Below are 223,485 nucleotides of genomic sequence, written 5' to 3'. Positions count from 1 at the left end.
GCCGTCGGGCCTGGCCTGGGCCACCGCGGCCATGCCGATATTGCCCCCTGCCCCGGCGCGGTTCTCGATCACCAGGCTCTGCTTGAGCTCCGCGGTGACCAGCGGCTCGAGCGCACGGATGACGGTGTCGGCGCTGCCGCCGGGCGGGAAGGTCACGATGATCTTGATCAACTGGTCCGGATAGGCTGCTTCACCGGCCTCCAGCGGCAGCACGGCGAAAGTCGCGGCCGTCAGCGCGGCCAGAATGCGGCGCCTTGCAACGTGAAACAATTTCTCCTCCCCCATTACGTATTCTTGTTTGTAGGCCAACCAGGCTGCCGTGCCGTTGGCAGGCAGCCTGCTATTCGATCACGCCGCAGCGCCTGTGATGCGCGCCAGCAGGCCTTGCGGATCTTCGGGCGCGGCCTGCCCGCGCCAGGCGATGTGCTGGTCGGGTCGTGCCAACACGAGCTTCTCGGCATAGGCCCCGTTCGCCTCATCCGGCGCGATGTCGATGAGCGCGAGCGGCATGCCGCGCTGTTCTGCGGCTGAGAGCAGCCGCGCCACATCGATTGCCGGGTCGAACCGCAGCAACGTGTAGCCGGCTCCGAAGGCGTCGTAGAGCGATCGTCCGTCGCGGAGAAACACATGCGGCGCGCGGGCGCCCGGCACGGTGGAGGGCGTAAAGCTTCCCATCGCGTAGGCCGGCGGGGTTTCGCCGTCATAAGCGATGATCGGCGAGGCATCGTAGTAGTAGCCGAAGTTGAGGCCCGCGCAGCAATATTGCTGCACGTTGAGATCGTAGGCCGCTCTCGCAAGCGAAGCGCGCGCCGCGTGGCCGCGCGGCGTGTCATCCTCGATCTCCGTGGACACGCCGCCGCGCTGCGCCATCATCTTCATCGCATGATCCATGGCAAAGCGCGACACCTGGTCGGTGATGGGCTGGCGCTCCGCCTCATAGGCATCAAGGATCGCAGCCGACGCCCATCCGTTCAGACGCGCGGCCAATTGCCAGCAGAGATCGACGGCATCAGCAATGCCCGCGTTCATGCCGTAGCCCGCATAGGGCATCCACAGATGCGCGGCGTCGCCGCAGATGAAGACCCTGCGGTCGCGGAAGCGATCGGCCACCAACCGGCGCCCGACCCAGTCCTCCTTGCTGAGGATTTTGTACTCGAACCGCTCGTCGACGCCGAGGATGGCACGGATCGACCAGTCGCGATCGACCGAGTCGAACTCAGGCTCGTCGGGCCTCAGATGATTATGGATCAGCCAGCGGTCGTGGCCGTCGATCGCAACGGTGGTGCCGGAACGTCGCGGGTTGAGCGAGAGCACCATCCAGGCCGGCTTGTGCGCGCCCATCAACTCCTTCAGTTGCGGCGCTTCGATGAAGGTTGATTGCACCCGCTGGATCACCGGCGTGCCGGACAGGCTGGCGCCGATCGATTTGCGGACGAGGGAGCGGCTGCCATCGCAGCCGACCACGAAGTCGGCCTCGATGCGGAGCGCGTCTCCACTGTCGAGGTCGCGACCTAGCGCGACCACACGATCGTCGTCCTGCTCGATATCGGTGATTTCCGTGCGCGCCAAAATGGTGATGCGCGGTTGAGCGGCGGCGTGGCTGAACAGGATCGGCTCGAGATAGACCTGGTTGATACGGTGCGGCGGCTCGGGCGTCGGCCACCAGGTGTCGGGGCCGCCGGTGGCGCTGTAGCGGCGCGCGCGCGAGGGAATGTCGATACGGCACAGCTCGATACCGGTCGCCGTGGTCCGATAGGAGCAATCGTTCGGGAAGTCCGCGGGCAGGCCCGCGTCGCGCAGCTTTGCGGCGACGCCCAGCCGGCGGAAGATTTCCATCGATCGCGCCGAGACGTGATTGCATTTGACGCTGGGCGGATCGCCGGCGTGGCGGATCTCCGCGACGACGACGTCGATCCCGCGCGAGGCCAGATCCATGGCCGCGGTCAATCCCACGGGCCCGGCGCCCACGACCAGCACCTGTGTCCTCATGCTCGTTTCCATCCCCTCGCATCATCGCGGATTCGTTGCCCGCGCAGCATGCATTTTATTGCAAGGCCTCTTATGCGATAAGTCGGAAAGAACTCATCAATTCATGAGCTTTTCCGATGAATGTCACCTTGCGACAATTGCGGGCCTTCACTGGCGTGTATCGCACGCGCAGCATCACGCGGGCCGCGCGCGAGCTGGGCATCACGCAATCGGCGGCGAGCCTCCTGATCCAGCAGCTCGAAGTGCAGCTCGGCGTGAAGCTGTTCGATCGCTCCACGCGTTCAGTGCAGCCGACGCTGGCCGCCGACGAGGCCTTTCACGCCGCCGAACGCATGCTGAGCGATGCGCTGGGCCTGTCACGGCGCATGCATGACCTCGCGCAGGCGCGCGCCGGCCGCGTCGCGTTCGTCGCGTCGGCGGGCGCCGCTTCGGCACTGCTGCCGCAGGTTCTCGCGAAATTCCGCGCAGGCCATCCCGAGATCGACATCGACATGCGTGACGTCGCCGCCGACGACCTCGTTCCGCGCCTGATCGCAACCGATGCCGAGTTCGCGATCGGCAGCGTCGAGGGTGAGTTCGCGGAGATGACGATCGAGACGCTGACCCGCGGCCGGCTGAGCGCGATCGGCCGTCGCACCGCCGACTTCGCCGCGCGGCGCGCGCTGACATGGGACGAACTGGCGCAGCTTCCGACCATCGCGATGCGGCGCGAGACGCGAATCCGCATGCAGATCGACCAGGCCCTCGGCGCGCAGGGCAAGCACCTTTCTCCAACCTATGAGGTCACGCTGATCAACACCGCGCTCGCCATGACAGCCCAAGGCCTCGGCCTCGCCATCCTCCCCGCGACGATGCTGCCGGCCGATCAATTCCCGACGCTGATCGCAAGACCGCTGATACGCCCGGCGATCACCCGCCCGGTGTCGCTGCTGCAGCGTCAGGGACGGACGCTGTCGCCGGCGGCGCAGGCGTTTGTGACGACGGCTCGGACGGTGTTGGCGGGGTCGTAATCCGCAGGCCGCTGCTCGGGCTACTCCGCGAGATTATGCTGCTGCCAGCGCAGCAGATAGGCCTGCAATCGCCAGATCAACGCGGACAGCGCGACGCCGACCAGCATCAGCACGACGACGGCGACCATCATTCCCGATGCCTCCGCGCGTGCCTCGGATTCGATGATCAGGCGCCCGATTCCCCGTTCCGCACCAATGAACTCGCCGACGATCACGCCGATCAGGGCGAAGGAGATCGCAGGCGTCAGCGAGGCGAAGACCCAGGCCATGGTCGAGGGGATGACCACCGTGCGGGTGATCTGCCACTCGCTGGCGCCGAGCAGCCGCGCCGCGTTGACAAAACCCTCGTCGATCGAGCGCGCCCCTTCGAACGTATTGAAGAACACGAGGAAGACGACCACGATCCACGACGTGACGATCTTCGAGGTATCGCCGATGCCGAAGGCCAGCACGATGATCGGCGCCAGCGCGATGCGGGGGATCGAGTTCACCGCCGTGATGAACGGCTGGAAGATCGCGCTGAGCCGGTCCGAACGGCCCAGCACGAGGCCCGCGGCAAAGCCGCTGCTGACACCGGTCACGAACCCGAAGAACGTGTTCTTCAGGGTGACGGCGGTCGCGATCCAGAGATTGTTCTCGGATCGCGCCATGCAGCGGGCGAATTCACCATTGAACCAGCCGTTGAACACGCCGAGCTTGGACTTGAGGCAGCTCAGGATCAGGAAGTGCTCGAAGATGTCGGACGGCTTGGACACGAAATAGGGGTCGAGCAGATCCGGCACCAGCCAGGGAAGGCGGCCGTGCAGATCGTACCCCCACTGCCAGATCGACAGGAAGCCGACGCAGATCAACATCTGCCAAGCCAACGTTCTGCCGGGGCGGCGCGCTCGCCTCATGGCTTGCGGCCCTTGATGAATTCCTCGCCGAGCGAGTGCCAGATCAGCTGAAACAGCTCGGCATAACGCGGCGTCTCCCGGATCTTCACCGCATTGCGCGGGCGGGCGAAATCCACCTCGAAACTCTCCTTGATCCGGCCCGGCCGCGCGGAAAACAGAATGATGCGGTCCGCCAGCGTCAGGGCCTCGCCGAGATCATGGGTCACGAACAGCACGGTCTGCTGCTCGCGTTCCCAGATGCGAAGCAGCACGTCGTGCATGTCGATCTTGGTGTGGGTGTCGAGCGCACCGAACGGCTCGTCCATCAGCAGAACCTGCGGCTCGACGACCAGCGTTCGCATCAAGGCGGCGCGCTGGCGCATGCCGCCCGACAGCGCCGAGGGATAGGCATTGTCGAAATCCTGCAGCCCGGCTTGCGCCAGGCAGGCACGGACACGATCCTTTCGCTCCGCCGCCGGGACACCCGCCAGTTCGAGGCCGTAACCGATGTTGTCGGCGACGGTGCGCCAGGGAAACAGGGTATCGCGCTGGAACACATAGCCGACATTGGGCGTCGCCTGTCCTGGGACGACGGGAGTACCATCAATCAGGATCTGCCCGCTGGTCGGCTTGACCAGGGTTGCGATCATGTTGAGGACGGTGCTCTTGCCCGAGCCGGATGGCCCCAGCAGGGCGACGAATTCGCCGCGCCGGACATTGAAGGAGACGTCGCGCACGGCCTCGATGGCCGTACCCGCCAGCTGGAAAGTCTTGCACAAACCGCGCACGTCGATGCGCCGCGTCTCAGGCGGCGCATCGACGTGCGGCGTGTGTATAGCCTGGATCGTCAAGCCGGATAGGCCTTGCGTGCCGCTTCGATGAAGCTGGTGTTGACAACGTCGGCCATCGCGAGCGGCTTGATGCCGGTCATTTCACGAAACCAGACCTTCTGACCGCGCGCGAAGCTGGCGGCATCGATGATGCCTTCGTAATCGGTGACCTTCTTCATGACGCCGCTGTCGAAAATATTCGCATCGCGCGACGTGCTTCCGACGTAAGGCTCGATCATATCGTAGATCTCTTCGGGAGAGTGCCCCTTGATCCACAGGGTGGCGCGCCACAGCGCCGTGACGAACGCCTGCATCTTCTGCGGGTCCTTGTCGATGGTCGCCTGCAGCGTGAAATGAGACGTCACCGGGACCTTGCCGCCGATGTACTTGGCCCAGACCGCCTCGTCCGTTCCATCGAACAACAACGCGCCCCAGCCCTGCTCGACCGAATCCTTCAGGATCGATGGCGAGTTGATGAGAACATCGACCTGTTTCGTCTTCAACGTGCCCATCATGGTGTCGACATTGCCGGTGCCGATCCAGGTCACCTTGTCGTCCAGTCCCATGGTTTCCATGTAATAGGACGCCCAGACGTGGTTGGTGCCGCCCAGCGACGACACCGAGACGATCGGCTTTCGTCCATCGGGCCGCTTCCACTTCGCCAGCGCCTCCAGGCTGGTGATGCCCTGATCGAACAGATCCTTGCGGATGATGAAGATCGCGGCGTTGCTGCGGGTATCGACCGGCATCAGGACCCGCGCGCTGCGGCCGTGATTGCTGAGCTGCATCGGGTGGGTGATGTCGCCGATACCGATATCGCCCTGGGACGACGCAATGATCTCGCGCGTCTTCACCCCGCTGCCGCCCTGGATCAGCTTGCAGTCGAGGCCGGCCTCCTTGAAGAATCCGGCCCGGTCGGCGACGAATTGAGACTGATAGACCGGAATGGCCACCGGATAGATCACGCGGCCCGACGGGGTATCCGCCCATGCCCGCCCTGCCGCCATGGACGCACCGGCGCCGGCGACGATCGTCAACGCGGCCCGTCTGGTGACCCGAGTCCTCATCACGCGTGCTCCCTCTCCTTGCCGACCACCTTGTCGAGCGCGTTCAGAACCGCATCGCCCATCTCCTGGGTCGAAAGTCTTTTTGCGCCAGGTTCGGCGATATCGGCCGTTCTCGCGCCGGCAGCCAGGGCCGTATCCACGGCCTTCTCCAGCAGCACGGCATCATCGGGCCGATTGAGGGTGATGCGCAACATCATCGCGACGCTGAGGATCGAGCCGAGCGGATTGGCGATGCCCTTGCCCGCAATGTCAGGCGCGCTGCCGTGGACCGGTTCGTAGAGCGCCTTGCGGCGGCCCAGCCGGTCCGGCGGCCCGAGCGAGACCGACGGCAGCATGCCCAGCGAGCCCGACGCCATGGCGGCGCAATCGGAGAGAATGTCGCCGAAGATATTGCAGGTCACCATAACGTCGAACTGCGACGGCGCCCGCACGATCTGCATGGCGGCGTTGTCGACATAGAGGTGGGTCAGCTCGACATCGGAGAATTCCGCCTCATGCAGTGCGGTGACTTCCTCGCGCCACAGCACGCTGGTTTCCAGCACGTTGGCCTTGTCGACGGAGCAGACCCGGCCTTTGCGGGTCCGCGCCAGTTCGAACGCGGTTCGCGCCACCCGGCGAATCTGGCTGGTGGTGTATTGCTGGGTGTTGAAACCGCGGCGCTGGCCATCGGGCAGCGTTTCGATGCCGCGCGGTTCGCCGAAATAGATACCGCTGGTGAGCTCGCGGATGATGATGAAGTCGACATCCTTTAACACCGAGGCCTTGAGCGGCGCGGAGTCCGCCAGCGCCGGATTGGCGACGATGGGCCGGAGATTGGCATAGAGGTCGTACTTGCTGCGCAGCGACAGCAGGCTTCCCGCCTTGCGTGCCGCCGGAGGGACCTCAGTGGTTTCAGGACCACCCGTCGCGCCCCAGAGTATAGCGTCGGCCTCCTCCATCGCCTCGATGGTGTCGTCCGGCAGCACCTTGCCCGTCGCCAGATACGGGATGAGACCGTATTGCGCTTCGCGCAGCGCCACGGGAATGCTGCGCCTCGCCGAAAACCATTTGAGAATACGGTGGGACTGGTCGGTCACCTCGGGACCGATGCCTTCACCGCCGACCACGGCGACCTTGATCATGTTCGAGAGCGTGTTCATGCCAATTGTCCTGCCTGATGTCCTGCAAAGTGAATCCACGGCCGCGCGTCGCGGTCGCAGGCCTGGAATGCGCGGATCTCGTGGTCGCGCCGCAACGTCAGCGAAATCTCATCTAAGCCTTCGAGCAGACCCGCACGCCGGCGCGGATCGATCTCGAAGACGTGCCGCACGCCCGATGGCGAGGTGACCGTCTGCTCCTGCAGGTCGACACTGACACGTCCCGCGCCCTGGCTCGCTTCGATCTCCGCGGCGAGGCCGTCGATGACGGCCTTGTCCAGCATGACAGGCAGGATGCCGTTCTGGAAGCAATTGGCGAAGAAGATGTCGCCGAAGCCGGATCCGATGATGGCGCGGATGCCCATTTCCTGCAGCGACCACACCGCCGCCTCCCGCGACGAGCCGCAGCCGAAATTCGGACCCGTGACCAGGATCTCCGCGGCGCGATAAGGCTCGCGATTGAGGATGAACTCCGGATTGTCCGAGCCATCAGGCAAATAGCGGAGCGAACCGAACGCCCACTTTCCGAGACTGCCGCGGACGGAATTTCCGATCATGCGGTTGATGCTGATGATGACGTCCGTATCGACATTGGTGCGCATGATCGGCGCTGCGGTCGCGGTGAGCTTGGTGAAGGCTTGGGGCATCTAGCGCTCCATGGTTCGGACGTCGGCGATGGCACCGGAAACCGCCGCCGCCACGGCCATGGCCGGACTCGCCAGATGGGTGCGGGCACGCGGCCCTTGGCGGCCGATGAAATTCCGGTTCGACGTCGACACCGAGCGCTGGCCGGGCGGCACGGTTTCACCGTTTGCGGCAAGGCACATCGAGCATCCGGGCTCGCGCCATTCAAAGCCCGCGTCGATGAAGATCTTGTCGAGCCCTTCGGCCATTGCATCGCGCCTGACGGTCTCGGAACCCGGCACGACCCAGGCCCGCACGCCCGGCGCAACCTTGCGGCCGCGCGCGATTTCGGCTGCGGCGCGCAGATCACTGAGACGGCTGTTGGTGCAGGAGCCGATGAAGACCCAATCCACCGGCGTGCCGGCGATCGGCGCGCCCGGCTTCAGGCCCATATAGTCGAGCGCGATCTCGATCGCGCCGCGGCGCGCGGGATCGGCGATATCAGCGGGATCCGGAATGCGGCCATCGACACCGAGGACGTGTTCGGGACTGGTGCCCCAGGTGATCTGGGGGATGATGGCCCCGACATCGATCGACACCTCGCAATCGAACATTGCGTCGCTGTCGCTCTGTAGCGTCCGCCAGGCCGCGACGGCGCGCTCCCACATCTCGCCTTGCGGCGCGTAGGGACGGCCGCGGATATATTCGAACGTCGTGTCGTCCGGGGCGATCAGCCCCATCTTGGCGCCGAGCTCGACCGACAGATTGCAGATGGTGAGCCGCCCTTCGATCGGCATGTCCCTGATGGCACTGCCGGCATATTCGACGGCATAGCCGGTGCCGCCGGCGGCGCCGACATGGCCGATCAAGGCGAGGATGAGATCCTTCGCCGTCACGCCGAACGGCAGCCGGCCGTCGAATGTCACGCGCATGGTTTTCGGCCGGCGCTGGATGATGGTCTGGGTCGCCAGCACATGCGTGAGCTCGCTGGAGCCGATGCCGAAGGCGAGCGCGCCGAGCCCACCATGGGTGCAGGTGTGGCTGTCGCCGCAAACGATCAGGCAGCCGGGCAGGCTGAGCCCGAGCTCCGGCCCGATGACATGGACGATGCCCTGCCCCGGCTGGTCGAGGTCGAACAGCCGGATGCCGCTGGCGGATGTCTCGGTCCGCAACGCCGCCAACAGCTCCCACCCGGTCTTGATCGTGCCGGCACGCCCGGACGCCGTCGAAATCGCATGATCCGGCGTGGCGAAGGTCAGTTCGGGATTGTGGACCGGAATGTTGCGGCTTTTGAGATTGATCAGGCCGCTGGAGCCGCCGAGGTCATGCAGCAGATGGCGATCCACGTGAAGCAGATCGGTGTCATCGCTGACATGGGCGATGACATGCTGGTCCCAGATTTTGGCCAGCAGCGTGCGGCCACGCGTGTCCACGATCCGTCCTCCCCTGTTCGGCATCTGATGTGCCGTGTTGCCGCCGATCATGCCGACCGGCAGCGAGCTTGAGAAGCAGGATAGAAGTCCGTCGCGGAAATGTGCAGTGACGGTTGAGCAGGGTGCCATCGCGGCCGGCGATGGCTGGCCTCTCGCACGAGCGATGCTAGCTTCTGCCGCGCACGACCGTCAGCCGGTCGGAGACACCGCCTGTGGTGAGACGCGCATCATCATGGGTCCGCAAATGCTCCACCAGCAGCTTCGTGACCGAGGGCAACGACTTGTAATCGCGCACGCCGATGACCAGGTCGCGTCGCGCCCAGGACTCATCGAGCGGGACGGTGACGAGACTGTCGACGCCGTAGCGGTCGCGAACGATCTCCAGCGGCACGACACCAACCCCCATCCTGGCATCGACGACGCGAAACAGCGCATCGAAGCTGCTGACGCGGATGCGCACCTTGAGGTGCTGCCCGAGAGCCGCGGCGGCCCGGACACACAGCGTCTCGATCGAACTGCCCTTCTCCAGGCTGACGAAATCGAAATCGACCAGCTCGCGGAAGCGAACGCTGTTGCGGCCCGCCAGCGGGTGGTCGCGCGTGACCAGCGCGACCAGGCTGTCGCTGCGATAGGACAGCAGCTCCAGATCCTGACCGTCGATGTTGCCGCCGAAAATGCCGATGTCGGCCCGGTTCTCCACCACCGCGCGCACGATCGCGGGGCTGAGATCCTCCTCGATGTCGATGTGGACCAACGGATGCCGCTCCAGGAACAGGCTGAGCTCATCCGCCAGGGCTTCGAGGATCGCGGACTTGTTGGCACAGATCCGGATCAGCCCGCGCTTGCCCTGCCGGTATCCCGTCAGCTCGCTCTCGAGCTTGCTCAAATTTCCCAGGATGATGCGGGCGTGCTCGAGCAGGGCGAAGCCAGCCGGTGTCGGCTCGATCCCCTTCGAATGACGATGCAGCAGCTCGACCTGGAACAAATCCTCGATATCCGAGACGCGGCGGCTGACCGCGGACGCAGCGATGTTCTTCTTCTCCGCCGCCTTCGCGATACTCTGCTCCTCGACGATCGCCACGAACAATTGCAGCGTGAGGAGATCGATTTTGGCGGTCATCCGTCAGATCCTCGACCGGGCCCTCGCTAGGGGGCCATTGTGGAGAAGCTTTGCGGCCGGTCGCAAGTGCGGTGTCAGATTATGGTCCCCCGGGGACGACACCAGAGGCTGCCGCGACGCAGAGAGGCTGTCTTTGACGGGGCTTTCTCAAAGCCGTTTTGATATGGCGGAGAGGGAGGGACTGCTGTCAAGCAGTCTTTCCAATAGGTTAGCTTGTCTAACCCTGCAAAATTGGACCATTGAGACCAAACGAGTATTTTCCCGAACGTCTAACCTGCCAGAGGCGGCCGCCAGAGAATTGTGCCGCGAGCGCACAATTGCCGCTGGGGCTTCCAGAAACTGTTCCCTGTCGGCACCGTTTTCCGCACCAAGGCCGGCCCGCACAAGACTTCCAATTCGGAAGGATTGCGCGAGCTCGCACCGATCGGGGAGGCCGTCATGAAACCAGGCGGCTGGAAGCATAACCAGGAAACCAACGCCAAGATCTCGGCGGCCCGGCGCGCGCAGCTGAGCGACCCCGCGGAGCGGGCTAAAATCAGCGAATCGACCAAGGCCCGTATGGCCGATCCAGCCGTCCGGCAGCGCATCAGGGACGGAATGCTGAGGGCGAGCGGCGCAGCCGACGAGTTGCGGACGCTTCGCGCTGTTTGGCGGGCAACCCGCTCGACCGTCCGGGCGCGCTTCCTGGCTGAATTGCTCGAGCCGATCTGTCACACCCGGCGCGAGGGCGATCAGTCATGAGCTGGGAAGCCACAGCATGGGCCGCTAAGCAAATCACCGGGAGCGCCCCCAATAAGTTAACCTTGCTTGCCTTGGCGAACTACGCAGATGAGCGGGGCGAGTGCTGGCCTACCCAAGAAACACTCGCTAGGGATACCGAGCAAAGCATCGATACCGTCCAGCGGCGGATTAAAAACCTGGTTGAGCTCGGCCTAGTGCGCGTCGAAAGGCGCCCAGGTCGTCGCGGCCAATGGCAGGGCCGGCGTTACTATCTCGCAATGGGTGTTGCAGAAAAGTCCAAGCCGCAATCTGCGGCTCGGTCGAAGCCCTCAAATGCGCCTGCGACAACGCCGCGCCATGCCGCACCAGGGCCGGCCACCATACCGCACCAGGCCCGGTCACCGTACCGCACAGCTGTGCGGCATAAACCTTCAATAGAACCTCCATTAGAACCTCCAGCGCGAAAAACTGCTAATTCCGCCGAGGAGCGTCTGCAGGCTTTCCAAGGGAAGTGCGAGCCGACAGAGGTCGTCCAGAACCGCATAGCTCAGCGGCTCGGATCTGAAGGTTGGCTGATCCTAGGTGAGCTGAGCGACGCGCAGCGCGCAAGGCTCACCACACTGCAACGTCGCGGTGAGCTCGACGATGCCGCTCTGACTAGCTTCGCCGCATCGGTGCGCTTGGCGCGGCCGCCGCCATGACCGCGCGCGGCGAGCTGCTTTGGAAACCCCTGACAAATCGCCAGCAGTTTCGAAGCCGGGGGCGGGTCAAAAGTCGCCAGAACGCGAGCGCTGAGACCGGCCTCTCTCTCACTCGCAGGTTTTTTTCCTTGCCGAACCGAATTTTCGACCTCCAACGGACCATCACCATGACCGCTCAAAAAAGTCTTGAGTCAGATCAATGCCTTACAGGCGACGCGCGGTCGTCGACTGCGATTAAGGCCCTCAATCGAACGAATAAATTCCCGCAGCTCTCGCTGCCGCTGGCGCAGTCGACTTCCTGCGATGTCTGCGGAAACCCGTTCGAAATTGTTCGGCGCCGCGGCCGGCCCCAGCGATTTTGCAGTGCCCCCTGCCGCGTCGCTCAGGCGAAAGCGCAACGATCGGATTGGTCGCGGGTGAATTGGGCATCGCGTAGTGCGGCCAAACGAAACCTCTCAACCTCAACCGGAGAAACTCCCGATGTCGAAGTCTGAAAACGCGAATCGCACCGTTGCCAGCATGCTTACAACCAATCCGACAACCGTTGAGCAGAACCTTGCTCGCGTCTGGCATCGTCATGTCGACGATCTGGTCGCTGTCGGCGTGCCGGCCGAGATGGCGGAGCATTCGATGTTGGCGGCAGCGCTGGTGCGCGCAGCGCGATCGGAAGGTGGGGCGGTCGTGATTTCTCGGTTGCGCGATGCTGCTGACGCCTTCGAGCGCGAGCTGCTAACAGCCGGCGCGCAATGCCGGAAAAATTTCAATTGACAGCGTTCAGAAAAATAATCGAGCTTGATCGCGCTTCAACCGCCGCGAGTTTCGAGTCGGCGGTTAGAGGCCCGACACGCGCGACGCTGTCGAAGCTCATGCCAGGCGCTGGGACCGGTAGCCAACCCGGATCTTCATTTTCTCTCAAATCGAAATCACCTCGCTCGAGGCGAGCGCAAGCCTGTCTCACCGCGAGATCATCCAATCCCGCTCGAAAGGAGCGCATTATGACCACCATTCGCATGAACTTGCGGCGCGCAATGCCGCACGTTGCCATTGCCGCCCTCGCGGTCAACCAGCCGCGGGCAGTCGTCGGCTTTCCAAGGAACGAAGGCGATCCCGTCCAGCGGACACTCCACCAGATCGGCGACGAAATCAGCCGGATCAGCGGCGATATGCGCAACCGCGTCGACGCTGCCCAACGGCGGCTCGATGATCTCGAAACCCGTAATCGCGATATCGAACAGCTTTTGGCCGATGGAGCTCGCGGCGGACGCTTTGGCGGCGGCTCGAGTGAGTCGCCGGGCGAGGTGTTCGTCCGCTCCGAGGCCTTCAAAAATTTCGGCGGCTCGGCCGGCCGCGGGAATATCTCTGCGGTGGTGCAGGCCATCACTTCCGCCAGCACGTCCGCCGGCGGAATGATTGCGCCCGATCGGCGCGGCGAGATCGTCGGCATGCCGAAACGCCGGCTGACCATCCGCGGCCTGATCGCGCCAGGCACAACGAACAGCAACTCGGTGAACTATGTCCGGCAGACCACCCGCACGAACAATGCGGCAGTGGTTACCGAGGGCGCTCAGAAGCCCGAATCGGTGCTGGCCTGGACCGAGGCCGACGCCCCGGTGCGCACGATCGCGCATTGGGTGCCCGTGTCTCGTCAGGCTATGGACGACGCGCCGATGCTGCAGTCGACGATCGACGGCGAGCTGCGCTACGGTCTCAGCGTCAAGGAGGAGGAGGAGCTCCTGCTCGGAAGCGGCGCCGGTCAGCACATTTACGGCATCATCCCTCAGGCGGCCGCCTACGAAACCAGTCGCGATGGCACCGGCGACACGGCATTCGACACGCTTGCACACGCAATCGCCCAGAGCGAAGTCGCGTTGCTGCCGGCCACCGGCATCGTCCTCAATGACAACGATTTGGAGTCGTTGAAGATCATCAAGGATGGTGACGATCGTTACATCGGTGGAGGCCCATTCGGTCCGCCTATCACGACGATCTGGGGACGGCCTGTTGTCGGGACACCGGCGATGGCCGCCGGCGAATTTCTGGTCGGCGCCTTCCTCGACGGCGCGCAGATCTTCGATCGGCTCGACGCCGAAGTGCTTGTCAGCTCGGAAGATCGCGACAACTTCATCAAAAACATGCTCACGGTTCGCGCCGAGGAGCGGCTCGCGATGGCGGTCAAGCGGCCGGCTGCGTTCGTCCACGGCGCGTTCCCTGCCGGCGCCGGCGTCTAATCGGTTTCGGGGCAGACATTGACGCTGCCGCAGCCCGGCGAACAACGAGAAGGATCCTGCCCGCCCCGACGACGTAGCATGGGTTCAAGGATTCGAGGCTGAACGACTGGGGGCGATCTTCTATCGGAGGAAGGTCGTCCCCTTTCCGCGGAGATCAAGAAAGGTACGGGCGGCTATTCTCGACCAGGCCTCTCGTGTTTCGCTCTATCTGCGAAACCGCGAAAATCATGGCGTTTTGGATTAGGGTTCAAGGATTCAAGGCTGCACTCTCATTCGAGCCAGGCTCTCCGCCATTCGTCCAGGGAGCCCAGAAAGCCGCAGCTTGCGCATCTGCTTCGGCACTTTGCGAAACGCTGCCTTCCCATATTTTTAAAGCACGAGCGAACTTCTCAATGCACTCGACTGTTGCAACCGCGAAATCAAACAGCTCTTCGTAATTCGGCATTGGCTTGTCCTTCGGATCGCCGAGATGCGCAGTGAACTTGTCGCGAAAATTCCTGACCTTTTCCTGCCTATGATCGCCCTTCAGCTGTTCGAACGTCGATGTTGCTTCCGTGAGAGCCCCGTCGTCTGCTTGGAAATGAGCTCGCACCTTCTGCTCTTTGAGCAATTCAAAGGCTCGGTACAGATGCCAGTCACCTTCCTTAGGCTTGGCATAACAACGCGATACTAACATCACTAAGCGCGAGATCATGGCGTTCCGAATCATCGCACCCGCCCCGCCTGCGCCGGCGTCATTCAACCTGGGATTCACGGTGCCATTATTCTGGACTTTTACAAGCTGCACGAGCACCAGGATTTCTTGAGCATCGAACAAGCTGCCGGCCAAGACACGCTTTACCGCTTGCGCTGCGGCATGTTGAACATGTGGACGCATTGGGATCCTAATCGCGAAATTCTATCCAATAGGGCTCTGAGCCCGCTTCCGGTCGCTCTGCTTACGTGTCTTCGAACCTGCTAGCGTGATAGCTGAGTGTCCATGGCGGCTCCCCCCCATTTGCAGGAGTGATCCGAAATCGCTCAGGTGCCTCGATATCTCGTTGAGCGAGAGCAATCTCCGTGAGCGTGATCTCGGCAGGCAAGTGGGTCTTAAGTACATAAGCAACCATTTCTTCAAAGAAGCACAGTGTCCGGTCGAGCAAAAACTCAACGACCACCGTAACGTTCTCGTCCGAAATCTTTGGCTCAGTCGCATGCACCTCGTTATTTTCGACAGAGTACCGCACTTTGGGGAATTCCCAGATTTCGTGCTCAAGATCGTTTCGTAGCAGCAGGAGCCGTTCCGTCCACTTTCTCGTCTCGACGAGATAATTCGAGAGCGGCGCATCGGCACGGCGCAATCGCTCTATGCCGGCTTCAAAAGCCGACTGCTTTCTGAAGAGAAACCCAATGTCTATCCCCATGAAGGTACACAGGCCCTGAACGCCGGTCTTTACTGCACGCGCAGACGCGTTCAAAAATGACTCGAAGCTTTCGCTGAGCTGCTTATTGATATTCTCAAGAATGCGAACGTTGCCTCCCTCGATCTGGGCGGCTGCTCCCGATACGACCTGCTCGCGATGCCGCGCCCACAGTTCCCGAAGATCGTTACTTGCCGCGCGCGCAGTTAACAGCGATGAGAACGTGCTTTCGAAGCGCTTGTCGAAATCATTTCGCCTCGATAGATCGGTCAACACGTTCTCTCGGATACGCAGCAGTCCGAGGGTGCATCGAGCGATGAAGGGGCTGCTTGCCCCCTCATCTAAAAACTTTTCCATAACTATGCCGCCCGTCTCCTTTCGAATCCGAAAGTTCGTGCGCTGTTGGATATTCGAAATAAGCTGACCAAATTCTACTTGCGTGATCGGAAGGACCGGAGAAATCTGATGCGTTGGGCGTCTTATGACTCTCGTGTACTCAGGCTTAAAATTCGGAAGAAATACCAACAGCCCTTCAAGAGGCAGCTTCCCGGCCATCAACACCACGCCACCGGTATGCCACTTCATGAATTGAAGGGCCGCGAGAACTTCGCCGTGTGGACCTTCGAGATGAACCGGCTTATTAGGTATGAACTTTCCGGTGTAGCCCTCAGTTGGCACCGGGACGAATCCTCCCTGCACGCTTGGTTGGAAACCCAATGTGGTGATTACGTTGTTCGATTGCCCCTCCATCATTGGGGACCAATCGAGTTGTTTTCCGGCAACGTCGGGAGCGAAGAATACTAGGTGCCCGACCATGAAGGCGACCATCTTGCCAAACGAGCCTACGCCGATTGGACGCATCACGATGGTGACATAAAACGCGGGCGGGGCTGGCGATGCAAAAGCACCTTCCGCTGGCGGCAGGAGGTCACCGGAAAGACTTTCACCGGGGAATTGAATTGCATAGTTGATGACGCCGACAGAAGCCACGACGATCATGTCGAGCCATTGCTTGTGCGGTGTCGCACAATTTATCCTGTACAGCTTATCCGCGAGTCGGTCGAGCGGAGCCGAGGAATTCGCGGCCAAAACAATGCCCAAGGTGATATTGCTTCGCGTCTCGCCTTTTGGAACGGGTGTCTTAGCTAGGTGCTTCACTTCTGCGACGCGCGAATAAGCTTCGCTTAGACGCTCTTCGTTCAAGTCATCGCAGATCTCGATCACAACGGCGACGCGGTCGGACGGTATTATTTCTAGCTCTTCGCCCGCTTCCCTTGCCGCCTTCCGATACACTACCACCGGATAGCTCGGCGTCCTTCTTCCGCTATTGTCGACGACCGAAGCCGAGCCAACTGTGAAGTCGGAGCTGATAAATTGTTGCAGTGCTGCTCGCACGCACGCGGCGAATTCTTCATTCGAGGTCGCTACAAGGCTTTCGGTTGCGCGCAGGATTTGCTCTAAAAGGTCGCTCAAGACGTGGTCCAGACTGTTGATTCGGGAATGTAACCCTATCTGCCTTCAACCGAATGAAGGTGTAGTTGTAATAGCTACCTTGCGGAATGATTTTGCTGTTCTGGGCAATCAACGGCGTATGATCGTTGATTAGGTTGCCTCTTCATGGTCGGTAGCAGGGCGCTCAAAATGCGCGAACCAATCGTCCCACGAGCTGCGCGTTCGACATTTTGCAAAAGCCGATTCTACGATCGAATAGCCGCCGTTAGACAAATGAATTCCCTCCAGCCCGAAAGTATAGTTAGCAGCGTATATCAACCTGCGGATGCGCGAAAGCCGCCCTTTGAAGGGCTTGGCAATCGGCTGCAAATCAGGGAATCTGTCCGTGGGCCTGATAACCCGGACCGAGATATAGCCGCTCCATGCCTGGTCAGCATGCTTCCGATTGGCGTCGGGAGGGGCGCGGCTGAATGCTAAGGCGCATTGGCGTGCGCTTTGACCTGGCCAATATGGCCGGGAGGGCCGCGCCATGTCCAGAGGGGCAACCCTTAAAAGCGCCGCCGCCAGTCTCTCGGCTGGTTATCAGCTCCCGGCTGCCGGTCCGCCACCGGCGACGGTCCTGATAGGCCGATACCGAGAGCAATCGCATGACGATCGAACGTCCGATGTTTCCGCCTGGCGCGGATCGTAAACTTTCCGCGAATCAACTTCTGCCACCCTCTCCGACGCCCGGCCACGTTGCCGGCGCCAAGTGTGTTCCTGTCACTCGGAGAAGCGTTATGTCTGCGTTAAGTTCAACTGCTGCCCTGCCGCTCGTCACCGCACCGTCGGTCGCGGCCACGCCGAGCAATGGCATCCCTCAGGGCCTGGCCGAAAGGTTCGCGGATTTCTATGGTCGCTGGCGAGAGCAGAGGCGTCGTGACGATTTCGCGATCGTCGACGATCCAGAGCTAGCCGGGTGGCAAGCTCTGAATTCCGAGCTGATCGATCTGCAGGCTCGGATCATGAGCTGTCAGCCGCGAACGGTTGAAGACATTATCCTGCAGGCTCGGCTTTGCGCGCTGGTTAACAGCGATCTGTGGACCGACGCTGCAACGGTGCAGGCGGCCGACGCTGGCGCGCGCTCGCATCGTCAGTTGCTCGAGAACGTCGCTGCGCTCGTCGGAGCTGAATTGCTACCCGGCACGGGAGTGGTGCCGCTCTCCGAAAGTGTCTAACCAAACCGGTTGACAGTATGCGACCGCATGACGATCATCATGCGATCGCATATCGGAGTGATTCGTCACATGGCCGTTCTGGACAAACCTCGCGCCGCGAAGGCCGCGCCATCCGTCGACCTTGACGCGCCGCGCTTCACGATGAAGGAAGTCGCAAGGGCTTCCGGCGGGAATATCAACACCGTCTTTTCGTGGTTTCAGCGAGGGCATTTTCAGCTGGGCCAGACGGATCGGCAAGCTGAGGCTGGTACTGGACACGGGATCAGCCTGCGGACAGCGCTTGAGGTTGCGATCGCGGTTCACCTCCATCGGCACTGCGGCCTGCACCCGTCCGCCGGCGTCAAAGTCGCGCGAAAATTCACTCACTTTGGCGACAAGAACCGTGCGCCTGGGGAACTGTACGCGGGCCGCGATTTTACGGTTTTAATCGTCTATCCTGAATTGGAAGACGGCAAGGTCATCCAAATGATTGATGGCACGCCGCTAATCGAGGCGTTCTCTTCACGTCATGGCAGGCAGATTGCCGCGACCGTCGTTTGGCTCAACTTCATCGACAAGGCAGTTCGAGTCGCGCTTCTCCAAGGCGGGAAAGGGAGTGCTGAGTGATGTCGCGCGCTGCTCGACTAACGAAAGCCGATGTCTCTCGCATGATCGCTGGAGCAGTCGCGGCCGGCATTCCGATTGAGCGCATTACCGGCGTGAAATATTCCGATTGCGTGCTCGAGGTGCTGTTCGCTGAGCCGATTAAGTCGAGCGACGCGAGAGCAGAGAACGAGTGGGATGCGGTGCTGAAATGACGAAACGTCTGCCGCGATACGTGTCGGAGTTTCCCGATCGTCACGGCAAAATGCGTGTGCGCGCGCGGCGGAAGGGTCAGGAGAGCTATTACTTCAAAGCTGCGCCTTGGACACCTGAATTCATGGCTGAGTATCATGCATTTTTGGATCGAGCGCCGGCGCCGATTGTCGGGCCAGGCTCAAAGCGCATCAAGCCCGGTTCGATCTCGGCTCTGATCGCTGCTTATTACCTCTCTCCCGAATTCAAGGGGTGTGCCGAGAGCACCAAGGCAACGTTTCGAGGCATCCTTGAGCGATTTCGCAATGAGCATGGCGAGAAGCGTGTAGCGACTATCCAACGCCAGCATATCAAAGCGATCATCGGATCAAAGTCGGACACGCCTTCCGCTGCCAACAACCTTCTCGATAGGCTCCGGACATTGATGGGTTTCGCGATCGACATCGGATTGCGGAAAGACGATCCGACGTTTCGGGTCAAAGGCTTCAAGATCCGCAATGATGGATTCCACACCTGGACAGAGGGTGAGATCCTGGCGTTTGAAACGCGCCATCCGCTCGGAAGCAAGGCAAGGCTGGCATTCGCGCTCATGCTGTACACGGGGCAACGTCGCTCAGATGCAGTCGTCATGGGTTGGCAGCACGTCGAGGCCACCAAGATAAAGGTGCGCCAGATCAAAACGAGCAAGCGCCTATCGATCAAGATTCATCCTTCACTCGCTGCGGTGCTCGAAAAGACGCCGCGCTCGAATCTCACGTTCCTCGTTACCCAGTACGGAAAACCGTTCAGCGCCGCCGGCTTCGGAAATTGGTTTCGCGATCGCTGCGACGAGGCCGGGCTGCCGCAATGCTCAGCGCACGGCTTGCGCAAGGCAGCGGCTCGACGGCTTGCCGAGGTTGGCTGCAGCAATCAGCAGATCAAGGCTGTGACGGGTCACGTCACCGACAAGGAAGTCGCGAGATACACGGCGGCTGCCAATCAAGAGCGGCTCGCTGAGCAGGCGATCGACGCGTCGCCAGGGGGAGAACGCGAACAAAAACTGTCTAACCAAAACGTCGGGTTAGACAAAACTTCACTCAAGCCATTGAAAAGAAAGGGCCGCTAAATGGATATGGCGGAGAGGGAGGGATTCGAACCCCCGATAGGCTTGCACCTATGCCGCATTTCGAGTGCGGTGCATTCAACCACTCTGCCACCTCTCCTGAAGGCGCCAAGTAAGGAGCAGGGCCCCTGTGGTTGGGGGCGTTAATAGGCGAGGATGGCGGGCCAGACAAGGCGCGAAAGGGGAAAATCCGCTGCCTCTTTCAGCCCCCACCCCGGAGCCGTCTCCGGTCCGATGAATCCGAACGGGGCTCCAGCTTCTTGTTTTGACGCGTTTTATTGACGCGAACCGGGTCTACTTCGCTCGAAAGCGCTCTCATCGCCGGGAGGAACTGCCGTGGAGCATCTGACGATCAACGCCAATGGCGCCGATTTCCACCTGGTCCGCGCTGGGCGAGGCAAACCGCTGCTTTTGCTGCATGGTTGGCCGGAATTCTGGCTGACCTGGGAGCCGGTGATATCAAGGCTTTCGGACCGGTTCATGCTGATCGCGCCCGATCTGCGCGGCTTCGGCGACAGCGACAAGCCGGACGGGCCTTTTGGGCCGGACGGCGGACATGCTGGCGCTGATGGACGGGCTCGGCATCGAGCGATTCGCCGTGGTCGGCCACGATGTCGGCGGCGCCGTGATGCAGCCTTTGGCCCGGCAGGCGCCCGAGCGGCTCGCGGGGCTGTTTTTCTTCGACTTCGTCTATCCCGGCATCGGGCCGCGCATGGCGGCGCCTGATCGACTCAACCACATCTGGTATCAGTCTTTCCATCAGATGGAGATAGCCGAGCGGCTCGTCGGCGCGAGCCGCGAGAGCTGCCGGCTCTATATCGGTCACTTCCTCAAGGGTTGGGCGCATCGGAAGAGCGCCTTCGACGATGTTCTCGACGCTTTCGCCGACAATTTCTTCAGAGAAGGCAACCTCGCCGGCGGCTTTGCGCATTATCGCGCCTCGCATGCCGGACGGGTTGCGATGATGAAGGGCGAAGCCCCGCAGCTGGCACCGATCAACGTGCCGACCCGCGTGCGCTGGGCCGAGCACGATCCGCTGTTTCCCTATGCCTGGACCGATCGTCTCGGCGAGACGTTTGGCGATCTCGATCTTGCGATGTTTCCGGGCGTCGGCCACTTCCCGCATCGGGAAGATCCGGATCGCGCGGCCGCGGAGATCGCGGCGTTTTTTCAGCGGATCGGCTGGAGCTGAAGACAGGGGTGGGACCGCCAGACGCGGTAAACACTGGCGGTCCCGTGCCGCTCATTGAAATACTGGCTGGGAAGGGCGGCTTCGCCGGCCAGGGTGAGGCGACGATTCGACCCTAGCGAGTGTCCTGTGCGCCGCAACGCAATCCGGTCCTTAACCTAACCAGTCAAGGTTACTCCTTGTCCGCCTTACTCTTTTTCTTGCCGTTCTCAGTAGAATCCCGGTCTTTTCCGTTGCCGTTCTCCTTGCGGCGGTTGGTGAAGCGCGCATTGCCGAGCCCGGTGCCGATGGTGAGCACGCCCCAGCGATCGACATCCTGCATGAACGGCACCTCGGAGAGGCCCTGAACCACGCCGTCATTGTGCATCAGGATCGCGGTGTCGTGCTCGCCGATCTCGGGGATGCCCTCGATCAGGCTCGCCGGCAGGTTGAACTTGCTGCTCTCCCAATTGCCCGGCAGGTTTTGGGCGCCCTTCTCGATCGAGCCGTCCTCGTTGATCACGCCGGGACAGGCGATGCCGATGAAGGGCGCGAGCTTGAAGCCGTCTTTCTCAGCCTCGGTGATCAGCCCCTTCAGCATCTTGATGAGCCGCTTCACCGCACCCTCGCGGGTCGGCTCGTCATCGGCATGACGCCACAGCTCGGATTTCACGACCTTGGCCTTCGAGAGGTCCTTGGCCTTCTTCCAGCCGGTCTCCACCAGGCCGCAGCGGATGTTGGTGCCGCCGATGTCGACGGCGAGGATGCTGTCATGGGCCTCGAAGATCCAGGACGGCGCCAGATGCAACGCGCCGATCAATCCGGCTTCATCGGGATGGGCGCGGATCGGCACCATGTCGATCTTGAAATCCTCGGCCTTGAGGATGATCCCGGTGCGCGCGATCGCAAGCTCCCCGAGCCGTGAATCGCGGAAGCCGCCGCCGACGACGATGCGCTCGGTCTTGGCCCAGGCCTTGCTCTTGAGGAAGCGACGGGTGACGTAAGCGAGCTCCTGGGCAAAGTCCTCGATGGCGCTATGCACCACGGCCCAGGCCTCGGTGTCATCGCCGATCAGGATGGCGTCCAGCGTCTTCTTGCTGATCTCATCCGATGGCTCCTTGCCGAACGGGTCCTCGCCGGACTTGCGCAGCGGCTTGCGCCAGCGCTCGAGGATGTCGCGAAACGCGCCCTTGCTGGCGCGGTCGCCGAGGAAACCGTCCTCGTCCTTCATCTCGATGTTGAAGCTGTCGATATCCACCGACGGCAGCCGCGCCGCGCCGTGGGCGGCGATGCCCGTCGTCGTCTTGACCAGTTCGTCCGTTGCCATGAAAGCCCTGCCCGATCGCGAAAATCCAGTGGGACAACAAACGGGAACCCGTTTGGTTGCGTTGCCCATGGCACAGTTCTGGCCACGTCCGGGGATACATGGTATATTGTTCACCCTCAGATTGCGGGGGAGGTGGATCGAATGGGAATCGCCTTCGACCTGGCCACCGTCAACTGGTTGGCCCATCTGCTTCAGCCTGGCGGACACATTCCCCGGCGTGCCGCGCCTGATGAGCACGAATCGCTGGAAATGTTCCTAAGCCAATTGCCGGAGCGTTTTGTCTCCTCTCGCGGCAACGAGGACAAGGTGCGCCGGGTCGCTGAGGCGGCACGTGAGCAATTGAGCCGGATTCCCTACGGGCAGGAGATTCCCCTTCAACTCCTCGAGTCGCTGCAGCAACTGCTTTCGCACTATCCCTGGATCAGCATGATCGTGCCATCGATGAAGAATGTGGAGCTGGATCGTTTTCTGGCCTCTCGAGAATTTCTTCACGATCTCGTCCATGAGGTGAAGTGGCAAGACGACGGCCTGATCATGCAGCCCCGGGATCTCGACGATCACCCGCAAGCGCTGCTGGACGTCTTCCCCCCATTTCAGACTGCGTTGAACGCAATGACGCGGTGGCCCGGGCTGCTGTTCTGGAGACCCAACAAGGATTCCGTGTTTCTGCCCTTTGCAGGCAAGACGCCGGCTGCTGTCCGCGAATGCGCGGGATGGGCGTTGTCCAACCTCAAGATTTCCAGGTTTCGCGGATTAAAGACATTCGAGGCCGAATATTTCAGGAGATTTCCAGAGGCCAGAGCTACTGCAGCATCAACCACGACGCTGCTGCATATCAGCGACCTTCACATCGGAAGCACCGAGGCAGCGACGAGCTTGCCCCGCCTGCAACAACTGTTGCGGAATCAAATCCACGAGATACCGAATGGGCAAAAGGTCGTTTTGGTCATCAGCGGCGATCTGATCGACGATCCCAAAGACGAGTACTACAATTCGGCGCGACAGTTCCTCGACACAGCGCAAAACCTCACGGAGGAACCACCGATCCTCGTTTTGGGCAACCACGACGTCCGAACAGATGGCTATCTGAGCGAAAACCTGAGAAACGCGATCAAGCTCCCGACAAATCGCGTGCGATGGTTCGATGATCGGCCTCTTGGTCTAGTCTGCTTCAATTCAGTGGCCGGCGGCCGTCTGGCCGCGGGCAAGATTGGGCCGGAGCAATTTGCCGACGTTGGCAACGAAATCGACCACAAGCGCGATTGGCGGGATCACACGCTGGTTGGCGTACTCCATCATCATCCGCTCCCGGTCGATAATCCCGCCTGGTATGCAAGGCCGTTCTACGAGCGGATACTGGGACGATTTTTCGAGAAGACCGACCAGCTTGAGGACGCCACCGATTTCGTGGACTTCGTCCGCCAGCGTCGATTTGCCGCCGTGCTTCACGGGCACAAGCATATCCCTCGCGTTGCGTCGATACCGGGACCACCTCCGATCGCGGTTTTGGGATGCGGAAGTTCCGTCGGAAAGGTCCCGACCAATGATGGGAGGATCTTCCTGTCCATCAACCGCATCGACGTCAATCACCAGACCGGGTCCTTGTCGTGCCGGCTGATGGCCGAGCGCACCCTGGGGGCGGGCATGAGCCAATGGGACCGATGGGAGAGCCACGAGATCCTCCATGCGCAGGCCCTGTAACCTCCTGGATTGCGGGTGAATTGCCCTAAACTCTTCGGTTTTCGGCGCTTTTCCTTGACTCTCCGCGTCCGGCGGCTATAAGTCCCGCAACCGGCGCGGGGCGTTTCTCGCGCTGTTTGTTTTTGCGTGGGTTTTCAAAGGGATAACTCCCGCCCGCACAAAACGCGCATAAACCCATAGCGACTGACAAAAAGCCGGCCCGGACGATTCTCGTCGCGAGGCCGGGATTTGAACACGGAGAAAAAACGATGTTCGCAGTCATCAAAACCGGCGGCAAGCAATACCGCGTCGTGCCGGATGATGTTCTCGAAGTAGGCAAGATCGAAGGCGAAGTCGGCTCGATCATACAGCTGAATGAAGTGCTGGTGCTCGGCGGTGACACGCCGGTCCTGGGCGTCCCGACGGTCGCAGGCGCGTCCGTTGCGGTCGAGGTGCTCGACCACAAGCGCGGGCCGAAGGTCATCGCGTTCAAGAAGCGCCGCCGCAAGAATTCGCGCCGCAAGCGCGGCTATCGCGACGAGATCACGGTCCTCCGTATCTCCGAGATCCTGACAGACGGCGCCAAGCCCACCAAGGGCCCGCGTCCGAAGCGGGAGAAGGTCGCCAAGGAAGCGACCACCGAAGAAGCCGCCGCATAATTTGATCACGCGCAATCACGAATTGATGCGTGAGAAATTGTGAAATGATTCCGTCAAGGAATTGATCTAGAAATACGCAGGATTTTGGAGACGAGCCATGGCTCACAAAAAAGCAGGCGGATCATCGCGCAACGGTCGCGATTCGAAGGGCAAGCGCCTCGGCATCAAGGCGTTCGGCGGCGAAGTCGTGATTCCCGGCAACATCATTGCGCGTCAGCGCGGCACCACCTGGCATCCCGGCCTTAATGTCGGCATGGGCACGGACCACACTCTGTTCGCCAAGATCGAGGGTCGCGTCACGTTCCAAGCCAAAGCCAACGGCCGCACATTCGTATCGGTACTCCCGATCGCCGAGGCGGCTGAATAGACGGTGGACCAAATTTGGAGTCCGCCGGGTCCTTGACCGAACCGGCGGAGTCCACAAGACGGCTCCAGGGGAGGCAGGGAAACCGGCCTCCCCTTTCGTTTGACTTGCTCACTTTTCACTTAGTGACTTTGACGGAGCCGGACATGTTGCAGGATTTCTCGAGCGTGACCTTGCGGGAGGCGAGACCGAGCGTCGTCGCCACCGAGCGGCTGACGTTGCGGCGCCCGACTCTCGCCGACGTCAGGACCATCGCCCACCTCGCCAACGACCGCCGTGTCGCGGAAAACACCCGTCGCCTTCCACACCCCTATTCGCAGGACGACGCCGTCGAATTCGTCCGCGCCACCGCCGCGCTCGGCAGCGAGACCGTGTTCCTGATCGAGCACGACACCGGGCCGGTCGGCATGGTCGGCATCGACCGCTCCACGCCCGACAATGCCGAGCTCGGCTACTGGCTCGGCGTCGAGCATTGGGGCCAGGGCTTTGCCACCGAGGCCGCGCGCGGCGCGATCGATTTCTTCTTCGAGGAGTTCGAGGACGATCATCTCTATGCGGGTGCGCGCGTCACCAATCCGGCCTCGCGCAACGTGCTGGAGAAGTGCGGCTTCCAGTGGAGCGGCGTCCAGCTGCATCGCTTCCTCGCGCTGGGCTCGTCCACGCCGGTCGATTGCTTCCGCCTGTCACGCGGCGTGTGGTCGTCGCTGAAGAACTGGAGCAGTGCGCGACGGATGCGGTAGGGCGCGCGGCCACATACACTGCTGTCGTCCCGCGGCGCGACAAAGTCGCGAGCCCGGGACCCATAACCCCAGGGAGAAGTGTGGGACAAAGCTCCCACTCCCAGTTATCGCAAAACGACGTCCTGTGGGTATGGGTCCCGGGCTCGCGCTTCGCGCGCCCCGGGACGACGGTGTGGCTGCAGCTACGCTGGCGGATTCACCTCGTTGCTCGGGCGGCCGAGATCGCGTTCGCGCAAGTAGATGTAGAACCCAGCGCCGATGATGATGGCGGCGCCGATGATGGTGGCAATCGACGGCACGTCGCCGAACACGACGAAGCCGAAGATCACGGCCCAGACGATCATCGAATATTGATATGGCACCACGACGCTCGCCGGTGCCAGCTTGAGCGAGCGGTTGACGCAGAGCAGCGCCGTCACCGAGACGCACCCCGCCAGCGCGAAGATCGCGAGGCTGCCCGGTGTCGGCGGCACCCAGTGGAATGCCGACAGCACGGCACCCAGCGAGAACGTGCCGATGAATTGCGACGACGCCATCACGATATCGGGCGTCTTGCGCAGGCTGCGCGTGATCAGCATCAGGGTCGCAAACGACAGACTGCCGCCGAGCGCGATCAGCGCCGGCAGGCTGACCGTCTGGGCCGACGGCCGCAACGCGATCAGCACGCCGCAGAAGCCGATCAGGATCGCCGTCCAGCGCCGCCAGCCGACCTTCTCGCCCAGAAAGATCGCCGACATCGCGGTGACGAAGATGGGGCCCGCGAGATAATAGGTGATGACGTCGGCGAGCGGCAGATAGACCGTCGCGAGGAAGAAAGCGGCCACTTCCAGCGTCGACAGCACGACGCGAAACAGCTGCAGGCGCGGCCGCTCCAGATGCAGGAACTGGTGGCGCTGCCGCCAGACCAGCGGCGACAGCAGCAGCAGCGCGGCGCAGGCGCGCAGGAACAAGAGCTGCCCCACTGAATAGGTCCCGACGAGGAACTTGCCCATGGCGTCGCCGAACGAGAACATGAAGATCGACAGCACCATCAGCGCAATGCCGGCAAGGCGTGCGGAGCGGTCGTCATAGGCGGAGAGATTCTTGAAGAAGGGCATTGGCGCCGTTTTAATCACGTGGGCGCGCCGGACAAGCCCGCATCTGCTGATTGAACGGATTGTCGCACTATTCGCGGCGCGATAGCGATAGACGCCTCCCGAACCAGAGAGAATGGACATGACCGAATTCGACCCGACGCGGCATCGCATGATCCCCGCGCAACGCTGGTTTGAGGATTTCGTGGTCGGCGAGCGCTTCGTGCTGCCGAGCCGCACCCAGACCTCGGCGGTGTTCGCCGCCTTCCAGACCGCGAGCGGCGACACCCATCCCGTGCATTACGACGTGGAATATTGCCGCAGCCGCGGCATGCCGCATCTGCTCGCCCACGGCTTCCAGACCTTGATCCACACGGCGCCCGGCGCGGGCCTGTTTCCGTTCATGGTCGAGGACTCCCTGGTCGGCTTCCTCGAGCAATCGAGCCGGTTCCTCAAACCGGTGTTCGCCGACGACACCATCTATCCCGCGCTCGAGGTCACGGAGCTGGTGCCAGGTCGCACGACCGGCGCGGTGACGCTCAAAAGCACCGTATTCAACCAGCGCAAGGAGCTGGTGCTGGAGGGGATGCAGAAATTCCTGATCCGGAGACGGCCTGCGGGTTAAGCACGGGGCCAAATTCGCAGGATTTCGGCCGATTCAGGGATAAGTCCGGGTTGCCGCGCGGGACCGCCTGCCCTACCTATGGCCCATGAAATTCCTCGACGAAGCAAAGGTCTATATCCGCTCCGGTGACGGCGGGAACGGCTGCGTGGCGTTCCGCCGCGAGAAGTTCATCGAATTCGGCGGTCCTTCCGGCGGCAATGGCGGCCGCGGCGGCAACGTGGTCCTCGAGGTCGCCGACGGCCTCAACACGCTGATCGACTACCGCTACCAGCAGCATTTCAAGGCCCAGAAGGGCGAGAACGGCTCGGGCTCGGACCGTCATGGCGCAAACGGCAAGGCGATCGTGCTGAAGGTCCCCGTGGGCACGCAGATCTTCGACGAGGACCGCGAGACCCTGATCCACGACTTCACTGATGTCGGCGAGAAGTTCGTGCTGGCCGAGGGCGGCAATGGCGGCTTCGGCAACGCGCATTTCAAGTCCTCGACCAACCGCGCACCACGCAACGCCAATCCCGGCCAGCCCGGCGAGGAGCGCTGGATCTGGCTGCGACTGAAACTGATCGCGGATGCCGGACTGGTCGGCCTGCCCAATGCCGGCAAATCGACCTTCCTTTCCAAGGTCAGCGCGGCGAAGCCGAAGATCGCCGACTATCCCTTCACCACGCTGCATCCGCAACTCGGCGTCGTGAATTCCGACGGCCGCGAATTCGTGCTGGCGGACATTCCCGGTCTGATCGAAGGCGCGCATGAAGGCGCCGGCCTCGGCGACCGCTTCCTCGGCCATGTCGAGCGCTGCCGCGTGCTGCTGCATCTCGTCGATGCGACCTGCGAGCATGCCGGCAAGGCCTACAAGACGGTTCGCAACGAGCTCAATGCCTATGGCGGCCTGCTCACCGACAAGATCGAGATCGTCGCGCTGAACAAGATCGACGCGGTCGAGCCGGACGAGTTGAAGAAGCAGAAGGACCGGCTGAAACGCGCCGCCAAGAAGACACCGCTGCTGCTCTCCGGCATCACCGGCGACGGCGTGAAGGAAGCGTTGCGCGCGCTTGTCGAAGTGATCGGCGAGGCCCCGGTATCGGCCAAGGCGAAGAGCGCGGCCGAAGCGGAGCCGTGGTCGGCGTAATCCGACGCGCTCAAGCGGCCCGCTTGTCTTCGCTGGCGCGATAGCGCAGCATTAAAAGATCAAGAAACGGCAGGGGCGAAGCATGGCGCGCGCGAAGAACGTTCTCTGGATCATGTGCGACCAGCTTCGCTACGACTATCTCGGCTGCACCGGCCATCCCACGCTGAAAACGCCCAACATCGACGCCATGGCCAAGCGTGGCGTGCTCTTCAGCAAGGCGTATGTGCAGTCGCCGATCTGCGGCCCGTCGCGGATGTCGTTCTACACCGGGCGCTACATGCGCTCGCACGGCTCGCACTGGAACGGCTGGCCGCTGCGCGTCGGCGAGCCCACGCTCGGCGACCACCTCAAAAAGATCGGCGTGCGCAACGTGCTGGTCGGCAAGACCCACATGGCGCCCGATCTCGAGGGCATGAAGGCGCTTGGCATTCCGCCGGAATCGATGATCGGCGTGCACGTCGCCGAATGCGGGTTCGAGCCTTATGAGCGTGACGACGGCCTGCATCCGACGGGACGGCCGCGCCCGAAATACGATGAGTACCTGCGCAGCCAGGGATTCGAGGCGCCCAATCCCTGGGAGCATTGGGCGAATTCAGGCGCAGCGGACGACGGCTCCCTGCAGAACGGCTGGCTGCTGGTGCATGCCGACAAGGCCGCGCGCGTGCCGGACGAGCATTCCGAAACGCCCTACATGACGCGGCGCGCGATGGACTTCATCAGCGAGGCCGAGACCGACGGCAGGCCGTGGTGCCTGCACCTGTCCTACATCAAGCCGCACTGGCCCTATATCGCGCCCGAGCCCTATGCGAGCATGTATTCGACCGATGACATGATCCCGGCGATCCGCTCCGAGCGCGAACGCCAGAATCCGCATCCGGTGTTCGGCGCCTACATGGACATGCGCTACTCCCGCAACATGGCGCGCGACGAGGCTCGCGAGAAGGTGATCCCGACCTATATGGGCCTGATCACCCAGATCGACGACCAGATGGGCGTGCTGATGAAGTTTTTGGAGGCGCGCGGCCTGCTGGACACCACCATGATCGTGTTCACGTCCGATCATGGCGACTATCTCGGCGATCACTGGATGGGCGAGAAGGATCTGTTCCACGAACAGTCGGCGAAGATTCCGTTGATCATCATCGATCCGTCGAAGGAAGCCGACGCCATGCGTGGCACCCGCAGCGACGCGCTCGTGGAAGGCATCGATCTCGCGCCGACCTTCGTCGATTATTTCGGCGGCAAGGTGCCGGGCCACATCCTCGAAGGGCGCTCGCTGCTGCCGCTGCTGCGCGGCGAGAGGCCGTCCGACTGGCGCACGGTCGCGTTCTCCGAATACGACTACGCCATGCAGGATGTGCGGCTGAAGCTGAACCAGCCGATCGAGCGCTGCCGCCTGTTCATGGTGTTCGACGGCCGCTGGAAATACATCCACGCCTCCGGCTTCCGTCCGATGCTGTACGATCTCGAAGCCGATCCGGACGAGTTTCTGGATCGCGGCGACGATCCGGAGTGTGCCGGCATCATCGCTCGCCTTCAGGCCGAGCTGTTCGACTGGGCGCTGCATCCCAACGACCACATCACCACGCCGCGCGAGAAGATCGCGAACTATGCCGACAACCAGCTCCAGGTGAAGGGCGGGATCCTGATCGGTGTCTGGGACGAAGCCGAGCTCGCGTCGATCAAGGACGGGATCGCGCAACGCGCGAAGCTCTAAAACCCCTCATGGTGAGGAGGCGCGACAGCGCCGTCTCGAACCATGCAGGCCCCGCTGCTACAGCCGGGCCTTTCATCCTTCGAGATGCCGCTCCGCGGCTCCTCAGGATGAGGGGATAGAGTAGCGCGCGGCGTTCAATTCTCGATCTTGTACCCCGTCGCCTTCACGATCGGCTGCCAGAACGCCGTGTTCGCGGCGAGCTCCTTGGTCAGCCCATCCGCATTGCTGCCGACCGGGATCAGCCCGATCGCGGTGAGCTTCTCATTCACCTCGGGCCTGGCGAGCGCAGCGCTTGCGGCTGCGCCGAGCTTGCTGGCGAAGTCCGGCGGGCTGCCGGCGGGGAGCCACATGCCGTACCAGGCGTCCGCGACGAGATCGATGCCGCTCTCCTTCAGTGTCGGCACCTCGGGTGCGAAGGGCGAACGCTCCGCGCTCGCGACCGCGATGATCTTCACGCCCTTGGCGCGGTGCTGCGGCAGCGCATCGGCCAATGTCACGATGCCGAACGACAGATGGCCGCCGATGAGATCGTTGAGGATAGGCGCGCTCCCGCGATAGGGCACGCGGGTCAAGGGAATGCCGAGATCCTTCTCGAGCTTGGAGCCCATGAAATGCGGAATGGTGCCGTTGCTCGGCACCCCGAACGACGTCTTGTCCGGATGCGCCTTCAGCCACGCCACGAATGACTTGAAATCGGCAGCGTCAATCGCCGGGCCGATCACGACTGCGAATTCGAACCGCGCCAACAGCGACACCGGCATGAAATCCTTCGCCGTGTCGAAGCTCGGCGTCGTCTCCACCATCGGCAGCAGGTACATGGTCGGCCCGGTCGTCACCAGCACCATGCTGCCGTCGGCACTCGCGCCCTTCACCGCCTTGATACCGATCTGGCCGTCGCCGCCGGTACGGTTCTCGACGACGATGGTCCGTTGCAGCGCCGGCGCCATCTCCTGCGCGATCAGCCGGCACAGCGTGTCGCCGCCCGCTCCCGCCGCGAACGGGAAGATCATCTTTGTCAGCCCGGCCTGCGCTTGCGATCCGCCCGCCTGCGCCAACAGCGGCAACCCGAGACATCCGGCGATGAAGTTGCGGCGATCCATCGGTTTCCTCTTTGAGCCCATTATGGTTGGCGACAATTAGAGCCAGGCGAGCGTCCCGGACAAGCGCCGTTTACCATTTCGGCCGCCTTGCGCCGGCCATCGTCCTGCTGCAAAAGCAGGCCTTAACCGGCGCCGCCTGTCGCTCCGCCGTTTCCGATGCAGAGCAGTCCGTCACACGCGCCAACACATACACACATGCCCAGCCCCGAACTCAGTCAATTCCGCCGCATCGTCGTCAAGGTCGGCTCCGCCCTGCTGGTCGATTCCGACAAGGGCGAGGTGCGCGCCTCCTGGCTCGCCGCGCTCGCCGACGACATGGCCAAGCTGCATCGCGAGGGCCGCGACGTGCTCGTCGTCTCCTCCGGGTCGATCGCGCTCGGCCGCAGCCGGCTGAAATTGCCGCGTGGCCCGCTGAAGTTGGAGGAGAGCCAGGCGGCCGCCGCCGTCGGCCAGATCGCGCTAGCGCGGATCTGGTCAGAGGTGCTCGGCGCCCACGGCATCGGCGCGGGGCAGATCCTGGTCACGCTCCAGGACACCGAGGAGCGCCGCCGCTATCTCAATGCGCGCTCCACCATCGGCAAGCTGCTGGAATGGCGCGCGATCCCCGTCATCAACGAGAATGACACGGTCGCCACCAACGAGATCCGCTACGGCGACAATGATCGCCTCGCCGCGCGCGTCGCCACCATGGCGAGCGCCGATTTGCTGGTGCTGCTGTCCGACATCGACGGGCTCTACGATGCCCCGCCGAAGAACAATCCGAACGCAAAACTCATTCCCGTGGTCGACAGCATCTCCTCGGAGATCGAGGCCGTGGCAGGCGACGCCGAGTCCGAGCTGTCGCGCGGCGGCATGCGCACCAAGGTCGAGGCAGCCAAGATCGCGACCACAGGCGGCACGCATATGCTGATCGCCTCGGGCAAGATCGAGCATCCCCTGCAGGCGATCGCCGACGGCGGCCGCTGCACCTGGTTCCTGACGCCGGCCAACCCCATCACCTCGCGCAAGCGGTGGATTGCGGGCACGCTGGAGCCGAAAGGCACGCTGACCATCGATGCCGGCGCCGTGACGGCGCTGCGTGCCGGCGCCAGCCTGCTGCCGGCCGGCGTGATCAAGGTGGAAGGCCAGTTCGCCCGCGGCGATGCGGTGATCGTGCGCGGTCCTGATACCAGCGAGGTCGGCCGCGGCCTGATCGCCTACGATGCCGAGGTCGCCGAACGGATCAAGGGCCGCTCCTCCCCGGACGTGATGGCCATCCTCGGCATCAGCGGGAGGTCCGAGATGATCCACCGCGACGATCTGGTGGTGGGTGGGTAAGGACGAGCAAGTCCGCCAACTATTGCATGTCGTCAGAGCCGATATCCTGGCGGCCGTGCATCACGCGGACGATCTCGACTCCATCGGGCAGCGGGACATAGAAGATCACGTAATTGCCAACGGGGAAGCTGCGCAGGCTGTCGCGCAATTCTCGCCGTTCGCGGCCAGCCAAGGGATTTTCCACGAGCATCTCGAAAATCTCGCCGATGCGCGCGATCTGCTTGTCGGCCGCCCGAACGCTGTCCGACGCGATGAAATCCCAGATCGAATCTAGATCTTGGTCGGCTTGTGGGGCCTTGCGGAATCTATTCGCCACGTTTGCGCGCGGCCAGTCGCTGCCGTCCCCGCGCCTTGATGTCGTTCATCCATTCCTGGACATCGACCTCTTCCATTGGTCCGCTGTCAAACCCCTTCTGGATTTCCTCCCGCAGCGCCTCCAGCTTGACCCTGCGCCGCTCTTCACGCTCCTCGACTAGGCGAAGGCCTTCGCGCATGACCTCGCTCGCGGTGGCATAGCGGCCGCTCTCGACCAGATCGTCGATCAGGTCCTCGAAATGCTTTCCAATGCTGTAGCTGCTCGCCATGGAACGGCTCCGTTATCAAGTAATGATATTTATTGATATTTGAGCGTCTCGCAAGGATCCGTCCGGCCTCGGGGGCAACCAGGCCATTGGCCGACCGGGCGGCGCGAACCGGGCCCCAGCCATACCCTCCCGACCCTTCGCAGACGCGGGATTTCCGTGCTAGGACACTGCCTTAGCAGAAGGTTGAACTCTCCATGGCCGCCCCCCTCAAAGCCGTCGACGGCAATGCCGATCTCCAGGCGCTGATGTCCGATCTCGCCGCCCGTGCCCGCGCTGCCGCGCGCGTGCTGGCGCTGGCGCCGCCGGAGCAGAAGAACCGGGCGCTCGAGGCCATGGAGCGGGCGATCCGCGCGAACTCTGCCGCGATCCTTGCCGCCAATGCCGAGGACGTCGCGGATGCCCGGGCCTCGGGCACCATGATCGCCTCCTTCATCGACCGCCTGACACTGACACCTGCGCGCGTCGAGTCGATGGCCGAGGGCATCGGTATCGTGCGCGGCATCGCCGATCCGATCGGCATCGTCACCGAGAGCTGGCAGCGGCCGAACGGCATGACCATCGAGCGCGTGCGCGTTCCGCTCGGCGTCGTCGGCGTGATCTTCGAGAGCCGGCCGAACGTTGCGGCGGATGCCGGCGTGCTGTGCCTGAAATCCGGCAATGCCGTGATCCTGCGCGGCGGCTCCGACAGTTTTCGTTCGTGCCGCGCGATCCATGAATGTCTCGTCCAGGGCCTGCGTGACGCCGGGCTCCCCGAAGCGGCGATCACGCTGGTGCCGACGCGCGACCGCGCGGCGGTCGGCATGATGCTGTCAGGGCTGGACGGCGCCATCGACGTGATCGTTCCGCGCGGAGGCAAGAGCCTCGTCGCGCGCGTCGAGCAGGAGGCCCGCGTGCCCGTGTTCGCGCATCTCGAAGGCGTCAACCACGTCTATATCGATGCCAGCGCCGACCTCGCCATGGCGAAGTCGATCGTGCTCAACGCCAAGATGCGCCGCACCGGCGTCTGCGGCGCGGCCGAGACGCTGCTGGTCGATCGCGCCGCCGCCGCCAAAAACCTGAAGCCGCTGGTCGAGATGCTGATCGAGGCCGGCTGCGAAGTGCGCGGCGACGACGCCGTGCAGAAGACCGATGCGCGCGTCAAGGCTGCCAGCGAAGACGATTGGGACACTGAATATCTTGACGCGATCATCGCGGCGAAGGTGGTGGACGGTGTCGACGGCGCGATCGCGCATATCCAGAACCACGGCTCGCATCACACCGACGCGATCGTGAGCGCGGATGAGGCTGCTGCGAGGAAATTCCTGAGCGAGGTCGATTCCGCGATCGTGCTGCACAATGCCTCAACGCAGTTCGCCGATGGCGGCGAGTTCGGTTTCGGCGCCGAGATCGGCATCGCCACCGGCCGATTCCACGCCCGTGGTCCGGTTGGCGCCGAGCAGCTCACGAGCTTCAAATATCGCGTCCACGGCACAGGTCAGACGCGGCCGTAAGTCATGTCGCGAGGCGTGGGGCATTGAGTAACAATTTCGTCGCGCCACGTTTCTTCGCGCAGGCCATTCCGCCCTACACCGAAGGCATGCGCGTCGGCCTGCTCGGCGGCTCGTTCAATCCGCCGCACGAGGCCCATCGCGCCATCAGCCAGTTCACGCTGAAACGCCTCCGACTCGACCGCGTGTGGTGGCTGGTGACGCCGGGCAATCCACTGAAGGAGAACGGCACGCTGCATGAGCTCGGCGCGCGCATGCAGGCCGCGCGCGACGTCGCCGACGATCCCAGGATCGAGGTGAGCTGTCTCGAATCCGTCATTCGTACCCGCTATACTATCGACACGATCAACACCTTGCGCCGCCGCCTCAGCGGCCTGCGCTTTGTCTGGATCATGGGCGCCGACAATCTCGCTCAATTCCATCGTTGGCAGCACTGGCGGCGCATCGCCGACCAGGTGCCGATTGCGGTCATCGATCGCCCGCCGCAGAGTTTTCGCGCCCTCGCCTCGCCCGCTGCCCAGGCCCTTGCACGCTACCGCGTGCCCGAGACGGACGCGGCATTGCTTCCGGATCGGCCGGCGCCGGCCTGGGTCTTTCTGACGGGGTTGAAACTGAACCTGTCCTCGACCGGCTTGCGGAACCCGGACGGGAGCTGGAAAGGTCCGAAGTGAGACGGAGTGTGTGGACGTTGTGGGGATTTCGGACTCTCTGGCATATTGAAACCCTTAACCCCACATGATGTAGTGTAACCAGTGAGCGTCGGATTCGGCGTTCGCGATACAGTGAAAGGAATGGTCCCTGACCACATCTGTATTGTCCAAGTCTGTTTTACCCAAGGTAGCGAAACCGGCGCGTAAAACATCGACCAAAGCTGCGGCCTTGAAGGCGCAACCCGACGCCGACAAGACGCTGAGCCTGATCCTCTCCCGCCTCGACGACATGAAGGCGGAAGAGACGGTCACCATCGACCTTCGCGGCAAATCGGCGTACTCCGACTACATGATCGTTACCACCGGCCGGGTGAACCGGCATGTCGGCGCGATCGCGGACAACGTCGCAAAAGGCCTCAAGGAAAACGGCATCAGGAACATCCACGTCGAGGGCTTGCCCAATTGCGACTGGGTGCTGATCGATTCCGGCGATGTGATCGTGCACGTGTTCAGACCCGAGGTCCGCGAGTTCTACAATCTCGAGAGATTGTACACCCAGGGCCCTGGGGCGGCGAAGGCGATCTAGGCTCATCGAGCCGATTTCGAATCGGCTGACGCGCATGCTAGCGTCGTGCGCGCGCATATTGCGCGCGGTCTTGAAACACGACCTGAAGATATCATGCGCGTTGCTGTCATTGCGGTGGGCCGGCTGAAGCAGGGCCCCGAACGGGAGCTTGCCGACCGCTATTTCGAGCGGTTCGACGAAGCCGGCCGCAAGCTCGGATTCCGCGAGCTCAGCATCCACGAAATCCCCGAAAGCCGCGCGCGCGACACCGCGACTCGGATGGCCGAAGAGGCCGCGGCGATCGGTGCTCATATCCCGGAAAAATCGATCCTGGTGGCGATGGACGAGCGCGGCCAGAATCTCGACTCCACCGTATTCGCACGGCACCTCGGGCGCTGGCGCGACGAGGGTGCCGGACATACTATCTTCGTGATCGGAGGGGCGGACGGACTTTCGCCCGAATTGCGCCGTAAGGCCAAGCTCGCGATCGCGTTCGGCTCTGCGACCTGGCCGCACCAAATGGTCCGCGTCATGCTTCTGGAACAGCTTTATCGGGCCGCCACCATTCTGGCCGGCCACCCCTATCACCGCGCGTGATGCGCGCACAACGAGCACCTTTGCGTAAAGCGATGCGAGCGCCGATCCTCAACCTGCTGCTGATCGCCGGCGTCACGGGCGCAAGCCTCGCGCAAGCTCAGACGCAAGGTCAGACAATTGCGCCCGCGCCACAGACGGCGGCTGTCTCGCCCGATGCAATCAAGCAGCGCGAGCAGGAGCTCGAGGCCGCCCGCGCGAGGCAGAAGAGCGCCGAGGAAGCGCAGGCCAAGCTCAAGGCCGAGATCACCTCGCTCGGCCAGGACCGCACCCAGCTCAATCAGCAGCTGATCGATACCGCAGCCAATGTGCGGACCGTCGAGACCAAGATCGACGAAGCCGAAGCGCGGCTGCGCTCGCTCAACGGCCGCGAGCAGCAGATGCGCACCTCGCTGGAGTCGCGCCGCGCCGACATCGTCGAGGTGCTGGCGGCCCTGCAGCGCGCCGGCCGGCGCACGCCGCCGGCGCTGTTGGTGCGGCCAGAAGATGCGCTGCAATCACTGCGCACCGCCATGCTGCTCGGCGCCGTGGTGCCGGAATTGCGCGGCCGCGCCGAGAAGCTCGCGGGCGACCTCGGCGAGCTCGTGGCCTTGCGCAAGAACATCGCCGCCGAACGCGACCAGCTTGCCATCGACCGCGACAAGGTCCGCAACGACCAGACCCGGCTTACCGCCCTGGTCGACGAGCGGCAGCGCCAGCAGGCGTCGCGTGAAAAGGATCTCGACGCCGAGAACTCGCGCGCCATCGCGCTCTCCAGGCAGGTCGGCGATCTCCAGGGGCTGATCACCAAGATGGAGCAGGATCTGCAGAGCGCCGCCAAGGCCGCCGAGAAGGCGGCCGAGGCCGCCAAGCAGGCCGAGGCCAAGGCGGCCGCCAGTGCCAAGCCCGGTCCGGGCACTTTCAAGGACCGGTCCCGGACCACCCCGGCGATCGCCTTCGCCGCGGCCAAGGGGCTCCTGCCACTGCCGGTTAACGGTAACAAGATCAGGGATTTTGGCGGTTCCGATGGGGTCGGCGGTGTCCAGAAGGGCATTTCGCTGGCAACCAGGCCCGGCTCCCAGGTCACGACGCCGTGTGATGGCTGGGTTGTCTATTCCGGCCCGTTCCGCAGCTATGGACAACTCTTGATCCTCAACGCCGGGGGCGGGTATCATGTCCTGATCGCCGGGATGGAGCGCATTTCGGTTAACATCGGTCAGTTTGTGCTCACGGGGGAACCGGTCGCGACCATGGGGTCGACCTCTCAAGTCGCCTCCATTCTCGCCACGAACGCGAGTCAACCTGTGCTGTATGTCGAGTTCCGTAAGGACGGCACTCCAATCGATCCAGGCCCATGGTGGGCCGCAAATGAAGGCGAGAAGGTTCGCGGATGATGCGCAAGACTTCAGTTATCCTCCTCAGCGCGGCCACCGGTGCTGCGCTGACGCTGTTCGTGACCCAGCCGCGCGCGGTCTTCATGGGCTCCAGCGCGCGAGCCGCAACTGCAGACACCTATCGCCAGCTCAATCTGTTCGGCGATGTGTTCGAGCGCGTGCGCTCGGACTATGTCGAGAAGCCCGATGACACGAAGCTGATCGAATCCGCCATCAGCGGCATGCTCACCGGCCTCGATCCGCATTCGAGCTACATGGACGCCAAGAGCTTCCGCGACATGCAGGTGCAGACCCGCGGTGAGTTCGGCGGCCTCGGCATCGAAGTCACGATGGAGGACGGCCTGATCAAGGTGGTCTCGCCGATCGACGACACCCCCGCTTCGCGCGCCGGCGTCATGGCCAACGACATCATCACCAATCTCGACGACGAAGCCGTGCAGGGCCTGACCCTGAACCAGGCGGTCGAGAAGATGCGCGGTCCGGTCAACACCAAGATCAAGCTCAAGATCATCCGCAAGGGCCAGGACAATCCGATCGACGTCACCCTGGTGCGCGACAACATTCGCGTCCGCTCGGTGCGCGCGCGCATCGAGGCCGACGACATCGCCTATATCCGCATCACCACCTTCAACGAGCAGACCACCGAAGGCCTGAAGCGCGAGGTCGCCAACCTCTCGAATCAGATCGGCGACAAGCTCAAGGGCTACATCATCGACCTCCGCAACAACCCGGGCGGCCTGCTCGAGGAAGCGGTCACCGTCTCCGACTCGTTCCTGGAGAAGGGCGAGATCGTCTCGACCCGTGGCCGCAATGCCGAGGAGACCCAGCGCCGCACCGCGCATGCGGGCGACCTCACCAAGGGCAAGCCTGTCATCGTGCTGGTCAATGGCGGTTCCGCTTCGGCATCGGAAATCGTCGCCGGCGCGCTGCAGGACCACAAGCGCGCGACCATCGTCGGCACGCGCTCGTTCGGCAAGGGCTCGGTGCAGACGATCATTCCGCTCGGCTCTGGCAACGGCGCGCTGCGCCTGACCACGGCGCGCTACTACACGCCGTCGGGCAAGTCGATCCAGGCCAAGGGCATCGTGCCCGACATCGAAGTGCTCCAGGACGTGCCGGACGAGCTGAAGTCGCGCACCGACACCAAGGGCGAGGCTTCGCTGCGCGGCCATCTCAAGAACGACGGCGACGAGAAGACCGGCTCGCAGTCCTACGTCCCGCCGGACGCCAAGGACGACAAGGCGCTCAAGCTCGCGGACGATCTGCTCCACGGCATCAAGAACAGCGCCTCCGCGGCGCCGACGCCGGGCGACAACAAGGCCACGACCGACAAGCCCAAAGCGGCGAACTAAGTCGGCGCGTCATCTCATCTCTCGAAAAGGGCGGCTCCGGGAGCCGCCCTTTTTGCTTGGGGCTCCTGCTACCCCCGGCCTATCCCGGCCTGCCGCCGCTTGACCTCGGCGTGGTATCGTCGGCGGGAGTGATTCGGGATCTCGCATGACTGAAACGGCCGATGATCTGAGCGCCCCGCTCGGACAGGACAAGCCGCGCCGGAAACGGCGGCTGCGGCTGCCGTTCACAGCCATGCAGGCCCTCGCGGTCATGCTCGGCCTGTTCCTGGTCGCCTTCGCCGGCTTCGCCGTCTTCAACAAGGATCCGCTCGGCGGCGAGCCGATGACGCGAATTGCGATCCGCGAGCCCAGGGCCACCGACGAGAAGCCGGCCGCCGCGAGCCCTGGCCAGGAGAGCAAGCCGGAGAGCAAGCACGAGGCCAAGGAGGCGCCGAAGCAGGCGGGCGAGCAGAAGACCGTCACCATGATCGACGGTTCCACCGGCACGCGCCACGACGTGGTGATCGGTGGCGGCGATGCCGCCGACAAAGGCGACGCGGCGGCCGCCTCCGCCCCACCGCCCGTCATGACCGGGATCGACCCAAAACTGCTGGAAAAATCGCGCTACGGCATGATCCCCGTGACGGCCGAGGGCGCGAAGCCGTTCAACGTCTACGCGGCGGATGCCGACCGCGCCAAGGCGGCGAAGATGCCCGTGGTCGCGATCCTGATCGGCGGCCTCGGCGTCGGCGCGGCCAAGACCACCGACGCGATCATGCGGCTGCCGCCGGCGGTGACGCTGGCCTTCACGCCCTATGGTGCCGACCCCGGCAAGCTCGCCGAGCGGGCCCGCGCCCAGCGCCACGAGATCTTCCTCCAGATCCCGATGGAGCCCTACGACTTCCCGGACAACGACCCGGGCCCGCAGACGCTGCTGACCTCGCTCACCACCGACCAGAACATGGACCGCCTGTACTGGCACCTGAGCCGGATGCAGGGCTATGCCGGCCTCACCAATTTCATGGGCGCCCGCTTCGTGGCGACCGACGCCGCGATGCAGCCGATCATCCGCGAGGCGGCCAAGCGCGGCCTCGGCTTCTTCGACGACGGCTCCTCGCCGCGCAGCATCGCGCCCCAGGCCGCGGGCAGCCAGGCGATGCCGTTCGGCAAGGGCGATATCGCGATCGACGTGGTGCCGACCCCGGCAGAGATCGACCGCGCCCTGAACAAGCTCGAATCAATGGCGCGCGAGCGCGGCGTCGCAATCGGCACCGCCTCCGCCCTGCCGGTCTCGATCGAGCGCATCAGCAGCTGGACCAAGACATTGAGCGACCGTGGTATCCTTTTGGTGCCGTTGACAACCGCGATGCTGAAATCAAAATCTAGCTAAATCAACGGATTGGTACGTTACGGGCCCTCGGGACCGGCATACCCACCAAAAGCACGCGAGAGGTCTGGCGGAATGGCACGTTACGAGGATCTGCCCTACCGTACCTGCGTCGGTGTGATGCTGATCAACATGAAGGGTCTGGTGTTCATCGGCCGCCGCGCCGGTGGCATCGAGCATGTCGACGACGCCCATGTCTGGCAGATGCCGCAGGGCGGCGTCGATCCCGGTGAGGACACCTGGGATGCCGCCAAGCGTGAGCTCTATGAGGAGACCAGCGTGCGCTCGGTCGAGCGGCTCGGCGAGGTCCCGGACTGGCTCGTCTACGACATCCCGCGCACGGTTGCCGGGCGCGCCTGGAAGGGCCGCTATCGCGGCCAGCGCCAGAAATGGTTCGCGGTCCGGTTCACCGGCAAGGACAGCGAGATCAATGTCGAGAAACCCGGCGGCGGCCACAAGGCCGAGTTCGTGAGCTGGCGCTGGGAGCCGATGAAGAACCTGACCGGTTTGATCATCCCGTTCAAGCGCCCGGTCTATGAGCGCGTGGTGAAGGAATTTTCCGCGCTGGCGGATGAATAAATCAAATCGTCATCCCGGGTTCGGTGCTAATGCATCGCCGGAATGACGATGAAAGACGCGCGCGTGACCAATCAAAAACCCTACCGTCCCAACGTGGGGATCGCCCTCTTCAATGCCGATGGCCGCGTGCTGATCGGCCACCGCTTCAAGGGCGACGGCCCCGAGATCATCCTGCCGGGCCTCGACTGGCAGATGCCGCAAGGTGGTGTCGATGAGGGCGAGAACCTGCGCGATGCGGCGCTGCGCGAACTTTGGGAAGAGACCAGCGTCAAGAGTGCGGACTATCTCGGCGAGACAGACTGGCTGACTTACGAGTTCCCGCCCTATGACGGGCCGCAGACGCACCGGCTGGCGAAGTTCCGCGGGCAGCGCCAGAAATGGTTCGCGCTGCGCTTCACCGGTCGCGATGACGAGATCGATCCGCTGACGCCGCGCAACGAACAGCCCGCGGAGTTCGACGCCTGGCGCTGGGAGCGGCTCGACCGCGTCACCGAGTTCGTGGTGCCGTTCCGTCGCGACGTCTACCGCGCGGTCGCGCAGCAGTTTGCGCCCTTCGCAAACTAAAACCGCGAAAACAACCCCATGCACAGTAGCCGGCGATTGCAGGCGCGGTGGGCGGTGGTCGTTGCGAAGTTTTTGAAGCGTCGGAGAGAATCGGCCGCACGGCGCAATCGTCGTGCCGGCCTATGTCCAGCAAGCTCTAATTGGTCGGTCCGACCGTGAACGGGCCGATCGCGATGACGTGGCAATCGCTGTCGCGCTTGGCGCAGTCGGCGAGCGCGGAATTGACGGCGGTCTGCTCGTCCGCGGCCTTCAGGCCGAGGCCCGGCCGGCCCGCGGTCCCGACCGCGACTGCGTTCCAGCCCATGCCATCGGCGAGCTTGCGCACGACCTCGGCGCGCGCGTCGGCGGCGATCGAGGCGTTGGAAGCGGCATGGAAGAAGCCGGTGATCCTAAGCAGGGTCGGGATCGGCACGACGAAATTGTCGTCGACCGCGACGATCAGACAGGCCATGCCGGCGATGGCGCCGCACGATTCCAGCGAACGCCGCGCCGAATCGTCGACGGATGACGCGCCCAGCACCATGAAATATTGACCGCCCGGCCCGAGCGCGATCGCGCGGGATTTCGCCGCCGGCACGAACATGTTCTCGAGCCGGACTTTTGCCGGATCGCGCACCATAGGAAAATCTTTCGGCACGAAGGCCCGCTCGGTCATGGCGTCGTGGCGCACCCAGGGCTGCGGCGGCATCGGCGGCTTGCCGTGCGTGTAGACGACGTCGTTGCCGACCGCATAGAGCTCGCAGCGCCGCGGCGATTGCGCGGCATCGGCGCGCTTCTGGCATTGCTCGAGCGCCATGTTGCGCGCGGCTTCCTCGGTCGGCTGGTTCAACGCCGCGCCTGTGAAGCCGCCGATATTGAGCGCGAAGGCCTTGTAGTCGCCGGAGGCGGAATAGTCGCCGGCCAGATAGTTGCGGATGCGCTCGTTGATGAAGGGCACGCTGTCGACGGCAAGCTTGCCTGACAGCGGCGCGGCGGATGGCGAGGGCGCAGGCATCGGCGCCATCGCAGCGCCGGCTGGGCTCATCGGAGCCATCGGCGCCTTTGCCATCTGGGTCGGCATCGGGCTCGGCGCCACGGCATCTGCCGGCGCTGCGCTCGGCGTCGCGGCCGGCGCGGCCGCGGCGGTGACCGCCTGCTTGAGCTTGGTGTTGTAGAGGAAGCCGGTGACAAGGATGGCGACGACCGAGACGACGGCGACCACCAGCGGCCACATCCACACCGGTGCCGCGGCCAGCTTGGAGGCGGGCTTCTTCACTTTCGGCGTGGCGTAAGTGCCGTCCTCGCGCCGCATCGCCACCATGTAGGCGTGCACCGGCGTCGGGATGTTCTTGACCTCCTGCGCGCCGATGTCGGCGAACTGCACCGACAGCTTGTTGGCGACCTGCTCGTGCACGGCGCGGGAGACGCAGATGCCGCCGACCTCGGCGAGGCCTTCGAGCCGGGCGGCGATATTGACGCCGTCACCGAGCAGATCGCCGTTGCGCTCGACCACGTCACCGATGGTGATGCCGATGCGGAACGACATCTGCCGGCTCGGCGGATAGGCCATGTTGCGGGTTCGCAGGGATTCCTGGATGTCGATCGCGCAGCGCACCGCATCGACCGCGCTCGGAAATTCCGCGAGCACGGCGTCGCCCGCCGTGTTGAAGATGCGTCCGTTGGCTTTCGCGATGAAGTCGTCGATGACCTCGCGATAGGAGGCGAGACGCCGCAGCGTCTCCTCTTCGTCTTCCGCGACCAGTCTTGAGTAACCGGCAATATCGGCTGCGAAAATCGCTGCGATCTTGCGTTTCATCTGCTGCCAGCCCCGAAACAAATTCGCGGGCGCAGAATGCCGCTATCGGCGGCGCGGTGCAACAAAGTTTCAGCGCCCGCCACTTCCGTGACGAGCGCTGAACCTGTTCAGGAATTTGTAGCTTGAGCCCCGGAGCAGTGCACCGGGGCTTAGTGCATAGCCGTGCTGTTGAGCTGCTGCTGGATGCTCTTGAAGTGGTCGAGCCGCTCGATGGCCTGATCGAGCTCGCCGCCTTCGTGCTCCTTCAGGCCGTCTTCCATCTCGGAGATGGTCGCGGCGAACTGGGCACGGTCGAGTTCGTCGAGCGACGTCGCGACGTCGGCGAGCACGGTGAGGCCCTTCTCGGAGACTTCGGCGATACCGCCGAGCACGATGATCTTCACGTGCCTGCCGCCCGTGGTCACGGTGAGGATGCCGGGCCGGATCGCAGCCACGACCGGCGCATGTCCCGCCAGCACGCCGAAGTCACCCTCGACGCCGGGGATATCGACCTGATCGACCTGACCCGAGAATGCGAGCTTTTCCGGCGAGACGAGATCGAAGTGGATGGTGGCCATTGGAAACCTGCGAATGGTGAGTAGCGAACGCGCGAGTGGCGAGCAGCGAATGGCGAATAGATTCTACTCGCCATTCGCTATTCGCCAGCTTAGGCGGCTTCCGCCGCCAGCTTCTTGCCCTTCTCGACTGCCTCTTCGATGGTGCCGACCATGTAGAAGGCTGCTTCCGGCAGGTGGTCATACTTGCCTTCGCAGAGGCCGCGGAAGCCCTTGATGGTGTCCGCGAGGTCGACGAACTTGCCGGGCGAGCCGGTGAAGATTTCGGCGACGTGGAACGGCTGCGACAGGAAGCGCTCGATCTTGCGGGCGCGGGCCACCGTCAGCTTGTCCTCTTCCGAAAGCTCGTCCATGCCGAGAATGGCGATGATGTCTTGGAGCGACTTGTAGCGCTGCAGCACCTGCTGGACCTGACGCGCGGTGTCGTAGTGCTCTTGGCCGACGACGAGCGGCGAGAGCATGCGCGAGGTCGAGTCGAGCGGGTCCACCGCGGGGTAGATGCCCTTTTCCGAGATCGCGCGGTTCAACACCGTGGTCGCGTCCAGATGCGCGAACGAGGTCGCGGGCGCCGGGTCGGTCAAGTCGTCGGCCGGAACGTAGATGGCCTGCACCGAGGTGATCGAGCCCTTCTGCGTGGTGGTGATGCGCTCCTGGAGCGCGCCCATGTCGGTGGCGAGCGTCGGCTGATAACCCACCGCCGAAGGAATACGGCCGAGCAGCGCCGACACTTCCGAGCCGGCCTGGGTGAAGCGGAAGATGTTGTCGACGAAGAACAGCACGTCCTGACCCTGGTCGCGGAAGTGCTCGGCGACGGTGAGACCGGTGAGGCCGACGCGGGCGCGGGCGCCCGGCGGCTCGTTCATCTGGCCGAACACCAGCGCGCACTTGGATTTCACGCTCGGATCCGGATTGTGCGGATCGGCGTTGACCTTGGACTCGATGAACTCGTGATAGAGGTCGTTGCCTTCGCGGGTACGCTCGCCGACGCCGGCGAACACGGAGTAACCACCGTGCGCCTTCGCGACGTTGTTGATCAGCTCCTGAATCAGCACGGTCTTGCCGACGCCGGCGCCGCCGAACAGGCCGATCTTGCCGCCCTTCGCATACGGAGCAAGAAGATCGACGACCTTGATGCCGGTGACGAGAATTTCAGCTTCGGTCGACTGGTCGGTGTAGCTCGGCGCTTCCTGGTGGATGGCGCGGAGACCTTCGGACTTGATCGGGCCGGCTTCGTCGATCGGCTCGCCGATCACGTTCATGATGCGGCCGAGCGTACCGTCACCCACCGGAACCGCGATCGGCTGGCCGGTGTCGGTCACTTCCTGGCCGCGCACCAGACCTTCGGTCACGTCCATCGCGATCGTACGGACGGTGGACTCACCGAGATGCTGCGCAACTTCCAGCACGAGGCGGATGTTGCCGTTCCGGGTTTCCAGCGAATTGAGAATGGCGGGCAGGTGGCCCTCGAACTGCACGTCGACGACGGCGCCCATGACCTGGGTGACGCGACCGACCTGGTTAGCTGCTGTAGCCATGAATAGCTCTCCTTCGAAATTCTGGACTTGAACGACCGTCGTTTGGTTCGTGCGTCAGACCGCCTCGGCGCCGGAGATGATCTCGATCAGCTCCTTGGTGATCTGGGCTTGACGGGTTCGGTTGTAGATCTGGGTTTGCTTGCGGATCATTTCGCCGGCATTGCGGGTGGCGTTGTCCATCGAGCTCATCTGCGCGCCATAGAACGAAGCGTTGTTTTCCAGCAGCGCGCGGAAGATCTGCACCGCGATGTTGCGCGGCAACAGGCCGGACAGCAGTTCGTCCTCCTCCGGCTCGTAATCGTAGGACGTCGTCGGCGCGTTCGCCGCCTTTTCCTCGACGACCAGCGGGATGATCTGCTGCGCGGTCGGGATCTGGGCGATCACCGACTTGAACTGCGCGTAGAACAGCGTGCAGACGTCGAACTCACCGTTGTCGAAACGGGCCAGCACCTTCTTGGCGATGTCCTCGGCGTTGACGAAGCCGAGCTGACGAACGCTACGCAGGTCGAGGTGCTCGACGATCTGCTTGTCGAACAGGCGGCGGAGCTGCTCATAGCCCTTGCGGCCGACACAGAAGAATTTCACTTCCTTGCCCTGCGCGATCAGCGCCTGGGCGCGCTCGCGGGCGAGGCGCACGATCGAGGAGTTGAAGGCGCCGGACAGACCGCGCTCGCCGGTGCAGACCAGCAGCAGGTGGACCTGGTCCCTGCCGGTGCCGGCCAGCAGCGCCGGCGCGCCGGGCGAACCCGCAGCGGCGCTGGCGATGTTGGAGATCACCGCGCTCATCTTGTCGGCATAGGGCCGCGCCGCCTCGGCCGCTTGCTGGGCACGGCGCAACCTCGACGCCGCGACCATCTGCATCGCCTTGGTGATCTTCTGCGTCGCCTTGGTGGAGGCGATGCGGACGCGCATGTCTTTAAGTGACGCCATTCTTCGTCCCCGACGATCCGACCCTTTGGCCTGATCGCAAACCTATCCAGTCGTCATGCCCGGGCTCGCCCCGGGCATCCACGCGGTGCCTCACACGCCGTTAGACGTGGATGGCCGGGACAAGCCCGGCCATGACGGCATTTACGCGAAGCTCTTCGCGAAGCCTTCGACCACCGACTTCAGCTTGGCGGCGGTGTCGTCGGAGAGATCGCGGCTGTCGCGGATCGCGTTGAGGATCTCGGCGTTCTTGCCGCGCAGCAGCGACAGCAGACCGTCCTCGAACGCGCGCACCTTGTTGAGCGGGAGCGGATCGAGATAGCCGTTGGTGCCGGCCCAGATCACGCAGACCTGCTCTTCCATCTTCAGCGGCGCGAACTGCGGCTGCTTGAGCAGCTCGGTCAGGCGCGAACCGCGGTTGAGCAGGCGCTGGGTCGAGGCGTCGAGATCGGAGCCGAACTGCGCGAACGCCGCCATTTCGCGGTACTGCGCGAGCTCGCCCTTGATCTTGCCGGCGACCTTCTTGGTGGCCTTGGTCTGCGCGGACGAACCGACGCGCGACACCGACAGACCGACGTTCACCGCGGGACGGATGCCCTGGAAGAACAGGTCGGTTTCCAGGAAGATCTGGCCGTCGGTGATCGAGATGACGTTGGTCGGAATGTAGGCCGACACGTCGTTGGCCTGGGTTTCGATGACCGGCAGCGCCGTCAGCGAGCCCGAGCCCTGGTCCTTGTTCAGCTTCGCCGCGCGCTCGAGCAGGCGGGAGTGCAGATAGAACACGTCGCCCGGATAGGCTTCGCGGCCCGGCGGGCGGCGCAGCAGCAGCGACATCTGACGGTAGGCGACGGCCTGCTTGGACAGATCGTCATAGATGATGACGGCGTGCATGCCGTTATCGCGGAAGTACTCGCCCATGGTGCAGCCGGTGAACGGCGCGATGTACTGCATCGGAGCCGGATCCGAAGCGGTGGCGGCGACGATGATCGAGTACTCGAGCGCGCCCTGCTCTTCCAGCACCTTCACGAACTGGGCGACGGTCGAACGCTTCTGGCCGATCGCGACGTAGACGCAATACAGCTTGATGTTCTCGTCCGGCTGCGCGTTGAGCGGCTTCTGGTTCAGGATGGTGTCGAGCGCGATCGCGGTCTTGCCGGTCTGACGGTCGCCGATGATCAGCTCGCGCTGGCCACGGCCGATCGGGATCAGGGCGTCGATCGCCTTGAGGCCGGTCGCCATCGGCTCGCTCACCGACTTGCGCGGAATGATGCCGGGCGCCTTGACGTCGACGCGCATGCGCTTGTCGGCCTGGATCGGGCCCTTGCCGTCGATCGGGTTGCCGAGCGCGTCGACGACGCGGCCGAGCAGGCCCTTGCCGACCGGCGCGTCCACGATGGCGCGGGTGCGCTTGACGGTCTGGCCTTCCTTGATCTCGCGGTCGGCGCCGAAAATAACGATACCGACGTTGTCGGTTTCGAGGTTCAGCGCCATGCCGCGGGTGCCGTTCTCGAATTCGACCATTTCGCCGGCCTGGACGTTGTCCAGACCATAGACGCGGGCAATACCGTCGCCGACGGACAGCACCTGTCCGACTTCGGAGACTTCAGCTTCCTGGCCGAAATTCTTGATCTGGTCCTTCAGGATCGCGGAAATTTCCGCGGCGCGGATGTCCATCAGCCTGCCTCTTTCATCGCGTGCTTGATCGAATTGAGTTTGGTGCGAAGCGAACTATCGATCATGCGGCTGCCAAGCTTGACCACGAGGCCACCGATGATCGAGGGATCGACCTTCACGTTGAGCGCGACGTCCTTGCCGGTCACCGACTTCAGGGCAACCTTGAGGGCGTCGAGATTCTTGTCCGAAAGCGCCTCCGCCACGGTGACGTCGGCCGTCGTCTCGCCCTTGAACCTGGCGACGAGGGCGCGATAGGCGCGAATGACGTCAGCCACCGCGAACAGGCGGCGGTTGGCGGTCAGGACTTTCAGGAAATTGGCGGAGATGCCGGCGATACCCGCCTTGTCCAGCACGGCCGAGAGGGCCCTGGACTGGGTATCGGCCGCAAACACCGGGCTGCGGACGAGGCGCGTCAGATCGGCGCTTTCGCTCAGCAAGCCCTCGAATTTATCGAGATCGGCTTTGACCTCGTCGACCACATTCTGGTCGCGGGCCAGTTCAAACAAGGCCGTTGCATAACGGCCGGACACACCGGAAACGGACGTATCTTCTGCAGCCACAGACGCGCTCTTTTTGCTGTCAAACTCGCAAGGGAAAAACCGTCGCCACAAAGCGGCGCCAAGCGATCCAAGCCCTTGGAATTCAAGCGGGACTTCGATTTTCGGCCGACACGGGAGGTGCCGGGTCCGTTAAAATCGCGGCTTTGCTAACATAGCAGGCGCGCACGTGCAACATGACGCCAAATTAAAGGCACGACCTTCTGTCGCCAGTTCGTCGCAGCCGACGGCACCGCGGTAGCGGCCTGCCACGTCGCGGAATGACGCGCCCCCTCGGCGGCATCGCGGCCATTCGTTCCTGCCCTCAGCGCATAGCGGCCATGAACACGGATCGCTGAGGCGTGAGTCGGACGTGACGAGCGGCCTCCCCTGAATACTTTCCTAATTCTAAACATGAAGTATAATGACCTTGTTTTACAGTATTAGTGAGTAATAAAATAGTTAAAGAATTGTTAAAGCGAAAGATTCCAGAACATTGGCTGCAACATTGATGCCAATCACAGAATATTTCATGACGACACAGAATGGATTTACTGCCCAATTCACGCCTCATTAGGAATCGAAACGCGATCCCGCTCACAGACTTACGGGGGCTCCACTTGCCACATATGTGGCAATACTAGATTAGGGACCACTAAATGCTGTCTTTGAAGACGCTGGGCTCCGTGCCCCGGCCGCGCACGGCGATCGCTTTCGTTGCCGCCACTCTCCTCGTCGGTGGAACCGCCACCGAAGCTTCTGCCAAATCCCGGCATCACCACCGGTACTCTCACCATCATCACCGCCACCACGCCCAGAGCGATGCCAACACGACCTCCGATTGGCGCAACGCCAACGCGTCGATGACGCCGTCGTCGGGCACGGGCCGCAGCTTCTCCGGCATGGCCTCCTATTATGGCAACGAGTCCGGCAGCCGGACTGCGTCGGGCCAGCGCTTCAACCAGAATGCCATGACCGCGGCTCACCGTTCGCTGCCGTTCGGCACCAAGCTGCGCGTCACCCATGGCGGCTCGAGCGTCATCGTCACCATCAATGACCGTGGCCCGTTCATTCGCGGCCGTGTCCTCGACCTCTCCACGGGCGCTGCCCGCGCCATCGGCCTCACCGGCGCCGGCGTCGGCCGCGTGACCGCGGAAGTCGTCTCCTAAGGCGCCACCAGCGCCTCACCGACAAAGCGCAAATCTCGCCATCGTCCGCGGACGTGTGAGCGGCGAGACCAGTTCGGGCGAAACAAGCCCGCCGTCTTGGGGGACGGCGGGCTTTTTGTTTGCCCCGTCATTCCGGGGCGATGCGTAGCATCGAGCCCGGAATCCATCAGGCCGTAGAGTTGGTGGATGAATGGATTCCGGGTTCACGCTTCGCGTGCCCCGGAATAACGGGGGAACTACAAAAAGCTCTGCGGGTCGACGTCGACTTCGAGCTTTTGATTGCCCTTCGGCTTCGGGCAGACGGCCAGCCAGTTGCGCAAATAGTCCGACAGATCGAAACCGCGCGCCGATTTCACCAGGATGCGGAAACGGTAGCGGCCCTTGATCACGGCGAGCGGGGCCTCCGCCGGTCCCAGCACCACGACGCGCTCGTCGCGCGGTGCGAGCGCAACGAGGCGGCGGCCCAAACCTTCGGCGCTCGGACGGTCGCCTGCCGAAATGATCAGGCTCGCGAGCCGGCCGAACGGCGGATAGAGCGTGCGCTCGCGCAGATCGATCTCGCTGTCGTAGAAGGCCTCGCGGTCGCAGGCGATCAGCGCCTTCATCACGGGATGATCGGGCTGGTGGGTCTGGAGATAGCCGACGCCGCGGCCCTGCTCGCGCCCGGCACGGCCGATCACCTGGTTGAGCAGCTGCCAGGTGCGTTCCGACGCGCGCGGATCGCCGTTGGACAGGCCCAGATCCGCATCGACCACGCCGACGAGATTGAGCCGCGGAAAGTTGTGGCCCTTGGCGACGAGCTGCGTGCCGATGATGATGTCGACGCGACCCTCCGCGATCTCGGTAAGCTCGGAGCGCATCGTCTCGATCGAGGTGATGAGATCGCTCGACAGCACCATGGTGCGCGCCTCGGGGAACAGCGCGGCCGCCTCCTCCTGCAAGCGCTCGACGCCCGGCCCGACCGCGACCAGCGATTCCTCGGCCGCGCAATGCGGGCAGGTCTGCGGGCGCGGCATCGAGAAGCCGCAATGGTGACAGACCAGCCGCTGGCGGAAGCGGTGATCGACCAGCCAGGCATCGCAGATGGTGCAGGCGAAGCGATGGCCGCAGGCACGGCACAGGGTCAGCGGCGCATAGCCGCGGCGATTGAGGAACAGCAGCGCCTGCTCGCGCTTTTCAATCGCTTTTCTGATCTCGGAAGCGAGCCGCGGCGAGATGAAGCGGCCGCGCGCCGGCGGCTCGCGGCGCATGTCGATGGCCTCGATATGCGGCATGTGCTGGCCGCCGAAGCGCGAGGGCAGCGCGATGCGCTGATAGCGGCTCTTGCGCGCATTGACCTCGGATTCGACCGACGGCGTGGCGGAGGCCAGCACGATCGGGATCTTTGCGATATGCGCGCGGACCACCGCCATGTCGCGGGCGTGATAATGCACGCCCTCGTCCTGCTTGTAGGCCTGGTCGTGCTCTTCATCGACCACGATGAGGCCGAGATTGGCGTAAGGCAGAAACAGCGCCGAGCGCGCGCCGACCACGACCGGCGCACTGCCGTCGGAGATCGCGGCCCAATTGCGCGCGCGGGTGCGCGGCGTCAGCTCGGAGTGCCATTCGATCGGCCGCACGCCAAAGCGCTGCGCGAAGCGGTCGAGGAACTGGCCGGTCAGCGCGATCTCCGGCATCAGGATCAGCGATTGCTTGCCGCGGCGGATGGTCTCTGCAATCGCCTCGAAATAGACCTCGGTTTTGCCCGAGCCGGTGACGCCGTCGAGCAGCGCAACGTGAAAGGTGCCGTTGGCGGCGAGCGCGCGCATCGCATCCACCCCGGCGCGCTGGAGCGGTGAAAAATCCGGCTGGCCAAAATCCGGATCGGGTGCCGGCGGCGGCGGAGGCGGCGGCATCGGCTCGACCGTGAGCGTGCCTTCGTCGACGAGGCCGTCGATCACGCCGGCCGAGACGCCGGCTTCCTTGGCCGCTTCGGACTTGCCGTGCAGCAGGCGATCCGACAGCAGCTCGATCACGCGCTGCCGCGCCGGCGTCAGCCGTCGCGGCGGATCGCCGACCAGGCGCACACCGGCGCGCACCCGCTCCGGGCCGAGATTCTCGCCCATGCGCAGGCACATCCGCAGCACCATGCCGCGCGGGCTCAGCGTGTAATTGGCGACCCAGTCGACGACCGAGCGCAGCTCAGGCTTCAGCGGAGGAAGATCGAGCTTTTCGCTGACCTCCTTGAGCCGGTTGTGCAGGCGCGGGTCGGGATTGGCGTTCTCCGCCCAGACCACGGCCAGCACCTCGCGCGGGCCGAGCGGCACGCCGACGAGATCGCCCGCCTTCAGCTCCATCCCCCGCGGCACCTTGTAGGAATAGGTCTGGTCGAGCGCGACCGGCACCAGCACGTCGACCATGCGGGTCGCGTTGGCGGGGGTGATCGTGCTGCGCGACGAATGATCCATCAAAGGTCTTTGGAGGGAGAATCGGAACCTTGGGGCCTTGAAGCTAACGCCCCCGGGCGGCCTTAGCTAAGAGTAAACGGGTGTGATGCGATATACTGAGTGGAATCATTACGTCCAGAGCGCATGAGCAAAGCCGCGGCCCCATTAATCGAGCTCGCCAGCGCCGATCCCTCGATCGCGCAGGAGATGACGCGCTGGCTGTCGCATCTCGGCGCCGAGCGGCGGCTGTCGCCGAAGACGCTGGAGGCCTATGGCCGCGACCTGCGGCAATGCCTGGACTTCCTTTGCGCCCATTGGGGCGAGCGCGTGACGCTGGCGCGCTTTGCCGCGCTGGAAGCCACCGACATCCGCGCCTTCATGGCGATGCGCCGCGCCGACGACATTGCCGGCCGCTCGCTGATGCGCGCGCTGGCGGGCCTGCGCTCGTTCGGCCGTTTCCTCGAACGCGAAGGCAAGGGCAAGGTCGGCGCACTCTCGGCTATCCGCGCGCCCAAGGTGGCCAAGACTTTGCCGAAGCCGCTGCCGATGGCATCCGCAAAACGTCTCGCCGACGCCGACGAGCGCGCCGGCGAGGAACGCGAGACGTGGGTTCTGGCCCGCGATGCCGCGGTGATGGCGCTGCTGTATGGCTCGGGCCTGCGCATCTCCGAAGCGTTGGGGTTGAAGCGCCGCGAGGTGCCGCGTCCCGGCGAGGGCGACGTGCTGATCGTGACCGGCAAAGGCAACAAGACCCGCATGGTGCCGGTGCTGCAGAACGTGCTCGCGCTCGTGCAGGAATACGTTGCGATGTGCCCCTATCCGTTGCCGGCGGAAGGCCCGATCTTCCTCGGCGCGCGCGGCGGCCCGCTCAGCCCGCGCATCATCCAGCTGGCGATGGAACGGCTGCGCGGCGCGCTCGGCCTGCCCGACAGCGCGACGCCGCATGCGCTGCGACACTCCTTCGCCACGCATCTGCTCTCGCGTGGCGGGGATTTGCGCGCAATCCAGGAGCTGCTGGGTCACTCCTCGCTCTCGACCACGCAGATCTACACCGGTATCGATTCGGAGCGGCTGCTCGAAGTCTATGCGAACACGCATCCGCGGCGATGAACCTGACATGAAGCTGTCATAGCGCGCGTGCCTCTTGCGCGGCGCCCGCGGTTCGGTCAATCGTGGGGAACCGCGACTGGAGGGAATCATGAGCGCACACGAAAGCATGGAGCATGCCGAACACGCCGAGCACGCGTCCGGATCGAACAAGAAGATCGCTCTTCTGATCGCCGTGCTGGCGCTGTTCCTGGCGATCTCCGAGACGCTCGGCAAGGGCGCCCAGACTGAATCGATCAGCAAGAACGTCGAATCCGCCAATCTCTGGGCGTTCTTCCAGGCCAAGACCATCCGCCGCACCGTGGTGCTGACCGCGTCCGAGCAGGGCAAGCTCACGCTGGCCGCCACCACCGACGACCTCCTGAAGGCGACGGTGCAGAAGCAGGTCGACGACTGGACCAAGACCGCGCAGCGCTACCGCTCCGAGCCCGAGACCGGCGAAGGCACCGAGCAGCTCGCCGAGAAGGCCAAGCACGCCGAGCACGAGCGCGACGAGGCGACCGCGAAATATCATCACTTCGAGCTGGCCTCCGCCGCCTTCCAGATCGGCATCGTTCTGGCCTCGGCCACCATCATCACCGGCATGATCGCGCTCGCCTATGTCGCCGGCGTCCTGACCCTGGCCGGCCTCCTCATGACCGCGCTCGGCCTGTGGTGGCCGCATCTGGTGCATTTGCATTGAGGGGCTGATGCGGGGCGCATAAGGCCAAAAACATCGACGCTGTCATGCCCCGGCTTGATGTTTAGCCCGGACAGATCACTGACGGGTGTTCGGAGACATAGCTGACACATCAACATTGGCTGGATTGGTCCGATTCGGGAGGCCGTCCATGCCTTGGAGCGAGGTGTCAGTGATGGATCAGCGCCACGAGTTTGTGCGGCTGGCTTTGCAGGAGGGCGCCAACCGGCGCGAACTGTGCCGTCGGTTCAACATCAGTCCTGACGTCGGCTACAAGTGGCTGGCGCGCTGGCAGGCCGGCGATCGGGAGCTGGCCGACTGTTCCCGGCGCCCGCATGCGATGCCCAAGCGGAGTGAGGCTGCGGTCGAGGCAGAAGTCCTGGCTGTACGCGACAAGCATCCGGCTTGGGGAGCACGGAAGATTGCCCATTGCCTGAAGCGGGGCGGGCAGACGGTGCCTGTGCCATCAACGGTGCACCAGATCCTGTGTCGGAACGACCGGATCAAACCGAGTGAGAATGCGCCGCCCAATCCGGGCCACCGGTTCGAGAAGGAAGCTCCCAACCTGCTGTGGCAGATGGACTTCAAGGGTCACCTGCCGCTCGCCAATGGGACGCGGTGCCATCCGCTAACGATCGTCGACGATCACTCGCGCTACGTGCTGTGCCTGAAGGCATGTGCCGACGAGCAGCGCCTCACCGTGCAGAATCACCTGTCGACGACGTTCCGCTGCTATGGCCTGCCGGAGGCCTTCTACACCGACAATGGCTCACCCTGGGGCGATACGTCCGGCATTCGTTGGACCGGACTGAAGGTGTGGCTGCTCAAGCTTGGCGTCAGGGTGGTGCACGCAAGGCCATGCCACCCACAGGCCCGCGGCAAGAACGAACGCTTCCATCGCACCCTGAAGGCCGAGGTGTTTGCAATGCGCCGCTTCCGAACTCTCCCGGAAGTCCAGCGCGCCTTCGACGCCTGGCGGCCGGTCTACAATCTGGAGCGGCCTCACCAAGGCCTCGATATGCAGGTCCCTGCCGATCGCTTCCGGCCAAGTGCTCGCCCCATGCCGGCCCGCGTTCCGAACGTCGAATACGACAGCGGCGAGATCGTGCGCAGGGTCTCATCGACAAGACCCTACATCTCCTTCAAGGGACACTTCTGGAAAGTTCCCCAGGCCTTCGCCCGCGAACGCCTTGCCATCCGGCCGCTGGATCGTGACGGCCACTACGGAATCTTCTTCGCCAGCTGGCAGGTCGCATCGATCGACTTGACCAATGGCCAACCTGTCAGTGATGTGTCCGAACAGGTGTCAGCCATGTCTCCGGGCTAAACACTTGACCGGGGCATCCAGTACGCCGCGGCTTCTCCGTATTCGATTGACGTCTCTGGAATACTGGATCGCCCGGTCAAGCCGGGCGATGACATCGAGTGTGTGGCAATGACAGTGAGTCTATAGCGAGCAGCTAGCGCGCCTGGTGCACGCTCTTGCGAAAGCGCTGGATCAGGCGGAGCGTACGGGCGGACCAGCCTTCGCCGTTGCCGGCGATCAGCTCGCGGATGCGCTGCTTGATCGGGTCGACCAGCTCGGCGGCCTTGGCGCGCAGCTTCATCACGAGATCGTAGAGCCGCTCGAACCAGTGCATCTCCATCAGCTTGTCGCGCGTCACGTCGAACACGAAGGCGGTGACGCCGACGCCGAGCAGCTTTGCGAACAGAAACGTGGATACGCCGCTCAGCCAATATTCATGCGTGAGCAGATACAGGCCCATCAGCTTGAGCGGAAACAGCGGGATGATCGGCACCGCGAACACGATCAGTGTCATGGCCGGCGGCAGCGCATCGACGCGCTCCGTCAACCATTGCTTGAAGCGTGCGAGCGGGATGGCTGCGACAACCCGCGCGACGATCGGCTCGAGATGGTCCCACAGCCAGGCTTCGATCAGGAAGATGATCGCCAGCAGGACCCAGACCGGTTGAAGTAGGCGGCGCAGCATATGTTTCCCGCCCGATTCGACGCTAGGCGCGTCGCCTACATATGGATGGCCCGCTTGCCCACCGCAAGCGCGGCTTCCTTGATGGCCTCCGAGCGGGTCGGATGCGCGTGGCAGGTGCGCGCGAGATCTTCCGCGCTGCCGCCAAACTCCATGAGAACGCAGGCTTCATGGATCATTTCGCCGGCTTCACGGCCGATAATGTGCACGCCGAGCACGCGATCGGTCTTCGCATCTGCGAGAATCTTCACGAAGCCGTCGGTGGTCTGGTTGACCTTGGAGCGGCCGTTGGCGGTAAAGGGAAACTTCCCGACGGTATACGCCTGACCCGCCTGCTTCAGCTCCTCCTCGGTCTTGCCGACGGAGGACACTTCCGGCGTGGTATACACGACGCCTGGGATAACGTCGTAGTTCACGTGGCCGGCCTGCCCTGCGATGATCTCCGCAACGGCTACGCCTTCATCCTCGGCCTTGTGCGCGAGCATCGGGCCCGCGACGACGTCGCCGATGGCATAGACGCCCTTCACGCTGGTCGCGAAATGCGGATCGATCTGCACGCGGCCGCGATTGTCCAGCGCCACGCCGGCTTCCTTCAGGCCGAGCCCATCCGTGTACGGCACGCGACCGATGCAGACGAGAACGACGTCGGCTTCCAGCGTCTCGGCAGCGCCGCCGGCCGCAGGCTCGATGGTCGCCTTCAGCGACTTGCCGGAGGTGTCGACGGCGGTGACCTTGGCGCCGAGCTTGAATGCAAAGCCCTGCTTCTCCAGGATGCGCTGGAATTGCTTGGCGATCTCGCCATCCATGCCGGGCAGGATGCGATCGAGGAATTCGACGACGACGACTTCAGCGCCGAGCCGCTTCCACACCGAGCCGAGTTCGAGGCCGATCACGCCGGCGCCGACGATCAAGAGCTTGCCGGGGACCTTGTCCAGCGACAGCGCGCCGGTGGACGACACGATGCGCTTCTCGTCGATCTCGATGCCCTTGAGGCGCGCGATGTCGGAGCCGGTCGCGATGACGATGTTCTTGGTCTCGACCACTTGCGACTTGCCGTCGGCAGACACTTCCACCTTGCCTGTCCCTAAGATCTTGCCGGTGCCCTTGAGCACGTCGATCTTGTTCTTCTTCATCAGGAACTCGACACCCTTGACGTTGCCGTCGATGCCCTGCTGCTTGAAGTTCATCATCGCCGGAAGCTCGAGCTTCGGCGCGGAAACGGAAACGCCCATCTTGGCGAAGGAGTGCGCGGCTTCCTCGAACATTTCGGACGCGTGCAGCAGCGCCTTCGACGGCATGCAGCCGACGTTCAGGCAGGTGCCGCCGAGCGTGGCGTCCTTTTCGACCACGGCGACTTTCATGCCGAGCTGGGCCGCGCGCACCGCGCAGACATAACCGCCCGGTCCGGTGCCGATGACGACGAGATCGTAGGTAGCCATGAGAGAAAGTCCCGTGAGTTTAGCGTGATGAGGATGTGTCAGCGTCCGCGCGGCGTGTCAGCGTCCGCCGGACACATCGAGAATGGCCGAGGTGACGTAGGAGGCTTCGTCCGACATCAGCCAGACGATGGCATTGGCGATTTCGTCGGCGGTACCGACGCGCTTCATCGGCACCATATGGGCCAGACGATGGGCGCGGTCGGGCTCGCCGCCGGCGGCGTGAATTTCGGTGTCGATCAGGCCGGGGCGGATGCCCGCGACACGGATGCCTTCGCCTGCGACCTCATAGCCGAGACCGACGGTGAAGGAATCGATCGCGCCCTTGGACGCCGCATAGTCGACATAGGTATTCGGCGCACCAAGTCTGGCAGCGACCGATGACAGATTGACGATGACGCCGCCCTGGCCGCCGTGCTTGGTCGACATCCGCTTCACCGCTTCGCGCGCGCAGAGGATCGAGCCGGTGACGTTGACCGCCATCACGCGCCGGATGCGCTCGGCCGACATCTCGTCGACGCGCACCCCGCTCTGGCCGACGATGCCGCCATTGTTGACGAGTGCACCGAGCGTGCCGAACTTGTCGGCAGCCTTGAACAGCTCGATGATGTCGCTTTCCTCGGCGACATCGCATTTCACCGCGATGGCCTTGCCGTTGCTGGCCGCGATCTGGGCGACCACCTCGTCAGCAGCCGTTTTGTTGCTGGCGTAGCCGACGACGACACGGAAGCCGCGCGCGGCCGCCGCAATCGCGGTCGCCCGCCCGATACCGCGGCTGCCGCCGGTGATGACAACGACTTTATCCGTCACGCGCGCCTCCATGGTTCGACCCGCGCCGTCGCACGACAAGGCGACGGCGCTCGCAGAGCTTCAGGGATCAGAGATCGAGCACCAGGCGCGCCGGATCTTCCAGGCTCTCCTTGACGCGGACCAGGAACGTGACGGCTTCCTTGCCGTCGATGACGCGGTGATCGTAAGACAGCGCCAGATACATCATCGGGCGGACCTCGATCTTGCCGCCGATCACCATCGGCCGCTCCTGGATCTTGTGCATGCCGAGGATGCCGGACTGCGGCGCGTTCAAGATCGGGGTCGACATCAGCGAGCCGTAGATGCCGCCATTGGTGATCGTGAAGGTGCCGCCCTGCATTTCGTCGATCTTGAGCTGGCCGTCACGGGCGCGACGACCGAAATCGGCGATGCCCTTCTCTATGTCGGCGATCGACTTGTTGTCGCAGTCGCGCACCACGGGCACAACGAGACCCTTGTCGGTGCCGACGGCGACGCCGATGTGGTAATAGTTCTTGTAGATCAGATCGGTGCCGTCGATCTCGGCGTTGACGGCCGGGATGTCCTTCAGCCCCTGCACGACAGCCTTGGTGAAGAAGCCCATGAAGCCGAGCTTCGAGCCGTGCTTCTTCTCGAACGCATCCTTGTAGTGGGCGCGCAGCGCCATCACGTTGGTCATGTCGACCTCGTTGAAGGTCGTCAGCATGGCCGCGGTGTTCTGCACGTCCTTGAGGCGGCGCGCGATGGTCTGGCGCAGGCGGGTCATCTTGACGCGCTCTTCGCGGGCGGCGTCATCGGCCGGCGACGGCGCGCGGACCTGAACGGCGGCGGCGGGCTGGTTCACCGGGGTCGGCGCGGACGCGGCGCGCTCGATCGCGGCAAGCATGTCGCCCTTGGTGACGCGGCCGTCTTTGCCGGAGCCCGGAACGGTCGAGGCATCGATACCGGTCTCGGCGGAGAGCTTGCGGACGGACGGGGCGAGCGGCGCATCGGCCGGCGGCGCCTTCGCGGCCGGAGCCGGCGCAGGAGCAGCAGCCACGGCGGCCGGAGCGGCGGCGGCGGGCTTCGCGGGAGCAGCGGCGGGCTTCGCAGCACCGGCACCGTCGGTGATCTGGCCGAGCAGCGCACCGACCGCAACGGTCGCGCCATCGGCAGCGACGATCTCGCTCAGCGTGCCGGCGGAGGGCGCCGGGACCTCGATGGTGACCTTGTCGGTCTCGAGCTCCACCAAGGGCTCGTCGACGGCGACGGGATCGCCGGCCTTCTTGAACCAGCGGCCGATGGTGGCCTCGGTGACGGATTCGCCGAGCGTCGGCACACGAATTTCAGTCATGGTCTTTTCCTTAAGGGATCGCCGGTGCGGTCAAAAATTCGGTCGTCATCGGCCCGCGAAAGGCAAGCCATCCAGCAAGCCGGACGTTCGTATTCTGCACGGACGTCGCGGCGTACTGGTGCCCCGCTCCAGTGCGCGATTGCGCACGAGGCGGGGCATGACGCAGTTCAGAAAGATCAGCTCAGTGCTTCGTCCAGGAACGCCTTCAACTGCGCCTGATGCTTGGACATCAGACCAGTGGCGGTCGCGGCGGAAGCGGCGCGGCCGACGTAACGCGGACGCCGGCTCACACCGTGCACCTGGTTCAGCACCCATTCCAGATAGGGCTCGATGAAGTGCCAGGCGCCCATGTTGCGGGGCTCTTCCTGGCACCACACCACTTCAGCCTTCTTGAAGCGCGACAGTTCGGCCACCAGCGCCTTCAGCGGCACCGGATAAAGCTGCTCGACGCGCATCAGGTAGATGTCGTCGATGCCGCGCTTCTCGCGCTCCTCGTAGAGGTCGTAATAGACCTTGCCGGAGCAGAGCACGATGCGGCGGACCTTCTCGTCGGGGACGAGCTTGATCGCCTCGTTCGGCAGCATCTGGGCGTCATCATAGAGGATGCGGTGGAAGGTCGTCCCCTTCGCGAGCTCCTCGAGACGCGACACCGCCCGCTTGTGACGCAGCAGCGACTTCGGCGTCATCAGGATCAGCGGCTTGCGGATCTCGCGATGAAGCTGGCGGCGCAGCACGTGGAAGTAGTTCGCCGGCGTGGTCGGGTAGACCACCTGCATGTTGTCTTCGGCGCACATCTGCAGATAACGCTCCAGACGCGCCGAGGAGTGCTCCGGTCCCTGGCCCTCATAGCCGTGCGGCAAGAGGCAGACGAGACCGGACATACGCAGCCATTTGCGCTCGCCCGAGGAGATGAACTGGTCGAACACGACCTGCGCGCCGTTGGCGAAGTCGCCGAACTGGGCTTCCCACAGCGTCAGCGTGTTCGGCTCCGCGAGCGAGTAGCCGTATTCGAAGCCGAGCACGGCTTCTTCCGACAGCAGCGAGTTGATGACCTCGTAATGGCCCTGCTCGTGGCCGAGATGGTTGAACGGCGTGTAGCGGCTCTCGTCTTCCTGGTCGATCAGGACCGAATGGCGCTGCGAGAACGTGCCGCGCTCGGAATCCTGGCCCGACAGGCGGACATGGTGGTTCTCGTTGAGCAGCGTGCAGAACGCCAGTGCCTCGCCGGTCGCCCAATCGATGCCGGCGCCGGTGTCGATTGCCTTGGCGCGGTTGTCGAGGAAGCGCTGGATGGTGCGGTGGACGCGGAAGCCATCCGGCACCTTGGTGATCTTGCGGCCGATTTCCTTCAGCTCGGCGGTGTCGACGCCAGTGACGCCGCGGCGCGCATCCTCTTCCTGATCGGCGATCTTGAAGCCGGACCACTTGCCGTCGAGCCAGTCGGCCTTGTTCGGCTTGTAGGAGGTGCCGGCCTCGAACTCGGCATCGAGCCGTGCGCGCCAGTCGGCCTTGGCCTTGTCGACCTCGCCCTCGGTCATCACGCCTTCGCTGATCAGGCGGCGGGCGTAGAGCTCGAGCGTCGACGGATGCGCGGCGATCCTCTTGTACATCACCGGCTGGGTGAAAGCCGGCTCGTCGCCTTCGTTATGGCCATGCCTGCGGTAGCAGAACATGTCGATGACGACGGGCTTGTGGAATTTCTGCCGGAATTCGGTCGCGACCTTGGCCGCGAAAACCACCGCTTCCGGATCGTCGCCGTTCACGTGGAAGATCGGCGCGTCGATCATCTTCGCCACGTCAGACGGATAGGGCGAGGAGCGCGAGTAGCGCGGATAGGTGGTGAAGCCGATCTGGTTGTTGACGATGAAGTGCACGGAGCCGCCGGTGCGGTAGCCCTTCAGGTCAGACAGGCCGAAGCATTCCGCGACCACACCCTGGCCGGCGAACGCAGCGTCGCCATGCATCAGCAGCGGCATCACCGAGATGCGCTGGTCCGGCGGATCGCCGTGCTGGTCCTGCTTGGCGCGGACCTTGCCGAGCACCACGGGATCGACGATCTCGAGATGCGAGGGGTTCGCCGTCAGCGACAGATGGATGCGGTTGCCGTCGAACTCGCGGTCCGAGGAGGCGCCGAGGTGATACTTGACGTCGCCGGAGCCTTCGACAGCATCAGGGTTGGCCGAGCCGCCCTTGAATTCATGGAACAGGGCGCGGTGCGCCTTGCCCATCACCTGCGTCAGCACGTTGAGGCGGCCGCGATGCGGCATGCCGAGCACGACTTCCTTCACGCCGAGATTGCCGCCGCGCTTGATGATCTGCTCGAGCGCAGGAATCAGCGATTCGCCGCCGTCGAGGCCGAAGCGCTTGGTGCCGGTGAACTTGGTGTCGCAGAACTTCTCAAAACCTTCGGCTTCGACCAGCTTCGTCAGGATCGCGCGCCGGCCTTCGCGGGTGAACGAGATTTCCTTGTCCGGGCCCTCGATGCGCTCCTGGATCCACGCCTTCTGCGCGGCGTTGCTGATGTGCATGAACTCAACGCCGAGCGTCTGGCAGTAGGTGCGCTCGCAGATCGCGGTGATCTCGCGCAGCGTGGCGTATTCGAGACCCAGCACGTGATCGAGGAAGATCTTGCGGTCGAAATCGGCTTCGCTGAAGCCGTAGGTGCGCGGGTCGAGCTCTTCGCGGTTGCGCGGGGCTTCGATGCCGAGCGGATCGAGCTTGGCGTGGAAATGGCCGCGCATGCGGTAGGAGCGGATCAGCATCAGCGCGCGGACGGAGTCGCGCGTGGCCTGGAGCAGGTCGGCGGACGAGAAATCAGCGCCCTTGTTGCCCGCCTGGGCCTGCGCCTTGGCGGCGATCTTGGCACCGACCGCCTTCTCGACCTGGGCCCAGTTGCCGTCGAGGGCGGAGGTGAGGTCGTCCTGCGGGGTCAGCGGCCAGTTGGCGCGCTCCCAGGACGGGCCTTCGGCGTTCTTGCTGATATCGCCGGGCTGGTCGTTGAGGCTCTTGAAGAACTCCTGCCACTCGGCGTCGACCGAGGACGGGTCCTTCTCGTAGCGGGCGTAGATTTCGTCGATGTAGGTGGCGTTGGTGCCCTGCAAAAAGGAAGAGAGGGCAAAGGCTGCGTTCGCGTCCTGGCGAGACATGCTTAAGTTCCTGGCGATTTCGGTTCGCGCATAACAAACGGCGCTGGCGCTGAGCTCCCCGGCAGAGGCCCAGCGCGACAGGCACCATTTATCCTATTTGCTACGAAACTTCGCCCGGAAAAGTACGAAGAAGTGAATTAGCCTTTCAACTTTTCGGCAAGCGTGTGGCCGAGGCGGGCGGGAGACGGAGACACTGTAATCCCAGCCGATTTCATCGCATCGGTCTTGGAACCGGCGTCGCCCTTGCCGCCGGAGATGATCGCGCCGGCATGGCCCATGCGGCGGCCGGGAGGCGCGGTGACGCCGGCAATGAAACCGACCATCGGCTTCTTGCGGCCGCGCTTGGCCTCGTCCTTGAGGAACTGGGCGGCGTCCTCCTCGGCGGAACCGCCGATCTCGCCGATCATGATGATCGATTCGGTCTTGGGGTCGGCGAGCAGCATTTCCAGCACGTCGATGAACTCGGTGCCCTTGACCGGGTCGCCGCCGATGCCGACCGCGGTGGTCTGGCCGAGGCCTTCCTGCGAGGTCTGGAACACGGCTTCATAGGTCAGCGTGCCGGAACGGGAGACGATGCCGACGCTGCCGGTCTTGAAGATGTTGGCGGGCATGATGCCGATCTTGCACTCGCCGGCGGTCATGACGCCCGGGCAGTTCGGCCCGATCAGGCGCGACTTGGAACCGGCCAGCGAGCGCTTCACACGCACCATGTCGATAACAGGAATGCCCTCGGTGATGCAGACGATCAGCGGGATCTCCGCATCGATCGCTTCGCAGATCGCATCCGCGGCGCCCGGCGGCGGCACGTAGATCACCGACGCATCGGCGCCGGTCTTCTCACGCGCCTCGCGCACCGTGTCGAACACCGGCAGGCCCAGATGGGTGGCGCCGCCTTTGCCCGGCGAGGTGCCGCCGACCATCTTGGTGCCGTAGGCGAGCGCGGCCTCCGAGTGGAAGGTGCCGTTCTTGCCGGTGAAGCCCTGGCAGATGACCTTGGTGTTCTTGTCGATCAGGATGGACATGAGGTCTGCTTTCGCGAACTAACGAGTGAGAGGTCAGTGGATGCGGCGGTAGATGCCGGTGAGCACGTCGGCCCAGCCTTCCGCGTCCGGCGAGAACTGGATCTTCAACGAGTAGGAATCGTCATCGATGATTTCGTAGACGTGGCGCGCATTGCCGCGGAGCGAGCCGCGCACCAGCGTCAGGGTCTTGCCGACCCAGCCGCCGGAGGCGGGCGAGGGCGGCGTGTAGCCGAGCGAGTCGTACCAGAACAATTTGTAGGTCCGGTCGTCGCGGTCGTAGGTGAAGAGGCCGTGGGTGGCGAAAGCCTGCTTGCCGTCGCGCATCTGGACACAGTCCTGGATCAGGTAGAACCCGTTGAGATCCATGCGCGCGACGACATGCGAGGTCGCCGGCCCGCCGGCGACCCAGCGCGACGGGAAGACCACCTCTTCGCCATTCCATTCGCCGGCGAACGCGGCGAGGCGCGCGTGCTCTGCAAGCGGAGATGATGCGGCGAGATGGTCCTGGGTCATGGCCTCAGCCTCCCTTGACGGCCTTCACGATCTTCTGCGCGGCGTCGTCGAGATTGTCGGCCGGCACCACGTTCAGGCCGGATTCACGGATGATCTTCTTGCCGAGCTCGACATTGGTGCCTTCGAGGCGGACCACCAGCGGCACGCTGAGGCCGACCTCGCGCACGGCGGCCGTGACGCCTTCGGCGATCACGTCGCACTTCATGATGCCACCGAAGATGTTGACCAGGATGCCCTTCACGTTCGGATCGGCGGTGATGATCTTGAAGGCGGCCGCGACCTTTTCCTTGCTGGCGCTGCCGCCGACGTCGAGGAAGTTCGCCGGCGCCATGCCGTAGAGCTTGATGATGTCCATCGTCGCCATCGCGAGGCCGGCGCCATTGACCATGCAGCCGATGTTGCCGTCGAGGGTGACGTAGTTGAGGTCGTATTTCGACGCCTCGATTTCCTTGGCGTCTTCCTCGGTCTCGTCGCGCAGCGCGAGCACCTCGGGATGACGGAACAGCGCGTTGTCGTCGAACGACACCTTGGCGTCGAGCACGCGGAGCTGGCCCTGCTTGGTCACGACCAGCGGGTTGATCTCCAGCATCGACATGTCCTTGGCGACGAAGGCGGTGTAGAGCTGCGCGGTGAGCTTTTCGGCCTGCTTGGCGAGATCGCCGGACAGCTTCAGCGCGTTCGCAACGGTGCGGCCGTGATGGCCCATGATGCCGGTCGCGGGATCGATCGAGAAGGTGACGATCTTCTCGGGCGTGTTGTGCGCGACGTCCTCGATGTTGACGCCGCCTTCGGTCGACACCACGAAGGAGACGCGGGAGGTTTCGCGGTCGACCAGGATCGAGAGGTAGAACTCCTTGTCGATGTCCGAGCCGTCCTCGATGTAGAGGCGGTTGACCTGCTTCCCGGCGGGGCCGGTCTGGATCGTCACGAGGGTGGCGCCCAGCATCTGCTTGGCAAATTCGGTGACCTCCGCGGCCGACTTGGCGATACGGACGCCGCCCTTGTCGCCGGCCGAGGCTTCCTTGAACTTGCCCTTGCCGCGGCCACCAGCGTGGATCTGGCTCTTCACCACCCAGACCGGGCCCGGGAGGGCCTTGGCGGCGGCTTCCGCGTCCGCGGGCTTCAGGACGGGGACGCCCTTTGAGATCGCGACGCCGAACTCGTTCAGCAGCGCTTTGGCCTGATATTCATGGATATTCATATGGTCGCTCCCTGAACCCGCGGGCGGTGACCTCTAGGGCCCACCTCAGTCTTGTGGCTGGCATACCATATACCACAGGAACTGCAACCCGGATTCTTTGACATCGAGATCTCTGGACTGCCGAACCGGGCGCCCACCCCGGTCAGCCGGGCCCCGGAAGTGAAACCGCCGAAGACCGGATTTCGGTCTTCGGCGGGGATTTTTGCGCTTAGCGGCCGAGAAGATCGGGCGCGATCTTCTTGCAGGCATCGACCAGGCCCTGTACGGCGCCGACCGACTTGTCGAAAGCCTCGCGGTCCTTGCCGGTGAGCTCGATCTCGACGACGCGCTCGACACCCTTGGCGCCGATCACGACGGGCACGCCGACATACATGTCCTTCACGCCGTATTCGCCGTTGAGGTAGGCGGCGCTGGCCAGCACGCGCTTCTTGTCCCGCAGATAGCTCTCGGCCATCGCGATCGCGGAAGCAGCAGGCGCGTAGAAGGCCGAGCCGGTCTTGAGCAGATTGACGATCTCGGCACCGCCGTTGCGGGTGCGGTCGACGATCTCGTCGAGGCGCGCCTGCGAGGTCCAGCCCATCTTGACGAGGTCGGGCAGCGGAATGCCGGCGACGGTGGAGTACTTCACCAGCGGCACCATGGTGTCGCCGTGACCGCCGAGCACGAAGGCGGTGACGTCCTCGACCGAGACGTTGAACTCGTCGGCCAGGAAGTAGCGGAAGCGCGAGGAATCCAGCACGCCGGCCATGCCGACGACCTTCTTGTGCGGCAGGCCCGAAGCCTTCTGCAGCGCCCACACCATCGCGTCCAGCGGGTTGGTGATGCAGATGACGAAGGCGTCGGGGGCGTATTTCTTGATGCCGGCGCCGACCTGCTCCATGACCTTCAGGTTGATGGAGAGGAGATCGTCGCGGCTCATGCCGGGCTTGCGCGGCACGCCGGCGGTGACGATGCAGACTTTGGCGTTGTCGAGGGCTTCGTACGAATTGGCGCCGGTGTAGTGCGCGTCAAAACCGTCGACCGGCGAGGACTGGGCGATGTCGAGTGCCTTGCCCTGCGGCACGCCCTCGGCGATGTCGAACATCACCACGTCGCCCAGTTCTTTCAGGCCGATGAGATGAGCCAGCGTTCCGCCGATCTGACCGGAGCCAATCAAAGCAATCTTGTCGCGCGCCATGTGAACCTGTCCTTTAGACACGTTAAGGAGGGGAAAACTGAGACGGGTGGTTATCCCTTTCGCTCCCCCCGTTCAAGTCGGTGGATGCCCAATTGTCGGGCTTGGCGAACATTGAAGCGCATCCCTGTCATTCCGGGGCGCGACGAAAGTCGCGAGCTACGATGCGCAATTGCGCATCTGGGAATCCATAACCACCAGCGGGAGTATGGATTCCGGGCTCGTCGCTTTGCGACGCCCCGGAATGACAGCGCTGGCAAATAGGACTTAAGTCTCCACCAGACCCTTGGTGGAGCCGCTGGCGGTGGAATCCTTGCGGCCGTGAGGCAGCGCCAAATAGGATTCCGAGCTCATCTCGATCAGGCGCGAGGCCGTCCGCTTGAACTCCATGGCCTCGTTGCCCTCGTGGGCGAGGTAGAGCGAGATCGGATTGGCATCGGCCGAGGCCATCAGCTTCACGGCATTGTCATAGAGCGTATCGATCAGCGTGATGAAACGCTTGGCGGCGTTGCGCTGGGAAAAATCCATCACTGGAATATGGTCGACCAGGATGGTGTGATAGTCGTGCGCGAGGCGGAGGTAGTCGGACGCGCCGAGCGGTTTTTCGCAGAGATCCGCAAATCCGAACCGCGCCACGCCATGGGCCGAGCACGGCACGTGCAGGATGCGGCCCTTGAACGAAATATCGCGCGACTTGCATTTGGCGCCGCCTGTCATTTTCGACCAGGCGCGGTCGAGGGCCGCGCCGGCGTCGCCGTCGGCCGGCGTCAGCCACATCGGCACGCCCTGAAGCTTTTCCAGGCGGAAATCCGTGCGCGCATCGAGCCGCAGCACGTCCATGTGGTCGGTGATCTGCTTGATGAAGGGCAGGAACAGCGAACGGTTCAGGCCGCCCTTGTAGAGATCGTCGGGCGCGACGTTGGAGGTCGCGACGACCACGGTGCCGAGCTCGAACAGCTTTGCGAACAGGCGGCCGAGGATCATCGCGTCCGCGATGTCGGTGACGTGGAATTCGTCGAAGCAAAGCAGCCAGCTTTCCTCAAAGATCGCGTTCGCGGTCAGCGTGATGACGTCGCCATCGGCGATCTCGCCGCGCGAGATGCCCTGGCGATAATCGTAGATGCGCTCATGCGCTTCCGCCATGAACTCGTGGAAATGCGCGCGGCGCTTGTGCTCGACGGTACTGTGCTGGAAGAACAGGTCCATCAGCATGGTCTTGCCGCGGCCGACTTCGCCATGGACGTAGAGCCCGCGCGGCGCCTCGTCCTTGTCGCCGCTGAACAAACGGCTGAGCAGGCCCTGCTTGCGCTGCGGCTTGTAGTTCGCGAGCCGCTGGTCGAGCGCCGCATAGGCTTCGGCGATGTCGGCCTGCGCAGCATCGGGCTCGATCGCGCCGGACGCGATCTGGGCCTGGTATGCCTCGCGGAATGAGGAACTGGGGGTGGAGAGCATGGCTCTTTACCGCCAGAGATGCGCGGAAATTGCAAGCCGTGAATTGGTGGGCGGGGTATGCGTTCCGCGTCCCGGACGCGCTACGGGAAGCAGTGACGGTGCGCAGAGCGGGGACCCACTATTTCGTACATCCATCGTGGAGCGATGGGCCCCGGCCCAGCAGCGCACCGCCGTAGCGTGTCGAAGACGCGCGTAAACGCGCTGATGGCGCTGCGCCGCGTCCGGGGCACGAGAGCGGTGCTACTCACACAGCTCGTAGGCGTCCTCGACCACATAGGGGCCGCCGCCGGTCGATGCGCGGGACGAGAACAAGACAAACCGTTCGGCCATGAACGCCTTGCTCGGGAAGTAACCGCGCAGCGAGAGATAGTCGGCGACGTCGCGGTCGGACGCGTCGTGCAGCCGGGCCAGCGTGACATGCGGGGTGAACTTGCGCCCCTCAGGGTCGAGGCCGATCCGCTGCATCATGCGTTCGAGCTCGGCCTGCAATTCCATCAGCGGCTTGCTCGGCGCGATGGTTGCGACCACCGCGCGCGGCTTGCGGCCGCCGAAGCTCATGAGCCCCTGCACCTTCACCTCGAAGGGCTTGCGATCAACGCGAAACAGCATTGATGCGATCTCGTTAGCGGACATGCCGTCGATATCGCCGATGAAGCGCAGGGTAACGTGATAATTTTCGGGATCGATCCAGCGGGCGCCGGGAAGGCCGCCCCGCAAATTGGAAAGCGTCTGGCTGATCTCGGCCGGAATTTCCAGACCTGTGAACAAACGCGGCATCGTTTCGCACTCCCGATGCTTGGGCATGATCCCTGGGAAGGATCATATCCAAATTGTAGAGCCGGCGACGAATCACCGGTACCCTGATTCCTATCGCAGTTGTGTGACTCTGCGAAGCATCGCGCGCCTCACCCCGGTAAAACCCTGGGAATTACGGTTAGCGCTGCCCGCTTTTCAGCGGCGCTGCTCGCTTATGTTGCGCAAAAATGCCTCCACCGTGGGCATGATGTTGTTAACGATGATGTCGACGCCGGCCGCGGTCGGATGAATGCCGTCGGCCTGGTTGAGCTTGGCGTCGGCCGCGACGCCGTCGAGGAAGAACGGATAGAGCGGCACGTCGAATTTTTTCGCAAGATCCGGATAAATCGAATTGAAGCGCGCGGCGTATTCCGCGCCGTAATTCGGCGGCGCCAGCATGCCGCACAGCATCACCGCGATCTTGCGTGTCTTCAATCGCTGGACAATGTCGGTCAACGCGGTCCGCGTCAAATCGGGGTCGATGCCGCGCAGCGCGTCGTTGGCGCCGAGCTCGACGATCACGCCGTCGGTTCCGTCCGGGACCGACCAGTCGAGCCGGTCACGGCCGCCGGACGAGGTGTCGCCGGACACGCCGGCATTGGTCATGTCGACCGCTATGCCTTTGGCTTGCAAGGCTTTTTGAAGTTTTGTGGGGAATGCGTCCTGGGCCGGGAGGCCGAGGCCGGCGCTCAGGGAATCGCCGAGAACGACAAGCTTGACCGGCTTTGTCGCTTCGGCCCACGCCGGATCCACCACCGTCATCAAAGCGATCATCAACACGGCTATGTGCATGAAGAATCCGTAACGCCTCTCGACCGCGTATGCGGAGTTGCCATATGACCGGACCATGGACAGTCGCATCGAAACCTCTTCGCTCGCCGGCACCGCGCCGGACACCATCGCCATCTCCAACGTCAATCTTTCATTGGGTACGGGCGCGGCACGCGTTCACATCCTCAAGGATATCAGCCTGCGGGTCGCCTCGGGCGAGACGATCGGCCTGATCGGCCCGTCAGGCTCGGGCAAATCCACGCTGCTGATGGTGATGGCGGGGCTAGAGCGTCCTGATAGCGGAGAGGTGGTGGTGTCAGGCACGCCTTTCAATGCCCTCGACGAGGACGCGCTGGCCCGCTTCCGCGGCCGCCAGGTCGGCATCGTCTTCCAGTCCTTCCATCTGATTCCGACCATGACGGCGCTCGAGAACGTCGCCGTGCCGCTCGAACTCGCCGGCAACCCTGACGCTGCAAGACGCGCGGCGCAGGAGCTGCAATCGGTCGGGCTCGGCGATCGCCTGCATCACTATCCGACGCAGCTGTCCGGCGGCGAGCAGCAGCGCGTCGCGCTCGCCCGCGCGCTGGCGCCCGATCCCGCCATCCTCGTCGCGGACGAGCCGACCGGCAATCTCGACGAGGCCACCGGAAAGCAGATCGTCGATCTTCTGTTCAACAAACATGCCGAGCGCGGCATGACGCTGGTGCTGGTCACGCACGATTCCTCGCTCGCGCAGCGCTGCGATCGCGTGATCCGCCTGCGCTCCGGCCGCATCGACACCCAGTCTGCGCCGGCATGAGCATCGCGGCCGAACCGTTCGCGAAACCCAACGGCGTCGCGCTGTCGCTGCGCTACGCGCTGCGCGAATTGCGCGGAGGCCTGCGCGGCTTCTATGTCTTCATCGCCTGCATCGCGCTCGGCGTGATGGCCATCGCGGGCGTCGGCTCGGTCTCGGCGAGCCTGAGCGACGGTCTCGCGCGCGAGGGCCGCACGCTGCTCGGCGGCGACGTCTCCTTCGTGCTGTTCCAGCGCGAGGCGAAGCCCGAGGAGGTCTCCTTCCTGCGCTCGCGCGGCACCGTCTCCACCGCCGCGACCTTGCGCGGCATGGCGCGCGCCGCCGACGGCCAGCTCGCGCTGGTCGAGATGAAGGCGGTCGACGACACCTATCCGATGCTGGGTCAGCTGACGCTGGCGCCGCCACTGCCGATGTCCGACCTGCTCGCGGAGCGCGACGGCGCGTTCGGTGCCGCCGCCGATCCGACGCTGCTGGCGCGGCTGTCGCTGAAGACCGGCGACCGCGTCACCATCGGAAGCGCGACCTTCCAGATCCGCAGCACCGTCGAAGCCGAGCCCGACAAGCTCGCCGGCGGCATCGGTTTCGGGCCGCGCTTCCTGATCAGCGAGGCGGGCCTGCGCGCCACCGGCCTGATCCAGCCCGGCAGCCTGGTGCGCTGGGTCTACCGGGTGAAGCTGCCTGACACCGGCAACAGCGAGCGCGCCACCGACACCTTCATCGCGGACGCGCGCAACGCTGCGCCGCAGGCCGGCTGGGAGATCCGCAGCCGCTCCAATGCCTCGCCGCAGCTCGAGCGCAACATCAACCGCTTCACGCAATTCTTGACGCTGGTCGGCCTCGCCGCGCTCCTGGTCGGCGGCGTCGGCGTCGCCAATGCCGTCAAGAGCCATATCGACCGCCGGCTCGAGGTCATCGCGGCCTTCAAGGCGGTCGGCGCCACCGGCCGCGACGTGTTCGGCATCTATCTGGCGCAGGTCCTCCTGCTGGCGGGAATTGGCTCGGTGATCGGCCTTGCGCTCGGCGCCGCCATGCCGTTCGCCATCGTCGGCCTGTTCGGAAAACTGCTGCCGCTGCCGGTGGTGCCGGCCGTGCATGCCGACGAGCTCGCGCTGTCCTTCGTCTACGGCCTGCTCACGGCGCTCGCCTTCGGCCTGTGGCCGCTCGGGCGGGTGCACGACGTGCCGGTCGCCGCGCTGTTCCGCGACACCATCAGCTCCGAATGGCACCGGCCGCGCTGGAGCTATGTCGTGTTCATGGCCGTCGTGATCGCGCTGCTGATCGCGGTCGTGATCGGATTGTCCTTCGACAAGCGCATCGCCGCGGTGTTCGTGGCGTCCTCCGTCGTCGTGTTCGCCCTGCTCCGCGGCATCGCCGCCCTGCTGATGACGATCGCGCGCCGGCTGCCGCGCACGCGCCTGCCGATGCTGCGACTGGCGATCGCCAACATCCACCGGCCGGGCGCGCTGACGCCCTCCGTCGTGCTGTCGCTCGGGCTGGGGCTCGCCGTGCTCGTGACCATCACCCAGATCGACGGCAATCTGCGCCGGCAGTTCCTTGCGGCGCTCCCCGAGCACGCGCCGTCGTTCTTCTTCATCGACATCCCGAGCACGCAGGCCGAGCAGTTCGACGGCTATCTGCGCCGGATCGCGCCGGGCGCAAAGGTCGAGGACGTGCCGATGCTGCGCGGGCGCATCGTCGCCGCGCGCAGCGTGCGTGCCGAGGACCTCAAGCCCACCACCGATTCCGAATGGGTGCTGCAAAGCGACCGCGGCCTGACCTATACCGCCGAGCTGCCGAAGGGCTCCAAGGTGGTCGAGGGCGAATGGTGGAGCGCCGACTATTCCGGCCCGCTGCTGGTCTCGATGGAGAAGAAGATCGCCGACGGGCTCGGTCTCAAGCTCGGCGACGAGATCGTGGTCAACGTGCTCGGCCGCGACATCCCGGCCAAAATCGGCAATCTGCGCACCATCGACTGGCAGGGCATGGGCATCAATTTCGTGCTGGTGTTCTCGCCCAACGCCTTCAAGGGCGCGCCGCACACCCATATCGCGACGCTCACCGAGGCCGGCGGCACTGCGGCCGGCGACGGCAAGATCATCAGGCAAGTCGCCGACACCTATCCGATGGTGACGAGCGTGCGCGTGCGCGAGGTGATGGAGACGGTCGGCTCGGTCGTGACCAATCTGGCGCTGGCGATCCGCGGCGCCAGCGCGGTGACCCTGATCTCGGCGATCCTGGTGCTGGGCGGCGCGCTCGCCGCCGGCCACCGCCACCGGGTCTACGATGCGGTGATCCTCAAGACCCTCGGCGCGACCCGGCTGCGGCTGCTCGGCGCCTATGCCCTTGAATACCTGCTGATCGGACTTGCCACCGCGGTGTTCGGCGTGATCGCCGGCAGCGTCGCGGCCTGGATGATCGTGACGCGGCTGATGACGCTGAGTTTCGTCTGGCAGGCCGGCAGCGCGGCCGGCGTGGTCGCGGCGGCCTTGGTCGTCACGGTCGGACTTGGGCTCGCCGGGACGCTGCTGGCATTGAACAAAAAGCCCGCCACGGTGTTGCGGAATTTGTGACAAATGGTAGCGGGCGACCCCGCGATGTCGGAATCGCACGATTCCAGCGATTAACCACGTCTGCTCGCCAGGATTGCGGGCGAGGGCGACATTCAGCCGCGCGTGGACGGTTGCAGCGAATGTGTTAGTTTCCCACATATCCAATGGGTTCGGACCCCCGATTATGAGCCAGAATTTAGTCGGCACAGATCGGTATCCGAGATAGAATTTGACGAACCGGCGGCATGGCGACCCTCATGCCGGACCGGGCTAACCAACGGGAATTCGACCATGTCGGACCTAGACCGTAACTACGCTTCTCCTTTCGGCAGGGCCGCCGGGCGTGTTGACGCCGCGACGGTCGATGCCGGCCTGCGCGCCTATATGCTGCGCATCTACAATTACATGAGCATCGGCCTCGCCATCACCGGCCTGGCCGCGCTCGGCGTCTATATGGCCGCCGTGACCGACGTTCCGACCCCGGAAGCCGTCCGCGTCGGCAAGCTGTTCCTGACGCCGTTCGGCTACGCGATGTTCGTCAGCCCCCTGAAGTGGCTGTTCATGCTCGCGCCGCTCGCGATGGTGTTCGTGATCTCGGCGGGCATCAACCGTCTCGCCCCCTCGACCGCGCAGATCCTGTTCTGGGTGTTCGCGGCGCTGATGGGCATCTCGCTGTCCTCGATCTTCCTGGTGTTCACGCACACCTCGATCGTGCGGGTGTTCTTTATCACCGCGGCCACGTTTGGCGCACTGAGCCTCTACGGCTACACCACCAAGCGTGATCTGACCGGAATGGGCTCGTTCCTGTTCATGGGCCTGATCGGCATCATCATCGCGAGCCTGGTCAACCTGTTCCTGGCCAGCACGATGCTGCAGTTCATCGTGTCCGTGGTCGGCGTGCTGGTGTTCGCCGGCCTCACCGCCTGGGACACCCAGCGGCTGAAGAACGACTACATCTACGGCTACGCCTCGGCCGGCGGTGACATCGCAGAGCGTGCGGCCATCACCGGCGCACTGTCGCTGTACCTGAACTTCATCAACCTGTTCACGCTGCTCCTGCAGCTCCTCGGCCAGCGCGACTAAGCGATCGACCGAGCGAGCGGATACGAACCCCGGCCGAGAGGCCGGGGTTTTTGTTTGGGCCGGGATGCGCGACACGCCCGTAGCCCGGATGGAGCGAAGCGCAATCCGGGACAGGCCTATCTGCGGATACGACGGCCCCGGATTTCGCTGCGCTCCATCCGGGCTACGAGCGTCACCTCTCTCCTCGTCCTTGCGAGCGCAGCGAAGCAATCCAGAGCCCCTCCGCGGGCGCATTTCTGGATTGCTTCGCTGCGCTCGCAATGACGGCGGAGAGGCGGCTTCGCCCCCTTCCAGCCGTCCCGGGAAGGCTTTAGTCTTCCTCCCATGTCCGCACCTGAGATCAGGCCCGCCATTGAGGCCGACCTTCCCGCCATCACCGCCATCTACAAGCAGGCCGTCCGCGAGGGCACCGCGACATTCGAGCTGGCGCCGCCGGATCTGGCCGAGATGACGCGCCGCTACCGCGCGCTGATCGACGGTGGCTATCCCTATTTCGTCGCCATCCTCGATCGTAGCGTCGCCGGCTATGCCTATGCCGGCGCCTACCGGCCGCGGCCGGCCTACCGCTTCACGGTCGAGAACTCGATCTATCTCGATCCCGCGTTCCACCGCCGCGGCATCGGCTCGTTGCTGCTGGAGCGGCTGATCGCCGAATGCGAGGCGCGCGGCTTCCGCCAGATGATCGCGGTGATCGGCGATTCCGCCAATGCCGGCTCGATCGGCGTGCACACGCGCGGCGGTTTCAAGATGATCGGCACGCATCCCAATGTTGGCCTGAAATTCGGCCGCTGGCTCGACACGGTGATGATGCAGCGGGATCTGGGCGAGGGCGCGAGTACGGTGCCGAAATAACCTCGGTCTCGTAGGGTGGGCAAAGCGACTTGTCCGCCGTAGCTCGGAGAGCGAAGGCGGAAGCGTGCCCAGCATGCCCGGTGATTGAGGAAAGATGGTGGGCACGGCGCGGTGCGCCTTTGCCCACCCTACGGCACCGTCCGTAAGGCTAAACCACCGCCAATTTTCGATCGATCACCAGCAGCACGCGCTCGAGCTCGTGGCCGCGGCGCAGGATCAGGCCGGTCGCCGAGATCACGCTGTACATGCCCTGCTTGCGCGCCAGCCGCGGGTCCTTCTCGATGCGATAGATCGGCACCTCCGAGGCGCGGCGGAAGACCGAGAACACCGCGCGGTCCTTCAGGAAGTCGATGGCATAGTCGCGCCACTCGCCGTCGGCGACCATGCGGCCGTACAGGTTGAGGATGCGGTTCAGTTCCAGCCGGTTGAATGTCACCCGGTTGGGTTGGGCATTCGCAGCGGTGGGGCGCGCCACGGCGCGCTGCTCGCTCGGATCGGCATCCTCCGGCGTCAGACTCATCGAGCGCCTCCTCATCTCGCGGCATGATCGCATCCGCGAAGGACCGTCCCCGGAACCGCGGATCATGACAATTGCATGATCGCGCCAACTGTTCCCCGCCGCAAGGGGCTCTTCACTCAACTGATTGAATCGGGTGCGAATCGGAGCACACGCAGGAGTGGAATTCTGTCGCGGCAAACCGTCACGGGATCGTTAGAAGGAATCTTGATATCGCCGCTTTTCCGCCAAGCGCCTGCCGCCCTGCATTGCGAAAAGACCTGTGTGCGTTGACCCGGTCCTTTCGGTTCCGGATTCCTCAGCCCCCAGCCCCCCGGGGCCGTCAGGATCGGGTCTGTACGCGCGACAAGGAGGGCCAACGCAAGTTGGTCCTTTTTGGTTTGTGCCGAGATGTTTCCGGCACGACCAACTTCTCTCTGATTAACGCGAAGACAACTCTCACCCCTCATCCTGGGGAGCCGCGAAGCGGTGACTGCATGGTTCTCGCGGCGATGCGTAGCATCGTCCGCCTCGCGCGCGAGGGCGCGCTCCTCACCATGAGGCGTGAGAGCGAGTGCGACGCTAGCGAGAGAAATCGGATCTAGTGCAGCGACGTGTAGGCTGCGCCGAGCATCGCACCCGGCTTCTCACGGCTGCCGTCCTGGACATAGACCACAGCGCCGTCGACGCCGTCGCGCGTGAGATTTTCCAACGGCACCGTCCAGCTTTCCGGACGCCCGTTCCAGTCGCCGACCTTGAGCAGGTTGCGCACGACGTTGTGATAGGTGATCTGCTGCCCGCGGTTTTCGCCACGGCTGATTGCGATCGGCACCGATTTCGTGATCGAGCAGATCCAGACCTCACCGTGCGAGGCCGCCGACTCCTTGCTCGCCGCCACCGAGACGTTGATCTGCTTGCCTGCAAGCGACATCGTCACCGGCACGCTCATTACGCCTGTGCCGTTGTCGGTCTTGCCGATCGCGCTCTCGATGCCGGCGCGATCGCTGCCGATGACATGCGTCGAACCGTTGACCACGACTTGCGGCGTATAGACCTCGCGGTCGCCGCGCATGCGCGAATAGGCGCGCTGCCGCGCCGAGAAGCGCGAATCCGCAAGCGTGTCCTTCCAGCCGAGATAATCCCAATAGTCGATCGGCATGCTCAGCGCGATGATCGACGGGTCGTTGGAGAGATCGCCGATGACCTGGTCGGCGGGCGGGCAGGAGGAGCAGCCCTGCGATGTGAAGAGCTCGACTACGGCGCGAGGATCAGCCTCGGCGGGACGGATGACGGCGACGATGGCGCAGATCCCAAGTGCTCCCGACCAGAGTGCACCGGACCAGCGCGAAACCAGATTAGAAGCCATCATTGCAGTCATGTTGAACGTCACACCTCGCACGCGTGGGGGAAGATCCTATCGCCTGATGGTCACCGTAGTCTTACGGGCATCGTACATTCAACCGTCCGGGGCGAGGTTTTCCGCCGGGCGGAACCATCGGACGCGTGTTCTAACGCACGAAGGCGGCCTTGTGATAGGCCGCCCTCGTTTAACCTTCTACTCACGTCGCGGTGAGCCACCGTTCACAAATTCGCGCTTAGGCCGCGAGCTTGCGCAGCACGTAGTGCAGAATGCCGCCGTTCCGGTAGTAATCGAGCTCGTCCAGCGTATCGATGCGGCAAAGCAGCGAAACCCGCTGCAACGAACCGTCGCCGGAGACGATCTCCGCGGTCAGCTTCTGACGCGGCTTCAGGTCGCCGACCAGGCCGCGCAGCGTGACCTTCTCGTCGCCCTTCAGGCCGAGCGACGACCAGGAGGTGCCCTCTTCGAAGGTCAGCGGCAGCACGCCCATGCCGACCAGGTTGGAGCGGTGGATACGCTCGAAGCTCTGGCAGATCACGGCGCGGACGCCGAGCAGGCGCGTGCCCTTCGCAGCCCAGTCGCGCGAGGAACCGTTGCCGTATTCGGCACCGGCGAACACCACCAGCGGCACCTGCTCCTGCTGGTACTTCATCGCGGCGTCGTAGATCGACATCTGCTCGCCGTCGGGCCAGTGCTTGGTGAGACCGCCTTCCGGGATATTTCCGTCAGCGCCCTTCAGCATGAAGTTCTTGATGCGGATGTTGGCGAAGGTGCCGCGCATCATCACTTCATGGTTGCCGCGACGCGTGCCGTACTGGTTGAAGTCGGCCGGACGCACCTGGTGTTCGCTGAGATATTTGCCGGCGGGCGAGGTGAGCTTGATCGAACCGGCCGGCGAGATGTGGTCGGTGGTGATCTTGTCGCCGAACATGGCGAGGATGCGCGCCTCGATGATGTCGGTGACCGGCTCCGGCTCCTTCTTCATGCCATCGAAATAGGGCGGGTTCTGCACATAGGTCGAGCTCATGTTCCAGCGATAGGTCTCGCTCTCGACCGTCTTGATCTTGCGCCAGTTGGTGTCGCCCTTGAACACGTCGGCATACTTCTTCTTGAAGATCGACGCGGTCACGAACTTCTTCATGAAGGCGTTGATCTCCTTCGTCGTCGGCCAGATGTCCTTGAGGTACACCGGCTTGCCGTCCTTGCCTTCACCGAGCGGCTCGACGGCGAGGTTCTTGGTGACGCTGCCCGCGAGCGCGTGGGCGACGACCAGCGGCGGCGAAGCGAGATAGTTCGCCTGCACGTCCGGCGAGACGCGGCCTTCGAAGTTGCGGTTGCCGGAGAGCACGGCGGCCGCGACGATGCCGTTGTCGTTGATCGACTTCGAGATCTCCTCGGGCAGCGGACCGGAATTGCCGATGCAGGTGGTGCAGCCGAAGCCGACCAGGTTGAAGCCGACCTTGTCGAGATCGGCCTGCAGACCTGAATCGGCGAGATAGGCCGCGACCACCTGGCTGCCCGGGGCGAGCGACGTCTTCACCCACGGTTTTGCCTTGAGGCCCTTCGCGGCAGCGTTGCGCGCAAGCAGGCCGGCACCGATCAAGACGCTTGGATTCGAGGTGTTGGTGCAGGAGGTGATCGCAGCGATCACGACGTCGCCATGACCGATCTCGTAGTTCTTGCCGTCGACGGCAAAGCGCTTCCCGGGCTCTTCGGTCTTCTTGTACTCGGTTCCGAGCGCGAGCGAAAAGCCTTCGGCGACCGACGGCAGCGCGATGCGGCCTTCGGGACGCTTCGGACCGGCCATCGAGGGCACGACGTCGCCGAGGTCGAGGGTCAGCGTTTCCGTGAACACCGGATCGGCCGACTTGGCGGTGCGGAACAGGCCCTGCGCCTTGGCATAGGCCTGCACCAGCGCGACGCGCGCCGGAGCGCGGCCGGAGGTCTTGAGGTAATCGAGCGCAGCAGCGTCGACCGGGAAGAAGCCGCAGGTCGCGCCATATTCCGGCGCCATGTTGGCGATGGTCGCCTTGTCGGCGACGGACAGGTGATCAAGGCCGGGGCCGAAGAACTCGACGAACTTGCCGACCACGCCGAGCTTGCGCAGCATCTGCGTCACGGTCAGCACGAGGTCGGTCGCGGTGACGCCTTCCTTCATCGCACCCTTCAGCTTGAAGCCGACGACGGTGGGCAGCAGCATCGACAGCGGCTGGCCGAGCATGCAGGCTTCCGCCTCGATGCCGCCGACGCCCCAGCCGAGCACGGCGAGACCGTTGACCATGGTGGTGTGGGAGTCGGTGCCGACCAGCGAGTCGGGATAGGCGACCTCGAAGGTGCCGGTCTTCTTGCCGACCGTCATCTTCTCCTTCTTGGTCCAGACCGTCTGGGAGAGATATTCGAGATTGACCTGATGGCAGATGCCGGTGCCGGGCGGCACGACCGAGAAGTTCGAGAACGCCTTCTGGCCCCACTTCAGGAACTCGTAGCGCTCCTGGTTCTGCTTGTATTCCTCGGTGACGTTCTTGCCGAAGGCCTTGTTGTCGCCGAAGAAATTCACGATCACGGAGTGGTCGATGACGAGGTCGACCGGCACCAGCGGATTGATCTTCTCGGCATCGCCGCCGAGCTTCTGCATCGCGTTGCGCATCGCGGCGAGGTCGACGACGGCCGGCACGCCGGTGAAATCCTGCATCAGCACGCGGGCCGGGCGGAATGCGATCTCATGCTCCAGCGACTTCTTGCGCAGCCACTTCGACACCGCCACGATGTCTTCCTTCTTGACCGTGCGGCCGTCCTCGTTGCGCAGGAGGTTCTCGAGCAGAACCTTCATCGAATAGGGGAGTTTCGAAATTCCCTTCAGACCATTCTTCTCGGCCGTGGGCAGGCTGTAATAGACATAGGTCTTGGCGCCGACCTTGAGGGTCTTTTTGCATTTGAAGCTGTCGAGCGAGGTCATGTAGGAAATCCCAATTGTTAGTTATACCCGGCAAGGGGTATTTTAACACCGTCAGCGAGTCCGGCTGGGTCGCTTGCAGGGGCAGGTTGAGTTGCTGCATCAAGTAGTTCCGGGCTTATAGAAGCTTTCTAACCGCGCCGCCACAGCCACAAACGTGCCGCAGCAATCCGCGAGCCAAAAATTCCCATGCGCTACCCCAAGATTTCCTGAGGCCAGGCTTTGAGCGGATTGAACCAAGGCAAGATGCAGCTGTCCGGACGCAGGGTCATCTGCGTGCGCGGCGGCCGCGAGGTGTTTTCCGGGCTCGATTTCGAGGCGGTCTCGGGCGAGGCCGTGGCGGTCGTGGGCCGCAACGGCTCGGGCAAGACCTCGCTGCTGCGGCTGATCGCGGGCCTGCTGATTCCGGCCGGCGGGACAATCGCGCTCGCCGGCGGCGATGCCGAGCTGACGCTGCCGGAGCAGTGCCACTATCTCGGCCATCGCGACGCCCTGAAACCGGCGCTGAGCGTGGCGGAAAACCTGTCATTCTGGGCTGATTTTCTGGGCGGCGAGCGCAGTGATGCCGCCAAGAGCCTCGCCATCGTCGGGCTCGATCACGCCACCCATTTGCCGGCCGCCTTCCTGTCCGCCGGCCAGCGCCGCCGCCTGTCGCTGGCCCGGCTGCTGACGGTGCGCCGCCCGGTCTGGCTGCTGGACGAGCCGACCACGGCGCTGGACGTGGCCGGCCAGGGCATGTTCGAGGGCCTGATGCGGGAGCATCTGGCCCGGGGCGGCCTGATCATCGCGGCGACCCATGCGCCGCTGGGCATCGATTCGCGGGAGCTGAGAATTGGGGAAATGACATGATTCCGACGGACCCTCAGCTTTCTAAGCGGCTGGGCTCCGCCCTCTCCGTTCCCTCCCCCCTCTTGTCCGCCGAAGCCTTGGCGAAGGCGGATGCGGGGGAGGGTCAGGGAGAGGGGTGCGGCACGGCGCGCTCTATGGGCTCAAGCAGTTGGGAAGCGGCTGCTCTGTTGCGGACAATCTGCCCGAAACAGACATCTCTCCCGGGGCTACCCCCCTCCCCGACCCTCCCCCGCAAGGGGGGAGGGAGTGCAGCCGTGCCCATCGGATACACCCCATGACCGCCCTGTCCGCCCTCATCCGCCGGGACATCCGGATCGCGCTCCGCGTCGGCGGTGGGGCATTGATCGGCGTGCTGTTCTTCCTGACCGTGGTGGTGCTGATGCCGTTCGCGGTAGGGCCGGATCTGGCGCTGCTGTCGCGGCTGGGGCCGGCGATCCTGTGGCTCGGCGCGCTGCTGGCGAGCCTGCTCACCCTGGACCGGCTGTTCATGGCCGACCACGAGGACGGCTCGCTCGACCTGATCACGATGAGCCGGACGCCGCTGGAACTCGCCTGCGCCGCCAAGGCCCTGGCGCATTGGCTGGCCGCGGGCCTGCCACTGATTGTCGCAACCCCGGTGCTCGGCCTGCTGCTCAACCTCGACATGGTCGCGACCGGGGCGGTGGCGCTGACGCTCCTGGCCGGTACGCCGGCGCTGACCTTCACCGGCATGATCGGCGCGGCGCTGGCGGTGACGCTGCACCGGGGCGGACTGTTGATGGCCGTGCTGGTGCTGCCGCTGTCGATCCCGGTGCTGATTTTCGGCGTCGCGGCCTCGCAGGCCGTGATCGTCGGTCCGATGACGTTCGGCGCGCCGTTCTCGATCCTGTGCGCGCTGTCGCTGGTCAGCCTCGTCATCGGCCCTTTCGCGGCGGCGGCGAGCCTGCGCCATGGTCTCGATTGAAATGGGCCGGATTACCCTTGACCCCGATCAACTTTCGCTGCGCGCTTTTATGCTGATTGCGTGAGTGCTGACCTGTGATTATCAGAATACCATGACGCTGATCGATCTCGCCAATCCGACACGGTTCCTCGCGCTGACGGCGCGGCTGCTGCCGTGGCTTGTGGCCGCGACCGTCATCCTGCTCACCATCGGCCTCTACCAGTCCGCTCTCGCGCCCGACGACTACCAGCAGGGCGCGACGGTGAAGATCATGTTCATCCACGTGCCCAACGCCTGGCTGTCGATGTTCGTCTGGGGCGTGATGAGCATCGCCTCATTGGGCACGCTGGTGTGGCGGCATCCGCTCGCCGACGTCGCCGCCAAAGCCGCCGCGCCGATCGGCGCCGCCTTCACCTTCCTCGCGCTGCTCACGGGATCGCTGTGGGGCCGGCCGATGTGGGGCACCTATTGGGAATGGGACGCGCGGCTGACCTCGGTGCTGATCCTCTTCCTGATGTATCTCGGCCTGATGGCGCTGTGGCGCGCGGTCGAGGATCCCTCGCGCGCGGCGCGCGCGGCCGCGGTGCTGACGCTGGTCGGCGCGATCAACCTGCCGATCATCAAGTTTTCGGTCGATTGGTGGAACACGCTGCACCAGCCGGCGTCGGTGATGCGCATGGGCGGCTCGACGCTCGACAAATCGTTCCTGATTCCGCTGCTGCTGATGGCCATCGCGTTCACGCTGCTGTTCGTCACGTTGCACCTGGCGGCGATGCGCAACGAGATCTTGCGCCGCCGCGTCCGCTCCTTGCAGATGATGCAGGCGAGCCAGAAGGCCGCATGACGATGTCGCTTGGTCCCTACGCGTCCTTCATCGTGACGTCCTATGCCGCGGCGGCGCTCGTGGTCGTGATCCTGATCGGCTGGATCGTGCTCGACTATCGCAGCCAGACCGAGCGCCTGCGCGAGCTCGACCGCAGCGGCGTCACGCGCCGCTCCGGACGAAGCGCAACGGACACGCCGTGAGCGATCAATCATGAGCGATCAACCGACGTCCGCTCCGCCGCAGCGCCGCACCTTCCTGATGGTGCTGCCGCTGATCGCCTTCATCGCCCTGGCGCTGCTGTTCTGGTTCCGGCTCGGCAGCGGCGATCCCTCGCGGATTCCGTCCGCGCTGATCGGCCGGCCGGCGCCGCAGACCGCGCTGCCGGCGCTCGAGGGATTGCAGGCCGACAATTCGCAGGTGCCGGGCCTCGATCCCGCCGCGTTCAAGGGCAAGGTCAGCCTCGTCAATGTCTGGGCGTCCTGGTGCGTGCCCTGCCATGACGAGGCGCCGCTCCTGACCGAGCTCGCCAAGGACAAACGCTTCCAGCTCGTCGGCATCAACTACAAGGACGCGGCCGACAATGCGCGCCGTTTCCTCGGCCGCTACGGCAACCCGTTCGGCCGCGTCGGCGTGGATGCCAACGGCCGCGCCTCGATCGAATGGGGCGTCTATGGCGTGCCGGAGACGTTCGTGGTCGGGCGCGAAGGCACCATCGTCTACAAGCTGGTCGGACCGATCACGCCGGACAATCTGCGCACGGTGTTGTTGCCGCAGATGGAGAAGGCGTTGAAGTAGAGACGTGGAGGCCTGCCGGCATCCCTCATTGCTTCGCGAAATTCTCACCAACCCTGCTTGACAACCAAAGGGTGAGAGCTAGGCTCGCCACCAGTGACCGGCCATTCCAGTCACCGATTTCATTTTTGAATTTTTATGACGATTGCTTGTGAGCGAGGAATTGCGCATGGCGCTGCTCGAAGCCTACGACCCTCCCGCGCGGATGACGGATTTCGACCTCATCGAGGGACAGCGCGAGGCCTGGCACAAGTTTGTTCTCGAGGCCTTTGATTCCTCGATCGGCGTAGAAGAAGCTGCCTTGCAGAAAGTTGCAAAGGGTGCGACGGCGCGCTCCGCTTTCTTCTCCGCCGTACGGTTCGACCCCGGCCCGACGATCGAGCAGGCGGTTCTCTGGAATGCGTTTCCCAAGGAGTTGCTGCGTCGTTTCGGCCGGAGGCGCGCGCTGATCGAGGCCGACCAGCTGTGGCCGATGTCGGCATACCGATATGATTGGCGCTACAACCCGGACGTACCGGCGCGTACCGGCGCCGGCGCGCCGGGCGTCGACTTTCCCGACGACATCTTCTACCGGCCTTTGGTCGAATATTGTGAATGGCACGTCGACCGCGATCCGGATTCGGGCCGTATCCGCCGCGTATGCTTCACGTCCGAGCCACCGGAATATTGGTTCGCGATGTATGGTGGCACGGTGCCTGGATCGAGTGTCCCGTTCCCGGGGTCCAAGGATCTGGTGCTGGAGCTCTATCGCAAGCTCGTCAGCCCCAAGGTCGAGATGAAGGACCTCCAGGCGCAGACGCCGATCAATTCGCCCTTCGGCAATTTGAATCCCGGCGACTACAACCCCCACAACAAGTGGAATACGACGCACGGCATCGTGCACCTGACCGCACCGCCCAACGCGCTGACCGCCGAGATCCAGCTCGGCGCCGACGCCACCCAGCTCTATCATAATGCGCATGGCAATCCGGTGGTCGATCCCGACGCATTCATCGCGGGCACGGGCATGGGCGGGCCGAACCGCAACAGCGATCCGACGATAGCCGCTACCGTGAACGCGCTCGCCAGAGCGGGGGCCATGATCACGCTGGCAAACCCCGTCGGGCTCTACATGGATCACATCGACCTCGCAGGCTGGGAGTTTCCCGGCGGCATGAGCAGGAACGATTGCGTCCATGTCGTGCGCGGGCAGCCTCATCTCATCGAGCGCTTGGTCGTGGAAGTGCCCGGCGGCGAGTTCACGGTGTCCGACATCACGATCGGCGGCGTTCCCATCGCGTTCGGCGGGCACATCGCCGAATGCATCACGGTCAAGCTCGTCGGCGCGGCGGGGGCGCTTGGCTCGACGAACAATCCGTCGCTGCCGATGCCGACCGTCGGAAATGTCGATCCCGTCGGCGCCCGCGAAGTTTTCGTACGCTCGCGAATGGGGGTGCCCAACGGGACCATCCCGGCCTTCGTCCATGAAAGCGGAGAACTGGAGCAGCGGGTGACCCGCGCAGCACTTGCAAGCGCGCGGCCCGTCAGGGGGGTCCGATGAGCAGCGCCGGTAACATGCCTTGGCCGCTCGAGCCTGTCCTCGACATGGACGACATCCAGGGGATCGCGGTGCCCGGCTTCCTGAAGCCGCATCAAATTCTGCTGGGCATTCGCTATCAGCGCAAAGAGGCCGACATGGCGAGCCTCAGAACGCTTCTGGCGAAGCTGACGCCCGATATCTCGACCGCGGCCGACACCTTGCGCGATCGCCGCGAACACCGGCAGTTGGCCAAATCGCCCAGCTCCAAGTCCTCCGACCAGAAGCAGAAGACGGTGTTCCCGCCCCTGGTGGCGATCGGCTTCGGCTACCAGGGACTGTTCGATCTCGCGGTCGGCGCCGCGCTGATCCCGAGCGTAGCGTACAAGAACGGGATGGTCGCGCGCTCCGCCTTGCTGGGTGACTCGACGACGCCGGGCACGCCTGGCAATCCGACGACATGGAGCGTCGGCAAGCCCAGTGAGGAACTCGACATTCTCGTGGTCGTCGCCGGCGACGACCGGAAATCTGTCCGGCTGCGGGCGGACGAGATCGTGAAGGCCTTCGTGGCCACCGGCGCCAAGATCAACGAGCAGGTCGGCAATGTCCGGGACGACGTCGAGGGCCAGGTCGGTCACGAGCACTTCGGCTTCGACGATGGTGTGTCGCAACCTGGCGTCCGCGGACGGGCATCCGGCGCAGATGACGACTTCATCACCGACAGATATGTGGACCGCTCACAATTTCCGGCGGCCGCGCTCTATGGCTATCCGGGACAGGATCTGGTTTGGCCGGGTGAATTCGTCATCGGTTATCCGCAAACAGGCCCGGACCCGCTGATACCGGGCCCTGTCCTCGAACCATCACCGTGGTGGATGCGAAACGGGTCATATCTGGTCTATCGCCGCCTGCTGCAGGATGTCGGCCTGTTCTGGCGAACGATGCGCGATGAAGCGGAGCGTCTCTCCACCCTTCCCGGCTTCGACAAGATGGACGAGAAAACGCTTGCGTCCCGGCTGGTCGGACGTTGGCCGAGCGGAGCGCCCGTCAACCGGGTGCCCGAGGGCGACGACGAGGACCTGGGTGAGAACTCGTTCGCCAACAATCACTTCCGCTTTGATTCCAACACGCATGCCTTGAAGCTCATCGGCGGCAAGGACCCGTTTCCGCAGGCAGAGGCGGATCCGGTCGGACTGACGTGCCCGCTTGCCGCACACATCCGCAAGGTGAACACGCGAGATGCGCCCTCGGATATGGGCGGGCGCAGCTCCACCTTTGAGCGGAGACTCCTGCGCGTCGGCGTCCCCTTCGGCCCGTCACTCAAAAATCGCTACGCCAGGAAGGTGGAGGGCGAACCGGAGCGCGGATTGTTGTTCCTGAGCATTCAAAGCTCGATCGAGGAGCAATTCGAATTCCTCCAGGCGCGCTGGATCAACGACGAATCGCGACCCAAGGCACCGAGCGGCCACGACATGATCGTCGGGCAGAACGCGGCGGCGGCGGACGGCGTGCGCAGGTGCGGCATTTTCGGCAAGGGATTGCAGCAGGCGCGGGTCGAGGCCGACGGAGAATTCGTGACGGCGTCCGGCGGAGGCTACTTCTTCGTCCCTTCGATCACGGCGCTCGGAACCGTCATTGCCGGCACGCAACCGGAGCTGTCCGTTCAACTCTCTGCCGATCACCGGCTGGAAGGTGTGGGCCCGGACAAGGATCTTCCGAAGGTGGCGCGCAAGACGTCTTCGGGACGAAAGGCGCGCGGCAAGCGCTGACGCTACCCCTTCCTTACATCCCCCGCCTCGGCCTCGCTCGCCTCCAGCGACGCCGGCTCGATCCCGTAGCGCTTGGTCAGCGGCATCTGGGCGATGGCGAAGATCATCGTGATCGGCGTGACGCCGAACACCTTGAAGTTCACCCAGAAGTCCGTGCTCTGGGTGCGCCAGACGATCTCGTTCAGGATGGCCATGCCGGCGAAGAACAGCGCCCAGCGCAGCGTGAGGATGCGCCAGCCCTGCGGGGTCAGGTTGAACATCTGGTCGAACATCACGGCGATGAAGGAGCGGCCGAACAACAGGCCGCCGCCGAGGATCGCCGCGAACAGGCCGTAGATGATGGTCGGCTTGACCTTGATGAAGGTCTCGTCGTGCAGCACCAGCGTCAGCGTGCCGAACACCAGCACGATCACGCCTGTCACGATCGCCATGATCGGGATATGGCGCGTCACCACATAGGACGCGATCATCGCCGCGACGATCGCAACCATGAAGGCGCCGGTCGCGGCGAACAGATTGAACTTCGCATTCACGAAGAAGAACACGAGCAGCGGACCGAGCTCGGTCGCGAGCTTGAACAGCGGATGCGGCTGGGTCTTGTCCATTCTCAGCTTTCGATTCCGGCGATCGCACGGGCGAAATCGCGCGCGGTGAACGGCGCGAGATCGTCGACGCCTTCGCCGACGCCGATGAAATGCACCGGCAGTTTGAATTTCTCCGCGAGCGCCACCAGAATGCCGCCGCGCGCGGTGCCGTCGAGCTTCGTCATCACGAGGCCGGTGACCCCCGCCGTGCGATGGAAGGCCTCGACCTGCGACAGCGCGTTCTGGCCGACGGTGGCGTCGAGCACAAGCAGCACGGCATGCGGCGCAGTGTCGTCCACCTTGCGGATCACGCGCACGACCTTTTCGAGCTCGTTCATCAGCTCGGCCTTGTTCTGCAGGCGGCCGGCGGTGTCGATCAGGAGCACGTCGATGGCCTGCTCCTTCGCTGCCGTCAGCGCGTTGAAGGCGAGGCTTGCCGAATCCGAGCCCTGGGTGCCAGCGATAACCGGCGTCCTGGTGCGCTCGCCCCAGACCTTGAGCTGCTCGATCGCGGCCGCGCGAAACGTGTCGCCGGCGGCCAGCATCACCTTGCGGCCTTCGGATGCGAATTTTTGCGAGAGCTTTCCGATGGTCGTGGTCTTGCCGGAGCCGTTGACGCCGACGACGAGGATGACGAACGGCTTCCTGCCCGCGTCGATCTCGAGCGGCTTTGCCACCGGCGCCAGCACCTTCTCGACCTCGGTGGCGACGACGTCCTTGACCTCGTCCGCCGAGATCGCCTTGTCATAGCGCCCCGTGCCGACAGCGTCCGCGATCCGCACCGCGACCGACGTGCCGAGGTCGGCGCGCAGCAGCACGTCCTCGATGTCGTCGAGCATGGCGCGGTCGAGCTTGCGCTTGGTGACGAGGTCGGCGACCGCGGTCCCGAGCGAGGACGAGGTACGCTTCAGCCCGTTGGACAGGCGGCGCCACCAGCTCAGCTTGGGGGGATCTGACGTGGTATCGTTCATGGTGGCGGTGTGTTAGCCGTTCCGGCTCCCAAACGAAAGTGTTGACCGAAAGTCTTGCAATTGCTCGATGTTCCCGAATTGACCGCCGACGAGATCCTGGCGCGCGTGCTCCATCGCGACGGGCTGATGCTGGTCATCGACAAGCCCGCCGGCCTGCCGGTGCATCGCGGCCCCAAGGGCGGGGCCAATCTGGAAACGTCGTTCGACGCGCTTCGTTTCGGCCTGCCGCGGCCGCCGGTGCTGGCCCACCGGCTGGACAAGGACACCTCCGGTTGCCTCGTGCTCGGCCGCCATCGCAAGGCGACGGCCTCGCTCGGCCTCCTCTTCAAGCACGGCAAGATCGGCAAGACCTACTGGACCGTGGTCGAGGGCGGCCCTGCCGAGGACGAAGGCAACATCGACATGCCGCTCGGCCGGCTCAATGCCGAGCGCGGCTGGTGGCAGAAACCCGATCCCGAGGGCCAAAAGGCGATCACCAACTGGAAAGTGATGGGCCGGAGCGACGGGCTGACCTGGCTCGCCATGGAACCGGTGACCGGCCGAACCCATCAATTGCGGGTGCATTCGGCGTCGACCGGCTGGCCGATCTTCGGCGATAACATTTACGGCAACGGCCCGCGCTTCGGCGAGCCGCGGCTGCACCTGCATTCCCGCGAGATCGTGGTGCCTATCTCCCGGAACAAGGAGCCGATCCGCGTGGTCGCGCCGGCCCCGCCCCACATGCACGAAAAGCTCCGCGCCTGCGGGTGGAATGGGGAATAGTTTTAGCCCCTCATGGTGAGGAGGCGCGTCAGCGCCGTCTCGAACCATGAAGGCCCGACTGTCGCCCGCGGCCATCCTTCGAGACGCCCGCTTCGCGGGCTCCTCAGGATGAGGAGCAGTGGCCGTTCGGGGAGCAAAGCAGTGCTCGCCTTCCGCCCCGTGGTTTACGAAACGTTCAGTGCTCGTCTCTATTGATAGCGATTGCTTAGAACAAGCTTCCGTCATTCGCTCAGGACGAGCAACGCGTCATGTCCACGGCCGAGTTTTCGATCATCGATGAAGTCGAATCAGCGATTCGGCTCGGCTCGGCGGAAAAGGGCCTGGAAACGGCCCGCCGCGTCACCGACCTGTTCCTCTCCTCCGCCGGAAGTTTTGGCAACGAGCAGATCGCGCTGTTCGACGACGTGCTCGAGCGCCTGATCGGCACCATCGAGCTGCGCGCCATCGCCGACATGGGCGCACGCGTTGCGCTGGCCGAGATCAGCGCGCAGCTTGCGCCGATCGCGCAGGCGCCGCCCTCCGTGATCCGCCGCCTCGCCAATAATGACGAAATTCGCATCGCCGGCCCCGTGCTCCAGGAATCCGCTCGCCTCGACGATGGCGAGCTGGTGAAGATCGCCTCCAGCAAGGGCGAATCGCATCTGCTCGCGGTCGCCGGTCGCTGGTGGCTGAAGGAGATCGTCACCGATGCGCTGCTGGCGCGGCGCTATCCCAGCGTCAGCCGGCGGCTTGCCGCCAATCCCGGCGCGCGCGTTTCCGGAAACGGATTTGCCGTCATCGTCGGGCAGGCCGAGGCCGATCCCGAGCTCGCCGTGAGCGTCGGCGTCCGCGTCGACCTGCCGTCCGACTTGCGCCGCCGGTTGCTGCGCTCGGCCACGGATGCCGTGCGGACCCGGCTGCTGTCGCGCGCACCGCCGCATCTGTTCGAGGAGATCCAGGGCGCGATCGCCGCCGTGACCGTCGGTGTCGAGCGCGAGATGTCGGTCGTGCGCGATTTCGAAGGCGCCAAGCGGGCCATCGCAAATCTCAAGGCGACTGGCCAGCTGACCGAAGCGACGCTGCTCGGCTTCGCCACGCAGCGGCGCTACGAGGAAGCCGTGGCTGCATTGGCGGCACTGTCCGGATCGACCATCGAGGTGATTCGCCCGTTGATGCAGAGCCTGCGCGAGGACGGCCTGCTGGTGCCGTGCAAGGCGGCCCAGCTCAGCTGGGAAACCACAGCCGCCGTGCTCGAGAGTCGCTTTGCCACCGGCGCGATGAAACCCGCTGATATCGCGAGAGCGAAAAGCAATTACGCGCGAATGACGTCGGAGAACGCGCGGCGGACGCTGCGATTCTGGCAGGTGCGGGCGTTGTAGGCTCTTCCCCTCTCCCCTTGTGGGAGAGGGTGCATCGCGAAGCGAGGCGGGTGAGGGGTCTCTCTCCGCAAACTCAACTCCGCGCTTGCGGACGCAACCCCTCATCCGGCGCTTCGCGCCACCTTCTCCCACAAGGGGAGAAGGAAGCAAGCACTGCTTACGTGGTCAACCTCTCGCCATCGCTGCCGGCAATCATCAGCGGCACCACACGGCCAATACGTTCACCCGCGATCGCCACCGGCAGATAGTGCTCCGTGCGGCCCTGGCTGCCGCTCTCGATCAGCACATCGCGCGTCGTACCCACTTCCTCTTGCAGCCGCCGTCGTAATGCCGCTTCGCCCGCCGTACGCAGCCGCTTCGCACGCTCCTTGATCGCACCACCTGCGACCTGCGGCATCCGCGCGGCCGGCGTGCCGGGGCGTGGCGAATACGGGAAGACGTGCAGGAACGTCAGACCGCACTCCTCCACGAGATCCAGCGAGCGCGAAAACATCTCCTCGGTCTCGGTCGGAAAGCCCGCGATGATGTCGGCGCCGAAGGCGATATCCGGACGCAGGCGGCGAACCTCGTCGCAGAACGCGATCGCATCGTTGCGCGAATGCCGCCGTTTCATGCGCTTCAAAATCATGTCGTCGCCGGATTGCAGCGACAGGTGCAGATGCGGCATCAGGCGCGCATCGTCGCCTATGGCATCCAGCAGATCGGCATCGGCCTCGATCGAATCGATCGAGGAGATGCGCAGGCGCTTCAGCTCCGGCACATGCCGCAAGATCTGCTTGGTCAGCATGCCGAGTCTTGGTGCACCCGGCAGGTCGGCGCCATAGCTGGTGAGGTCCACACCGGTCAGCACGATCTCGGCATGGCCGCGCGCAACAAGCGCCCGCACCTGATCGACCACCGCGCCCATCGGCACCGAGCGTGAATTGCCGCGGCCGTAGGGGATGATGCAGAACGTACAGCGATGGTCGCAGCCGTTCTGCACCTGGACGAACACGCGCGGCAGGCCGCTCGCAAAGCCGCCGATCAGATGCGGCGCCATCTGCTTCACCGCCATGATGTCGCTGACGGCGATCTTTTCGCTCGCACCGAGATCGAACGCGGCACGCGCATCGCGCCAGGCTTCGCTGCGCATCTTGTCGTCATTGCCGAGGACGCGATCGACCTCGGCCATGTCTGCGAACATCCGGCTCTGCGTCTGCGCCGCACAGCCGGTGACGACGATGCGCGCGCCCGGTCGTTCGCGCTTCAATTTACGGATCGACTGGCGCGCCTGCGCCACCGCTTCGTTGGTGACGGCGCAGCTGTTGATGACGATGGTATCGGAAAGGCCAGCGCCTTCAGCCTCGCGGCGGATCAATTCGGCCTCGAAGGCGTTGAGGCGGCAGCCGAAGGTGACGACGTCGACGGCCATCAGCCGACCGGCGCGAACAGCGCCGGATCGAAGGAGCCCTCATATTCGAAGGTCGCGGGGCCCGTCATCAGCACGTGGTCGTCGCTTTCACGCCATTCGATCCCGAGCTTGCCGCCGGGCAGCGTGATCTCGACATTGCGCTCGGTGCGCTTCAGCCGCGCGGCAGCGACCGCGGTCGCGCAGGCCGCCGAACCGCAAGCTCTGGTCAGGCCCGCGCCACGCTCCCAGGTGCGGATCGTGATGTGCTGGGGATCGACGATATGGGCGAGCGTGATGTTGGCACGTTCGGGGAAGATCGGATGATTTTCCAGCAGCGGACCAAAACGCTCGAGATCGTAGGCGTTGACGTCCTCGACCCAGAAGATCGCATGCGGATTGCCCATGCTCACCACTGAAGGCGAATGCAGGATCGGATTGTCGATCGGCCCGATCTGCAATTCGATGTAGCGGGTGTCGCGAAACTCTTCCGCCAGCGGAATCTCCTGCCAGCCGAACTTTGGCGCGCCCATATCGACGGTGTAGAGATCGGGCGCCGGGCCCTGCCAGCAATTGAGCAGGCCTGCGGCGGTCTCGAACGTTGCCGTGGTCTGCCCGGTCTTCTCGAAGATCCGCCGCACCACGCAACGCATGCCGTTGCCGCAGGCGCCGGCCTCGGAGCCGTCATTGTTGTAGATGCTGATGAAGGCCTCGGTCCCGTCGAACCGCGGCTTCCGGAGCACCATGAGCTGGTCGTAAGGCACGCCGCCCGGCGCGGACGCGACCGCGCGGGCGTCGTCCGGCGTCACCGGCGCGGCGGAATCACGCATGTCGACAACGACGATCTCGTTGCCGATGCCGTTCATCTTGGCAAATGCGTGGTTGGCCAGAGCGCTCATGAAATGTCCCGAATTTCGCCTGCCTTATATGGCGATCCTTGGCGGCTTGGCCAGTGATTTGCCGCCATGGCCATGACGCATCTGTCATGGGACGAATTCGGCACTCGCGTGTTAGAACGGCACGGTTCGCGCAATCCGGGACGCGCGGCCGGCTCAAGGCCTTGGGGACGTAAGGCCTTGGCGCATAAGCCCTTGGGGAGAATAGAATGAATCGTTTTTGTCGCCTCGCACTGCTCGCGCTGATCCCGGCAGCGACCATGTCGTTTGGCGTGCCCGGCGCTCTGGCGCAGACCCCGAGCCCGGCGCCCGCCGCGTCGGCCAGCCCCTCGCCGGCTCCGTCGGCCTCGCCCTCCCCGGCCGCAAGTGCCGCACCGGCGCCCGCGGCGGCGCCCTCTCCGGCGCCATCGCCTGCGGCCAGCGCTTCGCCCTCACCCGCTCCGGCGGCCCCACCGCCCGCTGCGGCCGCGACGCCTGCCCCGGTGCAGACCGCCGATCCCTTTGGCCTGGAGACCACGCTCGAGCCGAAGAAGGTCGTGATGGTCAAGGGCACTGCCAATTGGGATTCGGCCTTCGACACGCTGATCGACGCTTTCAAGGCGCTGAACACGCTGCTGGACAAGCAGGGCATCAAGCCCGCCGGCAATTCGATGATCGTCTACACCTCGACCGACGACACCGGCTTCACCTTCCTGGCCGAGATCCCGGTCGAGCAGGACCCGAAGAACCTGCCCAAGGACATGAGCATCGGCAAATCGCCGGAAGGCAAGGCGTTGAAATTCGTCCATCGCGGCTCCTACGACAACATGGACAACACCTATGAGGCGATCACCAATCACCTCGACGACAAGAAGCTGGAAGCCAAGGACACCTTTATCGAGGAGTACCTCACCGATCCCCTGAAGACGGCCGAGGACAAGCTCGTGATCAACGTGTTCGTGCCATTGAAGTGAGAGAGATGAAGAAGCCTGCCGTCCTTTTTACGTCTATTGCCGCCGCTGTCGCCGCCACGCTGCTGGCGACGCCCGCACGCGCGGACGATTTTCCCTCCGCGATCTCGGTGAGCGGCGAAGCCACGATCTCCGCGGCGCCCGATCTCGCGCAGATCGACGCCGGCGTCGCCAACGACGCCAAGTCGGCGAAGGAAGCCTCCGACGCCAACAACGCCGCGATGGGCAAGGTACTGCTGGCGCTGAAGGGCGCCGGCATCGCCGAGAAGGACTATCAGACCTCGCGCCTGTCCTTGCAGCCGCAGTACGGCCAGAACAAATCCACCGGCGCTTCGCCCGTGGTCGGCTTCCGCGCCTCTAACCGCGTTACCGTGAAGATCCGCGACGTGACCAAGGTCGCTGGCATCATCGACACGCTGGTCGGCGCCGGCGCCAACGACATCGGCAACATCTCGTTCGAGGTGACGCAGGCCTCAAAACTGCTCGACGACGCCCGCGAACAGGCGGTCGTGGACGCCCGCCGCAAGGCCGAGATCTACGCCAAGGCCACCGGCGTCACGCTCGGCGCGCCGCTCAGCGTATCCGAGGGCGGCGCTCCGGTGCCGCTGTTCAAGGCAAGAATGGCAACAGCGCCGATGGCGGCGCCCGCGGCAGTCGCGCCGGGCGAGGAAACGCTGTCGGTGACGGTGAATGTGAGCTGGGCGATTATTCGCCCTGAAGGCAAATAAGTCTCTTGTCCCGGACGCGCTGCAGCGTGAAACGCCGCTGCGCAGGGCCGGGACCCAGAAAGCCAACGGCACGTGCTGCTGCATGGGCCCCGGCTCTGCAGCGCACCGTCGAAGAGACGCTGCGCTGCGTCCGGGGCAAGTTGTGTACGTGGATGGATTTAGATCTCCACCACCTGTCCCGGCTGCATCGCCACGAACCGTTCCTGCGGAAGCTTCGCGGCATCCAACGCTTCGACCAGTGCCTTGGCCGGCGCGTCGATCGCTTCATCGGTCAGCTGGAACGTGCCGTGATGATGCCCGAGCGCGGCTTGCGCGCCGCAATCGGCCAGCGCTTTCACGGCGTCTTCCGGATTCATGTGCTGGTCGCGCATGAACCAGCGCGGTTCGTAGGCGCCGATCGGGAGGATCGCCAGACGCAGCGGCCCGTGCTTCTCTGCGACGCGGCGGAAGTGCCCGCCGTCGCCATAGCCGGAATCGCAGACCACGTAGATTTTCCCCGCCGGCGTCTCCAGCACGAAACTCGCCCACAGTGCCTTGTTGCGATCGAACATGCCGCGCGCCGACCAGTGCCGGGTCGGCACCAGCGTCACGGCGATGCCGCCGCCGAGCTCGACGCGATCGTGCCAGTCGAAGGCCTCCACCTTGATGGAGGAGTCGGCGCTGCGCATCGTTACGTCGTTGCCGAGTGGCGTCACCACGCGCGGCGCAAAGTTCTTGGCAAGCCGCGACAGCGTCGCGATGTCCAGATGATCGTAATGACCGTGCGAGACCAGCACGACGTCGATCTTCGGCAGCTTCTCGAACGCGATACCGGGGTCGTTGTGCCGCTTCGGTCCGGCAAAGCTGACGGGCGAGACCCGCGAGGACCAGACGGGATCGACGAGGATGTTGAGGCCGCCGGCCTGGACCAGCCAGCTGACGTGGCCGACGAAGGAGAGCCGCACCTTGTCGCCCTCGACGCGCTGCGGCGGCGTGTCGGCATGGGGGTTGGGCACCCAGTCGGGCCAGTCCGCGCGCTGCCCCCGGCCACCTAATTGCCACCGCAGCACCTCGCCGAGCGATCTCGGCGGCGCCCCGTCGGGATCGAAGAACGTCAGGCCGTCAAAATGGTCGGAGACCGGGCCGTCATAGGTTTTCATGCGGGACATCCAGAGGGGCGGAACACCGACCAGCGCGGCACCACCGGCGAGCAGTCCGAAAACGCGGCGGCGGGTGATCGGCACAAGCGGGCTTCAGGGATGGTAACGGAGGTAAGTCATCATCTTCTATATGGGCGGAGCCCAGGCAAAAGGAACCGGCCGCCAAAAGTTCCGTATTCTCAGGGCCTTGCCCTGGCAAAGGCACCCCGGCACCCTAACTTTCCTTGACTTTTGGGCGTGAGCGGCGTTTAACCCCGCCACTTTCTCGGAAAGGCTTTCTTTTCGACCCGCCCACTGGCCCTGGAGGCCAGAGGCCAACGCCCGACAGCGCTGTGCGCCCTCGGGCGCAAAGGTGTTTGGAAGATCGCTTGCTTAGGAAGTGGTCATCGCCCGACTTGATCGGGCGATCCAGTATCCCAGAGGCAGCTCGGCTGAACCGAGGTGCCGCGGCGTACTGGATGCCCCGGTCGAGCCGGGGCATGACGATGGTGAACGCGGCAACCCTGCGCGAGCAGGACAAGGGACAACGGCATTGTTCGACAATCTGTCGGAACGGCTTGGTGGCATTCTCGATCGTTTGACGGGGCGCGGTGCGCTGACCGAAAAGGACGTCGACGCCGCGATGCGCGAGGTGCGCCGCGCGCTGCTGGAGGCCGACGTCGCGTTAGAGGTGGTGCGCAGCTTCACCGAGCGCGTCCGCGAGCAGGCGATCGGCGCCACCGTCGTCAAGTCGGTCACGCCCGGCCAGATGGTGGTCAAGATCGTCCATGACGAGCTGATCAACACGCTCGGTGCCGAAAGCCAGACCATCGACGTCAATTCCGTGCCGCCGGTGCCGATCATGATGGTCGGTCTGCAAGGCTCCGGTAAGACCACCACCACCGCCAAGCTCGCCCGCCGCATGGTCCAGCGCGACAAGCGCAAGGTGCTGATGGCTTCGCTCGACATCTATCGCCCGGCGGCGATGGAGCAGCTGGCCGTGCTCGGGCGCGATCTCGACATTCCGACGCTGCCGATCGTCGCCGGCCAGCAGCCGGCTCAGATCGCGAAGCGCGCGCTGGAGGCCGGCAAGCTCGGCGGCTACGATGTCGTGCTGCTCGACACCGCCGGCCGCACCACGCTCGACGAGGACATGATGGCGGAAGCGGCTGCGATCAAAGCCGCTGCCAATCCGCATGAAGTGCTGCTGGTCGCCGACAGCCTCACCGGCCAGGACGCCGTGAATCTTGCCCGCGCCTTCGATCAGCGCGTCGGGCTCACCGGCATCGTGCTGACCCGCGTCGACGGCGACGGGCGCGGCGGCGCCGCGCTGTCGATGCGCGCCGTCACCGGCAAGCCGATCAAGCTGATCGGCACCGGTGAAAAGACCGACGCGCTCGAAGATTTCCACCCCGATCGTATCGCCGGCCGCATCCTCGGCATGGGCGACGTGGTCTCGCTGGTCGAACGTGCCGCCGCCAACATCGACGCCGAGAAGGCCGCGCGCACCGCCGAGCGCATGCGCAAGGGTCAGTTCGACCTCAACGACATGCGCGAGCAGCTGTTGCAGATGGCGAACATGGGCGGCATCAGCGGGCTGATGGGCATGATGCCCGGCATCGCCAAGATGAAGAACCAGATCGCGGCCGCCGGCATCGACGACAAGATCCTGAAGCGCCAGGTCGCGGTGATCGATTCCATGACGCGCGACGAGCGCCGTCATCCCGACCTGCTCAAGGCCAGCCGCAAGAAGCGCATCGCCGCAGGAAGCGGCCAGAGCGTCGAGCAGGTCAACAAGCTGCTCAAGATGCACCGGAACATGGCCGACGTGATGAAGGCCATGGGCTCGGGCAAGCGCGGCCCGCTCGCCGGCATTGCGCAGGCGATGGGCTTTGGCGGCGGCATGAAGCCGCCCTCACCGGAAGAGATGAAGGCGTTGCAGGAGAAGATGCAAGGCGGCGGACAAGGTCTGCCCAGCCTGCCGAAGGATTTGCCCGCTGGTCTGCGCACCGGCCTGCCCAACGTTCCCGGACTGACCGGGCTGAGCGGCAAGCCGACGCTGCCGGGCCTCGGCGGATTTCCGGGCAAGAAGAAATGAGGAATTCGTCGCGAGGGATCCTAAGCATCTCGCGCGACGCGGAATACCAATCAACCGAACAAACTGTACTTTGAAGGAGAACCAGATGTCCGTCGTTATCCGCCTCGCTCGTGCAGGCACCAAGAAGCGCCCCGTCTATCACGTCGTCGTCGCCGATTCGCGCTTTCCCCGTGATGGCCGCTTCATCGAGCGTCTCGGCTATTTCAACCCGCTGCTGCCGAAGGACAACGAGGCCCGCCTCAAGCTCGACATGGACAAGGTGAAGGCCTGGGTCGCCAAGGGCGCGCAGCCGTCGGACCGCGTGGCGCGTTTCCTCGACGCCGCCGGCGTCAAGAAGCGCGAAGCGCGCAACAACCCTGAGAAGGCCGTGCCGCGCAAGGAGCGCAAGGCGCAGGCCGAAGCCGCCGCGAAGGGTTAAGGTCAGATCATGTCGGCGCTGGTCTGCGTCGCGCGGATCGGCGCCGCCCATGGTGTGCGCGGTGCGGTCAAGCTGTGGACCTTCACGGAAGATCCCTTTGCCATCAAACGCTACGGGCCGCTTCTGTCCAAGGACGGCAAGCGCCAGTTCGAGGTCGCGCAGGCGCGCGAGGCCAGGGATCATCTGGTCGCGACGTTCAAGGGCGTCACGACCCGCGATGAGGCCGAGCGCCTCAACGGCATCGAGCTCTACGTCGCGCGCGAAAAGCTGCCCGCGACCGATGCGGACGAATATTACCACACCGACCTGATCGGGCTCGCCGCCGTCACCCCTGACGGCGATGCGCTCGGCCGCGTGCTCGCGATCCACAATTTCGGCGCCGGCGACATCATCGAGATCGCTCCGCCCAAAGGCACGACGATGCTGCTGCCGTTTACAAACGCGGTGGTGCCGGAAGTCGATCTCACAGGCGGCCGCGTCGTGATCGCGCTGCCGCAGGAGATCGAGGGTGAGGATAAGGAGGAAGCCCAATCCACGGGTCGTCCCCGCGAAGGCGGGGACCCATAATCACAGGCCGTGGTTTTTTGGCTAAGCTGGTAGCCTCGATCATCGCAAAGCGAAGTGCGGTGGTTATGGGTCCCGGGCTCGCGCTTCGCGCGCCCCGGGACGACAAGAACTGAGATCCGATGACCAACCCTTCACCCTGGCGCGCGACGGTGCTGACGCTGTTTCCGGAGATGTTTCCGGGACCGCTCGGCGTGAGCCTGGCCGGCCGGGCGCTTGCTGGCGGGCTCTGGGAGCTCGAGGCGCGGGACATCCGGGCTTCCGCCACCGACCGGCATCGGAGCGTCGATGACACCCCGGCCGGCGGCGGACCGGGCATGGTGCTGCGGGCCGATGTTCTGGCGGCGGCGATCGATGCCGTCGAGATCAGCCCGGACCGGCCGAAGCTGCTGATGAGCCCGAGGGGTCGGCCATTGACCCAGGCCCGGGTGATGGAGCTGGCCGAGGGTTCAGGCCCCCTGATCGTCTGCGGACGGTTCGAGGGGGTGGACCAGCGGGTGATCGACGGACGGGGCCTGGAGGAGGTCTCGATCGGCGACTACGTGCTGTCCGGGGGCGAAATCGCCGCGCTGGCCCTGATCGACGCCTGCGTCCGGCTGCTGCCCGGCGTGATGGGCAAGGAGGCCTCGGGAACCGAGGAAAGCTTTTCGGAGGGCCTCCTCGAATACCCCCAATACACCCGTCCGCAGCTGTTCGAGGGGGCTCCGATCCCGGAGACCCTGACCTCCGGCGACCACGCCAAGGTTGCAGCCTGGCGGCGGGCACAATCCGAGGCCCTGACCGCGGCCCGGCGGCCTGATTTGTGGGCCCAAATCCCGGCCAAAGCCCCGAATCGGGCAAGACGCCAAAAAACGCCAAAAAACAAGACAGACGGGTGACAAACCCTCCGGCTTGCCTTATAGGAGCGGCCACATCCGCAATAGCTGGATCAACGAATTTCGCGCAGCCCCCGTCCTGCGGCTGGGCGCGCCGATGGAGACTTACCCATGAACCTGATCCAACAGCTCGAAAAAGAGCAATTCGACAAGCTCTCCGCCAGCAAGGAGATTCCGGAATTCGGTCCCGGTGACACCGTGATCGTCAACGTGAAGGTCGTCGAAGGCGACCGTACCCGCGTGCAGGCCTATGAAGGCGTCTGCATCGGCCGTTCCGGCGGCGGCCTCAACGAGAGCTTCACCGTCCGCAAGATCTCCTATGGCGAGGGTGTCGAGCGCGTGTTCCCGCTGCTCTCCCCGATGATCGACTCGATCAAGGTGGTGCGCCGCGGCAAGGTGCGTCGTGCCAAGCTCTATTACCTCCGCAACCTTCGCGGCAAGTCGGCCCGCATCGTCGAGAAGACTGAGCACGCCAAGGCCGTCAACGAGTAAGCTCCGTTTACAGACGAGTTCTAGAGAGCGCGGGGCAAAGCCCCGCGCTTTTTTGTTGCGTCAGCCGTGCGCGTCAAAGCACTCGCGCTTCCAATTCGGCCTGCTATATATTCTTGGAATGTTTCCAGATCAGACCAGCCTCGCCCCCGTCACGCGCATCGTCATCGACGATCGCTCGCGGCTGCCTGGCCGGTTCTTCGGACGCTTCGCGACCTCGGCAACGTCAGAGCTTACGCGCGCAGCCTAAAAGCTGCGCTGACGATTTTGTTGCCCGCGCGTGACCGCGCATATCCGCACCACAACATTCCTGGAGCTGAAGCTCATGTCCAAGCCGACCACATTGTACGACAAGATCTGGAACGACCATCTGGTGCACGAAGCCGACGACGGCACCTGCCTGCTCTATATCGACCGCCATCTGGTGCACGAAGTGACCTCGCCGCAGGCGTTCGAGGGTCTGCGCGCCACCGGCCGCAAGGTGCACTCGCCGGAAAAGACGCTCGCCGTCGTCGACCACAACGTGCCGACCACCGATCGCACCAAGCCGAATCCCGATCCGGAGAGCATCGAGCAGATCAAGGCGCTGGCCGAGAACGCCAAGCAATTCGGCATCGAATATTACGACGAGTTCGACAAGCGCCAGGGCGTCGTCCACGTCATCGGCCCCGAGCAGGGCTTTACCCTGCCCGGCACCACCATCGTCTGCGGTGACAGCCACACCTCGACGCATGGCGCGTTCGGCGCGCTCGCACACGGCATCGGCACCTCCGAGGTCGAGCACGTGCTGGCGACGCAGACGCTGATCCAGAAGAAGGCGAAGAACATGCGCGTGACCGTCGACGGCAAATTGCCTGAAGGCGTGACGGGCAAGGACATCATCCTCGCCATCATCGGCGAGATCGGCACTGCCGGCGGCACCGGCTACGTGCTGGAATACGCCGGCGATGCGATCCGCGCGTTGTCGATGGAAGGCCGCATGACGGTCTGCAACATGTCGATCGAGGGCGGCGCGCGCGCCGGCCTGGTTGCGCCCGACCAGAAGGCGTTCGACTTCCTACGCGGCCGCCCGAAGGCGCCGAAGGGCGCGGACTGGGACGCGGCGATGCGCTACTGGGAGAAGCTGCGCTCCGACGACGGCGCGCATTTCGACCACGAGCTGCGCCTCGACGCTGCCAAGCTGCCCCCGATCGTGACCTGGGGCACCTCGCCTGAGGACGTCATCTCGGTGACCGGCATCGTGCCCGATCCGGATCAGATCGCGGACGAGGCCAAGCGTCTCTCCAAGCACCGCGCGCTGAAATACATGGGCCTGACCGCGGGCACCAAGATCACCGACATCAAGCTCGACCGCATCTTCATCGGCTCCTGCACCAACGGCCGCATCGAGGATCTGCGCGCGGCGGCGAAGATTGCCGAAGGCAAGACCGTTTCAGCGCATGTCAACGCCATGGTCGTGCCGGGCTCCGGCCTCGTGAAGGAGCAGGCCGAAGCTGAGGGTCTGGACAAGATCTTCATCAAGGCCGGCTTCGAATGGCGCGAGCCGGGCTGCTCGATGTGCCTCGCGATGAACCCGGACAAGCTGGCTCCGGAAGAGCGCTGTGCCTCGACCTCGAACCGCAACTTCGAGGGCCGCCAGGGTTTCAAGGGCCGCACGCATCTGGTGTCGCCGGCGATGGCGGCAGCCGCCGCGATCGCGGGTCACTTCGTCGACGTCAGGGAGTGGCGGTAAGCCGCTCCCTGCAATTTGAGCTAAAGCAGCAAACGGCCGTTAATCGGCATCGCCGACACTGCGTCCTCGCGACGGTTTCGCGAGGACACAGCGCATGGCCAACAAGCCTGAATATGTCGATCTGATCGGCGAGGCGACGCGCCAGCACCGGCGACGCGCAACGCCCTTGCCCATCGTCGCCAAGCCCGAGGTCGAGGAGACCTCGAAGCTCAGCCGCTGGCCGCCGGCGATGATCAAGCAGTGGAAGCTCGAGAACCTGACGCGGTGGAAGCCGGCGTCGTGGAAGCTGAAGGATTGGCTCTAGGCCACACGAACAAGGGGCGCCGTCGCGGCGCCCTTTTCATTTCGATCGCGATTACCAATAGCGGTACGGATAGTGCCAGCGATGCCACCGGCAGACGCGGCGCGGACCGTAATAGGTCCAGATCACCCGGCAGCGGCGCGGATAGTTGTAGTAGGGATAGTAGCCGCCGTAATAATAGCGCCGGTGGAAGTGGCGATAGCCGTAATGCGGGCGATAGATCCCGTAGCGATGAAAACCGCCATAGTGGCGAAATCCGCCGTAGCGATAGCCGCCACCGTGAAAGGCCGGCGCGGCGCGGAAGCCGCCGATATGGCCGCCGTGAAAGCCACCGCCGCGGAAACCGCCGATATGTCCTCCGCCACCATGGAAACCACCACCACGAAAACCGCCACCGCCATGGAAGCCGCCACCATGTCCACCACCGCCGCCACCGTGGCGAACCTGCGTGATCATGTCGTCGCTTGCAGCCTTCGCCGCCGGCAACGGCGTCGGATTGATCGGAGTCATCGCTTCGGCACGTTGTGCAGTCCCGGCCGACAGCATCAGCGTGGCAACAGCCGCAAGCCCGAGCAAGCGTATCGGGCTTGTCCGAGCATCCAAGATCCGCAGCATGGAATTCTCCCTGAATCTGAACGGCAGCATTGCGGCGCAGCGTCGCTCGCATCGCTGTTCAATTGCAGTCGCTCCCAAGATTAAATTAGGGACAGCGACGTGAACGCCTTGTGAATGAACAAGCTTCCTGCCGAGGCGCCGTGCCACGACAAAAGGAATTCGAAAGATGACCGTCTACGCGATCGCGCAATTGAAGATGACGGACCGCGCGGCCTATGACCGCTATCAGGCGCGGTTCTTCGACGTGTTCAGAAAGTACAATGGACGGCTGCTCGCCGCCGACGAGCAGCCGCGCGTGCTCGAGGGCCCGTGGCCGTTCGACAAGCTCGTCATGATGTCGTTTCCCGACGAGGCCGCGTTCCTCGCCTTCTCGAATTCGCCGGACTACGAAGAGATCTCGCGCGATCGCAAGGCGGGCGCGCAGGCAACCGTGCTGCTGGTCAGGGGATTTGCGCCGGCGGGCTAACGCGGCGCGTCACCACCACGGCCCGTAGCCGAACACGAAGGGTGCCGGCACGCCGTAGGGATAGGGACGGTAGTAGACGGGCCGCGCGTAATAATGCGGATCATGGGGCGCTGAGCGCCGCGCAACGTCATGGTGTCTTGCGTGCCGTCTCGCATCGAAAATCGCTGTCCCGGCCGAGGCATCCGACTTCGTCACACTCTGCGCGGTTGAAGCGCGAGGCAAACCCGCTGCGAGCCCGGCGACAACGGCCAATGCAATCCATCTCGTCATGACGAACTCCGCCCTCAAGATGCGGGCATCACGCGGCCGTTGAGGCGCGTCAGCCCCGCCGCCAGTAGCAGCTCATATGCGGCACGATCACCGTGCCGCTCGGCCGATATTCCTGCACATAGGTGGCGTTGCACTCGCGGACCGCATCGGGACCCGGATAGTAGCGCGGATAGACGCCGTCCGGAGCGTAGTAGGGCGTGACGCGCAGCCGGGCGGGCGGGCGCCTGCGCGGCGGAGGAACGTCGTCTGGCGAGGCCGCCTGGGCCAGCCTGACACCGGCGCCGGCCGTCTGGGCTTCCGCACCAACGCAAAATTGCGAAAATAACCCCATGCAAAGTAGAACCAGTACTGCTGTTCCCGCCCGCATCGCACCACCACCCACCTGAGCTATCCCCTTGAGGCGCCGTACGCTCCCCGTTTTCGCGCGCGGCGTCAACTCTTCGTAGCCTTCTATAAAGCCGGATGCATCGCCACGGAACCCGCGCTAAGAAAAGCCCATGTGGACGGAATTGAAAGCGCCCTCGCTGGCGGAGATGGAAGCGACGGCGCACGACATCTTCGAGCGCCTGCCGGCGGAATTTCGCGGCCTCTGTGAGGGCGTGATCCTCCGTGTCGACGACTTCCCGACCGAGGAAGTGATGGACGAGATGGAATGCGAGAGCGAGTTCGACCTGCTCGGCCTGTTCCAGGGCGTCGGCCTGCCCCAACAGAGCCTGGGCGACGTGGCGCGGCTGCCCAACATGGTCTGGCTCTACCGCCGGCCGATCCTGGATTACTGGGCCGAGCACGACGAGAGCCTTGGCCACATCGTCCGCCACGTCCTGATCCACGAGATCGGCCACCATTTCGGCCTCTCGGACGACGATATGGCGGCGATTGAGGCTCAGGCGGAGTAGGACGTCATCGGTTGCGTATGGTTGGCGCAGCGAGAAGCATCGTCAGTCGATAGTCGGACCAGCCCGCGAGAGACAGCGAAACCTGCTGATAGTGCAGCAGTCCCATGGTCGGATGATCGAACGCACGCTCGCCGCCTTCGCGTGCCAGAACCCCCTGCGTCTCCCAGCAGCGTTCGAAGTCGGGGCTTCCAACTCTCAGTTCCTCGACGAGCCGGCGAATGTCCGGATCGTCGGAATAGGCTGTAACAGCGGCGCGGAATTCTGCGACGACGCGTTGCGCGCGTGAGGTCCAGTCGAGGATCAGTGTTCGCGCCTCGGGCCTGAGGAAGATGTAGCGCAGAAGATTTTTTTCGCCGTCAGCATCGAGCCATCCGGCAAACAACCGGGACGCTTTCGCATTCCAACGACGCGCGCCCCATGTGCGATCGAGAATGTAGGCCGGCCCATCGATCGCATCGACGCAGGCCAGCACCTCCTCTGGCGGATCATCCCTGTGGCCGGGACGCTCGGGATCGCGCTTGCCCCCAACTTCGAACAGATAGCTGCGCTCCGCTCGTGACAGGCGCAATCCGCGTGCGAGGCGCGCAAGTGTCGAAGCCGAGACGGAGACATCGCGACCCTGCTCGATCCACGTGTACCAGGTGACGCTCAATCCGCAGAGCTGAGCGACCTCCTCGCGCCGGAGGCCGGGCGTGCGCCGCCGTGCTCCGGCGGCGAGGCCGAATTCTGCCGGAGACTGGCGCTCCCGGAGCGCGCGCAGGAACGCGCTGAGCGAGAGAGCTGGAGCGATCGGGTCTGGTCCCTTCATGGTGGTTTTTATACCAGCATAAAGAACCAATCTTAAACGGGTATAATTGGCATGCTAACTCTTTGCCGCTGCGGCGTCGCTGCGGAAAGGACGAACGGGTATGGGCAGGCAATTCGCAAGGATCGAACCCGAGCACAGGGCTTTCATCGAACGGCAGAAGATCTTCTTCGTCGCGAGCGCCCCGCCGAAGGGACGCATCAACGTGTCTCCCAAGGGCCTGTCGTCATTCCGGGTGCTGGGAGAGAGCGACGTCGCCTACCTCGATTGCACCGGCAGCGGCAGCGAGACCCGTGCGCATCTGACCGCCTCCGACGACAAGCGGCTGACCATCATGTTTTGCGCCTTCGACGGCGCCCCGATGATCCTGCGGCTCTATGGCCAGGCTCGATCGCTCATGCGCGGCACGCCGGAATATTCCGATCTCGTTCCTGACTTCGAGGACATGGCAGGCGCCCGCCAAATCGTGCGCCTCTCGGTCGACCTCGTGCAGACGTCATGCGGTATGGGCGTGCCGCTGTTCGACTACAGACAAGAACGCGGCAGCCTCGTGCGCTACTGGACGGCGCAGGGTGTCAACAATTTGCGAAAATACTGGGGTCTGAAGAACATGAAGAGCATCGACGGCCTGCCGACCGGCTTTGCCCCTGACAGCATGGCTCCGCCAGGCTGAAGACGAACCTCGATTTACGCCCCTAGGCCTGCCGAATCCGGCCTAGGATTTGTGTGCCAACCGGGCTAAATAGCCCTCCCCTGACTTCAAACCGGGAAGCCTGAAATGGACAAGTTCACCACGCTGGAAGGCGTCGCGGCGCCGCTGAAGATCATCAATGTCGACACCGACATGATCATTCCGAAGCAGTACCTCAAGACCATCAAGCGCACCGGCCTTGGCAAGGGGCTCTTCTCCGAGCAGCGCTACAAGGACGACGGCAGCGAGAATCCGGATTTCGTCCTCAACCAGCCCGCCTATCGCAATTCGAAGGTGCTGGTCGCCGGCGACAATTTCGGCTGCGGCTCGAGCCGCGAGCACGCGCCCTGGGCGCTGCTCGACTTCGGCATCCGCTGCGTGATCTCGACCTCGTTCGGCGACATCTTCTACAACAACTGCTTCAAGAACGGCATTCTGCCGATCCGCGTCAGCCAGGAAGACCTCGACAAGCTGTTCGACGACGCCGAGCGCGGCGCCAACGCGACGCTGACGATCGACCTGCCGAACCAGGAGATCCGCGGCCCCGACGGCGGCAAGGTCAAGTTCGAGATCGACCCGTTCCGCAAGCACTGCCTGATCAACGGCCTCGACGACATCGGCCTGACGATGGAGAAGAAGGCCTCGATCGACACCTACGAGGAAAAGCTCAAGCGCGAGCGCGCCTGGGCCTGAGATCGAGCTCCAGTTCGAGCCCCGGTGCTGATAGCGCCGGGGCTTTTTCTTTGTCCTGATTAACCCCTAAACTGACGCGCATGCTGCCCGACATCGTCACCTTCTGGCACGGCCCGATGGACGCACTGCGCCAGACCTGTCTGCGCTCGCAGTTAGCTGCCGGCCACAAGGTCACGGTCTACAGTTTCGACACCATTCCCGGCCTGCCCGCGGGCATCGGCAATGCGGACGCCGAGGCGATCCTGCCGCACGCGTTCTCCGAACGATTGCGACCGCCGCAGCCGGACGGCACCTGGCGCGACTGGACCACGCTGCAGTTCAGCGACTTCTTCCGCATGAAGCTGATGGCGAAGAACCTCGGCCTCTGGCTCGATGCCGACGTGCTGCTGCTGAAACCCGTCGAGATCGACCCGGCAAAGCCCTACTTCGCCTGGGAGCGGCCGCGCCAGCTCGGCAATTCCGTGATCTATCTGCCGGCGAAGCACGGCATCGTTGCCGCCTTCGAGGAGCTGATGGAGCAGGAGGAGCTGACGCCGAACTGGCTGTCGGTGCGCCATCGCATCACCTTCATGATGCGTCGCCTGCGCGGGGGCTCGAACCGTCTCTCGGATATTCGCGTCGCGATCTTCGGACCAGCGGCGCTCACTGCGCTCGCGCGCCGCACCGGTGAATTACAAAACGCACTGCCGAAGCAATCGTTCTACGCCGTGCATGCCGAGCCAAAACTGTTCTTCGATCCCTCGAGCTATCTCGGCCTCGTCACCAACCCCGAGATCATCGGCCTGCACATCTCGCCCAAGGGCCGCGGCGGCGAAAAACCGATCCCGGGCAGCCTGTATGCGTGGGCGACGGAGCGGTTCGCGTAACTCAGTCCGCTACGCGGCGCTCTCCTGCCCCGGACGCAGCGCAGCACCATAAGCGCGTTCACGCGCGTCTTCGACGCGCTATGGTGATGCGCTGCTGAGCCGGGGCCCGGAGATGCGGCGAGATGGGTCCCGGCTCTGCGGAGCGGCACTTCGCGCGTCCGGGACACGAAACCAACCACCAACGCGCCACACTCCAACGCTTCCAAATTTGATCCAGCGCAACGCGCCTCTGCACCATTGTGCCTAATCTCGCTCCAATTCCGCCGCCCGAATGGAGCTTTCCATGAGCACCGCAAGCAGGCCTTATCCCATCGTCCAGGACCTCATCGAGTCCTTTGCCGCCTGGCTGAAGCATCGCCGCGAGATGAACGAGATGCGGCAGCTCGATCGCGCCGATTTCGACCGGATCGCGCAAGATCTCAGGATCGCGCCTGACGATCTGGAGGAGCTGGTCCGTCACGGCAAGCACGCTGCCGACGAGCTGCCGAAGATGCTCGAGCAGCTCGGCATCAGCGCAGACAGGCTCGGTCGTGCACAGCCGCTGCTGCTGCGCGACATGGAGCGCGTCTGCTCGCTCTGCAATCACAAGGGACAATGCGACCGCGATCTCGCCGATGGCACCGCCGCGGAGAACTACCACGGCTATTGTGCCAATGCTTCGACGCTGGAGTCGCTCGATCGGGCCGACGTCGCCCCGCGCTGACGGTGTCGTGTGGGTCGAAAGATCAGATCGTGCCGTTTCGCGCGCATGCGTCGCGCTGGGCAAATCCTTTCACGAGCTTTCTGCACGCGCGATAGCGCTCTTCCATACTCGCTCCGCCGGCATGACCCGGAGGGCCAGGTTCGGCCGCGCTCTCTTTCTTGACTGCATGAGGTCGCGCAGTCTTATCGCGTTTGGTCGGAGGTTCGGCATCCTCGGGCACCGGCACAAGCTGCCAGACTGGACGAAGCTCGATATTCGCGGTCTCTGACGGCTTCTCCTTATTGACGGAAGTCAGGGCAAGGACGTTCTTGTCCAGCTTGGCCGTAACAGGCGTCCCATTGATGGAGAATTTATCGTTCGTAATGTACTCGGCGAACGATTTGTATCCCGCCACATCCTTCACCCATGATTGTTTCGTGGGCGGCCCCCAGAGGTAGTATCCCTTGGCCAAGCCCGTCGCGGAGACCTCCGTGACGATCAGCATGGCGTAGCGTCCCTTGCCATTGGTCCACCCACGCTTGTTGGACCACACGCCGACAAACCTGGAATTGGCGTTGAGTGGATCGTTCCGATCGGACGAGATGGTGAAGCTCGGCAATTCGAGTTGCTGAGCTGCCGCGATGACAGAGATTTTTTTGTTGTCGTCGGGCGTAAATAGATTTCGTACGGCGCGCTTGGCATCAGCCTCCTGGCGTCCGCTCGCATCCGATTTCGGAGCAGCAGCCGGAGATGATAGCGCCGCAACTTCGCTGGCCTTGAGATCCTTGATTCGCTGGCGGGCTTCGGCAGCGTGGCCGCTGCGGGGGTATCTGGCGAGAAACTCCTCAAAGAGAGCTGCCACCGTCGACGTCCGGACAGCCTGCCAGAACTTCTCGTCTTCCGCGGGAGCTGCGGGCGCCGGAGTTGATGCAGCTGACGCCTGAGCGGCGACGGCGGGGGCCTTGAGGTAAATCTCTTCCTTCGACAACGAGCCATACACGAAAGGCTGCTGTTCGCGCCTGGTTGCCGCCATCACGTCGTCACGAACCCGGCGAAACAGAAACGATATCTCCAGGCCGGGCGTTTCGATGTGACGAAGCAGCGACGTCGTGAAGGGGCTATTCCGGCCTTCGCCGTCGCTTGCCGTGGTGCCGTCCCGGGCGGCATACGCGATCAGGACATTGTCGGACGGCTCCGTCGGCGCGAGCCCGCGAGCCACGGCCCGGGTGCTCAACGAGCGCTTCATCTTCGCGGCAAAAGGGTTGTTGCGGCACGCGTCAAGTATCACGAGGCCCAACTTCCGTGCCTTCGAAACCTGAAGGCTCACCGAACGCAGGCTGATCGCCTCGCTTTCGGCGTCGGTATCGCTGCGCAGCTCGGCGCTGATTGGGATCAGCCAATTCTCGCCACCGACTTCCATGCCGTGCCCGGCGTAGAACACGACGGCGATGTCGGACATTTCGGCGGATCGGCCGAACTCAACGACGGCCTTCCTCATCTCTTGCGCGGTGGCGTTCTTGACTTGAGTGACCTTGAAATCCAGCCGCTCCAGCGCGCGGCCGATGTCGGCCGCATCGCGAGTCGGGTTCGGCAGTTCGGGCACCTTCTCGTAGGCGCCATTGCCGATGACAAGCGCAACCCGCGCCTGCGCAAGGGCGGGCTGAGCGGACAAAAGCGACATGACGAGAAAGACAGCTGCCCCAAAAAAACGCATCAATAGATTGCCCGAACCCACCAATGGCTTCGAGGGTAGCACCCCTGTTCACCACCGCAACGGGAAAAGCCGAGATCGCGGACTTCGGCGAAACGGCCGTCATCGGGACGAGCCGACGACAAGCAGCTGACGATGCCGGTGCAGCTCGGCATCGGCGCGGAAGCGCCCGGGCCAGGGCAAACTCACGCGCCGCCGCAACAATCACTGGTCGATCACCACGTGTGGCACCTCGCCCAGTAGCAAAGGGCGTCAATAGTATGATGTATGCAAGGCCCTGTTTGCGCGGCGAGGATGCCGGCAAGGTCTCCGCAATTGTCCGTGCTTGATCTCGACGAATGCCTCTGTTTGGATGGTTGCCCTTCGGCAATTCGAATTCCGGACAATCATGGCAAACGAAATGGATGGTTACCGTCGTTCGTTGGGTGCTCGTTCACCGGAAAGCGCCGTGACCGTCCACCGCACGGGCATCGGGAATCGACTATTGGCGGCGTTGCCGCCGGCGGATCTCGGTTTGCTCACGCCCTACTTCCAGAAGGTCTCGTTCGAACCCGATGCCATCCTGGTGCGGTCGGGCGATGAGCTCGACCCGGTTTATTTTCCCCATAGCGGCGCCATCGCCTTCATGATCGATATGCCGGACGGGCAAACGGTCGCAACCACCTTGATGGGACGGGAAGGCGCTTTGGCCTCGTTCTCCGTGCTCGGCCCGTCGCTGTCATCCGTGACCGCGATTGCTCGGATCGCCGGCACAGCATCGCTGATTTCCGCCGCCAAGTTTCGCGCGGCCTTCGCGCAAAGCGCCGCCATCAGGAACGTCGTGCAAGTCCACGCCCGCGCGGTGTTGTTGCAGCTCCAGCACGTCGCCGCCTGCAACGCGCTGCACCGGGTCGATGGCCGCATGGCGCGGTGGCTCCTGCAGCTGCACGACCGCGTTCCCGATGACCGGCTTCCGGTGACGCACGAGGCGCTTGCGCAATTGCTTGGGGTGCGACGGACGACAGTGACCCTGACGATGAGCAAGCTACGCGATGCCGGCGCCGTCCCGTCCGACCGGCGCGGGTTTGTCGAGATCCATCGGGCGCGGCTCGAGAAGGTCGCATGCGATTGCTATGCGCTCATGCAGCGCAAGATCGATCAGATGTATTGCCAGGAATTGGCGGCGCCGCAGCCTGTCGATGCACCGTCCCGCGAAAGCGCCATCGTCGCGGGTGACGAATCCAGAGCCGCTTCGCGGGCGGGAAAATAGGCGATTGGGACTGACCGCCGCGATGACCGCATGGGTCACAAGCGGCAGTCCTCTTGACGTCGAGAAGATGTCCGCCTGGCGGGGAAAAGCGGATATCGCTTCTTCGAGTTGACGCCTCAGCCCTTGCTCATCGCTGCGATCGCGTCCGCGATCTCGATCGTGCGCCGCGCCATGTCGGCGTGCAGACGCTCCACCATTGCGCCATCGAGCCGGATCGCGCCGCGCGAAACGTTCTCCGGCAGCTCGAATGCCGCGATGATCTTTCGCGCGCGCGCGACTTCCTCTTCGGGCGGCGTGAAGATCGCGTTGCAGGCCTCGATCTGCGACGGATGGATCAGCGTCTTGCCGTCGAAACCGAGGTCGCGGCCCTGCGCGCATTCGGTGGCAAAACCGTCGGAATTGGCGATGTCGCTATAGGGGCCGTCGAGGATTTCGAGGCCATGGGCGCGCGTCGCCAGGATGCAATGGGTGATCATCGGGATCATCGCCGCACGGCCCGGCAGCATCTTGATGCGCGTCTCGCGCGAGATGTCGTTCGGGCCGAACACGAAACCGGAGAGGCGCGTCCTGGGATCGCGGCCCGCGGCGGCCAGCTCCTCGGCATGAAGCACGGCGCGCGCGGTCTCGATCATCGCCCAGACTTTCACCGTCGGCGCGGCGCCGAGTTCGGCAAGGCGAGCGCCGATCGCCTGGAGATCCTCGATGCTTGAAACTTTTGGAACCAGAATGCCATCAGGCGAGGCCTTGGCGGCCATCGCGACGTCATCGGCCCACCAGGGCGTGTCGAGGCCGTTGGTCCGGATCAAAATCTCGCGCTTGCCGAACCCCTTGTCCGCGATCGCAGCGGCGATGCCGTCACGCGCCACCCCTTTGAGGTCGGGCGCGACGGAATCTTCCAGATCGAGGATCAGGCCGTCGGCGGCGAGATTTCGCGCCTTTTCCAGCGCGCGAGGGTTGGAGCCGGGCATGAACAGATGGCTGCGGCGCGGGCGGGTCATGCGAGCATTCCTTCCAGTTTCCTCGGGTGTATTCTGGAGCATGATCCGGGAAAAGTGTGCGGCGGTTTTCCGAAAGGATCATGCTCAAACAACAAGCCAAGCCGATAGCATCTGGCCTGCCTATTCGAAAGGCTTGTTCGCCCCTCTGGTCTATGGTTAGGCATAGGCCATGATCACATTCCCGAAGCATTTGCTGGAAGGCTACAAGGCCTTCGCCACCCAGCGGCTGCCGACCGAGCAGAGCCGCTATCGCGAGCTGTCGGTGAAGGGGCAGTTCCCGGAAGTGATGGTGATCGGCTGCTGCGACAGCCGCGTCTCGCCCGAGGTGATCTTCGACGTCGGACCGGGTGAACTGTTCGTCGTCCGCAACATCGCCAATCTGGTGCCGGTGTATCAGCCCGACGGCAATGCGCACGGCGTCTCCGCGGCGCTGGAATATGCCGTGACGGTGCTGAAGGTGAAACACATCGTCGTGCTCGGGCACGCGCAATGCGGCGGCATCCGCGCCTTCGTCGACAAGATCGAGCCGCTCACGCCGGGCGACTTCATCGGCAAATGGATGCAGATGTTCATCAAGCCGGGCGAAGTGGTCGAGCAGCGCGACCACGAGACCATGGCGCAGTTCGTCGAGCGCATCGAGAAGGCCGCGGTGTTCCGCAGCCTGGAAAACCTGATGACGTTCCCGTTCGTGCAGAAGGCGGTGGACTCAGGCCAGATGCAGACCCACGGCGCCTATTTCGGCGTGGCAGAGGGGTCGCTGTTCGTGCTGGACAAGGCCGCGAAGGAATTCAAGAGCGTGCGCAACGCGGCTTGAATTCGTAGGGTGGGCAAAGGCGCAACGCGCCGTGCCCACCATCTTTCCCGATTGAGACCTTGGTGGGCACGCTTCGCTTTGCCCACCCTACGAGATCCCGCTCGTTACGCCGCCTTCTTCTTCGCGCTGATCAGCTTGCGGTTGATCAGCACTTCCGCAATCTGAATGGCGTTGAGCGCCGCGCCCTTGCGCAGATTGTCGGACACGCACCACAGCACGAGGCCGTTCTCCACCGTCGCGTCCTCGCGGATGCGGCTGATATAGGTGGCGTCCTCGCCGGCGGCTTCATAGGGCGTGGCGTAGCCACCGGGCTCCTGCTTGTCGATGACGAGGCAGCCCGGCGCCTTGCGCAGGATGTCGCGTGCCTCGTCCGCCGTGATCGGATTCTCGAACTCGATGTTGACGGCCTCGGAGTGGCCGACGAACACCGGCACGCGCACGCAGGTCGCGGAGAGCTTGATCTTGGGATCAAGAATCTTCTTGGTCTCCGCCATCATCTTCCACTCTTCCTTGGTGTAGCCGTCCTCCATGAAGACGTCGATCTGGGGGATGACGTTGAAGGCGATGCGCTTGGGGAATTTCTTCGCGATCAGCTCGCTGTTGGTGTAGACGGCCTTGGTCTGCGAGAACAATTCGTCCATCGCATCCTTGCCGGCGCCCGAGACCGATTGATAGGTCGAGACCACGACGCGCTTGATCGTCGCCTTGTCGTGCAGCGGCTTCAGCGCGACCACGAGCTGCGCGGTCGAGCAGTTCGGGTTGGCGATGATGTTCTTCTTCTTGAAGCCGGCCGTCGCGTCCGCGTTCACCTCGGGCACGATCAGCGGCACGTCCGGATCCATGCGCCAGGCGGACGAGTTGTCGATCACGACCGTGCCGGCGGCGCCGATCTTCGGCGACCATTCCTTCGACACCGAGCCGCCCGCCGACATCAGGCAGATATCGACATCGGAGAAGTCATAGTGCTCGAGCGCTTTGACCTTCAGGGTGCGGTCGCCATAGGAGACCTCGACGCCGACGCTGCGGCGTGACGCCAGGGCCACGACCTCGTCCGCGGGGAATTTGCGCTCATCGAGGATGTTGAGCATTTCCCGTCCGACATTGCCGGTCGCGCCGACGACTGCGACTTTGTAACCCATCGTTCACTCTCCGATGAAAAAGCCCGTTCCTGAAGCTGACGCTTAAACAGGAAGAGCAGCGCTTCTATGCGAGAACCGGCCTCAAGACAACGTTGGACCATGCCTGAAGGCCGTGGATGCAGTCGCCAGAGGCCAGCACGGCCGCAACCCCTACCCAGATCCATCTGGCGCTCGCAGCCCTCGCCGACGAAGTCGTCGGCACGCTGGCGCGCCTGTTCGCCTATGTGGGGGCGCTGGTTCTGTTTGCCATCCTCGCCCTCGCCGCGTTCGACCAGCTGCCCAGCCTGCGTGACGATGAGCCCGCGGAGAAGCCGGGGTGGAGCGTGGCCGACCGCTCGCAACCGGCCTTCGCCCTCAGCCGGCTAGATTCATCAGAAAAAACAGCCTCTTACGTCATTCTCAGGCATCCCGAAGGCGGCCGTAGGGACGTGATGCACTGGACCGGCGAGGCGGACAAGCCCGTGGCGGAGCTCGAGATCTACCGCGAAGGCGGCGAATTCGACGTGACCCGCCCGGCGACAGCGGACCTGGCCGTCCAAATGGGCCTGGGTGACGCAACCCCGCTCGAGCAGGCCGGCCTGATCGACACGAAATTCGGTCCCGTCGCCCTGTTCCGGCCCACCGGCACGGCGGAGGCCGCGCGGGCGTGCCTCGGCTACCTCAAGCGCAGCGAGGAGCCGGCGCTCCAGATCTCCGGCTTCTCCTGCCAGGGCGACACCCTGCCCGCCCGGCGCGCGGCAATCGCCTGCACGCTGAACCGGCTCACGCTCCTGACCTCGGGTAACGAGCCGAAGCTGGCGGAATTGTTCGCCCATGCGGAGCTGAAGCGCCGCTCCTGCACTCCCCAGGGTTCGTCGGACTGGCTGCTGGGCGCGGCGAACGCGCAATTGCGCGGGGCGCTTTGATCCGCATCAAGCTCAAGTGGCTGGTATTGATGCAACTTTTGCCAGCGCGCACGATTATTCCGAGCTGGTGTGACCCAATAGACCTAGTTGCGGCCACCCTTGCCGCGCTAGTATGGGGATGAAATCGATTGGCGGCTTGCCGCCTGAAGGGGACGTGATGAGCTCGAATTTCTCCGCCGCGAACAAACTGGCGATGTGGCTTGCGGCCGGCGCCGTGGTTGCCATGTCCTCAGCCCTCGCGACACCCGCCTCGGCCGACACCAAGAAGCAACGTTACGACAACAGCCGTCCCTATTACGGCCCGAGCGGCCCCAACGCGGTCTATCAGCAGGGTCGCACCCGCCTCTATGTGAGCAAGCGCTCCTGGCTCGACGGCGGCACCGAGGTCAATCCGGGCGACCGCAAGTTCTCCGATTACGCTTTCCCGCCGGCGATCGGCTATCCGACCTTCGCCCGCGAGAACAACAACCGCCCGATCGATCGCCAGCCGCTGAGCACGCCGGCCGACGTCGGCGGTTATCCGCGGAATTTCCCGCTGTACTGAGCGGAATGATCGACCGAATCAAAATGGCCGGGCTCGCGCCCGGCCATTTTTGTTTGTGAGAGATACGTCCGCTTCAGGCGTTGGCTGCCGGGTCGTAGCGCCTGCAAAATTCTTCGATCGCCTCGGAGCGGAAATCGCCCAGGCGCTCGAAGATGAGTTCGTCCGGCCAATCCCACCAGGCAATGCGGCGCAGGCTTGCCGCGACCGAATCGTCAAAGCGCTTGCGGATGGCACGCGCGGGAACGCCACCGACGATCGTGTAGGGCTCGACATCGCGGCTGACGACCGCGCCCGCGGCAATCACCGCCCCGTCGCCGACCGTGACGCCCGGCAGCAGGATGGCGGCGTGCCCGATCCAGACATCATTGCCGACGATCACCCGGTCGCTGCGGCGATCTGCGAAGAAGTCGCGGTCACGGCTCGCGGTCGCCTCGTAATATTCAGGGCAATAGGTGAAGCGATGCTGGGACGGCCGGCCCATCGGATGATTGGGCGCGCCGATCCGCACCGAGTTGGCGATGGCGGTGAATTTTCCGATCACCGCGTCGGCGACCTCGCAGTTCTCGCCGAGATAGGAGTAATCGCCGAGCGCGGCATATTCGATGCGGGTGTTGGCGAGGATTTCGCAGCGCCGCCCGATCTGGGCCTCACGCTGGCGGACCGTTTCATGGATGATGGTTTCCGCGATCTTGGGGCGGGGCGAGGCATCCATGAGGTGGCTTCCCTGAGGTCGTCGGCAGAGCCGTAGGGTGGGCAAAGGCGCGAAGCGCCGTGCCCACCATCTCGCGGCAATCGCGATCGAAATGGTGGGCACGCTATCGCTTTGCCCACCCGACGATTGCGGTGTTTGTGGCTACGCGTGCAGCTTCTGCAATTCCTTCAGGATCGCTTCGCCCATCTGCGTGGTCGAGGCGACCGTGGTGCCTTCCGACTTGATGTCGGCGGTGCGCAGGCCGCTGGCCAGCACCGCGGCGATCGCGGCGTCGACCTTGTCGGCGAGATCGCCCATGTCGAAGGAATAGCGCAGCGCCATGCCGAAGGACGAGATCATCGCGATGGGATTCGCGAGGCCTTGGCCTGCGATGTCGGGCGCCGAACCGTGCACGGGCTCGTACAGCGCCTTGCGCTTCTTGCTCTTCACATCGACCTCGCCGAGCGAGGCCGAGGGCAGCATGCCGAGCGAGCCCGTCAGCATCGCCGCAATGTCGGAGAGCATGTCACCGAACAGATTGTCGGTGACGATGACGTCGAACTGCTTCGGCGCCTTCACCAGCATCATGCCGCCGGAATCGGCGAGCTGGTGCTCGAGCGTGACGTCAGGATATTCGCGCTTGTGGACCGCCGTCATGACCTCGTTCCAGAGCACGCCCGACTTCATGACGTTGCGCTTCTCCATCGACGTCACCTTGTTCTTGCGCTTCCTGGCAAGCTCGAAGGCGACGCGGCCGATGCGCTCGATCTCATAGGTGTCGTAGACCTGAGTATCGACGGCACGCTTCTGGCCGTTGCCGAGATCGGTGATGGTCTTGGGCTCGCCGAAATAGACGCCGCCGGTGAGCTCGCGCACGATGACGATGTCGAGACCCTCGACCGCCTCACGCTTCAGGCTGGAGGCATCGGCCAGCGCCGGATAGCAGACGGCGGGACGGAGGTTGGCGAACAGGGCGAGATCCTTGCGCAGGCGGAGCAGGCCGGCTTCGGGGCGCACCTCGTAAGGAACGGCATCCCACTTCGGGCCGCCGACCGCGCCGAAGATGATGGCGTCGGCGGCCAGCGCCTTGGCCATGTCGCCCTCGGAGATCGACACCTTGTGGGCGTCGTAGGCGGAGCCGCCGACCAGGCCGGTATCGGTCTCGAATTTGGCGATCCCTGCCGAATTGAGCCAGTCGATCAGCCGCTTCACCTCCCCCATCACCTCCGGGCCGATACCGTCGCCGGGGAGCAGCAGCAATTTGTGGGTCGCCATGGTCGTTTCCTCTGAGATCGAATTCGGCCGGAGTGCTAGAGCGGCGTTGCGCGCTTGGCAAGACACCATTGCCGCCTCGCGGCTGTGCAAGGCCCGCAGGGCCTGCCACAGTGCGGGACGCCGGAGTATCCCTTGCGCGCCCCTGATCGTCCCCCGCCCGACGCACACCCCGCGCGGCTGATCCTGACCCTGTCGCTGGCGGCGACGGTCGGGCTCGGCATCGGCCGCTTTGCCTATGCGCTGGTGCTGCCCGATATGCGGGAGGACCTCGGCTGGTCCTACTCGGCGGCCGGTTTCATGAACACCATCAACGCCGTCGGCTACCTCGTGGGCGCGCTTGTCGCGTCCCGGCTGATCCAGCGCGTCGGCTGGTCGGCGGCGATCCGCGGCGGAACCCTCGCCTGCGTCGCCGCACTCGCCACCTGCGCTCTGACCGGAAATTTCGTTGCGCTGAGCCTCGCACGCCTCGTGCTGGGCTTAGGGGCGGCAGCCGGCTTCGTCGCCGGCGGCGCGCTGGCCGCGGCTATCGCGCAGTCGCGCCCGGAACGGGCCAATTTCCTGCTCAGCCTGTTCTACGCCGGGCCCGGCATCGGGATTCTCGGCTCGGGGTTGATCGCCCCGTTCACGCTGCAATATTTCGGGCCGGGCTCGTGGTGGCTGGTGTGGTGGGCGCTGACGCTGCTGTCCGTCGTGATGACCGTGCCGCTGTTCCTGATCCGCATCGAGAGTGGGGTGCGCTTCTCGGAAGGCAGCCACGCCGCCTTCGCGATTCTGCCCGTGCTGATCTATCTCGCCGGCTACTTCCTGTTTGGCGCCGGCTACATCGCCTACATGACCTTCATGATCGCGTATGTGCGCGACGGCGGCGGCGGGGCCGCGGCGCAGGCCGCGTTCTGGAGCCTGATCGGTCTCAGCGCCTTCGTCACGCCCTGGGTCTGGCGCGGCGTGCTGGCGCTCGACCGCGGCGGGCTCGCCACCGCGATCATCCTCGGCACCAACGCGTTAGGTGCGGCCTTGCCGATGCTGGGGCATTCGCCGGCGTGGCTTGCGGTCTCGGCAGTGGTGTTCGGCGTCGCCTTCTTCGCCGTGGTCGGCTCGACCACGGCCTTCGTGCGCTTCAACTACCCGCCGGAGGCGTGGCCCACCGCGATCGCGGCGATGACGATCTCGTTCGGCGTCGGCCAGACGCTGGGGCCGATCGTGGTCGGCGCGATCACGGATGCGCTGGGCAGCTTGAGTTACGCATTGAATGTGTCGGCGGCGCTGCTGGCGCTGGGGGCGGTGGCCGCGTTGTGCCAACGGAAGGTGGGGCCGGCCAAAGAACCGGTGCCGTAGGGTGGGTTAGCCGAAGGCGTGACCCACCACTTCTGCCACTGCGGAAACGAAAGAGGTGGATTACGCCGTGCGACCGCGCTTCGCGCAGCCGTAGGGCTAATCCACCCTACGGCAGCGGGGCTGGCGTCAGCTCCCGCTGAACGAATTGTACCCCTGGTCTTCCCAATAGCCGCCCTTGTAGTCGTTGGTGACTTCCATCGAGACCACGTATTTCGGGTTCTTGAAGCCGAGTTTTGTCGGCACGCGGATCTTCATCGGGAAACCGTAGGCGCGCGGCAAAATCTCGTTCGCGTATTTGAACGTCATCTGCGTTTGCGGATGCAGCGCGCTGCGCATGTCCAAGGGAGAGTTGTAGCCGTCCTTGTCGGCGCATTGGAACCAGACGTATTTCGCACGCGTATCGGCGCCGATCAGCTTGAGGAAATCGCGGAGCGGCGTGCCGGTCCAGCTTCCGATCGCGCTCCAGCCCTCGACGCAGATGTGGCGGGTGATCTGTGTGACCTGCGGCAGCTTGTAGAGCTCGTCCAGGGTCCAGGACTTCTTGTTGTCGACGAGGCCGCGCACCTCGAGCTTCCAGTCGGCGCCGTCGACATCGGGCGCATCGTCGAGATCGTAATAGGCGTTGAACGGGAACGGTTTCGTAATCGCGCTTTCCGGGAAGGTCGGTGCCAGCGCGTCGGGATTGAACATCCACGCCTGCACGGCGTCGTTGAACTTCGAGACCTTCGCGAGCAGGGTATCGGCCGACGAGGAATCGACGACGTCGCAGCCGGTGAGCAGCGTCAGCGCGCCGAGGCTGGCGCCGCCGGCGATGAAGCGGCGGCGGGTGAAGTCCGGCATGGACTTGATGGAGTCCTTGATCAGCAGCCGCTTGTCGACGCCGGGGATGAGGAATGAGCGCTTGGCCATAACGGGTCTCCTAATCAGCGGCCAATGATCATCGCGCGCAGGCTCTTCGGCACCAGCAGCGCGAGCAAGACGTGAATGACGAGGAAGGCGCAGATCGCGGCCATGCAGAAGAAGTGCACGTAGCGCGCGGTCGGATAGTCACCGAACAGCATCACGAGCCAATGCAGTTGTACCGGCTTCCACATCGACAGGCCCGACAGCACGATCAGCACGCCAACCACGATGATGCCGGCGTAGAGTGCCCGCTGCACGTAATTGTAGACGCTCAGATCGTCATGGCCGAGCTTGAAGGTCAGGGCAGCCCTGACGTCGTGGAGCACACCGGACGGCGTGATCGGCAGCAATTTTTTGCGGAAGCGGCCGGTGGCGAAGCCGGTGATGAGATAGGCGAGGCCGTTGATCATCAAGAGCCACATGGCGGCAAAGTGCCAGAGCAGGCCGCCGCCGAGCCAGCCGCCAAGCGTGTATTCGCGCGGAAAACTGAAGCCGAACAGCGGCGAGGCGTTGTAGATCTGCCAGCCCGACAGGATCATCAGGATCATGGCGACCGCGTTGGTCCAGTGCATGACACGGACCCAGGCCGGCTGGATCACTTTGGCGGGGGTGGCGCTGACCTGCTCGTCGCTGACTGTGAGGCTCGACATGATGGTTCCGTCCTGAAGGTCGTCTGACATCGAATATACGCCGATACTTCCGCTTTCGTTACGCCCCCGCACGACGGCGAATCGAGTCTGCGGGCGACCTTGGTCACAATAAAGCGAGCCGGGTGCCCCCGGCTCGCCATCTCAAAGCATCCTGTTCGGGGGATGAAACAGGGGTGTGCGGTGTTACGTCGCCGGCATCAGCACGGTATCGACCACATGGATCACGCCGTTCGACTGGTTGACGTTGGAGATCGTCACCATCGAGGTGCCGCCCTTGGCATCGACGATCCAGACCTTGCCGTCCTGCTTCTTCACGGTCAGTTCCTCGCCTTCGGCGGTCTTCATCTTCTTGCCGTCGGTGAGGTCGGAGGCCTCGAGCTTGCCGGGCACGACATGGTAGGTGAGGATCTTGGTCAAGGTCGCCTTGTTCTCGGGCTTGACCAGATTGTCGACGGTGCCGGCCGGCAGCTTGCCGAAGGCGGCATTGGTGGGCGCGAACACCGTGAACGGGCCCTTGCTTTCCAGCGTCGGCACCAGGCCGGCCGCCTTCACCGCCGCGACCAGCGTGGTGTGATCCTTCGAGTTGACGGCGTTCTGGACGATGTTCTTGGACGGGAACATCGCGGCGCCACCGACCATGACGGTCTTCTCCTCGGCGCGGACAGGCGCGACGACGGTCGCGGTGATGGCCAGGGCGCTGAAGGCGGCGGCAGCGAGATAGGCAATACGCTTCGACATGGAGAATCTCCCGATTGAATTGTGACCGGCAATTGCCGGTGCTTGAGTTGGGCAACAACGGCGCCTGCGACCTTTTGGCGTGAAGCAGCAGTGCCGTCGTTGGACCGAACTACGGGAGGGTTCGCGATGGGGTTTCGGGAAATAATTTATCGTGATGCGTGAAACTAAGCGGGGGTACGTTCGTGTGTGAGCGAGCGCGCCACACATCTCAGGAGCCGTAGGGTGGGCAAAGGCGCGCATGCGCCGTGCCCACCATCTCTCGCTCGATTGAGATAGGCATGGTGGGCACGCTTCGCTTTGCCCACCCTACAAGGCTCAATCCCTGTTGTTCGGCGTCTGAATGAATCCGCGATTATGCGTCGGGCTGATCAGGAGCTCGTTGATGCAGACGCGCGGCGGCATCGATGCGATGAACGCGATGGTGCGGCCCAGATCTTCCGATTGTAGCATCTTGGCCTGCTCCGCCTCGCTCGGCACCACCGGACGCAGCTTCAGGATGGGAGTAGCCACCTCGCCCGGCATCAGGCAGCAGGCGCGCAGGCCGTTAACGCATTCGTCCATGTTGAAGGAATGAGTCAGCGCCAGCACCGCATGCTTGGTGGTGGTGTAGGCCGGGCCCGGCATCTTCGAGACGTGGCGGCCGGCCCAGGACGAGACGTTGATGATCGAGCCATCCTGCTGCTTGCGCATCGTGGGCAACACTGCGCGCATGCAATACAGCACGCCGTTGAGGTTGACCTGGACGAGCTTGTCCCAGCCCTCCAGTTCCATGTCCTTCCAGCTCCGCTTGGGGACATTGATACCGGCATTGTTCACGAGCAGGTCGATGCGGCCGTGCTTCGCGACGATTTGGTCGGCCGCCTTCTGGGCTTCGGCGGCGTTGGACACATCCAGCGCAATGGCCTCGGCCGCCCCGCCTGCCTTGGCAATCCTGGCAACCACGGTATCCAGGGCGTCCTTGCGGCGGCCCGAGACCACGACTATCCAGCCGTCGGCCGCGAGCGCCTCGGCGCCGGCCTCCCCGATCCCGCTGCCGCCGCCCGTCACCCAGGCCACGCGTTTCCCGTTTTTGGTCATGCAAACTGTCTCCGTTGCTTCATTGGGGCGGTTTTTGCTAATCCAGCCCTCGGTTTTGACCGGCCTTGTTTGCCTTGCGGTCGAGGAAATCTTGCATGAACCAAGCTGCCAACGCCAACCTGTTTTCCCGCCTCTTCGACGGTCTGGACGATCCCAAACGCCTCGCGGTCGAGACGCAGGACGGCGGCCGTATCAGCTATGGCGATCTGATCGCGCGGGCCGGGCAGATGGCGAATGTGCTGGTCGCGCGCGGCGTGAAGCCCGGCGACCGCGTCGCGGTGCAGGTGGAAAAATCGGTCGCCAATATCGTGCTGTATCTCGCCACTGTGCGGGCCGGCGCCGTCTATTTGCCGCTGAACACGGCCTATACGTTGAACGAGCTCGATTACTTCATCGGCGACGCCGAGCCGTCGCTGGTGGTCTGCGATCCCTCCAAGGCCGACGGCCTCGCCCCGATCGCCGCCAAGGTGAAGGCCAAGGTCGAAACGCTCGGGCCTGACGGCAAGGGCTCGCTGACGGAAGCCGCCGACAAGGCCAGCAACGAATTCGCGACCGTCTCACGGGCAAACGACGATCTCGCCGCGATCCTCTACACATCGGGCACCACCGGCCGCTCCAAGGGCGCGATGCTGACGCACGACAATCTCGCGTCGAACTCGCTCTCGCTCGTCGGCTACTGGCGCTTCACCGACAAGGACGTGCTGATCCACGCGCTGCCGATCTACCATACGCACGGCCTGTTCGTGGCGACCAACGTGACGCTGTTTTCGCGGGCGTCGATGATCTTCCTGCCGAAGCTCGACCCTGATCTCATCATCAAGCTGATGGCGCGCGCCACGGTGCTGATGGGCGTGCCAACCTTCTACACGCGGCTGCTCCAGAACTCCGCGCTGTCGCGCGAGACCACAAAGCACATGCGGCTGTTCATCTCGGGCTCCGCGCCGCTGCTCGCCGAAACCCATCGCGAATGGTCGGCGCGCACGGGACATGCGGTGCTCGAGCGCTACGGCATGACCGAGACCAACATGAACACGTCGAACCCGTATGACGGCGAGCGCGTGCCCGGCGCGGTCGGCTTTCCCCTCCCCGGCGTGTCCGTGCGCGTGACCGAGCCCGAGACCGGCAAGGAGCTGCCGCGCGACGAGATCGGCATGATCGAGGTGAAGGGCCCGAACGTCTTTAGGGGTTATTGGCGCATGCCGGAGAAGACCAAGTCCGAATTTCGGCCCGACGGCTTCTTCATTACCGGCGACCTCGGCAAGATCGACGACAAGGGCTACGTCCACATTCTCGGCCGCGGCAAGGATCTCGTGATCTCCGGCGGCTTCAACGTCTACCCCAAGGAAATCGAAAGTGAGCTCGACGCCATGCCCGGCGTGGTCGAGTCCGCCGTGATCGGCGTGCCGCATGCCGATTTCGGCGAGGGCGTCACGGCGGTTCTGGTCTGCAACGAGGGCGCCGACGTCACCGAAGCCGCGGTGCTGAAGGCGCTCGACGGAAGGCTGGCAAAGTTCAAGATGCCCAAGCGCGTCTTCGTCGTGGACGAATTGCCGCGGAATACGATGGGCAAGGTGCAGAAGAACGTGCTGCGGGATACCTACAAGGATATTTACGCGAAGAAATAGAGAGCTCAATCGCTCCGGGGGTGGGGGACATGAACCGAGAGCAAGCTAAAAAGATACACAAGCACCTGCTTGATGCCGCAGCAGCATTCCGGCGAGTTGAGGCCGCGATCGTCGATGTTGGCGACGACGGCAGAAAGCTGTTGGCAGAACCGCTTATAACGGCGGTTTTCCATTTGCAGTTCAAGCTTCTGCGACTGATCTACAAAAGATATCCGGACCTTGAGCCACCAGGCCCGCCTCCCACAATCGACAGCACGCTCCGATGGGAGAATGTTTTTCTTCCATCGTCTGTGCTGGAGACTGATTTGGATCGCGTCATTTTCTCTGTCATGAAGCCACGATGGCAGAAGGTCGCGATGGTTCTGTACTGCGCGGTTGAGAAGGTCGAAAAGGAAGAAGCGCTAGCGGCTCCTGTCGACTTTGAGGTCTTTGCGGCCCGCATTCAGGCGTTGGTCGAGGCCGATCTTCTGGAAGCGCAAGGCAATCTTCAAATGTGGGGCCGCAGCGAAGTGAGATTGAAGGACCGATCCGTCAACTAGCACGCAATCCGTAGGGTGGGTTAGCCGAAGGCGTAACCCACCACTTTAGTCTCCGCGATGCGAGAAGTGGTGGGTTACGCTGCACTAACCCACCCTACGAAGTCAGGCCTACTGCCCGCCCACCAAGCTCATCACGAACCGGCTGCCGACGATAAAGAGATAACACCCGAACGCCACCTCCAGCGTTCGCTTCGACATCGCATGCGCGGCCCTCACACCGAGTGGCGCTGTCACAAGGCTCATCGGCATCACCAGCACGGCGCCGATCAGCGAGACGTAACCCAGCGCGAACGGGATTTGCAGCGCTGCGACGGCCGGATAGGTCGCAGCCGCCGGCCAGCCGGCATAGATGTAGCCGAGCGCGCCGGGGATCGAGATCAGGACCGCGAGTGCCGACGAGGTCGCCACTGCCTGGTGGATGGGCCGGCCGTAGAACGTCATCAGCAGGTTCGAGAACAAGCCGCCGCCGATGCCCATCAGCGTCGAGAGGATACCGACGCAGAAGCCGTAGACGCGCATCAGCGGGCCTTTGGGCAGATCGTCGCCGAACTTCCAACCCTCGCGCGCGAAGATGAGACGCGCCGACGCGGAATAGGCGACGCAGACGAACACGATCTTGAACAGCTTCTCCGGCGCGTAACGCGCGATGACGCTGCCGGCGACGACGCCAATCACGATCGGCAGCCACCACACGCGCAGGATCGACATGTCGACGGCGCCGCGCTTGTAGTGCGCCTGGAACGAACGGATCGAGGTCGGAATGATCACCGCGAGCGAGGTGCCGATGCAGAGCGGCATGCGCACTTCGAGCGGCACGCCGGCGATGCGGAAGCATTCGTAAAACACCGGCACGAGAATCGCGCCGCCGCCAATGCCGAACACGCCGGCCAGGAATCCCGAGAGCGCGCCGGTTGCGATCAGCAACAGCGCGAGCTCGACGATCTCCTTGATATCAAGACCTGCAATCACCCCTGACCTGCCCCGGCGACTGGTCGCAACTTCTCCGAAACACGCGTTCGGAAAGCTGCGTGCGGAGCTTTAGGCGATCTGATTCTCGCGGTCGACACGCCACGTCTTGCGGCTGGGGTGGAATGCAAGGTGCGCATATCCGGACAGGGGGCAAACCGGGCCGGGGCGGGAGCGGATTGGTGCCGCCCAAATGGCGTTATCGGCTCAAAAGACCGGCCCCAGGCAGGTTTGGACGGCATGGTCCGTTTAGAGGCGTTCCAATAGCAATTTCAACGCGCATCGGTCCCTTCAGAACAAATGAATCTATACTCTGTTTTTCGTTGGCGGACAGAAGTGCTGGTATACCAAGCCACTGATTGGCCTTGCATCATCAACGCTCTAGAGCTGAACCTCGGTTCGATTTATGGCGATTTGGTGATTGCGCAGGCGAAATCGACTCCGTAAATAGAGCCGACCTTTCGCGATCCCCGCGTGCCCCCTGCTGGGCCGCAATAAACATCAAAAGCCCATGACCGCACGGATCGAACGACCGCTTTCCCCCCACATGCAAGTCTACCGCTGGACGCTGACGATGGCGCTGTCCATCGTCCATCGCGCCACCGGTATCGCGCTCTACGTCGGAACCCTGCTGCTGGCCTGGTGGCTGATCGCGGCGGCTTCCGGCCCCGCCGCCTATTCCCACGTCCAGGCCTTCACCGGCAGCATCATCGGCCGGCTGATCGTGTTCGGCTACACTTGGGCGCTGATGCACCATATGCTGAGCGGTATCCGGCACTTCGTGTGGGACCTCGGCTACGGCTTCAAGGCCAATGAGCGCGAAGCCCTGACCTGGGGCGCGCTGATCGGCGGCATCGTGCTCACGGTCCTGATCTGGATCATCGCCTATGCGATCGGAGGCGGACGATGAGCGCGACCGATACGCCCAAGCGCAGCATGCGCACCCCGCTCGGCCGCGTCCGCAATCTCGGCGCGGCGCATTCGGGTACGTCCGATTTCTGGCGCCAGCGCATCACCGCCGTCGCCATGACGCTGCTGATGATCCCGGTGCTCGTGATCATCATGATGCTGCTCGGCCGCAATCAGGCCGGCGCCGCGCAGATCCTCGGCTCGCTGCCGATCGCGGTGATCCTGCTGCTCTTCATCGCCGCCAGCGCCTGGCACATGAAGATCGGCATGCAGGTCGTGATCGAGGACTACGTCCACAACGAGAAGCTGAAGCTCATCTCGATCATGCTCAACAATTTCTTCTCGATCGCCGTGGCGCTCGCCTCGACCTACGCGATCCTCAAGCTTTCATCCGGAGTGTAACCCATGGCCACAGCGACGAATGGCAAGGGCAACGGCGCTCCCGCCACCAACGGCAAAGCCTATCCGATCGAAGACCACACCTATGACGTCGTCGTGGTTGGCGCCGGCGGCGCGGGCCTGCGCGCCGTGGTCGGCTGCAGCGAAGCCGGTCTGCGCACCGCATGCATCACCAAAGTGTTTCCGACCCGCTCGCATACGGTCGCAGCCCAGGGCGGCATCTCGGCTTCGCTCGGCAACATGCACAAGGACGACTGGCGCTGGCACATGTACGACACCGTGAAGGGGTCGGACTGGCTCGGTGACCAGGACGCGATCGAATACATGGTGCGCAACGCGCCCGAGGCCGTCTACGAACTCGAGCATTGGGGCGTGCCGTTCTCGCGCACCGAGGACGGCAAGATCTACCAGCGCCCGTTCGGCGGCATGACCATGGACTACGGCAAGGGCCAGGCGCAGCGCACCTGCGCCGCCGCCGACCGCACCGGCCACGCCATGCTGCACACGATGTATGGCCAGTCGCTGCGCCACGCGGCCGAGTTCTTCATCGAGTTCTTCGCCATCGACCTGATCATGGACGACCAGGGCACCTGCCGCGGCGTCATCGCGCTCAAGTTGGATGACGGCACGCTGCACCGCTTCCGCGCCCAGACCGTGATCCTGGCGACCGGCGGCTACGGCCGCGCCTACGCCTCCTGCACCTCGGCGCACACCTGCACGGGCGACGGCGGCGGCATGGTGCTGCGCGCCGGCCTGCCGATGCAGGACATGGAGTTCGTGCAGTTCCACCCGACCGGCATTTACGGCTCGGGCTGTCTCGTCACCGAAGGCGCGCGCGGCGAAGGCGGCTATCTCGTCAATTCCGAGGGCGAGCGCTTCATGGAGCGCTATGCGCCGTCCGCGAAGGACCTCGCCTCGCGCGACGTCGTCTCGCGCGCGATGACCATCGAGATCCGCGAAGGCCGCGGCGTCGGCAAGAAGAAGGACCACATCTTCCTGCATCTCGACCATCTCGATCCCGCGGTGCTGGCCGAGCGCCTGCCGGGCATCTCCGAATCCGCAAAAATCTTCGCCAATGTCGACGTGACGCGCGAGCCGATCCCGATCGTGCCGACCGTGCACTACAACATGGGCGGCATCCCCACGAACTATCATGGCGAAGTGCTGACCAAGAGGGACGGCGACGACAACGCCGTCATCCCCGGCCTGATGGCGATCGGCGAAGCGGCTTGCGTCTCCGTGCACGGCGCCAATCGCCTCGGCTCCAACTCGCTGATCGACCTCGTGGTGTTCGGCCGCGCCGCCGCTTTGCGTCTTGCCGAAAAGCTCACGCCCAACGCCAAGCAGCCGGAGCTGCCGGCGAACTCGTCCGAACTCGCGCTCGGCCGCCTCGACCATTACCGCTACGCCTCCGGCGGCACGCCGACCGCGAAGCTGCGCGAAGGCATGCAGCACGTGATGCAGAACAATTGCGCGGTGTTCCGCACCGGCGACATCCTGAGCGAAGGCCAGAACCTGATCGAGAAGGTCCACAGCGGCATCACCGACATCGCCGTGTCCGACCGCTCGCTGGTGTGGAATTCCGACCTGATCGAGACGCTCGAGTTCGACAATCTGATCTCGCAGGCGGTGGTGACGATGGACTCCGCCGCCAACCGCACAGAGAGCCGCGGCGCCCACGCCCGCGAGGATTTCTCCGCGCGCGACGACAAGAACTGGATGAAGCACACGCTGGCCTGGCTCGACGACAAGGGCAAGGTCAAGATCGAGTACCGCCCCGTTCACGACTACACCATGACCAACGACGTGCAGTACATCCCGCCCAAGGCGCGCGTGTACTGAGCGAACAGCGAAGGCCTTAATCGAAATGGTTGAATTCGCACTTCCGAAGAACTCCAAGATATCAGGCGGCAAGACCTGGCCGAAGCCGGCGGGCGCGACAGACGTTCGCGAATTCCGCGTCTATCGCTGGAATCCGGACGACGGCAAGAATCCGAGCGTCGACACCTATTACGTCGACACCCATGATTGCGGTCCGATGGTGTTGGACGGCCTGATCTGGATCAAGAACAACATCGACCCGTCGCTGACCTTCCGCCGCTCCTGCCGTGAAGGCGTCTGCGGCTCCTGCGCGATGAACATCGACGGCCAGAACACGCTGGCCTGCACCCGCTCGATGCACGACGTCAAGGATGGCGCGGTCAAGATCAACCCGCTGCCGCACCAGCCGGTGGTGAAGGACCTCGTTCCCGATCTGACCAATTTCTACGCGCAGTACGCCTCCGTCGAGCCGTGGCTGAAGACGACCTCGCCGACGCCGCAGAAGGAATGGCGCCAGAGCCACGAGGATCGCGAGAAGCTCGACGGCCTCTACGAGTGCATCCTCTGCGCCTGCTGCTCGACCTCGTGCCCGAGCTATTGGTGGAACAGCGATCGCTATCTCGGCCCGGCCGCCCTGCTCCAGGCCAATCGCTGGGTGTCCGACTCCCGCGACGAGGCGACCGGCGAGCGCCTCGACAATCTCGAGGACCCGTTCCGCCTCTACCGCTGCCATACCATCATGAACTGCGCCAAGGCCTGCCCGAAGGGTCTCAACCCGGCCGAAGCCATCGCCGAGCTCAAGCTCAAGATGGTCGAGCGCCAGATCTAGGCCTCGTTCATGCTACGGCCCCCCGGCCGCGACGGCCGGGGCATTCTACGATCAACCTCAGTTTGAGTAGAATTTGCCATAGCCCGCACCACGCGCGAACGTCCGGACTACAACCTCCGGTTCCATCGACAAGCCACTTCCTTCCCAGCGGGAATTTCAAGTAAGCTCTCCGGTCAGGGACCGGAGCGACTGTGCAGGGTGCGCAACGCAACTCGCTGAGACTGTTGCAGTGGATGATGGCGGCATCCCTGGCGCTGCCGATTGCACTGTTCGTCTTCACCTCCACGATCTCCTACACATCGACAAAGGACATCGCCGACCGCGAGATCGAGCGCACGCTCGATGTCGCCCATGAGCACGCGCTCAAGGTGTTCGAGACCATCGACCGCAGCTTGGCCGAGCTCAACGAGGTCGTGCGCGGCCTCCCCGACGAGGTCATCCGCTCGCGCGAACCGGCGCTGCACCGCCGCCTGAAACGGCTGACCGATGCGCTGCCGCAGCTCAAATCGGCCTGGATCTTCGACGCGAACGGGAAATCGCTGGTCAACAGTCTCGCCTCGCCACCGCAGGATCTGAGTTTTGCGGACCGCGATTACTTCTACGCCCATGTCGACCAGAACATTGGCACGTTCGTCGGCGCGGCCCTGACGCCGCGTCCGCCCTATCAGGGAGCACGCTTCTTCGGCATGAGCCGGCGCCGCGAAGCCGACGATGGCAGCTTCATCGGCGTCATCCAGGCCTCCGTCCTGCCGGAATATTTCGAGAGCTTTTATGCCAGGATCGGCTCCGATCCCGGCAGCTTCTTCGCCATGGGACGCACGGACGGCGTGGTGCTGACCCATTTTCCCCGGCTCGACCGCGACTTCCGGCTCGATCCGACCGGGCCGGTCGGGCAGCAGATCGCCGCTCACCCCGAGCACGGACTCATCACCATCGCCTGGCCCTCGGACGGAATCGAGCGGCGCGTCGGCTACAGGCGCGTCGCCGAATATCCGATCTATGTCAGCGCCGGGCTCGAGACCTCGGCGATCCGCGCGCGCTGGCTCGCCACCATGGGCCAGCATCTGGTGTTCGGCATTCCCGCGACGGCCCTGCTGTTTCTGCTGCTTGCGCTCGCGTTCCGGCGCACCCAGCATCTCCACGCCGAGGCCACGGCGCGACGCGAGGCCGAGGAGGCGCTCAAGCACAGCCAGCGGCTGGAAGCGCTCGGCCAGCTCACCGGTGGTGTCGCGCACGACTTCAACAATCTCCTCACCGTGATCCGCGCCTCGGTCGACCTGTTGAACCGGCCGCAGCTGAGCGAGGAGCGGCGGCAGCGCTACATCAATGCCATCGCGGACGCGGTCGCGCGCGCCGCCAAGCTGACCTCGCAGCTGCTGGCGTTCGCGCGGCGCCAGACCCTGAAACCGGAAGTGTTCGACGTCGGGGAGCGGATGCAGTCGCTGCACGACATGCTCGCCACGCTGCTCGGGCCGGCGATCGAGATCGGAATCCGGCTGCCGACCGAGCCCTGCCTCGTCAAGGCCGATGCCGGCCAGTTCGAGACGGCGCTGATCAACATGGCGACCAATGCGCGCGACGCCATGCAGGGCAAAGGCAGGATCACCTTCGCCGTGCAGGCGGCGGCGACCATACCCGATACATTGGTGCACGTTTCGGGCAGCCATGATCTTGCAGGCGGCGATGGTTTCGTCAGTGTCGCCGTCAGCGACACCGGCATCGGCATTCCCGCCGCACGATTGGGCCGCATCTTCGAGCCGTTCTTCACCACCAAGCAGGTCGGCCAGGGCACCGGTCTCGGCCTGTCGCAGGTGTTCGGCTTCGCCCGGCAATCCGGCGGCGAGGTGACCGTCGAGAGCGAGGTCGGCCAGGGCAGCACCTTCTCACTCTATCTGCCGCGCGTGCCGGCAGACCTGCTGCCGCAGCGGCTGGCGCCCAACACCGCACCGGCAGTGGCCGGCAGCGGCATGTCGGTGCTGTTGGTCGAGGACAATATCGAGCTCGCCAATTTCGCGGCCGACGGCCTCACCGAGCTCGGTTACAGCATCACTTTGGTGGACAACGCCACCGACGCGCTTGCCGAGCTCACCGTGGACACAGATCGCTTCGACGTCGTGTTCTCCGACGTGGTGATGCCCGGGATGACCGGGCTCGATCTGGCGCAGGCGATCCGCGAGCGCGGCATCCGCGTGCCGATCGTGCTGACCACCGGCTACAGTCAGGCCCTGTCACAAGATGGCGCCGCCGGCTTCGATCTCGTGCAAAAGCCCTATTCGATCGAGGAATTGTCGCGGGTTCTCCATCGGGCCGCGAGGCTCCGGCCGGTCCGCGACGGCGCCGCCGAGTGAGGGCGGCACGGAACCAATGGGAACCGATTGATTTGGTTCGCGTTATCCGCTCATGCACAAGCCGGCCGCAAAGCGCGAACAGGGCAGGAAGCCCCCCATTGTCGAGATCAAGGGCGAGAACGGCGACGAGGTCACGCCGCCGCCCCCGGAGGTTATTGAGCCCGATCCTGCACTCTCGCCCGAGGAGGCCGAGCAGGCTCGCAAGGACTATCTGCTGACGCGCTTCTGGATCAGCGCACGCGGCTTCTGGGGCCACAACGGCGACCGGCTGGCGTGGCTCTACTCGATCGGCCTCGTCGTGCTGATCGTCCTCACCGTCGGCTTCCAGTACGGCATCAATGTCTGGAATCGCGCGATCTTCGACGCCATCGAGAAGCGCGAGGCGACCACCGTCTTCCATCTCACGGCGGTGTTCTTCCCGCTCGCGATCGGCAGCATCGTGCTCGGCGTCGCGCAGGTGTTCGCGCGAATGGGAATTCAGCGCCGCTGGCGCGCCTGGCTCACGGCAAGCGTGCTGACGCGCTGGCTGGCCAATGGGCGCTATTATCAGCTCAATCTGGTCGGCGGCGATCACAAGAACCCGGAATACCGCATCGCCGAGGATCTGCGCATCGCGACCGATTCCCCGGTCGATTTCCTCGCCGGCGTGACATCGGCGCTGTTGTCGGCGGTCACGTTCATCATCGTGCTCTGGACCATCGGCGGCGCGCTCACGGTTACGCTTGCGGGATCGACCATGACCATCCCCGGCTTCCTCGTCATCGCCGCGATCCTTTACGCCGCGATCGCCTCCGGTTCGATCCTGGTGATCGGCCGGCGCTTCGTGCAGGTCTCCGAGGACAAGAACCAGGCCGAGGCCGACTTCCGCTACACGCTGACGCGCGTGCGCGAGAACGGCGAGAGCATCGCGCTGCTCGGCGGCGAGGAGGAGGAGCGCGGCGGCATCGACCGCAATTTCACCAACGTGCTGCGGCAGTGGGCGCGTTTGGCCGGCCAGCACATGCGCACAACGCTGGTCTCGCAGGGCTCGAGCCTTGTTGCGCCCGTGGTCCCTCTCCTGCTCTGCGCGCCAAAATTCCTCGACGGCAGCATGACGCTCGGACAGGTGATGCAGGCGGCCTCCGCCTTCACCATCGTGCAGAGCGCGTTCGGCTGGCTCGTCGATAATTATCCGCGGCTCGCCGACTGGAACGCTTGCGCGCGCCGCATCGCCTCGCTGATGATGTCGCTCGACGGCCTCGAGCGCGCCGAGCAGGGCGACGGCCTCGGCCGCATCAAGCGCGGCGAGACCGGCAACGAGGCCATGCTGGAGATGAAGGATCTCTCCGTCACGCTCGACGACGGCACGGCCGTGGTCGGCGAGACCGAGGTGGTGATCGAGCCGGGCGAGCGGCTGCTCGTCGCCGGGGAATCCGGCACCGGCAAGAGCACGCTGGTGCGCGCCATCGCGGGGCTCTGGCCATGGGGCGGCGGCAGCGTCAATTTCCATCCCGACCGGCGCCTGTTCATGCTGCCGCAGCGGCCTTACGTGCCGTCCGGCAGCTTGCGCCGCGCGGTCGCCTATCCCGGTGCCGAGGACGACTGGACCGTCGAGGAGATCGGTGAAGCCCTGCACAAGGTCGGCCTCGACCACCTCAAGGAGAAGATCGAGGAAGAGGGGCCGTGGGACCAGACGCTGTCTGGCGGCGAGAAGCAGCGCCTCGCCTTCGCGCGGCTGCTGCTGCACAACCCCGACATCGTCGTGCTCGATGAAGCCACCTCCGCGCTCGACGAGAAAAGCCAGGACAAGATGATGCAGATGGTCACCGACGAGTTGCCGAAGGCGACCATCGTCAGTGTCGCCCATCGCGTCGAGCTGGAAGCCTTCCACAGCCGCAAGATCGTGCTGGAACGCCGGAAGGGCGGCGCCAAGCTCGTCAGCGATATCGACCTGATCCCGCGCAAGGGCAAGCGCAAGCTGCTCGGGCGATTCCTGAGGCAGCGCAAGGCCGCGCCAAAAAAGGCGGCGTGACACGCTGTCGTCCCGGGGCGCGCGAAGCGCGAGCCCGGGACCCATAGCCACAAGATTGAGTTTGGCGAGGACTCGTAGTTACCAGTCCATGTCATAACTTCTCCCTGGGGTTATGGGTCCCGGGCTCGCTTCGCGCCCCGGGACGACACCGGTGATGGAGCGTTGGAGTCCTCATCAAAACCGGCTATGCATGCGCCGCCTGCAACGAGGACCACCTGCTTGACGCCCGACAACGCCCCTTCGTCCGCGCCGTTTGGCGCGTTTGCGCCGAACGCGGCGCAGGCTGCGATCATCCGCCTTGCGCAACAGTCGGGGCTGAAGCGCGGTGCGTTCCGCCCGTGGATGTCGCGGCTGGTCAACCTGATACGCGGCGGGCCGATCGATGTGCAGTACCAGGGCGCCTCGTTCCGCTTCTATCACCAGGGCAGCGCGACCGAGCGCGGTGCGCTGTTCAATCCCGATTACAATCTCGACGAGCTCGACTTCCTGCGCCGGCACACCCCGGCAGGCGGCGTGTTCGTCGACGTCGGCGCCAATGTCGGCACCTTTGCCCTGGTGATGGCGCAGCAGGTCGGCACCAATGGCAAGGTGGTCGCGATCGAACCGCATCCGATGACGTTTGGACGGCTTTCGTTCAATCACGCCGCGTCGAAGACGACGCAGGTGCGCCTGGTGCAGGCTGCCGCCGGTGACAGCGACGGTGAGCTCATGATCGAGAGCGGCGGCGGCAATCTCGGCGCTACGCACGTCGTCACCGGCACGGCCAGCGCGGAGGCCATCAAGGTGCCGTCGCTGCGGCTGACACGCATTCTGGACGAGGCCGGCGTCGGCCAAGTCGATTCGCTCAAGATCGACGTCGAGGGGTTTGAGGACCGCGTGCTGATCGGCTTCTTCCGCGACGCGCCGCAATCGCTGTGGCCGCGCGCGGTGGTGATCGAGCATCTGTCACAAAACGAATGGCAGCAGGATTGTATCGCTGACATGGTCGCGCGCGGCTTTGCGATCGCGCGCAAGACACGGAGCAATACGTTCCTGTCGCGCTAACCGTGAGCAAGGGAGATTTGCGATGATCGACCATTTGGGTTTTTCGGTCTCCGACTATGAGCGCGCGAAAGCGTTCTACGCCAAGGCGCTGGCACCGCTCGATTACAGCCTGATCATGGAAGTGACGGCGGAGCAGACCGGCCACGCTCCGGCCGCAGGGTTCGGCGCCAACGGCAAGCCGGACCTCTGGTTCGGTGCCGAAGGCGCGATGAACAAGCCGGTGCATATCGCGATTCTCGCCAAGGACCGCGCCACGGTCGATGCCTTCTACAAGGCAGCGATTGCCGCCGGCGGTCGCGACAATGGCGCGCCCGGTATCCGTCCGCATTATCATGCGAACTATTACGGCGCGTTCGTGCTCGACCCTGACGGACACAACATCGAGGCCGTTTGCCACGCGCCGGAATAGCGCGCGTTCAGGCACGACACGACAAGGAACATCGGCGCGGCATCATCGTTGTCATTCTCCAGACAACTGATCTCGATGATGCCGATGCCGATCGAACCGCCCGAGATTCCGCCGGCAACACCGGGCACCCCCACCGAGCCGCCGCCTGGAATTCCGCCGGGCAATCCGCAGCCTGAAATTGCGCCGCCGGTGCGCGAGCCCGGCGAATCACCGCGGCCCGACGAACTGCCGGGCCACGTGCCGGAAGAGATTCCATCGCGCGGACCGAACGGACCGCTCACGCCGAATCCCGCGACGGATGCAAGTTCGCTGCGCGATCACATGTGAGGCGAAGCATCACATGTGAGGCAATTGCAACCTGCGTCTGAATGCGCAATGAACGTCACCATAGTGAGGTGATTTGCGTGCAGAAATAAATCGGGCCGCGACCTCTTCGCCCGCCACATTCCGGCCTAACGCGTAGCCGTTCATCCCGACACTTCGTCAAAGAACCTTCCGGGGAAGTTCACCATCATGACCAACCTTCGTTTCGTGCTGCTTGCAACGACGGCTCTGACCGCGATGCAATTCGCAAGCTCCGCATCGCATGCGCAAAGCGCGCCACCGCTCGTGGTCGCGCAGGCGCAGACACCACCACCAGAGACCGACAAATCGAAGCAGCCTCCGAAGGAAGCACCGAAGGGACCGCCGCCTGGCGCACGTCCTGCCGCACCACCTCCTCCTGCCGCGGCACCGCCCGCAGCTCCTGCGCGCCCCACGGCGCCGCCGCCTGCGGCTGCACCTCCGCATCCTCCCGCTCCGCCGCCGCCGGCTGCCGCGCCGTCGCGCCCGACTCCACCACCGCCTCCTCCGCCTGCGGCACGTCCGGCACCTCCGCCTCCGCCGCCACCCCCACCGCCGGCAGCTCCCAAGCAGCCGTCGCCGCCTCCAGCTGCGGCACCCCAGCAGCATGCGCCTGCGCCAACTCCGCCGCCCCCGGCCGCGCAGCCGCACACGCCGACACCGCCTCCCGCCGCAGCTCCGCCTGCCGCGCGTCCCGCTCCGACTCCGCCGGCAGCAGCAACGCCGCCCGCAGCAGCACCCGCACGTCCGGCGCCGGCACCTGCGGCTGCGCCGTCGCCTTCACCGGCCGCGCCTGCGGCCCGCCCTGGCGCGGCTGCACCGACCGCCACGCCTACTCCGACGGCAACACCTGCGCCGACGGCAACGCCGGCACCGGGCGCCACGCCCGGCGCAACGCCGACTGGACGCCCGGGCACCCCGCCGCCCGGCGGACGTCCCGGCACGCCTCCGGCTGCAGGATCACCGACACCGGCTCCCGGTGCCGCGCCCGCTCCAACGGCCACGCCGGCCCCCGGTGGCGCTCCGACGCCGCTGCCCGGCCGTCCCGGTGCAGGACCGACGCCCGCCCCCGGCACAGCTCCCGCAGCGACGCCGACCCCTGGTCAACAGGGCGGAACGCCTCCTGCTGGCGCGCCCGCAGCCGGAACTCCGGCTGCGCCGCCCCAGGCCGGCGGCCTCCCGCCGCGGCCCGCGGCGCCCGCCGGTGCCGCTGCGCCGAGCACAGTCCCGGGCTCGGCGGCCGCAACGCCGCCGCCCAACCGGGCGCAATTCGCTCCGCCGACGGTTACGCCTGCCTTCCAGGCAAGGCCGACAGTCGTCGCACCGCTGCCACCTCCGCCGCGCCCGCCGCAGCGTGACCTGACACCGCTCGCGATCGGTGCGGGCGTGGTGGCCGGTGCCGTGATCGGAGCCACCATTGCCGACCTGCACAACCAGCGACGCGAGGCCATCGAAGGCGGCCGCACCGTCTACACCGAACCGGATCGCATCATCATCCGCGATCCGGGCGGGCAGGCCTACGTCCGCGGCAACGACCTCTATCGCTTCCGCTATGGCGCCCGCGACATCCGCACCGACACCGTCGGCGACGAGACCCGCACGGTCGTGATCCGTCCTGATGGCAGCGAGGTCATCACCGTGGTCGGCCCGGACGGTTCGTTGCTGCGGCGAATCCGCAGGGACCCCGGCGGGCGCGAGATCATCATCATCGACAACAGCTACCGCGATCCGCGGTCGGTCGGCGGCTTCTATGTCGATGCGCCGCCGCCGGTCGTGAACATTCCCTACGATCGCTACATCGTCGACGCCGAGGAAGCATCGCCGGACGTGATCTACCAGACCATGGAGGCACCGCCGGTACAACGGATCGATCGGCGTTACACGCTCGACGAGATCCGCTACAGCCCCAATGTTCGCATGCAGATGCCGAGCATCGACGTCAACACGATCACCTTCGAGACGGGCTCGTGGACCATCCCGCCGGACCAGGCGGCCCGGCTGCAGGGGATCGCCGACGGTCTCAACCGTGCGATCCAGCGCAACCCGCGTGCGGTGTTCCTGATCGAGGGACACACCGACGCGGTCGGCAACGAGGTCGACAATCTGTCATTGTCGGATCGCCGTGCGCAGTCCGCGGCCGAATTGCTGACCCAGCAGTTCGGGGTGCCTGCGGAGAATCTGACCTCGCAGGGCTATGGCGAGCAGTATCTGAAGGAGCAGACGCAAGGACCGAGCCTGATCAACCGGCGCGTCACCGTCCGCAACATCACGCCGCTGCTCAACGGTGGCCAGGCCTCGCTGCCGCCGCCCCCGCCCGGCACTGCGCCGCCGCGCTGAGGCGAAGCACAAATGCAAAATGGCCGGGAGCAATCCCGGCCATTTTTGTTTGGATCAGGCGCCCGCTGCCTGAAGCGGCACGCAGGCAGCGCAGATGGCTGCGGCATGCCTGTGATCGGTGCCGCAGCAGCCGCCGAGCAGTTGCATGCGCGGGAATGCCCGCCTGAGCGCCACATAACGGCGGCCGAGATCGGCGGGATCGCCGCTGTCGAGCGCCTCGGACTCATTGAGCTCGGCATGACTCTTGGCCGACGCATTGGCCCTGACGCCATGAATGCGTTCGACCCATGGCTCGCCAGCTTCGAGGGCACTCTCGAAATGGGTCGGATGAGCGCAGTTGATCAGGAAATATTCGCAGGCGCTTTCCGTTGCACGATCGACGATTTCGATCGCCTCCCGCAGGGTCTCTCCCCGGACCAGGCAGCCGTCAGTTTCGACCGTGAAGGAGATGGCAACCGGGATCGCGTGCATCTTTGCAGCACGCACCACGCCGATGGCTTCATTGATGCTGTTCAGCGTGAACGCGGTGACCATGTCGGCGCCGGCCTCGGCGAAGGAGGCGATCTGGGACGAATGATAGTCCATCGCCTCCGTCGCATCCATGTTGCCGGCCTTGTAGCCGTCGCCCCGCGGACCGATCGCACCGTTGATCACACAGGGCAGGCCGGAGGCCTCCCATGTGCCGCGCAATTCCTCAAGAAAACGAATTGCCCGCATGTTGATGGCCCTGAGCGCGTCCATATCGTAGCCGAGCTTGACACCCCAATCAGGATTGGCGCGCCAGGTCGGACTGTCGAGCACGAAGCCGAGCCCATGCTGACGCGCGATCGCAAGATAGGCCTCGTAATACTGCCTCAGATGCGAGCGGCCGGCCTCGCTCTCGAGCAACACGAAGGCAGCGAAGTGAGGAAGCTCCAGACCTTTGTGAAAGATCAGGGTGGTCTCCATGCCGCCGTCGGTCAGGAAGATGCCGCCGCGGCGCTGAGGCAGATTGTCTCTGTACTTCGCCATTGGTCGCTCCGTCGCTGCGAGGCCCCACTCATTCGGTCGTTTCAACCTCCTTCCGGTCTCATGCGAGATGGTGCCGCATAATGTCGCGCGGTACGCGACGCTCCTACTGCGCTGCGGCGAGTCCAAGCGCATCGACCATCACGCGAAACACCTCGGTGTTGTCCATCGAGCCGTGCACGCGCTCGCTGCCCGGCCCGATCGCCGTCAGGATGACGTCTTCGCCCGAATGCACGCTGGCGCCGATCATCGCCGACAGATTGCCCGGGCGCAGCACCGCGCCGGGGACGTCCTTGTATTTGTCGTTGGCCTTGAAGGTCCCGTCGTCACCGGCCTTGACGGTCGGCTCGTTGGGATTGTCGAGTTTCGGCCGTAACGTCTCGTAGTGATCGGGCAGGCTGGCCGAGAAGATGGCGAGCCGGCGGCTCACATCAACGCGTGACGGATAGCCCTCCGCATCCGGCGCCGGATAATTGGGAAATCCGGCCTGTTCGTAGACGCCGACGCGCTCGCGCAAGGGAACGTTGGGCGTCGTGCCCATATCGTCATTCACCGTGCCGACAAGGCTGTTGGGATGATTGTGGTCCGCCAGGACCAGGATGAGGGTGTCGTCGCCGCGCGCCCGTGCCCATTCGCGCGTCTGGCGCACCGCGTTGTCGAGCATGATCGTGTCGTAGACCGCCCGCTCCATGTCGAGCAGGTGCGCATATTTGTCGATCAGTCCGGATTCGACCATCAGGAAGAAGCCGGTCTCGTTCTTCGAGAGGATGTTCAGCGCCGCCTGCACCTGTTCCGTCAAATCAGGCTGCTCGGGAAATTTCTTCACGCCGCCGCCTTTGAGGAATTTTCGGTCGAGCACGCCGTCCATGTTGCCGGTCGCGAACAGGCCGAGCAGCTTGCTTGTCTCCGGCTTTGCGGCAGAAGCGCCGAGCTCGCTCGCAGTCGTCGCGACCTGATAGCCTGCGTCGCGGAACTTCGCGATGTAGTCGGCCTCGTCCTTGCGTTTGGAGCCGGCCGCGGACTTCGGCAGAAAATTCGCGCTGCCACCGCCCATCAGCACGTCCGGCTTCGCCGCGAAGAACTGCTCGACGATCTCGTCATAGGCGGCGCGCCGGCGGGTGTGCGCAACCATCGCGGCCGGTGTTGCGTCTTCGATCTCGGTGTTGGTGACGACACCGATCGCCATGCCGTGCCGCCGCCTGGCAAGACTCGTGATGGTTTCGACGCGGGGATCGTCGAACGGGCTAGCGGTGCGGTCCGCATAGACGCCCAGGGCGTTGACGGCGCTCTTGTGACCGGTCGCATAGGCGCTGGCCGAGTTGGCGGAGTCCGTGATGATCGAGTCCGAACCGGCGGTTGCCACCAGCGCCATGTGGGGCATGTCGTCGATCGCGAGCTTGCCGCGGCTCTTGCCTTCCGCAATCCCCTTCGACAGGATTCGCGCCGCGACCCGATGCGCCGGCGACATGCCGTCGCCGATGAACAGGATGACGTTCTTCGCCTTGCGCGGACCCGTGTCGTAAACCGTCCATGCGACGCTGCGCTGCTGCGTGCCGTCGCTCACATCCACCGTGACGATGCCGGGCTTGGTCAGCGTGACATCGCGCAAAATCAGCGCCGACTGGTCCTTGCCGTCCTCGCGATCGATGAAGGTCCCGCTACGTCCGAACGCGACAGCATAGTCCGCGCCGTTCACGGTCACCTTCAGCCTGGCCGGATCGACCGGCCCGGGAAACTCGACCTTGAAGTCGAACCGGGCGCCGGCCAGGATCTCGGCACGATCGATCGGATAGATCGTCTGCGCCGACAGCGACGTTGTCCAACAGAGGACGATGAGTGAGGCGAGTGCCGATCCCTTGACCATGCGCGATGCTCCGCAATCCGTTCCCAACAGGAACGGAAAGCTAGCGATCGAGAATGACACCGTCATTAAGTCGCGCGTCGCCCGGTCGGGCGACAAAAGGCCTCAGCCCAAAAAGGCCTCAGCTCTTGTCGTTCTCCAGCCGGAAGATCTGCGAGCCTTCGCTGCCCGACAGCAGGCCGGTATCCGTGTAGAGCTTCAGCTTGGTACGGGTGTCCGCGATGTCGAGATTGCGCATGGTGAGCTGGCCGATGCGGTCGGCCGGCGTGAATGCTGCGTCTTCCACCTTCTCCATGCTGAGCCGCTCCGGCGCATAGGTGAGGTTCGGGCTCTCGGTGTTGAGGATCGAATAGTCGTTACCGCGGCGCAGCTCCAGCGTCACCTCGCCGGTCACGGCGCGCGCGACCCAGCGCTGCGCGGTCTCGCGCAGCATCAGCGCCTGCGAATCGAACCAGCGGCCCTGATAGAGCAAGCGGCCGAGGCGCATGCCGCTGATGCGGTACTGCTCGATGGTGTCCTCGTTGTGGATGCCGGTGACGAGGCGCTCATAAGCGATGTGCAGCAGCGCCATGCCGGGCGCCTCGTAGATGCCGCGGCTCTTCGCCTCGATGATGCGGTTCTCGATCTGGTCGCTCATGCCGAGGCCGTGACGGCCGCCGATCGCATTGGCCTCGAGGAACAGGGCGACGGGATCGCTGAAGGTCTGGCCGTTCAGCGCCGTGGGCTGGCCTTCCTCGAAACGCACGACGACCTTCTCGGCCTTGACGTTGCAGTCGTCACGCCAGAACGGCACGCCCATGATGGGGTTGACGATCTTGATGCCGCTGTCGAGGCTTTCGAGATCCTTCGCTTCGTGCGTGGCGCCGAGCAGGTTGCTGTCGGTCGAGTACGCCTTCTCCGCGCTCATCTTGTAGGCAAAGCCCTGCGCGGTCATGAACGCCGACATTTCGGCGCGGCCGCCGAGCTCGTCGATGAACTGCTGATCGAGCCAGGGCTTGTAGATCCGCAAGGATGGATTGGTCAGCAGGCCATAGCGGTAGAAGCGCTCGATGTCGTTGCCCTTGAAGGTCGAGCCGTCGCCCCAGATGTTGACGCCGTCCTCCTTCATCGCCGCGACCAGCATCGTGCCGGTGACGGCGCGCCCGAGCGGCGTGGTGTTGAAATAGGTGATGCCGCCGGTCGAGATGTGGAAGGCGCCCGACTGGATCGCGGCGATGCCCTCGTGGACGAGCTGCGTGCGGCAGTCGACGAGCACGGCCTTCTCGGCGCCGAACGCTTCCGCCTTGCGCGGGATCTCGTTGTAGTCGGCTTCATCGGGCTGGCCGAGATTGGCCGTGTAGGCGTAGCAGCGCGCGCCCTTCTGCTTCATCCAGAGCAGCGCCGCGCTGGTATCGAGACCGCCCGAAAACGCGATGCCGACTTTCTCACCCTTGGGCAGGCTTTTCAGGATCGTGGTCATGGGGCTTCCAATCGGGTCTCAAGGGGCTGATGGCGTTTGTGGGTTGACCGCGCGAATATCAAATTTCGCACGCCTCGGCACGCTTTTAATGGCTCAAATCGACGGCTCGGGGCCTGTCTTGCGGCCGAACAAGCGCTGGCGGAGCCGGTAGGCGGGCATGTTCAGCCGGGTCAGGGCGGCATCGACCGCCTCGTCCGAGAACCGGGTCCGCGGCCAGCGGTAAATCAGCGCGTAGGCGAACCAGATCACGACGAAGGTGACGAGGCCGGCGATCGAGACGTCCGTGAAGAAGTGGCCGCCGAAGGCCATCCGCAGCCCGCTGGTGACCATGCCGAACACAACCGCACCGGCATAGGCGAGCGGCCGCCATGCCGGCGGCGCCAGCGCAGCCGGCGCCAGCGTCCAGAACGCGGTCGCACCCTCGCCCGAGAAGAACGAGCAGTTGCGCGCGCAATCGCCGCGCGGATCCCACCACGGCACGAATTGCTGGTCGCCCGCAAACTCAGTCACCACCACTGGACGCGGCCGGCCCCAATAGGTCTTGAAGGTGAGATTGGTGAGGATGCCGGCCGACATGATGATGGTGACCAGCAGAAACACGATCGCGCGCCCCGATACCATCAGCGGCCGGTCGGGTCGGATCATCTTGACCACAAGCGCGACCAGCGGCGGCAGCACGAATGCCCAGGCGACCCACATGGCGGCGTCGCGCGCGACGCCCGCCCACTCATTCAGCTTGAGCGGAAACGTCTTCGTCTCGGGGTCGAAGAACAGTGCGGCGAGCTTGAGATCGAGCTCGGGATAGAGGCCGAAAACGACGCCGATCACGAGCCACAGCGCCAGGGCGATGAAGAGTCCAGTCCGGTTCATGGCGCGCGGTTTAGCGGAGTGGGGAGGAGATGAAAACCCCGGAAGCGGCGCGACTCATCGCGCATCCGGCCGCGAATTCGACGGCAGCGGCGGAGGCGGCTTGTGCGGGGGCGGCGGATTGCGCCAGGCGCCGGCGTTACGGCCGGCAATCAGCCAGTAGACCACGCCGGAGACGATGCCCGCGCCCGTCATGATCTCCAGATGCCGCCGCACGATGCCTTCGAACTGGAGCGTATCGGAGTGGAAGGGGATGAGGCCGAGATAGCAGGCTAGGCCAACTACGCCGCCACCCACGGCATAAGCGAGCGCGCTGCGGATATAGAGCGCTTCGGTGATCGCGACGATCACCGCCGCCGGAACCAGCGCAAAGCCCGAGACGAAGATGAAGCCGAAGCCGAGCAGAATGTCGATCGCGCCCTGGTCGACCGGACCGGCGCCGAGATCGGCAAACTCCGGAAACAGCAGCGCGACGACGACGATCATGCCGCCGACGAAGCAGGCGGCGAGGAAGCCGATGAAGATGACGATGAGGCGGCCGATCAGGGACATGACGGGAAAGCTCACCTCGCCGTCATTGCGAGGAGCCACCCGGTCCCGCCTTCGGCGGGCCGGATGACAGGCTCCACGACGAAGCAATCCAGACTGTCTCCGCGGAGGGAATCTGGATTGCTTCGCTGCGCTCGCAATGACGAGGATGCGAGAGCGAAGGCATGAACTATCAATCCGTCATCGCCATGGCGCGCAGCATCTGACGTTCGCGGGCCGAGAGCTTCTCGGTCTCCGACTTGAGCTGGCCGCAGGCGGCGAGGATGTCGCGGCCGCGCGGGGTGCGCACCGGCGAGGAATAGCCGGCGTTGAAGATGTATTCGGAGAATTTCTCGATCTGATCCCAGTCCGAACATTCATAGGCCGTGCCGGGCCAGGGATTGAACGGGATCAGGTTGATCTTGGCGTGAATGCCCTTGAGCAGCTTCACCAGCAGTTTCGCATCGTCGAGCGAATCGTTGACGCCCTTGAGCATCACATATTCGAAGGTGATGCGGCGTGCGTTGGAGGCGCCGGGATAGTCGCGGCAGGCCTGCAACAGCTCCTTGATCGGATATTTGCGGTTGAGCGGCACCAGCTCGTTGCGCAGCTCGTCGCGCACCGCATGCAGCGAGATCGCGAGCATCACGCCGATCTCGTCGCCCGCGCGCACGATGTTCGGCACCACGCCCGAGGTCGACAGCGTGATGCGGCGACGGGAGATGCCGATGCCTTCATTGTCTCCGACGATGAGCAGCGCGTCGCGCACCGCGTCGAAATTGTAGAGCGGCTCGCCCATGCCCATCATCACGATGTTGGTGACGCGGCGCGTGCCGTCCTCGCGATCTGCCCAGTCATTGAGGCGGTCGCGCGCGACCATCACCTGTCCGACGATCTCGCCGGCGGTGAGGTTGCGCACCAGCCGCTGCGTGCCGGTGTGACAGAAGGAGCAGTTCAGCGTGCAGCCGACCTGGGAGGAAACACAAAGCGTGCCGCGATCGGTCTCGGGGATGTAGACGCACTCGACTTCATGCGCGCGCTCGACGTTGTCGCCGCTCGGCAGCCGCAGCAGCCATTTGCGGGTGCCGTCGTTGGAGATCTGCTCGGCCACGACTTCGGGACGGTCGACCGTAAAATGCTGCGCGAGCTCGGCGCGAATGCCCTTCGAGATCGACGTCATATCGTCGAAGCTTTGGGCGCCGCGGAAATAGAGCCAGTGCCACAGCTGCTGGACGCGCATCTTGCGCTGCGCGGGCGCGACGCCGATCTCGCCGAGGCGGTCGGCAAGCTCGCTGCGCGACAGGCCGATCAGCGAGGGCCTGGCCGGCGGCACATAGGTTTCGAGCGGAGTCTTCTCCACCAGGATTGCGTTGTGCGGCTCGGTCGTCGGTTGCATTGGTTGCCTGATATCTCTCGTCATGGCCGGGCTTGTCCCGGGCATCCACGTTCTATTCCGCCCGTTGCTAGCGCGTGGATGGCCGGGACATCTGGTGCGAAGACGCGCTTCGCGCTTTAGCCCGGCCGTGACGGCTACACCTTTGGGATACCCTTATATAGCAACCGGAACCGCCGATTGCGACCGTGATGCCGCCCTCAGGCTTAACGCCGGCAGTCCGCAGTCCTACCGCCTGCAATCCTGGGCGATCCGGTCGAGCGCCTGGGCGAGGCCCTTCAGCGAAAACGTATCGGTCGTCTCCGTTCCCTTGGCCGAGACACCCTTGACCACGAGATCGGCGGATTTGCGCATGGCCTCGACCATCCGCTCTTCCTCGGCCGCGTTCTTGATCCAGAGGCCGTCGCCCTGCGTGTACATCGCGAAAGCGGCGCCGCCGACCTCGACCGAGGATTCCGAGCCCGGCTTCAGCGCATAGCCGATCATGACAGAGACTTCGTTGTTCACCTTTTCCGCCGGCCGGGTCGAAACGAAGGCATAGGCGGGATCGCGCGGGCGGTTCGGCGGGTTGGTCTTCGACGACGACGGCTTGGCCAGCGCGAAGCAGACCTTCTTGCCGTTGGGCGTGGCCGAATAGGCGCCCCAGGTGCCGAACTGGCCGATCAGGGTCGGCTCCGCACCGCCCGCAACCGCCGTGGCTGGAGCCACCGGCTTGCTCTCGGGCTTTGCTGCGGTCTTTGGGGCTGTATTGGCCGCCGGTGCAGCCGCCTTTGGCGCGGCTTTGGGCGCCGGTTGCGCCGTCTGCGCCCGCGCGGAATCGGTGATTCCCACGGCCATAACGCCCGTCATCAAGGCTAAAATCAGCACCCGCCACATGCTGGAGTGGTTCCCTCAATATTGTGACTGGAAGATGGCCCGGCCGCGCTTTGTCCCCCGGCAGGGATAACCGGGAAAGTCCAACTTGGGAAGGCAGTTAGCGGCTTAGCCTTTGGATCGCGCAGCCCGCTGCTCGGCCCATTGGGCGTCGGTCCAGCGCAACAAATCCTCGGCGCCGGAGCTGCGCAAATGGGCGCCACCGTCGATCACGACCATCTCGCCATTGATGTAACCGGCACGGTCCGAGACCAGGAAGCTGGCGAGGTCGGCGAGTTCACTGTGCTCGCCGGTACGCCCCATCGGGTTCCGGGCGGTCCAGCCTTCGTCGCGGCCCTCAGGACGGAGCTGCCCCGAGGCGCCCGCGGTCGGGAACGGGCCCGGGGCGATCGCGACGGTGCGGATGCCCTTCGGGCCCCACTCGACCGCGAGACTCCTGGTCATCGCCAGCACCGCCGACTTCGCCATCGCCGAGGGAACCGTGAAGGCGCGGCCGGTGATGGTGGAGGTCGAGAGGATCGAGAGCACGACACCGCCATGCTTGCCGTCGATCCAGCGCTTGCCGGCGGCGAGCGTGCAATACATCGCGCCATGCAGCGTCGGTGCGAGGATCGCGTCCGCGGCGCGAAACGACAGATGCTCGCTCTGCGCGATGAAGGTTGCGGCAGCGTTGTTGACGAGAATGTCGAGCGGCGCCTCGCGCCAGATCGCGTCCATCATATCGTCGACGGCGCCACCGTCACGGATGTCGCAGGCGATCGTGATGACCTTGCCGCCGGTCTGCGCGCGCATCTCGCTCGCCGTTGCTTCCAGCCGGTCGAGCTTGCGACCACAGATCACGAGCTCGGCGCCGAGCGCGAGAAAGCGGTGCCCCATCGCGGCGCCGAGGCCGGAGCCGCCGCCGGTGACGAGGATGCGCTTGTCCCTGAGCAGATCTGCTTCAAACATCGTTTGAACCCTCTTTTTCTTCTTGCTTCGTCATTGCGAGCGCAGCGAAGCAATCCAGACTATTTCCGCAGGACGGATTCTGGATTGCTTCGCTGCGCTCGCAATGACGCGAGGATAGGCCTGCGCATGCTCTTGCGCAAAGAAACCGGATTGTCGGACCGCACTAAATCCGGCAGAAACGGACCAACTATAATTCCGCCTCGAAACGCCCAGTATTCTCAAGAAGGTGCCGCCATGAAAGCCATCCTCTGCTCGCAATATTGCCAGCCCGATGATCTCGTGCTTGCCGACGTGCCGGATCCGGTGGCAGGTCCCGGCGAAGCGGTGATCGCGATTAAGGCGGCGGCGCTGAACTTCTTCGACATCCTGATGATTCAGGGCAAGTACCAGATCAAGCCACCGTTCCCGTTCTCGCCCGCCGCCGAAGTCGCCGGCGTGATCGAGAGCATCGGTCCCGGCGTGACTGATCTGAAGGTCGGCGATCGCGTCGTCGCGTCTTGCGGCCACAACGGCGCGCGCGAAAAGATCGCGCTGCCGGCGGCATCGATCGTGAAGATTCCCGACAATCTCGACTATGACCGCGCGGCCGGCATCATCATCATCTACGGCACCGCGCTGCATGCGCTGGAAGACCGCGCGAGCCCGAAGCCGGGCGAGACGCTCGCGGTGCTGGGCGCAGCCGGCGGCACCGGCTTGGCTGCCTGCGAGCTCGGCAAGCTGATGGGCCTGAAGGTGATCGCCTGCGCCTCGTCGGACGAGAAGCTCGAATTCGCGAAAGCGCATGGCGCCGAGCTGACGCTCAACTACGGCAAGGAAGATCTGAAAGAAGGCCTGCGAAAACTCACCGGCGGCAAGGGCGTCGACATCATCTTCGATCCGGTTGGTGGCGCCTATGCCGAGCAGGCACTGCGCTCGATCGCCTGGGAAGGCCGCTTCCTGGTGATCGGTTTTGCCGCCGGCGACATTCCGAAGATGCCGCTGAACCTCGCGCTACTGAAGGGCTGCGACATCCGCGGCGTGTTCTGGGGTGCATGGACCCGGCTCAACCCGGCCAAGAACCGCGCCAATCTCGAGAAGCTCGTGAAGTGGACCGCGGAAGGAAAGATTTCCTCGCATGTCGACCGCACCTTCCCGCTGGCACAAACCGCCGACGCACTGAAGGTTCTGGCGGGACGCCAGGCCATGGGCAAGGTGATCCTGCATCCGTGATGGTGTGAGCCGCAGCGCTTGCCTGCCACACGCACTCGCCACATATGCGACCGTCGTCGCCCGCCTTCTGCGCAATTGCGTACTGAGGCGGGCGGTCCAGATTTCAGAGACGCCAGAGATTTCAGCCGAGACGCCGCGGCCCACTGGATGCCCCGGGGTCAAAGTCAGCGGAGTCTAGGAAAACCTTCCTCAACCATCACCGCCAAAATCGTGGTGCATTCCTCCGCTCCGCCTCAATCAAACCCAAATATTTCCTAATTCGCGCAAACCGTCGTCGTTTTTTGGGCTGATTCCAACTGCGTTTTACCGGTTCCATTTGCGGGACACTTTGGACAAAAGCAAGAAGACTTAAGCCGAATTGCCCCTGCGTTGCGTTAGTAATGGGGAGCATGACCATGGAGACGACGGCACATCGCCCGTCGAAGGAGTCGAAGGCGTTCGACTCCGATCGAGCCACATCACATCCGCCGACCGCGTCCTTTATCCGTGCGCGCGCCGCGCGGGCCGATCTTTCGCAGGACGATCCAATTCCACTCTTCCTGTCCGATCCGCTCGGTGCGCCGGACCCAGGCGAATATGCGCCCATTGAGGTGCGCTCCAGAATTGTCCCGCGCGTTCTCGCGGCCGTTCTGACGGCATCCACCCTGGCAATTCTGGTCACACTGTATCAGTCCGACTTTCGCGGCCTCTTCCCCGCCAATGCCGTTAGCTGGATGGGCATCGCGCCGGAGCAAGCCATGGCGTCGGCCAACACGCCGGCCATGACGCAGAGCTCGCTGAAGGATTCGGACCGCGCGACCAACACGCTGGCGAGCGCCGACACGCAGGTTCTCCCTGCACCGTCAACGCCGAGCCGCGAAGCGATCGCGACCGCCTATCAGACGGCGCTGCAAGCCCAGGCACCCATACCTGCGCCCGCACCCGTCGCGGCGCCGCCGGCGCCCACTCCGCCCGCCAAGACGCTAGCCAAGACGCTCGATGCCGACACGCTGGCCGGGCTGATGACACGCGCGAAGAGCCTGTTGAGGATCGGCGATATTGTTGCAGCCCGCCTGCTGCTCGAGCGCGCGGCCAATGCACAGGATGCAACGGCCGCGTTTCTGCTGGCGCAGACCTATGACCCGGCCGTGCTGGGCACCAGCGACGCGCGGAGCATCGCCGGCGACGCGACCGTCGCGCGTGACTGGTACCAGAAGGCCGCGGCACTCGGATCGGCGGAGGCGCGGCAGCGCCTCGCTCAGCTTCAGAACTAGAACTTTTCAGAGGGTATCATGCGTAACGCTTTGGGAATGGCGGTTGCCGCCATCATGACGATTTGCGCCTTCGCGGCACGCGCCGAGCAGACCGAATACGATCCGGCCAAGGTCTCGGACAGCCTGAAGGCCATCTTCCAGTTCGGCTCGACCTCCACCAAGCAGTCGCTGAACGCCAATACGGTCACGCTGATCACCGGCACGATCGGCGGCACCTACGTGCAGTTCGGCGCCGACCTCGCCTCCGTGCTCGACGACGGCAACAAGATCCGCGTGCTACCGATCGTCGGCCGCGGCTCGGTGCAGAGCGTCGCCGACATTCTGTTCCTGCAAGGCGTCGATCTCGGCATCGTGCGGGCGGATACGCTCGACTATCTCGAGCGCAAGGGCTTTGCCAAGGACATCAAGAAGCAGTTCACCTATGTGACCAAGCTCTACAATGAAGAGATGCAGGTGATCGCGCCGAAATCGGTCGCGACGCTGAAGGATCTCGAGGGCAAGAAGGTCAGCGTCGATCTGCCCAATGGCGGGACCTTCGTCACCGCGCTGACGGTGTTCGAGCGGCTCGGGATCAAGGCGAACTTCGTCTATGTCGAGCAGCGCATCGCGATGGAGAAGCTGAAAGCCGGCGAGATCGACGCCGTCATCGTGGTCGGCGGCAAGCCGTACAAGTCAGTGTCGACCTTCAGCAATGACGGCCGCTTCCACCTCGCGGGGGTCGACTATGCAAAGCCGCTGCAGAGCGACTATCTGCCGGCGACGCTGACCGCCAAGGACTATCCGAACCTGATCAAGGAAGGCGATACCGTGGACACCATCGCGGTGCCGGCGGTGCTCGCGGCCTACAACTGGGCGCCCAACACCGACCGTTACCGTAAGCTTGCGCTGTTCGTGGATGCGTTCTTCACGAAATTCCCGACCCTGCAGAACCCGCCTTTCCATCCCAAGTGGAAGGAAGTCTCGCTCCCGGCACCTCTGACGGGCTGGAACAGATTGCCGGTGGCGCAGCAATGGCTCGACAAGCACGGCGTCGAACCGGTGACCCGGGAGCGCTTCGAGGCGTTCCTCAAGCAGAACCCCGCGGCCCAGAAGGTGTCCGACGCAGACAGGGAAGCGCTGTTCAAGCAATTCCAGGCGTGGGACGCGGGGAACGCGCGGGCGGAGAAGAAGTAACGAGCGGCATTGCGGCCGATGGTGTCGCAAGCGGCACCCACACACTCGCTGTCATCGCCCGGCTTGACCGGGCGATCCAGTACTCCGTGACGTCAGTGATTGAATCGAGAGGCCGCGGCGTACTGGATTCCCCGCCTGCCGCCTACGCTAAAGCTTCGGCTGCCCTGGACCGCAACCCCGGCGAAGCCTTGGCGTAGCCGGGTCGCGGGGAATGACAGCGGTGGGCGTGGCTACGGCGTGTAGCCAACAACGCCTACTGCGCCGCCTCCGCACCATCCACCCCGCGCTTCAGCACGGCGCGGGCGGCCTCGCGGTGCTCCGTCGTGATGTGGCTGGCGACCATGCGGATGGCGGTGGCGAGCACGGCGGCGTCATCGGTGAAGCCGAGGATCGGCATCACGTCGGGGACGAAATCGAACGGCAGGATGAAATAGGCGATCGCTCCGAGCAGCGACGCCTGGACATGGCGCGGCGTCTGCCGGTCGAACGCACAGTAATAGGCCGCGAGCAGGTCTTCCGCGAACGGCAATTGCGCGGCGACACGCTTCAGCTTGCGCCAGAAACGGCGGCGCACGCTCTCATGATCCTCCGCGAGCCGATCGGCCGGCTCGAAGCCGACGCTGTGTTCGGCGGCCATGTTCGACAAACTCCCCGTTCAGCCAGGGGCGGCAGATGGCCGCATCTCCTGCTGATCACAACATGGGGATGCAGCCGATCCTCGCAAGGTGTCAGGTAGCTGTCAGCTTGGCGATCGTGTTCATCGTCCTGGCGAGCTCGATGTCGAGCTTGGTGACGCCGCCGGCGTCATGGGTCGACAGCACCACCTCCACCGTCTTGTAGACGTTGCGCCATTCGGGGTGGTGATCCATTTTCTCGGCAACCAGCGCCGCGCGGGTCATGAACCCGAACGCCTCGTTGAAATCCTTGAAGACAAAGGTCTTCCCGATGGCGTCGCGGCCCTGAACCTCGGTCCAGCCCGGTATGGCGCCCAGTGCCTGCTTGCGTGCTTCCGGCGTCAGCCGCTCTGCCATGATCGCCTCCATTTTCAGGGGAACTTTACCCTAACACCGTGCATATGGCCCTGGTTCAGACCGGATTTCGTCCATCCGCTAACCATGACGGAGATGTAACCCCGCGGGACAAGAAATTTGCTATGATTACAGGTGTAAATCGCCGGCAAAGATGAAACTGAGCCTCAAGCGCCTGTTTGGGAGATCGATGACCGGGGGATTGGACCTGGCCGAAGCGCCCACCCCGCCTTCGCCGCGATCAGCGGCGCGGAAGACGGCGCTCGTGTCTCTGGCGCTGGTGCTTGCGATCATCGGCGCGCTCGTCGGCGGATACTACTTCGCGATGCGGCCGGTGACGTTGAAGATCGCGGTCGGTCCGGCCAATAGCGACGACCTCAAGGTGGTGCAGGCGCTGACGCAGGCTTTCGCGCAGCACAAGAGCTTTGTGCGGCTACGCCCGATCCAGACCGACGGTGCCACCGCCAGCGCCGATGCGCTCGCGGAAAACAAGGTCGATCTCGCCATCGTGCGCGGCGACGTCGACGTGCCGAAGAACGCGCAAGCCGTCGCGACCCTGCGCAAGAACGTCGTGGTGCTGTGGTCCGTGCCCGGCAAGGGCAAGAAGAAGGGCGCGAAGATCACCAAGATCGCGCAGCTCGCCGGCCATCGCGTCGGGGTGATCGGCCGAACCCAGGCCAACGTCAATTTGCTCAAGGTGATCCTCCAGCAATACGGCGTCGATCCCGCCAAGGTCGAGGTCATACAGTTCCCGGCCAATGAAGCCGCCGAGGCGATCAAGGCCCAGAAGGCCGATGCCTATCTCGCGGCCGGCCCCGTCAACAGCAAGATCACGTCGGATGCGATCGCGGCTTCCGCCAAGGACAGCGGCACGCCGACCTTCCTCGCAATCGATTCCGCGGACGCGATCGCGCAAAACCATCCCGTCTACGAAGCATCGGAGATTCCCGCCGGCACCTATGGCGGCTCGCCCGATCGCCCCGATGACGAGGTCAAGACCATCAGCTTCTCGCACCACATCGTGGCGCGCAAAGGCGTGTCCGATACCACCATCGCGGCGTTCACGCGCCAGCTCTTCGCCGTGCGCCAGCAACTGGTGGCGGAATTCCCGATGGCGGCGAAGATCGAGACGCCCGACACCGACAAGGATGCGGTGATCCCCGTGCATCCGGGCGCCGCCGCCTTCGTCGACGGCGAGGAAAAGACCTTCCTCGACAAATACAGCGATTACATCTGGTGGACGCTGATGGCGCTCTCGGCGATGGGCTCGATCGGCGCCTGGTTCGCGGGCTACCTCAAGAAGGACGAGCGCGACAACAACAGCCATTTGCGCGACCGCCTGTTCGACTTGATCGCGGCGGCGCGCAAGAGCGAGACGACCGACGAGCTCGACCAGATGCAAACCGAGGCTGACGAAATCCTGCGCGACACGCTGCGCTGCTTCGATCACGGCGCGATCGAAGAGGGCGGGCTCACCGCCATCAACATCGTGCTCGACCAGTTCCACGCCGCCGTCGCCGACCGCAAGGCCGTGCTGTTTGCCATGCCGCAAAGCCTGCAGCGCGCAGGTGCGCAATTCAGGGCCGCCGGCAACGCGTAAACGCCTGCCGCGTTATTGCTGCGTCATACTGTCTCAGTATAGCTTTCGTTGTCATTCCGGAGCGCCTGCAGCGCGAGTCCGGAATCTCGAGATTCCGGGTCCGGTCCTTCGGACCGTCCCGGAATGACGACGCGAGATGCGCACGAGACAAAAAGCGAAGCCGCCATGAACATCAAATTCTCCCGCCGCCGCTTCCTCACCACCAGCGCCGGCGCACTCGGCGTGATCGCGATGCCCCATCTCTCGCGCGCGGCCGACCGGCCGGCGGTTACGCATGGTGTGCAGTCCGGCGACGTCACGGTCGACGGTGGCGTGGTCTGGACGCGCGCTGACCGGCCATCGCAGATGCTGGTCGAGGTGGCCACGACCGAGTCCTTCAAGGATGTCCGCGCGCTGCCGCCGATCGCGGCGCTGCCGGAGAGCGACTTCACCGCGAAGATGCTGATCGAGAACCTGCCGGGCGGACAGGATATCTTCTATCGCGTCCGCTTTCGCGATCTCTCGCATACCGCGATCGAGGGCGAACCAGTGGTCGGCCGCTTCCGCACCGCGCCGGCCGACCGTCGCGACGTCAGCTTCGTCTGGGGCGGCGATGTCGCAGGGCAAGGCTGGGGCATCAATCCCGATGATGGCGGCATGTTCACCTTCTCCGCGATGCGCAAGCATCGCCCGGATTTCTTCCTGCATTCCGGCGACACGATCTATGCCGACGGTCCGATCGAATCCGAGGTGAAGCTCGCCGACGGCAAGACCTGGAAGAACGTCACCATCCCCGAGAAGGCCAAGGTCGCCGAGACGCTGGACGAGTATCGCGCCGCGCACAAATACAATCTCACCGACGACAACGTCCGCGCCTTCAATGCCGAAGTGCCGATCTTCGTGCAGTGGGACGACCATGAAGTGACCAACAACTGGTCGCTGTCGAAGGAGTTGCCGGCGTCCTACAAGGTGCGCGACATCTCCCTGCTCGCAGCCCGCGCCGGCCGCGCCTTTCACGAGATGTATCCGATGCGGGAGAGCATCGTTGAGCCGGGCCGCGTCTATCGCCAGATCTCCTACGGCCCGCATCTCGACGTGTTCGTGCTCGACGAGCGCAGCTATCGCGGCCCGAACGGCGCCAATCTCGAAACCGCTTACGGGCCCGCGAGCTATTTTCTCGGCCCGGACCAGATCGCCTGGCTCAAGCGCGGCCTTCTGAATTCGCGTGCGACTTGGAAGGTGATCGCCTCCGACATGCCTATCAGTCTCGTCGTATCGGACACGCCGAAGGGCGGATCGGAAGCCATTGCGCAGGGCGACGGCCCGGTGCGCGGCCGCGAGTTCGAGATCGCCGACATCCTGCGCTTCATCAAGATGGCGCCGATCAACAACACGGTGTGGCTGACCGCGGACGTGCACTACGCCGCCGCGCATTATTACGATCCGAACAAGGCGCAATTCCAGGAGTTCGAGCCGTTCTGGGAATTCGTCTCGGGCCCGCTGCATGCGGGCACCTTTGGTCCAAATGCGCTCGACAACACTTTTGGGCCCGAGGTGCGTTTCGTCAAAGCGCCGGGCAAGGACAACCAGAACCTGCCGCCGTCCGCAGGCATGCAGTTCTTCGGTCACGTCAAGATCGACGGCGCATCCGGCCAGATGACGGTGACCTTGCGCGACCGCGCCGACGTCGCGCTGTGGTCGACCACGCTCGATCCGAAATTTGCCTGAAGCCGGGAGAACGCCGACGGGCGATCAGGAGCCGCCCGAGCGCAGCGCGGCCTCCAGCGCTTCGCTCGAGCAGGGCTTTTGCAGCCGCGGCCGCGTCTTGAATTCGGGAGCGATCCGATCCTCGGCGCCGTAGCCCGTCACGAAGACGAAGGGAATCTGCGTAGCCGCCAGCCGGTCGGCGACGGCAAAGCTTTTCTCGCGGCCGAGCTCGACGTCGAGTAGCGCGAAATCCGGCGCGCGCGCTGCGATCGCCGCCAGCGCCTGCGCCACCGACCCCACGGTGCGCACGCTCCTCACGCCAAATCCGAGCAGGCGATCCTCGAAATCGATCGCAATGATCGGATCGTCCTCAACGATCAGAACATCGGCGGGCATGCCGGTCGAGCCGTCCGGGGGAGCAGGTATCATGATGGTGGATATCGAGGGCTGCATGTTCTTACCGATCGAGGACAGCCTCATCCCGACGCCTGCGCCCAGCGCATCGGAGGGTTCCCGGAACGAAACTCACCACAGAACAGTTTTCACGTCTGTCCACTTGTGCACACAGCCCATGATCGGACCTCGCTAGTGTTGAAAGGAGAGCAGGGGATTTACGATGGACGCGCGTATCAGCAAGACAACCGAAGTCGGTAGCCGGCCGGCCAACAATCTGCTGCGGCGCTTGAGTCCGGCTGACTACGCGCTGCTGGCACCGCACGTCACTCTGGACACCGCCGGGCCCAACGAGCTGCTCTACAGTCCCGGCGACGATGTCCAGGTCGTGCACTTTCCCTGCGGGCCGTCGCTCGCGACATTTCTCGTTCCCAATGAGGACGGCCGCGACGTCGAGACCATCCTGGTCGGCCGCGAAGGCGCAGTGGGCGGCATCGTCAGCGAGGGATTTTTGCCGGCCTATACCCGCATCTGCGTGAAATTCGGCGGACCATTCGCGCGCATTCACGTCGCCAAGCTGGAAGCTGCCAAGATGCGCTCGGCCTCGCTGCGCAACATCTTCGCCCGCTATGCCGACTGCATGCTGGCGCAGATGTTCCAGTCCACCGCCTGCAACGCCATCCACTCCATCGAACAGCGTACGGCCAAGTGGATCATCGCGGCGATGGAGCGGACCGGCGACGAGAGCAGCGTGCCGCTGACGCATGAGCAGCTCGCGACGCTGCTCGGGGTCGGCCGCAGCTATGCGAGCCGCGTGCTCCAGTCGTTCAAGGCGGAGGGCGTGCTCGATACAAGACGCGGCGCGATCCTGGTCCGCAATCTCGACGGCTTGCGCCTGCGCGCCTGCCTGTGCAACGACGCGGTGAAGATGCACTTCGAGGAGGTGCTGCGCGGGGTCTATCCGACCGAGGAGGCCAGCCCCGGCTCGGCGCAGGGCTGATCGAGGCCCCGTCCCCGAGCAAAGGCCGGTTTGGTGCTGAATTTACCCTAACCCCCGGAGATTCCCGGACAAAATTCAGTCAACCAATCAGCAAAGAACACATTGTTTTTTGGCGGTTTCTGCATATATTGCGCCGCAACGCGTAGGGTGCCTGGTCGAGATGGCCGGGCGGCCCTTTTTGGGCGGAAAGCGCCCGTTTCCAGTCTTCCAGCGTTGTTTCGAGAAGAGGTCCCGGTCCGACCGGCGAGATCGCGCTTAACCCATTGTCCGACCGCAAAGAAGCTCACTCATGAACCTCCGTAACGTCGCCATCATCGCCCACGTCGACCACGGCAAGACGACCCTGGTCGACAAACTCCTCCAGCAATCCGGTACGTTCCGCGAGAACCAGAAGGTGACGGATCGCGCCATGGACTCCAACGATCTGGAGCGTGAGCGCGGCATCACCATCTTGGCCAAGGCGGCCTCGGTGCAGTGGAAGGACACCCGCGTCAACATCGTCGATACCCCCGGCCACGCCGATTTCGGTGGTGAGGTCGAGCGCATCCTGAACATGGTGGACGGCGCCCTGGTGCTGGTCGACGCCGCCGAAGGCCCGCTGCCGCAGACAAAATTCGTGGTCTCCAAGGCGCTCAAGGTCGGCCTCAAGCCGATCGTCGTCATCAACAAGGTCGACCGCCCCGACGCGCGCCCGACCGAAGTCATCAACGAGGTGTTCGACCTGTTCGCGGCGCTCGACGCCAGCGAGGAGCAGCTCGACTTCCCGATCCTGTACGGGTCGGCCAAGCAGGGCTGGATGGCCGAGAGCCCCGAGGGTCCGCAGGACAAGGGCATGGAGCCGCTGTTCGACCTGATCCTGCGCCACGTCGCACCGCCGACGGTCGAGGAAGGTCCGTTCAAGATGATCGGCACCATCCTGGAGGCCAACCCCTATCTCGGCCGCATCATCACCGGCCGCATCTCGTCCGGCGTTCTCAAGCCGAACCAGCAGGTCAAGGTGCTGCATGCCGACGGCAAGCTGGTCGAGTCCGGGCGCATCACCAAGATCCTGGCATTCCGCGGTCTCGAGCGCACGCCGCTCGATGAAGCTGAAGCCGGCGACATCGTCGCCATTGCCGGCCTGACCAAGGGCACCGTCGCCGACACCTTCTGCGATCCGACCGTCGAGGTGCCGCTGCCGGCGCAGCCGATCGACCCGCCGACCGTGTCGATGTCGTTCATCGTCAACAACTCCCCGCTCGCCGGCACTGAAGGCGACAAGGTGACGAGCCGCATGATCCGCGACCGTCTGCTGCGCGAAGCCGAGGGTAACGTCGCGTTGCGCGTCGTCGAGGCCACCGACAAGGATGCGATGGAAGTGTCCGGCCGCGGCGAATTGCAGCTCGCGATCCTGATCGAGACCATGCGCCGCGAAGGCTTCGAGCTCTCGGTGTCGCGCCCGCGCGTCGTGTACCAGAAGGACGAAGCGACCGGCGCCACCATGGAGCCGATCGAGGAAGTCGTGATCGACGTCGACGAGGAGCATTCCGGCGTCGTCGTGCAGAAGATGAGCGAGCGCAAGTCCGAGCTGGTCGAGATGAAGCCGTCCGGCGGCAACCGCCTGCGCCTGGTGTTCTACGCGCCGACCCGCGGCCTGATCGGCTATCAGGGCGAACTGCTCACCGACACCCGCGGCACCGCGATCATGAACCGCCTGTTCCACGGCTACGCCCCGTACAAGGGCGAGATCCAGGGCCGCCGCAACGGCGTGCTGATCTCCAACGACCAGGGCGAAGCGGTGGCCTACGCCATGTTCAAGCTGGAAGACCGCGGCCCGATGATGATCGAGCCGGGCTGGAAGGTCTACAAGGGCATGATCGTCGGCGAGCACACCCGCGACAACGATCTCGAGATCAACGTGCTCAAGGGCAAGCAGCTCACCAACATCCGCACGACGTCCAAGGACGAAGCCGTGCGCCTGACCCCGCCGATCCGCATGACGCTGGAAAAGGCGCTCGCCTATATCGAGGACGACGAGCTCGTCGAGGTCACGCCGAAGTCGATCCGTCTGCGCAAGAAGCACCTCGACCCGAACGAGCGCAAGCGCGCGGAAAAGTCCAAGGAAGCGGTGGCGTAAGCCGCTCCACACCGTAGTGCCGTAGGGTGGGCCGAGCGTAGCGGGCCCACCACTTGAAATCCCCGTCGGCAATGGTGGGCACGGCGCAAGAGCGCCTTTGCCCACCCTACGAAGATGGATCACTCGCCCCAGTGCACAACGTGCGCACAAGGCGGGTGATGACACCTCACTTTGTGGTGGCTTCAGCGCTCTTCGCGAACGTGCTAGAGCCCGCTCATGACCTCCCTGCCCTCCTCCGTTGACGTCACGATCATCGGCGCCGGCGCCGCCGGCCTCGGCGCGGCGCATGCGCTGGCTGACTCCGGCCTCTCCGTGATCGTGCTGGAGGCGCGTGACCGGATTGGCGGACGCGCCTGGACCGTGCAGGCCTCGCCTGAGGTGACCTTCGACGTCGGCTGCGGCTGGCTGCACTCCGCCGACAAGAATTCCTTCGTCGGAATCGCCAAGCAGCTCGGCTTCGAGGTCAACAAGGACCTGCCGCCCTGGCGCGAGCGCGCCTTCGGCAACGCGTTTCCGCAGGCCGAGCGCGACGATTTCATGCGCGCGATGGACGCATTCTACGAGCGGCTGTGGCAGGCCGCGCAAAAGGGCAAGGACGAGCCCGCGAGCCTGAGCCTCGATCCGGGCAATCGCTGGAATCCCATGATCGACGCGGTCTCGACCTACATCAACGGCTGCGAACTGAAGGACATGTCGACGCTGGACTGGGACGCCTATGAGGATAGCGACCTCAACTGGCGCGTCCGCCGTGGCTATGGCGCGCTGGTCGCGGCCTATGGCGCCCCCTGCCCGGTGGCCCTGGGCTGCAATGTCACGCTGATCGATCATTCCGGCCAGCGCCTCCGCATCGAGACGTCGCAGGGCACGCTGACCGCCGACAAGGTGATCGTCACCGTGCCGACCAATCTGATCGCGGACGAAGCCATCCGCTTCTCTCCGCCGCTCCCGGCCAAGGTGAGCGCCGCAGCCGGCCTGCCGCTCGGCGTCGACGACAAGGTGACGCTGGCGCTCGACGATGCAGAAGCCTTCCCGAAAGAGGGCAATCTGCGGGGTGCCACCATGCGCACCGAGATGGGCACCTACCACATCCGCCCGTTCGGCCAGCCCTGCATCGAGGGCTTTTTCGGCGGCAGCTTCGCCCGCGAGCTGGAAGACGCCGGCGACGGCGCCATCGCCGCGCACAGCATCGACGAGATCGCAGGCTTCCTCGGCAACGACATCAGGCGAAAGCTCAAGCCGCTCTACGAGTCGCGCTGGGCCCACGACCCCTTCGCGAGAGGATCGTATTCACACGCACTGCCAGGGCACGCTGGAGACCGCGCGGTGCTGGCAGCGCCGGTGGATGGGCGGCTGTTCTTCGCGGGAGAAGCGACGTCGCCAAGCTTCTTCACGACGGCGCATGGCGCCAGGGACAGCGGGGAGCGCGCGGCCAAGGAAGTGCTGGCGGCTTCAGGCAAGCCGTAAGCGCCGGCTACGTCACTCAATCACCCGCGCCCGCAAATCCGCATCGGGAACGAAGCAGGCGTCATACTTCCCGAAGATGCGATAGCGGTTGCGCGCGACGAGGCTGTACACGGGGTCCCGCAGCAGTTTTGGCACGGCAAACAACGCGCGCACCCAACTCCATCCCGGCAGATGCGACAGCACGGTCAGCGCAGCGTCGGACTTCATAAAGACCACTCCGCCGTGAACCACGGCATTGGTGTCGGGATCGTCAGGATCGATGCCAAAGGTCCGCGCGAGCTTTGCGCCGTACTCCGACTGGATCGGCGTGAAGCGAAACCGCCTCGCCGTGTCGCGCTTGGCGACGAAGCGGACCCAGCGCGAGCAGAAGATGCAGGCGCCGTCGAACAGGATCACGTCATCGTCGGGCCATTTGCTCATCAGTCTCTCTATCTTACGCGTTTTCTTCACGCGAACCGGGATCCACTTCGCTCGAAAACGCTAGCGATTATCCAGCATCAGCAGCGCGACCAGCATCAGCACGATGGCCGGCCCTGTCTTCACCAGCGCGCCGAGCGGCTCGATCCAGAGGTCGGGCGTGAGGATCGCCGCACCGACCATATAGCCGAGCGAGGCGACGATGCCTGCGACCAAACCGATCGCCGCGGTGCGGCGGAAGGCGATCAGCGCGCCGATGCTCATGTCCATCAGGCTGGTGCCGATGGTGATGGGATCGACCAGCGCGGGCGAAAAATTGTGCGCGCTCAAAATTCCGGCGGCGGCACGGTAGGAGACGAACAGCGCGATGAAGCCGGAGACGAGCCAGAACGCAACCAGGCTGGCGAAGATCAGCGCCTTGATCAGGAACAGCCGCGCGAACCATTTGTCCTGGATGGTGGCGGGATGGCGCCCGATCGCATCAGCCAACGTCTTCGGCGCGATGCCCGTGGCGGCGATCCAGGTGGAGGGTTCGCCGGTCACGCCACGGCGCAGCTCGGCGATGGCCGTGGAGCGCATCGGCGGCATCCAGCCGAGATAATTGGCGAGATCGCCGATCTTCGCGCCGAGATCGAGCATAAACGACGGCATCGCGAGGCGCGGCCAGCCGGCCGTGCCGAAGGCGTGGCGGAACTGTTTGATGACGCCGGCCATGGTGAGCGGCTCGGCCTGCATCAGGTCCCACGTCACGGCTTTGACTGAGGCGTCGTCAATATCGCGCGCGGCGAGCCAGGCGATGGTGGCCGAAATGTCCTCGACTGCGACGGACTGAAATGGCGTCGACATCTCCTTCCCAGGCAGGTCGAGCGGGAAGGCGGCGAGCGCACGCAGCATGGCGCTGCCGCCATAGGCTGAAGGCGCGACGACGAAGCCGGGCCGCAGGACAGCGTGGGGAATGCCGGAGGCTGCAATCAGGCGTTCGGCCTCGCGCTTGGTCGTCGCGAAGGCGGTGCGATCCGCCTCGGCGGTCCCGGGGATCGAGATGTGCACCAGCCGGATCGCGCGGCCGCTGTCGGCGATCGCCTGAAGCAGGCGCGCGACGAAATCGCGATGCACCGCGCTCGTGTCGCTGCCGGGACCGTCCTGGAGCACACCGAGACAGTTCACGACGACGTCGACGGCGTGCTCGCGGAAGAGGCGCATCAGCGCGGCTGCATCGAGCGACAGGATCGGCCGCTCGATGTCCAGCGCGCTCATCTTCTGCGCGGGCGACAGGCTGCGTGCGACGCCGACCACGCGAAATCCCCGCACGCGCAGATCGTCGGTGACGAAGCGCCCGATCAGGCCGGAGGCACCGAGCACCAAAACGGTTCGCTGGGTCATCGCATCTCTCAAAACGGTTTCGCGATCATCAGCCACAGGATCAACATCGTCGCGCCGAAGCCGGGGAAACCGAACGCGAACCAGCGGCGGTAGAGCACGAAGTAACGTTCAGGCAGAGCGCCGCGCTGCTCGGCCGCCTTGCGCGCGAGATCGCGCATCTCGATCTGCATGAAGACGACGGGGACCCAGAATAGGCCCGCAAAGACGTAGAGCCCAAGCGAGGCCAGCAGCCAGCGTTCCGTGATCGGCATGGCCAAAAGCATCATCAGCAGGCCGCCCGTCACCGGCTGGAGGATCACGGCCGACAACGTGAAGATCGCGTCCGCAATCACCACCACCGACGCGGTGCGCGCGATGAATTCGGCGTCGTTCGTGCGATGCGCCATCAGCATGAAGAAGGCGATGCCGGTGCCAGTGCCGAGAATGACGATGGCGCCGAGCACATGGAGGTATTTGACCAGGAGATACAGCGTCATGGCTTCTTGGCCGCCGCAGGTTTGGACTGGTTCAGCGCAAGCCCGAGCTCGCGGCTGGCGGCTTTGACGCCGGCTTCGCTCTCGATCATCCAATGCCCCTCGCTGCCGACGGCCGGCAATGTGCGGAAGTCCACCTTGCCGCCTCCACCGCGAAACGCATCCGCCACTTGCCGCGAGAACGCCGGCGCGAAATAGCTGTCATTGGTCGCCACGAGCCATGTGACGGGAATGCGCGCCGCCTTGCCGAACTCGGCCGCCGCGGCGAGAAGCGTCTGCGGCGCGCAGATCCGGTTCGGTTCATCATTGGCGTGGCCACCGCGCCCCGGCGCAAACGCGATGATCGCGGAGATCGCGTTCGGATCGGCATTCGCGAGCGCCAACGCCCCCCAACCGCCGGCGGAATGGCCGAGCACGACGGCCGAGTCTTGACGAACAAAATCCTGCTTTCGCAAAAAATCCAGCGCGAGCGAAATTTCGGCGGCCGTCGCGCGACCCGAACGCGCGTAATCCGCCTCGTCGCAGCCGCCCTGGTCCTCGACATAGCGGCCGCCGGTCGCACCATGGCCGAGCCGCTCCGGCACCAGCACTGCGAAGCCGTGCGCGACGAGAAACGCGACCAGCGCGCGGTATTCAGGCTGCGGCATTTGCGCCCGACGCAGCACATTCTGCGTCGAGGCATGTGCGATCACCGCAAGCCGGAATGGACCGGCGCCGACGGGGCGAAACAGCAGCGCATGCGCGGCAATGTCGGTATCCGGCGATGGCACGCGCCATTCTTGCCGGCGAAACGGCTCGCCCTCCTCACCCGATGACCCAAACGTGACCTGTGCGCACAGAGGCGACGCCAGCAGCAAGGGCAGCAGAGGCAGGAGGGCGAAGATGTTGAAGACGCGCATGAATTGCCGCAGGCGAACACGGACAGCGACAGATCTGCAGGAACGAATCATTTTCGGCGGACTTTTTGCGTTGCCATCGCGGTTCATTGGTTGCCGCAGGGCAGTTTTGCACCGGCAATGGCAGGCCGGTGCCGTTCGAAATGGCGTCTTGTCTTCTTTCGGTACAACATGGTTAAAATACTGATGCACAAAATCCACACGTTAACCGATAATTAACGATAGGTCTTGCCGCCGGCGCGGCGACTTGGTTTGATCGTGTCCATGAGCACAACCCTGATCGAGGTCCGGCCGGCCAAAGCTGCAGATGCAACTGCGGTGGCGTCCACCCATGACGAAGCCTGGCGCTCCGCCTATCAGGGCATCATTCCCGGCGGCGAGCTGGAAAAGCTGATCAACCGCCGCGGTCCGCAGTGGTGGGACAGTGCGATTCGCAAAGGCAGCCGCGTCAGCGTGCTCGTGTTCGGCGACAAGATCGCCGGCTATGCCAATTACGGCCGCAATCGCGCCCGCAGCCTGCACTTCGACGGCGAGATCTACGAGCTCTATCTGCGTCCGGAATTCCAGGGTCTCGGCTTCGGCCGCCGCCTGTTCACCGCAGCCCGCCGCGACCTGATGCAGAGCGGCCTGAAGAGCATGGTGGTGTGGGCGCTCTCGGACAACGATCCGGCGACCGAGTTCTACCGCGCCTTGGGCGGCCGCATGGTGGCGCGCTCCTCCGAGCGTTTCGGGCCGAAGTCGCTCGACAAGGTTGCCTTCGCTTGGACCAATTGAGCTGCTGAAAGTCTAGCCGGCAGCGCTTCCCATCCGTCGATACCGTTGCCCTTTGAGCCGGTAGTCGCTGGATTCATTATTTCACAAAAACACGATGGATTGGCGGGCCAAGCCCGCGTATGACAGCGCCAAAATCGCTGCCGGGCGCGATTTAACCTCGGCAACAACGGAGCCTTGAATGCGTATCGATGCGGTCTCGATCGGAAAAAACGTACCCCACGACGTCAACGTCATCATCGAAGTCCCCGTGGGCGGCGAGCCGATCAAATACGAGATGGACAAGGAAGCCGGCACGCTCGTTGTCGACCGCTTCCTCTACACGCCGATGCGTTACCCCGGTAACTACGGCTTCATCCCGCACACGCTGTCCGATGACGGCGATCCCTGCGACGTGCTGATCATCAACACCCGCGCCATCATCCCCGGCGCCGTCATGAGCGTGCGCCCGGTCGGCGTGCTGTTCATGGAAGACGAAGCCGGCGGCGACGAGAAGATTCTCGCGGTGCCGTCGTCGAAGCTGACGCAGCGCTACGACAAGGTGAAGTCGTACTCCGACCTGCCCGACATCACGCTGCAGCAGATCCAGCACTTCTTCGAGCACTACAAGGATCTCGAGAAGGGCAAGTGGGTGAAGATTCTGCGCTGGGGCGGCCCGGAAGACGCCCAGAAGCTGATCCTCGAAGGCATCGAGCGCGAGAAGAAGAAAAAGGCGTAAGATTGCGTGTTCCGGACGCGGTGCATCACGAAGTGACGCGCCGCAGAGCCGGGACCGATGGTGCCACTTGCAATGGGCCCCGGCTCTGCAGCGCATCGTTGCACGCTGCGCTGCGTCCGGGGCGCGAGACCTGGAGTTAAACCGCCGGCTTCGGCAGCCCTGCGATCGCGCACGCCGCGCGCAGCGTATTCACCAGTAGGCAGGCGACCGTCATCTGGCCAACGCCGCCCGGGACCGGCGTGATCGCGCCGGCAACGGCGAGTGCTTCCTGATAGGCGACATCGCCGACGAGGCGCGTCTTGCCGTCGTCCCTGGGGATGCGGTTGATGCCGATGTCGATCACGGTCGCGCCTGGCTTCAGCCAGTCACCACGTACCATCTCGGGCTTGCCGACCGCGGCATAGACGAGGTCGGCGCGCTTCACGAGCCCGGGCAGATCGCGCGAGCGCGAATGCGCGATGGTCACCGTGGCATTCTCGTTGAGCAGCAATTGCACCAGCGGACGGCCGACCAGATTGGAGCGGCCGATCACGATGGCATTCATGCCTTCGAGCGAGGCGTGGACGCTCTTGGTCAGGATGATCGAACCGAGCGGCGTGCAAGGCGACAGCGCTTCAAAGCCGCCGGCGAGCCGGCCGGCATTGTTCGGATGCAGGCCGTCGACATCCTTGGCGGAATCGATGGCGTTGATGACGGCCTCAGTATTCAGGCCCTTCGGCAGCGGCAGTTGCACCAGAATGCCGTGCACGGCCGGATCGCGGTTGAGTTTTGCGACGACGGCCAGCAGATCGGCCTGCGACACGTCGGCCGGCAGCTTGTGCTCGAACGAGGCCATGCCGGCCGCCTGCGTCTGGGTGTGCTTGGAGCGGACATAGACCTCGCTGGCGGGGTCGTTGCCGACCAGAACCACCGCGAGGCCCGGCACCAGATTGTGTTCGCGCTTGACGCGGGCAACCTCGTCAGCGACGCGCGCGCGGAGTTCCGCAGCGATGACTTTTCCATCGATGATCTTGGCCGTCATGTCAGTTCCCTTGGTCTGTCGGTTTGGCGTCTGCCGATCTGGCTTGGGCGAGCTTGCGCAGGGCTTCGCCGAGCCGCGCCGGATCGCCATCGACCGCGATCTGCTTCAGCCGCGAGGTGGCACCGGAAAGCAGCTTTACACTGGCCTTGGGGACGCCGAGCGATTTCGCCAATAGCACCAGAACGGCCTTGTTGGCCTCGCCGCCATCGGCGATCGCGCGCACCCGCACCTTGAGCACGCTGCGGCCATCGGCCAATTGCTCGATCCCGTCGATGTCGTCGCGGCCGCCGCGCGGCGTCACCCGCAGCGCGATGCTGATTCCTGCGACCGAATAGCGCCAGGGTTCCTTGAAGGCCTGTTTCGCAACCAAGGCGCTCCCGCCCGCTTAGATCACGTTCGGGTAGATGTAATACAGGATCACCCGCTCGATGAACATGATGAGCAGGATCAGGATGATCGGCGAGATATCGAGGCCGCCGAGACTGGGCAGGAAATTGCGAATCGGCGCCAGCACCGGCTCGGTGATCCGGTACAGGAACTCCGCCACCGCCGAAACGAACTGGTTGCGGGTGTTCACGACGTTGAAAGCGATCAGCCAGGACAGGATCGCGGAGGCGATCAGCAGCCAGACGTAGAGGTCGAGCACGATGATGACGATGTCGAGAACGGCACGCATTGAAGACTCTGGCTTTCGGTCGGGATTGACGCTTTTTGCTAGATATCGGTTCCCCCCGGCCCAAACAAGGGAAGTCGGTGCCGGGGATGGTTAAAACCGGGTCACACCCGTCCTTGACTTGACCTTGGCGGGGACTTAAATGGCGCCCGGTTGTCGGCCGCATTCACCAGAGCGGCCGCCAAACGGGGCCATAGCTCAGCTGGGAGAGCGCGTCGTTCGCAATGACGAGGTCGGCGGTTCGATCCCGCCTGGCTCCACCAGCCTTCGCAGGCTGCGCCTGCTTCGGCTCGGCAAGCCGCTTCGTAGCGAAGGCTGCCACGCCATAGCCCGAAGGGCGACGGCGGGCTCCCTCCAAATTCCCCCTACTTCCCCGTAAACCTCGGCGGCCGCTTCTCCATGAAGCTCGCCACCCCCTCCCGGAAATCGCTGCCGTTCAGCGCGACCATCATCTCGCGGTTGGCCTCGATCGTGGCCTCGGCCAGGGTCTGGAACGGCACCTCGTAGAGCTGGCGCTTGATCACGGCCATCGCGCTCGGCGAGACGAAATCGGCGAGGTCGCGCGCATAGGCGTAGGTCTCCTCGCGCAGCTTCTCGGGTGAGCAGAGCCGGTTCACCAGGCCGATCCGCAGCGCCTCTTCGCTCGACACGCGCCGGGCCGAGAGCAGCAGATCCATCGCATTGGCGTGGCCGACGATGCGCGGCAGCATCCAGCTGATGCCGTGCTCCGCGATCAGGCCACGCCGCGCGAAGGCTGTCGTGAACACGGTATTGTCGGCGGCAAAGCGCAGGTCGCAATAAAGCGCGTGGACGAGGCCGATGCCGGCGGTCGCGCCGTTGAGCATGGCGATGACTGGCTTTCCGATCGACGGATAGAAGCCGTAGCGCGTCTGCCAGTCCGGCCGGCGGTTCATGTCGAAGGGCGGCAGGTTCGAGGCACGCCTGACGTCGTTGGGGTCGAGCCCCTTCAGCGCATCCATGTCGGCGCCGGCGCAGAAGGCGCGGCCCGCGCCGGTGAGCACGATGACGCGGACATTGTCATCGGCGCTCGATGCTTCCATCGCATGGCGCACGTCGCGCTCCATCGTCGGCGTCCACGCATTCATGCGATCAGGGCGATTGAGCGTGATGGTCGCGACCTTGTCGCTCACCTCATACAGAATGTGTTCGTAGGCCATGACGCTCTCCCTGTGTCTGCCGGCACGCGTTCGCGCGCGCTCGTTAGGAACGAGCCTAGCATATCCAGGGATGAGGCAAGGGCTTGCGCCAAGAACTTAGGCGAAGCACCTTGCGCGGAGGCGCGATCACTCGGCGGCTTGCGCCAGCACCTGCCGGCGCGCCAGCCAGCCGTCGATGAAATGATCGAGCCAGGCCCGCTCCGCAACGTCGTAGACGGCACGGTCCGCGAAATGATGATGCCGCTCGCGCGCGCCAGGCGCGCTGAGGCCGTCATAGCCGCGCGTGGTCCAGCAATGCATCATCGCGCAGGTCACGTCAGGATGAAACTGCACCCCGAAAGCGTTGCCGGTGCGGAACGCCTGGATCGGAAAATCATCGCCTTCCGCAAGCAGCTCAGCGCCGACGGGCAGTTCAAATCCTTCGCGATGCCAGTGATAGACCTGTGCCGGCCAATTCGGGCAGAGCGCGTGGCCCGCGGCGGTCGGGCGGATCGGATAGTAGCCGATCTGGGTCAGTGCCTGCGCATGCGGTGCGACGCGGGCCCCCAGCTGCATCGCCAGCATCTGCGCGCCGAGGCAGATACCAAGGAACGGCCGCTGTTCGCGGAGCGGAATTTCGATCCAGTCGATCTCGCGGCGGATGTAGTCGTCGGGATCGTTGGCGCTCATCGGACCGCCGAAGAAAACAGCACCGGCATGCTGATCGAGCGTGTCGGGCAGGGGATCGCCGAAGCGGGGACGGCGAATGTCGAGACGATGGCCGAGCGCGCGCAGCGCATTGCCGACGCGGCCGGGTGTCGAGGATTCCTGATGCAGGATGATCAGAACCGGCAACCGGGCTTCGGAGGCGGCGGCGCTCGGCGTCCTTCTGGGGAAGGGCACCAATTCTGCGCCACCAAACCTGTCCGTCCGGAACGACATGGCCTCTGCGAGTGCTATCGGTTCAGGCCGCCAGCATAACTAAGCGGTAGTTAACATCGTGTGAGTTCGCGCACACGCGTCCCGATATTGAAGCAAGCTCCGGGCCACTACGGAGCTTTGAGCTTTCTTCAAAGCGTTTTCGAGCGAAGTGGACACCGGTTCGCGTCAAGAAAACGCGTCAAGACAAGAAATCTAGTGCCTCTGCCTCTGGAACCGGCTGGTGGCGGACAGGATGAAGCCGCGCGGGAAGAAACGCAGCGCGAACGGCACGATCTTGATTCCGAGACCAGGCAGCACTGCCCGTTTGTTGGCCATCAGGCCTCGATAGGCCTGTTGCGCGACATCGGCGGCAGACACGTTGAGAAGAGTCGTATCATGCCCGGACCCGACGCCGGCGCGCGCCTGGAATTCGGTGGGCACCGGACCCGGGCAAAGTACGGTGACGCGAACGCCGCGCGGCGCGAGCTCCGCCCGCAGGGCCTCGGTGAGGGAAATCACATAGGCCTTGGACGCGTAGTACACGGCCATGCCGGGGCCGGGCAGAAAGCCCGCGACCGATCCGACATTGAGAAGACCGCCCTTGTTCCTGATCAGCTGATCGGCAAAGCGCAGCGACAGATCCGTCAGAGCCCGGACGTTGACATCGACGATGCCGACCTGTTCGACGCGGTCGCGCTCGATCGCATCGCCGAACACGCCGAAGCCGGCATTGTTGACGAGATGGTCGAGCTCGACACCTTCGGCGGCGAGCGCGGCGGCGATCTTCTCGCCCGCATCCGCCTCCTGCAGGTCGCAGGCGATCACGATCGGCTTCTTGCCGCCCTTGGCGGCGAGCTCGTTCGCAAGCGCCTCCAGCCGGTCCGCCCGTCGCGCCGTCAGCGCGAGGCGATGCCCGTTGGCGGCGAACACACGCGCCAGCTCCGTGCCGATGCCCGCCGACGCACCGGTGATCAACGTTACCCGCTCAGTCACGATCGAAGTCTCTTGAATTGAAGTTTTTTGGCCCCGCAATGGCGGAACGAGAGCATAGGCCGAGCGCGACAGGCAAGCGTCACCGGCAGCATGGCTGCTTGAGCGGGCAACAGGGAAGCAGGAAAACCACGGATTTTACGGGGAAATCCGGGGCCGGGGTGGCCGACGAGGGTATATTAAAGTTTCGTCATGTGGCCAGCACAACCGCCGATAATACCGCGTCGAGACGGCTCAACCCCCGACGGCACCGTCCTTGACCTGATCACCGGCGCGATTTGCGACCGCATGCTTGAGGTCGATCCGGTCGCGCTGGGCGATCCCGAGCAGGTCGGAGGCGCGCCAGACGACGTTGTCCTCGAACTCGGAGACCTGGCCATCGGCATAGACCAGCTCCCACATCATCTGGACGATGCGCTTGCGGCCCTCTTCGTCGAGCGAGCGCATGATGACACTGGTGAAGTGATAGAGATCGACGGCCTCGCCCTCGACCTGGGTGGCGTCCGCGATCAGGCGGTCGGCGGTTCCGCGATCCAGCCCGAAATGGCTTTCGATCAGGCTGTGCAGCTTGCGCTGCTCGGTCGCCGTCGGCTGACCGTCCAGCGAGACCACGTGAACCAGCAGCGCGGTGGCCGCAAGCCGGTAATCGCCATCGCCGAATGCACGATCCCCGGCATGAGGGGCCACAATGTCGGCGATGAATTGGCGCAGGCCGTCGAGCATAGGATCCTACCGAAAACGATGAAGCCGCGGGAGTGCGGCCGCCACCAGCATTATATGAGCGGGAAACTCAACCGCCGCAACGTGCGTCAGCTCCGCGCGGGCATTACCTTTCGGCAATCTGTCACGGTATCTCGTACACCACCATCTTGTCGGCGATGCCGCGCAGGGCCGCCTGCTTCTGGATCGGCTTGATCGCGCGCTGCTCGAGCACCTCGGCGACTGCGGGCGCATCGAGCACGGGGCCCGTGATGTGGATCTCCCGCGCCGTCGACAGGCTCTGGACGCGAGCGGCGATGTTGACGGTCTGGCCGAAATAATCCTGGCGTTCGTTGAGCATCACCGCAAGACACGGGCCTTCATGGATGCCGATCTTGACGATGAGATCGTCGGTGCCGCGCTGCCTGTTGAGCTCGTCCATAGCGGCCCGCATCCGCAGGCCCGCGACGATGGCGTGCTCCGGACGGACGAAGGTCGCCATCACGGCGTCGCCGATTGTCTTCACCACCGCGCCCTTCTCGGAGGAGATGATCTCGAGCAGCGCATGGAAATGCGCGCGCACGAGATCGAAGGCGGCGAGATCGCCGACGCGCTCGTAGAGCGCGGTCGAGCCCTTCAAATCGGTGAACAGGAATGTCAGCGACGTGATCTGGAGCCGCTGGTCGAGGCTGAGATTGTCCGCCTTGAAGACATCGCGAAACGTCTGGTTCGACAGCATGCGCTTGGCGGTGAGGAACGGCTTGCGCTTGCCGATGAGATGATGGAGCGCCTCGGCCGCGATGAACACCGACGGCAACACGCGCACGCCGGCCTGGTTCTCCAGCGACAGCCGCAGCGGCCCCGGCCGCATGGTCGTCGTCCCCGTCGGAGCCTGCACCTTGTTGTACATGATCGCGAACTGCTGGCGCTCCTTGGTCGGCTCGCCCTGGACGTCGATGAAATGGGCGGCGTGCGTCACCGGCTCGAAGATGATGATGAAGTCGCCCGGCAGTTGCAGCGACATGGTCGCTTTCTCGCCCGCCGGAAGCTCGAGCGTATCGAGCGTCACCTCGTTGGCGAGCGTCGCGAAGGATTCCTTGTTGAAGTCGACGCCGGAGCTCCAGAATACCTGCTTGAAATATTCCCACACCGGAAGCGTATCGGGATCGTGCGCTGCGATGCGCCGCACGCGCGGATTGACGGTGAAGGAGACCTCGACCTGATCGTCGACCGACGCCTTGTAGCCGCAGGCGCAGAGCGCGCAGTGATAATCGTCCGGCTTGAGCGCCTTCAGCGTCGAATGGGCCCCCAGCACGCCGCCGCAGCCCGGACAGAGCACGTTCCAGCCGAGATCGAACAGTCCGAGCCGCGCCGAATGCAGGAAGGTGGAGATCGTGTGCTCTTCGTCGAGGCCATGCTGCCTGGCGAAATCGAGGACATTGACGCGGTTGAGCTCGTGATCCTCGCCGTTCTCGATGAGGTCCGCAATCGCGTCGACCACCTTGGCATCGGCGGTCTGCTTCAGAACGGAAAACTGGGCCTGGATGTCGCTCATGGCGGAGGCTCTATCTGGGGTGGATCGCGCCATCGGGCAGACGAATGTCTGTCACCGACGCGTGATGCGGAACAAAGGTGAGTGGTCCGGCTGGGTCGTCACGACGCCGAGCGGGATCACCGGAACCCTGTCGGCAAGCTCGATACGGAACGCGCCGATCAACCGGGCCAGCGCCAGCACGGATTCGGCTTGCGCGAACGGCGCGCCGATGCAGACGCGCGGACCCGCGCCGAACGGCAGGTAAGCGAAGCGGTCGGGCGCCTCCTTCGACATGAAGCGTTTTGGAATGAAGGCGTTCGGCTGGTCCCACAGCTTCTCATGCCGGTGGAGCAGCCAGGGCGCGATCATGATGATGTCGCCCTTGCCGATCTCGACACCGGCCGCATTGTCCTTCTCGCGCGCGGCACGCGCGACCAGGAAGGCCGGCGGATAGAGCCGCATGGTCTCCTCGATCACCGCACGGGTGAACTTCTGGCGATCGATATCGGCCATGCTGTCGAGGTGCTCGCCGTGGGTCTCGGAGGCAACTTCCTCCTGCGTCTCCGGATCGAGCGCGAGCAGATAGAGCGCCCAGAACAGCGCCGTCGCCGTGGTCTCGTGACCCGCCAGGATCATGGTCGCGACCTCGTCGACGAGTTGCGCGTCCGAAAAGCCCTTGCCGGTTTCGGGATCGCGCGCCGCGTCCATGAGATCGAACAGGTCGCGCGGCGGCGCGCCGTCCTTCTTGCCCATCGTGCGGCGCTCGGCGATCAGCATCGCGACGAATTCGGTCCAGCGCTTGCGGAAGCGCGCGCGGGCAAAATCCATCGGGGTCGGCCAGGACACCGGCAGCAGCATGTCGAGGAAATAGGGCCGTCCCAGCCGCGCTCCGTATTCCATGACGAAGTTGCGCAAGGTCGGGCCGTGACGGTCCATGCCGAACGAGAACATCGTGCGCCCGGCGATCTCCAGCGTCATGCGCTGCATCGTCTCGCGCAGATCGACCGGCTCGCTTGTTCGCGCATCGAGCTTTGTGATGGTCTCGTCGAGCACCGCGGTCATATGCGGGACGAGATTTGCGGTCGCACGCGGCGTGAAGGCCGGCGCGAGCGTACGGCGCTGATGCGCCCAGGCGTGGCCTTCCGCGATCAGAACTCCTTCGCCGAGCACCGGACGCAGCATGCGGATCCCCGCCGGCGTGCGCGTGTAGTTTTCATAATTGCTGAGCAGGACATGCCGAATTGCATTCGGCTGATTCAGAATGAAGCTGTTGTGGAGGAAAAAGCGGCCCTTGATGACCTCTTCTTCGTAGGCACGCTGGCCCCAGGTCGCGATCATGTTCTGCTTGAGGACCGCGACCCGGCCGAGAAACGACATGTCGTCGGGCGCACGCGGCGGGGTCGGAGGGATGATGGGCCGACGCACACTGGCGATGTTCATGGCTCTCTCCCGCAGATATGACCCAGGCCAATAGCTAGTAAGTCAGCTCGGCAATCGCAATCCTGTTCTCGGAGGCGGGCCAGGCACGCGCCACAATTCGTTCTTCGCCGAACTGGGCCACGACGTTACGCCCGGCCTCCGCGGCCGGGAGCCGCAAGGTTGCTGCCGAATCCGTGGGCACACCCGGCTTGACGTCGGCCGGCTCCTTGCCGTCGAGCAGCACCACGTCCCGCGGCAGGCCGAAATAGCCGCGCGGGCGTGACATGATCACGACGGCGCCGGCATCCTTGTCCGCCGGCCCGAGCGGGCGCGCGGCACGCAGATGCACGACATCGGACGAGCGCGCGAACGGCGAGCGGTAGATATGCGTCGTCGGCGCGTCGGGCGATGTCAGGACGAATTCGAGGAACCAGGAAGGCTCGACCTGCGCCGGACCCCAGCGGCCGTCGGCGCCGGTCTTCGCGCTGTGCACCGCGCCGCCTTTGCGCTCCCCGGTATCAGGATCGACGCGGAAGACATCGACGGTTGCACCCGCCACCGGGCGATTGGTCGACACGCCGCCTGGCGTACCGGTCACAAGGCCGCTCAACCTGACGCTCTGCTCCGGCACAATCGCGATGCGCGCGGGCTCGCGGCCGGCAATGAATTTGTAGATCTCGCGGAAGGCACGCGGGTGAAACGCCACTTCGCGATGGTCGAGCGCGACGAGCACGAGATTGGTGGCGCCCGTCAACTCCGGCCCTTCGACGGTAACGCCGGTCGGCGTGCCGGGCTTGCCGATGAAGCGGCCGTCGGCTTGCGCGTACTTGTCCATGCCATCGCTGCGCAGGGTGAGGAAGGCCGTGCCCGGCGTCACCTCGCTCTCGCCCTCATTCAGGCCGCGCAGAAATGTACCGCGGCCATTGAATTCGTTGTTCGGCTGGTCGTCGGTCGCGAACACGCCGTGATTGGGCGTGCCGCACAGCACGGCATGGCTGACATCGCCGGCACCGCCGTTCCTGATGACGTTGCGAATGGCGTAGCCACCGCGCGAACTGCCGACCAGCGCCACGCGGGCCGCGCCGGTGCGGCGCTTCAATTCCGCGATGGCCGCCGCGAGTTCGCGGCGCTGGTCCTCGGTCGAGGAGCGGCCCGCCTGCTCGACCTTGTCGTCGCTGCGCGCCAGCGGATCCGTGAAATTGACCGCCATCATGCGATCGCGCGCGACGCCGTTGGATTCCATTCGCCAAAGCGTCGTCATCCAGACCGCGTCGTATTCACCATTGCCGTGGACCAACAGGATCGGCGGCACCTCGGCATTCTGAGCCGTGGGCGCGGTCTGGGCCAGCGCGCCTGTCCGCAAGCTCGCAACCGCGAAAGGCAAGCTGCCTACTCCCAGCAGGATCGACCTTCGCGACAGCTTCATATGTTTCTCCGGAAAAACCATGTCTTTGTGCCGCTTATAGCGGCCTAACCACTGGACAGCGAAGGACTTTCGCAGGCATCACTGGACTTGCCGGAATCACCCAAAGACCATTCCAAGACCACTTCTGCCAGCCCATATGGAAGGGGATATGACCGAGCAGCCGAACCGTCAGAAATTCGCCGGCGACGGCATCGCCGCACCCCTGCGGTACACCGTGTTCCGGCGCATCTGGCTCGCCAGCCTGCTCTCCAATCTTGGCCTCTTGATCCAGGGCGTGGGCGCGGCCTGGGCGATGACGCAGATGGCGGCCTCGGCCGACAAGGTGGCGCTGGTGCAGACCGCGCTGATGCTGCCGATCATGCTGATCTCGATGCCGGCCGGCGCCATCGCCGACATGTATGACCGGCGCATCGTGACCTTGATTTCGCTCGCGATCGCGCTGATCGGCGCGACTGCGCTGACGGTGCTGGCCTGGCTCAAGCTGATCACCCCGGAAACGCTGCTCGTCTTCTGCTTCGTGGTGGGCAGCGGCAATGCGCTGTTCGGGCCGGCGTGGCAATCCTCGGTCAGCGAGCAGGTGCCGCCCGAATCACTGCCGTCAGCCGTCGCACTGAACGGCATCAGCTACAATATTGCACGCAGCTTCGGTCCCGCGGTCGGCGGCGTCATCGTCGCCTCGCTCGGCGCGGTGGCCGCGTTTGCCTGCAACGCGATCCTCTATCTGCCGCTGCTGGTGGTGCTGCTGCTCTGGCGGCGCAATACCGAGCCCTCGCGCCTGCCGCGGGAGAAGCTCAACCGCGCGATGGTCTCGGGCTTCCGCTACATCACCAATTCGCCGCCGATCAAGATCGTGCTGTTGCGCACGCTGGTGATGGGCCTGATCGGCGGCGCCATCATGGCCCTGATGCCGCTGATCGCGCGCGACCTGCTGCATGGCGGCGCGCAGACCTACGGCATCATGCTGGGTGCCTTCGGCATGGGCGCCGTCGTCGGTGCGCTCAACATCCATGAATTGCGCAAGCGCATGAGCGGCGAGGCCGCGATCCGCGCCTGCACCATCTCGATGGCATTCGCGATGGCCGCGCTTGCCGTGAGCACGGAGCCGGTGTTGACAGCGGCGGCGCTTGTGCTCGCCGGTGCGGTCTGGATGGCGGCCGTCGCGCTGTTCAACATCGGCGTGCAGCTCTCGGCGCCGCGCTGGGTCGCGGGCCGTTCGCTCGCGGCGTTCCAGGCCTCGATATCCGGCGGCATCGCGATCGGCGCCTGGGGCTGGGGCCATCTCACCGATTATGCCGGCGTCGAGGTCGCGCTGCTGACGGCCGCCTGCCTGATGCTGATCTCGCCGGTGCTGGGCATTTGGCTGGCGATGCCGCGCGTCGGCGCCCGCAACGAGGACGCCGACGTGCTCGCCGATCCGGAAGTCAAACTGTCGCTCACAGCACGCAGCGGGCCGCTGGTCGTCGAGATCGAATATAGGGTGAGCCAAGAGAACGCGCGCGCCTTCCACAATGTGATGCAGGACGTGCAGCTCTCCCGGCAGCGCAACGGCGCCTATGGCTGGTCGATCGCGCGCGACATCGCCGACCCCGAATTGTGGACCGAGCGCTACCACTGTCCGACCTGGCTCGACTACTTGCGCCAGCGCAACCGCTCGACACAATCCGAACGCGCGTTGCATCAGCAGGCGATCGATTTCCACATCGGACCCGATCCGGTGCGGATCCGCCGCATGCTGGAGCGTCCGTTCGGCTCGGTGCGCTGGAAGGAGGAGACGCCGGATCGTGCCGGCGCCGAGGTGCTGCCGGTGGTCGCGAGCGCGGCGGGAAGTAGCACGTAGGTTCTCTCAGAACGTAGCCCGGATGGAGCGAAGCGCAATCCGGGACGATCTCACCGCACGGGCAGACGCCGGATTTCGCTCATCCGGGCTACGACGGCACGTCTTACTGCCCGTGATCCGTCAGCACCTTGTCGCAGGCTTTGCTGAGGCGGGTGCGGTTCTGCTTGAGGCAAGCGAGCACGGCGCCATCGCCATTGTTCATCACGGCACGGCAGAAGCGCGTCACATCGCGCGCGCAGGCATCGTGGCCGGGCTGCTGTTGCGCTGAGGCGCTCGATGCGCACAGAATCAAAGAAACAATGAAAAGAAATCTGGTCATCGCGTAATGCCTCTTACCCCAAGGAAGTGCGGGCGAAGCTAGTGCGACGATCCCGACGCCGCAACGGCTTTATTACCGAGCGGGACTGGCGCGCGTGGCCCCGGCCTGACGCCGGGAGCACATCGCGAGGGGAGCCAACAACGATTGCCGTTGCGCGTTGTCCTACTGCTTGTCCTGGGCGTCAGCGACCTTGCGTGAGGCGCCCTTTGCGAGGTCCTTGTCCATCACCGCGCGGCAGCCGGCGCTCAGGTCGGAACGATGCTTCATCATGCACGCCGTGATCTTCGGGATGTTGGGGATTTCCGAGGAGCACAGGCGGAAGGCATCGCCGGTGCACTGCTGCTGCGCCTCGGCCGAGAAGGCGAAGCTCGAGGTCGTCGCGACGATCGAGACGGTGGCGGCAAAGCCCAGAGCCAGGCTGGTGTCACGGATCCTACTCGTCAGCGATTCGGCAGAAGAAGATTTGGTCATTTGAAGCTCCCATGGGCGCCGCTGGAAGCGGGGCCCGTTGTTGATGGGAACTACGATGCTCCGGCAAAACAGTTTCCACTGTGATGACGGTCACGGGTGGCCCGCCCTATGTGACCTCCGTCACATGGCGCACCTCGCTGAAAATCCGGCGCAAACGCCGTCGTGTTGGTGTCACGTTAACTGTTCCTTCGCATTAATGGCTCGTCGCGCGGGAGATTCCGCCGGGTTGGTTGCGTAATTGGAAAGAATAGCGATGCGTAATGCGTTGGGCCTGATGCTGGCCAGTGTAGTTGCGGCGGTCGTGATCGCCGCCGGCGGTTGGTTTTATTATTCCGCGCGCGCCGATCAGGGCGCCCCCAAAACAACGGCCGCCCGTGCCGCCGATCAATTGCCGGCACAGGCGAAGCTCGCCGCCAAAGATGACGTCGAGACCACCGCGGCGATCGCGGCCAGGCCGACGGCGGTTGCTCAGGCAGCGGCGCCTGCGCCCGCTCCGATCGCGCCAGTGCAGCCGAAGCAGGCCTGCGCCAATCCGAACGCGCTGGGCGTTGCCCGCGTGGTCGAGATCGACACCACCGGCGGTCCCGGCTTCGGCTTCGATCATTTCAAGCAGTTCGACTTCCTCACCGACAAGGAGGTCGTGCTGACCTTCGACGACGGTCCCTGGCCGGTCAACACGCCCGCGGTGCTGAAGGCGCTCGCGGATGAATGCACCAAGGGCCTGTTCTTCTCGGTCGGCAAGCATGCGACCTATCATCCGGAAATCCTGCGCCAGGTTCTGGCCCAGGGCCACACGGTCGGCACGCACACCTGGTCGCACGTCAACCTGAACGGCAAGAAGATGACGGAGCAGCAGGCCAAGGACGAGGTCGAGAAGGGCATCAGCGCGGTGAAATACGCGCTCGGCACCAACCCGGCACCGTTCTTCCGCTTCCCGCAGCTCCAGCACAATCCGGCGATCGTGACCTATTTCAGCACCCGCAACGTCGCGATGTTCTCGACCGACATCGACTCCTTCGACTTCAGGAAGGGCGCCACGCCGGAGAAGATCATCGAGACGGTGATGACGAGGCTCGACAAGCTCGGCAAGGGCATCATCCTGATGCACGACTTCCAGAAGCACACCGGCGAAGCGATGCCGGCGCTGCTCGCGCGGCTGAAGGCTGGCGGCTACAAGGTCGTTCAGATGAAGGCCAAGGCAACGCTCCAGACGCTGCCGGAATATGACGAGGCGCTGCTGAAGGACCTGAAGGTGCCGACCTCGAGCGCGCGTCCGATAACGAGCGTGGTGCAGACGGTGTCGCAGTAAGGCCGACACGCTTCCTCAATACGCGCATGGCCGGGCTCTTGCCCGGCCATTTGCTTTTGTAGCGAGTCGCAGCCTTACCAGTAGATGCTGTGGCGGTGCAGCTCGCTGATGATGCGGCCTTCGGTCCAGCTGCGCTTGTGCTTCGGCTTGCCCGCCTTTGCGGTCTTCGTGGCGGGCTTGCTCGTCTCCGTCGGCGCTGAGGTCGTCGTTGTCGCGGTCACGGCAGGAGCCGTCGCCACGGCGGGAGCAGAGGCCGAGACTGCCGGCGGACGATCGACGTATTTCGGAGCTTCCGCGGCTGGCGCGACTTCGCTGATTTGCGTCGTCGGGGCGGTGGCCGTGGTGCCCTGCGGAGCGGCCGTCGCCGTGGCCTGCGACAGGCTGCGGTCGACAGCATGGGCAGATGCAGAAGCCAGGACCATGGCGGCAACCAGAATGATCTTGCGCATGTGAAATCTCCCCGTGTTTGCGTGACCGGAAGACTAGGGGAGATGTGATCTGCGCTATGTGACTGTCATCACGTAGACTGCGCGCTCGGTCTTGAACCCGCGATCAGCATTCGCGGCGATCGACCCGCAACGTCATGTCGCGTTTCGCGATTGTTTCCAAATGTTTCTGATTGTGGTAGACGCTCGACACGTATCACAAGGCGTGCCGAGTCCGCCCGTTATGACCTTCATCCAGCGAGTGAAGCGTAAGCTGCTGCCGCCGCGAGAGGTTGTCCAGGGGTACGAGAATCCGGAACTGGTCGAAACGATTTTCCTAAAGACAATCAACTACAGCCCGGACAGCGACTGGCCGCTGGTCGCGGGCATGAACACGGTTCTCGATTTCGGCGGAGGTGCTGGCCTGCATTACAAGGTGGCGCGCCGGCAATGCCCGGACATTCGATGGGCGGTGGTTGAGACGCCTGCAATGGTGCGGCGCGCCAAGGAGCTTGGCACCGATAGGCTGATGTTTTTCGAGCGCATCGACCAAGCCGCCGACTGGCTCGGCACTGTCGATCTCCTCCACTCGAATGGGGCCATACAGTACGTCCCGGATGCATTGGAAACCGTCAGAACGCTGTGCTCGGTTCGGCCGGCAATGTTGGCATGGTACCGCGTTCCGATCAGCGAAGAGACCCGGCGAGAGGTTCAGACCTCGTACCTGAGCGACAACGGTCCAGGATCGTCGCTCGCCTCCAGGGAGAAGCTCGTCAGATACGAGCGCAACTGGATCTCCGAGCAAGCATTCATCCAGGCTCATGAGGGATTTCGCATCACTGAGCGGAGCCCGGATCCCACCGAGCGCGGCACGCAACAATTCAGGTTCGCGCGCATCTAGCTTGCGACAATACGGGGGCGATGTGTTCGACAAGTTTGCAGACTGGTTACGTCAGACGGCCTTTTTCTCGACGGCTATCGACATCGCGCGCCAGACGTTACCGGAGCCCGCGCTGATCTGGTTGCGTACGCAGATGGTGCGCAATCTCCGTGGAACGCCTGGCGAAGTGTTCAGCGAGATCTATCGGCGTAACGTCTGGGGTTACAAGGAAACCGCTTCCGGCGGCGGATCCACGCTGCACAATACCCAAAGGGTGCGAGAAAGCCTTCCTGGTCTGGTTGGCGACCTCGGGATCCGTACCCTGCTCGATTTGCCTTGTGGTGATTTTCATTGGTTGTCGAAGATCGAACTTCCAATTTCTCGCTATATTGGAGGAGACATCGTTCCGGAACTGATTGCGCGAACGGGTGACCAATACAGTCGCCCAGATCGCACGTTCCTCCGGATCGATCTCTGCAACGATCCGCTCCCGGAAGCTGACCTGCTGCTCTGCCGCGATTGCTTCATTCATCTGTCCGAAGAGATGATTTTTCAAGCAATCGACAACATTCGTCGATCCAACATCAAGTATCTCCTGACGACGACTTACCCGGCTGGCCGAAATCGTGCGATCCGCACGGGTGATTTCTTCTCCATCGATCTGAGCGCTCCGCCCTACAACTTCCCGCCGCCGATCAAGGTGCTGGACGACTACGTCCCACCGTTCGACCGGCGGCAACTGGCGCTGTGGGAAATCGAAAGCCTGCGCAAAGTCTGAGGCGATGGCATGCCGTCTCGCGGCGAGGCTGCATCGGAGGACGAAACAACGGCGCGGAAAACAACGAAAAATCAGAGCGATAAATGGTGCCGCAAGAGGGATTCGAACCCCCGACCCCGTCATTACGAATGACGTGCTCTACCAACTGAGCTATTGCGGCGAACCCTACCGGGACCCGCGCAATGCAGGTCCCGATACGCGCGCTCCTGATATCGGGCATGGCCCGAATTGGCAAGGTGGAGCGGGCTTCGAAATGTGCCTCACGCGCCCCAGCGGGACCAGAATCCGCGCCAGCCGCCGGCCTGGGCCTTTGCATGGGTTCTGGGCGTGCCGATTTGTTCCGCAAATTCGTCGCTCGGACCCTCGTCGTCGATCCCGGGATCATCGGGGGCGCGGACGATCGGGATGACGGCCTGGATCGGGGCCGGCGCAGGCTTGCCGAGGTCGGCGCGGGTCCGGAACACCGGCGTTGCCGCCTCCGGCGATGATTCGGGCGCCTCAGGGGCGGGATTGACCGGCTCGGCGGCCGGCGCGACCGCAGGCTCTTCCTTGGCGGCCTCCCCGGTCGTCTCCTTGGCCTCAGGGGGCGAATTGTCCTGTGCGGCGGGGACCGGATCCGGCGCAGCCACGGGCGGTTCCACCGGGGCTTCGCTCGGGGCTGCCGTCACCCGCTTCGGCGGCGGGGCGGCCAGCATGGCTTCCTCGAAGGCCGAGGATTCGATCGTGGCGCCCTTGTCGGAGGGCAGGCTCGCGACCGGCGTTTGCCACTGGAAGGCATCGAGACGGCCGGTGACCGGCGAGACCGGACGCCAGCGGTCGCTGACATAGCCGTCCGCGGTCCAGGCCGGATCGTGGCGGGCGCGCACCGCGCGCAAGGTCCAGGCGCGGGCACGGCCGCCGTCGCCGTGCTCGGTGCGCTCGAGCTCGGCCATCAGCAGCGCGACGCGCTGGGTCGGATCGTTGACGTAAGGGGCCAGCACCGCGCGCGCACGCGCGAACTCGGAGGCGTCGATCGCGGCGCGCGCGATCGCGAGCTGGCCCTCGACATGGCCGGCCTTGTCGGCCGGCGTCTTGGCCGCCAGCGTCTCGACCCGCTGCAAGCGCTGCCGCGCGGAATCGCCGAGCTTCACATGCGCGTAGGCGTCGGCAAGATCCGGATGCGGATTGGCGAGCCACGCGGCCTCGACCAGCTTCATGGAGCGGCGCACCTGATGCGCTTCGCTCTCGAACTTGGCCGCGAGCACCGCGGCCGGCACCAGCGTCGGCGCGAGCTTGATCGCCTCCATCACGCTCTCGCGCGCCACGTCGCGGTCCATGGTTTCCAATTCCAGCGCGCGGGCCGTGAGCAGCACGCCGCGCTGGCGGCGATAGCCCGCCTTGTCGATCAGGCCGGCTGACAGATTCGAATCGAGGATCGCGAGCGCGCCGCTCCAGTCGCCGCGCGCGCAGCGGAAGCCGAGCACCGCGTGCGAGGCCCAGGTCGAGGACGGCGACAGCTTGATCGCCTCCTCCGCGATCATCACGGCGCCGACCGCATCGTCGGCGCGCTGCGCCTCGATGAACAGGCCGCGCAGGCCGAGCAGCCGGGTATCCTCGCGCTCGGCCATGACGCGGAAGACGCGCTGGGCCTCGTCGCGATTGCCTTCGAGCTGGGCCGACTGCGCGTGCAGCAGCAGTGCGAGCGGATCGTTCGCGGCCAGCCGCCGCGCGGTATCGGCGTGACGGCGGGCGAGGGCGGTATCGCCATGACCGATCGCGAGCAGGCCGTGGGTGATGGCATGGCGGCCGCGCGCATGGCGTTTCTCATGACGGCGGCGGCGCAGGCGTCCCGGCGCGCGCCAGATCATCGTCACGATGCTCCAGACCAGCACGACCGCCGCTGCAAAGACGCCGAGCAGAAACACGAACCTCGGAAGCGTCGTTGACGCGCGGAAACCGCCCGCGGTCAAGACGAGATCGCCGGGCTGATCGGCAACCCAGGCCGCGCCGGCCGCCGCCAGCGCGATCAGGACGAGGAAGAGGACGATGCGAAGCATGGCGATCCCTATTACGCGCTGATTATTGCGCGAACCTTTACTGAGCAGGCTTGACCAGATCGGGCTTGGCGAGATCCGCCATGGCATCGTCGGCGAATTTACGGGAGGCGCCGAGCGCGGCGTCGCGCGCGTCGGCCTTCTCGAGCCAGGCCTGTGCCGGTGCACGATCGGCCTCGGGCAGCGTCTTCAGCTCGCGCCGCGCTTCCGCGAAATCGTTGCGAAGCGCCGCCGCCGTCACCCGTGCGACGATGGCGCCGCGATCATTGCCGACGCCGTCGGTGCGCTCGATACGAACGAGTTTCGAGGCCCCCGCCTGGAGGCGCTCGACGATGCCGGCACCGGCGGCCGGGGCTTCCGCCGGCGGCGAGAGCTTGGGCACGATGTTGAGCAATTCGCGGCTCAGCGCGACCGGCGTCGGAATGCCTGACGACGCAAAGGTGTCGAGCGGCTTCAGCATATCGGGCTTGGCCGCGAGCGACCGCGCCGTGGCCAATTGCGATTCGTAGGGATCGCCATGCCGAACCGCGACGTCGAGCAGAGCCGCCGCCACGACATGGCGCAGCGGCTTGTCATTCGTCGCCTTGTTGTCGGCAATCTTCTCGCCCTGCTGTGCGAGCTCGGCGCGCTCCGTCTTGCTGGCACGCTCCAGCTGCGCAATGCGGTCGCTGAGCGCGGCAAGATCAGGCGCGGCAGCGCGCGGTGCCGATTTCACGTCGTTGGCGGTCTTGTCGGACTGTGCGCGCAGATTGGCGATGTCACTGCGCAAGGCACTTGCGGATTTCTCCAGTGCATCGATCCGCGCCACCACGGCCGGATCGGCGGCGGGCTTGCCCGCCTTGGCTTCGACCGCGGCGACACGTCCGCTGAGCGCGTCGACCGTCGCGCTCGTGACCTGCGGCGCGGCCGGCGGCGCCTCTACGGCGGGCCAGCCCAGCATCCAGCCGACGGCAATCACGATTGCGGCTGCGACCGCGCCGGAGAACGGCGCAATGACCCAGGGCGAAACCGGCGCCGACGCGGGAGCGGAAGCAACCGCGGCCTCCGCATGCGCGGGCTCCGGGTCAGGCCTGGCCTCTTCGGATTTGGACTCTTCGACCGTGGCCTGCTCTTGCGCGGCCTGCTCCGGCGTCGGCTGAACCTCCGGTTCGGCGGCCACCGTTGGCTGCGGCTGGGTCGAGATTTCGGTTGCCTCAAGGTCGATGGTGGGCGGGGTGCGCTTGGCACGGCCTGACTCGGGAGCCAATCCTGCGTCTTCAGGCTTGTCATCGGCCATCGTGACGGTTCCTCACACTCAAATGCCCTGAACGGACCCGATCGCGTCGGATTCGGCCCGACCTCTTACGCCAAACGGGTCCGCAAAGCACGCTCCAAGGTATCAAATAGGGCATTTTCGTCCGGCGTCGCGGCCCCCAGAACCTGCGACGCGCCGGCATCGCGCAGCACGCTGGCGACCGTCTCGGACAGGCAGCATTGCGGGATCGCCAGCGCCGAGATTTCGACGCCTTCGTCCCGTGCCGCATCCAGGAAGGCCCGCGCGCTGCGACGGGAGTAGTGCAGCACCGCCTCGATCCCATGCGCGGCAAAGCCATCGCAGACATCGCGCGGCAGGATCTTGACAGGAGTCATACGATAGGTGGTCTGCGTCACCACGCTGAAGCCCTCCGCGCCGAGCTCGCCGCCGAGATCGCGCGACAGATCCGCGCCCGCGAGATAGAGCAGCGTGCTTTTCTTCTTCAGCAGCTTGTCGCGCGCGCTCTGCATCACCTTGTCGCGCAAGGCCGCGGCGTCGCCGCCGGCGACGATCACCTCGGCGAAGCCGGCGTCGCGCGCCGCGGCAGCCGTGTGCTCCCCGACCGCAAACAGCGGCAGCTCCAGGAGGCCAAGATTCTTTAAGCCAAGATCTTGCAATTGCGGCGCGACGGCGCGGATCGCATTGGCCGACGTGACGATGATGGCGCCGTAGTCGGCCTCACTCTCGTCATGGAAGGCGACCGGCTCGAACTTGAGCATCGGTGCGAGCAGCACCACATGACCCCGCGCCCGCAAATTTTCCGCCGTCGCCTCATTGTCGGGATGCGGCCGTGTGACAAGAATGGACATCGCTTGTGTTCCCGAACCACGTGGCGGTGACGCATTCACGAAGGCGGCCGCGCGTGACGATTGCGCAAGTGGACCTCGGAATGCTACCGGACGTACCAGAACTCTGCTTTACGGATGAGCGCAAGGGCGCAAATTGGATAACAATTCGCCAATGCTGGTACTGGGCATCGAAACCACCTGCGACGAGACCGCCGCGGCCGTGATCGAGCGCGCGCCCGACGGCAGCGGCAAGATCCTGTCCAACATCGTGCGGTCCCAGATCGAGGAGCATGCCCGCTTCGGCGGCGTGGTGCCGGAGATCGCCGCGCGCGCGCATGTCGACGTCCTCGACGGCATCATCGACCGGGCCATGCACGAGGCCGGCATCGACTATGCGCAGCTCAACGGTGTCGCCGCCGCGGCGGGGCCGGGGCTGATCGGCGGCGTCATCGTCGGCCTCACCACCGCAAAGGCGATCGCGATGGTGCACGACACGCCGCTGGTCGCGGTCAACCACCTCGAGGCGCATGCACTGACGCCGCGCCTCACCGACGGAATTGAATTTCCCTACTGCCTGTTCCTCGCCTCGGGCGGGCATACCCAGATCGTCGCCGTCACCGGTGTCGGCCAATATGTGCGGCTCGGCACCACCGTCGATGACGCGATGGGCGAAGCCTTCGACAAGGTCGCGAAGATGCTGGGCCTGCCCTATCCGGGCGGGCCGCAGGTCGAACGCGCCGCGGCAAGCGGCGATGCCACGCGCTTCGCCTTCCCGCGCCCGATGCAGGGACGGCCCGATGCCAATTTCTCGCTGTCGGGATTGAAGACAGCGGTGCGCAACGAGGCGAGCCGGTTAACCGAGATCGCGCCGCAGGATATCAGCGATCTCTGCGCGAGTTTTCAAGCCGCCGTGCTCGACTCGACGGCGGACCGGTTGAGCGTCGGCCTGAGGCTTTTCCGCGAGCAGTTCGGCGCTCCGCATGCCCTCGTCGCCGCCGGTGGCGTCGCGGCCAATCAGGCGATCCGCGGCGCCCTGCATGACGTCGCGCGGCAGGCCGGGACGCAACTGATCATGCCGCCGCCCGCGCTCTGCACCGATAACGGCGCGATGATCGCCTGGGCCGGCGCCGAGCGCTTGGCGCTCGGCATGATCGACACGATGGAAGCCCAACCCCGCGCACGCTGGCTGCTCGATGCCAACGCCACGGCGCCGGCCGGTTACGGCAACACGCGGGCGGGATTCTAGCCATGACGGCGTTCCGGTCCGTCGCGGTGATTGGTGCGGGCGCATGGGGCACGGCGCTGGCGACGGTCGCGGCGCGCGCCGGACGGAACGTGACGCTCTGGGCGCGCAACAGCGAACATGCCGCGCGAATCGCCTCGACCCGCGACAATCCGCGGCTGCCCGGCGTGCGGCTGACGCCGGAGATCGTCGTGACGCACGAGCTTGCGGAGGCCGCGCGCGCTGACATGGTGCTGATCGCCACGCCCGCGCAGCATTTGCGCGGCGCAGTCAACATGCTGGCCTCGCATCTGGCAAGGCCGGTGCCGATCGTCGCCTGCGCCAAAGGCATCGAGCACGGCACTCATAAATTCATGACCGACGTCATCGCGGAAGCTGCACCTCACGCGCCGCCGGCGATCCTGTCGGGCCCGAGCTTTGCCGACGACGTCGCGCGCGGCTTGCCGACCGCGGTGACGCTGGCGGCGAAGGATGAAGCGCTGGCGAGCGCGCTGGTGCAGGCGCTCGGCTCGGCGACCTTCCGGCCCTATCACACGACAGATGTTCGCGGCGTCGAGATCGGTGGTGCGGCCAAGAACGTGTTGGCGATCGCGGTTGGCATCGCGGTCGGGCGCAAGCTCGGCGCCTCCGCCCAGGCCGCGCTGACGACCCGCGGCTTTGCCGAACTCACGCGCCTCGGCCGGGCCCTCGGCGCGCGCGGCGAGACGCTCACGGGCCTGTCCGGCCTCGGCGATCTGATCCTGACCTGCTCGAGCCCGCAATCGCGCAATCTCGCGCACGGCCTTGCGCTGGGCCGCGGCGAGCAGCCGCCCGCGGGCAAGCTCGCCGAAGGCGAGTTCACCGCACCTGTGTTGATCGAACTCGCAGCTTCGCACAACATCGAGATGCCGGTATCAGAAGCGGTCGCTTCGATCCTGAGCGGCCGGAGCACGATCGACGCCGCGATTTCGGGGCTGTTGACGCGCCCCTTCAAGGCAGAGGAATGACGTCTTTCTCGTCATGCCCGCGCTTGTCGCGGGCATCCACGTCTTGATATTGAATTGGTGGCAGAGACGTGGATGGCCGGGACAAGCCCGGCCATGACGAACGGATAGGACGCGCGATGAACTACTGGCTGGTGAAATCCGAACCGTCGGTGTGGTCCTGGGACCAGCAGGTGGCGAAGGGCGCCAAGGGCGAGGCCTGGACCGGCGTGCGCAATTACACCGCGCGCCAGAACCTCGTGAGCATGAAGAAGGGCGACAAGGCGTTCTTCTATCATTCCAACGAAGGCAAGGAGATCGTCGGCATCGCGGAGGTCATCAAGGAGGCCTATCCTGACCCGACCGACAAGACCGAAAAATTCGTCTGCGTCGACATCAAGGCCGACAAGCCCTTGAAGACGTCGGTGACGATGGCCGCGATCAAGGCGGACAAGAAGCTCGCTGACATGGCGCTGGTGAAATATTCGCGCCTGTCGGTGCAGCCGGTGACGGCGGAGGAGTGGAAGCTCGTCTGTAAGATGGGCGGGATGTAAGCGACTTCAACGGTAGGGTGGGCAAAGCGTAGCGTGCCCACCAATCGAAACCGCAGCTTGCCGTGAGATGGTGGGCACGGCGCGCAAGAGCGCACTGCGCTTCGCTTCGTCGGGGCTACGATATCCGGGCTTGCGTCTCCGGCAGCGTAAACACCTCGCATGGCGAAGCGATGCCGCGCAGCGGATGCGATCCGAGCGCGACGAGAGGCGTGTCCGTCTCCGCGGCCAGCGCCCCCGATACCAGCACGGTCCGTTCCAGGGGCTTGCACAATCCCTCGAGCCGGCTGGCGAGATTCACGGCGGGACCGATCGCCGTGAAATCGAGCCTGTTGGCGGCGCCGATATTGCCCCAGAGTATTTCGCCGAGATGAAGGGCCGCGCCGAATGCAAGTGGCGGCAGTCCTTGAGCGCTGCGCTCCCCGTTGAGATACGCCATGCCGGCTTCGGCTGCGCCTGCGGCACGCAGGGCGGCGTCGCACGCGCGGCGCGGCGACGCCTCGACCACCGGGAAGATCGCGAGCACGCCGTCGCCGATGAATTTCAGCACTTCGCCGCCGAAGGCATGAACGGCACCGGCGATGCGATCGAACCAGGCGTCGAGCGCTGCGATGACGTCGGCCGGCGGTGTGGTCTCCGACAAGGTCGTGAAGTTACGCAGATCCGCATAGAGCAGCGCGGCTTGAATGGTCTCGCCGAGATCGCGCCGCAACGGCGCCGCCAGCACCCGCTCCGCGCTGCGCTTGCCGAGATAGGCATCGAGCGTCGCGCGCAACGTGGCGCGCGCAGCGAGCACGGCCAGCGGCGTCGCGGCGAAACGCGCAGCCTGGCGCAATTGCTCGATCTCGTCTGCGGTGAACGGACGCGGCCCGATCCAGCCGAGCTGCGGCCCATCTGGTCGTCCGACCACCTCTTCGTGCACCTCGCCGCCCGCGATGTCGCGCAGCCAGCGGCGGCCGGCATCATTGGGCGGGTCGGGCGCCAGCCCACTTGGTGCGAAGCCGAGCGCCTCGATGACCCGGCCGTTCTCCGCGCGCCACAGCCAGGTCCGCTTCGCGATCAGCGGATGCGGCACCTCCAATGTCAGGCTGCCTGCCGCAAGCGGCACACCGTCGGCGACCAGATGAGCGCCGAGTTCCGCGAGCAGACGGTCGGCCCCGGGGCAATCCGAGGCGGCATCGACGAGCCAGGCGAGGGTCCGGGAGAGTTGCATGACCCGATGATGGCGAAGGTCGGCCATCTTTGTCACGGCAATCCTTGACGCACAGCTCCACCGCCGCCATGTCCCGGGATCAGCCCAGGGATGATCGCCGATGACCGAGCCATTCGTAGTGCGACGCGAAACCCAGATCGCAGCCCCCCGCGCCACCGTCTTCGCCTATTTGACCGACCCCGAGAAAATCCTGAGCTGGATGGGCTCCGACGCGACCACGGAGCCGCATCCCGGCGGGCTCTATCTCCTCAAGGGCATCGGCCCGCGTGGCGGCGTCGGCCGCGGCACCTTCCGCGAGGTCGTGCCAGTGCATCGTCTGGCCTATACGTTCGGCTGGGAGGGCGGTCAGGAAGTTCCGCCCGGCTCGAGCCTGATCGAGATCGACCTGATCGAGCGCGACGGCGGCACGCTGCTGCGCATGACCCATAGCGGGCTCCCGACCGAGGAACAGGCCGCCGCGCACGCGAAAGGATGGGCGCATTATCTGGGCCGGCTGACGAGCGCCGCCGCGGGCAGCGATCCCGGTCCGGACAAGGGTATCTCAGACAAGATGTAGATCTCGTAGGGTGGGCAAAGCGAAGCTTGCCCACGCGGCCTATCAACAATGTCGTGAAGAACGGTGGGCACGGCGCTTCGCGCCTTTGCCCACCCTACGGCACCGCCGCTTAAACTGCCGCGGTCGCCACCACCTGCTGCAACAGTTGCTCGCGCCTGGCCTGCGAACGCTGGCCCTTCATGGTCGCGGCGAAGCGTTCGAGGATGCCGTCCTCGAAGGCGGTGACGATGGTGTCGTGGACGTAGCTCTTGCGGCAGATCGCCGGCGTGTTGGAGAGCTTGTCGGCTGCGGCGCGGATCGCGTCCAGCACCTGCTTCTTGCGGCCGCGCTGGCTGGTCGCCGGCGTGATCCGCGACAGCGATTCCACCACGACTGCGGACGCCATCAGCGTGCGAAAATCCTTCAGCGAAATCTTGATGCCGGCGATCTCGCGCAGAAACGCGTTCACCTGCGTGGTGCTGACCGCGCGCACGATGCCGTAGGCGTCGCGATACTGGAACATGCGCTTGCCGGGAACGCCGTTCAGGATGCCGATGGCGCGCACCAGCTTCGCAGCGTCGCACTCTTTTCGCACCGCCTTGCCGCCCTTGGCCTTGAAGGTCAGCACGAAGGAATCGTCCTCGAGCGTAACGTTCGACTTCAGCATCGTGGTGGCACCGCGGGTGCCGTTGAGGCGGGCATAGGATTCGTTGCCGGGACGGATCGCGGTGCGCGCGATCAGCTCGATCACGGCCGAGAGTGCGAATTCACGCGTCGGCTCGTCGCCCGACAGGAACGCCGAGACCTTGCGCCGGATCTTTGGCAGCGCGCCGACGAGCTTTTCCAGCCGGTGCGCCTTGCGGTGCTCGCGGACCTTTTCCCAATCGGCGTGGTAGCGGTATTGCAGCCGGCCCGCGGCATCGCGTCCCACCGCCTGGAGATGCGAGCTCGGATCGGCCGAGTAGCGCACCTGGCGATAGGCCGGCGGCACCGCCATGGCGTGCAGCCGGCGGATGGTGCGGGCGTCGCGGATATGCGCGCCGTTGGGACGGACGAAGGAATAGCCCTTGCCGCGCTTGATGCGCCGGATGGTCAGCTCGTTCTGGTCGCCGAGCCGCAGGCCCAGCTCCTTGGCGATCGCCTCAACCGAGGTCGCAGGCGCGGTGTCGAAGACCTTTTTCGGGCTGAGACGGGCGGAACCGGCCGGTTTCGGCCATTGTCCGAGGGCTTTGGCCAGCGCGACAGCAGCAGGATCGGCCGAAGCGAGCCGCATCGTCCCGAGATTCTGCTGATCCATCATAGTCTTAAGCCTTAGCCCTGTCTGTTATCGGTCAATGCCGCTGTTCTGATTTTTGTTCCAAGGGTCTCTTGGACGGTCTCGTTGGACCCGGGTTGGCCATTTAGGGTGTTCCGAACCGCATTGCGAGTCCCGAATCAGTGACAGACGGTTTCTAAATACCTCCTGCGGCGCATGGGCGCCCTGCACGGGCCTCTTCCGGCGATCTGGTAAAGACCTGGAAAGCCGCGCCGGCCTGTTTCAGATCTGCGACAGTCGCGCCAGGCGGCGTTGATCTTCCGCATGGCCGCCTGCTCGTCGAAGGTCCAGCTTGTGCTCCTTGTCGGGTCCGGTTAGGCGGACGCATAATCGGTTCAACGATGACGTCGGCTCGCCAGTCGCCTGGGCTCGGCTTGCCGTATCTGGAGGGAAGCATGTCCGAGAAGACCTACGACGTCCCCGCGGAATGGGCCAAGCGCGCCTGGATCGACCAAGCCAAGTACAAGGACATGTATGCCCGCTCGATCGCGGACCCGAACGCCTTCTGGGCCGAGCAGGCCAAGCGTATCGACTGGATGCACGCGCCGACGAAGATCGAGAACGTCTCCTTCGCGCCCGGCAACATCTCGATCAAATGGTTCGAGGACGGAATCCTCAACGTCGCCCATAATTGCATCGACCGGCATCTGCACAAGCGCGCCAACCAGACCGCGATCATCTGGGAGGGCGACGATCCCTCGCAATCCAGGCACATCACCTACAAGGAGCTGCACGACGAGGTCTGCCGGATGGCCAACATCCTGCGCACCCGCAACGTCAAGAAGGGCGACCGCGTCACCATCTACCTGCCGATGATTCCCGAAGCGGCCTACGCGATGCTGGCCTGCGCGCGGATCGGCGCGATCCACTCCGTGGTGTTCGCGGGCTTCTCGCCCGACAGCCTCGCCCAGCGCATCAACGACTGCCAATCCAAGGTGATCATCACGGCGGACGAGGGCCTGCGCGGCGGCAAGAAGGTGCCGCTGAAAGCCAATGTCGATGCAGCGCTCGTCAAGGCCGACGGCGTCGACTGGGTCGTCGTTGTCAAGCGCACCGGCGGCACGGTCGAGATGAATCCGTCGCGCGATCTCTGGTATCACGACGCCGCCAAGATGGTGACGACGGAATGCCGGGCCGAGCACATGCACGCCGAGGATCCGCTGTTCATCCTCTACACGTCGGGCTCGACCGGCCAGCCCAAGGGCGTGTTGCACACCTCGGGCGGCTATCTCGTGTTCGCCGCGATGACGCATCAATACGTCTTCGACTATCACGACGGCGACATCTACTGGTGCACCGCCGACGTCGGCTGGGTCACCGGACATAGCTACATCCTCTATGGGCCGCTGGCGAACGGTGCGACCACGCTGATGTTCGAAGGCGTGCCGAATTATCCGGACAATTCCCGTTTCTGGAACGTGATCGACAAGCACAAGGTCAACATCTTCTACACCGCGCCGACCGCGATCCGCGCACTGATGCAGAGCGGCGACGAGCCCGTGAAGAAGACGTCGCGTGCAAGCCTCCGGCTGCTTGGCTCGGTCGGCGAGCCGATCAATCCCGAAGCCTGGGAGTGGTATCACCGCGTCGTCGGCGACGACCGCTGCCCGATCGTCGACACCTGGTGGCAGACCGAGACCGGCGGCATCCTGATCACGCCGCTGCCGGGCGCGACCAAGCTGAAGCCGGGCTCGGCGGCGCAGCCGTTCTTCGGCGTCGTGCCTGAGATCGTCGATGCCGACGGCAAGGTGCTGGACGGCGAGACATCAGGCAATCTGTGCCTGACGCGGTCATGGCCGGGCCAGATGCGCACGGTCTATGGCGATCACGCCCGCTTCGAGCAGACCTATTTCTCGACCTACAAGGGCAAGTATTTCACCGGCGACGGCTGCCGGCGCGATGCCGACGGCTATTACTGGATCACCGGCCGCGTCGACGACGTCATCAACGTCTCCGGCCACCGCATGGGCACCGCGGAAGTCGAAAGCGCGCTGGTCGCGCACGAGAAGGTGTCTGAGGCCGCCGTGGTCGGTTACCCGCACGACATCAAGGGCCAGGGCATCTACGCCTATGTCACCCTGATGGCCGGCGTCGAGCCGACCGACGAATTGCGCAAGGAGCTCGTCACATGGGTGCGCAAGGAGATCGGCCCGATCGCCGCGCCCGACCAGATCCAGTTCTCGCCCGGTCTGCCCAAGACCCGCTCCGGCAAGATCATGCGCCGCATCCTGCGCAAGATCGCCGAGGACGAGCCGGGCAGCCTCGGCGATACCTCGACGCTCGCCGATCCGGCCGTCGTCGACGATCTCGTCAAGAACCGGCAGAACAAGAAGTCGGCATAAGGCACGTTCTCGTGCCCCGGACGCAGCGCAGCGCGCACTTCGCGGTGCGCTGCTGAGACAGGGCCCATCCAACGGCGGAGAGTGTGGCCTCCTGGGTCCCGGCTCTGCGCAGCAGCGCCAAGGCGCTGCAGCGCGTCCGGGACACAGAGCCCCCGAAATAACAGCCGTTCACACCCTCACGCACTTGTCAGGGCGCGATCAGCCGCGCCCGCGTCTTTCCAGCCAAGTGTTGTTTTCTTGTCATTTACTTTATTTCGAACATTTTCTTTGTTCCGCGTGCTGGCGGGCCCTTGCCGGCCGCGCGTGGAAACCATCCGGTTAACAGGCGCGGTTAAGAATATCCGGGCAAGCGGGCAATTGCCGGTGCTGCGTAGTTTTGGACGATCCGTTCGGGGCAGAGGAAAAATTGATGTCGGTAAAGATTGCTGTGGCGCTCGCCGCCACCATCGGGGCTGGGGTCTTGATGTCGACGGCCGCAGAGGCGCGGCCGGAAATGGTTGGGACGCACGTCGCCAACTATTCACCCGGTACCATCGTGGTCAAAACCAACGAGCGGCGGCTCTATCTCATCCTCGATGACGGCCACGCCGTGCGCTACCCGGTCGGCGTCGGCAAGTCCGGCAAGCAGTGGGCCGGCACCACCCGCATCGACGGCAAGTATCGCAATCCGGCCTGGTCGCCGCCCGCCGAAGTGAAGCGCGACAAGCCGCAGCTTCCCGACGTGATCCCGGGCGGCTCACCGCATAACCCGATGGGCGTCGCCGCGATGACGCTGGCCGGCGGCGAGTATGCCATCCACGGCACCAATGTGCCGGGCTCGGTCGGCGGCTTCGTCTCCTACGGCTGCATCCGCATGCTCAACGACGACATCACCGATCTCTACAGCCGCGTCTCCGTCGGCACGACGGTGGTCGTGGGGCGCTGATCGTCGGGATCGGGGCAAGACGGCAAGAGCCGCGTCTTTCGACGCGGCTTTTTTGTTACCAGAAGCGCCAGCCGCGCGCGCACCAGCCGTCGCGATGGCCGCCATTGTAGCTCCGCGCGTAACCGCCCGCGAGCAACGCGGCAGATACGTCCGCAGTTCGCCTTGTCGCGACATTGGCGAGAACACGGCCGTATTTGTCGGGGCCGAGATTGGCGATCGTCACGCCGCCCTGGCCGAGCAGATCGCGCAGGGCGCCGGTCGCCGCTTGAGCCTTGTCCAATTCATCCTGGCAGGATGCTTTCATCTCCGGCGCATCGATACCGCGCAGGCGAACGCGCGCAACGAGAACGCGTCCGTCGCGCTGGCGCACGCGAGCGAGAAAGGTATCGCCGTCGATCGTGCGAATGACGTCGACCGGCTGACGGATGTCTCGATTGGCCTGCTGCAAAATGATCTGGGCATCTCGCGATTGACCGTCGATCGCATGCGGGAAGGGCCAGTTCATCCCGTGCCGGAACGTAAGCACGACGGCCACCACGATTGCGACCACGAACATCCACGGCAACAGCCCCGAGAAGTGACGGCTGAACGGCGAACCACTGTATGAGGGCCGGTATGGATGGCTGGGATCGAAACGCGGCATCCGCGCACGCTAGGGCTGAGTCGGGCGATCCGGCAAGATAGCCTCAAAAGCCAGCCTCAAAAGTCCGAGGCGATACCTTTGCGCTCCCAATCGCCGTAGCGGGTGGGCTCAGGTCCCTTCGGTCCCTGCAATTCCTTCGGCGCCGCCGCGGCGTGGGCAGCAGCAGCCTGCCGGCGCGCTTCCGCCTCGGCCAGCGCGCGCTGGGCGGCCGGCGGGAGCGGCTTGCGATCGGGAACGGGGGGCTGGTCACTCATCTCGGCGGTTCCTAGCGCAGGATCACGGGGTGTGCGACGTCCAATAACGCATTGCTGAGATGGTCATGGCGGGCTGTAAACGCGAGAGGCCATTCTTACATTTGGCATATTCGCATGCCAGAGATACGTCTCTCGAGGCATGCGCCCATTGCGGCGGAACTGCCGCTCGCCAAGAACCTTAAGCCGCATGCCATCTCAACGTTTCGCTCCTCCGTCCGAAGTGCCTGGTCTCGCGGCGCGGCGGATCGCCGCTGACATCGTCGACGGCGTGCTGCACAAGCACCGCACGCTTGACGATCAGCTCGACGGCAGCGGTGCCCACCCCGGATTGAAGACGCTCGCCGACCGCGACCGCGCGCTGATGCGCCGCCTGGTCGCGACCGTACTGCGTCGGCTCGGCACGCTCGGCCATGTGCTGTCCCGCTTGCTCGACAAGGGCATTCCCTCCGAAGCGCCGCGCGCGCAGAGCGCACTCCTGATCGGCGCCGCCCAGATTCTCTGGATGGACGTGCCCGATCACGCCGCGGTCGATCTCTCCGTCCGCCTCGTTCAATCCGACCGGCGTGCCGCGCGTTATGCCGGCCTCGTCAATGCCGTGCTGCGCCGCTGCGCGCGCGAGGGCAAGGCGCTGGTGGATGAAGTTGCCACGCAATCGCTGGACTTGCCGCCCTGGCTGCTCGCGCGCTGGAGCGCGCATTACGGCGAGGCGACCGCAAGAGACATGGCGCTGGCGCTCGGCCACGAGCCCTCGCTCGACCTCACCGTGAAATCGGACGCCGCGCAATGGGCGAACCGGCTGCACGGTGAAGTACTGCCGACCGGATCGGTGCGCACGGTGCTGCACGGCGCCGTGACCATGCTGCCCGGCTTCACCGAGGGGCAATGGTGGGTGCAGGATGCCGCCGCCGCGTTGCCGGCTCGGCTATTTGGCGACATCAAAGGCAAGGCCGTAGCCGATCTCTGCGCCGCCCCGGGCGGCAAGACCGCGCAACTGGCACAGGCCGGCGCGCATGTCACGGCGATCGACCGCTCACCCGCCAGGGTGGCGCGTCTGCGCGAGAATCTGACGCGACTGTCGCTCCAGGCCGAGACTGTCGTCGCCGACGCCGTGGAATGGGCCGGCCCTGCCGAAGGTTTTGACGGCATCCTGATCGATGCGCCCTGCACATCGACCGGAACGATCCGGCGCCATCCCGACGTTGCCTGGCTCCGGCAGGAATCCGACGTCGCCGCCCTGACCGCGCTCCAGCAGCGGCTGCTGAAGAAATCCGTCTCGCTGCTCAAGCCGGGCGGGACGCTGGTCTACTGCACCTGTTCGCTGGAACCCGAAGAGGGCGAGCAGGCGATCGCGGCGCTACTTGCCACGGAGGGCGGCCTGCGCCGCGTGCCGATCGAAGCTTCCGAGGTCTCGGGGCTCAGCGAGATCATCACCACGGAAGGCGACCTGCGCACGCTGCCCAGCCACCTGCCGAACGCCGATCCCAAGCTCGGCGGGCTCGACGGTTTCTACGCAGCCCGGCTCGTTAAATCCTGATTTTGCACCGGTTTTTGCGCCAGCGCTGATTCGCGACGCTTCAAGATGGTGTCAGACGTCCAATTTTGGGATTAAGAAGGATTCGTCGTTAATCCTCTCCCCCTTCAAGGCAAGGCGTGTCGGTCGCTCAACGCAGACGTATCTCGACGCTGGTGATGAACCGCTTCGCGCGGAACATGCTCGCGCGCGCGAGCGGCGGTTCCGTTGCGCTATCGCGGGTCTGGCCCGGCCGTACCGACCGGCTGATCATCGCGCCGCATGACCTGCGCACCGCGGACGCGACCCGCGCCGCAGAGATCTATGCCGGCCGCTTCGTCTTCGCCGGCAAGATCGTCAATTGCCACGGCCGCTCGATCTTCGACCTCGAACCGCCGTCGGAAGACTGGGAGGTCGCGCTGCTCGGCTTCGGCTGGCTGCGCCATCTGCGCGCCGCCGACACCGCGCTGACGCGCGCCAATGCGCGCGCGCTGGTCGAGGATTGGATCGCCAACCCCGCCAACAAGCGCCGCGCCGTCGCGCGGCGTGCCGACGTGCTGGCGCGGCGTGTGATCTCGCTGCTGTCGCAGGCACCGCTGGTGCTCAACGACACCGACAACAAATTCTATCGCCGTTATCTGCGGGCGCTGGCGCGGGAGATCCGCTTCCTGCGCTACACCATGGTCAACATTCCCGACGGGGTGCCGAAGCTCCAGGTGCTGATCGCGCTGTGCTACGCGGCGCTGTGCCTTGCCAACCAGGCGCGGCAGATCCGCAGTGCCTCGAAAAAGCTCTCGGACGAGTTGCAGCGGCAGATCCTGCCCGATGGCGGCCACATCTCCCGCAATCCGGGCGCGCTGATCGAGCTCCTGATCGACCTGTTGCCGCTGCGGCAGACCTTTGCCGCGCGCAACATTGCGCCGCCGCCGGCGCTGCTCAACGCGATCGACCGCATGATGCCGATGCTGCGCTTCTTCCGGCACGGCGACGGCAATTTCGCACTCTTCAACGGCATGAGCGCGACGCCCTCGGACCTGCTCGCCACGCTGCTCGCCTATGACGACACCCACGGCGCGCCGATGGCGAACATGCCACATACCGGCTTCCAGCGCCTCGACGCCGGCCAGACCACGCTGATCATCGACACCGGCCCGCCGCCGCCGGCCGGCGTCAGCCACGACGCCCATGCCGGCTGCCTGTCGTTCGAATTGTCTTCCGGCATCAGCCGCATCGTCACCAATTGCGGCATGCCGACCACGGGCCGCGACAATTGGCGGCCGTTCGCACGCGGCACCGCGGCGCATTCGACGCTGACCTATCATGAGACGTCCTCATGCCAATTCGTCGAGATGTCGGCGATGAAGCGCCTCCTGCACGGCTCGCCCGTCACCAGCGGCCCGGTCGAGGTCGAGAGCTATCGCGAGATCGTGCAGAACGGCACGCTGCTCACGACCTCGCACGACGGCTATCTCGCGAAATTCGGCGCGATCCATCGCCGCGTGCTGATGGTCGCCAATGACGGCGCACGCATCGACGGCGAGGACACGCTGTCGCCGCCTCAGGGCGGACGCTTCAAGGGTGCCGACGCCGACTTCGCGCTACGCTTCCATCTGCATCCGGCGGTGAAGGCGAGCCGGCTGTCGGATGCCCGTGGCGTCATGCTGGTGCTGCCGAACCGCGACGTCTGGACCTTCGAGGCGCTGGACGACAAGGTCGACCTCGAGGACAGCGTGTTCCTGGCCGGCAATGACGGCCCGCGCCGCACCGCGCAGATCGTGATCCGGCAGGATGCGCGGCAGGCGCCGTCGATCCGCTGGAGCTTCGTCCGCTCCACTGCATCGCCTGCGGTCACCAATGCCCGCCGCAACGCCCGGCGCGAGCCGGAACTTCCGCTGTAAACGCGCACGATTCGGCCCCATCTCATCGTTGTGAAAACGGCCGAAAGCTGCTATCGAGCCCTCGCTCGCGCGACTGGCGACCTTGGATGGAGCACCATCGGGAAGCGCGAGATATAGAAGCCGCGCGCCTGGGCATAGACACTCCTTAAGACAGAGGATCTTGCTCATGACTGACCATCCCCGCCGCGTCACCCGTGCTCTTCTCTCCGTCTCCGACAAGACCGGCCTGATCGAGTTCGCAAAGGCGCTTGCCGCGCACGATGTCGAGCTGGTCTCGACCGGCGGCACCGCCAAGGCGATCGCCGCGGCCGGCCTCAAGGTGAAGGACGTTTCCGACCTCACCGGCTTCCCCGAGATGATGGACGGCCGCGTCAAGACGCTGCATCCGAAGGTGCATGGCGGCCTGCTCGCGATCCGCGACAACAAGGAACATGCGGAGGCGATGAAGGCGCACGGCATCGCGCCGATCGATCTCCTGGTCGTCAACCTGTATCCGTTCGAAGCGACCGTCGACAAAGGCGCGGGCTTCGAGGATTGCATCGAGAACATCGACATCGGCGGCCCCGCAATGATCCGCGCCGCGGCGAAGAACCATGACGACGTCGCCGTCGTGGTCGAGGCCGAGGACTACAAGGCCGTGCTCGACGAGCTCGCCGCCAACAACGGATCGACGACGTTGAAACTGCGCCGGCGGCTTGCCGCAAAGGCCTATGCGCGCACCGGAGCTTATGACGCCGCGATCTCGAACTGGTTCAACCGCCAGCTCGAAATCGACGCGCCCGACTTCCGCGCCTTCGGCGGCAGACTGATCCAGTCGCTGCGCTATGGCGAGAACCCGCACCAGACCGCGGCGTTCTATGCGACGCCCGACAAGCGGCCGGGCGTCTCGACCGCGCGGCAGCTCCAGGGCAAGGAGCTCTCCTACAACAACATCAACGACACCGATGCGGCCTATGAGTGCATCGGCGAGTTCGACGCCAAGCGCACCGCGGCCTGCGTCATCGTCAAGCACGCCAATCCATGCGGCGTCGCCGAAGGCTCCGATCTCGTCAGCGCCTATCGCAAGGCGCTGGCCTGCGATTCCACCTCGGCGTTCGGCGGCATCATCGCAATGAACCGCGCGCTCGACGCCGACACCGCGCGCGAGATCACGAAGATCTTCACCGAGGTGATCATCGCGCCCGATGCCAGCGAGGAGGCGATCGCCATCATCGGCGCGCGCAAGAACCTCCGCCTGCTGCTCGCCGGCAGCCTGCCCGATCCGCGCGCGCCTGGCCTCACCGCCAAGACGGTGGCTGGCGGCCTCCTCGTGCAAAGCCGCGACAACGCGGTGGTCGACGACATGACCTTCAAGATCGTGACCAAACGTGCGCCTGATGACGCCGAGATGCGCGATCTGAAATTCGCGTTCCGCGTGGCAAAGCACGTCAAGTCTAACACCATCATCTACGCCAAGGATCTCGCCACCGTCGGCATCGGCGCGGGCCAGATGAGCCGGGTGGATTCAGCGCGGATCGCGGCGCGCAAGGCGCAGGACGCGGCGAATGAGCTCAAGCTCGCAGAGCCGCTCACCAAGGGCTCGGTGGTGGCGTCGGATGCGTTCTTCCCGTTCGCCGACGGCATGCTCGCCTGCATCGAGGCCGGCGCCACCGCCGTGGTGCAGCCCGGCGGCTCCATGCGCGACGACGAGGTGATCAAGGCCGCCGACGAGCATGGCATCGCCATGGTGTTCACGGGCACGCGGCACTTTAGGCACTAACTCACCGCGAGCGTAGCCCGGATGGAGCGCAGCGAAATCCGGGCTACGCCACTAATCCCGTACCCGCATCAACAACCCCAGCCCCGCGACGAAGAACACCACCAGCACGGCCATGCCGGCCTTCTGGCTCGCCGTCACCGCGGTGATCATGCCGATCAGCAGCGGGCCGATGAAGGACGTTACCTTCCCCGTCAGCGCGAACAGGCCGAAATACTGCGCGATGCGATCCTTCGGCGCGAGACGGATCAGCAGAGTGCGCGAGGCGGCCTGAAGCGGGCCGCCGGCAGCGCCGATGAGACAACCCAACACGAGATAAGCGCGCTCGGCCGCGCTCGAGAACAGGGGCGCGCCCGGAAGAGGCGGCGCAACCTTGACGAACAGGACGCTGTCCTTGTCGACCAGAAGAATCGCCGCCACCGCCAGCAACAGAACAAGCAGGCTGCCGGCGATGACGCGCTTCGGCCCGAGACCGTCGTCGAGCTTGCCGCCAAGCCATGCGCCAAGGGCGCCGGCAATCGCGAGCATGATGCCGAAGGTGCCGATCTGGATCGTGTGCCAGCCGAAGGTGCCGGCGGCATAGATGCCGCCGAACGCGAACAGCGACACCAGGCCGTCGGTGTAGATCATATTGGCGAGCAGGAATGCCGCGAGCGATTTCCGCTGCGGGAGACCCTTGATCGATTGCTTGAGATCCGACAATCCCTCGCGCAGCGCCTCGCGCACCGGATGCTTCGCCGGATAATCCGGCGTGAACAGGAATAACGGTGTCACGAAGATGATGAACCACAGCCCGGTCAGCGGTCCCACGATGCGATCGCCCTGATGGCTGACCGGATCGAGCCCGAACAGCGGCTTGAAGCCGAGCAACGTGCGGCCGGTCTCGGGATTGGCGGCGAGAAAGCCGAGCACGATGACGAGGCTGACGATGCCGCCGATGTAACCCGTGGCCCAGCCGGTGCCGGAGAGCCGGCCGATCCGCTCAGGCGGCACCAGGGTCGGCATCATCGCGTTGTTGAAGACGGTGGCGAATTCCGCGCCGACGCTGGCGAGCGCGACCGCGGTGAGTAGCGGCGCAATGATGGTGGGATCGCCGGGCTTGCCGATCCACAGCGTGCTGGCCGCCAGCACCAGCAGTGTGCCGAATCCCGCGATCCACGGCTTCCTGCGGCCCGAGGCATCGGCGATGGCGCCGAGCACCGGCGACATCAGCGCGATCGCGAGGCCCGCGGCTGCCATCGCAAAGCCCCACAACGACTGGCCGGTGGCGGCATCTGGCGCAATGCTGGTGGCGAAATAGGGTGCGAAAACAAAGGTCGTGATCAGCGTGAAATAAGGCTGCGCGGCCCAATCGAAGAAGATCCAGCTGATAACGGCGGCGCGCGGCGGATAGGTCCGCTGCGCGCCGGCCAAGCGCGCATCCGAGGCGATCGTCGTCATATTCCAGTCCCCATCACGAACAGTTTTGCCTCTGTTGGGGCAAAGCGTATAGCATTGAAGCGACGCGTGGGAACTGGCCTGAGGCCGCGACGGAAGCTTGATGATGTCGTCATATCCGACACGGCGGACATTTTTCGCCTTCATTGCCACTCTGGCGTTTGGTTTTTCGTCTGCCACCGCACAGGATGCGCGGCGAGCCTATGTCCCACCCGCGCTCGACACGGTGCACGCCGTTCCGTCCGAGCACGGCATGGTGGTGGCGCAGGAAAAGATATCGGCGCAAGTCGGCGCCGACATCCTGCGCCGCGGCGGCAACGCGGTCGATGCCGCGGTCGCCACCGGCTTTGCGATGGCCGTGACGTATCCGCGCGCCGGCAATATCGGCGGCGGCGGATTCATGGTGATCCATTCGGCCGAGCGCAACGAAGACATCACGATCGACTATCGCGAGACCGCGCCGGCTGCGACCACCCCGCAGATCTTCCTCGGCGCTGACGGCAAGCCCGATGCGGCGAAGTCGCGGGATTCCGCGCTCGGCGTCGGCGTGCCCGGCACCGTCGCAGGTCTTGTGCTGGCCTTGGAAAAATACGGCTCGGGCCGGTTCACGCTGGCACAGCTGCTCGAGCCCGCGATTGGGCTCGCCCGCGACGGTTTTGTCGTCACCGACGACCTTGCCGACACGCTGCCGGGTTGGCACCGGCGGCTGGCGCGCTGGCCGTCGTCGGCCAAGATCTTCTCGCGCCCCGACGGCACACCGCTCGGCGAAGGCGACAGGCTGGTGCAGAGTGATCTCGCCGAAACGCTGTCGGCCGTCGCCGCACAGGGGCCGCGCGGTTTCTATGAGGGGCCGGTCGCGGACAAGCTCGCCAAGGCCGTGACTGACGCCGGCGGCATCATGACGCCGGCCGATCTGAAATCCTATCAGGCGGTGATCCGTGCCCCGGTGCACGGCACCTATCGCGGCTACGACATTGTCTCGATGCCGCTGCCGTCCTCCGGCGGCGTGGTGCTGGTGGAGACGCTCAACATCCTCGAGGGCTTTCAGCTGGCCGATCTGAAACAGGGGTCGCCGGCCTCGCTGCATCTGCTGATCGAAGCCATGAAGCGCGCCTATGCGGATCGTGCGCGCTATCTCGGCGATCCCGCCTTCGTCAATGCGCCGATCGACACGCTCACTGCCAAGGACTACGCCGCCAAGCTGCGCGCCGGCATCTCCACGGAGCGCGCCACGCCGTCGAAGCAGCTCGTCTCCGCCCCTCCCGCGCCGCGCGAGGGCACCAACACCACGCACTTTTCCGTCGTCGACGCCGGCGGCAATGCCGTCAGCAACACCACCACGCTCAATTTCAGCTATGGCGTCGGCCTCGTTGCCGACGGAACCGGCGTGCTGCTCAACAACGAGCTCGACGATTTCACCGCCGCGGTCGGCGCTTCCAACGCCTACGGCCTCGTCGGCTTCGAGCCCAATCTGCCCGGACCCGGCAAGCGGCCGTTGTCCTCCATGTCCCCGACCATCGTGCTCAAGGACGGCAAGCCGGTGCTGGTGACGGGCTCGCCCGGCGGAAGCCGCATCATCTCGACCGTGCTCCAGGTCATCGTCAACGTGCTCGACTACAAGATGGATGTTGCCGCCGCCGTCGCTGCGCCACGGCTGCACCATCAATGGCTGCCGGACGAGGTGCGCGTCGAGAGCGGCTTTCCCGGCAATGTGCTGTTCGAGCTGAAGGCGATGGATCACCTCATCGTCGAGCCGATGGGACAGACCTCGGCCAATTCGATTCTGGTGACGCCGAACGGTCCACTCGGCGCGCCCGATCCGCGTACCCGCGGCGCGGAGGCCGCGGGACAGTAGTCTCGCCGTTGCATGGCACGGCAGCGCGCGCCTGCTTGCGCGGGCTGCCGTGCGTGCTACCACCGCGCAGCTTCAAGGGACCGCCGGGGAAACGCACATGAGCACAGCCGATCCGACCCAGCGCATTGAGCGCGCGGAGATCGAAGACACCAGCCTTCTCGCCTTCTATCGCGACATGAACGCGCCGGAGCGACGGACGTTCTGGGCCTGCGCGGCGGGCTGGGCGCTCGACGGCATGGACTTCATGATCTATCCGCTGGTGATCGGCACCATCATCGCGCTGTGGAAGGTCGATGCGGCCTCGGCCGGACTCGCCGGCACCGTGACGCTGCTGGCCTCCGCGATCGGCGGCTGGCTCGGCGGCTATCTCTCCGATCATATCGGACGTGTCAGGACGCTCCAGATCACCATCATCTGGTTCTCGTTCTTCTCGCTGGTCTGCGCGGTCGTGCAGAATTTCGACCAGCTCCTGATCGCACGCGCCGTGCTCGGCCTCGGCTTCGGCGGCGAGTGGGCGGCCGGCGCCGTGCTGATGGGCGAGGCGATCCGGCCGCAATATCGTGGACGCGCAGTCGGCTCGGTGCAGTCAGGCTGGGCGGTCGGCTGGGGTCTCGCGGTGCTGTCGCAGGCAATCCTGTTCTCGGCTTTGCCGCCGGAGACGGCGTGGCGCTGGATGTTCGTGATCGGCGCACTGCCGGCGCTGCTGGTGTTCTACATCCGCCGCTCCGTCACCGAGCCGGAGATCGCGGTGGAAGCGCGCGCCAAGCAGGCAGCGAGCGGCGATCGTCCTGCGCTCTGGGAAATCTTCTCCGGCCCGATCCTGAAGACCACGATCCTGGCCTCGCTGATGGCGACCGGCTGCCAGGGCGGCTACTACGCCGTCACCTTCTGGGTGCCGCAGTTCCTGACCAAGGAGCGGCACCTGTCGATCGTCGGTTCGACCGGTTATCTCTCGACGCTGATCATCGGCTCTTTCATCGGCTATCTCGTCGGGGCCTGGCTCGCGGATCGCATCGGCAGGCGCAATCTGTTCCTGATCTTCTCGATCGGCGCCATGGCCGTGGTGCTGCTCTACACGCAGCTGCCGCTGACCAACGAGATCCTGTGGGTGCTCGGCTTCCCGCTGGGCTTCTTCGCCTCGGGCTATTTCTCAGGGATCGGCGCGTTCCTGACCGAGCTCTATCCGACGCGGCTGCGCGGCTCCGGCCAGGGCTTCTGCTACAATTTCGGCCGCGGCATCGGCGCGCTGTTTCCATTCCTGGTCGGCGCGCTCTCGGCGACGACGTCGCTCGCCAACGCGATCGCGATGTTCGCGGTGGTGGCTTACGTGCTGTTCTTCATTGCCGCCTTCGCGCTGCCGGAGACGCGCGGGCGCGTGCTGCACGCGGACTAATCCGGCGTTATCACCCCGGGGCGGTGAGGAAACTTACCGTCCCACCTGATACGGCCCGCCCTTTTCCAGCGCTCTGGCGTAGGCCGGCCGCGCGTGGATGCGCTCCAGGAATGCCATCGCCTTGGGATGGCCGAGCTCGAGCCCGCCGCGCGCTTGCGCGGCTTCGAGCGGGAAGCTCATCTGGATATCGGCGGCGGTGAATTCGCTGCCGGCGAACCACTCGCTCTTGCCGAGCTCGCCTTCCCAATAATCCATGTGCTGCTTGAGCTGCGGATTGACCAGCGCGGTGAGCGCCTGGTTCGAGACCTTGCGCACCAGCGGGCGAAGCAGCGCGGGTGCGCGCTTCGGCATCAGCGTGAACAGCAGCTTGAGCAGCAGCGGCTGCATCGCCGAGCCCTCCGCATAGTGCAGCCAATAGGTGAAGCGCAGCCGCTCCGGCGTGTTCGGCGGCGGAATCAGCCGGCCGTTGCCGTAGGTGGCGATGAGGTATTCGATGATCGCGCCTGACTCGGCGATGGTGTTGCCGTTGTCGGTGATGACGGGCGACTTGCCGAGCGGATGGATGGCGCGCAGCTCCTTCGGCGCGCGCATGTCCGGCTGGCGCTGATAGCGCACGATCTCGTAGGGCACGCCCAACTCCTCGAGCAGCCACAGCACCCGCTGCGAGCGGGAATTGTTGAGGTGGTGAACGGTCAGCATCGTTGAGGTCCCCAGGCTAGGCGTGGTCGGTCGGCCGCGCCGTTCGTGCCAGCCCGGGAACACAATGTCGAGCCATCCAGACGGATAATTTCACCCGGGTATATTGACGCCAGCAATTTACCCGGATATTAAAAGGCCAACGTCATCAATATGGCAATGATTTCAATGCAACGGACTTTCACAGCGTTCCAGGGCCACCGCCGCCTTGCGTCCGGGCCAGCGGGAGAGGTCGCGCTGGTCGTCAAGCGGATCACGCCACCGCCGGACGAGCCCATCATCATCTTCGAGGACAGCACGGGCCGACCGATCGACTTCGATCTGCGCGGCGGGGATCGCGAGGTGCTGGCGCGGGTGGCGAAGCTTGTCCCGCCGCCGGTTGAGGAGACCGCGCCACCGAGCGAGCCGCGCGGGCGCGGCCGGCCCAAGCTCGGCGTGGTCGCGCGCGAGGTGACGCTGCTGCCGCGGCACTGGGAGTGGCTCGGAGCCCAGCCGGGCGGCGCCTCGGTCGCGCTGCGAAAGCTCGTCGACGAGGCAAGACGCGTAAGCGGCGACAAGGACCGCGAGCGGCAGGCCCGCGATGCGGCCTATCACTTCATGTCGACCATGGCGGGTAATCTGCCGCAGTTCGAGGAAGCTTCGCGCGCCCTGTTCGCCGATGACCGGCGGCGCTTCACCGGACTGATCGCCGACTGGCCGGTCGACGTCCGCGACCACATCGTCAAGCTCGCCTACAGCGACCGCGCTTAGGCGCAGCACTTTCTCTCACCCCATCGACGGCCGAGCCGCGCGTGCATCGCGCGGCAACGGCTTCGCACGCCCTGATGAAAGGCCTATCCATGTCCGCGCCAAAACCGCTCTGGACGACATTCCTCCGCTTCCTCGCACCGCTGGTGCTGAGCAACGCGCTGCAATCGCTGTTCGGGACCGTCAGCAACGTCTATCTCGGCCAGATGATCGGCGTCGACGCGCTCGCCGCGGTGTCGGCGTTCTTCCCGGTGGTGTTCTTCCTGTTCGCCTTCGTCATGGGCCTGAGCACCGGTGCCACGGTGCTGATCGGCCAGGCCTTTGGCGCGGGCGAGCACGGCAGGATCAGGATCGTCGTCGGCACGACGCTCGCGATCGGCCTGCTGCTCTCGCTTTCGGTTGCATTGGTCGGCGGCTTCTTCAGCCGGCAACTGATGACGATGCTCGCGACGCCAGCGGACATCCGCGACCAGGCGAGTGCCTATGCGCGCATCATGCTGCTCACCATGCCGCTCGGCTTCGTCTTCCTGCTGATGACGGCGATGATCCGCGGCGTCGGTGATGCCGTGACGCCGCTGCTGGCGCTGGCCTTGTCGACCACCATCGGACTGATCCTGACGCCGATGCTGATCCGCGGCGCGTTCGGGATACCTGCCGCCGGAATCACCAGTCCGGCCTGGGCGGCCGCGGTTGCCAACGCGCTGACGCTGCTCGCACTGGCCGTCTATCTGCTGCGGACGAAGCATGCACTGGCACCGGATGCCGCGTTGCTGCGTCATCTGCGGCTCAATCGTGCCGTGCTCGGAAAGATCCTCGGCATCGGACTGCCGAGCGCGGTCGGCATGGTGGTGATGGCGATCGCCGAGCTGGTGCTGCTCGGGCTCGTCAACGGCTTTGGATCGGATGCCACTGCCGCGTATGGCGCGGTCAACCAGGTGATGGGCTACACGCAGTTCACGGCAATGTCGATTTCGATCGCGGTCTCGATCCTCGGCGCACAGGCCATCGGCGGCGGCGACAGGACGCTGCTCGATGGCATCGTGCGCACCGGCCTCATGTTCAACATCGTCCTGACCGGCGGGCTGGTGGGGCTGATCTATCTGGCGCCGCGGGCCGTGCTCGGCCTCTTCATCACCGACAGTGCCGTACTCGACCTCGCCGGGGGACTGCTTCACATCGCGCTGTGGAGCTCGGTGCCGTTCGGCTTGGCCACCGTGTTTTCCGGAGCCATGCGCGCGGCCGGCGTCGCCTTGACGCCAATGCTGCTCTCGATCTTCGCCATTGTCGCGATCGAGCTGCCGGCCGCTGTGATCCTGAGCCGCACGATCGGCCTGAAAGGTGTGTGGGCCGCCTATCCGATCGTGTTCTGCGCCATGTTCGTTTTGCAGATGGGCTATTACCTCACGGTGTGGCGCAGGCGCGCGATCCAGCGTCTGATCTGACCGGATCATCAAGATATTATGACCATCATTAAACGGTGGACCCGTGGCGCGCCCTGCGCCACAATGGATGAAAAGCCAGATCAAAAGCCAAGTCAGGGAGAACGATTTTGACCCGCACAGCCCCGCAATTCCTGTTCGATTTCGGCAGCCCGAACGCCTATCTCAGTCATCTCGCGATCCCGGCGATCGAGCAGCGCATCGGCGTCAAATTCGAGTACGTGCCGATCCTGCTCGGCGGCATCTTCAAGTCGACCAACAACAAGTCGCCGGCCGAAACGCTCGCCGGCATCAAGAACAAGCGCGAATTCCAGGCGGTCGAGACCGAGCGCTTCGTCAAGCGCTTCAAGGTCCAGCCCTATGTCATGAATCCGTTCTTCCCGGTCAATACGCTGAACCTGATGCGTACCGCGATCGCGGCACAGGCGGAGGGCGTGTTCGAAAAGTATGTCGAGGCCGCCTTCCACCACATGTGGCGCGAGCCGAAGAAGATGGACGACCCGGAAGTCGCGGCGAAGGCGCTGGCGTCCTCCGGCCTCGATCCCCAAAAACTGTTCGCGCGTGCCCAGGAGCCCGAGGTCAAGGGCAAGCTGATCAAGAACACCGAGGACGCCGTTGCCCGCGGTGCGTTCGGCTCGCCCACCTTCTTCGTCGGTAACGAGATGTTCTTCGGCAAGGAGCAGCTGCGCGAGGTCGAGGAGATGGTGCTGGAGAAGTAGTCCGTTCGTTCTCCGGCGACAGAATGTGATCGCGGTAGGATTCTGGATTGCTTCGCTTCGCTCGCAATGACGACTATAGATAAACCGCCAATAGCAACAATAAGGACAATCCCATGCGTATCCTCGTGGTCGGTGCCGGCGCCATCGGCGGCTATTTTGGTGGCAGGCTGTTACAGGCCGGCCGCGACGTCACCTTCCTGGTCCGGCCGCGGCGCGCCAGCGAGCTGGCGAGCGCGGGCCTCGTCATCAAGAGCCCGAACGGCGACGTGACGCTGAAGAATCCGTCGACCGTTCAGGCCGATGCGCTCAAGGACAAATTCGACGTCGTGCTGTTGAGCTGCAAGGCGTTCGACCTCGACGACGCCATCAAGTCGTTCGCGGCCGCGGTCGGGCCTGATACCGCGATCATCCCCATGCTCAACGGCATGAAGCATCTCGACACGCTCGACGAAAAATTCGGCAAGGAGCGCGTGCTCGGCGGCCTCTGCGCCATCGCGGCAACCCTGAACGAGAAGCGCGAAGTGGTGCAGCTCCAGCCGATGCAGTCGCTCAGTTACGGCGAGCGCGACGGCAAGCTCTCGGACCGGGTCAAGGCGATCGACGAGGCCTTCAAGAGCGGTATCAATGGCGCCGCCGCCAGCCAGAACATCATGCAGGACATGTGGGAGAAGTGGGTGTTCCTGTCTTCGCTCGCCGCAAGCACCAGCCTGATGCGCACCTCCGTCGGCAACATCCTCGCGGCCCCCGGCGGCCGGGACTTTTTGCTCGGCATGCTGGACGAGACCAGCGCGATCGCCACCGCGTCGGGCTACACGCCGGGCGGCCCGTTCTTCGAGCGCGTGAAGGGCAACCTCACCACCGAGGGATCGCCGATGACGGCATCCATGTTCCGCGACATCAAGGCGGGCCTGCCGGTCGAGGCCGATCACGTCATCGGCGACCTCATCGCGCGCGCCGACGCCGCCAAGGTGCCGGTGCCGAAGCTGCGCATCGCGTATACGCATCTGAAGGCGTATGAGAGGCAGCGGGCGGGCTGACCGCACGCTCAACTGTCGTCCCGGGGCGCGCGCAACGCGAGCCCGGGACCCATAACCACAGGGAGTGGTTATGACGCGAGCTGGTCACCACGAGTCTTCGCCAAACTTGATCCTGTGGCTATGGGTCCTCAGATGCGCAATTGCGCATCGTAGCTCGCGACTTCGTCGCGCCCCGGGACGACAGCGGCGTTCGCCGCAACGACTCCGCGTTACTTGAAATACGCGAGATAGTGCGAGACGGCAGTGATTTCCTCATCGCTCATGTGATAGGCGACATCGGCCATCGCAGCGCCGCCGCCGCCGACGCGCTGGCTGCTCTTGTAGTCGTGCAGTGCCTTGACCAGGTATTCCTCGCGCTGGCCGGCGAGCCGCGCGACGGCCTTGGTGCCGGCAAAGCTATCCGTATGGCACGAGGCGCAGCGGCGGCCGACGGCAACTTGCGCGCCCTTTTTGGACAGGTCCGGATCCGCGTCTTCCGCGGCCTTCGGCGGCGTCATCTGTGCGAAATAGGCGCCGAAATTGCGGATGTCCTCGTTGGTGATCTCCTCGGCGATCGGCTGCATCTGGTCGTTCTTGCGCGAGCCGGCGCGGAAGAACACGAGCTGCCACTGGATGAATTGATCAGGCTGGCCGGCCAGCGAGGGGATGTTCTCCGTCTGCGAAATGCCGTTCTCGCCGTGACAGCCGGAGCAGACGGCGGCCTTCTCCTGGATCGCGGCATTATCGGCGGCCTGAGCTCGGACGAATGCAAGTGCCGCGAGCGATAGCGTCACAGACAGAATTCCAAACCGAACGGCTCGCATGGCTGATTTCTCCGACTGTCATTGCCGGGCTTGACCCGCCTGCTTGGCGTAGGCCCGGCAATCCATCCCGTTTGCAAAGAGGTTTCTCGTTTGATGGATGCCCGGATCAAGTCCGGGCATGACGAACGCGTTCCGCTGCAAGCCTGTCACAAACAAAAGAGGCTGCGACCGTCATCCGGTCGCAGCCTCGTGTCGTCTTACGCTACTTCTTGCTGTAGCTGATGCGATAGATCGCGCCGGCCCAGTCGTCGGCGACGAGGATCGAGCCGTCCTTGGCGAGGATGATGTCGTTGGGACGGCCGAGATAGCCCTGGTCACCCTCGATCCAACCGGAGGCGAACACCTCCTTCTTGGCGTTCTTGCCGTCGGGGCCGACGATCACGCGCGTGATATTGCCGCCCTGGTACTTGTGACGATTCCAGGAGCCATGCTCGGCGATCAGGATGTTATTCTTGTACTCGGCGGGGAATTGATCGCCGGTATAGAACTTCATACCGAGCGGAGCGACATGCGCGCCGAGGTTCAGCACGGGCGGCGTGAACTCGGAGCACTTGTGACCCATCGCGAACTTCGTATCCAGCAGGTCGCCCTGGTGGCAGTAGGGATAGCCGAAATGCTCGCCGATCTTCGAGATCATGTTCAGCTTGTCTGAGGGCAGATCGTCGCTGATCCAGTCGCGCGCGTTCTCGGTGAACCAGTATTTGCCGGTGCGCGGATCGACGTCGCCGCCGACCGAGTTGCGAACGCCGAGCGCATAGATTTCGGCGTTGCCGGTCTTGGGATCGACGCGGCGGATCTGCGAGACACTGGTCGGGGGCACGCCGACGTTGAAGGGCGGTCCGAACGGCAGGTAGAACCAGCCTTCCTTGTCGACCGCGATGTACTTCCAGCCATGCGCGGCATAGGAGGGCATGTCATCATAGACGACCTTGCCGTCACCGAGCTTGTCGAGATTGGCTTCGGCGTTGTCGTAACGGATCAGCTTGTCGACCGCGATGACGTAGAGCGCGCCATCCTTGAAGGCGAGACCGGTGGGCATGTTCAGCCCCTTCAGGATGGTCTTGACCTCTTTCTTTCCGTTGTTGTCCTTGATGGCATAGACGTTGCCGAGGCCGAACGAGCCAACGAACAGCGTGCCCTTGTCACCCCAGGCCATCTGCCGCGCGGCGAGAACGCCGGGCGCATAGACTTCGATCTTGAAGCCGGCCGGCAGCTTGATCTTCTTCATCATCGCGGCGAGCTCGGCCTCCGACGCGCCGGTCGGCGGGCCCGACGGCGGCGCGAGGCCCTTCTGCGCCTCGGTCTCGTCGCCGAGGAACCAGTCATCCGGCGGATGGGTCCAGAACTCCTTGGTGCCGGATTCGTATTTCTTCAGCTGGCGGTTCTTGTCCTGCTGTTGTGCGCTGACTGCGCTTGTCCCCGCGAGAAGGGCAACCGCCGCAAGCGCCAGGACGGATTGAAAGACGGATTGATGGAATTTCATCACGTCACTCCCCTAAGGCAGCCGTCAGGGCTGCACGTTATTTTGTTTTGCTAGTCGAGAGGCGAAGTTCGGACTCTGTCAGGACGACAGACGCAAAAAGGTTAGCACATCTGCGGACGGTGAGAAGCGCGTCGGGAGCACTGCAGTCAGACTCAATAGAAATTGAGACTGAATGCCACGAAGATTTGCTCGGCGACGATCGCGGTCTCGCTGCAACGCGGAATCAAAAAATGGCGCGTGACTGATTTGCAGGCAGCAGGAGGGGCGGTCGCACAAAATTGCGAAAACAACCCCATGCACAGTAGAACGGCTCAGCCCGGTCTGCTCCCGGTGACGCCGGGCAGATATTTGATGCGTCGAGCAAAACGGCAAAGACGGCGATTACGGGGCGACGGGATAGGGTCCGTCGTCGAATACAGTGTCGTGATAACCTTTCGACCCGATCGCGCGCGCCAGCGTGCTACGAAAGTCCGTGCCCTCACGCAGGCTGTTCAGGACATGCGCGAAGTCGAATTCGGGCCGCCAGCCTAGCTCGTGCCGCGCACGGTCGTTGACATAGACGCGGTCGATCTCGGGGAATAGCCGCCATCCGCGTGCCGCATAGAGCTGCGCGCAATCAGTGTAGAGCTCGCGCACGACACCGGCCGCGTCGCGCGCGAGCGCCGCGAGATGACGGGGCTCGAACGGGCTCGTGGCGGAGATGATGTAACGGGCAAAACCGATCTTCGGCGCGCGCTCGACGGCGAGCAGATGGGCGCTCACCGCGTCCGCTATATCCAGCCGTCTATAGAGCAGCTCATTGGCCTGTGCGTTGTCCAGCGGGTAAGCCGAGCGCATCGCCGGATCGTCATCGTCCTCAGGGAAGAAGCGCGAGGTCCTCAAGATCACGACGGGCAGGCCGCGCTCGCGAAAGAACAGCTCGCACAGCGTCTCGGCCATCAGCTTCGTGGTGCCGTAGATGTTCTTCGGCACCGGCGCCAGATCCTCGGTGACCCACACCGCGGCCTGTCCGGCCTCGGGTCGAAGCTGCGAACCGAATGCGCTGGTGGTGCTGGTGAAGACGAAGCTGCGCAAGCCGGCGGCTACGGCCGCCTCGAGCAGATTGAGCGTGCCGGTGACGTTGGTGTCGACGAAATCCTGCTTGCCGTGGGTCGCCACATGCGGCTTGTGCAGCGTCGCGGTGTGGATCACGGCGGTGACGCCCTCCATCTGGCGCCGCACGAAGTCGGAATCGACGATCGAGCCGACGGCATCGGTGAAGGGCGATGGCTTCAGATCGATCCCGCGCGCGGGGAAACTGCGTCCCCGGAGCATACGGAGAACGGCCTCCCCAAGGTGGCCCGCGCTGCCCGTGACCAGAATTGTCATTTGAGACCCAATACAGCCGCCAGCGGCGTGGAAAACCACGGCCCGACCCGGTTTGGCTGGATGCTTTGGGAAAAATTGGAGCGGGCGAAGGGGCTCGAACCCTCGACCCCGACCTTGGCAAGGTCGTGCTCTACCACTGAGCTACACCCGCATCCTGTGTCGGTCGCGTGACGCGCCGGCAACGGCTGTCGTATGCCAAAAGCGGGCGGCGAATGCAACAGCTACCGGCAGCATAGATTCGCAATTGAAGGGCCCATATGGACCCCGAATGCGGCCAAATCGCCCGAAAGCGCCCCGGAACCGGCGAATCGGCCCTGATGGATTGAAATTCGGCCCATTCGGCCCAATCTAGGAGCCGACAACGAAGCATATGATTTGGCGACGTGCTAAAGAGCCGCCATTCCAGACATCAGACGAGGGGATCCCGTGACGATCATCGACCAGGGTAACGGAGCGGCGGGCGCGGCCGCGGCCGATCTGATCAAGGACACCACCACCCAGACCTTCGTGAAGGACGTCATCGAGGAATCGAAGCGCCAGCCGGTTCTGATCGACTTCTGGGCGGAGTGGTGCGGCCCCTGCAAGCAGCTCACGCCCGTGCTGGAAAAGGCGGTCAAAGCGGCCAAGGGCAAGGTCAAGCTGGTCAAGATGAACATCGACCAGCATCCGGCGATCCCGGGCCAGATGGGCATCCAGTCGATCCCGGCCGTGATCGCCTTCGTCAACGGCCAGCCGGCCGACGGCTTCATGGGCGCCGTGCCGGAGAGCCAGGTCAACGCCTTCATCGAAAAGGTGACCAAGGGCGTGACGGCGCCGGGCGAGCCCAATATCGCCGAGATCCTGCAAGAGGCCGAGGCGGTGCTCGCCGAGGGGGACGCCGCCGCCGCGGCGCAGATCTATGCCGAGGTGCTGCAGCACGATTCGACCAACATCGCGGCCCTTGCCGGACTCGCGAAATGCTACGCCGTCTCCGGCGCGATGGAGCAGGCCAAGCAGACGCTGGCGATGGTGCCGGAATCGAAGCGCAACGACCCCGCCGTGAAAGCCGTGCAGACCGCGATCGATCTCGCCGAGCAGGCGGAGCAGCTGGGGCCGGTGGCCGAGCTGGAACAGAAAGTCGCCGCAGACCCGCTCGATCACCAGGCTCGCTTCGACCTTGCGACCGCGCTGAATGCGCAAGGCAACCGGGCGGCGGCCACCGAGCAGTTGCTGGCGATCATCAAGCGCGACCGCAAGTGGAACGACGACGGCGCCCGCAAGCAGCTCGTGCAATTCTTCGAGGCCTGGGGTGGCACGGATGATGCTACCGTCGAGGGACGAAAGCGCTTGTCGACGATCCTGTTTTCGTAAGGGTTATTGTTGGAGCATGATCTTGTCGGAAAGCCGCTTCACACTTTTCCGGATCATGCTCTAGCGAGTCTAGCGGGGTCCAGATGCCGATCAACATCGAATATCGCGGCCCCGCCGACCTGCCGGAGATCGTTCCGGTATTTCCGCTGCCGGGCGCGCTTTTGCTGCCGCGCGGCCAGATGCCGCTCAACATCTTCGAGCCGCGCTACCTTTCGATGGTCGACGATTCCTTGCGCGACGGCCATCGCCTGATCGGCATGATCCAGCCCGACGTCGCGCACTCGCCGAAGAATTCCGACAGGCCGGCGCTGTTCCGCGTCGGCTGCGTCGGCCGCATCACCCAGCTCGCCGAATCCGGCGACGGCCGCTACCTCCTCGAGCTCACCGGCGTCTCGCGCTTCAAGGTGGTCAAGGAGCTCGAAGTGCTGACCGCCTACCGCCAGTGCAAGGTGGACTTCTTCACCTTCCTCGACGACTTCACCGCGCGCATGGGCGAGGACGAGGTCGATCGCGAGGCGCTGCTGACCGTGCTGGCGGATTTCCTGAAGGCCAACAATCTCAAGGTCGACTGGGAAGGCGTCGAGAGCGCGCCCAACGAAGCGCTCGTCAACGCGCTGGCGATGATGTCGCCCTATGGCCCCGCGGAAAAGCAGGCCATGCTGGAGGCGCCGGATTTGAAGACCCGCGCCGAAATCCTGATCGCGGTGACCGAGATGGATCTCGCCAAGAAGCGCACCAGCGGCGATCCGCCGTTGCAGTGAGGGGCGCGCTGCCGCGTCACGCTCCGTCATGCCCGGGCATAGCCGTCCGAAGGACGGCGTCGCTTCGCTCGCCGATGACCCGGGCATCCACGTCTGAGAGGCACAAAAGAACGTGGATGGCCGGGACAAGCCCGGCCATGACGAGGAGAGAGCGCCGCCTCAAAAACCCTATTGATGATGGCGGATGCGCTTGCGTCCGGTGAACATCGCGCGGATCAGGTTCTCGCGCTGGAGAAGCCCCATCAGCACGACGCCCAGCACGTGTACCACGGCCAGCACGATGACGGCGTCGGATGCTATCGCGTGGGTATCCTCGACCCACCACAGGCCGAAGAAGGTGACGGTCACCGACATCGCCCCCGTGATGGCCGAGATGGCGATCGCCAGCAGCAGCGCTACCAGCATCAAGGTGCCGGCTGGATTGAGGCCGATATAGCGGCCGGTCATGCCGCGGCGTAGATTCCAGAGATAGTGTGGCGCGACCCGAAGCCGGACGCCGACCATGCGGAAGCGCGAATAGCGGCTTCCCCAAAAACCCCAGACCAGGCGGAAGGCGAGAAGCCCGAGCACCGTATAGCCGACGATGCGGTGAAGGGTATCGTAGACGGTGGGCGTGAACCACGCGGCCAAGATGCTGACCGCAAGGGCCCAGTGCCAGAGGCGTAGCGGGAGGTCCCAGACTGCGACCGTCCGCGAAGCCGTTCGATCCGCGGGGGTCCCGTCGGACGCCCCGCGCGTTTCTGGCACCGCTTCGTCGATCAAGCCGTGACTATCCTCAAGCCTTGCTCAAGACCTTGCTTGAAACCTTACTTGGCAACCGTCTTCTTCAGGCTAAGATCTTCCGGGCTGTAGAACAGCTCGTAGAGCTTGCCTTCCTTGACGCCGTAGACCTCATAGCACGAGCCTTCGATCTTGGAGCGCCGCACTTCGTAACCCAGCGCCTTGGCCTTGGCTTCGGCTTCGGCGGCCGGCTTCCACGACGCCTTGTCGAGCTTGGTGCAATCCTTGAACCCGTCGGCCATGGCCGCCGAGCTCATACCCATGCCGACCGTCAGTGCAATTGCAACAACACGAATGACCTTCACGAACGTCTCCTCCTCTGTCGTGTGCGCGCGTGGCGCGAAGCGGGAGCGAGGGAAGCAAAGGCGATGATGAAGTCAATCCGGTTTGGACGCGGATGGCTTTAGAGTTATTCTAACGATCCGGAAAAGATCAGTTGGCTCCGTAGGCAGCAGGCATTTCAGCTGCCGCTGCGGCCTTACGCCTCACGGTTTGACGGCCGGCATTCTGTGCGCGGCACCTCAATAGCCGGCAACCGCCATCGCAACGACGGCACTGAGCGCCATCCAGCCGAAATGGCGGCCGCGCGTGGCCCACGCGTTGGCGACAGCCGAGAAACCGAACACACAGACCATGGTGACGACGATCCAGCGGCGTGCCAGCTCCGATTCCATCCAGGGCGCCGCGATCAGGAGCACACCACCACCGATCCAGGCGACGGTCGAGGCCTGCCAGACCAGGCGAATCAGGGTGCGGAGCCGTTCCGGCTCGATGCGGGCGCGGGCAAAGACCTTGGTCTCGCCGAGAACACCATGGATGAGGGCCACGGCAATGGCCACGACGCCGGAGCACTGGAGCAAGAGATCACGCATCGGCACAGCTCCCTGAAGCTTCGTCCATACAGTTGTGTATGGTGAGATAGGCGCTGGCCCGCCGCCTGTCAATACACTAGTGTATGGCCAATTTCCGGAACCGGTCATGACCGAACAACTCTCCGCCGACGACTGGATCAAACAGGGCCTGAAGGCGCTGGCCAAGAACGGCTTCACGGCCCTGAAAGCCGATCCGCTCGCAAGGGCCATGGGCGTCTCGCGCGGCAGCTTCTATTGGCATTTCGCCGATCTCGGCGCGTTCCACGCCGATGTCCTGAAGCGCTGGCGCGAGATCGCGGCCGAACAGATCATCGCCGACGTCGAGGCCGCCGGCGACGAGCCGCTGAAGGCGCTGCTGCGGAGATCCTTTGGCGCCCGGCTCGACCTCGAGCGCGCCGTGCGCAGCTGGGCGGCGTTCGATGCGGCCGCGCAAGGCGCGGTCCGCGCGATCGACCGCCGCAGGATCGAGTATATCGAGACGCTGCTTGCGATGCGGGGGCTCGAGCCGGCGAAGGCGCAGGCGCGCGCGCAGATCCTGTACTGGACATTCCTGGGCTTTGCCTTGTCGGGCACGCCGGTGCCGGCGGCACGGCTCCAGGGCCTGCTCGACGAGATCATGCGGATGGTCTCTGCCTAGATTCTTGTTTTGACGCGTTTTCTTTATGCGAGCCGGTACCCACTTCGCTCGAAATCGCTCTGGTGGCGCAATGGGCGGCCGCGATTTTCTGTGCTAGAGGCAAGCGATCTTCGGAGACTCCAATGAACGCTCCCACCGAACGCCCCGAAACCAGCGTCGATCCCAAATTGCTGGAGATCCTGGTCTGCCCGCTGACCAAGGGTCCGCTGGAGTTCGATTCCGCAAAGCAGGAGCTGATCTCGCGCAGCGCCAAGCTCGCCTACCCGATCCGCGACGGCATCCCGATCATGCTGCCGGAAGAGGCGCGCAAGATCGATTGATCGGGCGGCCCTCATGGTGAGGAGGCGCGATAGCGCCGTCTCGAACCATGAAAGCCCGGCTCTCTCACCTCGGCCTTCATCCTTCGAGACGCGCGCAAGCGCGCTCCTCAGGATGAGGAGTTAGAGCTTGCGCGATTGCTACAACGCCTCACCCTTCAGCAACCGCGGGATCTCACCGGTCAAACCGGCGGCCTGGCGGATGAAGAGGTTCTTCAGCGGCGGGGCGCGGTCGACGAGGCCGAGGCCGATGTCGCGCACCGTGCGCAGCAGCGTCGACTGGTTGGAGAACAGGAAGTTCAGCGAGTTGGTGGCAAGGCCCATCGCCATGGTGTCGAAGCGGCGCCAGCGCTGATAACGTTCGAGCACGTCGACGCCGCCGAGATCCATGCCGAGCCGCGCGGCATCGACCACGACTTCGGCCAGTGCTGCGACATCCTTCAGCCCCATGTTGAGGCCCTGGCCCGCGATCGGATGGATGACATGCGCGGAATCGCCGACCAGCGCGAGACGCTCGGCGATGAAGGAGCGCGCCACGAAATAGGACAGCGGGAACGCGCGCGGCTTGTCGAGCGCCTTGACCTCGCCGAGATGCAGGCCGAACCGGCGCTCGAGCTCGCCGTGGAACTCCTCGTCGCTCAACGCGATGATGCGCGCGGCTTCGCTGCGGCGCTCGGTCCACACCAGCGAGGATCGTTTGCCGGAGAGCGGCAGAATCGCGAAGGGACCCGCGGGCAGGAAGTGCTCCTCGGCGCGGCCGTCGTGATCGCGCTCATGGCCAACGGTGACGACGATGCCCGATTGATCGTACTCCCAGCCATGGGTGACGATGCCGGCGCGCTCGCGCAGTTTCGACCGCGCGCCATCGGCGGCGACCAGCAGGCTTGCCGCAATCACGCTGCCGTCGCCAAGCGTCACGTCGACGCCTTCCGGGCGCGCGTCATAGGACGCGACCGTCGTGGCGCGGAGATCGATGCCCTCGGCCTCGGCCCGCACCACCAGCGCGTCGATCAAACGGCGGTTCTCGACCATATGCGCAAACGGTTCGCCCGGCGCGACATCGCCGGCAAAGTTCAGAAAAACCGGACGGGTGGCGTCTTCCAGCTTTGAATCGGTGACGACCATGTCGAGGATCGGCTGCGCCTCGCCCCTGACGTCGTCCCAGGCGCCGATGGCCTCGAACAGGCGGCGGCAGGCGGCCACGATCGCGGTCGCGCGCGGGTCGCGGCTCGGACGGGTCGCGAGCGCGGGGTCGGCGACGATGACGGGAATCTCGGGCCCGAGCCCCTGGCGCAACGCCAGGGCCAGCGCGAGGCCGGCAAACGCGCCGCCACCAATGACAATGCTACCCTGTACCGGCATACCAAATTCCCAGCTCACACTTCGGCTTTTCCAGGCCTTGCTAGCAGACTTGAGGTGGGCGAAACAGTGCGGTGAAACAAGGGCGGAACTGCCTCATTCCGTCATTCCGGAACGCGCACAGGCGCGAACCCGGAATCCAGAGGTTATCGGCTCGTCATTCCGGGGGCATCGCTGTCACGATGCCCGGGAATGACGAGATCCTTCGAAAGCGCCATCATGTCCAAAAGCCTGATCGACCTGATCTCGATTCTCGACCTCGAACAGCTCGAGGTGAATCTGTTCCGCGGCAAGAGCCCGAAGACGGGCTGGCAGCGGGTGTTCGGCGGCCAGGTGATCGGGCAGGCGATGGTTGCGGCCTGCCGCACGGTCGAGGGCCGGCTGCCGCATTCGCTGCATTGCTATTTCATCCTGCCGGGCGATCCGCAGATCCCGATCATCTACCAGGTCGAGCGCCTGCGCGACGGCAAGAGCTATTCGACCCGCCGCGTCACCGCGATCCAGCACGGCAACGCGATCTTCTCGATCATGGTTTCGTTCCACACCGACGAGGAGAGCGCGTTCGATCATCAGGACAAGATGCCCGACGTGCCGCCCCCGGAAAAGCTCACGGCGGAGGAGGTGGCGAAGCAGCCGATGTTCAAGGAGATGCCGGAGTTCATCCGCCGCTACTACGAGTCCGATCGTCCGATCGAGCTGCGCCCGGTCGAGCTCAGCCGTTATTTCGGCCAGAAGATCGAGGATGGCCGCATTCACGTCTGGATCAGGACCGCGGCGAAGCTGCCGGACGATCCGGCGCTGCACATGTGCGCGCTCGCCTACGCCTCGGATTTTTCGCTGCTCGACGCGATCATGGCGCGCTACGGCCGCACGCTGTTCGACAAGCGCATGATGCCGGCGAGCCTCGACCACGCGATGTGGTTTCACCGCCCGTTCCGCGCCGACGAATGGCTGCTTTACGCGCAGGATTCGCCGAACGCGCGCGGCGGCCGCGGCTTGACCCGCGGCTCGATCTTCAAGCCCGACGGTACGCTGGTCGCCTCCGTCGCGCAGGAAGGTTCTGTGCGCGAGCGCAAGTCCTAGAGCCCAGGCGCGAGTTCGTCGCGCCTGGGATTTGCGATCAAGCTCCGAGCGACCCGCGCGGAGCGAGCTCGGTCTGCGATGCGAACCAGTTCATGATCCAGCGATACACCCACGGGATCGGGATGATGAGGCTGGACAGGATCGCGGCGACGATGCCGCGCCAGAGAATGCCGAGACCGCTGCCCTTGAACACGATCTCGCGGCGCGTGCCTTCGATGCTGCGGCAGAACCAGCGCATCTGCGCCGCGGCGACCCAGGCCCAGCCGATGATCGTGATGATCGAGATCGCGAACAACAGATTCCAGCCGATATAGGCCCAAGCTGAGCCGGAGAAGCTGAGCCCGAGCGGCTGCCCGTTGGAGGCGAGGTTCGCGACCATCCATTTGATCAGCAGCCAGTAGAGCACGATCTGCGCGATGAACAGCAGATTGCTGAGCAGCGCACTGCCGATGACGCCGATCGCGATCGCCAGAACGATGAAGCCGAAGAACCAGGGCACCAGCGTCATCGCATTGCCGGTGAAGCTGAGATTGGGCCGGCCGGGCACCTTCACGCAGGACACGATCCATTTCGTGTACCAGACGAACACCCACGGCACCGGAATGATGAGGCACATGCCGATCAGCATCACGATGCTGCGCCAGGTGAACTCGAGGATACCGAAATCGACCGCCAGCGCTCCTCCGCTGCCGCCGCCACCACCAGCGTAGCCGGCGCCAGCGTAACCACCGGAGCCCATCATCGGCGGACCGCCGGCCGGCATCATCGGGGGCGCACCGCCGCCGCCGATCAGGCCGGGGATTTCGGCGGCCTTCTGCCAGCCGGCCATGCCCTCGGACCACACCAGCGTATCCGGGCGCACAACCCCCTGCGCGACCAGGTCGCGGAATTGCCCTTCCGGATAGGGTCCCTGTTGCTTGCCCTCGGATGCGTAGAACCAACTCGCCATGAAGCGTCCCCCTCAAACATATTTTGTACCGGCCGGGACGCTTCGGTTCACCGCATCCATGCCAAAAACGCATTGTGAAGGATGAACGGATGCCCTGTACAGAGGCGGCGGTTCACATGGCCAAACGTTTTTCCGCTTCAGTCTGCAAGTTTTTTATGCCATTTGCCCGGAAAGATGCCAGATTGACGCTGCGCCGGGGACATACGGCGTGGCGCATCCCCGGGGAATAGGCCTGACCATGAAACTCGTCGTCGCGATCATCAAACCCTTCAAGCTCGATGAAGTCCGCCAGGCGCTGACCGCGATCGGCGTCCACGGCATGACCGTGACCGAGGTGAAAGGCTACGGCCGCCAGAAGGGCCATACCGAGATCTATCGTGGCGCGGAATATGTCGTGAACTTCCTGCCGAAGCTGCGGATCGAGATCGCGGTCGCCTCCGACGTCGCCGACAAGGCGGTCGCCGTGATCACCGCGACGGCGCGCACCGGGCAGATCGGCGACGGCAAGATCTTCGTCACGCCGATCGACCACGCGCTGCGCATCCGCACCGGCGAAACCGACAGCGACGCGCTTTAAAGCTTTTTGTTTTGACGCGTTTTCTTCACGCGAACCGGTATCCACTTCGCTCGAAAACGCTTTGATCCTTCTTCGATCGCACCGGGCAACGACGCCACAGCGTGCGACGCCAATTGATGCCGGGGGGAATGACATGGCGGGATTGTTGCGCCGCGCAGCTGCTATGGCTGCGCCGGCCGGATTTATGTCGATCATTGCCGCGCCTGCGCAGGCCGCGAATTCCGAGATCAACACCGCCGACACCGCCTGGATGATCGTCGCCACCGCGCTGGTGCTGATGATGACGATCCCCGGCTTGGCGCTGTTCTATTCCGGCATGGTGCGCAAGAAGAACGTGCTCGCCACCATGGCGCAGAGCCTCGCCGCGGTGACGATGATCTCGATCCTCTGGGTGGCGTTCGGCTATTCGCTCTGCTTCGTCGGCGACGGGCCGTGGATCGGCACGCTCGACCGCTGGTTCCTCGCGGGCATGACGATGGACAGCGTCAACCCGGCGGCAAAGACGATCCCGGAAGCGCTGTTCATGCTGTACCAGATGACCTTTGCCATCATCACGGTGGCGCTGGTCGCGGGCTCGGTCGCCGACCGGATGCGATTCTCCGCCTATCTGGTGTTCTCGGTCGCCTGGTTCATCTTCGTCTACATTCCGCTGGCGCATTGGGTGTGGGGCGGCGGCTTCCTCGCCAGCATGGGCGTGCTGGATTTCGCCGGCGGCCTCGTCGTGCATCTGTCGGCCGGCACCGCCGGCCTCGTCGCCGCCAAGGTGATGGGCCGCCGCCACGGCTACGGCACCGAAAATCTCTCGCCGTTCGATCTGTCGCTCGCGGTGATGGGCACCGGCCTGTTGTGGGTCGGCTGGTTTGGCTTCAACGGCGGCTCGGCGGGCGCAGCCAATTCGCGCGCGGTGCTGGCGATCATCGCGACGCATCTTGCGGCCTGCTCCGGCGCGCTGACCTGGGGCGCGATCGAATGGTCGACCCGCCGCAAGCCGTCGGTGCTCGGCATGATCTCCGGCGCGGTCGCCGGGCTCGGCACGATCACGCCGGCTTCGGGCTTCGTCGCGCCCTGGCATGGCATCGTCATCGGCATCGTCGCCGGCGCGGTCTGCTACTGGGCCTGCACCTGGCTCAAGCACCGCTTCAACTATGACGATTCCCTCGACGTGTTCGGCGTCCACGGCATCGGCGGCCTGACCGGCACGCTGCTGGCCGGCGTGTTCGCGACCAGCGCGATCGGCGGCACTGCCGGCCTGCTCGAGGGCCATCCGCAGCAGTTGCTGATCCAGCTCTATGGGGTCGCCGTCACCTTCGTCTGGGCGGCCGGCGTGAGTTTCGTCCTGCTCAAGCTGGTCTCCCTGTTCGTGCCCTTGCGCGTATCCCGTGAGCACGAGCTCGAGGGACTGGATATTTCGCAGCACGGAGAAGCGCTTCAGTAATCGGGGCTTGCGCGACACATAAGCACGTGCTTATGTGTCGGCATGATCGAAGCCGACATCTTCAAGGCACTGGCCGACCCGACGCGCCGAAAAGTCTTTGAGAAGCTCGCCGGCGGAAGCCTGAATGCCAGCGCTTTGCGCGACGGTTTGGAGATCAGCCAGCCGGCGATGTCGCAGCATCTTTCGGTGCTGCGCGCGGCAGGCCTCGTGCGCGAACAGCGGCAGGGCCGCTTCGTGAACTACGAAGTCGACCCGGACGGAATCGTGGCCATCGGCACATGGCTTGCGCGCTACCGTGCCTACTGGCCGAAGCGCATGGAAGCACTCGCCGATCTCCTCAAGGACATGGATCAATGAGCGACGCAGCGAAACCTGATCCCTCCGACGCAAAACTGGTGCTCGAATATGAATTCGACGCGCCGCCAGCAAAGGTCTGGCGCGCCGTCACCATTCCGGCCTTGCGCGAGCGCTGGTTGCCGGATTGCGACCTTGCAGGCGCCGAGCCTGAATCAACGATCGCAGGCGAAGAGGTGCGCTACCGACTTCGCGATTCAGAGCCGCCGTTTCGCGAGAGCCACGTCATCTTCCGGATCGAGCCGAACGAGGACGGCGGCACCCGCTTCCGCATCATTCAGCAAGCCTGCGAAGAGCGAACAATGCTGCCGCAGCCGGCCAACAGCAATTGCTGCCTGATGCGCGCGGCGGCTTAAACACCAACAAGACTTCGTCACCTGCAAACATGGAGGTCGCCAATGCGCGACATGCTTCAGCTCGTCCCTATGGTTGTCGAACAATCCGCCCGCGGCGAGCGATCCTTCGACATCTATTCGCGGCTCCTGCGCGAGCGCATCATCTTCCTCAACGGCGAGGTCAATGATGCGATGTCCGGACTGGTGTGCGCGCAATTGTTGTTCCTGGAGGCGGAGAATCCGAACAGGCCGATCAATCTCTACATCAACTCCTATGGCGGCGTGGTCACCTCTGGTCTCGCCATGTACGACACCATGCAGTTCATCAAGGCGCCGGTTCATACGCTGTGCATGGGCACCGCGCGCTCGATGGGCTCGTTCCTGCTGATGGCCGGCGAGCCGGGTCACCGCGCCGCGCTGCCCAATGCGAGCCTTCACGTGCATCAGCCGCTCGGCGGCTTCCAGGGCCAGGCATCCGACATCCTGATCCATGCCAACGAAATGCAGGAGACCAAGCGGCGCATCACCCGGCTCTACGCGCAGCATTGCGGGCGCACCGAGGCGGAGGTGGAACGAACCCTGGACCGCGACCACTTCATGACCGCGCAGCAGGGGGTCGAGTGGGGATTGATCGACCGGGTCTTTGCGGAGCGCGAGGCCGCCTGACGATTCAGGCCGGTTGCGCGCATCCCGTGAGCACGCCGAGGGCCGGTTCGATATTTCGCAGGGCGGCGGGGCCCTTTG

The 223,485-nt window shown here is 64.5% G+C and carries 216 protein-coding genes, 4 tRNA genes, 1 pseudogene and 1 riboswitch (1 of these 222 cut by a window edge); of the genes and pseudogenes, 116 read left to right on the top strand and 105 right to left on the bottom strand.

What is annotated here, in order from left to right:
* Both AB7G19_RS02385 and AB7G19_RS02380 read right to left on the bottom strand, forming a co-directional pair.
* Positions 1 to 270: the 5' end (the start) of a Bug family tripartite tricarboxylate transporter substrate binding protein gene (locus tag AB7G19_RS02385; protein ID WP_063985999.1), read on the bottom strand. Its footprint begins 711 nt before the window's first position; the window shows 270 of its 981 coding nt (coding positions 1-270); its start codon is at positions 268 to 270; its stop codon lies off the left edge, out of view.
* A gap of 78 nt (positions 271 to 348) precedes the next feature.
* Complete coding sequence (locus AB7G19_RS02380) at positions 349 to 1,989, bottom strand: FAD-dependent oxidoreductase (protein WP_084795325.1); 1,641 nt, start codon at positions 1,987 to 1,989, stop codon at positions 349 to 351.
* A gap of 116 nt (positions 1,990 to 2,105) precedes the next feature.
* On the opposite strand from AB7G19_RS02380, the gene AB7G19_RS02375 reads away from it, so the two are divergent.
* Entirely contained in the window at positions 2,106 to 2,999 is an 894-nt protein-coding gene (locus AB7G19_RS02375; RefSeq protein WP_085399691.1) for a LysR family transcriptional regulator, read from the top strand.
* Positions 3,000 to 3,019: 20 nt separating this feature from the next.
* Here AB7G19_RS02375 and AB7G19_RS02370 read toward each other — a convergent pair whose 3' ends face one another.
* The 7 genes from AB7G19_RS02370 to AB7G19_RS02340 all read right to left on the bottom strand — a co-directional run bounded on the left by AB7G19_RS02370 (position 3,020) and on the right by AB7G19_RS02340 (position 10,084).
* The gene (locus AB7G19_RS02370) at positions 3,020 to 3,895 is read right to left on the bottom strand and encodes an ABC transporter permease (protein WP_028158517.1); all 876 of its coding nucleotides are present in this window, start codon (positions 3,893 to 3,895) and stop codon (positions 3,020 to 3,022) included.
* Positions 3,892 to 4,725, bottom strand: coding sequence for an ABC transporter ATP-binding protein (locus tag AB7G19_RS02365; RefSeq protein ID WP_085399692.1), 834 nt, complete (start codon positions 4,723 to 4,725; stop codon positions 3,892 to 3,894). The genes AB7G19_RS02370 and AB7G19_RS02365 overlap by 4 nt, the downstream gene beginning before the upstream one ends.
* Positions 4,722 to 5,771, bottom strand: a complete 1,050-nt coding sequence (locus AB7G19_RS02360; RefSeq protein WP_085399693.1) for an ABC transporter substrate-binding protein — start codon at positions 5,769 to 5,771, stop codon at positions 4,722 to 4,724. The genes AB7G19_RS02365 and AB7G19_RS02360 overlap by 4 nt, the downstream gene beginning before the upstream one ends.
* A complete protein-coding gene (gene leuB, locus AB7G19_RS02355) occupies positions 5,771 to 6,910 on the bottom strand; it encodes a 3-isopropylmalate dehydrogenase (RefSeq protein ID WP_085399694.1) in 1,140 nt (379 codons plus the stop codon). Before leuB (AB7G19_RS02355) ends, AB7G19_RS02360 begins: the two co-directional genes overlap by 1 nt.
* Positions 6,907 to 7,554: a 3-isopropylmalate dehydratase small subunit gene (gene leuD, locus AB7G19_RS02350; RefSeq protein ID WP_085399695.1), complete on the bottom strand. Its 648-nt coding sequence runs from the start codon at positions 7,552 to 7,554 to the stop codon at positions 6,907 to 6,909. The genes leuB (AB7G19_RS02355) and leuD (AB7G19_RS02350) overlap by 4 nt, the downstream gene beginning before the upstream one ends.
* Complete coding sequence (leuC, locus tag AB7G19_RS02345; protein ID WP_434057388.1) at positions 7,555 to 8,988, bottom strand: 3-isopropylmalate dehydratase large subunit; 1,434 nt, start codon at positions 8,986 to 8,988, stop codon at positions 7,555 to 7,557.
* Between the two features lie 142 nt (positions 8,989 to 9,130).
* Positions 9,131 to 10,084, bottom strand: a complete 954-nt coding sequence (locus AB7G19_RS02340) for a LysR family transcriptional regulator (protein WP_085399696.1) — start codon at positions 10,082 to 10,084, stop codon at positions 9,131 to 9,133.
* Positions 10,085 to 10,522: 438 nt separating this feature from the next.
* Between AB7G19_RS02340 and AB7G19_RS02335 the strand changes: the two genes are divergently transcribed.
* The 4 genes from AB7G19_RS02335 to AB7G19_RS02320 all read left to right on the top strand — a co-directional run bounded on the left by AB7G19_RS02335 (position 10,523) and on the right by AB7G19_RS02320 (position 13,733).
* Positions 10,523 to 10,825 (top strand): hypothetical protein, encoded by a 303-nt coding sequence (locus AB7G19_RS02335; protein ID WP_441267686.1) that lies wholly within the window; start codon positions 10,523 to 10,525, stop codon positions 10,823 to 10,825.
* Complete coding sequence (locus AB7G19_RS02330) at positions 10,822 to 11,505, top strand: helix-turn-helix domain-containing protein (protein WP_441267685.1); 684 nt, start codon at positions 10,822 to 10,824, stop codon at positions 11,503 to 11,505. Before AB7G19_RS02335 ends, AB7G19_RS02330 begins: the two co-directional genes overlap by 4 nt.
* 480 nt (positions 11,506 to 11,985) lie before the next feature.
* Positions 11,986 to 12,273, top strand: coding sequence for a hypothetical protein (locus tag AB7G19_RS02325; RefSeq protein ID WP_441267684.1), 288 nt, complete (start codon positions 11,986 to 11,988; stop codon positions 12,271 to 12,273).
* Between the two features lie 227 nt (positions 12,274 to 12,500).
* On the top strand, positions 12,501 to 13,733 hold the full coding sequence (locus AB7G19_RS02320; protein ID WP_441267683.1) for a phage major capsid protein: 1,233 nt from the start codon (positions 12,501 to 12,503) through the stop codon (positions 13,731 to 13,733).
* Positions 13,734 to 13,980: 247 nt separating this feature from the next.
* On the opposite strand, the gene AB7G19_RS02315 is transcribed toward AB7G19_RS02320, so the two are convergent.
* Complete coding sequence (locus AB7G19_RS02315) at positions 13,981 to 14,562, bottom strand: AbiU2 domain-containing protein (protein WP_441267682.1); 582 nt, start codon at positions 14,560 to 14,562, stop codon at positions 13,981 to 13,983.
* A 109-nt stretch (positions 14,563 to 14,671) separates the two neighbouring features.
* The gene (locus tag AB7G19_RS02310; protein WP_441267681.1) at positions 14,672 to 16,606 is read right to left on the bottom strand and encodes a DUF6602 domain-containing protein; all 1,935 of its coding nucleotides are present in this window, start codon (positions 16,604 to 16,606) and stop codon (positions 14,672 to 14,674) included.
* A 758-nt stretch (positions 16,607 to 17,364) separates the two neighbouring features.
* On the opposite strand from AB7G19_RS02310, the gene AB7G19_RS02305 reads away from it, so the two are divergent.
* From AB7G19_RS02305 to AB7G19_RS02290, 4 genes are read left to right on the top strand one after another with little or no spacing between them, the layout of a single operon-like run.
* Positions 17,365 to 17,802: a hypothetical protein gene (locus AB7G19_RS02305; protein ID WP_441267680.1), complete on the top strand. Its 438-nt coding sequence runs from the start codon at positions 17,365 to 17,367 to the stop codon at positions 17,800 to 17,802.
* Positions 17,803 to 17,829: 27 nt separating this feature from the next.
* A complete protein-coding gene (locus tag AB7G19_RS02300; protein ID WP_441267679.1) occupies positions 17,830 to 18,408 on the top strand; it encodes a hypothetical protein in 579 nt (192 codons plus the stop codon).
* Positions 18,408 to 18,599: a hypothetical protein gene (locus AB7G19_RS02295; protein ID WP_441267678.1), complete on the top strand. Its 192-nt coding sequence runs from the start codon at positions 18,408 to 18,410 to the stop codon at positions 18,597 to 18,599. The genes AB7G19_RS02300 and AB7G19_RS02295 overlap by 1 nt, the downstream gene beginning before the upstream one ends.
* The gene (locus AB7G19_RS02290) at positions 18,596 to 19,702 is read left to right on the top strand and encodes a tyrosine-type recombinase/integrase (protein ID WP_441267677.1); all 1,107 of its coding nucleotides are present in this window, start codon (positions 18,596 to 18,598) and stop codon (positions 19,700 to 19,702) included. The genes AB7G19_RS02295 and AB7G19_RS02290 overlap by 4 nt, the downstream gene beginning before the upstream one ends.
* A 7-nt stretch (positions 19,703 to 19,709) precedes the next feature.
* Here the strand turns inward: AB7G19_RS02290 and AB7G19_RS02285 are convergent.
* Positions 19,710 to 19,799: transfer RNA gene (locus AB7G19_RS02285), tRNA-Ser, on the bottom strand.
* Between the two features lie 236 nt (positions 19,800 to 20,035).
* Here AB7G19_RS02285 and AB7G19_RS02280 point away from each other — a divergent pair.
* Positions 20,036 to 20,891 (top strand): annotated as a pseudogene (locus tag AB7G19_RS02280) (alpha/beta fold hydrolase).
* Positions 20,892 to 21,060: 169 nt separating this feature from the next.
* Here AB7G19_RS02280 and AB7G19_RS02275 read toward each other — a convergent pair.
* The gene (locus tag AB7G19_RS02275) at positions 21,061 to 22,194 is read right to left on the bottom strand and encodes an ROK family protein (RefSeq protein WP_135215815.1); all 1,134 of its coding nucleotides are present in this window, start codon (positions 22,192 to 22,194) and stop codon (positions 21,061 to 21,063) included.
* Between the two features lie 141 nt (positions 22,195 to 22,335).
* On the opposite strand from AB7G19_RS02275, the gene AB7G19_RS02270 reads away from it, so the two are divergent.
* From AB7G19_RS02270 to AB7G19_RS02255, 4 genes are all read left to right on the top strand, one after another.
* Positions 22,336 to 23,895: a metallophosphoesterase family protein gene (locus tag AB7G19_RS02270; RefSeq protein ID WP_354079799.1), complete on the top strand. Its 1,560-nt coding sequence runs from the start codon at positions 22,336 to 22,338 to the stop codon at positions 23,893 to 23,895.
* 248 nt (positions 23,896 to 24,143) lie between these two features.
* Entirely contained in the window at positions 24,144 to 24,533 is a 390-nt protein-coding gene (gene rplU, locus AB7G19_RS02265) for a 50S ribosomal protein L21 (RefSeq protein WP_063980440.1), read from the top strand.
* 97 nt (positions 24,534 to 24,630) lie between these two features.
* Positions 24,631 to 24,900, top strand: a complete 270-nt coding sequence (gene rpmA, locus AB7G19_RS02260) for a 50S ribosomal protein L27 (RefSeq protein ID WP_011083253.1) — start codon at positions 24,631 to 24,633, stop codon at positions 24,898 to 24,900.
* 143 nt (positions 24,901 to 25,043) lie between these two features.
* Complete coding sequence (locus AB7G19_RS02255; RefSeq protein WP_028149983.1) at positions 25,044 to 25,637, top strand: GNAT family N-acetyltransferase; 594 nt, start codon at positions 25,044 to 25,046, stop codon at positions 25,635 to 25,637.
* A 182-nt stretch (positions 25,638 to 25,819) separates the two neighbouring features.
* Here the strand turns inward: AB7G19_RS02255 and AB7G19_RS02250 are convergent, their stop codons facing one another.
* A complete protein-coding gene (locus AB7G19_RS02250) occupies positions 25,820 to 26,734 on the bottom strand; it encodes a DMT family transporter (RefSeq protein ID WP_441267676.1) in 915 nt (304 codons plus the stop codon).
* Positions 26,735 to 26,852: 118 nt separating this feature from the next.
* Between AB7G19_RS02250 and AB7G19_RS02245 the strand changes: the two genes are divergently transcribed.
* The 3 genes from AB7G19_RS02245 (at position 26,853) to AB7G19_RS02235 (ending at position 30,178) form a co-directional block, all read left to right on the top strand.
* Positions 26,853 to 27,335, top strand: coding sequence for a MaoC family dehydratase (locus AB7G19_RS02245; protein ID WP_085399717.1), 483 nt, complete (start codon positions 26,853 to 26,855; stop codon positions 27,333 to 27,335).
* Between the two features lie 85 nt (positions 27,336 to 27,420).
* Complete coding sequence (gene obgE / locus AB7G19_RS02240) at positions 27,421 to 28,461, top strand: GTPase ObgE (protein ID WP_085399699.1); 1,041 nt, start codon at positions 27,421 to 27,423, stop codon at positions 28,459 to 28,461.
* An 82-nt stretch (positions 28,462 to 28,543) separates the two neighbouring features.
* Positions 28,544 to 30,178, top strand: coding sequence for an alkaline phosphatase family protein (locus tag AB7G19_RS02235; protein WP_354079804.1), 1,635 nt, complete (start codon positions 28,544 to 28,546; stop codon positions 30,176 to 30,178).
* A 134-nt stretch (positions 30,179 to 30,312) separates the two neighbouring features.
* Here AB7G19_RS02235 and AB7G19_RS02230 read toward each other — a convergent pair whose 3' ends face one another.
* A complete protein-coding gene (locus AB7G19_RS02230; protein WP_085399700.1) occupies positions 30,313 to 31,278 on the bottom strand; it encodes a Bug family tripartite tricarboxylate transporter substrate binding protein in 966 nt (321 codons plus the stop codon).
* 195 nt (positions 31,279 to 31,473) lie between these two features.
* Here AB7G19_RS02230 and proB point away from each other — a divergent pair, with 195 nt between their 5' ends.
* Entirely contained in the window at positions 31,474 to 32,595 is a 1,122-nt protein-coding gene (proB, locus tag AB7G19_RS02225; RefSeq protein ID WP_085399701.1) for a glutamate 5-kinase, read from the top strand.
* 19 nt (positions 32,596 to 32,614) lie between these two features.
* On the opposite strand, the gene AB7G19_RS02220 is transcribed toward proB, so the two are convergent.
* Both AB7G19_RS02220 and AB7G19_RS02215 read right to left on the bottom strand, forming a co-directional pair.
* The gene (locus AB7G19_RS02220; RefSeq protein WP_063980434.1) at positions 32,615 to 32,911 is read right to left on the bottom strand and encodes a type II toxin-antitoxin system RelE/ParE family toxin; all 297 of its coding nucleotides are present in this window, start codon (positions 32,909 to 32,911) and stop codon (positions 32,615 to 32,617) included.
* The gene (locus tag AB7G19_RS02215) at positions 32,901 to 33,179 is read right to left on the bottom strand and encodes a type II toxin-antitoxin system ParD family antitoxin (protein ID WP_063980433.1); all 279 of its coding nucleotides are present in this window, start codon (positions 33,177 to 33,179) and stop codon (positions 32,901 to 32,903) included. The genes AB7G19_RS02220 and AB7G19_RS02215 overlap by 11 nt, the downstream gene beginning before the upstream one ends.
* A 194-nt stretch (positions 33,180 to 33,373) precedes the next feature.
* Here AB7G19_RS02215 and AB7G19_RS02210 point away from each other — a divergent pair, with 194 nt between their 5' ends.
* From AB7G19_RS02210 to AB7G19_RS02170, 9 genes are all read left to right on the top strand, one after another.
* Complete coding sequence (locus tag AB7G19_RS02210) at positions 33,374 to 34,669, top strand: glutamate-5-semialdehyde dehydrogenase (protein ID WP_085399702.1); 1,296 nt, start codon at positions 33,374 to 33,376, stop codon at positions 34,667 to 34,669.
* A 23-nt stretch (positions 34,670 to 34,692) separates the two neighbouring features.
* Positions 34,693 to 35,337: a nicotinate-nucleotide adenylyltransferase gene (locus AB7G19_RS02205; protein ID WP_085399703.1), complete on the top strand. Its 645-nt coding sequence runs from the start codon at positions 34,693 to 34,695 to the stop codon at positions 35,335 to 35,337.
* A gap of 208 nt (positions 35,338 to 35,545) precedes the next feature.
* The gene (gene rsfS / locus AB7G19_RS02200; RefSeq protein WP_014490594.1) at positions 35,546 to 35,902 is read left to right on the top strand and encodes a ribosome silencing factor; all 357 of its coding nucleotides are present in this window, start codon (positions 35,546 to 35,548) and stop codon (positions 35,900 to 35,902) included.
* Between the two features lie 93 nt (positions 35,903 to 35,995).
* Positions 35,996 to 36,478, top strand: coding sequence for a 23S rRNA (pseudouridine(1915)-N(3))-methyltransferase RlmH (gene rlmH / locus AB7G19_RS02195; RefSeq protein WP_135215820.1), 483 nt, complete (start codon positions 35,996 to 35,998; stop codon positions 36,476 to 36,478).
* Between the two features lie 32 nt (positions 36,479 to 36,510).
* Positions 36,511 to 37,848, top strand: a complete 1,338-nt coding sequence (locus AB7G19_RS02190) for a murein hydrolase activator EnvC family protein (protein ID WP_085399705.1) — start codon at positions 36,511 to 36,513, stop codon at positions 37,846 to 37,848.
* Positions 37,845 to 39,200, top strand: coding sequence for a S41 family peptidase (locus tag AB7G19_RS02185; protein WP_014490597.1), 1,356 nt, complete (start codon positions 37,845 to 37,847; stop codon positions 39,198 to 39,200). Before AB7G19_RS02190 ends, AB7G19_RS02185 begins: the two co-directional genes overlap by 4 nt.
* Before the next feature lie 145 nt (positions 39,201 to 39,345).
* The gene (locus tag AB7G19_RS02180; RefSeq protein WP_085399706.1) at positions 39,346 to 40,569 is read left to right on the top strand and encodes a divergent polysaccharide deacetylase family protein; all 1,224 of its coding nucleotides are present in this window, start codon (positions 39,346 to 39,348) and stop codon (positions 40,567 to 40,569) included.
* Between the two features lie 72 nt (positions 40,570 to 40,641).
* Complete coding sequence (locus tag AB7G19_RS02175; protein ID WP_063980427.1) at positions 40,642 to 41,145, top strand: RNA pyrophosphohydrolase; 504 nt, start codon at positions 40,642 to 40,644, stop codon at positions 41,143 to 41,145.
* Between the two features lie 63 nt (positions 41,146 to 41,208).
* Positions 41,209 to 41,709 carry an RNA pyrophosphohydrolase gene (locus AB7G19_RS02170; RefSeq protein ID WP_063985996.1) on the top strand — a complete coding sequence of 167 codons (501 nt, stop codon included), beginning with the start codon at positions 41,209 to 41,211 and terminating at the stop codon, positions 41,707 to 41,709.
* Between the two features lie 136 nt (positions 41,710 to 41,845).
* Here the strand turns inward: AB7G19_RS02170 and AB7G19_RS02165 are convergent, their stop codons facing one another.
* The 6 genes from AB7G19_RS02165 to AB7G19_RS02140 form a co-directional block, all read right to left on the bottom strand.
* Positions 41,846 to 43,504: an adenylate/guanylate cyclase domain-containing protein gene (locus AB7G19_RS02165; protein WP_085399707.1), complete on the bottom strand. Its 1,659-nt coding sequence runs from the start codon at positions 43,502 to 43,504 to the stop codon at positions 41,846 to 41,848.
* Between the two features lie 149 nt (positions 43,505 to 43,653).
* Positions 43,654 to 44,061: a F0F1 ATP synthase subunit epsilon gene (locus AB7G19_RS02160; RefSeq protein WP_071908637.1), complete on the bottom strand. Its 408-nt coding sequence runs from the start codon at positions 44,059 to 44,061 to the stop codon at positions 43,654 to 43,656.
* Positions 44,062 to 44,150: 89 nt separating this feature from the next.
* Positions 44,151 to 45,593: a F0F1 ATP synthase subunit beta gene (gene atpD, locus AB7G19_RS02155; protein WP_063980424.1), complete on the bottom strand. Its 1,443-nt coding sequence runs from the start codon at positions 45,591 to 45,593 to the stop codon at positions 44,151 to 44,153.
* A gap of 54 nt (positions 45,594 to 45,647) precedes the next feature.
* On the bottom strand, positions 45,648 to 46,523 hold the full coding sequence (locus AB7G19_RS02150; RefSeq protein ID WP_063980423.1) for a F0F1 ATP synthase subunit gamma: 876 nt from the start codon (positions 46,521 to 46,523) through the stop codon (positions 45,648 to 45,650).
* 141 nt (positions 46,524 to 46,664) lie between these two features.
* Positions 46,665 to 48,194: a F0F1 ATP synthase subunit alpha gene (atpA, locus tag AB7G19_RS02145; protein ID WP_063980422.1), complete on the bottom strand. Its 1,530-nt coding sequence runs from the start codon at positions 48,192 to 48,194 to the stop codon at positions 46,665 to 46,667.
* Positions 48,194 to 48,754: a F0F1 ATP synthase subunit delta gene (locus AB7G19_RS02140; RefSeq protein ID WP_063980421.1), complete on the bottom strand. Its 561-nt coding sequence runs from the start codon at positions 48,752 to 48,754 to the stop codon at positions 48,194 to 48,196. The genes atpA and AB7G19_RS02140 overlap by 1 nt, the downstream gene beginning before the upstream one ends.
* 635 nt (positions 48,755 to 49,389) lie before the next feature.
* Between AB7G19_RS02140 and AB7G19_RS02135 the strand changes: the two genes are divergently transcribed.
* Complete coding sequence (locus AB7G19_RS02135; protein WP_028150468.1) at positions 49,390 to 49,899, top strand: septal ring lytic transglycosylase RlpA family protein; 510 nt, start codon at positions 49,390 to 49,392, stop codon at positions 49,897 to 49,899.
* A 236-nt stretch (positions 49,900 to 50,135) separates the two neighbouring features.
* Here AB7G19_RS02135 and AB7G19_RS02130 read toward each other — a convergent pair whose 3' ends face one another.
* Positions 50,136 to 52,346 carry a primosomal protein N' gene (locus AB7G19_RS02130; protein WP_085399708.1) on the bottom strand — a complete coding sequence of 737 codons (2,211 nt, stop codon included), beginning with the start codon at positions 52,344 to 52,346 and terminating at the stop codon, positions 50,136 to 50,138.
* A gap of 123 nt (positions 52,347 to 52,469) precedes the next feature.
* On the opposite strand from AB7G19_RS02130, the gene AB7G19_RS02125 reads away from it, so the two are divergent.
* The 3 genes from AB7G19_RS02125 (at position 52,470) to AB7G19_RS02115 (ending at position 55,438) form a co-directional block, all read left to right on the top strand.
* Positions 52,470 to 53,435, top strand: coding sequence for a tyrosine recombinase XerC (locus tag AB7G19_RS02125; protein ID WP_085399709.1), 966 nt, complete (start codon positions 52,470 to 52,472; stop codon positions 53,433 to 53,435).
* A gap of 88 nt (positions 53,436 to 53,523) precedes the next feature.
* Positions 53,524 to 54,114 carry a DUF4337 domain-containing protein gene (locus AB7G19_RS02120; protein WP_085399710.1) on the top strand — a complete coding sequence of 197 codons (591 nt, stop codon included), beginning with the start codon at positions 53,524 to 53,526 and terminating at the stop codon, positions 54,112 to 54,114.
* 148 nt (positions 54,115 to 54,262) lie between these two features.
* Positions 54,263 to 55,438, top strand: a complete 1,176-nt coding sequence (locus tag AB7G19_RS02115; protein WP_085398134.1) for an IS481 family transposase — start codon at positions 54,263 to 54,265, stop codon at positions 55,436 to 55,438.
* A 133-nt stretch (positions 55,439 to 55,571) separates the two neighbouring features.
* Here the strand turns inward: AB7G19_RS02115 and AB7G19_RS02110 are convergent, their stop codons facing one another.
* From AB7G19_RS02110 to AB7G19_RS02055, 12 genes are all read right to left on the bottom strand, one after another.
* A complete protein-coding gene (locus AB7G19_RS02110) occupies positions 55,572 to 56,102 on the bottom strand; it encodes a hypothetical protein (protein WP_063980417.1) in 531 nt (176 codons plus the stop codon).
* Positions 56,103 to 56,137: 35 nt separating this feature from the next.
* Complete coding sequence (gene lpdA / locus AB7G19_RS02105) at positions 56,138 to 57,538, bottom strand: dihydrolipoyl dehydrogenase (protein WP_063980416.1); 1,401 nt, start codon at positions 57,536 to 57,538, stop codon at positions 56,138 to 56,140.
* A 57-nt stretch (positions 57,539 to 57,595) separates the two neighbouring features.
* Positions 57,596 to 58,357, bottom strand: a complete 762-nt coding sequence (locus AB7G19_RS02100) for an SDR family oxidoreductase (protein ID WP_094183824.1) — start codon at positions 58,355 to 58,357, stop codon at positions 57,596 to 57,598.
* A gap of 55 nt (positions 58,358 to 58,412) precedes the next feature.
* A complete protein-coding gene (gene odhB / locus AB7G19_RS02095; RefSeq protein WP_085398662.1) occupies positions 58,413 to 59,657 on the bottom strand; it encodes a 2-oxoglutarate dehydrogenase complex dihydrolipoyllysine-residue succinyltransferase in 1,245 nt (414 codons plus the stop codon).
* A 176-nt stretch (positions 59,658 to 59,833) separates the two neighbouring features.
* The gene (locus tag AB7G19_RS02090; protein ID WP_063980415.1) at positions 59,834 to 62,803 is read right to left on the bottom strand and encodes a 2-oxoglutarate dehydrogenase E1 component; all 2,970 of its coding nucleotides are present in this window, start codon (positions 62,801 to 62,803) and stop codon (positions 59,834 to 59,836) included.
* Between the two features lie 137 nt (positions 62,804 to 62,940).
* Positions 62,941 to 63,825 carry a succinate--CoA ligase subunit alpha gene (sucD, locus tag AB7G19_RS02085; RefSeq protein WP_025575976.1) on the bottom strand — a complete coding sequence of 295 codons (885 nt, stop codon included), beginning with the start codon at positions 63,823 to 63,825 and terminating at the stop codon, positions 62,941 to 62,943.
* A gap of 33 nt (positions 63,826 to 63,858) precedes the next feature.
* Positions 63,859 to 64,338, bottom strand: coding sequence for a DUF1579 family protein (locus AB7G19_RS02080; protein WP_085398661.1), 480 nt, complete (start codon positions 64,336 to 64,338; stop codon positions 63,859 to 63,861).
* 4 nt (positions 64,339 to 64,342) lie between these two features.
* Positions 64,343 to 65,539, bottom strand: coding sequence for an ADP-forming succinate--CoA ligase subunit beta (sucC, locus tag AB7G19_RS02075; protein WP_085398660.1), 1,197 nt, complete (start codon positions 65,537 to 65,539; stop codon positions 64,343 to 64,345).
* Between the two features lie 208 nt (positions 65,540 to 65,747).
* Positions 65,748 to 66,716 carry a malate dehydrogenase gene (mdh, locus tag AB7G19_RS02070; protein WP_063980412.1) on the bottom strand — a complete coding sequence of 323 codons (969 nt, stop codon included), beginning with the start codon at positions 66,714 to 66,716 and terminating at the stop codon, positions 65,748 to 65,750.
* 264 nt (positions 66,717 to 66,980) lie between these two features.
* A complete protein-coding gene (gene zapE, locus AB7G19_RS02065; protein WP_071908648.1) occupies positions 66,981 to 68,165 on the bottom strand; it encodes a cell division protein ZapE in 1,185 nt (394 codons plus the stop codon).
* A 240-nt stretch (positions 68,166 to 68,405) separates the two neighbouring features.
* A complete protein-coding gene (gene thpR / locus AB7G19_RS02060) occupies positions 68,406 to 68,942 on the bottom strand; it encodes an RNA 2',3'-cyclic phosphodiesterase (RefSeq protein WP_085398667.1) in 537 nt (178 codons plus the stop codon).
* A 174-nt stretch (positions 68,943 to 69,116) separates the two neighbouring features.
* Positions 69,117 to 69,752 carry an arylesterase gene (locus AB7G19_RS02055; protein WP_085398666.1) on the bottom strand — a complete coding sequence of 212 codons (636 nt, stop codon included), beginning with the start codon at positions 69,750 to 69,752 and terminating at the stop codon, positions 69,117 to 69,119.
* 55 nt (positions 69,753 to 69,807) lie between these two features.
* On the opposite strand from AB7G19_RS02055, the gene AB7G19_RS02050 reads away from it, so the two are divergent.
* The 4 genes from AB7G19_RS02050 to AB7G19_RS02035 all read left to right on the top strand — a co-directional run bounded on the left by AB7G19_RS02050 (position 69,808) and on the right by AB7G19_RS02035 (position 75,011).
* A complete protein-coding gene (locus AB7G19_RS02050; RefSeq protein WP_071908649.1) occupies positions 69,808 to 70,530 on the top strand; it encodes an ABC transporter ATP-binding protein in 723 nt (240 codons plus the stop codon).
* Positions 70,527 to 73,097: an ABC transporter permease gene (locus AB7G19_RS02045; protein WP_085398659.1), complete on the top strand. Its 2,571-nt coding sequence runs from the start codon at positions 70,527 to 70,529 to the stop codon at positions 73,095 to 73,097. The genes AB7G19_RS02050 and AB7G19_RS02045 overlap by 4 nt, the downstream gene beginning before the upstream one ends.
* A 270-nt stretch (positions 73,098 to 73,367) precedes the next feature.
* Complete coding sequence (locus AB7G19_RS02040) at positions 73,368 to 74,159, top strand: Bax inhibitor-1/YccA family protein (protein WP_014490629.1); 792 nt, start codon at positions 73,368 to 73,370, stop codon at positions 74,157 to 74,159.
* 324 nt (positions 74,160 to 74,483) lie between these two features.
* A complete protein-coding gene (locus AB7G19_RS02035) occupies positions 74,484 to 75,011 on the top strand; it encodes a GNAT family N-acetyltransferase (protein ID WP_085398658.1) in 528 nt (175 codons plus the stop codon).
* A 148-nt stretch (positions 75,012 to 75,159) separates the two neighbouring features.
* Here the strand turns inward: AB7G19_RS02035 and AB7G19_RS02030 are convergent, their stop codons facing one another.
* The 3 genes from AB7G19_RS02030 to acnA form a co-directional block, all read right to left on the bottom strand.
* The gene (locus AB7G19_RS02030; RefSeq protein WP_063980407.1) at positions 75,160 to 75,531 is read right to left on the bottom strand and encodes a DUF2794 domain-containing protein; all 372 of its coding nucleotides are present in this window, start codon (positions 75,529 to 75,531) and stop codon (positions 75,160 to 75,162) included.
* Positions 75,532 to 76,108: 577 nt separating this feature from the next.
* Positions 76,109 to 76,885 (bottom strand): DUF1223 domain-containing protein, encoded by a 777-nt coding sequence (locus AB7G19_RS02025; protein ID WP_085398665.1) that lies wholly within the window; start codon positions 76,883 to 76,885, stop codon positions 76,109 to 76,111.
* A gap of 217 nt (positions 76,886 to 77,102) precedes the next feature.
* Entirely contained in the window at positions 77,103 to 79,823 is a 2,721-nt protein-coding gene (gene acnA / locus AB7G19_RS02020) for an aconitate hydratase AcnA (protein ID WP_085398656.1), read from the bottom strand.
* A 243-nt stretch (positions 79,824 to 80,066) separates the two neighbouring features.
* On the opposite strand from acnA, the gene ccmA reads away from it, so the two are divergent.
* The 7 genes from ccmA (at position 80,067) to AB7G19_RS01985 (ending at position 86,494) form a co-directional block, all read left to right on the top strand.
* Positions 80,067 to 80,669 carry a heme ABC exporter ATP-binding protein CcmA gene (ccmA, locus tag AB7G19_RS02015; RefSeq protein WP_085398664.1) on the top strand — a complete coding sequence of 201 codons (603 nt, stop codon included), beginning with the start codon at positions 80,067 to 80,069 and terminating at the stop codon, positions 80,667 to 80,669.
* Between the two features lie 274 nt (positions 80,670 to 80,943).
* Positions 80,944 to 81,612, top strand: coding sequence for a heme exporter protein CcmB (gene ccmB, locus AB7G19_RS02010; protein WP_028150494.1), 669 nt, complete (start codon positions 80,944 to 80,946; stop codon positions 81,610 to 81,612).
* A 91-nt stretch (positions 81,613 to 81,703) separates the two neighbouring features.
* Positions 81,704 to 82,435 (top strand): heme ABC transporter permease, encoded by a 732-nt coding sequence (locus AB7G19_RS02005; protein WP_028150495.1) that lies wholly within the window; start codon positions 81,704 to 81,706, stop codon positions 82,433 to 82,435.
* A complete protein-coding gene (gene ccmD, locus AB7G19_RS02000; RefSeq protein ID WP_014490637.1) occupies positions 82,432 to 82,617 on the top strand; it encodes a heme exporter protein CcmD in 186 nt (61 codons plus the stop codon). Before AB7G19_RS02005 ends, ccmD begins: the two co-directional genes overlap by 4 nt.
* A gap of 10 nt (positions 82,618 to 82,627) precedes the next feature.
* Positions 82,628 to 83,212: a DsbE family thiol:disulfide interchange protein gene (locus tag AB7G19_RS01995; RefSeq protein WP_085398328.1), complete on the top strand. Its 585-nt coding sequence runs from the start codon at positions 82,628 to 82,630 to the stop codon at positions 83,210 to 83,212.
* 166 nt (positions 83,213 to 83,378) lie between these two features.
* Entirely contained in the window at positions 83,379 to 84,749 is a 1,371-nt protein-coding gene (locus AB7G19_RS01990; protein ID WP_144030563.1) for a hypothetical protein, read from the top strand.
* Positions 84,746 to 86,494 (top strand): Dyp-type peroxidase, encoded by a 1,749-nt coding sequence (locus AB7G19_RS01985; protein WP_085398326.1) that lies wholly within the window; start codon positions 84,746 to 84,748, stop codon positions 86,492 to 86,494. The genes AB7G19_RS01990 and AB7G19_RS01985 overlap by 4 nt, the downstream gene beginning before the upstream one ends.
* Before the next feature lie 2 nt (positions 86,495 to 86,496).
* Here AB7G19_RS01985 and AB7G19_RS01980 read toward each other — a convergent pair whose 3' ends face one another.
* Together AB7G19_RS01980 and ftsY are read right to left on the bottom strand one after the other, a co-directional pair.
* The gene (locus AB7G19_RS01980; protein WP_028158565.1) at positions 86,497 to 87,099 is read right to left on the bottom strand and encodes a septation protein A; all 603 of its coding nucleotides are present in this window, start codon (positions 87,097 to 87,099) and stop codon (positions 86,497 to 86,499) included.
* A 2-nt stretch (positions 87,100 to 87,101) separates the two neighbouring features.
* Positions 87,102 to 88,049: a signal recognition particle-docking protein FtsY gene (gene ftsY / locus AB7G19_RS01975; protein WP_071908655.1), complete on the bottom strand. Its 948-nt coding sequence runs from the start codon at positions 88,047 to 88,049 to the stop codon at positions 87,102 to 87,104.
* Between the two features lie 60 nt (positions 88,050 to 88,109).
* Here ftsY and AB7G19_RS01970 point away from each other — a divergent pair, with 60 nt between their 5' ends.
* Both AB7G19_RS01970 and AB7G19_RS01965 read left to right on the top strand, forming a co-directional pair.
* Positions 88,110 to 88,811 carry an RluA family pseudouridine synthase gene (locus AB7G19_RS01970; protein ID WP_085398329.1) on the top strand — a complete coding sequence of 234 codons (702 nt, stop codon included), beginning with the start codon at positions 88,110 to 88,112 and terminating at the stop codon, positions 88,809 to 88,811.
* A gap of 248 nt (positions 88,812 to 89,059) precedes the next feature.
* The gene (locus tag AB7G19_RS01965) at positions 89,060 to 90,169 is read left to right on the top strand and encodes a DUF2336 domain-containing protein (protein WP_085398325.1); all 1,110 of its coding nucleotides are present in this window, start codon (positions 89,060 to 89,062) and stop codon (positions 90,167 to 90,169) included.
* Between the two features lie 157 nt (positions 90,170 to 90,326).
* On the opposite strand, the gene mtaB is transcribed toward AB7G19_RS01965, so the two are convergent.
* A complete protein-coding gene (gene mtaB / locus AB7G19_RS01960; protein WP_085402919.1) occupies positions 90,327 to 91,580 on the bottom strand; it encodes a tRNA (N(6)-L-threonylcarbamoyladenosine(37)-C(2))-methylthiotransferase MtaB in 1,254 nt (417 codons plus the stop codon).
* Positions 91,580 to 92,455, bottom strand: a complete 876-nt coding sequence (gene dapF, locus AB7G19_RS01955) for a diaminopimelate epimerase (protein WP_071908658.1) — start codon at positions 92,453 to 92,455, stop codon at positions 91,580 to 91,582. The genes mtaB and dapF overlap by 1 nt, the downstream gene beginning before the upstream one ends.
* A gap of 206 nt (positions 92,456 to 92,661) precedes the next feature.
* Here dapF and AB7G19_RS01950 point away from each other — a divergent pair, with 206 nt between their 5' ends.
* Together AB7G19_RS01950 and AB7G19_RS01945 are read left to right on the top strand one after the other, a co-directional pair.
* Entirely contained in the window at positions 92,662 to 93,405 is a 744-nt protein-coding gene (locus AB7G19_RS01950) for a GyrI-like domain-containing protein (protein ID WP_071908659.1), read from the top strand.
* Positions 93,406 to 93,410: 5 nt separating this feature from the next.
* On the top strand, positions 93,411 to 94,130 hold the full coding sequence (locus tag AB7G19_RS01945; protein WP_071908660.1) for an SIMPL domain-containing protein: 720 nt from the start codon (positions 93,411 to 93,413) through the stop codon (positions 94,128 to 94,130).
* Positions 94,131 to 94,288: 158 nt separating this feature from the next.
* Here the strand turns inward: AB7G19_RS01945 and AB7G19_RS01940 are convergent, their stop codons facing one another.
* The gene (locus AB7G19_RS01940) at positions 94,289 to 95,353 is read right to left on the bottom strand and encodes an MBL fold metallo-hydrolase (RefSeq protein WP_071908661.1); all 1,065 of its coding nucleotides are present in this window, start codon (positions 95,351 to 95,353) and stop codon (positions 94,289 to 94,291) included.
* A 448-nt stretch (positions 95,354 to 95,801) separates the two neighbouring features.
* Between AB7G19_RS01940 and ffh the strand changes: the two genes are divergently transcribed.
* The 7 genes from ffh (at position 95,802) to AB7G19_RS01905 (ending at position 101,728) form a co-directional block, all read left to right on the top strand.
* Positions 95,802 to 97,346: a signal recognition particle protein gene (gene ffh / locus AB7G19_RS01935; protein ID WP_063980396.1), complete on the top strand. Its 1,545-nt coding sequence runs from the start codon at positions 95,802 to 95,804 to the stop codon at positions 97,344 to 97,346.
* Between the two features lie 85 nt (positions 97,347 to 97,431).
* On the top strand, positions 97,432 to 97,764 hold the full coding sequence (gene rpsP, locus AB7G19_RS01930) for a 30S ribosomal protein S16 (RefSeq protein ID WP_063980395.1): 333 nt from the start codon (positions 97,432 to 97,434) through the stop codon (positions 97,762 to 97,764).
* A 9-nt stretch (positions 97,765 to 97,773) separates the two neighbouring features.
* Entirely contained in the window at positions 97,774 to 98,331 is a 558-nt protein-coding gene (gene rimM / locus AB7G19_RS01925; RefSeq protein ID WP_085402923.1) for a ribosome maturation factor RimM, read from the top strand.
* A 119-nt stretch (positions 98,332 to 98,450) separates the two neighbouring features.
* Positions 98,451 to 99,206, top strand: coding sequence for a tRNA (guanosine(37)-N1)-methyltransferase TrmD (gene trmD / locus AB7G19_RS01920; protein WP_085402925.1), 756 nt, complete (start codon positions 98,451 to 98,453; stop codon positions 99,204 to 99,206).
* Between the two features lie 108 nt (positions 99,207 to 99,314).
* Entirely contained in the window at positions 99,315 to 99,695 is a 381-nt protein-coding gene (gene rplS, locus AB7G19_RS01915) for a 50S ribosomal protein L19 (protein WP_063980390.1), read from the top strand.
* Between the two features lie 322 nt (positions 99,696 to 100,017).
* Positions 100,018 to 101,424: a 3-isopropylmalate dehydratase large subunit gene (gene leuC / locus AB7G19_RS01910; protein WP_063985988.1), complete on the top strand. Its 1,407-nt coding sequence runs from the start codon at positions 100,018 to 100,020 to the stop codon at positions 101,422 to 101,424.
* Positions 101,425 to 101,518: 94 nt separating this feature from the next.
* Entirely contained in the window at positions 101,519 to 101,728 is a 210-nt protein-coding gene (locus AB7G19_RS01905) for a hypothetical protein (protein ID WP_063980389.1), read from the top strand.
* Positions 101,729 to 101,779: 51 nt separating this feature from the next.
* Here AB7G19_RS01905 and AB7G19_RS01900 read toward each other — a convergent pair whose 3' ends face one another.
* Entirely contained in the window at positions 101,780 to 102,340 is a 561-nt protein-coding gene (locus AB7G19_RS01900; RefSeq protein ID WP_085403093.1) for a hypothetical protein, read from the bottom strand.
* Between the two features lie 166 nt (positions 102,341 to 102,506).
* On the opposite strand from AB7G19_RS01900, the gene AB7G19_RS01895 reads away from it, so the two are divergent.
* On the top strand, positions 102,507 to 102,806 hold the full coding sequence (locus tag AB7G19_RS01895; RefSeq protein WP_085402927.1) for a DUF1330 domain-containing protein: 300 nt from the start codon (positions 102,507 to 102,509) through the stop codon (positions 102,804 to 102,806).
* Positions 102,807 to 102,815: 9 nt separating this feature from the next.
* On the opposite strand, the gene AB7G19_RS01890 is transcribed toward AB7G19_RS01895, so the two are convergent.
* The gene (locus tag AB7G19_RS01890) at positions 102,816 to 103,076 is read right to left on the bottom strand and encodes a hypothetical protein (protein WP_085402929.1); all 261 of its coding nucleotides are present in this window, start codon (positions 103,074 to 103,076) and stop codon (positions 102,816 to 102,818) included.
* A gap of 49 nt (positions 103,077 to 103,125) precedes the next feature.
* Complete coding sequence (locus AB7G19_RS01885; RefSeq protein WP_063980388.1) at positions 103,126 to 103,407, bottom strand: hypothetical protein; 282 nt, start codon at positions 103,405 to 103,407, stop codon at positions 103,126 to 103,128.
* Positions 103,408 to 103,573: 166 nt separating this feature from the next.
* Between AB7G19_RS01885 and AB7G19_RS01880 the strand changes: the two genes are divergently transcribed.
* On the top strand, positions 103,574 to 103,972 hold the full coding sequence (locus AB7G19_RS01880; RefSeq protein WP_071908668.1) for a metallopeptidase family protein: 399 nt from the start codon (positions 103,574 to 103,576) through the stop codon (positions 103,970 to 103,972).
* 4 nt (positions 103,973 to 103,976) lie between these two features.
* On the opposite strand, the gene AB7G19_RS01875 is transcribed toward AB7G19_RS01880, so the two are convergent.
* Entirely contained in the window at positions 103,977 to 104,780 is an 804-nt protein-coding gene (locus tag AB7G19_RS01875; RefSeq protein WP_085402930.1) for a helix-turn-helix transcriptional regulator, read from the bottom strand.
* A gap of 100 nt (positions 104,781 to 104,880) precedes the next feature.
* On the opposite strand from AB7G19_RS01875, the gene AB7G19_RS01870 reads away from it, so the two are divergent.
* The 4 genes from AB7G19_RS01870 (at position 104,881) to AB7G19_RS01855 (ending at position 107,730) form a co-directional block, all read left to right on the top strand.
* Positions 104,881 to 105,450, top strand: coding sequence for a pyridoxamine 5'-phosphate oxidase family protein (locus tag AB7G19_RS01870; protein WP_071908670.1), 570 nt, complete (start codon positions 104,881 to 104,883; stop codon positions 105,448 to 105,450).
* Positions 105,451 to 105,555: 105 nt separating this feature from the next.
* On the top strand, positions 105,556 to 106,161 hold the full coding sequence (gene leuD / locus AB7G19_RS01865; RefSeq protein ID WP_014490662.1) for a 3-isopropylmalate dehydratase small subunit: 606 nt from the start codon (positions 105,556 to 105,558) through the stop codon (positions 106,159 to 106,161).
* Between the two features lie 80 nt (positions 106,162 to 106,241).
* Positions 106,242 to 107,027 carry a hypothetical protein gene (locus AB7G19_RS01860; protein ID WP_085402931.1) on the top strand — a complete coding sequence of 262 codons (786 nt, stop codon included), beginning with the start codon at positions 106,242 to 106,244 and terminating at the stop codon, positions 107,025 to 107,027.
* A gap of 283 nt (positions 107,028 to 107,310) precedes the next feature.
* The gene (locus AB7G19_RS01855) at positions 107,311 to 107,730 is read left to right on the top strand and encodes a hypothetical protein (RefSeq protein WP_028158586.1); all 420 of its coding nucleotides are present in this window, start codon (positions 107,311 to 107,313) and stop codon (positions 107,728 to 107,730) included.
* A gap of 22 nt (positions 107,731 to 107,752) precedes the next feature.
* Here AB7G19_RS01855 and AB7G19_RS01850 read toward each other — a convergent pair whose 3' ends face one another.
* The gene (locus AB7G19_RS01850) at positions 107,753 to 109,444 is read right to left on the bottom strand and encodes a caspase family protein (RefSeq protein WP_354077078.1); all 1,692 of its coding nucleotides are present in this window, start codon (positions 109,442 to 109,444) and stop codon (positions 107,753 to 107,755) included.
* Positions 109,445 to 109,868: 424 nt separating this feature from the next.
* Between AB7G19_RS01850 and AB7G19_RS01845 the strand changes: the two genes are divergently transcribed.
* Positions 109,869 to 110,669, top strand: coding sequence for a Crp/Fnr family transcriptional regulator (locus tag AB7G19_RS01845; protein ID WP_063980381.1), 801 nt, complete (start codon positions 109,869 to 109,871; stop codon positions 110,667 to 110,669).
* 116 nt (positions 110,670 to 110,785) lie between these two features.
* On the opposite strand, the gene AB7G19_RS01840 is transcribed toward AB7G19_RS01845, so the two are convergent.
* Entirely contained in the window at positions 110,786 to 111,667 is an 882-nt protein-coding gene (locus tag AB7G19_RS01840; RefSeq protein WP_085402933.1) for an HpcH/HpaI aldolase/citrate lyase family protein, read from the bottom strand.
* Positions 111,668 to 111,836: 169 nt separating this feature from the next.
* On the opposite strand from AB7G19_RS01840, the gene AB7G19_RS01835 reads away from it, so the two are divergent.
* Complete coding sequence (locus AB7G19_RS01835; protein WP_085402935.1) at positions 111,837 to 112,481, top strand: carbonic anhydrase; 645 nt, start codon at positions 111,837 to 111,839, stop codon at positions 112,479 to 112,481.
* A 104-nt stretch (positions 112,482 to 112,585) separates the two neighbouring features.
* On the opposite strand, the gene AB7G19_RS01830 is transcribed toward AB7G19_RS01835, so the two are convergent.
* Positions 112,586 to 113,620, bottom strand: a complete 1,035-nt coding sequence (locus AB7G19_RS01830; protein ID WP_063980378.1) for an aspartate-semialdehyde dehydrogenase — start codon at positions 113,618 to 113,620, stop codon at positions 112,586 to 112,588.
* A gap of 116 nt (positions 113,621 to 113,736) precedes the next feature.
* Here AB7G19_RS01830 and AB7G19_RS01825 point away from each other — a divergent pair, with 116 nt between their 5' ends.
* Both AB7G19_RS01825 and AB7G19_RS01820 read left to right on the top strand, forming a co-directional pair.
* Positions 113,737 to 114,525 carry a hypothetical protein gene (locus AB7G19_RS01825; protein WP_085402937.1) on the top strand — a complete coding sequence of 263 codons (789 nt, stop codon included), beginning with the start codon at positions 113,737 to 113,739 and terminating at the stop codon, positions 114,523 to 114,525.
* A 157-nt stretch (positions 114,526 to 114,682) separates the two neighbouring features.
* Entirely contained in the window at positions 114,683 to 115,069 is a 387-nt protein-coding gene (locus tag AB7G19_RS01820; RefSeq protein ID WP_028158592.1) for a hypothetical protein, read from the top strand.
* Between the two features lie 73 nt (positions 115,070 to 115,142).
* On the opposite strand, the gene AB7G19_RS01815 is transcribed toward AB7G19_RS01820, so the two are convergent.
* Positions 115,143 to 115,781: a DapH/DapD/GlmU-related protein gene (locus AB7G19_RS01815; protein ID WP_085402941.1), complete on the bottom strand. Its 639-nt coding sequence runs from the start codon at positions 115,779 to 115,781 to the stop codon at positions 115,143 to 115,145.
* A 141-nt stretch (positions 115,782 to 115,922) separates the two neighbouring features.
* Positions 115,923 to 117,035 carry a 3-isopropylmalate dehydrogenase gene (gene leuB / locus AB7G19_RS01810; RefSeq protein ID WP_085402943.1) on the bottom strand — a complete coding sequence of 371 codons (1,113 nt, stop codon included), beginning with the start codon at positions 117,033 to 117,035 and terminating at the stop codon, positions 115,923 to 115,925.
* Between the two features lie 132 nt (positions 117,036 to 117,167).
* Here leuB (AB7G19_RS01810) and AB7G19_RS01805 point away from each other — a divergent pair, with 132 nt between their 5' ends.
* Positions 117,168 to 118,370 carry a YbfB/YjiJ family MFS transporter gene (locus AB7G19_RS01805; RefSeq protein WP_085403095.1) on the top strand — a complete coding sequence of 401 codons (1,203 nt, stop codon included), beginning with the start codon at positions 117,168 to 117,170 and terminating at the stop codon, positions 118,368 to 118,370.
* Between the two features lie 126 nt (positions 118,371 to 118,496).
* On the opposite strand, the gene AB7G19_RS01800 is transcribed toward AB7G19_RS01805, so the two are convergent.
* The 4 genes from AB7G19_RS01800 to AB7G19_RS01785 form a co-directional block, all read right to left on the bottom strand.
* On the bottom strand, positions 118,497 to 119,279 hold the full coding sequence (locus tag AB7G19_RS01800) for a molybdopterin-binding protein (protein ID WP_063980374.1): 783 nt from the start codon (positions 119,277 to 119,279) through the stop codon (positions 118,497 to 118,499).
* A gap of 14 nt (positions 119,280 to 119,293) precedes the next feature.
* On the bottom strand, positions 119,294 to 119,923 hold the full coding sequence (locus AB7G19_RS01795) for a cytochrome b/b6 domain-containing protein (RefSeq protein WP_085403096.1): 630 nt from the start codon (positions 119,921 to 119,923) through the stop codon (positions 119,294 to 119,296).
* A gap of 183 nt (positions 119,924 to 120,106) precedes the next feature.
* Positions 120,107 to 120,661, bottom strand: a complete 555-nt coding sequence (locus tag AB7G19_RS01790) for a fasciclin domain-containing protein (protein WP_014490676.1) — start codon at positions 120,659 to 120,661, stop codon at positions 120,107 to 120,109.
* A 315-nt stretch (positions 120,662 to 120,976) separates the two neighbouring features.
* Complete coding sequence (locus tag AB7G19_RS01785; protein ID WP_085402944.1) at positions 120,977 to 121,738, bottom strand: SDR family oxidoreductase; 762 nt, start codon at positions 121,736 to 121,738, stop codon at positions 120,977 to 120,979.
* 95 nt (positions 121,739 to 121,833) lie between these two features.
* Here AB7G19_RS01785 and AB7G19_RS01780 point away from each other — a divergent pair, with 95 nt between their 5' ends.
* Together AB7G19_RS01780 and AB7G19_RS01775 are read left to right on the top strand one after the other, a co-directional pair.
* Positions 121,834 to 123,363 (top strand): malonate--CoA ligase, encoded by a 1,530-nt coding sequence (locus AB7G19_RS01780; protein WP_085402945.1) that lies wholly within the window; start codon positions 121,834 to 121,836, stop codon positions 123,361 to 123,363.
* Between the two features lie 29 nt (positions 123,364 to 123,392).
* Positions 123,393 to 123,902 (top strand): hypothetical protein, encoded by a 510-nt coding sequence (locus AB7G19_RS01775; RefSeq protein WP_354077090.1) that lies wholly within the window; start codon positions 123,393 to 123,395, stop codon positions 123,900 to 123,902.
* A gap of 108 nt (positions 123,903 to 124,010) precedes the next feature.
* Here the strand turns inward: AB7G19_RS01775 and AB7G19_RS01770 are convergent, their stop codons facing one another.
* Positions 124,011 to 124,871 (bottom strand): sulfite exporter TauE/SafE family protein, encoded by an 861-nt coding sequence (locus AB7G19_RS01770; protein WP_014490679.1) that lies wholly within the window; start codon positions 124,869 to 124,871, stop codon positions 124,011 to 124,013.
* A gap of 508 nt (positions 124,872 to 125,379) precedes the next feature.
* On the opposite strand from AB7G19_RS01770, the gene sdhC reads away from it, so the two are divergent.
* From sdhC to AB7G19_RS01720, 10 genes are all read left to right on the top strand, one after another.
* Entirely contained in the window at positions 125,380 to 125,778 is a 399-nt protein-coding gene (gene sdhC / locus AB7G19_RS01765) for a succinate dehydrogenase, cytochrome b556 subunit (protein WP_085402948.1), read from the top strand.
* The gene (gene sdhD, locus AB7G19_RS01760; protein WP_028151915.1) at positions 125,775 to 126,179 is read left to right on the top strand and encodes a succinate dehydrogenase, hydrophobic membrane anchor protein; all 405 of its coding nucleotides are present in this window, start codon (positions 125,775 to 125,777) and stop codon (positions 126,177 to 126,179) included. The genes sdhC and sdhD overlap by 4 nt, the downstream gene beginning before the upstream one ends.
* A 3-nt stretch (positions 126,180 to 126,182) precedes the next feature.
* Positions 126,183 to 128,018: a succinate dehydrogenase flavoprotein subunit gene (sdhA, locus tag AB7G19_RS01755; RefSeq protein WP_085402950.1), complete on the top strand. Its 1,836-nt coding sequence runs from the start codon at positions 126,183 to 126,185 to the stop codon at positions 128,016 to 128,018.
* A gap of 25 nt (positions 128,019 to 128,043) precedes the next feature.
* The gene (locus AB7G19_RS01750) at positions 128,044 to 128,826 is read left to right on the top strand and encodes a succinate dehydrogenase iron-sulfur subunit (RefSeq protein WP_085402952.1); all 783 of its coding nucleotides are present in this window, start codon (positions 128,044 to 128,046) and stop codon (positions 128,824 to 128,826) included.
* Between the two features lie 191 nt (positions 128,827 to 129,017).
* A complete protein-coding gene (locus AB7G19_RS01745) occupies positions 129,018 to 131,174 on the top strand; it encodes a hybrid sensor histidine kinase/response regulator (RefSeq protein ID WP_085402953.1) in 2,157 nt (718 codons plus the stop codon).
* A 52-nt stretch (positions 131,175 to 131,226) separates the two neighbouring features.
* Positions 131,227 to 133,185, top strand: a complete 1,959-nt coding sequence (locus AB7G19_RS01740) for an ABC transporter ATP-binding protein/permease (RefSeq protein ID WP_354077096.1) — start codon at positions 131,227 to 131,229, stop codon at positions 133,183 to 133,185.
* Between the two features lie 219 nt (positions 133,186 to 133,404).
* The gene (locus AB7G19_RS01735; protein ID WP_063985985.1) at positions 133,405 to 134,229 is read left to right on the top strand and encodes an FkbM family methyltransferase; all 825 of its coding nucleotides are present in this window, start codon (positions 133,405 to 133,407) and stop codon (positions 134,227 to 134,229) included.
* A 22-nt stretch (positions 134,230 to 134,251) separates the two neighbouring features.
* Positions 134,252 to 134,638 (top strand): VOC family protein, encoded by a 387-nt coding sequence (locus tag AB7G19_RS01730; protein ID WP_085402956.1) that lies wholly within the window; start codon positions 134,252 to 134,254, stop codon positions 134,636 to 134,638.
* An 84-nt stretch (positions 134,639 to 134,722) separates the two neighbouring features.
* Positions 134,723 to 134,965 carry a hypothetical protein gene (locus AB7G19_RS01725; RefSeq protein ID WP_085403099.1) on the top strand — a complete coding sequence of 81 codons (243 nt, stop codon included), beginning with the start codon at positions 134,723 to 134,725 and terminating at the stop codon, positions 134,963 to 134,965.
* A 186-nt stretch (positions 134,966 to 135,151) separates the two neighbouring features.
* Positions 135,152 to 137,317: an OmpA family protein gene (locus AB7G19_RS01720; RefSeq protein ID WP_085402957.1), complete on the top strand. Its 2,166-nt coding sequence runs from the start codon at positions 135,152 to 135,154 to the stop codon at positions 137,315 to 137,317.
* Between the two features lie 54 nt (positions 137,318 to 137,371).
* On the opposite strand, the gene AB7G19_RS01715 is transcribed toward AB7G19_RS01720, so the two are convergent.
* The 8 genes from AB7G19_RS01715 to AB7G19_RS01680 all read right to left on the bottom strand — a co-directional run bounded on the left by AB7G19_RS01715 (position 137,372) and on the right by AB7G19_RS01680 (position 146,254).
* Positions 137,372 to 138,328, bottom strand: a complete 957-nt coding sequence (locus AB7G19_RS01715) for a homocysteine S-methyltransferase family protein (protein WP_085402958.1) — start codon at positions 138,326 to 138,328, stop codon at positions 137,372 to 137,374.
* A gap of 103 nt (positions 138,329 to 138,431) precedes the next feature.
* Entirely contained in the window at positions 138,432 to 140,189 is a 1,758-nt protein-coding gene (locus AB7G19_RS01710) for an alkaline phosphatase (RefSeq protein ID WP_354077100.1), read from the bottom strand.
* A 118-nt stretch (positions 140,190 to 140,307) separates the two neighbouring features.
* Complete coding sequence (argG, locus tag AB7G19_RS01705) at positions 140,308 to 141,645, bottom strand: argininosuccinate synthase (RefSeq protein WP_085402962.1); 1,338 nt, start codon at positions 141,643 to 141,645, stop codon at positions 140,308 to 140,310.
* Between the two features lie 93 nt (positions 141,646 to 141,738).
* Positions 141,739 to 142,515, bottom strand: coding sequence for a phosphatase PAP2 family protein (locus AB7G19_RS01700; RefSeq protein WP_085402964.1), 777 nt, complete (start codon positions 142,513 to 142,515; stop codon positions 141,739 to 141,741).
* Positions 142,516 to 142,569: 54 nt separating this feature from the next.
* Entirely contained in the window at positions 142,570 to 143,064 is a 495-nt protein-coding gene (locus AB7G19_RS01695; RefSeq protein WP_063980357.1) for a hypothetical protein, read from the bottom strand.
* Positions 143,065 to 143,233: 169 nt separating this feature from the next.
* Positions 143,234 to 144,436 (bottom strand): 23S rRNA (adenine(2503)-C(2))-methyltransferase RlmN, encoded by a 1,203-nt coding sequence (gene rlmN / locus AB7G19_RS01690; RefSeq protein ID WP_085402966.1) that lies wholly within the window; start codon positions 144,434 to 144,436, stop codon positions 143,234 to 143,236.
* Between the two features lie 225 nt (positions 144,437 to 144,661).
* The gene (locus tag AB7G19_RS01685; protein ID WP_085402968.1) at positions 144,662 to 145,309 is read right to left on the bottom strand and encodes an invasion associated locus B family protein; all 648 of its coding nucleotides are present in this window, start codon (positions 145,307 to 145,309) and stop codon (positions 144,662 to 144,664) included.
* A gap of 105 nt (positions 145,310 to 145,414) precedes the next feature.
* Positions 145,415 to 146,254, bottom strand: a complete 840-nt coding sequence (locus AB7G19_RS01680; RefSeq protein ID WP_085402970.1) for an SDR family oxidoreductase — start codon at positions 146,252 to 146,254, stop codon at positions 145,415 to 145,417.
* A 234-nt stretch (positions 146,255 to 146,488) separates the two neighbouring features.
* On the opposite strand from AB7G19_RS01680, the gene AB7G19_RS01675 reads away from it, so the two are divergent.
* From AB7G19_RS01675 to AB7G19_RS01665, 3 genes are all read left to right on the top strand, one after another.
* Positions 146,489 to 147,463 (top strand): NADPH:quinone oxidoreductase family protein, encoded by a 975-nt coding sequence (locus AB7G19_RS01675; protein ID WP_014490699.1) that lies wholly within the window; start codon positions 146,489 to 146,491, stop codon positions 147,461 to 147,463.
* Positions 147,464 to 147,858: 395 nt separating this feature from the next.
* Entirely contained in the window at positions 147,859 to 148,716 is an 858-nt protein-coding gene (locus AB7G19_RS01670) for a hypothetical protein (RefSeq protein WP_085403100.1), read from the top strand.
* Positions 148,717 to 148,734: 18 nt separating this feature from the next.
* On the top strand, positions 148,735 to 149,889 hold the full coding sequence (locus AB7G19_RS01665) for a TAXI family TRAP transporter solute-binding subunit (RefSeq protein ID WP_085402972.1): 1,155 nt from the start codon (positions 148,735 to 148,737) through the stop codon (positions 149,887 to 149,889).
* Between the two features lie 253 nt (positions 149,890 to 150,142).
* Here the strand turns inward: AB7G19_RS01665 and AB7G19_RS01660 are convergent, their stop codons facing one another.
* Together AB7G19_RS01660 and AB7G19_RS01655 are read right to left on the bottom strand one after the other, a co-directional pair.
* Positions 150,143 to 150,526 (bottom strand): YkvA family protein, encoded by a 384-nt coding sequence (locus AB7G19_RS01660; RefSeq protein WP_085402974.1) that lies wholly within the window; start codon positions 150,524 to 150,526, stop codon positions 150,143 to 150,145.
* Positions 150,527 to 150,617: 91 nt separating this feature from the next.
* A complete protein-coding gene (locus AB7G19_RS01655; protein WP_028152804.1) occupies positions 150,618 to 150,920 on the bottom strand; it encodes a 4a-hydroxytetrahydrobiopterin dehydratase in 303 nt (100 codons plus the stop codon).
* A 151-nt stretch (positions 150,921 to 151,071) separates the two neighbouring features.
* On the opposite strand from AB7G19_RS01655, the gene AB7G19_RS01650 reads away from it, so the two are divergent.
* Both AB7G19_RS01650 and AB7G19_RS01645 read left to right on the top strand, forming a co-directional pair.
* A complete protein-coding gene (locus AB7G19_RS01650; RefSeq protein ID WP_085402976.1) occupies positions 151,072 to 152,517 on the top strand; it encodes a TAXI family TRAP transporter solute-binding subunit in 1,446 nt (481 codons plus the stop codon).
* A 165-nt stretch (positions 152,518 to 152,682) separates the two neighbouring features.
* Positions 152,683 to 154,224 (top strand): alkaline phosphatase D family protein, encoded by a 1,542-nt coding sequence (locus AB7G19_RS01645; RefSeq protein ID WP_441267675.1) that lies wholly within the window; start codon positions 152,683 to 152,685, stop codon positions 154,222 to 154,224.
* A gap of 24 nt (positions 154,225 to 154,248) precedes the next feature.
* On the opposite strand, the gene AB7G19_RS01640 is transcribed toward AB7G19_RS01645, so the two are convergent.
* On the bottom strand, positions 154,249 to 154,683 hold the full coding sequence (locus AB7G19_RS01640; RefSeq protein ID WP_094184253.1) for a response regulator: 435 nt from the start codon (positions 154,681 to 154,683) through the stop codon (positions 154,249 to 154,251).
* A 136-nt stretch (positions 154,684 to 154,819) separates the two neighbouring features.
* On the opposite strand from AB7G19_RS01640, the gene AB7G19_RS01635 reads away from it, so the two are divergent.
* The 3 genes from AB7G19_RS01635 to AB7G19_RS01625 all read left to right on the top strand — a co-directional run bounded on the left by AB7G19_RS01635 (position 154,820) and on the right by AB7G19_RS01625 (position 159,176).
* Complete coding sequence (locus tag AB7G19_RS01635; protein ID WP_085402978.1) at positions 154,820 to 155,596, top strand: Crp/Fnr family transcriptional regulator; 777 nt, start codon at positions 154,820 to 154,822, stop codon at positions 155,594 to 155,596.
* Positions 155,597 to 155,885: 289 nt separating this feature from the next.
* Complete coding sequence (gene typA / locus AB7G19_RS01630; protein WP_071908699.1) at positions 155,886 to 157,712, top strand: translational GTPase TypA; 1,827 nt, start codon at positions 155,886 to 155,888, stop codon at positions 157,710 to 157,712.
* 216 nt (positions 157,713 to 157,928) lie between these two features.
* A complete protein-coding gene (locus AB7G19_RS01625; protein ID WP_085402980.1) occupies positions 157,929 to 159,176 on the top strand; it encodes a flavin monoamine oxidase family protein in 1,248 nt (415 codons plus the stop codon).
* A gap of 12 nt (positions 159,177 to 159,188) precedes the next feature.
* On the opposite strand, the gene AB7G19_RS01620 is transcribed toward AB7G19_RS01625, so the two are convergent.
* From AB7G19_RS01620 to AB7G19_RS01605, 4 genes are read right to left on the bottom strand one after another with little or no spacing between them, the layout of a single operon-like run.
* On the bottom strand, positions 159,189 to 159,596 hold the full coding sequence (locus AB7G19_RS01620; protein ID WP_085402982.1) for a thiol-disulfide oxidoreductase DCC family protein: 408 nt from the start codon (positions 159,594 to 159,596) through the stop codon (positions 159,189 to 159,191).
* 60 nt (positions 159,597 to 159,656) lie between these two features.
* Complete coding sequence (locus AB7G19_RS01615; RefSeq protein WP_085402984.1) at positions 159,657 to 160,976, bottom strand: SDR family oxidoreductase; 1,320 nt, start codon at positions 160,974 to 160,976, stop codon at positions 159,657 to 159,659.
* An 8-nt stretch (positions 160,977 to 160,984) separates the two neighbouring features.
* Complete coding sequence (locus AB7G19_RS01610; RefSeq protein WP_085402986.1) at positions 160,985 to 161,452, bottom strand: DUF2269 family protein; 468 nt, start codon at positions 161,450 to 161,452, stop codon at positions 160,985 to 160,987.
* A complete protein-coding gene (locus tag AB7G19_RS01605; RefSeq protein ID WP_085402988.1) occupies positions 161,449 to 162,348 on the bottom strand; it encodes a dienelactone hydrolase family protein in 900 nt (299 codons plus the stop codon). The genes AB7G19_RS01610 and AB7G19_RS01605 overlap by 4 nt, the downstream gene beginning before the upstream one ends.
* Before the next feature lie 261 nt (positions 162,349 to 162,609).
* Here AB7G19_RS01605 and AB7G19_RS01600 point away from each other — a divergent pair, with 261 nt between their 5' ends.
* Both AB7G19_RS01600 and ppa read left to right on the top strand, forming a co-directional pair.
* On the top strand, positions 162,610 to 163,119 hold the full coding sequence (locus AB7G19_RS01600; protein WP_014490714.1) for a GNAT family N-acetyltransferase: 510 nt from the start codon (positions 162,610 to 162,612) through the stop codon (positions 163,117 to 163,119).
* Positions 163,120 to 163,297: 178 nt separating this feature from the next.
* Positions 163,298 to 163,834 carry an inorganic diphosphatase gene (gene ppa / locus AB7G19_RS01595; RefSeq protein ID WP_014490715.1) on the top strand — a complete coding sequence of 179 codons (537 nt, stop codon included), beginning with the start codon at positions 163,298 to 163,300 and terminating at the stop codon, positions 163,832 to 163,834.
* A gap of 136 nt (positions 163,835 to 163,970) precedes the next feature.
* Here ppa and AB7G19_RS01590 read toward each other — a convergent pair whose 3' ends face one another.
* Genes AB7G19_RS01590 through AB7G19_RS01580 form a run of 3 tightly spaced genes read right to left on the bottom strand, consistent with a single transcriptional unit; the run spans position 163,971 to position 165,531 of the window.
* Positions 163,971 to 164,855 carry a bifunctional methylenetetrahydrofolate dehydrogenase/methenyltetrahydrofolate cyclohydrolase gene (locus AB7G19_RS01590; RefSeq protein WP_085402990.1) on the bottom strand — a complete coding sequence of 295 codons (885 nt, stop codon included), beginning with the start codon at positions 164,853 to 164,855 and terminating at the stop codon, positions 163,971 to 163,973.
* A gap of 1 nt (position 164,856) precedes the next feature.
* Positions 164,857 to 165,225 (bottom strand): DUF167 domain-containing protein, encoded by a 369-nt coding sequence (locus tag AB7G19_RS01585; protein WP_085402992.1) that lies wholly within the window; start codon positions 165,223 to 165,225, stop codon positions 164,857 to 164,859.
* Between the two features lie 15 nt (positions 165,226 to 165,240).
* Positions 165,241 to 165,531: a YggT family protein gene (locus AB7G19_RS01580; RefSeq protein WP_007598721.1), complete on the bottom strand. Its 291-nt coding sequence runs from the start codon at positions 165,529 to 165,531 to the stop codon at positions 165,241 to 165,243.
* Between the two features lie 184 nt (positions 165,532 to 165,715).
* Here AB7G19_RS01580 and AB7G19_RS01575 point away from each other — a divergent pair.
* Positions 165,716 to 165,791: transfer RNA gene (locus tag AB7G19_RS01575), tRNA-Ala, on the top strand.
* Positions 165,792 to 165,893: 102 nt separating this feature from the next.
* Here the strand turns inward: AB7G19_RS01575 and AB7G19_RS01570 are convergent.
* From AB7G19_RS01570 to AB7G19_RS01540, 7 genes are all read right to left on the bottom strand, one after another.
* Positions 165,894 to 166,706 carry an enoyl-CoA hydratase gene (locus tag AB7G19_RS01570; protein WP_085402994.1) on the bottom strand — a complete coding sequence of 271 codons (813 nt, stop codon included), beginning with the start codon at positions 166,704 to 166,706 and terminating at the stop codon, positions 165,894 to 165,896.
* Between the two features lie 126 nt (positions 166,707 to 166,832).
* Complete coding sequence (locus AB7G19_RS01565) at positions 166,833 to 167,627, bottom strand: glutamine amidotransferase (RefSeq protein WP_085402996.1); 795 nt, start codon at positions 167,625 to 167,627, stop codon at positions 166,833 to 166,835.
* A 192-nt stretch (positions 167,628 to 167,819) separates the two neighbouring features.
* Complete coding sequence (locus tag AB7G19_RS01560) at positions 167,820 to 168,599, bottom strand: SDR family NAD(P)-dependent oxidoreductase (protein WP_085402998.1); 780 nt, start codon at positions 168,597 to 168,599, stop codon at positions 167,820 to 167,822.
* Positions 168,600 to 168,830: 231 nt separating this feature from the next.
* The gene (locus AB7G19_RS01555) at positions 168,831 to 169,319 is read right to left on the bottom strand and encodes a TerB family tellurite resistance protein (RefSeq protein WP_354077113.1); all 489 of its coding nucleotides are present in this window, start codon (positions 169,317 to 169,319) and stop codon (positions 168,831 to 168,833) included.
* Between the two features lie 121 nt (positions 169,320 to 169,440).
* Positions 169,441 to 170,850, bottom strand: coding sequence for an adenylate/guanylate cyclase domain-containing protein (locus AB7G19_RS01550; protein ID WP_085403002.1), 1,410 nt, complete (start codon positions 170,848 to 170,850; stop codon positions 169,441 to 169,443).
* Positions 170,851 to 170,901: 51 nt separating this feature from the next.
* Complete coding sequence (locus AB7G19_RS01545; protein WP_085403004.1) at positions 170,902 to 172,269, bottom strand: cytochrome P450; 1,368 nt, start codon at positions 172,267 to 172,269, stop codon at positions 170,902 to 170,904.
* A gap of 34 nt (positions 172,270 to 172,303) precedes the next feature.
* Entirely contained in the window at positions 172,304 to 173,674 is a 1,371-nt protein-coding gene (locus AB7G19_RS01540) for a hydrolase (protein WP_085403006.1), read from the bottom strand.
* Positions 173,675 to 173,822: 148 nt separating this feature from the next.
* Here AB7G19_RS01540 and AB7G19_RS01535 point away from each other — a divergent pair, with 148 nt between their 5' ends.
* Positions 173,823 to 175,511: an MFS transporter gene (locus AB7G19_RS01535; RefSeq protein WP_085403008.1), complete on the top strand. Its 1,689-nt coding sequence runs from the start codon at positions 173,823 to 173,825 to the stop codon at positions 175,509 to 175,511.
* 103 nt (positions 175,512 to 175,614) lie between these two features.
* On the opposite strand, the gene AB7G19_RS01530 is transcribed toward AB7G19_RS01535, so the two are convergent.
* Together AB7G19_RS01530 and AB7G19_RS01525 are read right to left on the bottom strand one after the other, a co-directional pair.
* Positions 175,615 to 175,830: a hypothetical protein gene (locus AB7G19_RS01530; RefSeq protein ID WP_063980334.1), complete on the bottom strand. Its 216-nt coding sequence runs from the start codon at positions 175,828 to 175,830 to the stop codon at positions 175,615 to 175,617.
* A 162-nt stretch (positions 175,831 to 175,992) separates the two neighbouring features.
* The gene (locus AB7G19_RS01525; RefSeq protein WP_085403010.1) at positions 175,993 to 176,301 is read right to left on the bottom strand and encodes a hypothetical protein; all 309 of its coding nucleotides are present in this window, start codon (positions 176,299 to 176,301) and stop codon (positions 175,993 to 175,995) included.
* Between the two features lie 253 nt (positions 176,302 to 176,554).
* On the opposite strand from AB7G19_RS01525, the gene AB7G19_RS01520 reads away from it, so the two are divergent.
* A complete protein-coding gene (locus AB7G19_RS01520; protein ID WP_085403012.1) occupies positions 176,555 to 177,610 on the top strand; it encodes a polysaccharide deacetylase family protein in 1,056 nt (351 codons plus the stop codon).
* Positions 177,611 to 177,684: 74 nt separating this feature from the next.
* Here AB7G19_RS01520 and AB7G19_RS01515 read toward each other — a convergent pair whose 3' ends face one another.
* Complete coding sequence (locus AB7G19_RS01515) at positions 177,685 to 178,059, bottom strand: hypothetical protein (protein WP_441267674.1); 375 nt, start codon at positions 178,057 to 178,059, stop codon at positions 177,685 to 177,687.
* A 220-nt stretch (positions 178,060 to 178,279) separates the two neighbouring features.
* On the opposite strand from AB7G19_RS01515, the gene AB7G19_RS01510 reads away from it, so the two are divergent.
* Together AB7G19_RS01510 and AB7G19_RS01505 are read left to right on the top strand one after the other, a co-directional pair.
* Positions 178,280 to 178,936, top strand: a complete 657-nt coding sequence (locus tag AB7G19_RS01510) for a hypothetical protein (RefSeq protein ID WP_144030807.1) — start codon at positions 178,280 to 178,282, stop codon at positions 178,934 to 178,936.
* A 22-nt stretch (positions 178,937 to 178,958) separates the two neighbouring features.
* Positions 178,959 to 179,693, top strand: coding sequence for a class I SAM-dependent methyltransferase (locus tag AB7G19_RS01505; RefSeq protein WP_144030808.1), 735 nt, complete (start codon positions 178,959 to 178,961; stop codon positions 179,691 to 179,693).
* Positions 179,694 to 179,777: 84 nt separating this feature from the next.
* Here AB7G19_RS01505 and AB7G19_RS01500 read toward each other — a convergent pair.
* From AB7G19_RS01500 to AB7G19_RS01485, 4 genes are all read right to left on the bottom strand, one after another.
* Positions 179,778 to 179,853: transfer RNA gene (locus tag AB7G19_RS01500), tRNA-Thr, on the bottom strand.
* A gap of 100 nt (positions 179,854 to 179,953) precedes the next feature.
* Positions 179,954 to 181,729: a heme biosynthesis HemY N-terminal domain-containing protein gene (locus tag AB7G19_RS01495; protein ID WP_085403020.1), complete on the bottom strand. Its 1,776-nt coding sequence runs from the start codon at positions 181,727 to 181,729 to the stop codon at positions 179,954 to 179,956.
* A 37-nt stretch (positions 181,730 to 181,766) separates the two neighbouring features.
* Positions 181,767 to 183,002, bottom strand: coding sequence for a hypothetical protein (locus AB7G19_RS01490; protein ID WP_085403022.1), 1,236 nt, complete (start codon positions 183,000 to 183,002; stop codon positions 181,767 to 181,769).
* Positions 183,003 to 183,067: 65 nt separating this feature from the next.
* On the bottom strand, positions 183,068 to 183,829 hold the full coding sequence (locus tag AB7G19_RS01485) for a uroporphyrinogen-III synthase (RefSeq protein ID WP_071908721.1): 762 nt from the start codon (positions 183,827 to 183,829) through the stop codon (positions 183,068 to 183,070).
* A 151-nt stretch (positions 183,830 to 183,980) separates the two neighbouring features.
* Here AB7G19_RS01485 and tsaD point away from each other — a divergent pair, with 151 nt between their 5' ends.
* The 3 genes from tsaD (at position 183,981) to AB7G19_RS01470 (ending at position 186,567) form a co-directional block, all read left to right on the top strand.
* Positions 183,981 to 185,054, top strand: a complete 1,074-nt coding sequence (gene tsaD, locus AB7G19_RS01480) for a tRNA (adenosine(37)-N6)-threonylcarbamoyltransferase complex transferase subunit TsaD (protein ID WP_071908722.1) — start codon at positions 183,981 to 183,983, stop codon at positions 185,052 to 185,054.
* Positions 185,055 to 185,056: 2 nt separating this feature from the next.
* The gene (locus AB7G19_RS01475; protein WP_085403024.1) at positions 185,057 to 186,037 is read left to right on the top strand and encodes an NAD(P)H-dependent glycerol-3-phosphate dehydrogenase; all 981 of its coding nucleotides are present in this window, start codon (positions 185,057 to 185,059) and stop codon (positions 186,035 to 186,037) included.
* Between the two features lie 116 nt (positions 186,038 to 186,153).
* On the top strand, positions 186,154 to 186,567 hold the full coding sequence (locus AB7G19_RS01470; protein WP_071908724.1) for an EVE domain-containing protein: 414 nt from the start codon (positions 186,154 to 186,156) through the stop codon (positions 186,565 to 186,567).
* A gap of 115 nt (positions 186,568 to 186,682) precedes the next feature.
* Here AB7G19_RS01470 and AB7G19_RS01465 read toward each other — a convergent pair whose 3' ends face one another.
* A complete protein-coding gene (locus tag AB7G19_RS01465; protein WP_085403105.1) occupies positions 186,683 to 187,777 on the bottom strand; it encodes an adenylate/guanylate cyclase domain-containing protein in 1,095 nt (364 codons plus the stop codon).
* A 100-nt stretch (positions 187,778 to 187,877) separates the two neighbouring features.
* Here AB7G19_RS01465 and AB7G19_RS01460 point away from each other — a divergent pair, with 100 nt between their 5' ends.
* On the top strand, positions 187,878 to 188,333 hold the full coding sequence (locus tag AB7G19_RS01460; RefSeq protein ID WP_085403026.1) for an SRPBCC family protein: 456 nt from the start codon (positions 187,878 to 187,880) through the stop codon (positions 188,331 to 188,333).
* A gap of 109 nt (positions 188,334 to 188,442) precedes the next feature.
* On the opposite strand, the gene AB7G19_RS01455 is transcribed toward AB7G19_RS01460, so the two are convergent.
* On the bottom strand, positions 188,443 to 189,612 hold the full coding sequence (locus AB7G19_RS01455) for a DNA topoisomerase IB (RefSeq protein ID WP_063980320.1): 1,170 nt from the start codon (positions 189,610 to 189,612) through the stop codon (positions 188,443 to 188,445).
* A 410-nt stretch (positions 189,613 to 190,022) separates the two neighbouring features.
* Between AB7G19_RS01455 and acs the strand changes: the two genes are divergently transcribed.
* Both acs and AB7G19_RS01445 read left to right on the top strand, forming a co-directional pair.
* Positions 190,023 to 191,969 carry an acetate--CoA ligase gene (acs, locus tag AB7G19_RS01450; protein ID WP_085403028.1) on the top strand — a complete coding sequence of 649 codons (1,947 nt, stop codon included), beginning with the start codon at positions 190,023 to 190,025 and terminating at the stop codon, positions 191,967 to 191,969.
* A gap of 409 nt (positions 191,970 to 192,378) precedes the next feature.
* The gene (locus AB7G19_RS01445) at positions 192,379 to 192,894 is read left to right on the top strand and encodes a L,D-transpeptidase (protein ID WP_085403030.1); all 516 of its coding nucleotides are present in this window, start codon (positions 192,379 to 192,381) and stop codon (positions 192,892 to 192,894) included.
* A gap of 55 nt (positions 192,895 to 192,949) precedes the next feature.
* On the opposite strand, the gene AB7G19_RS01440 is transcribed toward AB7G19_RS01445, so the two are convergent.
* Positions 192,950 to 193,537 (bottom strand): thermonuclease family protein, encoded by a 588-nt coding sequence (locus AB7G19_RS01440; RefSeq protein WP_441267673.1) that lies wholly within the window; start codon positions 193,535 to 193,537, stop codon positions 192,950 to 192,952.
* 56 nt (positions 193,538 to 193,593) lie between these two features.
* Positions 193,594 to 193,791: a DUF1674 domain-containing protein gene (locus tag AB7G19_RS01435; RefSeq protein WP_028151091.1), complete on the bottom strand. Its 198-nt coding sequence runs from the start codon at positions 193,789 to 193,791 to the stop codon at positions 193,594 to 193,596.
* A 187-nt stretch (positions 193,792 to 193,978) separates the two neighbouring features.
* Between AB7G19_RS01435 and AB7G19_RS01430 the strand changes: the two genes are divergently transcribed.
* From AB7G19_RS01430 to purH, 3 genes are all read left to right on the top strand, one after another.
* Positions 193,979 to 195,325, top strand: a complete 1,347-nt coding sequence (locus tag AB7G19_RS01430) for an RsmB/NOP family class I SAM-dependent RNA methyltransferase (protein WP_085403034.1) — start codon at positions 193,979 to 193,981, stop codon at positions 195,323 to 195,325.
* A gap of 155 nt (positions 195,326 to 195,480) precedes the next feature.
* On the top strand, positions 195,481 to 197,199 hold the full coding sequence (locus AB7G19_RS01425) for a heparinase II/III family protein (protein WP_085403036.1): 1,719 nt from the start codon (positions 195,481 to 195,483) through the stop codon (positions 197,197 to 197,199).
* A gap of 59 nt (positions 197,200 to 197,258) precedes the next feature.
* A riboswitch (ZMP/ZTP riboswitch) is annotated at positions 197,259 to 197,340 on the top strand.
* Positions 197,341 to 197,365: 25 nt separating this feature from the next.
* Positions 197,366 to 198,958, top strand: coding sequence for a bifunctional phosphoribosylaminoimidazolecarboxamide formyltransferase/IMP cyclohydrolase (purH, locus tag AB7G19_RS01420; protein ID WP_085403038.1), 1,593 nt, complete (start codon positions 197,366 to 197,368; stop codon positions 198,956 to 198,958).
* A gap of 51 nt (positions 198,959 to 199,009) precedes the next feature.
* On the opposite strand, the gene AB7G19_RS01415 is transcribed toward purH, so the two are convergent.
* Complete coding sequence (locus AB7G19_RS01415; RefSeq protein WP_085403040.1) at positions 199,010 to 200,395, bottom strand: MFS transporter; 1,386 nt, start codon at positions 200,393 to 200,395, stop codon at positions 199,010 to 199,012.
* A 100-nt stretch (positions 200,396 to 200,495) separates the two neighbouring features.
* On the opposite strand from AB7G19_RS01415, the gene ggt reads away from it, so the two are divergent.
* Both ggt and AB7G19_RS01405 read left to right on the top strand, forming a co-directional pair.
* The gene (gene ggt / locus AB7G19_RS01410; RefSeq protein WP_085403042.1) at positions 200,496 to 202,247 is read left to right on the top strand and encodes a gamma-glutamyltransferase; all 1,752 of its coding nucleotides are present in this window, start codon (positions 200,496 to 200,498) and stop codon (positions 202,245 to 202,247) included.
* Between the two features lie 97 nt (positions 202,248 to 202,344).
* On the top strand, positions 202,345 to 203,640 hold the full coding sequence (locus tag AB7G19_RS01405) for an MFS transporter (RefSeq protein WP_085403044.1): 1,296 nt from the start codon (positions 202,345 to 202,347) through the stop codon (positions 203,638 to 203,640).
* 33 nt (positions 203,641 to 203,673) lie between these two features.
* Here AB7G19_RS01405 and AB7G19_RS01400 read toward each other — a convergent pair whose 3' ends face one another.
* Positions 203,674 to 204,339 (bottom strand): glutathione S-transferase family protein, encoded by a 666-nt coding sequence (locus tag AB7G19_RS01400; RefSeq protein ID WP_028151097.1) that lies wholly within the window; start codon positions 204,337 to 204,339, stop codon positions 203,674 to 203,676.
* 165 nt (positions 204,340 to 204,504) lie between these two features.
* On the opposite strand from AB7G19_RS01400, the gene AB7G19_RS01395 reads away from it, so the two are divergent.
* From AB7G19_RS01395 to panE, 4 genes are all read left to right on the top strand, one after another.
* Complete coding sequence (locus AB7G19_RS01395) at positions 204,505 to 205,086, top strand: DUF2239 family protein (RefSeq protein WP_085403046.1); 582 nt, start codon at positions 204,505 to 204,507, stop codon at positions 205,084 to 205,086.
* Positions 205,087 to 205,175: 89 nt separating this feature from the next.
* A complete protein-coding gene (locus tag AB7G19_RS01390) occupies positions 205,176 to 206,525 on the top strand; it encodes an MATE family efflux transporter (protein WP_201266217.1) in 1,350 nt (449 codons plus the stop codon).
* Between the two features lie 107 nt (positions 206,526 to 206,632).
* Positions 206,633 to 207,241 (top strand): 2-hydroxychromene-2-carboxylate isomerase, encoded by a 609-nt coding sequence (locus tag AB7G19_RS01385; RefSeq protein ID WP_085403050.1) that lies wholly within the window; start codon positions 206,633 to 206,635, stop codon positions 207,239 to 207,241.
* Positions 207,242 to 207,354: 113 nt separating this feature from the next.
* A complete protein-coding gene (panE, locus tag AB7G19_RS01380; protein WP_085403052.1) occupies positions 207,355 to 208,278 on the top strand; it encodes a 2-dehydropantoate 2-reductase in 924 nt (307 codons plus the stop codon).
* A 209-nt stretch (positions 208,279 to 208,487) separates the two neighbouring features.
* Here the strand turns inward: panE and AB7G19_RS01375 are convergent, their stop codons facing one another.
* The 4 genes from AB7G19_RS01375 to AB7G19_RS01360 form a co-directional block, all read right to left on the bottom strand.
* Entirely contained in the window at positions 208,488 to 209,081 is a 594-nt protein-coding gene (locus AB7G19_RS01375) for a c-type cytochrome (RefSeq protein WP_085403054.1), read from the bottom strand.
* A gap of 202 nt (positions 209,082 to 209,283) precedes the next feature.
* Positions 209,284 to 210,564 (bottom strand): PQQ-dependent sugar dehydrogenase, encoded by a 1,281-nt coding sequence (locus AB7G19_RS01370; RefSeq protein ID WP_085403055.1) that lies wholly within the window; start codon positions 210,562 to 210,564, stop codon positions 209,284 to 209,286.
* A gap of 381 nt (positions 210,565 to 210,945) precedes the next feature.
* A complete protein-coding gene (locus AB7G19_RS01365) occupies positions 210,946 to 211,932 on the bottom strand; it encodes an NAD-dependent epimerase/dehydratase family protein (protein WP_085403057.1) in 987 nt (328 codons plus the stop codon).
* A gap of 76 nt (positions 211,933 to 212,008) precedes the next feature.
* Positions 212,009 to 212,083 (bottom strand) — tRNA-Gly (locus tag AB7G19_RS01360).
* Between the two features lie 275 nt (positions 212,084 to 212,358).
* Here AB7G19_RS01360 and trxA point away from each other — a divergent pair.
* Entirely contained in the window at positions 212,359 to 213,282 is a 924-nt protein-coding gene (gene trxA / locus AB7G19_RS01355) for a thioredoxin (RefSeq protein WP_085403059.1), read from the top strand.
* An 83-nt stretch (positions 213,283 to 213,365) separates the two neighbouring features.
* Positions 213,366 to 214,043, top strand: coding sequence for an LON peptidase substrate-binding domain-containing protein (locus AB7G19_RS01350; protein WP_085403060.1), 678 nt, complete (start codon positions 213,366 to 213,368; stop codon positions 214,041 to 214,043).
* Positions 214,044 to 214,211: 168 nt separating this feature from the next.
* Here the strand turns inward: AB7G19_RS01350 and AB7G19_RS01345 are convergent, their stop codons facing one another.
* The 3 genes from AB7G19_RS01345 to AB7G19_RS01335 form a co-directional block, all read right to left on the bottom strand.
* The gene (locus tag AB7G19_RS01345; RefSeq protein ID WP_085403061.1) at positions 214,212 to 214,805 is read right to left on the bottom strand and encodes a cytochrome b/b6 domain-containing protein; all 594 of its coding nucleotides are present in this window, start codon (positions 214,803 to 214,805) and stop codon (positions 214,212 to 214,214) included.
* 44 nt (positions 214,806 to 214,849) lie between these two features.
* Positions 214,850 to 215,128 carry a PepSY domain-containing protein gene (locus tag AB7G19_RS01340; RefSeq protein ID WP_028150199.1) on the bottom strand — a complete coding sequence of 93 codons (279 nt, stop codon included), beginning with the start codon at positions 215,126 to 215,128 and terminating at the stop codon, positions 214,850 to 214,852.
* A gap of 216 nt (positions 215,129 to 215,344) precedes the next feature.
* Positions 215,345 to 215,695, bottom strand: coding sequence for a hypothetical protein (locus tag AB7G19_RS01335; protein ID WP_085403062.1), 351 nt, complete (start codon positions 215,693 to 215,695; stop codon positions 215,345 to 215,347).
* Between the two features lie 106 nt (positions 215,696 to 215,801).
* Here AB7G19_RS01335 and AB7G19_RS01330 point away from each other — a divergent pair, with 106 nt between their 5' ends.
* Together AB7G19_RS01330 and AB7G19_RS01325 are read left to right on the top strand one after the other, a co-directional pair.
* A complete protein-coding gene (locus tag AB7G19_RS01330) occupies positions 215,802 to 216,332 on the top strand; it encodes a TetR/AcrR family transcriptional regulator (protein ID WP_085403064.1) in 531 nt (176 codons plus the stop codon).
* Between the two features lie 122 nt (positions 216,333 to 216,454).
* Positions 216,455 to 216,652, top strand: coding sequence for a Trm112 family protein (locus tag AB7G19_RS01325; protein ID WP_011083431.1), 198 nt, complete (start codon positions 216,455 to 216,457; stop codon positions 216,650 to 216,652).
* 138 nt (positions 216,653 to 216,790) lie between these two features.
* Here the strand turns inward: AB7G19_RS01325 and AB7G19_RS01320 are convergent, their stop codons facing one another.
* Positions 216,791 to 218,011 carry a ubiquinone biosynthesis hydroxylase gene (locus AB7G19_RS01320; RefSeq protein WP_354077131.1) on the bottom strand — a complete coding sequence of 407 codons (1,221 nt, stop codon included), beginning with the start codon at positions 218,009 to 218,011 and terminating at the stop codon, positions 216,791 to 216,793.
* Between the two features lie 216 nt (positions 218,012 to 218,227).
* Between AB7G19_RS01320 and tesB the strand changes: the two genes are divergently transcribed.
* Positions 218,228 to 219,091, top strand: coding sequence for an acyl-CoA thioesterase II (gene tesB, locus AB7G19_RS01315; RefSeq protein ID WP_085403106.1), 864 nt, complete (start codon positions 218,228 to 218,230; stop codon positions 219,089 to 219,091).
* 37 nt (positions 219,092 to 219,128) lie between these two features.
* Here the strand turns inward: tesB and AB7G19_RS01310 are convergent, their stop codons facing one another.
* On the bottom strand, positions 219,129 to 220,040 hold the full coding sequence (locus AB7G19_RS01310) for a DUF4339 domain-containing protein (protein WP_028150194.1): 912 nt from the start codon (positions 220,038 to 220,040) through the stop codon (positions 219,129 to 219,131).
* A 238-nt stretch (positions 220,041 to 220,278) separates the two neighbouring features.
* Here AB7G19_RS01310 and AB7G19_RS01305 point away from each other — a divergent pair, with 238 nt between their 5' ends.
* From AB7G19_RS01305 to AB7G19_RS01285, 5 genes are all read left to right on the top strand, one after another.
* Positions 220,279 to 220,617: a P-II family nitrogen regulator gene (locus AB7G19_RS01305; RefSeq protein ID WP_008142802.1), complete on the top strand. Its 339-nt coding sequence runs from the start codon at positions 220,279 to 220,281 to the stop codon at positions 220,615 to 220,617.
* Positions 220,618 to 220,750: 133 nt separating this feature from the next.
* Positions 220,751 to 222,052: an ammonium transporter gene (locus AB7G19_RS01300; protein ID WP_354077133.1), complete on the top strand. Its 1,302-nt coding sequence runs from the start codon at positions 220,751 to 220,753 to the stop codon at positions 222,050 to 222,052.
* 42 nt (positions 222,053 to 222,094) lie between these two features.
* Positions 222,095 to 222,409: an ArsR/SmtB family transcription factor gene (locus tag AB7G19_RS01295; RefSeq protein WP_014490770.1), complete on the top strand. Its 315-nt coding sequence runs from the start codon at positions 222,095 to 222,097 to the stop codon at positions 222,407 to 222,409.
* On the top strand, positions 222,406 to 222,762 hold the full coding sequence (locus AB7G19_RS01290) for an SRPBCC family protein (protein WP_441267672.1): 357 nt from the start codon (positions 222,406 to 222,408) through the stop codon (positions 222,760 to 222,762). The genes AB7G19_RS01295 and AB7G19_RS01290 overlap by 4 nt, the downstream gene beginning before the upstream one ends.
* Before the next feature lie 42 nt (positions 222,763 to 222,804).
* Positions 222,805 to 223,407 (top strand): ATP-dependent Clp protease proteolytic subunit, encoded by a 603-nt coding sequence (locus AB7G19_RS01285; RefSeq protein WP_038932646.1) that lies wholly within the window; start codon positions 222,805 to 222,807, stop codon positions 223,405 to 223,407.
* Positions 223,408 to 223,485: the final 78 nt, after the last annotated feature.

The organism is Bradyrhizobium sp. 215_C5_N1_1, assembly GCF_052075935.1.
Classification (GTDB): Bacteria; Pseudomonadota; Alphaproteobacteria; order Rhizobiales; family Xanthobacteraceae; genus Bradyrhizobium; species Bradyrhizobium barranii.
This window is presented reverse-complemented; position numbering and strand designations above follow the sequence as displayed.

Excerpts from the sequence above, each read along its gene's own strand:
- AB7G19_RS02380 (WP_084795325.1), bottom strand. The coding sequence starts at position 1,989 with ATGAGGACACAGGTGCTGGTCGTGGGCGCCGGGCCCGTGGGATTGACC.
- AB7G19_RS02375 (WP_085399691.1), top strand. The coding sequence starts at position 2,106 with ATGAATGTCACCTTGCGACAATTGCGGGCCTTCACTGGCGTGTATCGC.
- AB7G19_RS02370 (WP_028158517.1), bottom strand. The coding sequence starts at position 3,895 with ATGAGGCGAGCGCGCCGCCCCGGCAGAACGTTGGCTTGGCAGATGTTG.
- AB7G19_RS02360 (WP_085399693.1), bottom strand. The coding sequence starts at position 5,771 with ATGAGGACTCGGGTCACCAGACGGGCCGCGTTGACGATCGTCGCCGGC.
- leuB (WP_085399694.1), bottom strand. The coding sequence starts at position 6,910 with ATGAACACGCTCTCGAACATGATCAAGGTCGCCGTGGTCGGCGGTGAA.
- leuD (WP_085399695.1), bottom strand. The coding sequence starts at position 7,554 with ATGCCCCAAGCCTTCACCAAGCTCACCGCGACCGCAGCGCCGATCATG.
- leuC (WP_434057388.1), bottom strand. The coding sequence starts at position 8,988 with ATGCCGAACAGGGGAGGACGGATCGTGGACACGCGTGGCCGCACGCTG.
- AB7G19_RS02340 (WP_085399696.1), bottom strand. The coding sequence starts at position 10,084 with ATGACCGCCAAAATCGATCTCCTCACGCTGCAATTGTTCGTGGCGATC.
- AB7G19_RS02335 (WP_441267686.1), top strand. The coding sequence starts at position 10,523 with ATGAAACCAGGCGGCTGGAAGCATAACCAGGAAACCAACGCCAAGATC.
- AB7G19_RS02330 (WP_441267685.1), top strand. The coding sequence starts at position 10,822 with ATGAGCTGGGAAGCCACAGCATGGGCCGCTAAGCAAATCACCGGGAGC.
- AB7G19_RS02325 (WP_441267684.1), top strand. The coding sequence starts at position 11,986 with ATGTCGAAGTCTGAAAACGCGAATCGCACCGTTGCCAGCATGCTTACA.
- AB7G19_RS02320 (WP_441267683.1), top strand. The coding sequence starts at position 12,501 with ATGACCACCATTCGCATGAACTTGCGGCGCGCAATGCCGCACGTTGCC.
- AB7G19_RS02305 (WP_441267680.1), top strand. The coding sequence starts at position 17,365 with ATGTCTGCGTTAAGTTCAACTGCTGCCCTGCCGCTCGTCACCGCACCG.
- AB7G19_RS02300 (WP_441267679.1), top strand. The coding sequence starts at position 17,830 with ATGACGATCATCATGCGATCGCATATCGGAGTGATTCGTCACATGGCC.
- AB7G19_RS02295 (WP_441267678.1), top strand. The coding sequence starts at position 18,408 with ATGTCGCGCGCTGCTCGACTAACGAAAGCCGATGTCTCTCGCATGATC.
- AB7G19_RS02290 (WP_441267677.1), top strand. The coding sequence starts at position 18,596 with ATGACGAAACGTCTGCCGCGATACGTGTCGGAGTTTCCCGATCGTCAC.
- AB7G19_RS02275 (WP_135215815.1), bottom strand. The coding sequence starts at position 22,194 with ATGGCAACGGACGAACTGGTCAAGACGACGACGGGCATCGCCGCCCAC.
- AB7G19_RS02270 (WP_354079799.1), top strand. The coding sequence starts at position 22,336 with ATGGGAATCGCCTTCGACCTGGCCACCGTCAACTGGTTGGCCCATCTG.
- rplU (WP_063980440.1), top strand. The coding sequence starts at position 24,144 with ATGTTCGCAGTCATCAAAACCGGCGGCAAGCAATACCGCGTCGTGCCG.
- rpmA (WP_011083253.1), top strand. The coding sequence starts at position 24,631 with ATGGCTCACAAAAAAGCAGGCGGATCATCGCGCAACGGTCGCGATTCG.
- AB7G19_RS02255 (WP_028149983.1), top strand. The coding sequence starts at position 25,044 with ATGTTGCAGGATTTCTCGAGCGTGACCTTGCGGGAGGCGAGACCGAGC.
- AB7G19_RS02250 (WP_441267676.1), bottom strand. The coding sequence starts at position 26,734 with ATGCCCTTCTTCAAGAATCTCTCCGCCTATGACGACCGCTCCGCACGC.
- AB7G19_RS02245 (WP_085399717.1), top strand. The coding sequence starts at position 26,853 with ATGACCGAATTCGACCCGACGCGGCATCGCATGATCCCCGCGCAACGC.
- obgE (WP_085399699.1), top strand. The coding sequence starts at position 27,421 with ATGAAATTCCTCGACGAAGCAAAGGTCTATATCCGCTCCGGTGACGGC.
- AB7G19_RS02235 (WP_354079804.1), top strand. The coding sequence starts at position 28,544 with ATGGCGCGCGCGAAGAACGTTCTCTGGATCATGTGCGACCAGCTTCGC.
- AB7G19_RS02230 (WP_085399700.1), bottom strand. The coding sequence starts at position 31,278 with ATGGATCGCCGCAACTTCATCGCCGGATGTCTCGGGTTGCCGCTGTTG.
- proB (WP_085399701.1), top strand. The coding sequence starts at position 31,474 with ATGCCCAGCCCCGAACTCAGTCAATTCCGCCGCATCGTCGTCAAGGTC.
- AB7G19_RS02215 (WP_063980433.1), bottom strand. The coding sequence starts at position 33,179 with ATGGCGAGCAGCTACAGCATTGGAAAGCATTTCGAGGACCTGATCGAC.
- AB7G19_RS02210 (WP_085399702.1), top strand. The coding sequence starts at position 33,374 with ATGGCCGCCCCCCTCAAAGCCGTCGACGGCAATGCCGATCTCCAGGCG.
- rlmH (WP_135215820.1), top strand. The coding sequence starts at position 35,996 with ATGCGCGTTGCTGTCATTGCGGTGGGCCGGCTGAAGCAGGGCCCCGAA.
- AB7G19_RS02190 (WP_085399705.1), top strand. The coding sequence starts at position 36,511 with ATGCGAGCGCCGATCCTCAACCTGCTGCTGATCGCCGGCGTCACGGGC.
- AB7G19_RS02185 (WP_014490597.1), top strand. The coding sequence starts at position 37,845 with ATGATGCGCAAGACTTCAGTTATCCTCCTCAGCGCGGCCACCGGTGCT.
- AB7G19_RS02180 (WP_085399706.1), top strand. The coding sequence starts at position 39,346 with ATGACTGAAACGGCCGATGATCTGAGCGCCCCGCTCGGACAGGACAAG.
- AB7G19_RS02175 (WP_063980427.1), top strand. The coding sequence starts at position 40,642 with ATGGCACGTTACGAGGATCTGCCCTACCGTACCTGCGTCGGTGTGATG.
- AB7G19_RS02165 (WP_085399707.1), bottom strand. The coding sequence starts at position 43,504 with ATGAAACGCAAGATCGCAGCGATTTTCGCAGCCGATATTGCCGGTTAC.
- AB7G19_RS02160 (WP_071908637.1), bottom strand. The coding sequence starts at position 44,061 with ATGGCCACCATCCACTTCGATCTCGTCTCGCCGGAAAAGCTCGCATTC.
- atpD (WP_063980424.1), bottom strand. The coding sequence starts at position 45,593 with ATGGCTACAGCAGCTAACCAGGTCGGTCGCGTCACCCAGGTCATGGGC.
- AB7G19_RS02150 (WP_063980423.1), bottom strand. The coding sequence starts at position 46,523 with ATGGCGTCACTTAAAGACATGCGCGTCCGCATCGCCTCCACCAAGGCG.
- atpA (WP_063980422.1), bottom strand. The coding sequence starts at position 48,194 with ATGGACATCCGCGCCGCGGAAATTTCCGCGATCCTGAAGGACCAGATC.
- AB7G19_RS02135 (WP_028150468.1), top strand. The coding sequence starts at position 49,390 with ATGCTGTCTTTGAAGACGCTGGGCTCCGTGCCCCGGCCGCGCACGGCG.
- AB7G19_RS02130 (WP_085399708.1), bottom strand. The coding sequence starts at position 52,346 with ATGGATCATTCGTCGCGCAGCACGATCACCCCCGCCAACGCGACCCGC.
- AB7G19_RS02125 (WP_085399709.1), top strand. The coding sequence starts at position 52,470 with ATGAGCAAAGCCGCGGCCCCATTAATCGAGCTCGCCAGCGCCGATCCC.
- AB7G19_RS02120 (WP_085399710.1), top strand. The coding sequence starts at position 53,524 with ATGAGCGCACACGAAAGCATGGAGCATGCCGAACACGCCGAGCACGCG.
- AB7G19_RS02115 (WP_085398134.1), top strand. The coding sequence starts at position 54,263 with ATGCCTTGGAGCGAGGTGTCAGTGATGGATCAGCGCCACGAGTTTGTG.
- AB7G19_RS02110 (WP_063980417.1), bottom strand. The coding sequence starts at position 56,102 with ATGCTGCGCCGCCTACTTCAACCGGTCTGGGTCCTGCTGGCGATCATC.
- lpdA (WP_063980416.1), bottom strand. The coding sequence starts at position 57,538 with ATGGCTACCTACGATCTCGTCGTCATCGGCACCGGACCGGGCGGTTAT.
- AB7G19_RS02100 (WP_094183824.1), bottom strand. The coding sequence starts at position 58,357 with ATGGAGGCGCGCGTGACGGATAAAGTCGTTGTCATCACCGGCGGCAGC.
- odhB (WP_085398662.1), bottom strand. The coding sequence starts at position 59,657 with ATGACTGAAATTCGTGTGCCGACGCTCGGCGAATCCGTCACCGAGGCC.
- AB7G19_RS02090 (WP_063980415.1), bottom strand. The coding sequence starts at position 62,803 with ATGTCTCGCCAGGACGCGAACGCAGCCTTTGCCCTCTCTTCCTTTTTG.
- sucD (WP_025575976.1), bottom strand. The coding sequence starts at position 63,825 with ATGTCCATCCTGATCGACAAGAACACCAAGGTCATCTGCCAGGGCTTC.
- AB7G19_RS02080 (WP_085398661.1), bottom strand. The coding sequence starts at position 64,338 with ATGACCCAGGACCATCTCGCCGCATCATCTCCGCTTGCAGAGCACGCG.
- sucC (WP_085398660.1), bottom strand. The coding sequence starts at position 65,539 with ATGAATATCCATGAATATCAGGCCAAAGCGCTGCTGAACGAGTTCGGC.
- mdh (WP_063980412.1), bottom strand. The coding sequence starts at position 66,716 with ATGGCGCGCGACAAGATTGCTTTGATTGGCTCCGGTCAGATCGGCGGA.
- zapE (WP_071908648.1), bottom strand. The coding sequence starts at position 68,165 with ATGCTCTCCACCCCCAGTTCCTCATTCCGCGAGGCATACCAGGCCCAG.
- thpR (WP_085398667.1), bottom strand. The coding sequence starts at position 68,942 with ATGCCGCGTTTGTTCACAGGTCTGGAAATTCCGGCCGAGATCAGCCAG.
- AB7G19_RS02055 (WP_085398666.1), bottom strand. The coding sequence starts at position 69,752 with ATGCACATAGCCGTGTTGATGATCGCTTTGATGACGGTGGTGGATCCG.
- AB7G19_RS02050 (WP_071908649.1), top strand. The coding sequence starts at position 69,808 with ATGGACAGTCGCATCGAAACCTCTTCGCTCGCCGGCACCGCGCCGGAC.
- AB7G19_RS02045 (WP_085398659.1), top strand. The coding sequence starts at position 70,527 with ATGAGCATCGCGGCCGAACCGTTCGCGAAACCCAACGGCGTCGCGCTG.
- AB7G19_RS02040 (WP_014490629.1), top strand. The coding sequence starts at position 73,368 with ATGTCGGACCTAGACCGTAACTACGCTTCTCCTTTCGGCAGGGCCGCC.
- AB7G19_RS02035 (WP_085398658.1), top strand. The coding sequence starts at position 74,484 with ATGTCCGCACCTGAGATCAGGCCCGCCATTGAGGCCGACCTTCCCGCC.
- AB7G19_RS02030 (WP_063980407.1), bottom strand. The coding sequence starts at position 75,531 with ATGAGTCTGACGCCGGAGGATGCCGATCCGAGCGAGCAGCGCGCCGTG.
- AB7G19_RS02025 (WP_085398665.1), bottom strand. The coding sequence starts at position 76,885 with ATGACTGCAATGATGGCTTCTAATCTGGTTTCGCGCTGGTCCGGTGCA.
- acnA (WP_085398656.1), bottom strand. The coding sequence starts at position 79,823 with ATGACCTCGCTCGACAGCTTCAAATGCAAAAAGACCCTCAAGGTCGGC.
- ccmA (WP_085398664.1), top strand. The coding sequence starts at position 80,067 with ATGCAGCTGTCCGGACGCAGGGTCATCTGCGTGCGCGGCGGCCGCGAG.
- ccmB (WP_028150494.1), top strand. The coding sequence starts at position 80,944 with ATGACCGCCCTGTCCGCCCTCATCCGCCGGGACATCCGGATCGCGCTC.
- AB7G19_RS02005 (WP_028150495.1), top strand. The coding sequence starts at position 81,704 with ATGACGCTGATCGATCTCGCCAATCCGACACGGTTCCTCGCGCTGACG.
- ccmD (WP_014490637.1), top strand. The coding sequence starts at position 82,432 with ATGACGATGTCGCTTGGTCCCTACGCGTCCTTCATCGTGACGTCCTAT.
- AB7G19_RS01995 (WP_085398328.1), top strand. The coding sequence starts at position 82,628 with ATGAGCGATCAACCGACGTCCGCTCCGCCGCAGCGCCGCACCTTCCTG.
- AB7G19_RS01990 (WP_144030563.1), top strand. The coding sequence starts at position 83,379 with ATGGCGCTGCTCGAAGCCTACGACCCTCCCGCGCGGATGACGGATTTC.
- AB7G19_RS01985 (WP_085398326.1), top strand. The coding sequence starts at position 84,746 with ATGAGCAGCGCCGGTAACATGCCTTGGCCGCTCGAGCCTGTCCTCGAC.
- AB7G19_RS01980 (WP_028158565.1), bottom strand. The coding sequence starts at position 87,099 with ATGGACAAGACCCAGCCGCATCCGCTGTTCAAGCTCGCGACCGAGCTC.
- ftsY (WP_071908655.1), bottom strand. The coding sequence starts at position 88,049 with ATGAACGATACCACGTCAGATCCCCCCAAGCTGAGCTGGTGGCGCCGC.
- AB7G19_RS01965 (WP_085398325.1), top strand. The coding sequence starts at position 89,060 with ATGTCCACGGCCGAGTTTTCGATCATCGATGAAGTCGAATCAGCGATT.
- mtaB (WP_085402919.1), bottom strand. The coding sequence starts at position 91,580 with ATGGCCGTCGACGTCGTCACCTTCGGCTGCCGCCTCAACGCCTTCGAG.
- dapF (WP_071908658.1), bottom strand. The coding sequence starts at position 92,455 with ATGAGCGCTCTGGCCAACCACGCATTTGCCAAGATGAACGGCATCGGC.
- AB7G19_RS01950 (WP_071908659.1), top strand. The coding sequence starts at position 92,662 with ATGAATCGTTTTTGTCGCCTCGCACTGCTCGCGCTGATCCCGGCAGCG.
- AB7G19_RS01945 (WP_071908660.1), top strand. The coding sequence starts at position 93,411 with ATGAAGAAGCCTGCCGTCCTTTTTACGTCTATTGCCGCCGCTGTCGCC.
- rpsP (WP_063980395.1), top strand. The coding sequence starts at position 97,432 with ATGTCCGTCGTTATCCGCCTCGCTCGTGCAGGCACCAAGAAGCGCCCC.
- rimM (WP_085402923.1), top strand. The coding sequence starts at position 97,774 with ATGTCGGCGCTGGTCTGCGTCGCGCGGATCGGCGCCGCCCATGGTGTG.
- trmD (WP_085402925.1), top strand. The coding sequence starts at position 98,451 with ATGACCAACCCTTCACCCTGGCGCGCGACGGTGCTGACGCTGTTTCCG.
- rplS (WP_063980390.1), top strand. The coding sequence starts at position 99,315 with ATGAACCTGATCCAACAGCTCGAAAAAGAGCAATTCGACAAGCTCTCC.
- leuC (WP_063985988.1), top strand. The coding sequence starts at position 100,018 with ATGTCCAAGCCGACCACATTGTACGACAAGATCTGGAACGACCATCTG.
- AB7G19_RS01905 (WP_063980389.1), top strand. The coding sequence starts at position 101,519 with ATGGCCAACAAGCCTGAATATGTCGATCTGATCGGCGAGGCGACGCGC.
- AB7G19_RS01900 (WP_085403093.1), bottom strand. The coding sequence starts at position 102,340 with ATGCTGCGGATCTTGGATGCTCGGACAAGCCCGATACGCTTGCTCGGG.
- AB7G19_RS01895 (WP_085402927.1), top strand. The coding sequence starts at position 102,507 with ATGACCGTCTACGCGATCGCGCAATTGAAGATGACGGACCGCGCGGCC.
- AB7G19_RS01890 (WP_085402929.1), bottom strand. The coding sequence starts at position 103,076 with ATGACGAGATGGATTGCATTGGCCGTTGTCGCCGGGCTCGCAGCGGGT.
- AB7G19_RS01885 (WP_063980388.1), bottom strand. The coding sequence starts at position 103,407 with ATGGGGTTATTTTCGCAATTTTGCGTTGGTGCGGAAGCCCAGACGGCC.
- AB7G19_RS01880 (WP_071908668.1), top strand. The coding sequence starts at position 103,574 with ATGTGGACGGAATTGAAAGCGCCCTCGCTGGCGGAGATGGAAGCGACG.
- AB7G19_RS01875 (WP_085402930.1), bottom strand. The coding sequence starts at position 104,780 with ATGAAGGGACCAGACCCGATCGCTCCAGCTCTCTCGCTCAGCGCGTTC.
- AB7G19_RS01870 (WP_071908670.1), top strand. The coding sequence starts at position 104,881 with ATGGGCAGGCAATTCGCAAGGATCGAACCCGAGCACAGGGCTTTCATC.
- leuD (WP_014490662.1), top strand. The coding sequence starts at position 105,556 with ATGGACAAGTTCACCACGCTGGAAGGCGTCGCGGCGCCGCTGAAGATC.
- AB7G19_RS01860 (WP_085402931.1), top strand. The coding sequence starts at position 106,242 with ATGCTGCCCGACATCGTCACCTTCTGGCACGGCCCGATGGACGCACTG.
- AB7G19_RS01855 (WP_028158586.1), top strand. The coding sequence starts at position 107,311 with ATGAGCACCGCAAGCAGGCCTTATCCCATCGTCCAGGACCTCATCGAG.
- AB7G19_RS01840 (WP_085402933.1), bottom strand. The coding sequence starts at position 111,667 with ATGACCCGCCCGCGCCGCAGCCATCTGTTCATGCCCGGCTCCAACCCT.
- AB7G19_RS01835 (WP_085402935.1), top strand. The coding sequence starts at position 111,837 with ATGATCACATTCCCGAAGCATTTGCTGGAAGGCTACAAGGCCTTCGCC.
- AB7G19_RS01830 (WP_063980378.1), bottom strand. The coding sequence starts at position 113,620 with ATGGGTTACAAAGTCGCAGTCGTCGGCGCGACCGGCAATGTCGGACGG.
- AB7G19_RS01825 (WP_085402937.1), top strand. The coding sequence starts at position 113,737 with ATGCAGTCGCCAGAGGCCAGCACGGCCGCAACCCCTACCCAGATCCAT.
- AB7G19_RS01820 (WP_028158592.1), top strand. The coding sequence starts at position 114,683 with ATGAGCTCGAATTTCTCCGCCGCGAACAAACTGGCGATGTGGCTTGCG.
- AB7G19_RS01815 (WP_085402941.1), bottom strand. The coding sequence starts at position 115,781 with ATGGATGCCTCGCCCCGCCCCAAGATCGCGGAAACCATCATCCATGAA.
- leuB (WP_085402943.1), bottom strand. The coding sequence starts at position 117,035 with ATGGCGACCCACAAATTGCTGCTGCTCCCCGGCGACGGTATCGGCCCG.
- AB7G19_RS01800 (WP_063980374.1), bottom strand. The coding sequence starts at position 119,279 with ATGGCCAAGCGCTCATTCCTCATCCCCGGCGTCGACAAGCGGCTGCTG.
- AB7G19_RS01795 (WP_085403096.1), bottom strand. The coding sequence starts at position 119,923 with ATGTCGAGCCTCACAGTCAGCGACGAGCAGGTCAGCGCCACCCCCGCC.
- AB7G19_RS01790 (WP_014490676.1), bottom strand. The coding sequence starts at position 120,661 with ATGTCGAAGCGTATTGCCTATCTCGCTGCCGCCGCCTTCAGCGCCCTG.
- AB7G19_RS01785 (WP_085402944.1), bottom strand. The coding sequence starts at position 121,738 with ATGACCAAAAACGGGAAACGCGTGGCCTGGGTGACGGGCGGCGGCAGC.
- AB7G19_RS01780 (WP_085402945.1), top strand. The coding sequence starts at position 121,834 with ATGAACCAAGCTGCCAACGCCAACCTGTTTTCCCGCCTCTTCGACGGT.
- AB7G19_RS01775 (WP_354077090.1), top strand. The coding sequence starts at position 123,393 with ATGAACCGAGAGCAAGCTAAAAAGATACACAAGCACCTGCTTGATGCC.
- sdhC (WP_085402948.1), top strand. The coding sequence starts at position 125,380 with ATGACCGCACGGATCGAACGACCGCTTTCCCCCCACATGCAAGTCTAC.
- sdhD (WP_028151915.1), top strand. The coding sequence starts at position 125,775 with ATGAGCGCGACCGATACGCCCAAGCGCAGCATGCGCACCCCGCTCGGC.
- sdhA (WP_085402950.1), top strand. The coding sequence starts at position 126,183 with ATGGCCACAGCGACGAATGGCAAGGGCAACGGCGCTCCCGCCACCAAC.
- AB7G19_RS01750 (WP_085402952.1), top strand. The coding sequence starts at position 128,044 with ATGGTTGAATTCGCACTTCCGAAGAACTCCAAGATATCAGGCGGCAAG.
- AB7G19_RS01740 (WP_354077096.1), top strand. The coding sequence starts at position 131,227 with ATGCACAAGCCGGCCGCAAAGCGCGAACAGGGCAGGAAGCCCCCCATT.
- AB7G19_RS01730 (WP_085402956.1), top strand. The coding sequence starts at position 134,252 with ATGATCGACCATTTGGGTTTTTCGGTCTCCGACTATGAGCGCGCGAAA.
- AB7G19_RS01725 (WP_085403099.1), top strand. The coding sequence starts at position 134,723 with ATGCCGATCGAACCGCCCGAGATTCCGCCGGCAACACCGGGCACCCCC.
- AB7G19_RS01720 (WP_085402957.1), top strand. The coding sequence starts at position 135,152 with ATGACCAACCTTCGTTTCGTGCTGCTTGCAACGACGGCTCTGACCGCG.
- AB7G19_RS01715 (WP_085402958.1), bottom strand. The coding sequence starts at position 138,328 with ATGGCGAAGTACAGAGACAATCTGCCTCAGCGCCGCGGCGGCATCTTC.
- AB7G19_RS01710 (WP_354077100.1), bottom strand. The coding sequence starts at position 140,189 with ATGGTCAAGGGATCGGCACTCGCCTCACTCATCGTCCTCTGTTGGACA.
- argG (WP_085402962.1), bottom strand. The coding sequence starts at position 141,645 with ATGACCACGATCCTGAAAAGCCTGCCCAAGGGTGAGAAAGTCGGCATC.
- AB7G19_RS01700 (WP_085402964.1), bottom strand. The coding sequence starts at position 142,515 with ATGAACCGGACTGGACTCTTCATCGCCCTGGCGCTGTGGCTCGTGATC.
- AB7G19_RS01695 (WP_063980357.1), bottom strand. The coding sequence starts at position 143,064 with ATGTCCCTGATCGGCCGCCTCATCGTCATCTTCATCGGCTTCCTCGCC.
- rlmN (WP_085402966.1), bottom strand. The coding sequence starts at position 144,436 with ATGCAACCGACGACCGAGCCGCACAACGCAATCCTGGTGGAGAAGACT.
- AB7G19_RS01685 (WP_085402968.1), bottom strand. The coding sequence starts at position 145,309 with ATGTGGCGGGTGCTGATTTTAGCCTTGATGACGGGCGTTATGGCCGTG.
- AB7G19_RS01680 (WP_085402970.1), bottom strand. The coding sequence starts at position 146,254 with ATGTTTGAAGCAGATCTGCTCAGGGACAAGCGCATCCTCGTCACCGGC.
- AB7G19_RS01675 (WP_014490699.1), top strand. The coding sequence starts at position 146,489 with ATGAAAGCCATCCTCTGCTCGCAATATTGCCAGCCCGATGATCTCGTG.
- AB7G19_RS01670 (WP_085403100.1), top strand. The coding sequence starts at position 147,859 with ATGGAGACGACGGCACATCGCCCGTCGAAGGAGTCGAAGGCGTTCGAC.
- AB7G19_RS01665 (WP_085402972.1), top strand. The coding sequence starts at position 148,735 with ATGCGTAACGCTTTGGGAATGGCGGTTGCCGCCATCATGACGATTTGC.
- AB7G19_RS01660 (WP_085402974.1), bottom strand. The coding sequence starts at position 150,526 with ATGGCCGCCGAACACAGCGTCGGCTTCGAGCCGGCCGATCGGCTCGCG.
- AB7G19_RS01655 (WP_028152804.1), bottom strand. The coding sequence starts at position 150,920 with ATGGCAGAGCGGCTGACGCCGGAAGCACGCAAGCAGGCACTGGGCGCC.
- AB7G19_RS01650 (WP_085402976.1), top strand. The coding sequence starts at position 151,072 with ATGAAACTGAGCCTCAAGCGCCTGTTTGGGAGATCGATGACCGGGGGA.
- AB7G19_RS01645 (WP_441267675.1), top strand. The coding sequence starts at position 152,683 with ATGAACATCAAATTCTCCCGCCGCCGCTTCCTCACCACCAGCGCCGGC.
- AB7G19_RS01640 (WP_094184253.1), bottom strand. The coding sequence starts at position 154,683 with ATGAGGCTGTCCTCGATCGGTAAGAACATGCAGCCCTCGATATCCACC.
- AB7G19_RS01635 (WP_085402978.1), top strand. The coding sequence starts at position 154,820 with ATGGACGCGCGTATCAGCAAGACAACCGAAGTCGGTAGCCGGCCGGCC.
- typA (WP_071908699.1), top strand. The coding sequence starts at position 155,886 with ATGAACCTCCGTAACGTCGCCATCATCGCCCACGTCGACCACGGCAAG.
- AB7G19_RS01625 (WP_085402980.1), top strand. The coding sequence starts at position 157,929 with ATGACCTCCCTGCCCTCCTCCGTTGACGTCACGATCATCGGCGCCGGC.
- AB7G19_RS01620 (WP_085402982.1), bottom strand. The coding sequence starts at position 159,596 with ATGAGCAAATGGCCCGACGATGACGTGATCCTGTTCGACGGCGCCTGC.
- AB7G19_RS01615 (WP_085402984.1), bottom strand. The coding sequence starts at position 160,976 with ATGACCCAGCGAACCGTTTTGGTGCTCGGTGCCTCCGGCCTGATCGGG.
- AB7G19_RS01610 (WP_085402986.1), bottom strand. The coding sequence starts at position 161,452 with ATGACGCTGTATCTCCTGGTCAAATACCTCCATGTGCTCGGCGCCATC.
- AB7G19_RS01605 (WP_085402988.1), bottom strand. The coding sequence starts at position 162,348 with ATGCGCGTCTTCAACATCTTCGCCCTCCTGCCTCTGCTGCCCTTGCTG.
- AB7G19_RS01600 (WP_014490714.1), top strand. The coding sequence starts at position 162,610 with ATGAGCACAACCCTGATCGAGGTCCGGCCGGCCAAAGCTGCAGATGCA.
- ppa (WP_014490715.1), top strand. The coding sequence starts at position 163,298 with ATGCGTATCGATGCGGTCTCGATCGGAAAAAACGTACCCCACGACGTC.
- AB7G19_RS01590 (WP_085402990.1), bottom strand. The coding sequence starts at position 164,855 with ATGACGGCCAAGATCATCGATGGAAAAGTCATCGCTGCGGAACTCCGC.
- AB7G19_RS01580 (WP_007598721.1), bottom strand. The coding sequence starts at position 165,531 with ATGCGTGCCGTTCTCGACATCGTCATCATCGTGCTCGACCTCTACGTC.
- AB7G19_RS01570 (WP_085402994.1), bottom strand. The coding sequence starts at position 166,706 with ATGGCCTACGAACACATTCTGTATGAGGTGAGCGACAAGGTCGCGACC.
- AB7G19_RS01565 (WP_085402996.1), bottom strand. The coding sequence starts at position 167,627 with ATGTCGTTCCGGACGGACAGGTTTGGTGGCGCAGAATTGGTGCCCTTC.
- AB7G19_RS01555 (WP_354077113.1), bottom strand. The coding sequence starts at position 169,319 with ATGCTCGACGGCCTGCGCCAATTCATCGCCGACATTGTGGCCCCTCAT.
- AB7G19_RS01550 (WP_085403002.1), bottom strand. The coding sequence starts at position 170,850 with ATGAGCGACATCCAGGCCCAGTTTTCCGTTCTGAAGCAGACCGCCGAT.
- AB7G19_RS01545 (WP_085403004.1), bottom strand. The coding sequence starts at position 172,269 with ATGAACATCGCCAGTGTGCGTCGGCCCATCATCCCTCCGACCCCGCCG.
- AB7G19_RS01540 (WP_085403006.1), bottom strand. The coding sequence starts at position 173,674 with ATGAAGCTGTCGCGAAGGTCGATCCTGCTGGGAGTAGGCAGCTTGCCT.
- AB7G19_RS01535 (WP_085403008.1), top strand. The coding sequence starts at position 173,823 with ATGACCGAGCAGCCGAACCGTCAGAAATTCGCCGGCGACGGCATCGCC.
- AB7G19_RS01530 (WP_063980334.1), bottom strand. The coding sequence starts at position 175,830 with ATGACCAGATTTCTTTTCATTGTTTCTTTGATTCTGTGCGCATCGAGC.
- AB7G19_RS01525 (WP_085403010.1), bottom strand. The coding sequence starts at position 176,301 with ATGACCAAATCTTCTTCTGCCGAATCGCTGACGAGTAGGATCCGTGAC.
- AB7G19_RS01520 (WP_085403012.1), top strand. The coding sequence starts at position 176,555 with ATGCGTAATGCGTTGGGCCTGATGCTGGCCAGTGTAGTTGCGGCGGTC.
- AB7G19_RS01515 (WP_441267674.1), bottom strand. The coding sequence starts at position 178,059 with ATGCGCAAGATCATTCTGGTTGCCGCCATGGTCCTGGCTTCTGCATCT.
- AB7G19_RS01510 (WP_144030807.1), top strand. The coding sequence starts at position 178,280 with ATGACCTTCATCCAGCGAGTGAAGCGTAAGCTGCTGCCGCCGCGAGAG.
- AB7G19_RS01495 (WP_085403020.1), bottom strand. The coding sequence starts at position 181,729 with ATGCTTCGCATCGTCCTCTTCCTCGTCCTGATCGCGCTGGCGGCGGCC.
- AB7G19_RS01490 (WP_085403022.1), bottom strand. The coding sequence starts at position 183,002 with ATGGCCGATGACAAGCCTGAAGACGCAGGATTGGCTCCCGAGTCAGGC.
- AB7G19_RS01485 (WP_071908721.1), bottom strand. The coding sequence starts at position 183,829 with ATGTCCATTCTTGTCACACGGCCGCATCCCGACAATGAGGCGACGGCG.
- tsaD (WP_071908722.1), top strand. The coding sequence starts at position 183,981 with ATGCTGGTACTGGGCATCGAAACCACCTGCGACGAGACCGCCGCGGCC.
- AB7G19_RS01475 (WP_085403024.1), top strand. The coding sequence starts at position 185,057 with ATGACGGCGTTCCGGTCCGTCGCGGTGATTGGTGCGGGCGCATGGGGC.
- AB7G19_RS01470 (WP_071908724.1), top strand. The coding sequence starts at position 186,154 with ATGAACTACTGGCTGGTGAAATCCGAACCGTCGGTGTGGTCCTGGGAC.
- AB7G19_RS01465 (WP_085403105.1), bottom strand. The coding sequence starts at position 187,777 with ATGCAACTCTCCCGGACCCTCGCCTGGCTCGTCGATGCCGCCTCGGAT.
- AB7G19_RS01460 (WP_085403026.1), top strand. The coding sequence starts at position 187,878 with ATGACCGAGCCATTCGTAGTGCGACGCGAAACCCAGATCGCAGCCCCC.
- AB7G19_RS01455 (WP_063980320.1), bottom strand. The coding sequence starts at position 189,612 with ATGATGGATCAGCAGAATCTCGGGACGATGCGGCTCGCTTCGGCCGAT.
- acs (WP_085403028.1), top strand. The coding sequence starts at position 190,023 with ATGTCCGAGAAGACCTACGACGTCCCCGCGGAATGGGCCAAGCGCGCC.
- AB7G19_RS01445 (WP_085403030.1), top strand. The coding sequence starts at position 192,379 with ATGTCGGTAAAGATTGCTGTGGCGCTCGCCGCCACCATCGGGGCTGGG.
- AB7G19_RS01440 (WP_441267673.1), bottom strand. The coding sequence starts at position 193,537 with ATGCCGCGTTTCGATCCCAGCCATCCATACCGGCCCTCATACAGTGGT.
- AB7G19_RS01435 (WP_028151091.1), bottom strand. The coding sequence starts at position 193,791 with ATGAGTGACCAGCCCCCCGTTCCCGATCGCAAGCCGCTCCCGCCGGCC.
- AB7G19_RS01430 (WP_085403034.1), top strand. The coding sequence starts at position 193,979 with ATGCCATCTCAACGTTTCGCTCCTCCGTCCGAAGTGCCTGGTCTCGCG.
- AB7G19_RS01425 (WP_085403036.1), top strand. The coding sequence starts at position 195,481 with ATGAACCGCTTCGCGCGGAACATGCTCGCGCGCGCGAGCGGCGGTTCC.
- purH (WP_085403038.1), top strand. The coding sequence starts at position 197,366 with ATGACTGACCATCCCCGCCGCGTCACCCGTGCTCTTCTCTCCGTCTCC.
- AB7G19_RS01415 (WP_085403040.1), bottom strand. The coding sequence starts at position 200,395 with ATGACGACGATCGCCTCGGATGCGCGCTTGGCCGGCGCGCAGCGGACC.
- ggt (WP_085403042.1), top strand. The coding sequence starts at position 200,496 with ATGATGTCGTCATATCCGACACGGCGGACATTTTTCGCCTTCATTGCC.
- AB7G19_RS01405 (WP_085403044.1), top strand. The coding sequence starts at position 202,345 with ATGAGCACAGCCGATCCGACCCAGCGCATTGAGCGCGCGGAGATCGAA.
- AB7G19_RS01400 (WP_028151097.1), bottom strand. The coding sequence starts at position 204,339 with ATGCTGACCGTTCACCACCTCAACAATTCCCGCTCGCAGCGGGTGCTG.
- AB7G19_RS01395 (WP_085403046.1), top strand. The coding sequence starts at position 204,505 with ATGCAACGGACTTTCACAGCGTTCCAGGGCCACCGCCGCCTTGCGTCC.
- AB7G19_RS01390 (WP_201266217.1), top strand. The coding sequence starts at position 205,176 with ATGTCCGCGCCAAAACCGCTCTGGACGACATTCCTCCGCTTCCTCGCA.
- panE (WP_085403052.1), top strand. The coding sequence starts at position 207,355 with ATGCGTATCCTCGTGGTCGGTGCCGGCGCCATCGGCGGCTATTTTGGT.
- AB7G19_RS01375 (WP_085403054.1), bottom strand. The coding sequence starts at position 209,081 with ATGCGAGCCGTTCGGTTTGGAATTCTGTCTGTGACGCTATCGCTCGCG.
- AB7G19_RS01370 (WP_085403055.1), bottom strand. The coding sequence starts at position 210,564 with ATGAAATTCCATCAATCCGTCTTTCAATCCGTCCTGGCGCTTGCGGCG.
- AB7G19_RS01365 (WP_085403057.1), bottom strand. The coding sequence starts at position 211,932 with ATGACAATTCTGGTCACGGGCAGCGCGGGCCACCTTGGGGAGGCCGTT.
- AB7G19_RS01350 (WP_085403060.1), top strand. The coding sequence starts at position 213,366 with ATGCCGATCAACATCGAATATCGCGGCCCCGCCGACCTGCCGGAGATC.
- AB7G19_RS01335 (WP_085403062.1), bottom strand. The coding sequence starts at position 215,695 with ATGCGTGATCTCTTGCTCCAGTGCTCCGGCGTCGTGGCCATTGCCGTG.
- AB7G19_RS01330 (WP_085403064.1), top strand. The coding sequence starts at position 215,802 with ATGACCGAACAACTCTCCGCCGACGACTGGATCAAACAGGGCCTGAAG.
- AB7G19_RS01325 (WP_011083431.1), top strand. The coding sequence starts at position 216,455 with ATGAACGCTCCCACCGAACGCCCCGAAACCAGCGTCGATCCCAAATTG.
- AB7G19_RS01320 (WP_354077131.1), bottom strand. The coding sequence starts at position 218,011 with ATGCCGGTACAGGGTAGCATTGTCATTGGTGGCGGCGCGTTTGCCGGC.
- tesB (WP_085403106.1), top strand. The coding sequence starts at position 218,228 with ATGTCCAAAAGCCTGATCGACCTGATCTCGATTCTCGACCTCGAACAG.
- AB7G19_RS01310 (WP_028150194.1), bottom strand. The coding sequence starts at position 220,040 with ATGGCGAGTTGGTTCTACGCATCCGAGGGCAAGCAACAGGGACCCTAT.
- AB7G19_RS01305 (WP_008142802.1), top strand. The coding sequence starts at position 220,279 with ATGAAACTCGTCGTCGCGATCATCAAACCCTTCAAGCTCGATGAAGTC.
- AB7G19_RS01300 (WP_354077133.1), top strand. The coding sequence starts at position 220,751 with ATGGCGGGATTGTTGCGCCGCGCAGCTGCTATGGCTGCGCCGGCCGGA.
- AB7G19_RS01295 (WP_014490770.1), top strand. The coding sequence starts at position 222,095 with ATGATCGAAGCCGACATCTTCAAGGCACTGGCCGACCCGACGCGCCGA.
- AB7G19_RS01290 (WP_441267672.1), top strand. The coding sequence starts at position 222,406 with ATGAGCGACGCAGCGAAACCTGATCCCTCCGACGCAAAACTGGTGCTC.
- AB7G19_RS01285 (WP_038932646.1), top strand. The coding sequence starts at position 222,805 with ATGCGCGACATGCTTCAGCTCGTCCCTATGGTTGTCGAACAATCCGCC.